Consider the following 226,092-nt stretch of genomic DNA (forward strand, 5'->3'; position numbering starts at 1 on the left):
AGACCGGGAACCGGCCCGCGCGGAGCGTCTACCGGACGGTCGGCTTCGAAGTCGTCGAGCGGCGCGGCGACCTCCGGATGCGCCTCGACCTCGACGATCCGATCGCGACCGAGGTCCGCTGGCCGCCGCTCGCCCGCGAGGGCCCCGCGGAGCCGGCGGTCGACCTCTCGCCGGGCGACGGCGGGGCCTCGCGCTCGCCCGCGGACGACTGAGCGCCGTCGATCGGTCGCCCGCATTCGACTCCTCGCCACCGCAACCGTTAGGCCCCGCCGACCCCAGGGTCCCGTAACCGTGGACGACGCCATCGAGTGGCTGCGGGACCGCCCCTTCTACGAGGGACAGATCGCCGACCACCGGCGGCTCCCGGCGCGCGAGCCCGAGTTCGCCGACGTCGACCTCGAATCGCGGCTCGCCGACGCGCTTGCGGAGCGCGGGATCGATCGGCTTTACCGCCATCAGGCCGACGCGATCGAGGCGGTCCGCGACGGCGACGACGCCGTGCTCGCGACCGAGACGGCGAGCGGCAAGTCCCTCGCGTACACCGTCCCGGCGTTCGAGGCCGCGATGGACCACGGCGGGCGCACCCTCTATATCGGCCCGCAGAACGCGCTGATCGCGGACCAGGAGGAGTCGCTGTCGGAGCTCGCCGCCGACCTCGGGTTCGGCAGCCGCGTCTCGGTCGACTCCTACACCGGGCGGCTCTCGCGGGCGGAGAAGCGCGACGTGCGCGACCGCCGGCCGACCGTGCTCCTCTCGAACCCGGACATGCTCCACTACGCGCTGTTACCGTACGCCGAGCGCCTGTGGGACTGGTTCTTCTCCTCCTTAGAGTACGTCGTGATCGACGAGGTCCACAGCTACCGCGGCGTGTTCGGCTCGCAGGTCGCCCTGACGCTTCGACGGCTCGCGCGGACCTGCGAGCGGTTCGACTCGTCGCCGCAGTTCGTCTGCTGTTCGGCGACGATCAACAACCCCGTCGACCACGTCGCGACCGTCACCGGCCGCGACCCGGACGGGATCGCGCTCGTCGACGAGGACACGTCGGGCCGCGGGCCGCGCGACTGGGTGCTGTGGAACCCGCCGGAGTACGACGACGACTGGCAGGAGCGCGGCAGCGGCCGACGGAAGTCGAGCCACACGGAGTCGAAGCGGCTGTTCGTCGACCTCGTGACGGCGGGCCAGCAGACGCTGGCGTTCACGCGGGCGCGACAGACCGCCGAGCAGTACGCGACCGACAGCGCGAGCGACCTCCGGGAGCGGGGCGAGCACGACCTCGCGGGCAAGGTCGGCGCGTACCAGGCCGCGCTCACCGACGACCGGCGCCGCGAGATCGAGGCCGACCTCCACGCCGGCGACCTCCGCGGCGTCTGGTCGACGAGCGCCCTCGAGCTGGGCGTCGACGTGGGCGGGCTCGACGCGGTGGTGCTGGACGGCTACCCAGGCACGCGGATGTCTGCCCACCAGCGCGCCGGCCGCGCCGGCCGCGGCGACGACCCGGCCTTGGTCGTGATGGTCGGCGGCGAGGACCAGCTCGACCAGTACCTGATGCGCAACCCGGGCGACTTCTTCGACGCGCCGCCCGAGGACGCGATCTGCGACCCGGAGAACGGTCAGCTCATGCCCGGCCACGTCGCCTGCGCGGCCGACGAGAACTGGCTCTCGCCCGAGGACGACCGCTTCTTCGGTGACTCCTTCCCGGGCGTGGTGGCCGACCTCACCGATGAGGGCGTGCTGAACCGGCGCGAGGCCGCGGCCGGCACGCGCTGGGTCCACGCTGGCCGGTCGAGCCCGCAGCAGTCGGTGAACCTCCGGACCGCCGAGGAGCGCGAGATCTCGCTGATCGAGCGGTCGAGCGGCGAGACGGTCGCGACGCTCGGCTTCGCGGACGCGCTCCGCGACGCCCACCCCGGCGCCATCTACCACCAGCAGGGCCGCACCTACGAGGTGGTCGAGCTTGACCTCGACCGCGACGTCGCCGAGCTCCAGCAGTCGTGGGCGGACTACTACACGCAGGTGCGCTCCGACAAGGACATCGTCGTGAACGAGGACCTCGACGAGCGCGCGCTCTCGGTGCGCCCGGACGTGCCGGTCCGCTTCGCGGACGTCACGGTCACGGAGCAGATCACGGGGTTCGTCCGCAAGGACGCCGCGACCGGGGAGTCGCTCGGCGAGTCGACGCTCGACCTCCCGGAGACGACGCTGCGCACGAAGTCGCTGTACTTCCCCGTCCCGGAGGACATCGAACGCGAGATGCGGCGGCTCGGCGACGCGCTCGACGGAGAGGGCGCGTCGGACGGCGCGGCGAGCGCGGAGACCGACGGCGGCGAAGCCCCCGACGGCGAACCGATCCCGGGCGGCGAGTACGCGTTCAACGGCGGCATCCACGCGGCCGAACACGGGATCATCTCGCTGTTCCCCTTCCACCTGCTGTGCGACCGCGCCGACGTCGGCGGCATCTCGACGCCGCACCACCCGCACACCGAGGGGCCGGCGGTGTTCGTCTACGACGGCTACCCCGGCGGCGTCGGGCTCACCCGTCGCGGACACGGGCGGATCGAGGAGCTGATGACCCGGACGGCGCGGCTCATCGACAGCTGCGACTGCGAGGGCGGCTGCCCGGCCTGCGTCCAGTCGCCCCACTGCGGCAACGGGAACGACCCGCTGGCGAAGGCGCCCGCAGTCAGCCTGCTGGAGTCGCTGACGGGCGGGGGCGACGGGAAGCCCTGACGGCGTTTACCCAAAACCACTTGCTGCCGGGCGCCGTCGGGTCCGTCGATGGAGTTCGATCTCGACGACGCCGCGGATCCAGCCGCGCGAGCGATGGAGTGGCTCGTCCTCGGCGCGGCGTACTTCCTGCTCCTCCTCTTCCTCATCGGCGTCTTCGACCTGTTCGTCTCGCTGTACCGCCTCCTCGCCGCGGGCGACTTCACCGACCCGGTCGAGGTCGTCGGGCTGCTCGACAGCGTCCTCCTGCTCCTGATCATCGTCGAGGTCCACCGGACGCTCGTGGCGTACGCGCGCGGCCAACCGGTCCTCCGGATCGTCGTGAGCGCGGCGATCATCGCCGTCTCTCGGCGGGTGATCAGCTTCCGGCTCGAGGACTACGGCGGCGGAAACGAGGCGCTGCTCGCGGCCGCCGCGCTCGGCGTCCTCGTTATCACGCTCACGGTCGGCTACTTCCTCCTCGACCGCGTGAGCGTCCCGGGGCGACTGGAGCTGTGACCGCGGGGGCGCGGCGACTCTCGACCGGCGAGGTCGGCGCCTCCCTCGTCGGTCCCGGTGGTTTCACGGTGAACGCGCCCGTGTCGATCCCATGGAGCTGTTCTGGCACCGACGGGACCTCAGAGCCGCCGACAACGTCGGCCTCGCGGCCGCGACCGGGGCCGACGACGACGCGGACCGGGGCCCCGCCGCGCCCGTCTTCGTCTTCGATCCGGACATCCTCGAACACGCGAGCGACGTGCGCGTCCGCCGCCTGCTCGACGGGCTGGCCGCGCTCCGCGACGACTACCGCGAGCGCGGGAGCGACCTGCTCGTCGCGCGCGGCGACCCCGAGACGGTCCTCCCCCGGCTCGCGGACGCGCTCGACGCCGAGCGCGTCGTCTGGAACCGCGACTACTCGGGACTCGCCCGCGAGCGCGACGCGGGAGTACGGCGCGCGCTCGACGGGGTCGACGTGGCGCGCGAGGCGCACCACGACGCGGTCCTCCACGACCCCGACGCGATCCGGACGAACGCCGGTGACCCCTACTCGGTGTACAGCTACTACTGGAAGAAGTGGACCGACCGCGCGACGGACGACCCGGCGCCGACGCCGACCGGCGAGGGGCTCGTCGACGCCGACCGGCTCGCGGACGCGGTCGACGCGGTCGACTGGGACGACGCGGCGGACGCGGTCGCGGACGGCGGGGACGCCGACGCCGGAAGCGTCACCGCCGACGCTGGTCTGAACGGCCTCGCCGTCGGCGACCTTCCCGCTCCCGCCGACCTCGGCTTCGCGGAGCCCGACGCCGAGGTCGGCCCCGCGGGGACCGCGGCCGCCCGCGAGCGCCTCGACGAGTTCCTCGACGAGGCGGTGTTCGCCTACGAGGCCGAGCGCGACTACCCGGCGAAGGGGGCGACCTCCCGGCTCTCGGCGTTCCTGAAGTACGGCGAGATCGGCGTCCGGGAGGCGTACGCCGCGACCGAGGAGGCGATGGCGGAGGCCGAGTCGGACGCGCGGCCCGACGACGCCCCCGAGCAGGTCGAGGAGTACCAACAGCAGCTGGCGTGGCGGGAGTTCTACGCGCAGGTGCTCTTCCACAATCCCGAGGTCGTGACGTCGAACTTCAAGGAGTACGAGGCGGGGATCGAGTGGCGCGACGACCCCGAGGAGATCGCGGCGTGGAAGCGCGGCGAGACGGGGTACCCCATCGTCGACGCGGGGATGCGCCAGCTGCGTCAGGAGGCGTTCATGCACAACCGCGTGCGGATGATCGTCGCCTCCTTCCTCACGAAGGACCTCCTCGCCGACTGGCGCCACGGCTACGACCACTTCCGAGAGAAGTTGGCGGACCACGACACCGCCAACGACAACGGCGGGTGGCAGTGGGCGGCCTCGACCGGGACCGACGCGCAGCCGTACTTCCGCATCTTCAACCCGATGACACAGGGCGAGCGGTACGACCCCGACGCGGAGTATATAAAAGAACACGTGCCGGAGCTGCGCGGACTCGACGCCGACCTCATCCACGAGTGGCACGAGCTGTCGCCCACACAGCGCGCGAACGCCGCGCCGGAGTACCCTGCGCCGATCGTCGACCACTCGGAGCGGCGGGAGGCGGCGCTGGCGATGTACAAGCGAGCGCGCGGCGAAGATCCGGAGGAATAAGCGGGTGACGATGGATTCAGAGTCGCTGTGACGGCGACCACCGCCAAAGCCCCAGCCGTTCGCTTATAAACAGTTGGTCCCGGATCGACGGAGAACACCATCAAAGCCCCAGCCGTTCGCTTATAAATAGTTGATCCCGAATCAACGGAGAACACCATCAAAGCCCCAGCCGTGAGGCGGCCGCACGCTCGCTGTCGCCCGAAAATCTCCGATTTTCGGGATGACGAGACGCCTCCGGCGTCTCGAACCACGCGCTTCAGTCGCTCGCTTCGCTCGCTCCCTCCAGTGCTTACGTCGCCTGCGGCCGCCTCACGGCTGCCCCTTTGAGTCCCACCCCGAACCGCACCGCAGCCTCAAGCCTCCCCAGCCTCGTTGACCGCCCTCCGCGTTGCTCCGGGCGGTCGACTCCCTCGCACGCGCTCCTCGCGGCCTATCGGCCGCTCGCAGGCGCGCGCCACCGCACGGCGGTTCTTATTTAAAAAGGCGTTATTTAAAACAGCGCCTCGCTCTCGTCAAGGACGCGCGCCGGGCCGCCGACCTCCCAGACGTCGGCGTCGATGCCGATCTCGGCGATCCGGCTCTCCACCTCGTCGACGTGGTCGGCGAGCGTGTTCACGTACACCGAGGCGCCTGTGTCCGTCGAGAAGTAGACGGGGACGCCCTCCTCCCGGAGCTCGCGGACCGCGTTGAACACCGCGATCGTCTCGGGCTGCCAGTACACCCACCCCGCGGGGCCGGTCATCGTCGTCGCCGTCAGGGAGAGGGAGTCGTGCTCGGCCGTCTCGAAGATCCGGTCGAACTCGCCCGCGCGGAGCGCGTCGGTCATCTCGACCAGCTGGTCCTGGACGTGCGCGGTCCGCGCCTGCATCATGTGGCTCGCGGCGGCCTCGCGGTGCGCCTCCTCGGTCTCTTTATAAGCGGGGACGTGGGCGGCGACGATCCGGAGGTCCTCCTCGGGGTCGAAGCCGTCCTCGCTCACGCCGGTGTCGAGGCGGTAGGAGCGGCAGTCCTCGTCGTTGAGGCCGGCGTCGAGCCGCGAGTACGCGCCCGTGACGGCGCGGGCCGCGGAGGAGGAGCCGCGGCGGGCGACGGTGGAGACCTCCGGGAGCGACATGTCGAGCCCCGCGGCCTCGACGAGGGCGAGCGCCGCGGCCGCGAACCCGGACGAGGAGGAGCCGAAGCCGATGTTCGACGGGAAGGAGTTCTCGCTCTCTAACCGCACCGCGGCGTCGACGCCCGCCAGCTCGCGGACGTGGTCGACGACCATGTCGATGCGCTCGGCGGCACGCCCGTCGACCGCCTCGCCGCCGATGACGTAGGTGTCCTCGCTCGCGTCGGGCTGCCACTCGACGGTGGTCGTCGTCGCGGTCGGGGCGGTACAGAGGCTGATGCTGTCGTGGTACGGGAGCCGCAGTTCCTCGTCGCGCATCCCGTGGTACTTGACGAGCCCCTGGATCGGGTGGGCTCGCGCGGTGGCCTTGCCGGTCATACCTCGGGAAGCGTCCGGCGGGGGATTAGTCGTTGCGATAGGTGGGAGGAAAACGAGGCCAGCTGGCCGGCGCTCAGTACGTCTCCACGTCGAGGCCGTCGATACGCTCGAAGTGGTCGCGGTTTCGAGTCACGACCGGTTCGTCGTTCAAAAGTGCCGTCGCCCCGATGATACAGTCCTCTCTGTCTATCTCTCGCCCTTGGGCGCGAAGCGAGCCGGAAATCTTCCCGGCCTTTCTCATCACGGTCTCATCGGCGACGACCGCGTGGCGCGTGTCGAGTACGTCGAGAATCGCCTGTCGGCGGTCTTCAGGAGCGTTCAACTGTGGGACCGCCTCGTACAGTTCGAGTACCGTCATCGAGGAGATCTTCTCGGGCCGATTCTCGCGCTCGATGAGATCGAGGTATCGGATCGCGTCCTGATCGTCGTGTAGGACATCGATAATGAACGTCGTGTCCTCGATCATTCGACGTCCTGTACATCTGCGTCGATCTGTTCGCGCCGGTCGCGAGAGCGAGACCGCCCCTCCTCGACGAGGGATTCGAGTTCCTCGCCCTCCTCTTCGGAGAGAATTCCTGCGACTTCCGTCCACGATCGCTCACCAGCGATCCGTTTGACCACGTCGGAAAACGACTCACCCTCCCGCTTGTGCGATTTGAGCCGCTCGTAGGCCTCCTCGTCGAGCGAGATCGTTTTCGTCGACATCACAGTACACAGTTACGTGTGTATATTTATAAATCTCAGCGACGATTTCCGCTCGTTTCGTTCTCTTCCGTCCCCGCGACAACGACGCGATCGAGGGGAACCCTTTTTGACCGGTCGGCGGGTACTCGGCGCCATGACCGAGTACACCGTCGAGTTCGTCGGCACCGGCGAGACGATCGAGGTGGCCGACACGGAGACGATCCTCAGCTCCTGCTTCGACGAGGGGATCGCCCAGGAGTACTCCTGCCGCGTCGGGATGTGTCTCGCCTGCTCCGCGGAGATCGTCGAGGGCGAGGTGACTCAGCCGGCGGCCCGCGGTCTCACCGACGAGGAAGCCGAGGAGTACGCGCTCACCTGTATGGCGCGCCCGCAGTCCGACCTGAAGCTCGACCGCGGGAAGTACCCGCCGAGCATCGAGGACGACGCGGCGACCGCCGCGGGCGAGGGCGACGGCGCGGCCGCGGACGACGACTGAGTCGGCTCGCGTTCCCCGCTCGCGCGCCTCGTTCTCCCCGCTCCGCTATTCGTCGCTCAGTTCGCTATTCGTCGACCCGCTCGAAGCGGTGTCGGACCACGTCGGCGTCGTCGTCCCAGTCGAAGTTTCCGCCGTGCGCGCGGACCATTCGCTCCTTGTACGCCTCTAAGGAGGGCGACCCCTCGCGCTTCGCGTCCTCGTCGGTCATGTCGCCGAGCGTGCGCTCGGTGACCTCGGTCAGTTCGAAGGCGACGCCGTCGACCTCGAACGTGTCACCCTCCTCGCCGTAGCGGTTCCCGCGGTGGAGCTGCGTCACCTCGCCGTCGAGGGCGGCTTGCTTCACGCGGTCGTTCGGGAGCAGGTCGGCCGGGTCGTTGTCGGACATAGTCGGACCTTTGGCCCGGATCGGTTTATAAGCGCGGACGGGTGTCGGCGGCCACCGAGCGTGCGAACTATCACCGCGTTCTGCGAATCTCGAAACTGTCGGTCATAGGGATCCACACGGACGTGAACACCCGCGCTGCGCCCCGAGCCGAGGGATTCAAGATACTGCCGAATCCCATCTCAGACGATGCGACAGGACCACCTCATCACCGCGACCCAGCTCTCGCGGGATGACATCGAGGCCGTGCTCGACCGGGCCCGAGCGGTCGCCGACGACCCCGCCGCCTACGCGGACCGGCACGCCGGGCGCGTGCTCGCGCTGTGCTTCTTCGAGCCCAGCACGCGCACCCGGATGAGCTTCGACAGCGCGGCCAAGCGCCTCGGGATGAACACCATCGACATGGGCGACGTCGACTCCTCGTCCGTCTCGAAGGGGGAGTCGCTGTCCGACACCGTCCGCGTCATCGAGGGGTACGCCGACGCCCTCGTCCTGCGCCACCCCAGCGAGGGCGCCGCGACGCTCGCCGGCGAGCGCGTCGACGTCCCGGTCGTCAACGCGGGCGACGGCGCCGGGCAACACCCCTCCCAGACGCTGCTCGACCTCCACACGATCCGCGAGGACCATGGGCTCGACGACCTCACCATCGGGATCATGGGAGACCTGAAGTACGGGCGGACGGTCCACTCGCTGGCGGCCGCGCTGACGGAGTTCGACGCCAACCAGCACTTCATCAGCCCCGAGTCGCTGCGGCTCCCCCGCTCCGTGCGCTTCGACCTCCACGAGACGGGCGCGCAGATCCGCGAACACGAGGAGCTCGACCCGGTCCTCGACGAGCTCGACGTGCTGTACGTCACCCGGATCCAGAAGGAGCGGTTCCCCGACGAGAACGAGTACCACCGCGTCGCCGGCGAGTACCGGATCGACGCCGAGACGCTCGACGCCGCCGCCGACGACCTCACCGTGATGCACCCGCTCCCGCGCGTCGACGAAATCGCGCCCGACGTCGACGAGACCGAGCACGCGCGCTACTTCGAGCAGGCGCACAACGGGATCCCGGTGCGGATGGCGCTGCTCGACACCCTCTTGGAGAACGCGAATCCGGACGGCGACGAGGGGACGGAGGTGGACCGATGAGCGACCACGAGCTGCGCGTCTCGAAGATCCGCGACGGCACCGTCATCGACCACGTCGAGGCCGGGCAGGCGCTGAACGTCCTCGCAATCCTCGGCATCGACGGCTCCGAGGGGTTCGGCGTCTCAGTCGGGATGAACGTCCCCTCCGACCGGCTCGGCCGCAAGGACATCGTGAAGGTCGAAGACCGGGAGCTGTCGCAGTCGGAGGTCGACGTGCTCTCGCTCATCGCGCCCGAGGCGACGATCAACATCGTCCGCGACTTCGAGGTCGTCGAGAAGAACCGCGTCACCCGCCCCGACGGCGTAACGGGCGTGCTCTCCTGTCCGAACCGCAACTGTATCACCAACGCCGACGAGCCAATCGAGACCCGATTCGACGTCGTGGCCGACGGCGTCCGCTGCGACTACTGCTCGACGATCCTCCGGGCGGACATCGCCGACCACATCGACGTTTGAAGCGTCGGCTCGCGTTCGGTGTGGGATACCCTCGCGAGTCTCCCTCCGGTAGATTTTAGCGCCCGCCGCCCGACGCGTCTAGTATGAGCAAGAAAGCCAAGCTCGTCCTCGTGCTGTCGCTCGTCGCGCTCGCGTACTTCCTCTTCGCCGGCGACAAGCAGCCCGTCGAAGTCGAGTAACGCCGCGCAGCCGCGTTCGCGCCCTCCGCGAAGGGAATCGCGCGTCGAACCGAATCGCACGAGACCCGCATCGCGCGTCGACCGCGCCTGCGGCCGATCGCTGCGATACCGTCCGTTTTTACCGACCAGTCCCGTATCCGGCCCCATGTACGGGGTCGTCACGCGCAACGCCGACGAGGTCGCGATGGAGCCGTTCGACCTCGGCTTCTACGAGGTGAAAGACGTCACGGGGCGGTCCGCCGAGCCGCTGCCGAACGCCGTGAACATGGTGTCGTGTTTCGGCGACAACGCGGCCGCGAGCGAGGACGACGACCTCGTTCCCGTCGACGAGCGCGGCGAGCCGGCGACTCGCGACCGCGAGTACTTCGACTGGGCGTACATCTGCCCGACGCACCCGGAGTACCGCGAGGGCTTACTGGAGATTATCGCGGACTGCGCGGCCGAGAACGACGACGTCCGCCTCGACGACGTCGGGTTCCCCCGTGAGGGGTTCTGTCACTGCGACCGCTGCGAGCGCCTGTTCGCCGAGAGCGACCGCGACGACTTCGCCGACTGGCGCGCGGACATCATCACCGAGTTCGTGGCCGAGGCGGCCGAGCTTGTCCCCGGACGGCTCCTGCTCACGTTATACCCCGACCCGTATCCGGACCACCTCTACGAGCGCGCCGGGCTCGACATCGACCGGCTCGCCGAGCACGTCGACGAGTTCGTCGTCCCGCTGTACGACACGGAGTACAGCACGACCTACTGGCTGGAGACCATCGCTCGCGGGTTCCGCTCGCGGCTCGGCGGCGACTACGACCTCCACGGTGCGCCGCCGGAGACGCCGTTCTCGCTGGAGCTGTACGCGGTCGACGTCGACGTCGACGACCTGATCCACGCGACCGAGGTGGCCGAGACGTACGCGAAGGACGTGTTCTTCGGCTACGACGCGAACAACGCGGCCGCCGCGCTCCGCCGGAAGGACGCCGACTCGCGCGACGGCGAGGTCCACCGGCCGGACTGACGGGACGCGTCGGCCGTTCGCTCGCGGTCTCGTGAACGAGGGTTTATCAGTGGCCGCGGTCGAGACACACGTGACCGGCCGCCGGCGTGCGACACAACCGGTCGTCTCGCGTTCGCGTGAGGCGGCCGCCTTTCAACGTCCGCGCCGTAGCGGCGGTCGCTCTACACTGCTGAGCCGCCGGCTCGTCGGTTTCTTCAAGCAGTCGGAATCAGTCCAGCGACAGCGATACGATATTTAAAACGGAGTAAGTGGCGGAGACAGTTGCTTATAAATGGGCGGTGGCGCGTGCCTCCGAACGCCCGCAGGGCGTGAGGAGCACGCGCGAGGGAGTCAGTCGCCGGAGCGAAGCGGAGGCGACTGACGAGGCTGGGGAGGCGTGAGGCGCGATGCCGTGCGGTGCGGGGCGGGACTCAAAGGGGCAGCCGTGAGGCCGCAGTAGGCGACGTAAGCACCGCAGCGAGCGGAGCGAGCGAGGAGCGCAACGAGCGTACTGCGGCCTCACGGCTGGGGCTTTGGAGGTGGTCGCCGCCGATCCGTAGTGAGCTATTTATAAGTAAGCGGCTGGGGCTTTGGAGGTGGTCGCCGCCGATCTCCGGTCAATCATTTATAAACTGATGTCAGGGGCGTCGGAGGGTTTCACCGGAATTCCGTGGTCAGATACCCCGCACACCGCTAACTCCAATCAGTGAACCGTCCGGTCGTCGCTCGCGTCGATCTCCTCGATCGGGTCGGCGTTGCCGAATTCGGGTTCGGGCCCGTCGCCCGGCTCCGCCCAGTCGACCGCGTTCCGGAGGACCTGCCGCACGTCCTCGTCGTAGTAGATCGGGTACGTCTCGTGGCCCGGGCGGAAGTAGAACACCTTCCCGTTCCCGCGGCGGTAACAGCAGCCGGAGCGGAACGTCTCGCCGCCCTCGAACCAGGAGGTGAAGACGAGGGTGTCGGGCGCGGGGATGTCGAACCGCTCGCCGTACATCTCGGTCTCGTCCAGCTCGATCCGCTCGCCGATCCCGTCCGCGATCGGGTGGCTCGGCTCGATCGTCCACAGGCGCTCGCGCTCGGCGGCCTCGCGCCACTTCAGCGAGCAGCTGGTTCCCATCAATCGCTTAAAAATCTTCGAGTAGTGCGCGGAGTGGAGGACGATGAGGCCGGTGCCGTCGAGGACGCGCTCGTGGACCCGGTCGACGACTTCGTCGCGGACCTCGTCGTGGGCGGCGTGGCCCCACCAGACGAGCACGTCGGTGTCGTCGAGGACTTCCTCAGTGAGCCCGTGCTCCGGCCCCTCGTCGAGCGTCGCGGTGCGGACCTCGTGGCCGCCCTCCTCCAGCGCGTCGGCGACGACGGCGTGGATCCCGTCGGGGTAGACGTCGGCGACGACGTCGCTCTCGCGCTCGTGTCGGTACTCGTTCCAGACCGTGACACGTGCCATACGTCGCGTGGACGCCGGACCGACTTGAGCGATCGGTCACGGCTCCGCCCGCGACGCGCGGACCCGAAGGCACTTGCCTCGCGCGGGAGACGGCCGCCCATGGCAGGTCCCCGACAGCTGTACCGCCGGCTCGACGACTGGGCGCGCGGGCTCTCTCGGCTCAGATACGCCCTCCTCACCGGCGTGATAGTGACGGCGTCGGTCCTCGCGGTCGGCGTCCTCCTCGACACGACCACGACGGTTCAGGCGGTCACGATGGGCGTTACGATGACCGTACTCTACTACGCGTTCGACGTGAACGCGAGCGACGACTGAGCGGCGGCAGTCGATTCAGGCGGTCGCTTCGACGTCCGCGAGCTGATCGGCCAGGTACTCCGCGATGGAGACGGCTTCCTCCTCGACGAACCGCGCGAGCTCCTCGCCGTCCGCAGTCTCGACGACGACAGTCGGGATCAGTTCGATCCCGTACGCCTCGACTAATTCGCCCTCCTTCCCCTCCGGCCCCTTCGTCACCGGGTACGCCTCGATCCGGTCGTCCGGGACGCCGGCGGCCGCGAGCGCGGCGCCGAACTCGGGGAGCTGGCGCTGGCAGTCGCCGCACCAGTCGCCGCCCCACACTTTAAATACGTAGTCGTCGGCTCCGAGCGCCGCGAGGACCGAGTCGTCGAACGCGTCCGCGTCGACGTCGGCGGCGGGCGCGAGGGTTTCGAGCGTCATGGGGCTGCGTAGGTCGTCGAGGCACCTAAACGGCGCGTCGGTGGCAAGACGAGGTTCCGGTCGGTCGCGATAGGAACGCCCCCGAAGGCCCAGACGCTCGGCCGTACGGTGCTGGCGCTTATAAATAGCCGATCGAGACAAACACCACCGAAGCCCCAGCCGCGAGGCGAACACACGCTCGGGGCGGTCCTCGCTCGTTCGCTCCGCTCACTCGCTGCGGTCCTGCCTTCGCCTGCGTTCGCCTCGCGGCTGCCCCTTCGAGTCCCGCCCCGCACCGCACAGCACCACAGCCTCACACCTCCCCAGCCTCGTCAGCCGGCCTCCGCTTCGCTCCGGCCGGCTGACTCCCTCGCACGCGCTCCTCGTGGCCGCCGAGGGCGGCCACTCGGAGGCGCGCGCCACCGCGTCTGCCTCGGATTTCACCCATTATTTATAAGCGAACTCGATCGCGAGGCGATATTTTATAAACGGATTCCGCCACAGCGGTCGACATCGATTGCCGGAGTCCGCGGGGCCTTTGAGTCGCGACCGCCTCCGTTCGGGTAATGGACGACGACATCCTGTCGACGCTCGGCTCGCCGCTGGTGCGGGTCGACGCGCCCACGGGGACGACGGTGGCGGCGAAGGTTGAGTCGCGCAACCCGGGCGGCTCGGCGAAGGACCGCCCCGCGCTGTACATGGTCGAGGCCGCGGAGGAGGCGGGCGAGATCGAGCCGGGTGACCGCATCGTCGAGCCGACCTCCGGCAACACCGGGATCGGCCTCGCGATGGTCGGCGCGACGCGCGGCTACGACGTCACGCTGGTCATCCCGGAGGGGAAGTCGATCGAGCGCCGCCGCCTGATGAAGGCGTACGGCGCGACCGTCGAGCTCGTCGACGGCGACATCTCGGACGCGAAGGAGCGAGCGGACGAACTCGAAGAAGACCCGAACACCGTCCAGCTTCGCCAGTTCGAGAACCCCGCGAACCCGCGCGCCCACTACGAGACGACGGGGCCCGAGATCCTCGATCAGGTCGGTGACCGCACCGTCGACGCCCTCGTGGCCGGCGTCGGCACCGGCGGCACGCTCTCCGGGATCGGCCGCAGCCTGCGCGAGGCGTTCCCGGACGTCCGGATCGACGCGGTCGAGCCCGCCGACAACGCCGTCCTCTCGGGCGGCGAGCCCAGCGTCGACGACTTCCAGGGGATGGGACCGGGGTTCGTCGCGCCGAACCTCGACGTCGACCTGATCGACGAGATCCACACCGTCGAGCTCGACGCCGCCGAGGCCGAGTGCCGCCGCCTCGCCCGCGAGGAGGGGATCTTAGTCGGTCAGTCGTCCGGCGCCTCGAACCTCGCCGCGAAGGACGTCGCGGCGGAACTCCGCGAGAGCGGCGAGTTCGCCGGCGAGGAACCGCTCGTTGTCACCGTCTTCTGGGACAGCGGCGAGCGCTACCTGACCGCGGGCACCTTCGACGAGTGACCGCGGAGTCGACCGGACCAAGCGGCGCGGTCGACGCGCTCGTCACGGCGCCCGAGAGCGGCGCCCCGCCCGTCCGCCGCGACGCGGTCGAGATCCGCCCCGACGGCGTCGAAGGCGACCGCTACCGCAGCGGCGACGGCCACTTCCAGCTCGACGCCTGCGCGGTCACCCTCGTCGCGGCGGAGGCGGTCGCCGCCGTCCGCGAGGAGACCGGCATCGACGTGCGCGACGGCCGTCACCGCCGGAACGTCGTTGTCGATGGGTTCGGCGCCGAGATGGACGCGCTCCTCGACGCGACCGTCGCGGTCGGCGACGCCCTCCTGCGACCGACCCGGCGTCGGCCCCCCTGCGCGCACGTCGAGGAACTCGCCGGCGAGGACGGGCTCGCGTCGGCGCTCCGCAACCGCGGCGGCCTCTGCTGTGACGTGGTTGAGCCGGGCCGCGTCGCCGTCGGCGACCCGGTGACGGTGCGCGAGGCCGACCCGCGGACCGCCGGCGCGGCGATCGCGGAGCGGTTGTCGGAGCGGGAGCAAACCGCAGAGGCGGAGCGAACCGCGGACCGAAAGTGAACACCCCGACCGATCGCCGCGAGAGGACGGTTTATACGGGTCGCACGAGAGGACCGAGACGAGACGTGAACCGCGGAGTCGACGCCACGAGCGCTCGGAGCCCCTCAGCAGTGAATCGACCGGACCAGGCGGCGCGGGGGCGGCGGTCGGCGTGAACTGGCGCTACCGCCACACGGTGTTGACGCTGTGTATGCTCGCCTTCTTCGTGACGTACTTCGCCCGGCTGGCGATCAGCCCGGTGGTCCCCCTGATCATCGACGACTTCGAGGTCTCGAACACGGCGGTCGGCGTCGCGCTCTCCGGGATGTGGTTCGCCTACGGGCTCTCGCAGTTCCCGAGCGGAATCTTAGCGGACCGGTTCGGCGAGCGCCGCGTCATCCTTGTCGCGGTCGGCGGGACCACTGCGATGAGCCTCCTGCTCGCCGTCGTGCCCGTGTTCCCCGCGTTCGTGCTGGCGGCGGTGCTTCTCGGGCTCGCGGCGGGGCTCCACTACGCGGTGGCGACCACGCTGCTCTCGCGGACGTTCGACGACCTCGGCACCGCCGTCGGGATCCACTCGCTCGGCGGTCCGCTGGCGGGTCTCGTCGCGCCGGTCGCCGCGACCTGGGTCGGCGTCCGCTACGGCTGGCGCCCGGGCGTCGCGCTGGCCGCGCTCGTCGGCGTCCCCATCTTCGTCTTGTTCGCGCGGCGAGTCCGGCCGACCGAGCCGCGGCGCCCGGACCAGTCGATGGCGGAGCGGCTCCGGCTCGCGCCGCTGCTCGAACTGATCGGGCGGCGCGAAGTCCTCGTCCCGCTCGCGGTCGCGACGCTCGGGACGTACGTCGCGCAGGGCGTCATCTCCTTCCTGCCGACGTTCCTCGTCGAGCTCCGCGGGTACTCGCCCGCGTTCGCCGGCGGCGTCTTCTCCGCGTTCTTCGTCGTCCGCGCCGGCGCGCAGGTCGGGCTCGGCCGGCTCTCCGACCGGCTGGGCCGCGACGCGAGCATCGCCGTCGCCCTTCTCGGCGGCGCGCTCGGCCTCGGAGGGTTGGTCGCGCTCCCCGACCTCGTCGAACTCCCGGCCGCGGTCGGGCTGCCGGCGCTCCCGACGCTCGCCGGCCTCGGGGTCGCCGTGTTCCTCGCCGGCCTCGGCTCCTCGTTCTTTTCGGCGATCGACCCGCGCTTCATGGACGCGCTCGGCGACGCGGAGCGCGGCGCAGGCTTCGGGCTGATCCGGACCGTCTACACGGTCATCGGCTCCGCGGGCTCGGTCGGCGTCGGCCTCGTCGCGGACCTGTTCGGCTGGGCCGCGTCCTTCGCCGTCATCGCCGGCATGTCCGGGCTCGCGTTCCTCGTCATCTCGGTGAACGCGCTCGTCGGCGAGGGGCGGTGAGTCCCTCCGGTCAGCCGACGTACCGTCGCCGCGTCGTCCGCTCGCCGCCGGGGCCGTACACGGTGACGACCTCCCCCTCGTCGTCGAGAGCCGGCGCACCGCGGCCGAGGTAGTGGTCGGTCGCGGTGTCCGTGCCCGATCCGACGTGAACGGTGAGGGTCTCGTCCGGGCCGAGCGTCGCGCCGGGGAGCTCGTCGCGCTGGCCGTCGAGATCGATGACGTAGCCGGTCAGGTCGATCGGGTCGTCCGCGGCGTTGCGCAGCGTCACCGACTCGTCAAGTGGGCCGCCCGACCCGTCGCCGACGCCGCTCCCCGGCCCGGCGTCGACGGCGTGGATCACGAGGCCGTCGGGGTTCGCCTCCGCCGCGAACTCGGTGATATCGGCGAGCGTGTACCTCTCGGTCGGGGTTGGCTGCGGGAGGCTCGGCTCCCAGTCGTCGGGCGCGGCGTTCGGGTACGCCGTCTCGTCGGCCTCGATCAGGCCGATCAGCGTCTCAGCGACGATCCGGCTGCCGACCGCGCCGAGGCGCTCGCCGTCCTGCTGGTGCTCGGCCTCCGCGAGCACGTAGTACCACAGCGGCGAGTCGGGGTCGGCGCCGCGGTCGTGCGCTCGCAGCGTCTTCATGATCGGCGAGTCCTCGCCGAACGCCTCGTTGCGGATCGGGTCGTACCCCATCCGCGCGGCGACGTCCTGGCCGGAGGGGATCCCGAGCGCCTTCGCGCGACGGAGGTTCCGGACGGCGAGCGAGGAGTCGCCGGAGATGGGCAGGTCGAACAGCGTCGGCGCGAGGAGCGGCTCCGTCTTCCGCGCCGGCTGGTAGTCGCCGTCGCCGGTGTCCAGCAGGCGTGACCAGTCGACGACGAGGTCGCTCGGGACGGGACGGCCGCCGCGGAGGTTCCGGCCGTCCCCGGCCCCGGTCGGAAACAGCGGCACCTCGCCGACCTCGTCGTTGACGTCGAACGCGTGCCGGATCATGCTGTGGCCGAAGCGGTAGGCGGCGCCACCGAACTCGACGGGAATCGCCGGCGTTCGCCCCGGCGGGACGAAGTGCTGTCGGCCGCGCTCCTCGATGTCGTCGAGGACGTATCGGTCGCAGATCCGCGGCAGGAAGTCGTGTCGCACGACCCACTGGTAGTGCCACCTGACGAGCCGCTGGGCCGCTTCGAGGACGGACTCGCCCCCTTCGACAAGGTCGGAGCCCGGGCCGCGCAGGTGGTCGACGACGCGGTTGTGGAAGTTGACGAACGCGAGCTGAAGCTGCGAGACGACGACGTTCTCGTCGTTGCGCGGGTCACCGATCAGCGCCACCCCCTGCTCGTTCCGCTGGAGGTCGGTCCCCGGGAGCCCCGAGAGGCCGCCGCCGTCCTCGGCGTCGGGCGCGGCCGCCTCGCCGGTGAGCAGCTTGCGCTCGTTCGTCTCGTGGTCGTAGAGGAACGGCGCCGCCTCGGCGTTCGTCCGGTACAGGGAGTCGAGGTCGAGCGCCGGCGTCCGGAAGTTCCGCAACGCGGCCGGGTCGTTCCGTCGGTCGATGTCCGAGGTCGGGTCGAACGTGACGTCGTGGTCGACGAACTGGCCGAAGATGCCGTAGCCGGCGGGCGTCTCGGCGTCGCCGACCGGGTCGTCCGGGGACTCCATCATCGGCGCGTCCGCCTCGCCGTCGGCGCCGCCGAGCGTCCGGAGCAGGTCCTCGTCGCGCTCGTACGGATCGAGCCCCGGGAACTGCGTGTGGAACCGGTGGCTCCTGACCGGCCCGGCGGCGGTACACGCCGCGTCGTTCATCCCCCGGTGTTCGGTCCCGCCGTGGATCGCGACGTTGTGCGCGTTCACCGTCAGGCGAAGCGCCGCCTCGTCTCCGTCCGGCCGGTCTCGCCGTCGGACCGACTCCTCGTCGCCCCCGCCGGCGGGGTTCCGAACCGTGAACGAGACGTCGTCCACGTCGACGCCGCCGTCCGCATCGAGGACGAACCCCCCGTCGTCGCCGGTCGTCCAGTAGCCGATCCGGTCCCCGTCGCCGCCCCGCCGCTCGCCGACCACGACCCGACCCGCCAGCGGCCGGTCGTCGCCGTCCACGACGCGACAGCGTATCTTGCCAGTAGTACCCATGGTATGATAAACCAATCATCAGCGAGAAAAAATTTTCTAAATGAACTTTCAACGAGTTTCGCGGATCATGTTGCTGGTTCGATCGCGGCGTGCCGGGGGTTCGATCGCGGCGTGGCGGGACTGGGTCTCGCGTGCGAACGCGTTCCGTGCGACCCGAACCTTCGAGTCGGACCGTGACGAACGGCCACCGTGTACGACTACCACGCCCACACGAACTACTCGGACGGGGCGTTCCTGCGCTGGATGGTCGACGCGGCCGCGGACGCCGGGCTCGACGGGATCGGGTTCGCCGACCACTGTAACGTGTCGCCGGAGCCGAGCGCGCGGCGCTACAAGCGCGCGCTGGGGTTCAACCTCGACATGACGTACGAGCGGCGCCGCGAGGCCATCGAGGCGGTCCGCGAGGACGCAGCGATCGACGTGTTCGACGCCGTCGAGATGGACTACGACCCCGCTCACGAAGCTGCGATCGCCGAGTTCCTCGATGATGCCGGCTTCGACTACGCGGTTGGGAGCGTCCACGACCTCGACGGCGCGAACGTCCACACGCGCTCGCACTTCGCCGACAAGTCGGAGGCGGAGCGGCGTGAACTGGTCGACCGCTACTTCGAGAAGCTGGTCGCCCTCGTCGAGTCGGAGCAGTTCGCGATCGCCGCGCACCCGGACCTGATCGAGCGCAACCCGCACCTCCGCGGCTTCGCGACCGAGGACCACTACGCCGCGGTCGCCAACGCGTTTCGAAGTTCGCGGACGGTCCCGGAGATCAACGCCGGACGCCTGCTCGACGACTACGGGGAGTTCCACCCGGCGCCCGCGTTCCTCGACCGCCTCGTCGACGCCGGCGTCGAGGTGACCGTCGGAACCGACAGCCACGAACCGGACGAGATCGCGCCCAGAACCCGGGAGATCGAAGCGGAGCTCGACCGGCGGGGGCTAGGAGCGGTTCGGCTCGATCAAGTGGCGAAGAAAGCCTGACGCGGACGATTGGTACTCATGCCCTCAGAAATTATCGATCATTCGGCTCGAACACTCGCAGTCCAAATTGGCTTCTGGATGTTCGTCGTTGCTGTGGCTGCGAGCGCTTTCGGATACGGAAACTCCGTCACGTTAGCCGGTCTTGCCTTCGGAGGTGCGATCTTGGCTAGCGCGGTCGTCTTGGAACTCACCGAAACCTATCGAGCGACAGACTAACCGCGCGAATTGATGGGTGTCTCTCCTGGCTGATCGATCACTCGTGAGGCCGTTTATAAGTGGAATCTCGGTGTTTCCGTCAGCTGTTTATAAACGGTTGAGGCTGCGGGGATGACGACCGCCAAAGCCCCAGTCGCGAGGCGGGCGCACGCTCGCTGCGCTCCTCGGTCGTTCGCTTCGCTCACTCCCTCCGGTGCTTACGTCGCCTGCGCCCGCCTCGCGACTGCCCCTTTGAGTCCCGCCCCGCACCGCGCCGCCCAGCACCTCAGGCCTCCCCAGCCTCGCGGTTCGCGCTCTGCGAGCGCTCACCGCGTCCCTCGCGGACTGGCTCGCGGCCGCCGGTGGCGGCCGCTCACAGGCGCGCCACCGCCTGTATTTTATAAGCTCTCGTCGAAGTCACTCACGGTTATTTTAATAAATCAGAGATTTCCGCGCTTGACTTCGCCTTACGCCTCGTCGAACAACGTCTCGCCCTCGACCATGTGCTCCTCGACGGCGTCCATGTCGAGGGTGAGGCCGAGGCCCGGCTCCTCCGGCACCTCGATGTAGCCGTCCTCGATGACGTCCTCCTCGACGAGGTCCTCCCACCAGCCGAGCTCGTAGGAGTGGTACTCGATCGCGAGCGAGTTCGGGATCGAGGTGCCGACGTGGGCCGCCGCCATCGTCGCGATCGGCGAGGCGACGTTGTGCATCGCGACCGGGACGTAGTACTGGTTCGCCACGTCCGCGATCTTGCGGGTCTCGCGCATGCCGCCGACCTTCGGCAGGTCGGGCGCGACGATGTCGACCGCCTGGTTCTCGATGAGGCGGCGCAGCTCGGTGACGCGGTAGCGGTTCTCACCGACCGTGATCGGCGTGGTCGTGTTCTTCGTGACCTCTTCCTGGACTTCGAGGTTCTCCGGCGGGACGGGGTCTTCGAGCCACCACACGTCGTACTCCTCGATGGCGTCCGCGAGGCGCTTCGCGGAGCCGCCCGAGAACGTCCAGTGGCAGTCGAAGGAGACGTCGGCCTTGTCCTTCACGCGCTCGGTGACCTTCTCGACGATCTCCGCCTTGTGGCGGATCTCGCCGGGGCGGAGATGGCGGTTCGCGCGGTCCTTCTCGAACCCGCTCGGCACGTCGAGGTCGAACTTCAGGGCGTCGTAGCCCAGCTCATCGACGACGCGCTCGGCCTCATCGGCGCAGGCCTCTGGGTCCGCCTCGTCCTCGGTGTGGCAGTCGCAGTAGACGCGCATCTTGTCCCGGTACTTCCCGCCGAGCAGCTGGTAGGCGGGCACGTCGAGGATCTTCCCGGCGAGGTCGTGGAGCGCGACCTCGATGCCGGAGATGGCCGTGACGGTGACGCCCTCGACGGAGCCCTCGCCGGACATCTTCTGGATCAGGTGCTCGTAGAGGCGGTCGATGTCGAGCGGGTTCTCGCCGACGACGAACGGCTTCATCCGCTCGATGAGTTCGGGCACGCCGGCGCCCCAGTACGCCTCGCCGGTGCCGACGACGCCCGCGTCGGTGTACACGCGGACGAGCGTCCACGGGAAGTTCCCGTCGACCATCGTCGTCTGCACGTCCGTGATCTCGACGTCGCGGCCGCCGCCGCGCGTCCCCGTGGTCCCCATCGTCTCGGCGGAGAGCTCTCGCATCGTGTACTCCGCATTCGGGTCGTGGAGTGACTCGTAGTTTCGGCTCATGCGCGGTGATTCCTTCGGGAGAGGGTAAATGTTTACCTTCGCACGCCGGGCGCCCGAACAGGTGGCTTTTCATCCCCGTGCGCGAAAGGAACGGGCATGGTCGAAATCACTGATTCTCTCGCGTGTCTGTACACGGGGCGGGTGGAGTCCCGCGGCGACGACTACGTCGTCACCGTTCCCGCCTCGGAGATCGAACACGGAAGCGTCGACGTCGGAGAGACGTATCGGATCGCCGTCTTAGACCGTGCCGAATCGGGTGACGAGGAGTCGGCGTCGAGCGCCGGAGACGACGCCGCGTCCGTTCCGGACGCGAGCGGTAGCTCGGGCGAGACCGCGTCCGACGACGGCCAGCGACCCACCTCCCGGGGTGCCGCCGGCGCCGTCCAGCCCGACCCGCCCGTCTCGGAGGGGGAGGTCCGCGACGTGACGATCGAGACGCTCGGCGACAAGGGCGACGGGATCGCGAAGATCGAGCGCGGCTACGTCGTCATCGTCCCGGACGCCGAACCCGGCGAGGAGCCGACCGTCGAGATCACGAGCGTCCGCGAGAACGTCTCGTTCGCGAACGTCGTCGAGGAGTAGCGACCGACCGGGGTCGCAGCGTTCCTCAGTCGCCGCGACTTTTCTGTTCCGGAGGGGCCCCCCGCGAGAACAGCGCCCGCAGGTTCGACGGCGAGAAGAACGAGGACGGCTCGTCCATGTGGACGCCGATCTCGCCCGACAGCGCCCGCAGTCCGACCCGCTGGACCGGTTCCGGGAGCGAGTAGCACCGCCGGATCGCCTTCCCGAGCCGGATCTCCGTGGCGAGCTCGTCGCGCCACCCGGACTCGTAGTCGGCGAGCGTCGCCGGGTCGCGCGGGTCGATCGCCGCCGCGGCAACGTCGGCCGCGCGCATCCCGTAGAGGATGCCGCCGCCGGTGAACGGCTTGGTCTGCGCGGCGGCGTCGCCGATCAGGAAGCCGCGGTCGCTCGTCGTCCGCGCCGGCGGGCCGACCGGAATCGCGCCCGAGCAGCGCCGGTCCGTCGTCGCGCCGTACGCGTCCGTGAGCCGGTCGAACATCCCCGACACGTCCTCGCTCGGCGGCGCCGCTAACCCGTACTCGACGCCCGCGTCGCCGCGGGGGATCCGCCACGCGAAGAACGTCGGCGCGGTGAGGTGGACGTCGACGTAGTCGCCCGCGTCCGGCTCCGGGTCGAACCCGAGGACCCCGTGGAGCAGCTCGTCCGGCTCCGGGAGGTCGAGCGCGCGGCGCACCCGCGAGGTCGGCCCGTCGCAGCCGGCGACCATCCGTGCCTCGACCCGCTCCACGTCGCCCGCGGGCGTCTTGACGTCGACGACGACCCGGTCGGATCGCTCCTCGACGCCGACGACGGTGTGGTCCTCTCGGACGTCGGCGCCGGCATCGCGCGCGCAGTCCGCGAGTGTCCGGTCGAGCCCGACGCGGTCGATCACGTTCGACACCGGCTCTCGCTTGTAGAACGGGTACGCCCGCGAGCCCGGACCCCCGACGTGGAAGCGAGCGCCGTACACGAGGTTCTGGAGGAGTTCGTCGCGGGCGCCGTCGGGGACGTACTCCCACACGTCGTCGGAGACGTGCCCGGAGCAGGCGAGCGGCTCGCCGACCGACCCCTTCTCGAAGGCGACGACGTCGTGCCCGGCCTCGGCCGCGCGCCGCGCGAACCGGGAGCCCGGCGGCCCCGCGCCCACGACGACGAAATCGTACATGGAGGGTGGGAGGTGACGGGGATATATAATTACGGCGTGGCTAACCCGTCGCCCCCGGTGGACCTCGGGATGTTCCGATCCGAGGCGCCGCCGTCGCTACGTCGACGACTCCCGCGTCTCCAGCCACTCCAGCGCCGCGTCGAGGTCGGTCCGCGGCGGCGAGCAGGTGAACCCCTCGCAGACGTACGCGGTCGGCTCGCCGTCGGTCGCGCCGCGGTCCGCCCAGATCGGCGGGGCCTCGGTCATCCCGAGGTCGTCGAGCCACTCGTCGAGCCCGGCTTCCGTGGCCGGGCGCGGGGCGACCAGCGCGCCCGGCAGGTACCGCTCGCCGAGCGTGTCCCGCCACTCGTCCGGTACCTCGTCGGCCGCGATCGTCACCTCGATGCCGCCGGTCTCGACGACGTCCGCGGCCCGCACGAGCGAGGCGTGTTCCAGCGGGCTCCCGCGGACCCGGTCGGCGTGCGTGCGAACGACGCGCCGGGCGATCTCGCGCAACTCCCCGTCTGTCCGGAAGCCGTCGAGGAGCGCGAGCGTCTCGGCCGCGACCCCGAGGCTCGACGGGGTCGACCGGTCGGTGAACTCCTGCGGTCGCGCGATGAGGGGGCCGGTGTCGGCGCCCCCGGCGCTCTCGCCGCCTTCCGCGGCCCCCTCGCTGTCGAGGTCGCGGGTGAAGTAGATCGTCCCGTCGTCGACGTCGTGGAACTCGTCGACGAGGTCCTCGGCCAGGTCGAGAGCGAACCCGAGCGGCTCCGGATCTCCTGTCGCGGCGTAGACATCGAGTGCGCCGCGCGCGAGGAACGCGTAGTCGTCGAGGTACCCCGGCCCGCGCACGTCGCCGTCGAGCCAGCGACGAGCAAGTGCGCCGGTCTCCGCGTCGGCGTCGTAGAGCCGCTCGCGGCAGAAGTCGAGCGCCTCGCGGGCGATGTCGGCGTACTCTTCGCCGAGGGCGTCTCCCGCCCGCGCGAACGCGGAGATGGCTCGCCCGTTCCACGAGGCCAGCACCTTCTCGTCGCGGGCGGGCCGGGGCCGCGTCTCCCGGGCGTCGAACAGCGCAGTTCGGGCCTCGGTCAGGATCTCTCGGACTTCCTCGGGCGACAGGTCGCGGTCCGCGGCCAGTTCCTCGACCGACGCGGCTATCGTCGGCACGGTCGTGCCGCGCTCGAAGTTGCCGCCGGACCGGATCCCGTACCGCTCCTTCGCGAGCGACGCCGCCGGCTCGTCGAGGACGGCGTCGACCTCCTCGGGGGTCCAGACGTAGAAGGCGCCCTCGACGTCCTCGTCGTCGTCGGCGTCGCCCTTATCGTCGCCTCGCCGGCTCTCGGGCGGCCGGCTCCGCGCGTCGAGGGTGCTGAAGAACGCGCCGTCGTCGTGGCGCAGTTCGCGGTCGAGGAACGCGAGCGACTCGCTTGCGACCCGGGCGTAGGCGGGGTCGCCCGCGAGCCGGTAGCCGTCAAGGTAGGCCATCGGTAGCTCGGCGTTGTCGTACAGCATCTTCTCGAAGTGGGGGACCGTCCACTCGCGGTCGACCGCATAGCGGTGGAACCCGCCGCCGATCTGGTCGTACATCCCGCCGTTAGCCATTCCGTCCAGCGTCCCCGTCGCGGCCGACAGGAGCGCGTCGCGGCCGCGACCGGCGTACGCACGCATGAGGAGGTCGATCCGGCCGGGCATCGGGAACTTCGCGCCGCCGCTCCCGAAGCCGCCGTACTCCTCGTCGTAGCCGCGGAGCGCGGCCGCGGCGGCCGTGTCGAGCAGGTCCTCGCTGGACGGTGAGTCGGTCCCCTCTCCATCTAAGTCCTCCGCGTCCGGCGTCGGCACCGACTCCAGTTCGTCGCGCGCGCTCTCGGCCCACTGGTCGGCGCGCCGCTTCATCTCCTCGCGCTGCTCGGGGTCGCTCCAGGAGTCGGCGATTCGCTCGCAGAGCCCGCGGAATCCGGGGTGGTTCTGCTGCGGCTCGGGCGGGAAGTAGGTCCCGACGTAGAACGGCTTCCCCTCGGGCGTACACCACGCCGAGAGCGGCCACCCGCCGCCGCCGGTGACCAGCTGGCAGACGGTCATGAACGTGCTGTCGACGTCCGGGCGCTCCTCGCGGTCGACCTTGATCGGGACGAACGACTCGTTCACGACGCTCGCGACCGACTCGTCCTCGAAGCTCTCCTCAGCCATGACGTGACACCAGTGACACGAGGAGTAGCCGATGGAGACGAACACCGGCACGTCGTGTTCGCGCGCTCGCTCGAACGCCTCGTCGCCCCACGGCTGCCAGTTGACGGGGTTGTCCGCGTGCTGTTGGAGGTAGGGACTCGCCTCCCCGTCGAGGCGGTTCCGCTCGGTCGGCTGTGACATACGCCCGATTCGGCCCGGCGGGGCAAAAGGCGTCCGGGCCGGGACGAGCGCCGGCGCTCGATCCCGAATATAGCCACGATTATGTACATCTCGGACCGAACAGAGGGTAAGGTTTACACTACCGTGCGGGAATCCGTCGGACATGACGGAGACCGTACTCTTAGTGGGGGGCGGCGGGCGCGAACACGCGATCGCCCGCGCCGTGGCGGACGACTGCGCGCTGTACGCCTGCGCGAGCGTCCGGAACCCGGGGATCCGACGACTCGCCGAGGGGTTCGAGGAGATCGACGAGACCGACGCCGAGGCCGTGGCCGACTACGCGACCGACGTGGGCGCCGACCTCGCGGTCATCGGCCCCGAATCGGCGCTGGAGGCCGGGGTCGCGGACGCGCTCGACGACGCCGGCGTCTACGCGTTCGGCCCGCGGGCCGAGGAGGCGCGCTTGGAGACGGACAAGGCGTACCAGCGCGAGTTCATGGAGGAGCACGCGATTCCGGGCTGTCCCGACTACGCGGTGTTCGACGACATGGCGGCGGCCTGCGAGTACATCGACGAGTACGACGGCGACCTCGCGGTCAAGCCCGCCGGCCTCACCGGCGGCAAGGGCGTGAAGGTGATCGGCGATCAGGTGACCGCGGAAGAGGCGAAGGCGTACCTCCGCGACTCCGACTACGACCGCGTCGTCCTCGAAGAGCGGCTCGTCGGCGAGGAGTTCACGATCCAGGCGTTCGTCGCGAACGGCGACGTGCGGACGACGCCCGCGGTCCAGGACCACAAGCGCGCCTACGAGGGCGACGAGGGGCCGAACACCGGCGGGATGGGGTCGTACTCCGACACGGGCCGCTCGCTGCCGTTCATGCGCGAGGGCGACTACGAGGCCGCCGTCGACGTGCTGGAGGCGGTCGTCGACGCGCTCCCCGACTACAAGGGCGTCCTCTACGGCCAGTTCATGCTCACCGACGAGGGGCCGAAGGTCGTCGAGTTCAACGCGCGATTCGGCGACCCGGAGGCGATGAACACGCTGCCCGTTCTCGACACGCCGTTCGTCGACGTGCTCGCCGCGGCCCGCGACGGCGAGCCGCTCCCCGAGCTCTCCTTCTCGGGCGAGGCGACCGTCTGTAAGTACACGGTGCCGGACGGCTACCCGACCGACCCGGACGCGGGCGCCGAGATCGCGGTCGACGAGGAGAGCGCGGGCGACGCGCTCCTCTACTACGCGAGCGTCGACGAGCGCGACGGCCGCCTGTACACGACCACGTCGCGCGCGTTCGCCGTCGTCGGCCGCGGCGACTCCATCGCGGCGGCCGAGGAACAGGCCGAGGACGCGCTGGCGGCCGCGGGCGACCGCGTCCGCATCCGCCACGACATCGGGAAGGCGGACCTCGTTCAGCGCCGGATCGATCACATGGACGAACTCCGGAGCTGAGGCCGCGGGTCCCCCGGGCCGCGGCCGCCCCGAGCCGTCGCCGTTGCGTCCCGAACCGTCGCGGCCGGGAGCGACCCTTTTATTCTCGCCGTCCGAACGGCGTGACGTGAGAGACGACGACGCGGCCGGAACGCGTGACGAAGCCGATTCGGACCCGACGCGCGACGACGCGGACCCCGCCCGCAGCGACCGCCTCGATCGATTCCCGACGCCGGGCGTGCGCAACTCGCTGTGGTCGTGGCCCGACGCGAAGTCGCCGCTCGCGGTCGTCCGCAACTACGTCGTGATCGTCCTCGCGCGGATCTGTCCGAGCCTCCGGCTGAAGAACTGGCTGCTGCGTCGGATCGGCGTCACGGTCGGAGCCGGCGTCGCGTGGGGACTGGAGTCGACGCCGGACGTGTTCTGGCCGGAGCGGATCACCGTCGAGGACGACGCGATAATCGGGTACGACGCAACGTTGCTCTGCCACGAGTTCCTCCGCGAGGAGTACCGCCTCGGCGACGTGGTCGTCGAGGAGGGAGCGATGATCGGCGCGGGGGCGGTCGTCCTCCCCGGCGTCACGATCGGCGAGGGGGCACGCGTCGCCGCGAACTCGCTCGTCGCGGAGGACGTGCCGCCGGGCGCGACCGTCGCCGGCGTGCCGGCCGAGGTCGTCTCACAGGCCGAGTCGGCCCCGAGCGACGATTAAGCGGCGTCCTCGTCGCTCGCGTCGGGGTCCGCGCTCGCGGCCGAATCGTCGTCCGCGTCGGCGGCGGCGTCCGAATCGCCCTCGGCGCCCTCGGCGGCCGCCGATTCCTCGGCGTCCGTGATGTGCGCCTCGGTGCTCACGCGCTCTAAGTCGACGCCGACCTCTTCGGCGACCGCGTCGAGGACGGCCCGCTGTTCGGCCATCTCGTTTTCGAGCGTCTTCACGCGCTCGGAGGTGTCTATCACCGTCTCCTGCGTCTCGTCGACCTCGTCGCGCAGCTCGCTGATCTTCTTGTAGGTGCGCTCCGCGCGGTCGGCGAGCGTCTGGATCTTCTTGGCGGTGTCCCCGAATCCCATACCGACGCGTCGGCCCGGCGATACGTGTGCTTTTCCGTTCGGTTCGGCGTCGACGGCCGCCTCGGTGCGGGCGCGTCTCCGGCCGCTTCGGTGCCGTCGGGCCGCCGACCGACGGTGGACTTTTGGCCGACTCGCCCGTGATACGGGTATGAGCGCCGACCGGATCCTGTTGACCAACGACGACGGCGTCGACGCCGCGGGGCTCCGCGCGCTGTACGAGGCGCTCGCCGACGAGTACGCGGTGACCGTCGTCGCGCCGGCCGACGACCAGTCCTCGGTCGGCCGCCGCCTCTCCGAGGACGTCGCGGTCGACGACCACGAGCTGGGGTACGTAGTAGACGGCACTCCCGTGGACTGCGTCGTCGCGGGGCTCGACGAACTCGTCACGGACGCCGACGCGGTCATCGCCGGCTGCAACGAGGGGGCGAACCTCGGCGCCTACACGCTCGGCCGGTCGGGGACCGTCTCCGCGGCGGTCGAGGCGGCGTTCTTCGGCGTGCCCGCGGTGGCGACCTCGATGTACGTGCCCGGCGGCGACGACTGGTGGAAACGGGAGTTCGAGCCCAAAGACTTCGCGCACGCGGTCCGCGCGACGCGGTTCCTCCTCGACGAGGCGGCCGACGCCGGCGTGTTCGACCGCGCGGACTACCTCAACGTCAACGCGCCCATCGCGGACGCGGACCGCGCGCCGCTCCGGGTCACGACGCCCTCGACGTGGTACGGGATGCGCGCGGAACAGAACGGCGACGGTCGCGTGGGCTTTTCGGACCCGATCTGGGGCCGCATGAACGAGGGCAACGTGCCCGATCCCGTGGGGACCGACCGCCGCGCCGTCGTCGACGGCGAGGTGTCGGTCTCGCCGCTGTCTGTGCCGCACGCCGCCGAACCGAACGCGGGGCTCGACGAGCTGGTAGACGCCTACGAGGCGGCGATTCGGTCGTGAACGGGACCCGCGCCGATCGGTCTCGGGAGAGCCGTCGCGCTACTCCCCGCCGCCGGTGCTGACGGTCACCTTCGCCTCGCTCAGCACGCGGTCGCCCATCTCGTAGCCGGGCTCGTACACCTCGTGGATCGTCCCCTCCGGGCGGTCGCTGTCGACGCGGAGCATCACCTGGTGGCGCGCGGGGTCGACCTCCTCGCCCGGCTCGGGGTCGATCGCTTCGACGCCCTCCTCGGCGAGCACGTCGTCGAACTTCTCTAACGTCGACTCGACGCCGGGCCGAAGGTCGCTCCCCTCGTCCTGGTCGAGCGCGCGTAAGAGGTCGTTTCGGACAGGGGTGAGCCGCTCGACGAGCGCCTCGGAGGCGCGCTCGCGGATGTCCTCCTGCTTCCGCTTCGCGCGCTCCTTGTAGTTGCTGAAGTCCGCCTTCACGCGGGCGAGCTTGCTCGTCAGCTCCTCGACCTCCTCGTCGCGCTCGCGGAGCGCCTCGCGGGTCTCGGCGAGGTCCGCCTCCAGCGCCGCGACCTCCCGCGCGAGCGCCTCGTCGTGTTCGGCGACGGCCGCGGCGATCGCCTCGCCGTCGCGGCGGGCGTCGGAGGCGTCTCTGCTCGGCTCCCCGTCGGCCGATTCGTTGCCGGCCGACTCGCCCGCCGCTCCCTCGGCGGCCGCCTCCGCCGTGCCGTTCGCTCTCGCCGCGTCGCCCTCGGCGTCGTCGGGGGACTCGACATCGACGGCGTCGTCGTCGCTCATACCCGATCGAAGTCGGTCGTCGGGGATAAGCGTTCAGAACCGCGCCGCGGCGACCCCGACTGCGACGCGGCGATCGGCCGGCGTCCCGCCGGCGGCGCCGTGGTCTCGACTGACTCCCCTTCGTCCGGTTGCCGCGAGACGGGCGGATTTAAGCTCGCGGCGCCCACGACATGTCCCGCATGCCACCTCGACCCTCGACGTTCTCGATCGCCGCGCGCGACCCGGAGACGGGCGCGGTCGGCGTCGCCGTCCAGTCGAAGTTCGTCGCCGTCGGCGCCGTGGTCCCGTTCGTGAGCGCCGACGCGGGCGCGGTGGCCACGCAGAGCTTCGCGAACGTCGCCTACGGCCCCGACGGCCTCGATCTGCTCCGCGAGGGCCATGCGCCCGCCGAGGCGATCGATCGGCTCACGGCCGCCGACGAGGAGGCGCCCTCGCGTCAAGTCGGCGTCGTTGACGTCGACACCGACGAGGAGCCCGCGGCGTTCACCGGCGACGAGTGCCACGACCACGCCGGCGACAGGCAGGGGGATCACTACACGGTCCAGGGCAACATCTTGGAGAACGCCGACACCCTCGACACGATGGCGGAGGCCTTCGAGGAGACGGACGGCGGCCTCCCGGAGCGGCTGATCGCGGCGCTCCACGCGGGCAACGAGGCGGGCGGCGACAAGCGCGGCGAGCAGTCCGCGGCGCTGTACGTCGCCAAGCCCGAGGGGGGCTACGACGGCAAGAACGACCGCTGGGTCGACGTGCGCGTCGACGACCACGAGCGGCCGATCGACGAGCTGGAGCGCGTGTTCAAGATCTACGACGTGACCCTCCTCGAACGCGAGGCGCCCGACGAGACCCGAGAGCTGACCGGCGAGAGCGCGGTCGGCGTCCAGTCCGCGCTCGTCGACCTCGGCTTCTACGACGGCGAGCCGACCGCCGAGTTCGGCGACGATGCCCGCGACGCCCTCGAGTCGTTCCGCGGCATGAACAACTTCGAGAACCACTCGCTCGCGGTGCTGGAAGACGCCATCGCGCGAGGGTGGGACGAGACCGCCTCCGACGACGACCCCGAGTCGCGGCTGGTCGACGCGATCTGGCACGGGCTCTCTCGACTCGACCGGGCGTAACGCCCGCGCTCTCGTCGCGGTCCCGGTCCGAGCCGCGCCCGCGCTCTCGCCGCGGTCCCGGTCCGAACCGCGCCGATCCGGACCGCCCCGGGCCGGTCGACTTTTGCCCCTCCGCGACCGAGCGGGCCCATGACAATCGCACCCGACGAGGTCGCAGACCTCATCGAGGAGAACCTCCCCGACGCGGTCGCCCGCGTGACCGCGCCCCGGATCCACGACGACGAGGACGAGGACGCTCACTTCGCGGCCGTCGTCGTCTCGCCCGCCTTCGAGGGCGAGTCGCTCGTCGACCAGCACCAGTTAGTGTACGACGCGGTCGGCGACCACATGACGCGCTCGGTCCACGCCTTAGAGATCAAGACGTACACTCCCGAGGCGTACGCGGAACACGGTGACGGGAGCCTCGACGCAGACCTCCGCGAGGCGGGACTGCTCCCGGTCGACGAGGCCTGACCGCTCGACCGGTCGCACCCTCCGCGGACCCCCACCAACACTCCACCCTCCACACCGATGCGATCCGAACTCGTCCGCGCCGCGCGCGGGGTCCTCGCCGCGGTCTCGCTGCTGGCGTTCGTCGCGCTCTTTCTCGCCATCGAAGCGCGTGTCACGTCCCCGGCCGTCCTCGGCGGGCTCGCCGCGCTCGGGACCGCGACGCTGTTGGCTTCGGCGGGCCGCTCCGGAGCCCGTCAGTTGCTCGGGCGTGACGAGCCGCCCCTCGCGAACGACGAAGAGACGACCACCGAAAGCGACGCGTGGCTCGGCGAGGCGGCCGACGAGACTCCGTGGACCGACCGCTCCGACCGCGCCCGCGGTGACTCCGAACCCGACTGGCCGCTCGCGCGGCTCGAACCCGCGCTCGACGACGCGTGGAACCGGTGGTCGGACGCCGCGCTGACGGTCGGGCTAGCCGCGCTGGGGTTCGGCGCGCTCGTCGTCCTCGCCACCTACCCGGGCGACGATCCCCCGCTCGGACTGCTGATGCTGGTCGCGTTCGGGCTCAACGGGGCGCTCGTAACGCTCCCGTTCGTTTTTAAATAAGGCGCCGCAGAATCGGAATTCCGATCAGCCGTCCTCGTCCCTCTCGGCCGCGATCGTCTCGTCGGAGTCGTCCCCGCCGTCGTCGCCGGCGCCGTCGTTGTCTGCGGCGCCGTCGTCGCCGGCGCCGTCGTCATTTGCGGCGTCGTCGTCGCCGGCACCGTCGTTGTCTGCGGCGCCGTCGTCGCCGGCGCCGTCGCCATTTGCGGCGCCGTCGTCGCCCGCGACGCGGTCGGCGACCAGTTCGGCGAGCGGGTCGACCGTGACGGTCAGGCGGGCGACGAGGAACACGACGGGGACGAGCGCGACGAACAGGAAGGCGGCGTCGTACGCCCACGCGGCGCCGTTCAACACGGGTACCGCGAGGCCGGCGAGCCCGCGGTACGCGACGAGGACGGCGCCGAAGACGACGAGCCAGTGGACCACGCCGCCCGCGTTCTCGACGATCCGGTCCGGGCGAGCGTCCCCGTCAGCGTCGCCCCCGCCGAGCGCCAGCCGCGTCAACAGCGCGAACTTCGGGGCGGCGTACAGGAGGATGCCCGCCACCGCGAGCGCGACGACGGCCGTCGCGACCGCGGCGAACGTCACCGGGGCGAAGGGGACGAGCCGGTCGATCCCCGGTAGCAGCGTGACGACCGCGAGGACGCCCACCACCGCCAGCGCGCCGATCAGGAGTTTGCTCGTCGACCGGACCGTGTCGCGGTCGAGCGCAGTTCCGATCGCGGAGTCGTTCGAGCTCATGTGCGCCCGGCCGTTGCCGACGGAGCGATATATAAGGGCGAAGCGTTTGCGCCGATTTTCGGCCGTTTTGTCTCGATTTATCGCGTCGTCCCGTCACTGTCGCATGCTACCAATTGATGCGGTACCAGATCGCATATTCCCGCGCGCTGGCGCCTTCCAGTACCTTTTACAGCGTCTCGCGGGAAGGTCGGCGCATGGGTGACGACTACCGCACGGAGGAGGACAGCCTCGGCGAGATGCAGGTGCCGGCGGACGCCTACTGGGGCGCACAGACCCAGCGCGCCGTCGAGAACTTCCCCGTCTCGGGGATCCCGATGAGCCGGCGGTTCATCCGCGCGCTCGGCGTCGTGAAGAAGGCCGCCGCGCAGGCGAACCGCGATCTGGACCTCGTCGACGAGGACACCGCCGACGCCATCGTCGCCGCCGCCGACGAGGTGATCGCGGGCGAGCACGACGACCAGTTCCCGGTCGACGTGTTCCAGACCGGCTCCGGCACCTCCTCGAACATGAACGCCAACGAGGTGATCGCCAACCGCGCCGCCGAGATCGCGGGCGCGGAGATCGGCGACCGCGTCGTCCACCCGAACGACCACGTCAACTACGGCCAGTCGTCGAACGATGTGATCCCGACGGCGATGCACGTCGCCGCGCTGGAGGCGGTCGAGAAGGATCTCGTGCCGGCCTTAGAGACACTCCACGCCGAGCTCGAGGCCAAGGAGACCGAGTTCGACGGCGTCGTCAAGACCGGCCGGACGCACCTCCAAGACGCCACCCCGATCCGACTCGGCCAGGAGTTCAGCGGGTACCGCACGCAGGTCGCGAAGGGGATCGAGCGCGCCGAGGGCGTCCAGTCGAACCTCCGCGAGCTCGCCCTCGGCGGCACCGCGGTCGGGACCGGGCTCAACACCCATCCCGAGTTCCCGGAGCTCGCCGCGGAGTACATCTCCGACGAGACCGGCACCGAGTTCCGCGAGGCGGAGAACCACTTCGAGGCGCAGGCCGCCCACGACGCGATGGCGGAGGGCCACGGCGCGCTCAAGACGATCGCCGGCAGCCTCAACAAGATAGCCAACGACCTGCGGCTGCTCGCCTCCGGTCCCCGGAACGGCCTCGGCGAGGTCGAACAGCCGGAGAACCAGCCCGGCTCCTCGATCATGCCCGGAAAGATCAACCCGGTCGTCGCCGAGTCGGTCAACCAGGTCCACAAGCAGGTCGTCGGCAACGACGCCGCCGTCTCGGCGGGCGCCGCCCGCGGCGAGATCGACCTGAACCTTTATAAGCCAGTCATCGCGCACAACTTCCTTGAGTCCGCCCAGCTGCTCTCGAACGTCGCCGCGACGTTCGGCGAGCGCTTCGTCGGGAAGTTAGAGGCCAACGAGGAGCACTGCGAGACGCGCGTCGAGCAGTCGATGGCGCTCGCGACCGCGCTGAACCCCGCGATCGGCTACGACAAGGCGAGCAAGGTCGCGAAGACGGCCCTGAAGGAGGACAAGAGTGTCCGCGAGGCCGCCGTCGAGGCCGGCTACCTCACCGAGGAGGAGGCCGACGAGGTGCTCGACCCCGAGGCGATGACCCACCGCGTCATCCTGGGCGACGAGGACTGAGACGACGCGGGCGAGGCGCCCGGGACTGACGCCCTCGGGACCGACGCGCGCTCGACCGTCGACCGAAGCCAGCAGAACGTTTTTTGCGAGAGCGTGTGAGTGCCGGACATGGCTGAGAGTGACTTACAGGCCGAGCAGGAGCCGCTGAAAAAGGAGTACGAGGAGAACCCCGAGGCGGCGCAGATCACGCTGTCCGCGACCGGCGAGGAGCAGGGCGACGCCCGGTCGTGTAGCGTCGACATCGGCCGGGCGATCTACGAGGCCGAGCTCCACGAGGGTGCCGGCGGCCCCGGCGGGGGCGCCTGCTCGGGCGACCTCCTCCTCGGCGCGCTGGCCGCCTGCTCCCAGCTGACCGCGCAGGCCGTCGCCGAGAGCTTCGGCGTCGACGCCGACATCGAGGTCGAGGCCAGCGGCGACCTCGATCTCCGCGGGACGATGGGCGTCGACGACGAGGCGTCGGTCGGGTTCGAGGACCTCCGGCTCGACGTCAGCGTCGACGGCGACGTCGACGAGGACACCCGCGCGGCGCTTCAAAAGTACACCGAGAAGTACTGCGTCGTCTACCAGACGCTGGCGGACCCACCGGACGTCGAGACGAGCTGGACGTTCGACTGACGGCGGCGACGCGTTCGGCGTCGCGGGCGGGTCAGCGCGCTTGGCGTCGGGCGGACAGGCCGCAGCGCTCGGTGTCGGACGGACAGGCCGCAGCGCTCCGCGTCGCGGACGGACCGCAGCGATCGTCGCCACGATGATCCCGCGGCCGCGGCGTTCGCGCCGAATCGGAACCATTTAAGCCGACGTCGGTACCGATCCCACACGGATGAAACTTCACGAATATCAAGCGAAGTCTCTCTTCGCGGACGCCGGGATCCCGGTTCCGGACTCCCGGCTCGCGACGAGCGTCGACGAGGCCCTCGACGCCGTCGACGAGATCGGCTACCCGGCCGCGATCAAGGCGCAGGTCCACGTGGGCGGCCGCGGCAAGGCCGGCGGGATCAAGATCGCGACCGACCGCGAGGAGGCCGAGGGGTACGCCGAGGAGATCCTCGGGATGGACCTGAAGGGGTACACCGTCGACCAGGTCCTCGTCGAGGCGGGCGTCGACTTCGTCGACGAGCTGTACGTCGGCGTCACGATGGACCGCGGCGAGGGGAAGCCGGTCCTGATGGTGTCGACCGAGGGCGGCGTGAACATCGAGGAGGTCGCCGAGGAGAACCCCGACGCGATCGCGCGCGAGCACGTCGACCCCGCGTTCGGGCTCCACCCGTACCAGGCCCGCAAGGTCGTCTACGAGGCCGGTGTCGACGCCGACGTCGCGCTCGACGTGGCCTCGATCCTCTCGACGCTGTACGACCTCTACGAGGAGAACGACGCCTCCGAGATCGAGGTCAACCCCGTCATGATCACGGGCGACCGCGACGTGGTCGCCGCGGACGCCGTGATGAACATCGACGAGGACGCGCTGTTCCGCCAGCCCGACCTCGCCGAGATGGCCCAGGAGTCCTACGAGGACGACCTCGAACGCAAGGCCGGCGAGTACGGCTTCGACTACGTCCGCCTCTCCGGGAACGTCGGCATCATCGGCAACGGCGCCGGCCTCGTGATGACGACGCTGGACTTGGTCGACTACTACGGCGGCGCGCCCGCCAACTTCCTCGACATCGGCGGCGGCGCGAAGGCCGAGCGCGTCACGCAGGCGCTCGACATGGTGTTCTCCGACGACAACGTCGACGCCGTCGTGTTCAACATCTTCGGCGGGATCACCCGCGGCGACGAGGTCGCCAAGGGGATCAACGAGGCCTTAGAGGGGTTCGACGAGATTCCCAAGAAGGTCGTCGTCCGGCTCGCTGGCACGAACGCCGAGGAGGGGATGGAGATTCTGAACACCGACCTCGTGGAGGTCGAGAAGACGCTGGAGGACGCGGTCCAGCGCGCGGTGAAGAACGCGGATGAGGTGACCCAATGAGCATTTTCGTCGACGACGACACCAGAGTGGTGGTCCAGGGGATCACCGGCGGGGAGGGGAAGTTCCACGCCGGCCAGATGATCGAGTACGGCACCAACGTCGTCGCCGGCGCGGTGCCCGGCAAGGGCGGCCAAGAGGTCCACGGCGTCCCCGTCTACGACACCGTCGACGAGGCCGTCGAGGCGGAGGACGCGGACGCCTCCGTCATCTTCGTGCCGCCGGCGTTCGCCGCCGACGCGATCTTCGAGTCGCTCGACACGGACCTCGACCTCGCGGTCGCGATCACCGAGGGGATCCCGACGCAGGACATGGCGAAGGTGAACAAGCGGCTGAGCGAGACCGACACCCGCCTCATCGGTCCGAACTGTCCCGGGATCATCACCCCCGGCGAGGCGAAGCTCGGCATCCTCCCCGGTAACATCTTCTCCGAGGGGAACGTCGGGCTCGTCTCCCGCTCCGGCACGCTCACCTACCAGGTCGTCGACAACCTCACCGAGCGCGGGCTCGGCCAGTCGACCGCCATCGGCATCGGTGGCGACCCGATCATCGGTACCTCCTTCGTCGACGCCTTAGAGGCCTTCGAGGCCGACACCGACACCGACGCCGTCGTGATGTGCGGCGAGATCGGCGGGGAGGACGAAGAGCAGGCCGCGAAGTTCATCGGCGAGCACATGGACACGCCGGTCGCCGGCTTCATCGCCGGCCGCACGGCGCCGCCGGGAAAGCGCATGGGCCACGCGGGCGCCATCGTCTCCGGCTCCGGCACGGGCACGGCGCAGTCGAAGATCGACGCGCTCAACGACGCGGGCGTCCCCGTCGGCGACACCCCCGAGGAGGTCGCCGACCACGTCGAAGACTTCTTGTAGGCGCTCGCACATCGCCGTTCTCCGGCGGCGAGCCCGATTTTCAGTCCCGGTATCCGAAGCGAAAACTAAAATTACTGGTAGGGAAACACACACACAGCATGAGTCCCGCCCCCGACGACCCGCCGCCCGACCCCGGTGCGGATGCGAACGACTCGTCGGGACCGCCCGGCGACGGCGGCGCGAGCCGCGTCCTGTTCGTCGACGACGAGCCCGGGGCGGCCGACCTCGCCGCGACTCACGTCGAGCGGCTCGTGGACGGGATCGAGACGGTGACGCGGCTGTCGCCGGACGAGGCGCTGGACGTAGTCCGCGAGGGGCGCGTCGACTGCGTCGTCAGCGACTTCGACATGCCGGGGGCGGACGGGCTCGAACTGCTGGAGTCGATCCGCGACATCGACCCGGGGCTCCCCTTCGTGCTGTTCACGGGGAAGGGGAGCGAGGAAATCGCGAGCGACGCGATCTCCGCGGGCGTCACCGACTACCTCCAGAAGGGGGCGGGCCGGGACCGCTACGAGATGCTCGCCAACAGCGTCGCGAACGCGCTCGGCCGCCGCCGGGCCGAGCGCGACCTCCGCGAGGTGAACGCGAAGGTCACGGCGATCCACGAGTTTGCGACGGCGCTGGCGTCCGTGACCGAGGTTTCGACGGTGTTCGAGCGCACGGTCGACGCGGCCGAGGAGATCCTTGAGTTCGACCGCTGCGTCACCGCCCGCCGGCACGGCGACCGGGTCGTCCCCGCCGTACTCTCCGAGAGCGTCACCGATGACGAGGTCCGGACGTTCGAGGTCGGCGAGGGCGTCGTCGGGACCACGGTCGCGGAGGAGGAGACGATGGTGGTCGACAACCTCAGCGTCGACCCCGCGGACCCGGACGAGTTAGAGGACCCCTCCTCCCCGGGTCGGCCGACCGCCGGGGCCGACCGGCGGGAGGGGTCCGAGGTGGCGGACCCGGTCGCCGACGACATCCGGTCGGCGATCAGCGTTCCGATCGGCTCGCACGGCGTGTTGCAGGCCGTCTCCAACGGCTACGCCGCGTTCGACGAGCGCGACGTGGAGTTCGCTGAACTGATCGCCTCGCACGCCGCGAACGCGATCGAGCGGATCGAGACGGAGGCCGAGCTCCGGCGGGAGCGCGACCGGCTGACGGCGCTGTTCCACGACCTCCCGCTCCCGGCGGTGCGTACCGTCGCGCTCGGGGAGAGCGAGCGCCGCCTCGACGCCGCGAACGACGCGTTCGAGCGGACGTTCGGCTACGGCGCAGACAGCGGGTACGAGGAGGTCCGCGAGGCGATTATCCCGGACGACGCCAACCGACTCGACCCGGAGTCGGTACTCGAACGCGACGAGCCCTCCCGGCTCGAAGTGCGTCGTCGGACCACGGACGGGTTGCGAGACTTCATCCTCCACGTGATCCCGGTCATGGAGCCTGACGAGACCGTCATCTACAGCGTCTACGCGGACATCGGCGAACAGAAGCGCGTCGAGCGCACGCTCCGGCGGCTCCACGCGACGACCCGCGAGATGTTCGGCGGCGAGGACCGCGAGGGGGTCGCGGCGGTGGCCGCCCGGGCGGCGATCGACATCCTCGAGTTCCCAAGCAGCGGCGTCAGGCTGTACGATCCCGAGGCGAACGTCCTCCGCCCGACGGCGATAAGCGCGGAGGCGACCGAGGCGCTCGGCGAACGACCGGCGTTCGGCCCCGGCGACGGGCGCATCTGGGACGCGTTCGACGACGGCGAGCCGATCGTGGTCGACGACCTCGACGCTGTCGACAGCCCGGTCGGGTACGGCGACCACCGGAGCCTCCTCGTTGTTCCCCTCGGCGAGCACGGCGTGATGCCGCTCGGGTCGCGCGAGCCGGGCTTCTTCGACGACACGGACCTCCAGCTGGCCCGCGTCCTCGCCGCCAACGTCACGGTCGCGCTTGACCACGCCGAGCGGACCGAGCAGCTCCGCGACCGCGACGCCGCGCTCCAGCGGGAGATCGACCGGCTGGAGAAGTTCGCGGGGTTCGTCTCCCACGACCTCCGAAACCCGCTCAACGTCGCCGCCGGGCGGACCGACCTGGCCCGGTCGCTGACGGACGACGCCGCCGTCATCGAAGAGCTCGACCGGGTCGAGGACGCGCACGACCGGATGACGCAGCTGATCGACGACCTCCTCGCGCTGGCGCGGCAGGGGCGGACCGTCGACGAGATCGAGTCCGTCCCGCTGGACGAGGCCGCCGAGCGCGCGTGGCGCACCGTCGACACCGACGACGCGACGCTCGACGTCTCCGAGGCGACGGCCGCGATCGAGGCGGACCCAGAGCGGCTCCGCACGTTGTTCGAGAACCTGTTCACAAATAGTGTGGAACACGGTTCCACGAACGGTCGGTCGGACCCTGACGGCAGCGTCGAGCACAGCTCGGACACCGACGCCGAACGCGACACCGACGCCGCAGACCTCACCGTCTCCGTCGGGTCGCTCCCGGACGGGTTCTACGTCGCCGACGACGGGGTCGGCTTCGACATCGACCCGGAGGAGGCGACGGAGTACGGCCGTTCGAGCGCGCCGAACGGGACGGGGTTCGGCCTCGCGATCGTGCGCGAGATCGCGGCCGCGCACGGCTGGGAGCTGTCGATCGACGGCGACGACGGCGCTCGGTTCGAGTTCCGAGACCAAACAACTATATAAAAACCCGGTTGGCGTGCGCACCGGGCGCACAGGCGGGCCACGGTTATGCGCGATTCGCCCCTGTACGTTACGTATGGACGAAGGCACCCGCGAGCTGCTCGAACCGCTCCCGCCGAGCGCCAAGCTGGTCTACTACGTGCTTGACGCCGAGGGCCGGTTCGACCAGACCGGCCTCGCCGAGGAGACCCGCCTCTCGACGCGCACCGTCCGGTTCGCGGTCGAGAAGCTCACTGAGGTCGGACTCGTCGAGGAGGGGCTCTGCCCCCGCGACGCTCGCCGGTCCGTCTATCAGGCGGTCCCGCCTGCGGAGCGCGACGCGGTCGACGAGCCGGAGGCGGCCGCCGAGTCCGCCTCCGAGGCCGACGCGCCGGCCGCCGCGGTCGCCGAGGACTGAGCCCCGCAGCCCGCCGAACTGACGCCCCGCCGACGAACCGACGCCCCGATCCGTCGCGCTTTTGCCCCCGGGACCGATAGCGTACTCACTCCGATGGCGACGTACCACATCGAAACCTACGGCTGCAGCTCGAACCGGGGAGAGAGCCGGGAGATCGAGCGCGCCCTCCGCGACGGGGGGCACCGCCCGGCCGACGGCCCCGAAGACGCGGACGTCGCCATCCTCAACACCTGTACCGTCGTCGAGAAGACCGAGCGGAACATGCTCCGCCGCGCCGAGGAGCTGTCGGATATGACGGCGGAGCTCGTCGTCACCGGCTGTATGGCACTCGCGCAGGGCGAGATGTTCGCCGAGGCCGACGTCGACGCCGAGATCCTCCACTGGGACGAGGTCCCCTCCTACGTCCTCAACGGCGAGTGTCCCACAGTCACGTCGGACGCCGAGCCGGTCCTCGACGGCGTCGTCGGGATCCTCCCCATCGCGCGCGGCTGTATGAGCAACTGCTCGTACTGTATCACCAAGTTCGCCACCGGCCGCGTCGACTCCCCGTCCGTCGAGGAGAACGTCGAGAAGGCCCGGGCCTTGGTCCACGCCGGCGCGAAGGAGATCCGCGTCACCGGCCAGGACACGGGCGTCTACGGCTGGGATAACGGCGAGCGCAAGCTGCCCGAGCTGCTCGACCGCATCTGCGACATCGACGGCGAGTTCCGGGTCCGCTTAGGGATGGCGAACCCCGGCGGGATCCACGGCATTCACGAGGAGCTGGCCGAGGTGTTCGCGGCGAACGAGGAGCTGTACGACTTCATCCACGCCCCGGTCCAGTCCGGCTCCGACGACGTGCTCGCCGACATGCGACGCCAGCACCGCGTCGAGAAGTTCCGCGAGGTCGTCGCGACGTTCGACGACCGGCTCGACCACTGGACGCTCTCGACCGACTTCATCGTCGGCTTCCCCACCGAGGACGACGCCGACCACGAGCTGTCGATGGACCTGCTCGCCGAGGTGCGCCCGGAGAAGATCAACGTCACCCGCTTCTCGAAGCGCCCCGGCACCGACGCCGCCGACATGAAGGGGCTCGGCGGGACCGTCAAGAAGGAGCGCTCGAAGGCGATGTCCGAGCTGAAGATGGAGGTCGTCGGCGAGGCGTACGAGTCGATGGTCGGCGAGACCCACGACGTGCTCGTCGTCGAGGAGGGGACCGGCGACTCCGTGAAGTGCCGCGACGGCGCCTACCGACAGATCATCGTCCAGAACGCGACCGACCGCGGCGTCGAGGTCGGCGACTTCCTCACGGTCGAGGTGACCGGGCACAACACGGTGTACGCGTTCGGCGAGCCGGCCGACGAGACGCCGTCCGACGCCGCCGGCGTCGACGACGCCGGTCGCGTTCCGGGCGACGACTGACCGGTCGGGTCAGGCGACGGCCGACCGGTCACGTTGAACTTCGACCGGTCAGGTCACTCCTCGTAGATCATCTCGACCTCGTCGGCGAATCGGTCCAAGATGTTCCGCCGCTTCTTCTTCATCGTCGGCGTGAGCAGGTCGTTGTCCTCGGTGAACTCCTCCTCGACGAGTCGGAACTGCTTGATCTTCTCGTACGACTCGAACTCCTCGTTCACGCGGTCGACCTCCTCCTGAATCCGCTCGCGAACGCGGTCGTCGCGGCAGACCTCGGCGCGCTCTTCGGGCAGGTCGATCCCCTCGGCGTCGGCCCACGCCGCGACCTTCTCGAAGTTCGGGACGATGATCGCGGAGACGAACTTCCGCCCGTCGCCGAGGACGACGCACTGCTCGACGAACTCGTTGGCGGCGAAGCGGTCCTCGATCGGCCCGGGCGCGACGTTCTTCCCGGTCGAGAGCACGAGCAGCTGCTTGGCGCGCTCGCGGAAGGCGATGTACCCGTCCGGCCGGAGCTGGACGATGTCGCCGGTGCGGAACCACGGCTGCGCGGCGGCCGCCGCCGCGTCGGCTTCTCGGGCAGTCTCGCCGTCGCCGCCGTCGTCGAGGCCGTCCCCACCGACGCCGACACGCTCGTCGGGCGGGGTCCCGGCGGTGACGACGTCGTCGGGGAGGTCGTCCGCGTCGACGAACGCCTCCGCGGTCGCGTCCGGGCGGTTCCAGTAGCCGTCTGTCACCTGCGGGCCGCGGACGAGCAGCTCGCCCACGTCGCCGTCCAGGTCCGCGACCTCCTGCCCGACGACGGAGCCGTCGATCGCGATCTCGGTGTTCACGACCGGCGGGCCGATCGTCCCGACCTTCGGCGCCTCCGGCGGGTTGACGCTGATGACGGGGGAGGTCTCCGTGAGGCCGTATCCCTCTAAGATCGGGAGGTCCATCGCGTGGTACAGCGCGCACAGCTCGGCCGACAGCGACCCGCCGCCCGAGATGAAGAAGTCGACCTCGCCGCCGATCGCGTCCCGGACCGACGAGAAGACGAGCCGGTCGGCGACCGCGCGCTTGGCGTCGAGCAGGGCGCCGGGGTCGTCAGCCTCGTGGTGGGCGCGGCCGACGTCGACCGCCCACTCGAAGATGCGCTCCTTCACCGGCGACTCGCTCGCCTGCTCGCGGATCGCGTCGTACAGCTTCTCGTAGACGCGCGGGACGCTGGTCGTCGTCGTCGTCGGGCGCACGAGCCCGAAGTCCTCCCGGAGCGTATCGGGGCTCTCCGCGTACGCGACGGTCGCGCCCGCGGCGAACATCATGTAGTGACCCGCCATCCGCTCGAAGACGTGCGCGAGCGGGAGGAAGGAGAGGGTGGTCGTCTCCGCGGAGATGCCCGGCACGTCCGGGTCGCGGTCGGGGCGGTCCGCGAACCGGCGGTAACACTGCGAGACGTTGTCCCGGAAGTTGGCGTGTGTGAGCCGGACGCCCTTCGGCTTCCCGGTGGTGCCGGAGGTGTAGATGAGGCTGGCGAGGTCGCCGACGTCGGCCGCGTCGATCCACCCCTCGTAGGTCGCCTCGTCGAACGCGGCGGCGCCGCGCTCGTGGACCTCGCCGAGGGTGTACACGTCGTCGAGGGCGCCGTCGTCGAGCGCGTCGGCGTCGACACCGACGTCCGCGGCCGACATCTCGTCGGCGTCCACGTCGTCGACGGTGACGATCGCGTCGAGATCGTGTTCGAGGTCGCCGCGCACCGCGAGCACGTCCTCGAGCATCTCGCGGCCCTCGGCGACGACGACGGTCGCCTCGGGGTCCTCCAGCAGGTAGCGCAACTGCCTCGGCGACGACGAGGCGTAGACAGTCGTCACGACGGCGCCCGCGGCCAGCGCCGCGAAGTCGGTCTGGGCCCACTCCATGCGCGTCTGCGAGTACATCGCCACTCGCGTGTCGTCGTCGACGCCGAGTTCGCGGAAGCCCGCGGCGAGGTTCCGGACGATCCCGCGCATCTCGGTATACGTCAGGTCGGCGTACTCGCCCGCGGGCGCCTCCGGAACGACCCCGGCGGCGACGAGCGACCGGTCGTGGATTCCCCCCTTGTACCGCTGCGCGATCCGGTCCGCGTGTCGCTCCGCGGTGCGTTCGAACATCTCGGGGAGCGCCTCCCGGGCGACCGCGTCGTCCGTGAACGCTCGTTCCGCCGCTTGCCAACTCATACACGCTCAGTCCCGCCCTACCTTCATAAACAATCCGGTAGTTTTGAGTTTCTCTCCGCTCGGCGCGGCCGTTGGGCAGTCAGTAGGCGCCCAGCGGACGGTCAGTAGGCGCCCAGCGGACGAACCGCGACTACCAGGCGGTCAGCGGCCGCCGGCGATCCGCGTGCCGACACGGTCTCTGTCCGCGCGGATCCCGTCGGCGACCTCCGCGATCTGCGCGAGGACCGGGTAGCGCGGCCCGTCGGTGCAGCCGTAGAGGTAGTCGTAGAACGGGCGCTCGTGGTCGCCGTCGAGCGCCGTTTCGGGGGTCAGCGGCGGGTCGTCGAGCGAGCGCTGCCGATCGGCGGCGAGGTCGTCGCACTCCTCTTCGAGTTCCGCTAACCGGTTCCAGACGTCGATCGCCGCGTCGGCCTCCCGGCCGGAACGGATCCCCTCCAAGTGACCGATCAGCCGGCGGCGGCGGCGGTCGATCGACGACAGCGTCGTCTCTCGGTCGCCCAGCTCGCCGATCTCTTCGTCTATCGCGTCGGCGAGTTGATCGCGCGCCTCGGCTGCGCGGCAACTCCGGTCGACGAGCGCCGACCGGGCGCCGCTCGACAGCCCGCCGTCGGACGCCAGCGCGGTCGCGGTGTCCGGGCCGAGCTCCGCGGCCAGGCTCTCCGCGGCCGACTCGTCGTACTCGGCCCGGTAGTGGGGCAGCGACAACACGGTGTCGTGGTACGCGGCCATCACCCGCCTCAGCGTCGCGTTGTCGCTCGCTGGCCCGTTTCCGGGGGATCGGCCGCCGCCGGGGCCGTCGAGTCCGCGGAGCGCGCCGGCGGGCACGCCCGAGGGCGTCGCGTCCGTCGCGACGGAGACGGTGTCGATCCCCGCGACCCGATCGGCGAACGACTCGAACGCGTCCCGCTCGTCGAGGACGCGGCGGCGCTCGCGGCGGCAGGCCGCCTCGGCGTCGCGGACGTACGCGAACGCCAACAGCGCGAGTACGCCGGCGAGCGCGACCGCCGTGATCACTCCCGGCTCGGTCGCGACCGCCCACAGCTCGCACCAGCCGCTCGCGCAGTTCGCACCCGTCACCCCCTGATCTGGAATCTGAAAAACCGCCGTCGAACCCGGATGAACGCTCATTGTACCCGTTAACACGGTACACGCACAAAGCGTTTTGGGCTACACGGAGCCGTTCGGCCGGCTACGCGGCGTTCGGGCGGGTGCGACGGCGCTCGAGAAGTACGACGATAATCGGTGCGGCACGCGCGACTTGCCCGTGCGCCGCTCAGTTCCAGACGCCGTCGTCGGTGATCACGGTGTCGATCATCCCGATCGGCGTGGCGTCGTAGCTGGGGTTCTCGATCTCGACGTCCTCGACCGGCTCGCGCATCACCTCGACGGCGTCGCGGAACTCGTTCTCGAAGCGGAACTCCTCGATTGTCTTCGCGCCCGAGCCGACCGCCGTGACGGGGACACCGAGTTCGCGGGCGGTGACCACCAGCGGGAAGGTGCCGATCCGGTTGTAGTAGGTCCCGCCGGTGATGCAGGTGATCCCGAGCAGGACGCGGTCGCAGTCGCGGAGCGCGTACCCCATCGCGCTGTCGACGACCATCCGCGTCTCGACGCGGGACATCCCAGCGAGGACGCGCGCGGTCTTGCGGCCCAGCGTCCGCGGGCGCGCCTCGGTGACGTAGACGGTGAGGTGCGCGCCGTCGCGCGCGGCGTTCTCGATCGCCTCCAACACCGTCGTCGAGTAGTCGTGGACGAGCAGCGTGTCGCCGTCCTCGATGCGCTCGGCGGCGTTGGCGGCCGCCTCACCCTTCGCCGTCTCGATGTCCTCGGTGACGCGGGCGATCACGTCCTCCAACAGCTGCTTCGCGCCCTCGACGCTCGTCGCCTCGCCGACGATGGAGCGTTCCACGTCGCGCATCGCGTTGTGGAGCGCGGCGTGGGAGGGGTTCGACCGGCGCAACACGCCCGCGTTGTGTTCGAGGTCGCGCTCGAACTCGTCGACGGTCACGTACTCGCGGTCAAGCAGGTCCGCGAGCGACCGCGTCGCCTTTACGGCCACCGCCGACGTGCTGTGGGTCCGCATCGCCCGGATCTCGGCGACGGTCTCGTCGATCATGCCCGAACGGTCGACCGCGCCGGTAAAAGGGGTTCCGGGGGCGAGCCGGCGGTGGGACGCTCCGAGGCGCTCGGAGCGATTCGCCGCGCCGGCGGGCTACTCGAATCCGAGTCGGCCGACCGCGCGCGGCAGGCACCCCTCCTCCGGCTCGACGTACGAGTAGTGGTCCGCGACCAGGTCGGTGACGTCGACGTCCGCGTAGTTCTCGGGGGCGATCGCGGAGTCCGGGAGCCCGCCGTGCCCGACCGCGCGCGTCCGGTCCGACGCGCGGTACACCCAGCCGAGGACGCGGTCGTTCCGGCTGTGGAAGTTGTAGACCGGCGCGTCGAGCGCCGCGATCGCGGGCCCGTATCGGCCGTCGACGGCCGCGCTGTCGTGCGGGACCGCCCCGCCGAACAGCGAGACCGAGGCGAGGGCGTCGGGCCGCTCTCGGGCCGCGAGTTCGCGGAGCGTCGCCCCCGTCACCCGGGCGCCCAGCGAGTGGGCGAACAGGTGGACCGGGCGCCCATCTTCGTCCGCCCACGCCGTCAGCCAGTCGGCGAGCGGGACGGCGTTGGCGTCGGCGGTCTCCTTCGCTGGCCCCCAGTCGACGTTCGACGCCCACGAGTAGCCGATCACGGGGCGGTCGCTGGCCTCTCCGCCGGTTTCAATCGCCGCGTCGAGGCCGAGCCGAGCGGTGTACGCGAGGTCGCGGGCCGACTCGGCGTCCGCGCCCAGACCGTGGACGAACAGGACCACGGAGTCGGCCCCGTCGAACGCCCACGACCCCGACCGCTCCGTCGAATCGTCGGTGTCGAGGCGGTCGCGCGTCGACACCATCGGCTGCGTTTCGGGTGCCTCGTACCCGCCGGCATCACCGTCGAGTTCGTTCGCGACGTAGAGGCCGCCGCCGCCGAGGAGGCCGACCCCGGCCGCGACGCCGTAGAGGAGCCGTCGTCGGGTGACGAGTCCGGAGGTGTCGTCCGATGCGTCCGAGCCGTCAGCGGGGGTATCGGATGAGATGTCGGATTGTCGGCCCGAGCGATCAAATACCTGACGCGACGGCGACGGCTGTTTATAAATGGCTCTCGTATGTCCGGTATGAGCTACCCGGTCACGTACTACTGTCCGCACTGCGGGACGCTCGTCGCGCTCGAACGCGAGGGGTACCTCGCGGACAAGTCGGTGACGCCGTATCCGCTGGAAGGGTGGACCTACGTCGCGCCGACCGAGCCGTTCGACGCGGAAGAGGGCGGTGGGGGTGCGGACAGCGGCGAGGACGGCGACGAGGTCGACGCAGACGGCGTCCGGTTCGTCTGCGGCGAGAGCGACGGCGTCGACTGGGACCCGCACGACGGGGTTCGGGGGACCGACGTCGGCGGCGACGAACCGTACCGGGAACCCGACAGCGAGGGCGTCGGCTGCGGCGAGCCGTTCTACCTCTCGTTCGTCCGCTACGAGGAGGGCCGCGAGATCGATCCGCGAGCGGAGTCGGAACCCGTTGAGATCAACCCTGACCCGCGGCCGAGCGGTCCCCGCGGTCCGCCCGGCCCCGGCGAGGCAGGCGGGCCGGACGACTCCGACGGCGGCTTCTGGTGAGCGGTCGGGTCGACCCCCGTTCGGACGGCAGCATCCGTTACGCCGGAAAATACTTCAGTTGAAGGCCGGAATCGCCGCGTATGCCCGGCAGCCGATCGAACTCCCCGCTCGGGAGGGCCGTCGGCGTGGCCGTCGCCCTCCTCGCGGTCGCCCTCCTCGCGTTGGACCGGTGGACCGATCTGTCCGTCCCATACGGCTACGACTCCGGCAGCACCGCGCTGTTTCTCGTCGGCGCGGCGGCTGCCGTCCTCGCCGTTGCGCTCGGCGGCTACCGGTACTTCATCAGCGAGTGACGGTCGTCGGGACTGTCGGCGCGGTTCGGCAGTCCGGCGTCGGCTTCGGTGACTTCGCATTTATAAACAGTTGCCGCTGAGCTGAGAGCGACGCTCTTCGCATCGCGAGGTTATTTATAAATGAGCGGCCGCGGACCACCGGTATCCCGCCGAAGTTTCAGTCGCCTGTTTATAAACCGACGCTCGCAGATCGACAGAGATCACCGCCAAGGCCCTACTCGCCCGTTTATAAATAATCGCAGTGAATCGGCGGCGAACACCGGCAAAGCCCCAGCCGCTCGCTTATAAATTTCCGTCAACGGATCGGCGACGAACTCCTCCAAAGCCCCAGCCGCTCGCTTATAAATTTCCGTCAACGGATCGGCGACGAACTCCTCCAAAGCCCCAGCCGCGAGGACTCGCGCGGCTCGCTGCGCGCTTCGGTCGCTCACTCCGTTCGCTCCCTCCAGTGCTTGCGTCGCCGTGCTTCGTCCTCGCGACTGCCCCTTTGAGCCCCGCCCCGCACAGCGACCGCACCTCACACCTCCCCAGCCTCGTCAGTCGCCTCCGCTTCGCTCCGGCGACTGACTCCCTCGCGCGGTGCCGTTCGCGGCCGCCGTGGGCGGCCGCTCACGGGCACGCGCCAACAGCACCGCTGGCTTATAAATGACCGATCGCTAGGTGCGTTCGTTTTTAAATTAGCACGTCGTCACGGCCCGCGAGTCGAACAGCCAAACCCCTTAAACGGGGAGCGAGTACCGTTTCGTATGGAAAGCATCAATCGGACCGCGATCGAGCTGGTCGACGAGGCGCTCGACTTCGCCGGCGAGCTGGACGTCGTCGGCTACGAGCTGGACAACGGCGCCACCGTCGTCGACTTCGGAATCGACGCGGCCGGCGGCGTCGAGGCGGGACTGCTGCTCGCGGAGATCCAGACCGCCGGGCTCGCGAACCTCCAGACCCGGATGGGCGAGCTCGCGGGCGCGCCGCGCCAGTACGTCGAGCTGTCGACGGACCACCCCGCCGTGGCGCTGCTCTGCTCGCAGAAGGCCGGCTGGGAGCTCACGACCGAGGGCGGCTTCGAGGGGCTCGGCTCCGGGCCGGCCCGCGCCCTCGTCGGCCGCGAGACCGAGTTCGAGCGCGTCGGCTACTACGACTCCTCGGAGTTCGCCACGCTCGCGATCGAGTCGACGACGCTCCCCGACGAGGAGGTCGCCGAGCAGGTCGCCGACATGGCAGAGGTCGACGCCGACGGCGTGTTCCTCCCGACGTTCGCCACCGGCTCGACCGCCGGCTCCGTCACCACCGCCGCGCGCGCCGCCGAGCTCGCCGTCTTCCGCCTGCTGGAGGTCGGCTACGAGCCCACGGACGTGCTCCACGCCTCCGGCTCGGCGCCGCTCGCGCCCCCGACCCGGGACGAGACCGAGGCGATGGGTCGCACCAACGACGCCTTGGCGTACGGCGGGCAGGTCCACCTCCAGGTGGCGCGCGACGACGACCGCTTCGACCAGATCGTCTCGACCGCCAGCGAGGAGTACGGAACCCCCTTTGTCGACGTGTTCGAGGACGCCGACTGGGACTTCTACGACGTGCCGGAGAGCGTGTTCGCCCCCGCGCAGGTCACCGTCGACGTCGTCGACGGCCCCGTCTACACCGTCGGCGAGACCGACGAGGAGCTGCTCGCGGAGTCGTTCGGCTACCGCTGACCGCCGCGTAACCCTTCTCACGCTCCCGTGCGACTCAAACCCGTCCCCGAACCCCCGGCCGATCTCGACGCGCTCAGCGAGTACCAGCGCGCCGTCCCGCTCGTCCCCGGCGACACGGACGACTGCTGCGCCCGACTCCGGCGGCGCCGCGACCTCCCCGACCGGCAGACCGCGAACGACTGGCTCGCGTTCCTGCGCGCGCTCGGCCTCGCCGAAGAGACCTCGCGCGGGTTCGTCCGCGCCGACGCCGAACCGACCCCCGAGCGCGTCCGGGAAGGGCTCCGCGACGGCGTCCTCCTCGTCCCGGAGGCGCTCGCGGCGCTGCGGGAGGCCTCGCCCGACGATCCGCTGACTGCCGCCGACCTCTTCGCGGCCACCCGCGACCGGGTCCCGCGTCACGACCGCGCCCGGAACCCCGACTGGGAGGCCGCGTGGCGCGACCGCGCGGCGCGGCTGCTCGGCTGGCTCGCGCTCGTCGACCTCGCGGCTCCGGTCGACGGCGATCCGAGACCGCCCGAGGAGGGGCCGGGATACGTCGCCGGCGACGCGCTCTGACCCGGCCGTCACCCTCGCCGCGACCGTCTCACCGCCCCCGCAACAAGCCTTTTACTCGGTGCCGGTGAGGGAGTCGCATGGGACGCTTCGACGAGCGCACGGTCCGCTACGAGCCGACGAGCGTCAAGGACCTGCTCGTCGAGATGAAAGACACCGCGGAGCTGCTTATCGACCTGTCGTACTCGGCGGTCCTCCACGGGAGCCCGACGGTCGCGCACGAGGTCGTCGAACTGGAACACCGGATGGACGTGCTCCAGCTTCGCGCCCGGATGAGCCTGATGCTCGCGGCGCGGAATCCGAACGAGGCGGAGACGCTCGCCCCCGTCCTCGGCGTCGTCGGCGCCGCGGAGAAGATCGCGGACGCGGCCGGCGACATCGCCCAGATCGTCACCGAGGAGATCGGGCTCCCCGACGCGATGCGCGGCGCGCTGTCGGCGGGCGTCGAGACGCTCGTTCGCGGGACCGTGGCCGCCGACTCCGCGTACGCCGGACGGACGCTGAAGGCGATCGACCTCGAATCGGTGACCGGCGTCCGCGTGATCGCCGTCCGGCGCGACGAGGACTGGATCCTCAACCCCGGGCCGACAACTCGGCTGGAGGCCGGCGACGTGACGCTGCTGCGCGGCCCCGAGGGGGGCATCGCCGACGTCTACCCCGAGCTGAGCGGCGAGCCGTTCGAGCCCGACCCGCCCGCGGAGCCCGCGATCGACGACCTCGAACGCGCGGTCGACTCGATCGTGTTGATGAAGAACCTCTCGGAGCTCGCCGTCGACCTCGCGTACGGCTCCGTCCTCTTCGACAACGAGGAACTGGCCGAGGAGGTGAGCAACTTAGAGATCGAGGTCGACGCCCTACAGTCGCGGTTCGAGGCGTGGACGCTCCGGGCCGCGGCCGAGGCGGACGACCCGGTGTCGCTGCGCGGGCTCATCCACCTCGGCGTCGCGACCGAGGAGATCTCCGACGCCGCGCTCGCGATCACCGAGGGCGTCCGCCGCGACCTCGACGTTCACCCGGTCGTGGAGATGGCGGTCCAGGAGTCCGACGAGATCATCACCCGGACCGAGGTCGCCGCGGGGAGCGACCTCGACGGGACCGCGGTTGTCGACGGCGTGCCCGCGACCGACATCTCGACGAGCGTCCTCGCGATCCGGCGCGCGGACGACGAGTGGCTGGTCGGGCCCGACATCGACACCACGCTGCGCGGCGGCGACGTGATCATCTCGAAGGGAACCCGGACCTCGGCCGAGGAGTTCGATGCCCTCGCGGCGTGAGGGCGGGGAGGGGGAAGCGGCGCCGGCCGCGGACCCGGACCCCGCCGCGCTCGCTCGGGCCTACTACGACGCGCTCGACGCCGGCGAGTACGACCGGCTGGCGTCGCTGCTCGCTCCCGACTTCGTCCAGCGGCGCCCCGATCGAACCTTCGAGGGACGCGACCGCTTCGTGGCGTTCATGCGCGACGAGCGGCCGAACACGGACACGACCCACGCGGTCGAGCGCGTGTACCCCGCCGGCCCCGGCGTGGCCGTCCGCGGTCGACTGCTGGACAACGACGGGGAGGAGCTGTTCGCGTTCGTCGACGTGTTCTCCGTCGACGACGGGCGGTTGACCGCGCTGGAGACGTACGCGGCAGAGTCGTCTGCCGACTGAAGCGCCGCCGCGCCTACCACGCGGCGCGCAGCACGCCTAAGATTCCTTCCGCGGTCGCGTCGAGGTCGGCCGGCGCGCGCTCCATCGGAGGGTCCTCGGCGACGAACTCGGCGATCGCCGGCAGGTCGTCCTCGTCGGTCTCGGGGAGGTCTCGGAGGCGGCTCGGAACGTCGAGCGCGTCGCGGACCTCGGCGACCGCCTCGACGACGTCCTCCGCGATCGCGTCGTCGTCGCGGCCGTCGGTCCGGACGCCGAGGCCGGCCGCGAGCGCCCGGCGGCTCGCGTCGACCTCGTCGAAGAGGTACGCCAGCGCGTGGGGCGCCACGACCGCGTGGATCGCGCCCTGCTGGACGTCGTAGCGGCGCGCGAACCCGTGGCCGAACGCGTGGATCACGCTGATCTTCCGGTCGAGCTGGACGAGCAGCGCCCCGACGACCGCTCGGTCGGTCGCCTCCTCGCCGCCGGGCCGGTCGCCGGCCACGCGCGGGAGGGCGTCCGAGAGGAGGCGGAGCCCGTGGACCGCGGCCGCGTCGCTCACGGGCGAGGCGTCGCGGGCGTACGGCGTCTCGATCCCCTTGTCGAAGCCGTTCATCGCGGACCCGGCCAGCACCGACTGCGGGGTCGTCTCGAACAGCGCCGGGTCGGCGACGTCTGCGATCGGCCACGCGTCGCTCCCGCTGACGTTCACCGGCTGGCCGGTCGGCGACTCGTCGGCCGCGAAGACCTCCAAGGACCCGCCGGTCGAGACGTCCGCGCCCGCGAACGTCGTCGGCACGACGACGGACGGGAATGTGGGATCGCTCGCCGGCGCGAGGTCGCCGAGTGCGTCCGGCCCGGCCTCCGCGTCGGCGCGGATCTCGCCGAGGTCGCGGCCGTCGGCGGCGAGCAGCGTCGCCTGTCTGGCGATATCGAGGCTGGCGCCGCCGCCGACCGCGACGAGGACGTCCGCGCCGACCTCGGCCCGCGCGTCGAGCAGGTCGTAGGCGGTCTCTACTCGCTTGTCGGGAGTCGTCCCGTCGAAGACGCCGGCGAGCCGGTCGCCGAGCCCCTCTCGGACCGGGTCCATCAGCGCGTCGTTCGCGCCGGTGTTCGAGCCGCAGACGACGAGCGCGTCGTCGAGGCCCCGCTCGCCGAGCCAGTCGCCGAGGTCGTCGATTCGGCCCCGTCCGTACCGGATCTCGCAGCCCCGGTGAACGTGTTCGAAGGAGTCCGCGATCGGTAGCATCGGCGATCGGTACGCGAGGGCGCGGCTTGTAGCTGTGGGAAAAATCCGCATACGCGAGGCCGGACTGCGCGCTGCCTGGCCGAGGCCGTCCGCCCGCCTCGACTCACACGCCCGCGCGCGTGCGCCGGCTTTATAACCCGACGGCGATTAGCGACGGTAAGTTCCTATGTCAGAGCAGAGCGAATACGGAGCCGGCCAGATTCAGGTCCTCGAGGGCCTACAGGCCGTCCGTAAGCGACCGGCGATGTACATCGGGTCCACGGACGGTCGAGGGCTCCACCATCTCGTCTACGAGGTCGTCGACAACTCCATTGACGAGGCGCTCGCGGGATACTGCGAGGAGATCGAGGTGCGGATCCACGACGACGGCTCCGTCTCCGTCAGCGACGACGGGCGGGGAATTCCGGTCGACACCCACGAGGAGTACGACCGGCCCGCACTGGAGGTCATCCTGACGGTCCTCCACGCCGGCGGGAAGTTCGACTCCAAGTCGTACCAGGTCTCCGGCGGGCTCCACGGCGTCGGCGTCAGCGTCGTGAACGCGCTCTCCGAGCGCTTGGAGGTCGAGGTAAAACGCGACGGCGGCGTCTTCCGCCATCGATTCGCCCGCGGTGAGCCCGCGGAGGACGGCTTCGAGCGCGTCCGCGACATGGAATCGGGCGAGTCGACGGGCACGGAGATCCGATTCTGGCCCGACGAGGAGATCTTCGAGACCACGGAGTTCCAGACGTCGACGCTCGCCAACCGGCTGCGCGAGCTCGCGTTCCTCAACTCCGGCGTCGAGATCCGCCTCGTCGACGACCGCGACGACACCGAGGAGACGTTCAAGTACGACGGCGGCATCCGCGAGTTCGTCGCGTACCTCAACGAGACGCGCTCGCCGATCCACGAGGAGGTCATCTACTTCGAGGACGAGACCGACGGCGTCCACGTCGAGGTCGCGATGCAGGCGACCGAGGAGCTCCAGGGCTCCGTCCACGCGTTCGCCAACAACATCAACACCCGCGAGGGCGGCACCCACCTCACCGGTTTCAAGACCGCCCTCACGCGCACCGTCAACGACTACGCCAACGAGCACGGGCTCGTCGACGACCTCGACGCGAACCTCAAGGGCGAGGACGTCCGCGAGGGGCTCACGGCGGTCGTCTCGGTGAAACACCCCGACCCGCAGTTCGAGGGCCAGACGAAGACGAAGCTCGGCAACAGCGAGGTCCGCGGCGTCGTCGAGTCCGCGACCCACGAGAAGCTCGGCACCTTCTTCGAGGAGAACCCCGACACCGCAGAGAAGGTCGTCCACAAGGCCGCCGAGGCCGCCAGGGCGCGGAAGGCCGCCAAGAAGGCGGAGGAGCTCACCCGCCGGAAGTCGGCGCTGGAGTCGACGGCACTCCCCGGTAAGCTGGCGGACTGTCAAACGCGCGACCCCACCGAGGCGGAGCTGTTCGTCGTCGAGGGCGACTCCGCGGGCGGCTCGGCCAAGCAGGGCCGGAACCGCGAGAACCAGGCGATACTCCCGCTGAAGGGGAAGATCCTCAACGTCGAGAAACACCGCCTCGACCGCATCCTCGAGAACGACGAGATCCGCGCGCTGATCACCGCGATCGGCGCGGGGATCGGAGAAGAATTCGACATCGAAGATGTCAGATATAATAAAATAATTCTCATGACCGATGCAGATGTCGACGGAGCCCATATCAGAACCCTCCTCTTGACCCTCCTCTACCGCCACATGAAGCCGCTGCTCGAAGCGGGCTACGTGTACGCGGCCCAGCCGCCCCTCTACCGCGTCCGGTACCGCGGGAACACGTACGACGCGATGACCGAGGAGGAGCGCGACCGCATCGTCGAGGAGGAGTGCGACGGCAACCCCACACAGGTCCAGCGGTTCAAGGGGCTCGGCGAGATGAACCCGGACCAGCTGTGGGACACCACGATGGACCCGGAGAACCGCCGGCTCAAGCGGATCACCATCGACGACGCGGCCGCGGCGGACCGGATGTTCAACGTGCTGATGGGTGACGCGGTCGAGCCGAGGAAGCAGTTCATCAAGGAGCACGCGACCGAGGCGGAGTGGGTGGACATATGAGCTCGGAGACCCCTGACGCCGACCCCGGCGACGTACGCGCGGCGCAGGTGACGAACGCGCGCATCGAAGACGAGATGGAGCAGTCGTACATCGACTACGCGATGTCCGTCATCGCGGGGCGGGCGCTCCCCGACGTGCGCGACGGGCTCAAGCCCGTCCACCGCCGCATCCTCTTCGCGATGAACGAGGCGGGCGTGACGAGCAACTCCGCGCACCGCAAGTCCTCCTCCGTCGTCGGCGAGACGATGGGCGACTACCACCCGCACGGCGACAGCGCCATCTACGACACGCTCGCGCGGATGGCCCAGGACTTCTCGATGCGCTACCCGCTCGTCGACGGGCAGGGGAACTTCGGTTCGGTCGACGGCGACCCGCCGGCCGCGATGCGGTACACGGAGGCGCGGATGTCGCCCATCGCCGAGGAGCTCATGGCGGACATCGAGCGCGACACCGTCGACTTCCAGGCGAACTACGACGACCGCCTCGAGGAGCCCGAGGTGCTGCCCGCGGCGTTCCCGAACCTGCTCGTCAACGGCTCGTCGGGCATCGCCGTCGGGATGTCGACGAACATCCCCCGCACAACCTCGGCGAGGTGATCGACGCCACCGTCGAGCTAATCCAGACCCCCGACGCGAGCGTCGAGGACCTGATGGAACACGTCAAGGGGCCGGACTTCCCGACCGGCGCGAACATCGTCGGGCGGAACGCGGTCCACAAGGCGTACAAGACGGGTCGCGGGCGGATCCGCGTCCGCGCGGAGTTCGAGGTCCTCGAGGAGGAGGGACGGATCGTCATCAGCGAGCTCCCCTTCCAGCAGAACAAGTCGCGGCTCGTCGAGCGCATCGCGGAGGACGTCAACGAGGGCGCCATCGAGGGGATCCGCGACCTCCGCGACGAGTCCGACCGCGACGGGATCCGGATCGTTGTCGAGCTCAAGCGCGACGCGATGGCCGAGGTCGTCAAGAACCAGCTGTTGGAGAGCCACCTCGAACGCACCTTCGGCGTCATCAACCTCGCCTTGGTCGACGGCTCGCCGCAGGTGCTGGACCTCAAGCAGACCTTAGAGCACTACGTCGAACACCGCCGCGAGGTCGTGCGCCGGCGCTCTGAGCACGAGCTCGCGGAGCGCGAGGACCGCGCGCACATCCTCGAAGGCCGCCTGAAGGCGCTCGACAACGTCGACAGCGTCGTCGAGACGATCCAAGACTCCGACGACCGCGACGCCGCGAAGGCCGCGCTGGAGTCGGCGTTCGACTTCACCGAGGCGCAGGCGGCCCACATCGTCCGGATGCAGCTCGGCTCGCTCACCTCGATGGAGACTGCCGAGATCGAGGAGGAGTACGAGGAAGTGAAAGCGCGGATCGAGCGGCTGGAGACGATCCTCTCGGACCCCGACGAGCTCGACCAGGTGATCGTCGACGAGCTCCGGGAGATCAAAGCCGAGTACGACGACGAGCGCCGCACGAGCTTCATCGAGGACGCGGGCGACGTGACCCACGAGGACCTCATCCCCGAAGAGGAGTGCGTCGTCGTGATGAGCGAGGACGACTACATCAAGCGGATGCCGCTCGACGAGTTCCGCGCGCAGAACCGCGGCGGCAAGGGGATCATCGGCACCGGACTCAAGGAGGGCGACCGCGTCTCCTCCGTGTTCGCGGCCAGCTCCCACGACTACCTGCTGGTGTTCACGAACCGCGGGCAGATCTACGAGCTGAAGACCTACGAGATCCCGGAGATGTCCCGCACGGCCCGCGGGAAGTCCGCGGTCAACCTCCTCGACCTCGACGACGGCGAGGAGATCGAGTCGGTGGTCAACACCGAGGACCTCGACGACGACGAGTTCCTCACGATGGTCACCCGCGACGGCTACATCAAGCGGACCGCCGTCGACGAGTTCGGCAACATCCGGTCGACGGGGATCCGCGCGATCCGACTGGAGGACGGCGACGAACTCGTCGACGTCGAGGTGACCGACGGCGAGCGCGACATCGTCATCGGCAGCCGGAACGGGATGGCGATCCGCTTCGACGAGTCGGACGCCCGCGCGATGGGCCGCACGGCCCGCGGCGTGATCGGCATCGACCTCCGCGAGGGCGACGCCGTCGCCGGCGTCGCCGCGATCGACGAGGAGTACCACAACTGGGTGCTCACCGTCACCGAGAACGGATACGGGAAGCGCTCCGACCTCGACGAGTACCGCCCGCAGTCGCGCAACGGGAAGGGGCTCGTCGACATCAAGACCGGCGACCGCAACGGCGAGGTCGTCGCTATCGAGGCCGTCACCTACGGCGACCACCTCGTCGCGATGAGCGGGGCCGGGCAGATCATGCGGACCCGCGTCGAGGAGATCTCGACGGTGAGCCGCAACACGAAGGGCGTCATCGTGATGAATCTCGACCCCGACGACGAGGTCGCCTCCGTCGACATCGTCCCCGAGTCGGTCCACGCCGCGGCGGACGAGGAAGAGACGGACGACGACGAGTAGCCGCCTCCCGCGAGCCGACCCGTTTTCGCGTTCCCCGCCGACCGCGAGCCGCGTGTCCGGGCTTGAAGTCCCGCCGCGACGAGCGATCGCCATGGAACGCCGCAGACTCCTCGCCGCGGGGACTGGCGCGCTCGCGGTCGCGGCCGCCGGCTGTCTCGGCTCCGACCCCGACCCGAGTCGACTCGACCTGACAGTCCGCAACGACGGCGACGGCCCGGTCGACGTGGAGGTGACCGTCGCGGGCGACGACGGGACCACCTACGCCGAGGAGTCCGACCGCGTCGACGCCGGCGTCGCTCGGGCGTTCGAGGTCGCCGTAGGGGCGACGGGCCGACACGAGGTAACGGTGACCGGCGCCGACTGGGAGGGGCGGCTCGCGTGGGACGCCGGGACCTGTGCGCTGTACGACGGGGAGGTGTCGGTCGACTCCGAGACCGTCGCGGTCGCGGGCGAGTGCGCCGACCTACGATAGATCCTTCAGGAAAGTTACTTACTGTCGCCGCGAAAATCACCGCACGAGATGGACGAGTACGAGGGGATAGACGAGGTCGTACACGAGCCGAGCGAGGCGTTCGCCGAGTCGACGAACGTCGCCTCGTTCATGCGCGAGTACGGGATCGACGACTACGAGGCGCTCATCGAGCGGACCACCTCCGAGGTCGAGGGCGAGCCCGCGTCCGGCGTCGACTGGTTCTGGGACGAGATCGTCGACTACCTCGACATCGACTTCTACACCGACTACGACGCGGTTCGCGACGACTCCGATGGTCCGCAGTTCTCCGACTGGTACCCCGGCGGCGAGATCAACGTCGCGCACAACGTCGTCGACCGCCACGCCGCGGTCGACTCGCCGAACCGGAACCGCGTCGCGCTGATCTGGGAGGGCGAGCCCGGCGACGTCCGCGAGATCACCTTCCACGAGCTCCGCCGGCAGAGCGACAGGGTCGCGAACTACCTGACGGAGGCCGGGATCGAGACCGGCGACACCGTCGGCCTCTACATGCCGATGGTGCCCGAGGTCGTCTCCATCCTCTACGGCTGCCTGAAGGTCGGCGCGATCGCCGTGCCGATATTCTCCGGCTTCGGCCGCGAGGCGACCGCGACGCGGATCGAAGACGCGGAGCCCTCGGTACTTTTCACCGGCGACGGGTTCTACCGGCGGGGCAGTGAGGTCCGACTGAAGGGGACCGCGGACGAGGCGATCGCGGACGCGGGGCAGGTCGAGGAGGTCGTCGTGTACGACCGGCTCGGGGCGACGCCCGCGGGTGACGCCGCCGACTCCGGAGCCACCGCTGACCCCGTCCCGTGGAACGACGACCGCGACCGGACGTGGGAGGAGGCGGTCGGCTCGCAGCCGTCCGCGTACGAGACGAAGCACCTCCCGAGCGACCAGGAGTCCATGCTGCTGTACTCCTCGGGGACCACCGGCGAGCCCAAGGGGATCGTCCACACCCACGCCGGCGTCCTCACGCAGTGCGCCAAGGAGATCCACTTCGGCTTCGACCAGAAGCCCGCCGACCGGTTCTTCTGGGTCTCTGACATCGGCTGGATGATGGGGCCGTGGACGCTGATCGGCAACCACGCGTTCGGCGGGACCGTGGTGATGTACGAGGGCGCGCCCGACCATCCCGAGCCGGACCGCTTCTGGGAGCTGATCGACCGACACGGGATCACGCAGTTCGGCATCTCGCCGACCGCGATCCGGGCGCTCCGCAAGCACGGGGATCAGTGGGTGGAGGGCCACGACCTCTCCTCGCTCCGAATCTTGGGTTCCACCGGCGAGCCGTGGGACCCCGAGTCGTGGCGGTGGTTCTACGACGCGGTCGGCAGCGGGGAGTGCCCCATCGTCAACATCTCCGGGGGCACGGAGATCTGCGGCTGCTTCCTGATGCCGATGCCGAACCAGCCGCTCAAGCCCTGTACGCTCGGCGGGCCGGGCCTCGGGATGGACATCGACATCGTCGACGAGACCGGCGAGTCCGTCAGGGAGTCGGGCCAGCGCGGCTACCTCGTCGCGCGCGACTCGTGTCCGTCGATGACGAAGTCGCTGTGGTCGGGCGACGAGCGCTACCTCGACGAGTACTGGTCGACGTGGCCCGACCTGTGGGACCACGGCGACTTCGCGCAGAAGGATTCGGACGGCTTCTGGTTCCTCCACGGCCGCGCCGACGACGCGCTCAACGTCGCGGGCCGGAAGGTCGGCCCGGCCGAGATCGAGGGCGTCCTCATCGACCACGACGCCGTCAATCAGGCGGCCGCGGTCGGCGTCCCCGACGAAACCACCGGCACTGCGGTCGTCGCGTACGTCGTCCTCGAACCGGGCGTCGACCCGAGCGACGACCTCCGCGACGAGCTACGGGCGCTGGTGGGCGACGAGCACGGCAAGCCGTTCCGGCCGCGAGAGCTGCTGTTCGTCGACGCGTTCCCCAAGACGCAGTCGGGGAAGATCATCCGGCGCGCGATCGAGTCGGTGTATAACGATGAGGACCCCGGCGACCTCTCCTCGATGGAGAACCCGGAGGCGCTGGAGGCGCTGCGCGACCCCGCCTGAACCACTTCGGGGTCGCGTCCGCTACCTTCACCCTTCAGGCGGTCGCGTCCGCCACCGCCTCGTCGAGCGCTTCGTAGTCCGGCTCCTGTCCGGCGTTGTCCGCGAGCCAGCGGTACGTCACGGTCCCGTCCGCGTCGATCACGAAGACGGCGCGCTGCGCGACCGTCTCGACGCCGTAGCCCTCGAACGCCTCGATCACGTCGTACGCCTCGATCGCGCGGTGGTCCGGGTCGGCGACCAAGGCGAACGGGAGGTCGTACTGCGCGCGGTACGCGCCGAGCGCGTGCGGGAGGTCGGTGCTCACGCCGAACAGGGTGCAGTCGTCGCGGTCGAACCCGTCGCGGAGCGCCTCCATCTCGTCGGTACAGGTGTTCGAGAAGGCGGCGGGGAAGAAGGCGAGGACGACCGGCTCGTCGCCGAGGTGGTCCGAGAGGCGGAAGGGTTCGATGTCGCCGTCCACGAGCGATCCGGTGAAGTCGGGGGCGTCATCGCCGACGTCTGTCATATCAGACATCTCGTCGGCCGCGGGTATCACGGTTTCGACGGCGGAACTCCGCAGGACGCTCATTCCTCGAACCGTATCGCGGGGGAGGGGAGCCGGCCCAGTCGGCGGTCCGGGGAGAGAACCAAGTGCCCCGAAGACGAAGGGCCAATGATGTCCCGCCCTCCACGCCGCCTCTCCCGTCGACGGACAGTACTGCTCACGGCGACCGCGTCACTAACTGCGCTGTCGGGCTGTTCCACGAACGACCAAGCGGACGGCGCTCGCGCGGAGACGGTGCTTCAACTCGACGAAGCCTCGCCGGTCGGCGTCTCCAACGAGTTCAGCACGCCGGTCGACGCCGTCGGCCACGCGGGACGGGCGGCCGTCCGGACCGCGATCGACGGCGGGGAAGGGACCGTCGACGGGTACTACGGCCCCGGCGTCTCGGCGCCGTACGTCGTCACCGACGACGCCGAGTACTACTGCGTCGAGACCGAAACGGTCGATTCCGTCGCGGCACCGGGCTACGCGTACACGGTCGAGGTCGATTCCGTCGACTCGTTCCTTCTCGGTCCCCCGTCGAGCGTCCCGTTCGCCGACCTCCCGGAGCACGACCGGGACGTCGTTCGGGACGCCCTCGGCGACGCGTCGCTGATCCACGCGCCGCACTACCCGCCGTTCGGAGTCACGTTCGCGTACGCGTCCGCCGAGCGGCGGGAGCGCTCGCGGTTCGTCCCCGAAAACGACGGCCAACGGGTCGAGTGGGACGGCGAACTGCTCCGGTTCGCGTTCGAGGGGGAACGGTCGGTCAATGTCGCGACGGTCGCCGTCCGCGCCGACCGCGTCGCCTCGTCGCAGCGCGAGTTCCGTCGGGCCGTCGGCGAGGAGCGCGGCCGGTCGATCGACGATCCGACCGCGGACCAGCGAGCGGTCCTCGACGAGGCCGTCGATTCTGAGTACGCCGAGTCCCCGCCACACTCGGAGGCGTTCGCGACGGTCCTCGACGCGCTCTCGGCTGACGGGGAGGTCGTCCCGCTCGTCCGCTACGACGGCAGCTGGTACTTCACGCATTTTTCCCGGGCGGACTGACTCGGGCGGCCCGCGCGTCGAATCGGACGAGGCAAAAAGACTATAATCGACACAGGGCTACTGCGAGACAGAGATGGTAAGTGCGACACCACTAATCGGCGGCATTCCGGCGGGGCCGGAGCTCCTCATCATCCTGCTCGTGTTGGTCCTGCTGTTCGGGGCGAACAAGATCCCGAAGCTCGCTCGGTCGACCGGGCAGGCGATGGGAGAGTTCAAGAAGGGCCGCGAACAGGTCGAAGAGGAGCTGAAAGACATGCAAGACGGCGAAAAGGCGGACTCGACGCTCGACGACGAGGACGACGACCTCGACGAGCTCGAGACCGAGACCGACAAGGAAACCAGCACGTAAGCCGGCCCCCTCCGCCGACCGATCCCCGCAGTTCCGTTTTCTCCATCCGTTCTGGGCGCGTGGCCTAGCGGACAGGGCGAGAGGTTCCTAACCTCTCGATCGCGGGTTCGAATCCCGTCGCGCCCGTTCCTTCGCTTCGCTCAGTCACGGGCGCGACTGGCTCCACGCTCGCTCGCTCCGCTCGCTCGCGTGGATCCCGCCGCGCCCTTTTAACACATTTAAGTGACGTTTGATGGAGCTATTCGGTTATTTAAATGACACTAGCCGGGCTCGGCGTTTCCGAGCGCGGCTCAGTCCGTCTCCTCCCCCAGCCATCGGAACGAGTGCGCCGCGAGCGCGACTGCTCCGACCGCGATGGCGAGCGTCGCGGCCGCCAGTCCGGGGCCCGGCTCGTACAGTAGCGGCGGGTGGAAACCGAACCCGTAGTCGATGACGACGTTTACGACGCCGAGCGCGAGCGCCGTCGCGAGCGCCCCGCGGGTCGTGCGTCCGAAGGCGGGGAACAGCAACGCGAGCCCCACGAACAGCAGGTGCGTGCCGATCACGCCCCAGTAGTAGATCCAGGCGTCGGGCGCGGCGACGTACTCGCCGAACGCGAGGTTAAGCGAGACCAGCGGCCAGACGCCGAACTGGACCAGCCAGACGAACGCGAGCGTGTGGAGGTACGCCAACGGCCGCGACGTGGGAGCGTCCGCGGTGACGTTGCCGCCGCGTCGCACGGTCGCGACGAGGGTCGCGAGGACTGCGCCGCCGAGCGCGACCGCGACCGCCGAGTCCGCGTACAGCGGCCAGAGCGCGATCGGCACCTCGCCCGCGGTCGGCGCGTAGTACCCGATCCCCACCGCGAGCATGAACGCGGTGAACGCGCAGACGACGGCGAGGCTCCGCGGCGTCCCGAGCAGTTCCTCGGCGATCGCCGCCCGGACCCGCCGCCTGACCGACGGCCGGCGCAGTCGTCGAAGCCGTCGGAGTCGCTCGGCGCGTGACACGATCGCCGATCGGTGCGCGGGGGCCTAAAATCCGCCCGTCGACGACGATTATCAATCGCGGTGTTTTGCGAGACACCTTTTTCAACGGACGCGCCGTTCCCTCGACCATGGCCAACGAGGACGCCGAGCGGTCCGCCCCCCGATCCGACCCCGAGGGCGATCGCTCGGCGTCCGGCGCGTCCGAGTCCGAGCCGAAGGACGCGGACACGACCGAACCGGACGCGGTAGACACGGACATGGCGGAAGAGGAATCGGCGGACTCGACGGGCGCTGAGCCGGAAGAACGACACGAGACGGCCGATTCGGACGGCGGGGCGTCCGTCGCCCGGGGGTCCGACGAGCGGGACGAAACGAACGACGGCGCGCCGGTCGTCACCGACCGGTACACCTGGCGATCGCTGCTGGCGGAACGAGGACGCGAGGACGCCGCCGAGCGCGTGTACGCCGACGTACCGGACGCGCCGGTCGTCCCGGCGGACGCCGTCGCGCTTCATCTTCCCAACGGCGTCGACCGGGTCGTCCGCGCCCCGGGCGTCGACGAGCCCTTCGAGGCGGACGGCGAGACCGACGTCCCCGGCCACGGAACCCCCGAGCGGGGGACGCTCGTGGTCGGCACCGACGCCGTCGTCCTCGACGGGGGCGCCGTCGTGCCGACCGGTGAGCTGGTGGCGGCGCCGGCGACGCCCGAACCCGCCGACAAGGACGAGCGCGAGAAAGACACCGCTGACGAGGAGAACTCCGAAAAAAACGCGGACGCCGAGACCGTCGAAGACGCTGCGCCGGACGAGGCGCGATCCGACGCCGACGAGACGGACTCGGACGAAGTGGGAGATGCGGACGAGACGGACTCGGACGAGGCCGAACGCGTTGATACCGGCCCCGAGACGGTCTTCGACACCCCGGTCGGCCGCGGCGGCGTCTCTGGGGTCGTTGTCGCGTCCGGCGGCGACGTCGAGTCGGTCCCGTCGCGCGCGCCGACTCCGGACGAGTGGAACCGGGTCGAGTTCGACCCGGCGACGCTCCTCGGGTTCGACCCGAGCGAGACCGACTACCGGTTCCGCGCCGCGGCCGCGGTCGGAGACGTCCTCTGGGACCTGTGCGCGGCCCGGTACGACCCCTACTCCGTCCCGGTGTTGAAGGGGTACTACACGTGGGACGACTACCGCGAGGAGTTCTTCCTCGACGAGGAGGGGAACCCGCCGACCGAGGAGAACGAGGAGGGAGAGGCGGTGCCGCTGGAGTTCACCCACGAGGACAAGACCGAGGCGCTCGGATTCGATCCGGACCGGACCGAGGACCTGCTCGGCGCGGGGGGTGCCGCGGCGGCCGACCTCGCCGACCTCGTCGACGAGCGGACCGTGGACGTCAACCCCGAGGTCGACGAGGACGCGTTCTTCTCGACCGACGAGGGCCACACCACGCTGACGAACCGGTACGACTTGGAGAAGGCGGTACCGATGCCGAAGAAGACGCACTTCCAAGAAGAGGAGCGCTACTGGGTGAACAAGCCGTACGCGTTCGTCATCGTCTTTCGGTCTCGGAAGGAGAACGAGGCGAAGTACTACGCCGTCCAGCCGTACCGGACGGAGATCGAGGCGGACCTCACGGAGTTCCTCACCGGGAAGCTCCGCACGTCGATCAAGTACGCCGACGAGTCCATCGCGGGCGGCGACGAGGCGTTCCGCGAGGAAGTGATAGTCGAGGAGACGCGCACGCTGCTCGACCGCTACGGGCTCTACGAGGACGAGGGCGACGAGCGCGGCATCGCGGACACGCTGGTCGACCGGTTCGGTATCGACCCGACGGAGGGGATCGCCGGCCGGATCGCGGAGTCGCTGGGCTACGAGCCCCCGACCGAGGAACCGGCCGACCCGCCGTCGATTAGCGCCCGCCCGGAGCCCGCGGTGCTCGCGGAGGACTCTCGGACCCTGTCGGCCCACCAGGTCGAGAAGCTGCTGTACTACCTCAAGCGGGACTTCGTCGGCTACGAGCGGATCGACCCGATCAAGTACGACATCAACGTGGAGGACATCTCCTGTGACGGGTACAACTCTCCGGTCTTCGTCTACCACTCAGAGTACGAGCAGATCATCACCAACGTCTACCACGGCACCGACGAGCTCGACGACTTCGTCGTGAAGCTCGCCCAGCGCTCCGGGAAGGGGATCTCGAAGCGCCGGCCGCAGGTGGACGCCACCCTCCCCGACGGCTCGCGCGCCCAGCTCACGCTCGGCCGCGAGGTGTCCGACCACGGGACCAACTACACGATTCGCCAGTTCAACGACGTCCCCTTCACCCCCATCGACCTGATCAACTGGAAGACGTTCTCGCTCGACGAGATGGCATTCCTCTGGCTCTCGATCGAGAACCACAAGAGCCTGATCTTCGCCGGCGGCACCGCGTCCGGGAAGACGACGAGCCTGAACGCCGTCTCGCTTTTCATCCCCTCGAACGCGAAGATCGTCTCCATCGAGGACACGCGCGAGGTCGAACTCCCCCAGCGCAACTGGATCGCCTCCGTCACGCGCCCCTCCTTCTCCGACGACGACAAGGGCGATATCGACGAGTTCGACTTACTGGAGGCCGCGCTCCGCCAGCGCCCCGACTACATCGTGATGGGCGAGATCCGCGGCGAGGAGGGCCGCACCGCCTTCCAGGTGATGTCCACCGGACACACCACCTACACGACGTTCCACGCCGACTCCGTCGGCGAGGTACTCAAGCGGTTCACCACCGACCCGATCAACGTCTCGAAGACGATGTTCACGGCGCTCGATCTGGTCTCGATCCAGACGTCGACGCGGGTTCAGGGGAAGAAGGTGCGCCGGAACAAGTCGATCACGGAGATCAACCACTACGACGCCGAGAACGACGAGATCAACGTTCAGGACGTGTTCCAGTGGCAGGCGGAGACGGACGAGTTCCTCCAGATGGGCGACTCGAACACCCTCGAGGACATCATGTTCGACCGCGGCTGGAGCCGGGCGACCCTCGACGAGGAGCTTCGTAAGCGTAGAGTCGTGTTAGCCTACCTCATCGACCGCGGGCTGAACAGCTACGCGCAGGTGGCGGCGACGTTCCAGGCGTTCATCAACGACCCGGAGACGGTCCTCGCCCTGATGGCCAACGAGGAGCTGGAGCGCTCGCTGGAGGACCTCCGCGAGATGGAGTCGGTGCTGATCAACGTCGACCGCGAGAAGGAGGCGCTGGTCCCCCGGCCGACGCCGGACGCGGACGGCGAGGCGGAGGCCGCGGAGATACTCGACGCCGCCGAGGACCTGTTCGAGACGTACCGCGGCGAGGTGCCTGACTCGGTCGCCAACGCCCTCTTAGAGATGGACTACGCGGGCGACGTCGAGGCCGCCCCGAGCGACCGCGAGGCGCTCGCCGAGACGGCTCGGGAGGCCAAAGCGGCCTACGACGAGCCGGCCGGTCCGGAACCGGCGACGAGTGGGACGGACTCGGACGAACCCGACAAACCGCGCCGGGACGCGGAGGGATCGGACTCCTCGGGAACCCCATCTCCGGACCCCGCGCACGGCGACTTCGAGGGGATCTCCGAGGCGGCCGGCGACGGCTCCGGCGATCCGAACCGGATCGACTTCGGGGAGCCGTTCGACGAGGGGGTCGACGTGCTCTCGTCGCCCGCGGGCCCGCCCGAGAGGGATGCGGACGCCGAACCGGAGCGAGAGCCCGAAGCGGATGCGAGTCCCGACGTGAGCGAGGGGTTCAGCACCGCGGACCACGTCGCGGGCGACCCCGCCGGCGAAGTCGACGACGGAGAGACGGACGGGGACGGCGGAGAGTCTGAGGGGGAAGTGGACGAGCGCGACGACACCGTGGACGAAGAAGCGAGCGACGACGGCTCGGCCGACGACATCGACGACTGGGGGTTCGACGCCGTCGAACCCGCGGAGGACGGGTGATCCCATGCCCGTAGCGAGGGCAGCGCCGTGAGCCTCGACGTGGACGCGGGCGACGGCGGCGTCGACGCGAACGTCCTCGCGGAGTTATGTTACCCCGTCTTCGAGCTGCTGTTCGACCCCGAGGGCGACTTCGTCGGGGACGTCGAGCGCAAGCTGGCGGAGGCCCGGATGCCCGATCAGGTCGAGATGTACGTCTCGCTGGCGCTGGCGGTCGGACTGCTGGTCGGCGGGTCGCTCTGGGCGCTCGGCACGCTGGTCGGCTACGGGGTGTTCTCGCTCGGGCTGATCGCCCCCGAGGCGCTCTCGCTCGGACTCCCCGCGCCGACGCCCGCGATTAAGGAACTGCTCCGGTCACTCGTCGTGCCGACGGCGGTGCTTCTCAGCGGGCTGATCTTCGGCTCGATCGGGTTCGCGATCGGGTTCGGCGGCCTCGTCGCGGTCCCGTACTCGCGGGCCTCCGCGCGGAAGCGGGAGATCAACCTCCTGCTCGCGGACTCGGTGTCGTTCATGTACGCCCTCTCCGTCGGCGGGCTCAACCAACTGGAGATCCTGCGCGCAATGGCGACCGCCGAGGACACCTACGGCGAGGTGTCCCGCGAGTTCCAGAGCATCGTCAACGAGACGGAGTACTTCGGGACCGACTACCGGAACGCGATCCGCCAGCAGTCGCTGGAGACCCCCTCCGACGAGCTCTCGCAGTTCCTCGCGGACATGCTCTCGATCGTCAACTCCGGCGGCGACATGGAGAGCTTCCTGAAGGACAAAAAGGAGAAACACCTCCGCACGTCGAAACAGGAGCGCGAGATGACGCTGGAGACCTTAGAGCTGTTCGGCGAGATGTACATGACGCTCTCGCTGTTCCCCCTCCTCCTCATCATCATCCTCGTCATCATGGGAATGATGGGCGAGGCCGACGACCGGCTGCTGTACGCGACCGTCTACGTCCTCATCCCTCTGGTCGGCGTCGGCTTCCTCGTGTTAGTCTCGACGGTGAAACAGGACGAGCCCGGCGACGGCTACCTCCAGCCGGACGGCGGCAGCGAACGGCTCCGACAGACGAGCCAAGAGGGGCTCTTCCACTTCGGACTCGTGGAGGCGTTCGTCGGGACGTTCGGCGTCTTCGACCGCATCCGCGACCGCGAGGGGACCCACAAGACGATGGAGATCCTCGCCGCCCCGCACCTCTTCCTCCGCGAGAACCCGCTGTACACCCTCGCGTTGACCGTGCCCGCGGCGCTCGCGCTCGTCGTCGTCGCGGCCGCGGCCGGCTCGGCGCCGACGACGTTCGACGGGTGGGTCGCCCGCCCGGTGTGGTCGGCGTTCGTCTGGCTCTACGTGCCGCTGTACGTCGTGTTGATCCCGCTCGGGTTCTTCTACGAGTGGCACCAGCGCTCGCGCCGGGCGGTGACCGGAAAGCTCTCCGAGACGCTCAGGAAGCTCTCCTCCGCGAACGACACCGGACAGACGCTGTTGGAGTCCGTCCAGACCGTCTCGGAGACGTCGACCGGGAAGCTCGCCGAGGAGTTCGAGGTGATCCACGCGAAGGTGAACTACGGGATGAGCCTGCGTGACGCCCTCGTGGAGTTCAACAACTCGTACGCGGTGCCCCGGCTCGCGCGGACCGTGAAGCTGATCACCGAGGCGCAGGAGGCCTCCTCGCAGATCACGGACGTGCTGACGACGGCCGCGCAGGCCTCCGAGAACCAGGACGACATCGAACGCGAACGGAAGTCACGGACCCGGATGCAGGTGGCGATCATTGTGATGACGTACGTCACGCTGCTCGGCGTGATGGCCATCCTCCAGACGCAGTTCATCGACGTGATGGGCGACCTGGTCTCGCAGAGCGACGGGGGCGGCGGGGCCGGGTTCGGCGGCGGCGGGGGCGGCGTCGACCCCGACGTGCTCTCGATGCTGTTCTTCCACGCGGTGACGATCCAGGCGATCCTCTCGGGATTCATCAGCGGCTACATCCGCGACGCGGAGCTGATCTCCGGCGTGAAGTTCGCCGTGATCCTGATGACGCTGGCGCTGGGGGTGTGGATCTATGTCGGGTGACCGCGCGCAGACGGTCCTCGACTTCGTCGTCGGGATGTCGGTGTTCCTCGTCGCGGTCGGATTCACCTTCGCGTTCGTCCCCTCTCTCTTGGAGCCGTACGCCGTCGGCGAGGGAGCGACCGTCATCGTCGCCGAGCGCGGGGCGGCGCGGCTCGCGGAGTCGTCGCTCGCGGAGCCCTCGCTCGCTGGGGCGGGCTCGACCGCGACGCTGTCGCACGCGTGTACCATCGCGTTCTTCGACGGGACGGACCCCGAGACGGCGAGCGAGGAGTCGGACTGCGCGTGGACGGCGAACGCCGACGACCTCCACGCGGAACTCGGCGTCGACGACCAGCGCGGGCTCAACCTCACGGTCACGCAGCACGGAGCGATAGAGAGGCTGGACCCCGACGACGGGACCGCCGTCCCGATGCGCGCCGGCCCCGCGCCGCCCGGCGGAACGAGCGTCTCGTCGGCGAGCCGTATCGTCACCATTGACGACCCCGAAGACGGGGACCCGCCGGAGACCTACCGGCTCACGCTGCGGGTGTGGTGAGATGTTCGTCGAACACCTCCCGGACGACCGGGGACAAGCGCACACCTTAGAGGCGTTCACGGCGGCGCTGCTCTTAGTCACCGGGCTCATCTTCGCGACGCAGGCGACGGCCGTCACGCCGCTGTCGGCGAGCACGTCGAACCAGCACGTCGAGAACCAGGCCGAGATCGCCGCGGGGGACCTGTTGGCGACGACCGAAGCGAGCGGAAACCTCTCTGCGGCGCTTCTACACTACGACAACGGAAGCTTCGTCGGCGCGACCGACGCGGGCGGCTACGCGGGGGTCCCGCCGGCGTCGCACCCGCTCCACGAACCGCTGACGGAGGCGTTCGGCGATCGGCAGATCGCGTTCGACATCGACGTCTACTACCCGGACAACAGCAGCGACGGGACGGGCGACGTCGCGATGGTCGACATGGGGTCGCCGAGCGACAACGCGGCGACCGCGAGCACGCGCGTGACGCTGTACGGCGACGACCGGTTCGGCGCCGACGACCAACACGTCCTCGCCGAGGACGGTCCCGGCAGGGGGTATTTCGCCGACCCGGTCGACGGGGACGGGGAGGTCCTGTACACGGTCGTGGAGGTGCGAATCACCGCATGGCAGATGTGAGTTTCCCCAGTCCCCTCGGCAGCGGGGACGCCGACCGCGACGAGGACCGAGCGCAGATCATCCTGATCACGGGGCTGACGCTCGCGGTCCTCTTCGTCGCGGTCGTGCTCCTCCTCAACACCGTCATCTACACGGAGAACCTCGCGACACGCGGCGCCGACGCGGGCGGGGCGGAAGCGATCGAGTTCCGCGACGGCGTCACCGAGGACCTCGCTGGGATCTTACACCGCGAACACCGGAACGCGAGCGACGGCGACGTCTTCGCCGAATTCAATGCGAGCGCGGAGACCTACGCCCGGACGGTCGCCGACCTCCGGGCGCGAGACGGGGTGATCGCGGACGTTCAGGTGAGAGGATCCACCGTCGAGGACGGTTACTTCATCGCGCAAAACGAGAGCGAAAGCGGCTTCCGGAACATGACGAGCTCCAACGGATCGGCCGACTGGACCGTCGCGGGCAATGCGACCCTGACGCGGAACTTCCGGTTGACGGTCGATCCCGCCTCGCTGTCGGAGTCGACGAGCGGCGCGTTCACCGTCGTGGCCGACGGGACAACCGGGGGCACCAACGAGACGTGGTCGGCGACGCTGACGGGCGAGACCGACGGCAACCTCACCGTGACGGTGGAGAACGCGACCGGGACGACTAACGAGACGTTCGCACCGCGTCCGGACGGGAACCACACGGTCGATTTCACCGCCGGCACGGTCAACGGCGAGCCATTCGACGCACTGTTCTGGGCCGAAGCGGTCCAGACCGAGAGCGAACCACACCCGCCGTACAATATCCGCTACGAGAACGGCGACGCGGCGGAGGGGACGTACCACCTCATCGTCGACAATCGCGACGGTGGTGCGGACGCCGACCGCTCTTCCCGGCCGTACGTCACCGAGGCGGTGTACAGCGTTAAGGTCGAGATCCGCCACCGGACACCGGAGCTGACCTACGGCGACGTGATACGGCTCGCGCCGGGTGAGCGCGATGCGTGACCGCTCGGGCGGGTCGGACCGCGCCGTGTCGGTCACCGTCGGCTACGTGATGACGCTCGCGATCTCGACGCTGCTGCTCTCAGGGCTGTTCGTCGCGGGTGGCTCGTTCGTCGAGACACAGCGCGAGCGCGCGGCGCAGGGAGAGCTCACCGTCGTCGGCGAGCGGATCGCGGCCGACATCGGCACCGTCGACAGGCTCGTCGCGACCGCGGAGTCTCGGGAGAACCTCACGGTCGACCGACCGCTAACCCTCCCGAACAGGGTGTCCGGGACCGGCTATCGGATACGGATCGCCGCGAACGGCACCCAAGGGACGATCGCGCTCGAAAGCGAGCAGACCGACGCGACCGTGGAAGTCCCCTTCCGCACGAGCGAGGACGTCGCGGTCCGAAACACGACCGTTGACGGTGGGAGCCTCCGGATCTCGTGGGAGTCGGACGCCGGGCCCGAGGGCGACGGCGAACTGGTGGTGAGCGAGCGATGAGGGGCGCTGACCCCGACGGCGGTTCCCTATCGGGGGAAACCGACGGTGGATTCCTGTCCGCCGACCGCGGCGTCAGCGAGACCGTCGGCTTCGTGCTGGTGTTCGCGCTGATCACCTCCACCATCGCCGTGACGTTCACAGTCGGGCTCGGCGGGCTGGAGGATGCCCAGTTGGCCGAGCGGGACAACAACGTCGAGCGCGCGTTCGACGTCCTCCACGACAACTTCAACGACCTCAGCCGGGACGGTGTGCCGAGCCGGTCGACCGAGCTCCGGCTCGGCGGCGGCGAGCTGGCGTTTGACGACGAGTCCGAGTTCCGGCTCAACGGGACGGGATTCGAGTCACAGGTTATCGAGGGGGGATCCCTCACGTACCGGGGCGCCGGCGACACCCGGATCGTCTACGAGAACGGCGCGGTGTTCCGGATGGACGGCGACAACGGCGTAATGATCAGGGAACCCGATCTCCTGATCGGCGACACGATCGTCTACTCGCTGTACGGACTCAACGGTCCCGCGGAGTCGGTGAGCGGCGAGCGGACGGTCCTCGTCGTCGGCGAGCGCACGGACCGGGAAGTCGCGGCCGACGACCAGACGGCCGCTGAAAACGTCACGCTCGACATCAACTCCACGCAGGCGATCGTCTGGGAGCGGTACTACAGCGACCTCGCGGCGGAACACGAACAGGTCAACGTGACGACGAACGGCTCCGCGGACCTCTCCGTGACGTTCGTGGCCGAGGAGTACGACCGGTTGCTCGTTCACCGGACCGCCGCCCGCGTCGAGTTCTCCGATTGAGGATCGACGCGTCCGAAGCGGGGCGATCGCCGCACTCAGTCGGACTCGACGACCACGCCGTGCGTGGAGACGTGGAGGTAGCTCACCACGGGGACCGTCTCGCCATCGAACGGCTGGCGCGTGCGCAGCGCCTCGTCGTAGTGGATCTCGATGTCGCCGTCGTCGAACGAGAACTTTCGGAACGTGAACGATCCCCTGATCGTCATCTGGTCTTCCAGTTCGACCTCGCTTTGGGGCGCGTAGAAGACGCCGGTGAATCGGACCCGGTCGCCGTCCGTCTCCGGGCCCTCAATCTCGACCTCGTCGCCGCTCGAGTACAGCCAGAGGTTGTTCGCCACGTCGCCGTCGGCGGCGATCTCGACCGGTCCGGTCAGATCGATCTCGCCGGTGTTGTAGACGTCGAGGCGCGTGTCCTTGGCCGTCGTCACCGAGGCCGCGTCCCGGACGGTGATCGAGTCGTCGACGTACAGCTCCGCGCGCCCGCCTCCGGAGGCCCGTACCGCAGCGTCGCCGCTGAGGTCGAGCCCCTCGTCGAGCAGCACGGTAACGTTCCCGCTCCCGGTATCGAGGTCGAGCGTCGCCGTCTCGTCGCCCTCCACCGTCACAGAGCCGGCGATGTGGAGCGTCGCGCCGTCGGTGACCCGAAGCGTCGCGCGCTCGGAGACGGTGACGTCGCCGTCGACGTACGTGTTCTCGTCTATCGTTGCCGTCTGATCGTCCGACAGATTGATCCCGGTCGACTGGTTCGGCGCCTCGCCCGCGAGGTCCTGCTCGCGCACCCCGTCGATGCGCTGTCTGATCCCGCCCGCGACCGGCGCCAGCTCGTCGAAGTCGCTCTCCGTGCGGGTCTCGCCGCTGACGTTCAGCTTGTCGGATTGGCCCGGGGGATGTTGTACGACTCCGCCGTGAGGTTCCCGAGAATCTGGACTCTCTCGGTGTTCCCGCCGCCGCCTTTGGTGAGCGCGAAATCGCCGCGGGTCTGGACGCTCGCGTTGTAGCCCGGGGTCTGCGAGTCGTAGGTTCCGTTCGTCGAGTTGTAGCTGTCGGCGTACAGCCAGTCGACGTCCCCCATCTGGAGCTCCGAGCGCCCGGTCGCCGAGACGCTCGCGCTGAGCGTCGGGTGCGTGGTCGCGGTCCGGAGCCGGATCCGCACGCGGTCGTCGTCGAGTTCGGTCACCGACGCGCTCGTTCGGGACTCGAAGAACCGGCCCCAGGCGTCGGCATACGCGCTCTGGACCGTGATCTCGACCGTGACGTTGCTGTCGGCGAGCGGGTTCCGGTAGTCGTCGTTCGGGAACACCGACTCGGCGTCGGTCGCGCTCTCGCCGATCCGAACGGTGTCGCCCAACGGGCCCGACCCGTTCTCGATCGTGACCAGCGGGAGCGTGAGCGTCTCGGGACCGTCGGTCCCGCGGTAGTGGAACTCCGGGGGCGACACCATCTGCGAGCGGCCGCCGCTCGACCGCCAGACGCCGCCGCCCTGGTAGGCGACGGTCTCGCCGCCGCGCTCGTAGACGATGGCGCCGAGCGCGGTCTGGTCCGTGAACGTACCGTTGTCGCCCCCGCTCACCTCGATCCGCAGCCAGCCGGCGTCCTCGTCGACGCGGAAGTCGGCGCCTCGGCCGACATCCATGCTGACCCGCTGGGAGGGCGACCCGCCGTGCGCGACGAGGCTCGCCTTGGAGTCGACCTGCGTCATCGCCCCCTCGACGCGCTGGATGTCCGCGGTCCGCTGGGAGTCGTCGAGCGCGGTCGCGCCGAGCGCGACGGTGGTGCCGACGACCGCGACCGTCAGCCCCAACAGGAGCACCGTGCCGAGCACCTCGCTCTGCGCGCGCTCGGCGGTCGCTCCTCGCTCTGCTCCGTTCATAGGGACCCGTTAGACGGGCCCGCTGATAAACGTGGACACCCGCGTATCAGTCGCGATAGCCCTAATCGAGGGAGACTTCTCTCCCACCCGAGCGGTCCGACGTCGACTCTCGCGGACCGGGGACACTCTCGCGGACCGGGGATATATTTCGCCGGCGCCCCTCCGGGCACCCGTGACCGAGCGACTCTACCTCGCGGACGACACGGTGACGGCGTTCGAGGCGACCGTCGAACGCGTCCTCTCGAATCCGGACCGGCTCGTCCTCGATCGGACCCACTTCTACCCGACCGGCGGCGGCCAACCGCACGACACGGGAACGATCCGGGTCGCCGACGACGGCGGAACCGCTCGCTGGCGCGTCGTCGACGTCGAGATGGCCGACACGGTTCACCACGAGATCGAACCGGCCGGCGAGGCGGGCGGCCCCGAGGGCGGGGCGGCCGACGACGCGAGCGACGCGGCCGAGTCGCCCCCGCTCCCGGAGCCGGGCACCGAGGTCGCCTGCGAAATCGACGCCGACCGCCGCGCCGCGCACTCGCGGTATCACACCGCACAGCACCTGCTGTCGGCGCTGCTGCTCGACGAGTTCGACGCGCGGACGACGGGCAACCAGCTGTATGCCGACCGCGCGCGCCTCGACGCCGAGTACGACCGGTTCACCGACGCCGACCTCGACCGGATCGAGGCGCGGCTCAACGAGCTCGTCGCCGACGGGCGTGAGGTGGCGAGCTACACGATGGACCGCGAGACCGCGGAGGCGACGCTGGACACCGACCGGACGCGGATCGACCTCCTCCCGGACTCGATCGAGGAGCTCCGGATCGTCGAAATCGCGGGCGCGGACGACGCGGACGAGCCGTACGACCGTACCGCCTGCGCCGGGACCCACGTCGCGGACACCGCCGACATCGGCGAGGTCGTCGTCACCGGCCGGGAGACGAAGGGTCCCGACGAGGAGCGCGTCCGGTTCGCGCTCGCCGAGCACGTCGACGCGGACTGACGGCCGCGTCGGCGCCCCGAGCGCGCGTCCGGCCCTCGCCCGCGATCCCGCCGTTTAAATACGATCCGCGGTAGGTTCGGGCATGAAGTTCTGCGACGAGTGCGGATCCATGATGAAATCCGGCGAGGGCGAAGACCACTGGGTGTGCGACGCCTGCGGCTACGAGATCGGGCGCGACGATGGCGACGACGAGTGGACGACCCAGTCGCAGGTCGAGTCCGAGATCGTCGACGTGAGCGACGCGGAGGACAAGGGGCTCCCGACGACGACGGCCCAGTGTCCCGAGTGCGACAACGACCAGGCGTACTGGTACATGCAGCAGATCCGCGCGGCCGACGAGTCCGAGACTCGGTTCTTCGTCTGTACCGAGTGCGAACACAAGTGGCGCGAAGACGACCACTGACAACGTTTTCGCTCGCTTCCTTCCCTCCTGCCGTCAGTCTGTCCTCTCTCACGTCATCTCTCTGACTCTCCTCCCGCCGCCCGTCCGTTTTATTCCCGTTCGGAGAAAGGCGGGACCATGGAACCGCCCGTCGTTCCCCACGACCGCCTCGACGGCTGGACGCTCGTCGAGGCGGCGACGGAACGACCGTTCGAGGCCGGCCCGGTCTCGGTCACGGCGGGCACGGCGCGCTACGAGCGCGAGACGCCGCCGCCGCGACCGTTCTTCTTCGTGAGCCGACTCCGGATCTCTCCGGACGCCGGACCGAACCCCGCCCTGACCCGACTCGTCGAGTCGCGGGCCCGAGGGGGGTTCCGCGACCGTCTCGCGGACCGGGACATCACCGACCTCGCGCGTCGCGACGAGCGACGCCTCGACGTCGACGACCCGGACGCGTCGCGCGCGACGCTCACCGTGTTTCACGGCCGCTGTGCGGTCGACGACGAACGGGTTCCCGTCGAAGCCCTGCTCGCGGTGTGGGAGGCCGGCGAGTACCTGCTCGCGGGCGGCGCCTATCCGATCGGTAACGGCTTCGAGGCGACGAGACAAGACGTGTTGTCGCTGGTGCGCGGCGTTCGGCCGCCGGACGCCGAGGGCGGTGCCGTCGAGCACTCGGAATAGCCGGTCAGCAGTCGATCGCGCCGGCGCTCGACTCGATCGGCGACCCGTCGTCTTCGTAGTCGGCGTCGCCGACCGAGCCGGCGAACATCGGAAGCTGGAGTTCGTAGGTGTACAGCACGTCGAACGCCGCGAACGGGTCGATCCCGTCGGCGATCGCCTGCCGGGCGGTCAGCCTGACGCCCGCGGCGAGGACCACGATCGGTTCGCCGTCGAGTCGCCCGGCGGTCTCGACGCCGAACTCGTTGCCCGCGCCGGGGTCGGTCAACACGGAGAGGTGGACCACCGTCTCCATCGTCGCCCCACCCTCGCCGTCGCCGATCGAGATCGGGTACCCGCTGCCGGTGAAACACCGCGTGATCGGGGCGACCTCAGTCCGGTCCGCGTCGACGCCGGGCCCGGCAGTCGCTGGACCGACGGCGGGACCTTCAGCCGCCGACTGCGTCGCCGTCTCCCCCGGCGTCGCGGCCTGGCCTGCGACCGCGCCGGCGCCGAGGCTCGCCGCAAGGAGCAGCAGCGCGAGCGCGAGGGCGCGAACGCGTGTCCGTTGCGGGCGCGTCATCGGCCGTCCGTTCGTCGTCCCGGTTTAAATCATCGCGGTCGACGGTATCAGTCGAGAGAATCGCCGCCGAGCAGCCCCTCGACGAGCAGCTCCGCGGACGCGACGTTCGTCGCCAGCGGCACGTCCTTCACGTCGCAGACGCGCAGCAGCGCCGAGATGTCGGGCTCGTGTGCTTGCGCGGTCAGCGGGTCCCGGAGGAAGACGACGCCGTCGATCCGGTCGCTCGCGATCATCGCCCCGATCTGGAGGTCGCCGCCGAACGGCCCCGACGCCTGTCGATTCACGGAGAGCCCGGTGGCGTCCGCGATCCGTTTCCCCGTCGTCCCGGTGGTCACCAGTTCGCACTCGTCGAGGGCGGCCGTGTGCGACTCGACGAACGCGACCATCTCGTCTTTCAGTTCGTCGTGAGCGATGAGCGCGATGCGCATACGGGGCGGTCGCTCCGGCGTCGCTTAAGTACTCGCTTCCCCGTCGCTTTCGTCGACCTCGTCGCCGCCGGGCCCTCGCGGGGGCCCGCCGCGCGACCGGTGGTCGACGAACGGGTCGAGTGCGTCGGGCCGTCGAACGGGGCGGTCTTAAGTCCGTCCGGTGACGAGGGCGATCCATGCCACGCGACCGAGCCACCTCGACGCTCGGCGTCCGGAGCTCCCGCGACGCCGCGGGGGTGTCGTAGATGGGCGGGGGGCCGATGGAGGATCGGGAGAGCGGCAGCCGAGGGACCGGCGGCCGAGCGATCGGCGTCGACGTCGGGGGGACGTTCACCGACGTGGCGCTCTCGGTCGACGGCGACCTCGTCACCGCGAAGGTGCCGAGCACCGACGACCAGAGCGAGGGCGTCGCGGCCGGTATCGAGAAGGCCTGCGAGGCGGCCGGGGTCGACCCCCAGACGGTGACCGAGTTCTCCCACGCGATGACCGTCTCCGTCAACGCGCTGCTGGAGGGCGACGGCGCGCGGACCGCGCTCGTGACGACCGAGGGGTTCCGCGACGTGTTGGAGATCGGCCGGCAGACCCGGCCGTCGCTGTACGACCTCGACGCCGAGAAACCGGAGCCGCTCGTCCCCAGACGCCGTCGGTTCGAGGTCCCGGAGCGGGCGACCGTCGACGGGATCGAGCAGCCGATCGGCGACGAGGCGATCGAGCCCCTCGTCGCCGACCTCCGTGACGCGGACGTCGAGTCCGTCGCGGTCTGCCTGCTCCACGCCTACGCGCACCCCGGGAACGAGGAGCGCCTCGCGGACGCGCTGCGCGACGCGCTCGACGTGCCGGTTTCGGCCTCCCACGAGGTGCTCCCGGAGTTCCGCGAGTACGAGCGCACCTCGACGACCGTCGTCGACGCGTACGTCCGCCCGGCGATCGACGGCTACGTCGGTCGCCTCACCGAGCGGGCACGAGACCTCGGCCTGCCGCAGCCGCGGATCATGCAGTCCAACGGCGGCGTCACCGACGCCGACACGGTCAGGCGGAACGCCGTGACGACCGTCCTCTCGGGGCCCGCGGCGGGCGTCGTGGGCGCGAGCGCGACGGCCGGGACCGACGCCGACCGCGAGGGGCTGATCACCTTCGACATGGGCGGCACCTCCAGCGACGTGAGCCTCGTCCGCGACGGCGAGGCCGAGCGGACGACGGAGGCGACCGTCGCCGATCGACCGATCGGGACGCCGATGGTCGACGTCGAGACGGTGGGCGCGGGCGGCGGGTCGATCGCGTGGGTCGACTCCGGCGGCGCGCTCCGGATCGGACCCCGCTCGGCCGGCGCCGACCCCGGCCCCGCCTGCTACGGGAAGGGCGGCACGGAGCCGACGGTCACGGACGCGAACCTCGTGCTGGGCTACGTCGGCGCGGACACGGACCTCGGCGGCGACCTTTCGCTCGACGCGGCGGCCGCCCGCGACGCGCTCGCCGACCTCGCCGACGAGGCCGGGATGGAGGGCCCGGTCGCGGCCGCGCTCGGCGTCCACCGCGTCGCGAACGCCGACATGACCCGCGCGATCCGCTCCGTCACGGTCGAGCGCGGCCACGACCCGCGGGCGTTCGGCCTCGTCGCCTTCGGCGGCGCGGGGCCGATGCACGCGGTCCAGATCGCCGACGGCCTCGACGTCGAGCGCGTTATCATTCCGCACGCGTCGGGGGTGCTGTCGGCGTACGGCCTGCTCGCGGCCGACGAGACCCGAGACGCCGTGCGGACCCGTCAGGGCCCCCTCACCGAGGTCGACCCGGAATCGGTCGACGCGCTGTACGGGGAGTTGGCCGACGACCTGCTTGACGAGGTCAGCGACCCGGACGCCGCGCGCGTCAAGTACGCTGCGGACCTGCGGTACGCCGGGCAGAGCTTCGAGCTCACCGTCGACGTCGAGCGCCCGTTCGACCCCGCGGACGCCGAGGAGCGGTTCGCGGCGGCCCACGAGTCGGCGTACGGCTACCGAGCGGACGAGCCCGTCGAATTGGTGAACTGCCGCGCGACGGCGACGGTCCCGCGGAGCGCGCCGGCGATCGAGTCCGTCGGCGCCCCCGACGCTGAGCCGCGGACCACCCGTGAGGCGGTGTTCCCCGATGGGACCCGCGAGACCCCCGTCTACGACCGGGAGCGGTTCCCGGCCGACGAGCGCGTCGCGGGTCCGGTTGTGGTCGAGGGGCCCGAGAGCACGGTCGTCGTCCCGCCGGCGTGGGGCGTCCGACTGCGTGACGACGGCGCCCTGGTCGCGGAGGTGAGCGACGCGTGAGCGACCCTGAGAGCGACACGGGCATCGACCCGGTCACGCTGGAGATCCTCCGCAACCAGCTGGAGAGCGTCGCGAGCGAGATGGGCCACGTGCTGATCCGCGGCGCGTACTCGCCGAACATCAAGGAGCGACAGGACTGCTCGACGGCGCTTTTCGACGCCGACGGCCGGATGGTCGCGCAGGCGGAGCACATCCCGGTCCACCTCGGCGCGATGCCGGACGCGGTTGACGTGGTCCTCGAAAAGGACCCGAAGCCGGGCGACGTGTTCGTCGTCAACGACCCGTTCGCCGGGGGACGCACCTCCCGGACGTGACGCTGGTCTCGCCGATCGCGCCCGAGGGAGAGATCGTCGGCTACGCCGTGTCGCGCGCGCACCACGCCGATGTCGGCGGGAGCGCACCGGGGAGCATGCCGCCGGGGGCGCGGGAGATATACGAGGAGGGACTCCGCATGCCGGCGGTCCGGCTCGTCGACGGCGGCGAGCCGAACGACGCCGTCCGCGACCTGATCCTCGCGAACGTCCGCACGCCCGACGAGCGCGAGGCGGACCTCCGGGCGCAGCGCGCCGCGAACGCGCGCGCCGAGGAGCGGGTCGGCGAGCTGCTCGACGAACACGGCGACACGCTCCTCGACGCCTTCGACGCCGTCATCGACTACTCCCGCGAGCGCGTCGAGGGCGAGATCCGGGAGCTCCCGGACGGCACCTATCGAGCGCGAGATGTCCTGGAGGGGGACGGCATCACGGACGCGGACATCCCCGTCGAGGTGGCGGTCACCGTCGACGGCGCCGCGATCGACGTCGACTTCGCCGGCACCGCAGACCAGGTGGACGGCAACCTGAACGCGCCGTTCTCCGTCGCGAAGAGCGCGGTGTACTTCGTCGTCCGCGCGGTCACCGACCCGGAGATCCCGCCGAACCACGGCTGCTACGAGCCGGTGTCGATATCCGCGCCCGAGGGGTCGCTGCTCGACCCTCAACCGCCGGCCGCGGTCGTCGGCGGCAACGTCGAGACGAGCCAGCGCGTCACGGACGTGACGCTGGAAGCGCTCGCGGCGGCGGTACCGGACGCCGTCCCCGCCGGCGGACAGGGGACCATGAACAACCTGATCGTCGGCGACCGCGGCGGCGAGTTCACCTACTACGAGACGATCGCCGGCGGCTTCGGCGCCCGGCCGACCAAAGACGGGATGGACGGCGTTCAGGTCGGGATGACCAACACGCTCAACACGCCTGTCGAGGCGCTGGAGACGGCGTACCCGCTCCGCGTCGAGCGCTACGCGCTCCGCCCGTCGAGCGGCGGCGACGGCCGCTACCGCGGCGGTCTCGGAATCGAACGGACGCTCACCGTCGAGACGGACGCGACCGTCTCGCTGCTGACCGAGCGCCGGCGGACCGCGCCGCGGGGACTCGACGGCGGTGAGGACGGCGCCCTCGGCGAGAACCTGATCGACGGCGAGCCGGTCCCGGCGAAGGCGTCCGTCGACGTCGCGGCCGGGACGACGGTCTCGATCCGCACCCCGGGCGGCGGCGGGCACGGCGACCCGGCGGAGCGCGACCCGGACGCACGGGAGCGAGACAGGCGCGACGGGAAGGTGACCGAGCGGGAACGCGGGACGGACAGTGGTCAGGAAGGCGGGACGGATAGCGATCGACCGGGGGAGTTCGGTAATGGCTGAAGAGAAGTTCCCCGGGGTCAGGCCTTCAGTCGGTGGTGTCTTCGAACGTGACGACGAGTCGGTCGGCGGCGAGCGCGTACACCGTCATCTCCGTTCCCTTCTCGGAATACCACGTCTCGGTCGGCGTGATCAGTTCGGCGTCACAGAGACGATCGAGGTGGTACGAGACGTTCTGGACCGACTGATCGACCGACTTGGCGATCTCCGAGGCCGTCTTCGGTTTCGCTTTCAGCGTGCTCAGTATCTGCTGTGCCGACTCGGAGGAGAGGACCTGTAACACGTCGGTCGTCTCGTTTTGGTCGACGACGACGTTCGTCTGTTCGCGGGGAGCGTGGGTGACTGGCGGCTGGTGGGGAAAGGCGCTGGGCATGGGTTCGGTGAGTCGCGATCGAGTTGTTCTGTTTGTTCGGCTCACTCCGAACGAACGAATCAAACAATTTAATACTTACGCAATCTATGACCGAAACATGACTCAACACGGGTTCCATCACGTCGCGCGGACAACAGACAGCTATGAGTGAGGACGACCGTAGCGTCGCCCGCGAGCGCGTCATCGAGTCGATGGAACAGTCGGCGGAAGTCTACGGTCTCAGTCGAAGCGCGGGTCGGATCTACGGCGTGTTATACTTCTCCGAAGGGCCCCTCTCGATACCGGAACTCGTCGAGGAAACGGGCTACGCGAAATCGACGATCAGCAACGTCACGCGGACGCTGACGCGGATCGGACTGATCTACCGCCGCTCCTCGAAAGGCGGCGGACGGCGCGTTCATTACACGGCCGAACGGGAGATCTGGTTCAGCCTCCAAGACGTCTTTCAACAGTACGTCCACCGAGAGATACAGACGACGTTGCGTGCGATCCAGCGCGCGGAGGCGCAGCTCCCCGACGACGCCGGCACCGAGGCGGAACGGATCGAGGAGCTTCGAGAAACCTACGAGGATCTCCGGGAGATCGTCACGCTCGCGTCGGACTTCACCGCCGCGGAACTCAGGGACGCGCTCGAATCCTACGACCGGTAGTCACCAGTACACCGCGTACGTACAGGCGTCGTCGCCGTCACGCCGACACGTCTCTCCGGTCTCTTCGATGAAGACGAACGCGTCCACGGACGCGTACTGCTTGGCGACGCCGCGGACGAGGCCCCGATCGAACGGACAGGGGTAGGGGTTGTGACACGTGAGTTCGCAGCTCCGATCCCCCGTCCGTTCGAACTCGTAGTACCCGATCTCGCCGCCGCGGTGGTTCTGTTGATAGGCGTCGTCGATCGACTGAAGTCCCGCGGCGACGGTCTCGAAGTCGTTCGGCCACGCGGCGACCTCGGGGACTTGTTCCCCGAGCCGGTCGAGGACGTGCGGCTGTAGCTCCTCGGCGATAGTCTCGAAGGCGTTCAACCAAGTCTGCTGCGGGTACCACTCCTCGGGGTCCGGGTCGGTGATGCCTTCCGCGGCGAGCGCCCGTAGCGCCCGCTCTCGATACGCGTCGGAGAAGCGTCCCATCGCTTCTTCGACGATCGTCAGCACGGTCTGCCCGTTCACCTCGACGCCTCGGTCGAACGCCTCATAGGCGGCCATTACCGAACCGACCGTTCGGATCGTAAAAGTAACTTCGATGTCATAGTCGTCGATCCGCCGATTCCCCCGGGTCGGCGGACGACGGCACGACGGAGCGCCACACGAGGTGTCGCGCGCCTACTTGAACCGGAACGTCTCCAGGTTCTTCGGCGCGAACGTCCGCATGTTGTAGTCGTGGTACAGCGCGGACGAGAGGTCCTGAACGGAACTCTCGTCGCCGTGGACGCACAGCACCTTCTCCGGGCGTGGGTTCATCGTCTTCACGAAGTTCTCTAACCCCTGTCGGTCGGCGTGGCCGGAGAAGCCGTCGACGACCTCGGTTCCCATCTCCAGGGTGAGCGTGTCGCCGCGGCCCCCGCCGCCCCAACCGTCGACCGGAATCTCGTCCCAGCCGTTCTGGATCCGGCGGCCAAGCGTCCCCTGCGCCTGGTAGCCGACGAAGACGAGGTTCGAGTCCGGGTCGGGGCCGATGTGGCGGAGCCACGACATGATCGGCCCGCCCTCGATCATCCCGGAGGTGGAGATGATGATACACTCATCGCCGTCGGCGACCTCCTGCCGCTCGTCCTCGCCGGCGTCGATGTGGTTGAACTGGTCGGCGAGGAACGGGTTCTCGTCCTCGTGGAAGATCCGGTCGCGGAGGTCGTCGCGGAGGTACTCGGGGTAGGTGGTGTGGATCGCGGTCGCCTCCCAGATCATCCCGTCGAGGTGGACGGGCATCTCGGGGATCTCCCCCTCGCGCATCGCCTCCTCCAAGACGAGCATGATCTCTTGGGAGCGCCCGACCGCGAAGGCCGGGATAACGACCTTCCCGCCCTGCTCGTACGTCTCGTTGATGACCTCCTTGAGCGCCTCCTCGGAGTCCTCTTGGTCGGTCTGGTAGTCGTTGCGACCGCCGTAGGTGGACTCCAAGACGAGCGTCTCGACGCGGGGGAAGTCGTTGACCGCGCCGTTGAACAGGCGCGTGTCCTCGTAGTGGATGTCACCCGAGAACGCGACGTTGTAGAGCCCGTCGCCGATGTGGAAGTGTGTGACCGCGCTGCCGAGGATGTGGCCCGCGTTGTGGAACGTGAGCTTCACGTCGGGCGCCACGTCGGTGACGTCGCCGTACTCCAGCGGGATGGTGTGTTTGATCGCCTCGCGGACCTGCGCGGACTCGTAGGGGGGCGTCCGCCCGTCCTTCGCGGCGACGTCGAGGTAGTCCAGCGTGAGCAGGCCCATCAGGTCGCGGGTCGGCTCCGTCGTGTAGATGGGGCCGTCGTAGCCGTACTTGTACAGCAGCGGGACCAGCGCCGAGTGGTCGAGGTGGGCGTGGGTGAGGATGACTGCGTCGAGCGTCGCCGCGCCCGCACCGAGCGCCTCGGGCACTTGGAGGTACGGCACCTCTCCCTCGGCGCCGGGCTTGTCACCGCAGTCGATGAGGATCCGGGTCTCGGGCGTCGAGAGGATGAACGCCGCGCGGCCGACCTCGCGGCAGCAGCCGAGCGTCGTGATCCGGACCCACTCGTCGTCGGACATCTCCTCGCGGTGGATCTGCCGGCCGACGCGTTCGAGGATGTCGCGGCGCTCCTCGCGCTCGTTCTTCAGGAAGCCGCGGACGTTCGAGACGGTGGAGGACTCGATCGGCGGCGTCCGAACGACCTCGGGCGTCCAGCCGACCTCCTGAGTGATCTCGCGGAGCGTCGAGCCGCGGCGGCCGATCACCATCCCGGGCTTTTCGGCCTCGATGACGACCTCGCCGGTGTCCTCGTGGAAGTCGAGGTCCGTGACGCCGGCCTCCTCCGGGATCACGTCGCGGACCTCCTCTTCGGCCCGCGCCGGCGGCGAGAGGGCGCTCGGGTCCGGTCGGACCGTGATCCGCTTGCGGAGCTTCGACGCGAGCCGTCGGATCAGGTCGCCGTCGCCCGCGAAGCGCTTGGGGTCGCGCGTGTACACGACCAGCTCCGGCCCCTCGTATTTCACGTCGGTGACCGTGATGTCGTTCGGAATCTCCTGTTCGATCTCGGATTTCAACGTATCGAGTTGCTTGTCGACTTGACTCATATCTCACTGCGGGTCGTCGAGGCCGTCGTCGTCGTCGAATCGCGTCGCGCGTCGCGCGGCGACTCGCCGCCGATCGATCGACCGTGACGGGGTAGGCATAGTGGAAGTACTGTCCGTACTGGTTCCGTGCGCGGGAACAGCCAGCGAAAACCCGCTTGGATCGGACTACTGCCCCGCCGTTATAAAAGCCTTCGCAAAGGGCAAGCCGCAGGCGACCAAACCCCTCTCATGCGCGTCACGCCGCAGACGGTCCGCGACGAACACGCTTGGGTCCGCGACCGCGCCGATGTCGTCATCCCGATACTCAACGACACCCGCGACCGCCTCGGCCGGCTCTTTGAGACGGAGGTCGACCCGGTGGCGCCGGAGGCGTACCGCCGCGAGGTCGACGCCGTCTTCGCCGACGGAGAGGTCGCGGTCAACGTCGCGGCCTGCGTCGCGCTCCTCCGCGACCTCGACGTCGAGGGCGACTACCCCGGGTTCGTCGTCGACGAGGTCCTTGGCCGCGAACTGGCGGCGACGATCGCGGGCGGCCGCCCTCTCTCGCTGCTCGCGCAGGCGACGTTCCACGTCGCCGACCTCTACGTGGACCGAGACGCGACCGCGGCCGAGGCGGACGGGAACGAGCGCGGCGCCGGAACGGCCGGCGCCGACGATCTCGACGCAGCGCTCGCGGCGGGGTTCCAGACGCGGCTCCCCGGCTGGGACTGGCGGGAGGGAGAGAGTCCGTTCGCGGTCGACCCCGACCCGTGATCGGCCGACCCACCGCGGCGGCTTACGACGTGAAGTTCCTGACGAGCCCGTACGCCTTGTCGAGCAGCGCGTCGGGGAGGAACCGCGCGAGGACGCCGACGCGCGCGACCGTTCCCGGCTGGACCCGCGCGGGGGGCCGCGTCGCGCTCGCGGCGTCGTAGATGGCGTTCGCGACGAGCTCCGGCTCGACCGCGCCGGGGCCGTCGCCGCCGATCAGCTTCGCGTCCTCGAACATCGCGTAAAAGTCGTCGTACGCGTCGGTCCGATCGATCCCCTCGCGCTCCTCGGGTCCGCCTCCCGCTCCGCGCGCTTCGAGAAGTTCGTCTTCACGGGGCCGGGCTCGACGACGACCACGTCGATCCCGAGGTCTGCGACCTCGTTGCGGAGCGCGTCCGACATCGCCTCTAAGGCGAACTTCGACCCGCTGTACACGCCGCCGCCGGGCATCGACACCCGGCCCGCGACCGACGAGACGTTGACGATGGTCCCGTCGCGCTCGCGGCGCATCGCGGGGAGGACCGCGCGGATCAGCCGGTGCGGGCCGTACACGTTCACGTCGAACTGGTCGCGGACGCGGTCCGTGGTGACGTCCTCGACCGGTCCGAACTGGCCGTAGCCGGCGTTGTTGATCAGCGCGTCGATCGCGCCCTCCTCGTCTAAGACGCGGTCCACGACGCGGTCGACGTCGTCCTGATCGGTGACGTCGAGCGTGGCGAGCTCACAGCCCGCCTCGCCGAGCGCCTCGACGTCCGCGGGGTTCCGCGCGGTGGCGTACACGGTCCATCCCTCGTCGAGGAACGCGTGCGCCGCGGCGCGGCCGATGCCCGAGGAACAGCCGGTGATGAGTGCCGTCTTCTGCACGCCTCTCCGGTCAGTCTCCGAGGGCATAACTCTCCCGACCGGCGGCGAAACGTCGCCGTCGACCGAGAGCGAACGGACGCGTTACTCCTCGCCGTCCGTGGCGTCGTCGTCCGCCGCCTCCTCGTCTTCGTCGGCCGGGAGGAGGTCTCGCTCGTCGAGGATCGCCTCGATCTCGTCAGCGGGGCGCTCGCTGTACTGCGGGTCGTCGACGGTGATCGTCGCGACGCCGACGCCGTCGGGGGACAGCTCGCCGTCGTTCGACTGGGCGAGGGTGTCGAGCGCGAGCCCGACCGCCTCGTCCGTGGAGATACCTTCCTCGTACTCCTCTTCGAGGTAGTCGCGGAGGTCGCTGCGGTCCGACCCGATCGAGAGCGCCTGCCACTCGTAGGGGGTGCCGGAGGGGTCCGTCTCGAACAGGCGCGGCTCGCCGTTCTCGACGCCGCCGACGATGAGCGCGACGCCGAAGGGGCGCGCGCCGCCGACCTGCGTGTACTGCTGGATGTGGTCGGTGATGTTCTTCGTCAGCGTCTCGATACCGACGGGCTCGCCGTAGCGGAGCTGGTTGATCTGCGCCTGTCGGCGCGCGAAGTCGATGAGCTGGCGGGCGTCGGCGACGTGGCCCGCGCTCGCGACGCCGACGTGGTCGTCGGCCTTGTGGAGCTTCTCGATGCTCTCCGGCTCCATCAGGGGGGACCGGGCGCGCTTGTCGGCCGCGAGGACGACCCCGTCCTCGGCGCGGATCCCGACGCTCGCCGTCCCTCGTTTCACCGCCTCCCGGGCGTACTCGACCTGGTAGAGTCGGCCGTCCGGAGAGAAGATTGTGATGCCGCGGTCGTACGCCTGCTGTTGGGATTGGCCCTGCATGATATCACTCGGTGTCGAACGTCGTCGCGCCGACGCGACCCGACTCGGCCCGCACGTCGCACGCGTCACCGCGCACGGTCGCGGACCGCTCGGCGCCCTCGAACGCGACGTCTCGCTGTGTCGAACTGGGGGTCGCGCGACCCATATATCTTTCCTCACAGGCGCGCACCGTCCCCGAAATCCCTCTGACGCGGATTCCGACCGGCTCGCCGTCGACCTCGCTCACGCAGGCGATCGCGGCGCGCGCGTCGTCGACGTGCCCGTGCCTGACGCGGACGACGGCCTCGCCGGTCCCGTCCGCGTGCGCGAACGAGAGCAGCGTGAGGTCGGCGTCGGCGCTGCCCGCGTCGCCGAGGAGGTTGCCGGCGCTGTACCACAGCGCGCGCTGGAACGCCCGCCGACCGATCCCCGCGTCGGACCACGTCTCGATTCCGACCGCGACGTACCGCCAGCGCGGTCGGAGGTGCTTGGGGAGGTGTTTCACGACAGGGCCCTCACGCCGGCAGCTCGCGGATCCGCTCGGCGACGATCACCGCCACCTGGTCGTGGACGCGCTCGACGGCGGTCACCGCGAACCCCTCCGCGGTGAACGCCTCGACCAGCGTGCCGACGGTCGCCGGGTCGTCGACCTCCGGGCTGTAGAACGGCGCTTCGGGGTCCGGGTCCTCGAAGAACGCCACGTCGCCGAGGACGATCCGGCGCGCGCCCGTCTCGGCCATCACACTGATCGCCTCGCGCTTCTCGTCGTCGGCAAGGTGGTGGAGCGCGAAGTTCGAGGTGACGACGTCGACCCGCTGGTCCGGGTCGAGGCCGGGGTCGCGGAACTCGCCGTACGCGAACTCGACGTTGTCGAGCCCCCGCTCTTCCGCCTTCCGGCGGCCCTCCTCCATCATCCCCTCGCTGATGTCGCGCGCGAGGACGCGTTCGGCGTCCGCAGCGACCTCCAGCGCGATGGCGCCCGTGCCCGCGCCCAGGTCGAGGACGACGTCGTCCGCCTCGGGCGCGGCGTGATCGATCACGAGGCTCGCGCAGGCGTGATACTCGTCGCTCTTCGAGTCGTCGTACGCCGCCGCCTTCTCGGAGAACCGCTCGGCGTGCTCCTCAACCGTCTTCTTCATACTTGCCACGTCGGACCCCCGGCTCTATGAAGGCCTCGGAGCGGCGCTCCCGGTTGCGCTCGACGAGGTCGCCCCACGCTCGCAGTCCCTCCCGGATGGCCTCGGCGTCGAACCCGACCGCCTCTCCGACCGCGACCAGTTCACGGGGCGCGCGGAGTTCGAGGTGCGAGCGCGCGTTCGCGCTCACGACGTACGGCGCGTCGTAGTGGGAGACGATCTCGCGGAGCTTCCGGAGGTCCGCGAGCGCCCGGACGCGCTTCCCGCCCGTGGCGCGCAGCGCCGGGCCGAAGTCGAACTCGACGTGAACGCCGTTGTCGCGCGCCGCCTTCGCGAGGACGTGGTTGAAGTCGCCGCCATCGGCCGTCGGACGGACGAGCACGTCGACGCGCGCCTGCTCGACCGCGAACCGATTCAGCGCGTCGTCCCCGCCGACGACGCAGACGACGGTCCGGTCGGAGCGGTAGTTCCCGACGGCGCCGGAGGCGCTCGTCGGGTCGTCGGCGTCGACCTCGACCGCGTCGACGACGTCGATCCCGTACTCCTCGCGGAGCGCGTCCAGGTCGCGGACGGGGCTTTTGTCCGCGTCGGCTGGGACCGAACCGCCTTGCCCGCGTCCTCCGGCCGGGTCCAGCGCGTCGCGCGACCGCACCACGATCCCGTCGTAGCCGTGGCGAGCGGCTGTCGCGGCGTGGCGCGCGACGGTCGCCTCCCCGTCGGGGTAGGCGTGAACGGCCTCGTACATGGGCTCCCGTTTTGCGGCCGAGCGTATCGGCGTTGCGCTTCCCGATCCGCGACCGAGGCGGAGCGTCTCCGCACCGACCCGGTCGCTTTTGTCCGCCCGTCGGAACGTTGGCGTATGCCCGCCGACTTGGATGAGAAGACGGACCGCTACGAGCGGATGCTCGCGGACGCGCTCTCCGTCGCGGAGCCGCGCCCGCCGGCCGACACGCCGCTGGGGGAAGCCGCCGCCGACGTGGCCGAGATGGCCGAGTCGTACCTCGACGACGGCCGCCACTTCCGCGCGGACGGCGACCCGGTGAACGCCCTCGCCTCGTACTCGTACGGTTACGGCTGGCTCGACGCGGGTGTCCGGCTCGGGCTGTTCGCCGTGCCCGACGACACCGAACTGTTCACGACGTGAGGCCGGGGCGCCGCCGGCCGGCCGCCCCGACCGCGCCCGAGGGACGCGCTTATGCGGCGACGACGCCCAGCGTGGGCATGGACGAACTCGCGGACCTGACCGAGCGGCTCGTCTCGATCCCCTCTCACGAGGACGAGACGGCCGCGGGCGACGCGATCGAGGAGTGGCTGCGCGCGGAGACGGACGCGACCGTCGAGCGCGACGAGGCCGGCAACGTCCTCGCGTTCGCGGGCGCGACCGACGACCCGGACGCCGACTCGCTCGCCCTCGTCGGCCACCACGACGTGGTACCGCCCGCGCCCGAGCAGACGACGGGCGAGGGGACGGACGGAGAGTACGTCGTCGAGCGGCGCGACGGCCGGATTTACGGCCGCGGGACCGCCGACATGAAGGGGTCGGTCGCGGCCGCGATGTGCGCCTTCCGCGACGCGACGCCGCCCGCGGGCCGCGAGCTGATATTCGCCTCGTTCGTGGGCGAGGAGGTCGGCGGCGAGGGGGCGCGCCACGCGATCGACGCGGGGTTCGCGCCGGACCGGGCGGTCGTCGCGGAGGGCTCGACGAACTACTCGAAGCCGGGCGTCACGGACGTCGTCGTCGCGCACCGCGGGCGCCGCGGGTCGCGGCTCGTCGCCCGCGGGGAGGCCGCGCACGCCTCGGAGCCGGAGGCTGGCGTGAACGCGATCTACCGCGCCTGCGACGCCATCGACGCGGTCCGCGACCTCGACGTGCCCGATGCGACGGTCCTCGGCAACGACGTGTCGGGGTCGCTCGCGGTCACGATCGTCGACGGCGGCGAGACGTGGAACGTGATCCCGGAGCGCTGCGAGGCGACGGTCGACGAGCGGACGGTCCCCGGCGGCCGCGCCGACCTCGCGGGCGTCGCCGACGCGACGCCGGGCGTCGAGCTCGTCGTCGACCAGGACCTCCCGCCGATGGCCTGCGGCGACGCCGGGTTCGCCGACGCCGCGCTCGACGTCGCCCGCGCGATCCACGACGACCTCGGCCTCGACGCGCCCGAACACGTCACCAAGCCGCACGCGACCGACGCGGGGTGGCTCGCGCAGGCCGGCACGGAGTGCCTGGTCTGCGGCGCCTCCGAGCCCGGCGAGGCGCACACGGACACCGAGAGCGCGAGCCTCGACGTCCTCGACCGCTGTTACCGGATTTATACCGGGATCGCCGAGCGGGAACTGTAGCGGTCGCGACGGTGGTCTCGGTCGGGTTTCGGCGGGACGGAGGCGGCCCGTATGGAAGGGGTTTTATGCGACCCGCGGAAAGTGTGCGCCACTATGGGAGACAAGTCGAAGGCTCAAAAGAAGCGTCTGGCGAAGGCGGAGCGCCAGAACACCCGCGTCCCCGCGTGGGTCATGATGAAGACGGACATGAACGTGACGCGAAACCCCAAGCGGCGCAACTGGCGCCGGAACGACCTGGACGAGTAAATGTCGACGAACGACTTCGAGGAGCGCGTCGTCACCGTCCCGCTCCGCGACGCCAAGGAGAAGCCCGTCCAGCAGCGCGCCGACTACGCCATGAAGATCACGCGACAGCACCTCGCCAAGCACTTCTCCGTCGACGAGGGCGACGTGATCATCGACGGCTCCGTCAACGAGGCCGTCTGGGAGAACGGGCGTCAGAACCCGCCCAGCACGGTGCGGGTCCGCGCGGCTCGGTTCGTCGAGGACGGCGAGCCGGTCGTCGAGGCCGAGCACGCAGAGTAACGTGTTACGGGCGACCTTCACCGGCTCGTCGTACGTGGGCGTGTTCGCCCGCGCCGTCGGCGATATCCTGTTAGTCCGGCCGGACGTCGACGAGGAACTCGCCGAGGACCTCGGCGCGGAACTCGGCGCGGAGCCGCTGCCGACGACGGTCGGGCGGTCCAACACGGTCGGCGCGCTCGCGACGGGCAACGAGCACGGCGTGCTCGTCTCCTCGCGCGCGACCGAGCGCGAGAAGGATCGAATCGCCGACGCAGCCGGCGCCCCGGTCCGCGAGCTCCCGGGCGAGATCAACGCCGCCGGCAACGTCGTCCTCGCAAACGACTACGGCGCGTACGTCCACCCGGACCTCTCGCGCGAGGCGATTCAGACGATCAAAGAGGCCCTCGACGTCCCCGTGACCCGGGGCGACCTCGGTGACGTCAGAACGGTGGGCACGGCGGCGGTCGCCAACAACACAGGAGTGCTCTGTCACCCGCAGTCGACAGAGTCGGAGCTTCAGGCGGTCGAGGAGGCGCTCGACGTCCGCGCCGACCTCGGCACCGTCAACTACGGCGCGCCGCTCGTCGGCTCCGGCCTCGTCGCCACCGACGAGGGGTACGTCGTCGGCGAGGACACGACCGGCCCGGAGCTCGGCCGGATCGAGGAGACGCTCGGCTTCATCGACTGAGCCGCTCCCCCGTCCTTCTCCCCTCGGTTCGTATCGCACTCACACATTTACAAGCCGCAGCGGAGTTGGGGACGGTATGCCCGCTATCGAGTGTCGAAACCTCTCCAAGTACTACGGCGACGTCCGGGGGATCGAGGACGTCTCCTTCGCCGTCGAGGACGGCGAGGTGTTCGGCTTCCTCGGCCCGAATGGGGCGGGGAAGACCACAGCGATCCGCACCCTCTTAGGCTTCCTCTCGCCGACGAGCGGCGGCGCGACGCTGCTCGGCCGCGACGCGACGGACCAAGTCGAGTCCCGCCGCGCTCGCGAGCGGATCGGGTACCTCCCCGGCGACCCCGGACTCGACCGCGACCGCACCGCGAAGGCCTTCCTCGACCACCAGGCGGCGCTCCGCGGCGAGTCGAGCCGCGACGAGCTCGTCGACCGGTTCGGCCTCGACGAGTCGCGGCGGATCGCCGACCTCTCGCGGGGGAACCGGCAGAAGGTGGCGCTGGTGGCCGCGTTCATGCACGACCCGGACCTGCTGCTGCTCGACGAGCCGACCTCCGGGCTCGACCCGCTGTTACAGGAGGAGTTCGCCGCGCTTGTGCGGGAGCGCGTCGACGACGGGGCGAGCGTCCTCCTCTCGTCGCACGTCCTCGGCGAGGTAGCCGCGCTCTGCGACCGCGTGGGCGTTCTCCGAGAGGGGCACCTCGTCGCGGTCGAGTCCGTCTCGGACCTCCGGTCGCGCGGCGGGAAGCAGGTCCGCGTCCGCGTCGCGGAGGAGGTCGACCGCGCCGACTTCGAGGTCCGCGGAATCTTGAACCTCCGCGTCGGCGAGACCGTCTCGTTTACGTGGACGGGGGAGTACGACGCGCTGATCGACCTGCTCTCCGGCTACACCGTGCTCGACCTCGATGTCGTCGACGCGCCGCTCGAAGAGGCGTTCATGACGTTCTACGACGGCGACGTGCCGGGCCCGACGGGGAGCGGGAGCGGCGGGACTTCAGGTCCCGACGCGGCGGGAAGTGGGGCGGCTGACTCCGGAGGTGAGGGCCGATGAGCGAGCGCCGGACGCCGTGGCTCGCCATCGCCCGGTACGCCGCCGCCGGTCGCGCTCGCGGCTCGCTCGTTGTGACGGGGCTGCTCTCCGCGTTCCTGTTGCTCTTCTTAGCCTTCTTCCCCTCGTTGTCGACCGCTGGGATCGACCTCGACGCGTACGTCGAGGCGTTCCCGCCCGCGTTCCAAGAGGCGTTCGGGATCATCGCCATCTCCTCTATCGAGGGATTCCTCGCGGTGGAGTTCTACCAGTTCGCGTGGCTGCTCTTGGTCGGCCTCTATCTCGCGTACCTCGCCGGGGGGACGATCGCCGGCGACGTGGCCTCCGGTCGGATGGACCTCACGCTGTCGGCGCCGGTCGCGCGCCGCGACGTGGTGATCGGGCGGTTCCTCGGGCTGGTCCCGCTCGTCGTCCTGTTGAACGTCGTGCTCCCTGTCGTCGCCTACGTCGGCGTCCTCGCGGTGGGAGAGACGATCGCGGTCGAGCGGCTCGTCGCGGTCCACGCCTTAGCGGTGCCGTACCACCTGACCTGCGTCGCGGTCGGGATCGCCGTGTCGACGCTCGTCTCGCGCCCGGGGATCGCCCAGCGGGTCGCGCTCGGCGCGCTGTTCGCGCTGTTCATGTTCGAGTCCGTCGTCGCGAGCACCGACTACGCCGAGGCGGGCGATCTCAGCCCGACGGCGCACTACGACCCCTCCGCGGTCCTCGTGCTTGGCGAGTACGACCTGACGGGCGCGGCGGTCCTGCTCGCGGCGACGACCGTCCTCGTCGCCCTCGCCGTCGTTCGGTTCCGCCGCGCGGACCTCTCGGGGTGAAACGCCGCGCTCCGAGACCGCTCCGCCGTCGTTCGAGGCCGATTCGTTTCGCCTCCGGCCGCCTCGCCGCCTGTCCTTTTTTAGGAAGATACTTCCCTGTCCCTGCCGGATCGGGAGACATGAGTACCTACACGGTGAGTGGACGGTTCCAGAGCCGAGACGGCGACCAGCCGTTCACGAAGGACGTTGAGGCGGAAAACGAGGATCTCGCCCGCGAGCGGATCTACACCACGGTCGGGAGCCAGCACAACCGCAAGCGCACCCAGATCGACATCGAGGAGGTGTCCGAGGAATGATGGGCGGCGGGCAACAGCAGCTCCAGCAGCTCTCGCAGGAACTGCAGGAACTCGACGAGGAGATCGAGGCCCTCGAAGCCGAGATCGCGGACTACCGCGAGGAGAAGGCCGACATCGACGACGCGGTCGAGGCCATCGAGACGCTCGACACGGGCGCGACCGTTCAGGTCCCGCTCGGCGGCGGCGCCTACCTCCGCGCGGAGGTCCAGGACATCGACGAGGTCATCGTCTCGCTCGGCGGCAACTACTCCGCGGAGCAGGAGCAGGACGACGCCATCGACGTCCTCCGGCGCAAGCAGGAGGCGCTCGACGACCGCATCGCGGAGACGGAGGAAGAGGTCGAGGAGCTGGAGTCCGAGAGCGACGAGCTCGAACAGCAGGCCCAGCAGATGCAACAGCAGATGCAGCAACAGCAGATGCAGCAGATGCAGCAGGCCGAGGAAGACGACGGGGAGTAAGACGAGGACTCGACCGTGTTCGACGGACTGAAAGACAAGCTCTCCGGCTTCCGCGAGGACGTCGAGGAGTCGACCGAGGTCGAGGAGGAGGCGGCGCCCGACGACGAGGCGGCCGCCGAGAGCGACGCGGGCGACTCCGCTGCCGAAGCCGTCGGTGACGACGCCGCCGCGGCCGAGACCGCCTCCGACGAGCCGACCGCGGACGGCGACTCGTCGTCTGACGACGACGAGCCGAGCACCTTCCAGCGCGCGAAGGCGTTCGCGACCGGCCGGATCATCATCGAGGAAGAGGACCTCGAGGAGCCGCTGTGGAACCTCGAGATGGCCCTCCTCGAGAGCGACGTGGAGATGAGCGTCGCCGAGCAGATCCTCGACAGCGTCCGCGAGAGCATGCTCGGCGAGTCCCGCAAGCAGGTCGAGACGACCGGCGAGCTCGTCGAGTCGGCGCTTCACGACGCGCTACTCGACGTTATCGCCGTCGGCCAGTTCGACTTCGAACAGCGGATCGCCGAGGCCGACAAGCCGGTCACCATCGTCTTCACGGGCGTCAACGGCGTCGGGAAGACGACGAGCATCGCGAAGCTCTCCGAGTGGCTCGCCGACCGCGGCTACTCCACCGTCCTCGCGAACGGCGACACCTACCGCGCGGGCGCCAACGAGCAGATCCGCGAGCACGCCGACCGGCTCGGGCGCGACCTGATCAGCCACGACCAGGGCGGCGACCCGGCGGCCGTCATCTACGACGGCGTCGAGTACGCGGAGGCGAACGACATCGACGTCGTCCTCGGCGACACGGCGGGCCGGCTTCACACGAGCGACGATCTGATGGCCCAGTTAGAGAAGATCGACCGCGTCGTCGACCCGGACATGACGCTGTTCGTCGACGAGGCGGTCGCGGGCCAGGACGCGGTCAACCGCGCGAAGGAGTTCGACGACGCCGCCGCGATCGACGGCGCGATCCTGACGAAGGCGGACGCCGACTCCTCCGGCGGCGCCGCTATCTCCGTCGCGTACGTCACCGGGAAGCCCATCCTCTTCCTCGGCACCGGACAGGGGTACGACGACATCACGCTGTTCGACCCCGAGGACCTCGTCGAGAGCCTGCTCGACGAGGAGTGAGCACGAGCGCACCGCTCTTCCTCTCTCGCCGTTTCGCCTTTCCCGCGAGCGGCGCGACCCCCGGCTCGCCGCGCGTCCGGCGGTTCAGCCGCCGTCCGAGCGTCCCTCCGTCGTCGCGCGCGCAGTGCGGCCGCGAACTCGCCCTCGACCGCGTACGGCCCGTCGGTGACGCGGTGCGGTAGTTCCCGCTCGGGTCTCGCTGATCGCCTTCGCACGCCCCGCTCCGATCGCGTTCCGATCCGAACCGCGATAAAGAGCTTTCTCACGCTTTTTTATTAATGGTAGTGCCGATGAGTATAGTGGTTAATTATTTATGTTACTCAGGGGCCGGTTAGTTTGAGGCGAAAGTAATGACTGACAGCGATAACCACGGGGACGGCTCGACGCACAGCCTAGAGACAACCGCGTCCGATCGCGGCTCGCAGCGCCGCGATATTTTAAAGGTGGGGGCCGGAGCGGTAGGGATCGCCGGACTCGCGGGGTGTCTCACCGACGACGGTTCGAACGGTTCGGACGGGTCAGATGGGTCGGACGGCTCGGACGGTTCCGACGGCTCGGACGGCTCGGACGGCTCCGACGGCGGCAGCGACACGACGAACGTCGCTATCGTCTCCAGCCCGGCGGGGTTCGGCGATCAGGCGTTCAACGACCTCGCGCTCGACGGGCTCCAGAACGCGGCCGAGGAGTACGACATCGAGATCCAGCAGGTCGAAGAGACCAACCAGTCGAACTACCAGACGGTCCAGTCGCAGCTCGCCGAGAGCGGCGACCCCGACTACGACCTCATCGTTCTGGTCAGCTACAACCACACGCAGGCGCTCCAGACGAACGCCGAGGAGTACCCGGACCAGAACTGGATGCTGATCAACGCGTCGGTCGACCAGCCCAACGTGGCGGGCTACACCTGGGCGAACCACGAGATGTCCTTCCAGGCGGGCGTGTTGGCGGGGACGATGACCACGCGCGAGCTCTCCCACGAGGGCAACTCGCTCGACCCCGACGAGAGCGTCGTCGGGTTCGTCGGCGGCGTCGACGGCTCGCTCATCAACGCGTTCGAGCGGGCCTACCGCGCCGGCGTGGAGTGGATCGACGAGGAGATCGAGGTCAACGTCGGCTACATCGGGAACTACACCGACACACAGACCGCGAACAACATCGCCACCTCGCAGTACGACGCGGGCGCCGACATCGTGTATCACGCCGCCGCGGCGGCCGGTCAGGGCGTGTTTCAGGCCGCACAGGAGGCCGACCGGTTCGCAATCGGTGTCGACGCCGACCAGTCCGTGACCCTCCCCGACTACCAAGACGTCATCATGGCGTCGGCGGTGAAGTACATCAACGAGGGGACCTACGAGGTCGCCGAAGCGGTCGTCGAGGACGACTGGTCCAGTGTTCAGGGGTCGAACGTCCTCGGCCTCGAGTCCGGGGGCGTCGAGGTCGTGTTCGGGCAGGCCATCGGCGACAGCCTCCCGGACGTCGCGGCCGAGAACCTCGAGGAGAGCAGGCAGGCGATCATCGACGGGGAGGTCACGGTCCCCTGTAGCGCCGGCGGTTGCTGACAGCGGGCGGTGCCCGCGAGTATTTTTCCACTATGCCAGAATCCACAGACAACGCGCCCGCCGTCGAACTCACGGACATCACGAAACGGTTCGGCGACGTCGTCGCGAACGACGGCGTCGACTTCTCCCTGCGGAGGGGGTCCGTTCACGCCGTGGTCGGCGAAAACGGCGCCGGGAAGACGACCCTGATGAAGGTGTTGTACGGGCTCTACGACCCCGACGAGGGGACGGTGACCGTCGACGGTGAACCGCGGACGTTCGAGTCGCCGCGCGACGCGATCGACGCAGGGGTCGGGATGATCCACCAGCACTTCCAACTGGTGGACACCATGACGGTCCTCCAGAACATCGTCTTAGGCCATGAGCCGTCGAAAAACGGACTTGTCGACGATCGCGAGGCTCGCGAGCGCGTCCGGGAGATCTGCGACGCCTACGGGTTCTCCGTCGACGAACACCTCGACGCGGACGTCGAGGACCTCGGCCTCGGCGTCCAGCAACACGTCGAGATCGTAAAGAGCCTCTACCGGGGCGCCGAGACGCTCATCTTCGACGAGCCGACGGCGGTGTTGACTCCACAGGAGGTCGAGGGCCTGTTCGACGTCATGGACGCGCTCACCGACGACGGGCGGTCGCTCGTCTTCATCACGCACAAGCTCGACGAGGCGATGACGGCGGCCGACGAGATAACGGTCCTCAGGGACGGCAGCGCGGTCGGCACGGTCGACGCCGACGAAACGTCGCGGAACGAGCTCGCCCGGATGATGGTGGGTCGGGAAGTGCTCTTCGACGCCGAGCCCCGGGAGCGGTCCCCCGGTGACGTCGCGCTCTCCGTCGACGGCGTCTGCGCGGACGACGAGCGGGGCATCCGCCAGGTCGACGACGTGAGCTTCGCCGTCAGGGAGGGAGAGATTCTCGGCGTCGCCGGCGTCGAGGGAAACGGACAGCGGGAGCTGATCGAAACGATAACCGGTATGCGGGGCGCCGAACGCGGAGTCGTGGCGCTGTTCGGCGACGACATCACGGAGCTGAGTCGGCGGGAGCGCATCGAGTCCGGGATCGCGTACGTTCCCGGAGACCGGACGCGGGAGGGGCTCGTCCAGGAGTACAGCCTCGTCAAGAACGCGCTGCTCGGCAACCAGACCGTCGAACCGTTCGCGGACGGCGCCTTCCTCGACTGGCGGGCGATCACCGACCACGCGGACGCCATCGTCGAGGAGTACGACGTCCGGCCGGCCGACGCGGACGCCACGGCTGAGTCGCTGTCCGGCGGCAACCAACAGAAGTTCGTCGTGGGTCGCGAGCTCGAACGGAACCCGTCGCTGCTCGTCGCGGCGCATCCGACTCGCGGCGTCGACATCGGGTCGATCGAGTTCATTCACGAGCGGCTCCGCGAGATGCGCGACGAGGGCGTCGCCGTGGTTCTGGTCTCCTCGAAGCTCGACGAAGTCAAACGGCTCTCCGACCGGACGGCAGTCATGTACGAGGGGGAGTTCGTCGACGTGGTCGACCCCGGCGACGTGACCGAGGAGGAGCTCGGACTGATGATGGCCGGACAGTCGCTCGACGACCCTGACACGGTCGCGCTCGACGCGGGGGGTGACGCGTGAGCGACGCCGGCGCTTCGCACGTCCGAGCCGCGCTCGACCGGATCGTCGACCGGATGCTCCGGGCGTCCGTGCTGGAGCGGATCGTCATCGCGATCGTCTCGACGACCCTTGCGCTCGTCATCGGCGCGGGCATCGTGGCCCTGTCGGGCTACGACGCCGTCGAGTTCGTCTACTCGCTCGTGTACGGGGCGGTCGGCGAGCTCTCGAACGTCGCCTTCACACTCCGGCAGTCGACGATGCTCATCTTGGCGGGCGTCGCCGTCGCCGTCGCGTTCCGCGCCGGCGTGTTGAACATCGGCGTTCAGGGGCAGTTCGTGGTCGGCGGATTCGCCGCCACCCTCGCGATCCTGTTTCTGACGCCGCTGCTCCCCGCGAACACCGTCGTCGGCGTCGTCCTGATGGTCGTCGCCGGCGGAGCAGCCGTCGCCGCCGGCGGGGCGTACGGCGCGCTGCCCGGACTGATGAAGGCGTACGCCGGCGCGAACGAGGTCATCACGACGATCATGTTGAACTTCATCGCCTCCGGCGTCGTCTACTTCCTGTTGGACGCGTATCTGCGTCCGCCGGGGGCGGCGGCGCCGAACACGGAGTCGTTCCCCGACTACGTCGACCTCCCGGGGTTCGCCTTCGGGAGCCCGTCGTTTTCGGTCATCGGGTTCGGGATCGCACTGGTGACCGTCGCCGTCGTGTACGTGTACATGACACAGACGGGGTCTGGCTACGACCTCGTCACCAGCGGCTATCAGGAGCCCGCCGCGAAGTACTCCGGCGTCGATCCGAACCGAATGATCGTCCGGACGATGACGCTCTCCGGGATGATCGCCGGGCTCGCCGGGGCGCTGTTCGCCGTGATGATCCTCGGGTACTACAGCGACCCGAACACGTTCCCGACGTTCGGCTTCGACGCCATCGCCGTGAGCCTCTTGGCCGCGAACAATCCGCTCGGGGTGATCCCCGCCGGGCTCCTCTTCGGCGGGCTCGACGCGGGCGGACAGTACATCGGTTTCACGCTCGACGTCCCCAGCGAGCTGGTCGACGGCGTGATCGGGCTGATCGTCCTGTTCGTCGCGGCGCCGGAGCTGTTCCGCGCCGCCGGTCGGTACACGGGCCTCGGAGGTGACGCCAGATGAGCGCCGTCCGGGACGCGATCGGCGGCCGCTCGGCGTTCGTCGGCAGCCTCGCGCTGCTCGCGGCCGCTCTGCTCGTGTTCCTCGTCGCCGACGTCCCTGGCTCCGACCTCGTGACGGTCGGCGCGATGGAACGGGCGCTTCAGGCCGCGACGCCGATCGCGCTGGCCGCCATCGGCGGGCTCTACGCCGAGAAGAGCGGCGTGTTCAACATCGGGCTGGAAGGGTTCATGATCTTCGGCGCGCTGTTCGGAGCCGTCACGGCTTGGACCGCGTCCGGCGGCGACGGCGTCGGGCAAGCGGACCTCTGGTTCGGCGTGTTGGTCGCGACTCTCGTCTGCGGCCTGCTGGCGGCGCTGTTCGCGGTCCTCCTGATCCGCTACGAGGCCGATCAGATTGTCGCTGGGCTCGCGGTGTGGTTCATCGGACTGGGCTTCGGTCCGTTCATCTCTACGGTCGTCTGGGGCGGCGTTTCGAGCCCGTCGCTCCCGAACATCGACAACGTGGTCGTCCCCGTTCTCTCCGAGGTGCCGATCGCGGGGCGGCTGTTCTTCGACGCGTCGCCGCTGGTCATGTTCACGGTCCTCCTCGCGGTCGGCGCGTGGGTCGTGCTGTTCCGGACCCGATACGGCTATTGGGTACAGGCGGCCGGGGAGAACCCGGAAGCGCTCGACACGGCCGGGGTCGACGTGAACCGCGTCCGCTACGCGACGCTCGTCTTCTCGGGCCTCATGGCCGGGCTCGGCGGTGCGGTGCTGTCGATCGGCATCGGGAGCGGGTTCACCGGAACCGGCGTGACGATGGTCGACGGTCGCGGCTGGATCGCGATCGTCGCGTACCTCTTCGGCAACTACAATCCGCTCGGTACGTACGGAGCGTCCCTGCTGTTCGGTGCGATGGACATGCTCCAGATCCAGCTTCAGACCGTCGGCATCTCGCTTCCCGGGAGCATCACGGGGCTGTTCCCGTACGTCGCCGTCCTCGTCGTCCTCGTCGTGGTCGGGTACACGCGGGTCCCGGCGGCCGTCGGCGAGCCGTACGCGAAGGAGGACTGACCGACGGGGTAGCGCTCTCGGCCCGTTCGGGCACTTCTTTACCCGCCCTGTCGAAAGCCGGCGTCATGAGCGGAACCGATCCCGATCTCCGGGACCAACTGAAGTCGTTCGGGTTCTCCGACAAGGAGATCGACACGTACACCACTATCCTGACCCTCGGCGAGGCGAAAGCGAGCGCGATCGCCGAGGGGGCCGACGTCTCCAAGCGGTACGTCTACAACGTGTTGGGGGAGTTCGAAGACCGCGGGCTCGTCGAGATACACGACCACGAGACGCCGACGACCGTCCGGGCGCTGGACCCGTCGACCGTCGTCGACCGACTCTCCGACACGCTCTCGACGCTCGAAGGGAACCTCGACGCGCTCTACGAGCCCGACCCGGAGGTCGACCGGCGCTACGAGGTTATCAAATCGACGGCGACTGTCCGAAAGCGTATCTCGCGGCTGCTCCGGGAAGCGGAAAACGAGGTGAGCCTCTCGGTCCACGCGTCCATCGTGTCGGACCTCGCCGCCGACCTCAGGTCCGCGGTCGACCGCGGCGTACTCACTCTCGTACTGGTCAACGACGACGGGACCGACGCGGTCGAGAGAGACCGCTTCGAGGGGCTGGGCAGCGCGGTGCGCGTCTGGGACCACACGGGGCCGATGATCCTCAGCGTCGACCGAACCCACGGCCTGTTCTCCCCGCCCGAGGTGGTCGTCGGGCCCCCTACCGACCAGCAGGCCATCGGCTTCACCGAGGACCGGCTCTCGCCGGCGCTGGTCGGGTCCTTTCTCGGGAACTACTGGCCCCTCGCGACCGAGGTCTACGTCGACGGGCCGAGCGAGCCTCCGGAGACGTACGATAGATTCAGACACGCGGTGTTGGACGCGACGCTCCACCGCCGCCGCGACCGCGAACTGATCGCGGAGGTGTCCGTTCGTCCCGCTCGGTCCTCCGAGCCGTTCGAGACCCGGCGCGGACGGGTGACCACGGTGCGGCAAGGGCTCGTCGAACCGACGACGAATAACATCCCCATCGAGAACGCGTTGGTGCTCGACGACGGAAGCGAGGAGTTCACCGTCGGCGGGCCGGGCGCGATCATGGAGACGTACGAGGCCAGGCGAGTCACCCTCGAGACCCCCGAGACGGCCGATCAGTCCGTCTCCGAACTGCTCGACTCCTCCTCGAAGGTGTAGTCGAAGCCGGACCTGCCCCGCGAACCGGCCGCTCGACCGCCAATAGCCGTGATCTCCCGCTCACGCGTACGATTCCGGCGGAGGTGCCTCACACCAAATTATATATCGCGGTATGTGGTTTATGAGTTTCACACTGAACGCGTGTCGACCGACCGAGGCCGACGGAATACGAGACGATCTGCCGTCAGACCTCTCAAACCAGGAGCCGGTACACGTTCGTCTCGTAGACCTCTCGCACCTGGTCTCCCCAGTTGTGCGTGTACGTGTCGATCACGTCGTCGGCGACGTCGCCGCGCAGGTACTTCACCACGCCGCGGTCGCCGGTCCTGTCGCGGAGGTGCGTCGTGAAGAAGTGCCGGAAGTAGTGGGGCGTGACGTTCTCGTCCGCACCACCGCCGGTCCGGTACCACCCCTCTTCGCGGGCGTACCGTTCGACGACGTGTCTGACCGCCTCCGGTCGGATCCGCTCGCCCCACCCTTCCGCAGTCCCGACGAACAACGGCTCCGCGGGCGACGGCGAATCCGGCCGAACGGCGAGCCACGCCTTCAGCGTCCGGCGCAGCTCGTCGTCGACCGGGATCACCGTCCCGCGCTTGCGCTTGTTCGCGGCCGTCCGCACCTCGCCGTTCAGCTCCTCGCCGACGGTCGCCTCGGCGGTCACGAATATCGAGTCCGGCCGCTCGGACAGCGCCGGCCGGCCCCCGAGCGAGTACGCCGCTTCGAGGTCCGGATCGGTGACCGACAGGTCCCGTAGATCGAGGTTACAGAGCTCGCCGACCCGCATTCCGGTCTTCAGGAGGGTGACCACGAGCGCGCGGTGAAGCGGATGGCGGATCCCGGCGACGAACGACCGCATCGCCGGGATCGAGACGTCGCGACGCGCCGGGTCCTTGTCCACGGTCTCGTCCATCTCCTCCATCACCAGCGTCATCGGATTGCCGTCGAAGGCGCCGACCTCTGTCATGTACCCGTAAAACCGATGGAGATAGGCCGCGTACGTCGCGACGGTGCTGTCGGCGACGTCGCCCCGAAGCGAGTGGACGAACGACATACAGTCGCGGTGGCTCGCCGACTCCGGGTCCGTGTCGTCGAGGAACTCCTCGAACCGCCGCAGGACGCGCTCGTACGCCTGTCTGGTTCGATCGGTCTTCCCGTGGTAGGTGAGGTCCTCGAGGAAGTACCCGATCGGATCGTCGGGATCGGGGGCCGCGCGGGTGCTACTCATCGGTCAACACGTACCCCCCGTCGCGGCCGCTGTACCGAACTCGGTTTCGTTCTTGGAGGTCGTCGAGCGTCGCCTCCAGCTCGTCCTCGACGTCGCCGACCACCGCCTCGACGAGTTCGTCCCACGAGCAGGGGCCTGATTCGAGAGCCGCCCGGACGCCCCTTTCGAGGTCATGACCCCCGGGGTCAGCGCCCTCGGAATCGGGTTCCTCGCGCTCGCCGGAGTCGACCGGCGCGAACCCCTTGCGTCCGGCCTGTACCATCGTCCTGACGAACTCGCTCAGCGACATGTCGAGTTCGTCGGCGTGGTCGCGCCACAGCTCCTTCTGTTCTGTCGGCACGTACGTCTTCACCGACTGTCGATCGCCTCCCATCGTTCTCGGACGACGGTTCTCACGGCCGCGACTTCAATCTATCCCAGATTTGCGGATAAGGATTCTTATCTCGGCGAGTAGTACCCTATATTCGCTGCTACGTAAGTAATATCCTAAATTCTAGTACCCCACATCGCGATCTCGGAGTCCAGATATTCGGATATCTCTTCGAGTAGCATGCCGCACCCAAACGCCCCCGAAGTTCGCCGCTCTCGAATCCCTCTCGGCCGGCTCGGTAATGGTCCCGAGTATTCGGGCACGGCCCGCGTTGCGTCGTCGGCAGTAGTTCGGGAGGGTCGCGTGGATCGCAGATGGTTAATTTGCGAAACTCGCGACGAATCGATCCCACGCGTCGGGACCGAATCCATCTTCGTCCGCACGCATATATTTTATACCGCTATACGATACGTGGACTCAGACCCGGATCTCCGAGTCGGCCGCCTCGTGTTCGAGCGCCCGCAGGACGCTGGAGACCGAATCGTCCGTTTCGGCCGCGTTACGCATCAGAACCGTCTCGCTGGGGAAGAGGTGTTCACCGACGCTGAGCCCGTGTTCGCGCGCCGTCGACCCGGTGACAGTGAGGTACACGCCGAGTCCGACCCGGGCGATCGCGGCCTCTTCCTCCTCGTCCGCCTCGGGATAGACGAACTCGACGCCGTTGAGCGCGTCGGTGCCCAACACCGCGGTGACGAGGCGCTCGTACCGCGGCGAGATACACAGTGGCCCCTCGTAGTCGTCGAGATACGCCCGGTCGAACGTCGTGTTCGGCGCCCGCCGGTCCTCGCGTCCCATCAGGGTGTGGTACACCGTGTCGCCGAGCCCGGTCACGACGCGCACGTCGGTGTCGACCGGGTCGATGCGGTCGTTGATGTCCGAAATGTTGCCGAGCCCGGCGTCGCGAATCCCGACCACCTCCTCTAAGACGAGGTCCGCGGAGTCGAATCCGAGCGCGAACTCGTGGGTTCGAAGCGCGCGGAACGGCTCCTCGCGACCGACGAGCTTGACCGTCACGTCGCCCAGATCGACCGTTGCGGCGTCGAAGACGATCCGGCGGGGCTTCCCGTTCCGATCGTCGCGCATCAGCGTGAACTCCGGCTCTGCCGTCGTCGTCGGGTCCGAGTACTCCGCGAGCCGATCGTAGGGGCCGGCGTCGGCGTCGACCGACCCCTTCGTGACGGCCTTCTCGTATCGGAGCGTGTTGCTCACGCTGTCCGCGAGCCGGTCGAGACGGTCGTCGGCCGAGACGGCCGCAATCCGCTCTAAGACGGCTTCGAGCGGGCGTCCCTTGCGGGGGACGGCGACCGGAACCGGATCTGTCATTGACCGATCTGCGACCGCGCGCGTAAAACGGGTTGCGTTTTTGAACCGGGGTGACGGAGGCCGACGGCGTCGTTCCGCGCCGACGGCGCCACGTCGAGAACAGGTGAGTTAGGGCCCGAAGGCCTCGTTGAGACGCGAGCGGAACTCGTCCAGCTCTTCGAGGTGCTCGTTGATCTCGTCTAACTCGGCCGCCACGTCGTCGAGGTCCTCCCCGAGACGGTCCTCGATGTCGGTGAGCCGCGCGTCGACCTCCGCGAGATCGTCCCACAGGTCGTCGAACTCCTCGTCGAAGCGGTCGAGGCCGGACTCCACGTCGTCGACGCGCTTCGCAGCGTCAGCGGCGCGCTCCTCGGCGTCTTCGGCCAGATCCTCGGCGATCTCGGCCCGCTCGGCAGCCCTGTCGACCTCCTCGTACAGCGTCTCGACGTCGTCGCCCAGGTCGTCGACCGTCTCCGCGACGGTTTCGGCCTCCGTTTCGACCCGGTCGACGTCGGCGGCGAGGTCGTCCACGTCGGTCTCGACCGTCGAGACGGCGTCCCGGACCGACTCGACGCTCTCGTCAACGGTCGCGACCTCGTCTTCGACAGCCCGCACGTCCGCTTCCACGCCGCGCACGTCGCCTTCGACCGCCTCAACGTCGTCTTCGACCGCGTCCACCCGCTCGTCGACCGCATCCACCGCGTCGGAGGTAGAGTCGACCGCGGAGTCGACGCGGTCGATGTCCGACGCAATCGTCTCTCGCTCCTCGTCGGCCGCGTCGAGCCGGTCGTCGAGGGCGTCGACCTCGGACTCGACGGCGTCGACGCGCTCGTCGATCCCGTCGAGGATCTCGCGCGCCGTCCCCTCGCCGTCGATGAACTCCGCGAGCGCGTCGGCGTACGCCTCGATGTCGGCCACGCTCGACTGGAGGCGGGCGATCCGCACGTCGACGCTGCGCGGGACGCCGCCCTCGAACGCCCCCTCGATGGTCTCGATGTCCTCCTCGTCGGCCGCGCCGGAGCGGATCTCGGCCGCGAGGGCCGCCGCGAGGCCGCCCTCGCCGGGCAGCGTCGCGGGCTCGTCACGCTCGTCCGCTTCCGTCTCGTCGATTTCAGGCGTTTCGTCGGGCTCCTCGTCGTCTGCCGGTTCGGATTCAGCCTCCGTCGCGGCACCGATCGGGTCACCCTCGTGAGCGGTCACGGCGGCCGTGCCCTCGTCGACCGCGCGAGGTTCGGGGGCGTCGGCTTCCTCGTCGAGTTCCGGTTCGTCGTCCTCGTCGAACTCCGGCTCCTCGGCGTCGGCGTCCGGTTCCGCATCGTCCTCTGTCGCTTCGTCCTCGCCCTCAACGGACTCCGCGTCGGCCTCCTCGGTTTCGGACGCCTCGTCGGGCTCTCTCGCGGGATCCTCCGGCAACAGCTCGTCGTCCTCCGCCATTCCGGGGAGGGTCGCGCGGTCGCCGGAGAGCACCTCTCGCACCGCGTCCGTGTCGCCGGCGCCGAGGACGTCCTCTATCTCCTCGCCGACCGGAACATGTTCGATCACGGGCGTCCCGAGGAATCCGTCGAGGTCGGGGTCGTCGTCGCGGATCCCGAACACCGTCTCCACGGTCTCGTCGGGGTCGATCACGCGTTCGAACTCCACGCGGTGGTCCTTGTACGCCGTCCAGTTCTCGCTCTCGTACTCCGGGTGGAACCCCACCCGATCCATCGGGAACGACTCCGGGATCCGGTCGACGATACGCACCCGTACGGGGTCCTCGCGGTGCGAAGAGAGGGTGTACATCACCGCGGGCACGGGGAACGCGTCGTCCGTGAAGGATTTCTCGACGCGGATTCCGTCCTCGTCGACGGTCGTGGCCGCCTCCGCCGTCCGTTCGCTCATACCCGCACGTCCCGGAGCAGGGGCTTAAATTCCACGGGCCGGGTTTCGTGGTTGATAACCGAAACGCCGGGAAAGCGGCCGTTCGGCTCCCGTTTACAGGTCGATCCGATCACCGATCTCGACTATCTCTAACCGCTCCGGCGACTCGTAGCTCCGGACGTGGTCGTGGAGCGCGGTCGGGTCGGCGGTCAGCCCCTTCCACATGTCCCAGTGGGTCGGCACCAACCGGTCGAGGTCGAGGTCGTTCGCGGCCGTCGCGATCTCGTTCTCGTCGCTGTACCACTTCGTCTGGACCGGCTCGCCCGTCTCCTTGTCCGGAATCGTCCCCTCGGAGCCGAACGCGAGGATACCGAGGTCGATGTCGAACCGCTCCGCGAGTCCCGTAAAGGACGGCGAAGGCTTGCTGTCGCCGGCGTGGAACACCGTGCCCGCGTCGTGTTCGATGACGTAGCCGACCGGGTGGGTAGCGTCGGCGTCGTGCGTCTCGACGACGTGGACGGTGAACTCCCCGATCCGCAGCTCGTCGCCCTCCCGAACCTCGGTGAAGGCGGCCTCGCTCACCGCGTACTCCTCGGTCCACGCCTCCTCCTCGCGCGCGACCGCGAGCGAGTCGTCGGGCGCGACGAGGTCGGCGTCGGTGTTCGCTAAGATCGGTGCCTGCGAGGGGCCGTGGACGTGATCCGTGTGCTCGTGGGTGGCCAAGACCGCGTCAGCCGCCTCGACGTCTTCGGGATCGAAGGGTATCGGTATCATGCGGATCGTCCGCGGCGGGTCGCCCGTGCCGACGTACGGGTCGATCCAGATAACGGTCCCCTCGCTTCCCTTGATCGCGAAGCCGTTACAGCCCAGATACCACAGCGCCACCGTGTCGGGGTCGGCGTCCGCGATCGCGCGCGGCAGCCAGTCGCCCCAGTCGGAGTCGACCATGGGCGTCGATGCGGATGCGGCGGGGGTAATTATTCCGGAGTGCGTCCGAATTGGTGGCCCAATGCCGATATCCGTTGCTCCTGAAACGACAAAAATCTGTTCGACCCCGAACAAATAAATCATATGTCGCTATACTAAATACAGGCCGAATCGAAACGATAGGCGGTCACCGAGTATCCTCGCGAAACCCGGCCACTGCGTCCGGTCGGGGGCGACGCGGTCAGCCGCGAAAGAGGTTGACGACCTCGTCGACGACGTCGGACTCCACCGCGAGGATGTACCGTTCGGAGGCCTCCAGCATCGTTTCGGGGCCGGCGAGACCGTCCCGGTCCGCGGTGGAGATGAGGAGGCTCCCGGCGGGGAGGGCGACCTCGTCGAGTCGTCTCCCCGCCACCGGGGCCGACTCGGCGACCGTCACCTCGATGATGTCGAGGTCGGCGGTGGGGTACACGAGCGTCCGAATCCCCTCGCCCGTGAGCATGTCGGCCGCGTGGTCGCCGCCGAGCGACTGCGGGAGGAGGGTGGCGTCGACGACCTCGTCGTGGTCCGGCTCCGTGGCCGTCTCCGATCGGGCGAGCGTCCGGATCGACGGCTCGAGGTAGTGGGCCGTCAGGCAGATCTCCGTGTTCGTCTCCGTCTCGTCGGTGAGCGCCGCGATCGCGTCGGCGTCGCCGAGGTCCGCCTGCCTGAGGATCGACTGGTCCGTGGCGTCGCCGTGGATCACCGGTCCGAGGTACGCGTCGGCCAGCTCCTCGACGCGGTCCCCGTCGACCTCGATCAGCAGCACTTCGTGTCCCTGCTCCGTGAGGTTCTCCGCGGTCCGCAGCCCGACCCGGCCCCCGCCGGCGATGACGAACCGCTTCGTTCGGGTCATGTGCCGGATCTCGGCCCGCAGCGCCTTCAATCCGGCCGACGTTCCTACACGTCCGGAACGCCGGACACGGGCACCGCGGATAAACCGTTATCAGCCCACGACACGATTCCCAGGTCGGGGAAACTCTCACCGGATATGAAGTGGTCGAGACCGTCCGGATCCGAGCGTACGATGGACGAACTCGGACGCGGGGCTTCCGAGCGATGAGTGGGGAACAGACCCGGTCCCCCGAGGCCGAACTGGGGCTGCTCGACGCGACGATGATCGGAATGGGAGCGATGATCGGCGCCGGCATCTTCGTGTTGACCGGATTGGCCGCCGAGATCGCGGGCCCGGCGGCGATCGTCGTCTTCGCGTTGAACGGCGTCGTCACCGCCTTCACCGGACTTTCGTACGCCGAGCTCGCCAGCTCGATCCCGAAGAGCGGCGGCGGGTACGCCTTCGTCCGCGAGATCTTCGACGACCTCTCGTCGTTCATCATGGGGTGGATGCTCTGGTTCGCCTACATGATCGCGGGGGCGCTGTACGCGCTCGGGTTCGCCCCGAACTTCCTCGAACTGCTTCACGTGTACGGGGTCGTCCGACCGCCGGAGGAGGTCGGCGCCCTCGCCCTGCCGGTCGTCGACGCGGCGGTCCCGACGGGGTTCCTGCTGGCGTTCGCCGCGGTGTTCGGGCTCGTCGCGCTCAACGCCGTCTCGACCGCCGCCAGCGGGAGCGCCGAGACGGTGTTCACGATCATCAAGGTGGCGATCCTGCTGGTGTTCGTCGCCTTCGGGCTAGCGTCGCCGATGTTCTCGGGCGCCGAGTTCCAGCCGCTGTTCCCCGAAGGGAGCGGCGCGGCCGCCGTGCTGCCGGCGATGGGGCTCACCTTCATCGCCTTCGAGGGGTACGACCTCATCACCACCGTCACGGAGGAGGTGGAGAACCCCCGCGAGAACATCCCGAAGGCGATCTTCGCGAGCCTCGCGGTCACCGTGGTCGTCTACCTGGCGGTCGTCGCCGTCGCCGTCGGGACGCTCGGCGCGAGCGGACTCGCCGAGGCGGGGGAGGCGGGGATCGCCGAGGCGGCGACCTCGTTCATGCCGACCGGACTGCCGATCATTCAGAACGGCGGCGCGCTCGTCGTCTTCGGCGCGGTGTTCTCGACGCTGACGGCGCTGAACGCGGTCGTGATCGCCTCCTCTCGGGTCGCGTTCTCGATGGGGCGCGAGGGGCAGCTGCTCCCCTCGTTCGGCCAGATCCACCACCGGTACGGGACGCCGTTCGTCGCGATCCTCGCCAGCGCGGTGGTGATGCTCGGCTCGGTCGCGCTGCCGACCCAGAGCGCCGGCAACATGTCGAGCCTGTTTTTCCTGCTGTCGTTCGTCATCGTCAACGTCGCGGCGATCAGGCTCCGCCGGGAGCGCCCGAACATGCACCGCCCCTACGAGATGCCGTTCTACCCCGCCCCGCCGCTGATCGGAATCGCGCTCAACCTGGTCCTGACGGGCGTGCTCGTGGAGTACCTGCTGCGGACGGACCCGCTGGCGTTGGGGCTCAGCGCCGGATGGATCCTGCTCGGCGGGGCCGCGTACCTCACCCTCAACAGGCTGCGCGCGGAGCCGGACTCCGGGCCGGCGGCCGCCGAGGCCGAGATGACCACGGAGACGGAGGACTGAACCCATGCCAAGCTCACTCGACATCGTGATTGCGGGCGGCGGACGCGTCGGCTTCCAGACGGCGGAGATCCTCGCGGACCGCGGCCACGAGGTGACGATCGTCGAACGCGACGAGGCGGTCGTCTCCGAGATCGCCGACGAGTGGATCGCGACGGTGATCCGCGGCGACGCGACGAACCCCGACATCATCGAACAGGCGGGCATCGAGGACGCCGACGCCATCGCCGCGCTTACCGGCGAGACGGGGCTGAACCTCGCGGTCTGTCTGGCGGCCTCGGAGCTGTCCCCGGGGATCCGGACGGTCGCCCGAATCGACCGCACCGCCGGCGAGGCGTACACGCGCTTCGTCGACGCGGTGCTGTTCCCCGAGCGGGCCGGGGCCCGGGTGGCGGCGAACGAGGTCCTCGGCAGCGACGTCCAGACGCTGGCCGACGTGACGGGAAACCTCGACATCATGCTCATCCGCGTCGCGGAGGGGGCGCCGGCGGCCGGGAAGTCGCTCACGGAGGTCCGCTTCCCCGCGGGCGCGGTGGTCGTCTCCGACGCCGACGGCCACCGGATCGCCCGCTCCGACACGTCGCTGACCCCGGGCGAGCGCTACGTCGTCGCCGTCGAGCCCGACGTCGCCGACGAGGTCATGAACCTGTTACAAGGGTAGAAGGGCCGCTCTCGGGGGCTCGACCGCGGTCACCGCCCGCCGGGCGTCCACTCGGCGCCGTCGAGCTCGCGGTGTGTGAAGGGGAGCGCGTCCTCGCCGCTGTAGCTCGCGACGAGGTGGCCGTCGCCTTCGAGGTAGTACTTGTACGTCGTCAGCCCCTCCAGACCGACCGGGCCGCGGGCGTGGATCTTCCCGGTGGAGATGCCGACCTCGGCGCCGAGCCCGTAGCGGTAGCCGTCCGCGAACCGCGTCGAGGCGTTGTGGAAGACGCTCGCGGCGTCGACGCCGGTCATGAACGCCTCGGCGGTCTCCGAGTCTTCGGTGATGACCGACTCCGTGTGTTTCGAGCCGTGCTCGTTGACGTGGTCGATCGCGTCGTACGCGTCGTCAACCACCTTGATCGACAGTTCGAGGTCGCCGTACTCCGTGTCCCAGTCCTCCTCGGTCGCGGGGTCGACGTCGACGACCTCGCGGGTTCGCTCGTCGCCGCGCAGTTCGACGCCGGCGTCCTCGTAGCGCGCGACGAGGTCCGGGAGGAAGGTCTCTGCGACGGATTCGTGGACGAGCAGCGTCTCGACCGCGTTACACACCGCCGGGTACTGGACCTTCGCGTCGAAGGCGACGTCCGCGGCCATCTCCAGGTCGGCGTCGGCGTCGACGTAGACGTGACAGATCCCCTCAGTGTGGCCTAAAACGGGGATCTGGGTGTTCTCTTGAATGTAGGAGACGAACTCCGAGGAGCCGCGCGGCATCACGAGGTCGACGCGGTCGTCGAGCTCGAGCAGGCGGTCGACCTCTTCGTGCGCCTCGATGAGGGCGGCCCAGCCGTCGGGCAGGTCGGCGGTCGCCTCGACGATCGCCTCGTACAGCACGCGGTTCGACTCGCTGGCCTCACTGCCGCCCTTGAGGACGACCGCATTCCCGGATTTCAACGCGAGCGCCGCGATCTGGACCAAGGCGTCGGGCCGCGACTCGAACACCGTCGCGACGACGCCGATCGGCACCGCGACCCGGTACAGCTCCAGGTTCTCGTCGAGCTCGCGCGCCGCGAGCGTCTCGCCGAGCGGGTCGTCCTGTGCGGCGACCGACTCGACCATCGACGCGATCTCCTCGACCTTCGTCTCGTCCAGCTTCAGCCGGTCGACCAGCGCCTGCGTGTACTCGCCGTCCGCGAGCATCGCCTCCGCCTCCTCGACGTCGACCGCGTTCGCTTCGAGGATCTCGGCCTCCCGCTCGCGGATCGCGTCGGCGATCGACCGGAGCGCCTCGTTCCGGGTCGCCTCGTCCGCGTTCGCGAGGCGCAACGCGGCGCTCTCGGCCCGGCGGGCCAGCTCGTCGGTGTCGGCCTCGACATCCGTGGTGTGGCTCTCACTCATGGTCGTCACCCGTCTTCGGCACGAATAGCGTGCCCGTCGGCTTACCCGCTGCGATCCGCGCTAACACGTCGCGCTCGGCCGACCCCGCGATGATCGCGGGGATGCCGTTACGGCTCACGTCGTGGGCGCCCTCGACTTTCGTGCGGATCCCGCCGAAGTCGGTCTCGGTGCCGTCGCCGACGATCTCGCGGAGCCGCTCGTAGCCGTCGTCGACCGCCTCGATCAGCTCCGCGCCGTCCTCGCGCTTCGGATTCCCGGTGTAGACACCGTCGACGTCGGTGAGCGTCACGAGGAGGTCGGCGTCGAGCCCCATCGCGATCGACGCGGACAACATGTCGTTGTCGCCGATCCGCAGCTCGTCGGTCGCCACCGCGTCGTTCTCGTTGACGACCGGGACGACCCCCCACGACAGCAGCGTCTCGACGGTGTTGGTGAAGTTGTCGAAGCGCTCGGGCGCGTCGAGGTCGGTACCGGTCACGAGGATCTGGGCGACGTCCTGGTCGAACCGCTCGAAGCTCTGCGTGTAATGTCGCATCAACAGGCCCTGGCCGACCGTCGAGAGCGCCTGACTCTCCGCGATCGAGTCGACGCCGTCTCGCGACTCCGGCCCCTCGTCGAGCCGGCCCGTGCCGGCGCCGACCGCCCCGGAAGAGACCAGCACGACCTCCGTGCCGCGTTCGCGGAGGTCCATCACGTCCGCGACGAGCTTGTCGAGCTTCACCCGGTCGAGCCGGGAGTCCTCGTCGGTCAGGGAGTTCGTCCCCGCTTTGACAATCACGCGGTCGGCCGCGGCCGCCTCCCGTCGGGCGGCTTCGACCCGATCGCCGTCGGTCGCGCCGACGCGCTCGACGCCCGCGTCCTCAGGCATCGTCGAATTCCTCGGCGAGCTCGCGGGACCGGCGCTCCGCGGCCGCGACGGCGTCCTCGACCGCCGCGTCGGCCTCGCTGTCCCACAGCACGTCCATCCCCTCTATCGTCGTGCCGTTCGGCGAGCAGACCGCGTCGATGAGCTCGTCGACGCTCCGGTCGTCGCGCAACACCGTCTCCGCGGCGCCCTTGAACGTCTGCGCGGCCAGCGTCTCCGCCTGCTCGGGGTCGAGCCCGCCGTCGATCCCGCCCTGTTTCATCGCGTCGATCAGGTAGAAGGCGAAGGCGGGACCGCTGCCGTTGACCGCGGTCGAGACGTGCATCAGCGACTCGTCGACCTCGACGAACTCGCCGACCGCGTCGAGCATCGCGCGGACCTCGTCGGTGAGGCCCTCGTTCGTCGCGGCCGCGGCCATGTCGCCCGTTTCCGCCGCGAGGTTGGGCATGATCCGGACGACCGGCGCGTCCGTGCGCTCGGCGACGAACTCGCGGGGGAGCCCCGCGGCCAGCGTCACGATCTGCTGGTCCGCGCGGAGGTCGAGGTCGTTGAGGACGGCGGGGGCCACGTCCGGCTTCACCGCAAGGACGACGATGTCGGCGTCGCGCGCTGCCGCCACGTCGTCGGTCGTCTCGTCGGCAGCGTCTTCGATCGCGGCGAGCGCCTCGGGGTCGAGGTCGATCGCCGTCAGGTGGTACCCCTCCGCGCGGGCGAGTCCCCGGAGCAGGGCCCCTCCCATGTTACCGCAGCCGATAACGCTCACTCGAGTCATTTGCCTCTACGGAGTCGACGGGCGGACATACCAACTGCGGTTTTCGCAAGTTTCCGTGAGAAGCCGACGATCCGGCGTTCGGGGCGGTCTACACCAGATCCGCGTACAACGAGCGGTACCGACCGGCGATCGCGTCGAGCGAGAACTCCCGACTGCGTTCGGCGGCGATCGCGCCGAGTTCCGCCCGCCGCGCGGGGTCGCGGAGCTCGTCGATCGCGTCGACGAACCCCTCGACGTTGTCGCCGCGTGCGTCGTCGGCCCCGCCCGGCGTTCTCTCCCCGTCGCCCTCGCTACCCACCTTCAGGCACTCCTCGCCGTCTTCCAGCCACGAGAACGTCTCGATGTCGCGCACGACGAGGGGTTTCCCGGCCGCCATCGCCTCCAAGAGCGCGATCCCCTCGTTCTCCTCGTGGGTCGGGAAACAGAAGACGTCGCCCGCGGCGTACGCGCCGCGGATGTCGTCGACGAACCCCGTGAACGTGCAGTTCGACGGCGCCTCGTCGATGAGTCGCTTCGTCTCGCGACCCTTCAGGGAACGGTCGATGTGGCCGAACCACGCGAAGTCGACGTCGGGGGTGCGGTGGGCCGTCTCGACGAACGTCTCCAACCCCTTCCGCTTGATGACGTGGCCGACCATGAACACTGTCGGCGGGTCCAGATCGTAACGCTCGCGGTACTCGCCTTCCAGCGATTCGAATCCGTCGAGCTTCCCGCGGTCGACGCCGTTCGAGATCACCGTGGTCGGCGCGTCGGTGTACCCCTCGATCACGTCGCGGTTGTACTCGGAGGGGCAGACGAGCCGGTCGGCGAGCCCGTAGGCGCGCCGGAGGTACGGCCTGAGCGGCCGCGCGAGCGCGTTCGTGAACCGGAAGCTGTCGCCGAAGTCCTCGGCGGTGACGTGGGTGTGCGCGACGACGGGTATTCCGGCCTTCCGGGCGCGGCGCGCGTACCAGACCGAGCGCGGCCCCATCAGGTTGAGGTGAAGCACGTCGGCGTCCAGCGTCGGCTCGGTGGTGTACTCGATGCCGGCCCGGTCGAACATCTTTCGCTGGTGGTCGACCGAGGCCGCCATCCCGCCGGTGACGTGCTCCTCGAACTCGAAGTAGTGGCTGACCTTCATCGGCGGAGGGGCGCGCTCGCCGGCGCCGCGGCCGCGGGTCGAACGCCTACTCGACTTCCAGCCACGGGACCTCCATCAGCGCGGGGATGTACGTCTCGATGTGGTGTTCCCAGACGCCCTCCTCGCCGAACGCCTCGCCGTGGTCGGCGGTGACGACCACGTCGCCGTCGAGCTCCTCGACCAGCTCCGAGACGCTCTCTAAGGCGATCCGGAGGTTCTCCTCGTACATCGACAGCGCGGTCACGCGCGTCCCGTCCTTCACGAGGTCCTTCGGATCGAGTTCGAGCCACAGGCCGGCCTTCTGGGCGAACTCGCTGTCGTCGAGCCGGCTCTCGATCTTCGGCCGGACCGAGTCGCTGAGCGAGGAGAGCAGGCCGCCGTCGTCGTCGCTTCCCCCCTCGGCCTCCTCCTCTTCCTCCTGTTGTTTGATCCCCTTCTGGATCTGCTTGAGCTTCTGCCCTTTTCCGCGGGAGAGGTATGGCGCGTGCGGCTGCATGTAGTGGAGGACGGTGCGGTCGGCGCGCTCGACCGCGTCCTGATTGCGGTGGAACGCGTCCGCGAGCCCCTCCGGCGGGACGGTGCCGAGGTCGTCGTCCCAGTCGGTCTTCCACACGTCGTGGATGTCGCTGATGTGCTCGGAGGCGGTCCACTCGTAGTCGCAGCTGGCGCCCCACTTCAGCTCGTTCAGCGGGATCCCCAGGTCGTTGATGAACGGGTTCCCGGAGAAGTACGCGATGTCGTGGTCGCCGGTGAACGTACGGTAGGCCCACTCCGGCGTCGACGAGCCGATGCTCTTCCGCTTCTCGAGCGTCCCGTCGAGGTACTCGTCGTACACGTCCGCGAACACGTCGTACCGGCACGCGTCGAGCACCAGGCAGTAGTCCCAGTCCGACTCGAGGAACCGCTGATCTTCCATTAGGTGGGCCGTCGGCCCGCCGGTACGTATGTATTCTCATTCTCGGTCCGGAAGCGAGCCCCGACGGCGGAACCGCGACGCGGGAAGGCCTGTCGCCCCGACGAGCGCGAAGCAGACGTTTCAAGTTCGCTACGGCGCCACCTGTTCTATGGAAGGCCCACAACGGCGCGCGCTGATCCTCGGGTCGGCCGGCGCCGTCCTCCTCTTCGCGGTGCTGTTCGTCGCCGTCGGGGTCGACCGCGTCGTCGACGCGCTCGCCGCCGCGGACCCGGCCCTCGTCGCCGTGACCGCCGTCCTCGGGCTCTGTTGGCTCGCGGCGTGGAGCCTCATGCTCCGCACCGTGCTGGGCGCGCTCGACGTGGAGCTGTCGGTCCGGACCGCCTTTTTGGTCTACAGCGGCGCCGCCTTCGCGAACAACGTCACCCCGTTCGGGCAGGCGGGCGGCGAGCCGGTCGCCGCGGCGCTCATCTCGAAGGTCGGCGAGGCCAGATACGAGACTGGCCTCGTCGGCATCGCGAGCGTCGACGTGCTCAACGTCGTCCCCTCGGTGTCGCTCGTCTTCCTCGGCGTGGGGTCGTACGCGGCCACCACCGCGGTCGGCGACCGCGTCGGCTTCGCCGTCGCGAGCGCGGTCGCGCTGATCGCCGCCATCGTCTCGGCGATCGCGTTCGTCTGGCGCTACCGCGTTGCGGTCGTCGACCGCGTCCCGGGCGCGGTCGGGCCGTTCCTCGGCCGGTTCGACCGGTTCGACGCGGAGACGATCGAGGCCGGCCTCGCGGACCGCTTGGGGAACTTCTTCGCCGACATCGAGCGCGTCGGCACCGACCGCCCGCGGCTCCTCGGGATCGTCGCGCTCTCGCTCCTCGGCTGGCTCTTCCAGGCCGCCGCGCTCACGGCCGCCTTCGCCGCTGTCGGCCACCCGATCTCGCCGCTGATCCCGGTCTTCGTCGTCCCGCTGTCGTACGTCGCGGGCGCGACGCCGCTCCCCGGCGGCCTCGGCGGCATCGAGGCCGCGCTCGTCGGCCTGCTCGTCCCCACGACCGGGGTCGCCGCGTCCGCGATCACCGCCGCAGTCTTAGTCTTCCGCGGCGCGGTCTACTGGCTCCCGATGGTGATCGGCGGCGCGTCGGCCTCCGCGCTGGGCGTGAAGGCGTTCGAGTAGGGCGGCTCCGTCGGAACCCCTCTCATGTAGACACGTTCTCGTTTAAATTGGCTGGCCGTTCGACGATGGTTCTCGATCGAGTGCGGGAGTGAGTATCGCAGATCGGCGGCCGCGATGTAGTATATAAACAGCCGTGAGCGACGGCGACGAATGCTTATAAAAGGGGTGCGGTGGCGCGCCTGCGAGCGGCCGGAGCGAAGGCGGAGGCCGCGAGCCAGCCCGCGAGGGACGCCGCGAGCGGAGCGAGCGGCGAGGCTGGGGAGGCGTGAGGTGCGGTCGCTGTGTGGGGCGGGACTCAAAGGGGCAGCCGTGAGGGCGTCGTAGGCGACGTAAGCACCGCAGGGAGCGAACGGAGTGAGCGACCGAGGAGCGTGGTTCGAGAGAGCAAAGCTCTCTCGTCATCACGAAAGGCGCTTCGCGCCTTTCGAACGACAGCGAGCGTACGACGCCCTCACGGCTGGGGCTTTGGAGACACTCGCCGCGGTGGCGTCAGTCACTTATAAACAGCCGACAGCAACACCGCACTCTGGTTTATAAATGACCTCACTCACGACGTACTACACCCACTCCCGCTATCGCTCACCGCCGCCTCCGTACTGAGCGATTCAAAGCGAAAAATCGGCGACTGCTGAGGATTTAAATAATGTCCGGAGAGCGGGAGCGTCCGAGCGGGGCGAGGAGTCAGCCGTCGAGTCACCGCACCGAGCGCCGACGCAGTCCCGCCCCCAGCGCGAACGCCGCGCTCCCGAGCGTGAGCGCGACCAGGAGGGCGACGACCGGCCCGATCCGAATTCCGGTCAGCAGTTCGGCGCGCGGACTCAGCGCGACGATCGACGGACGCGGGACCGCGTAGCCGCCGGCGTCGAGCGTATCGCCGCGAACGACCGCCGCGAGCGGCGGGACCACGTAGATCCAGATCGTCGCGAGGAACGTCGCTCCCCACCCCGCGACGAGGCCGCCGCGGTGCCGACCGGCGTACCCGGCGCCCGCGAGGCCGACCGCGACGAGGCCGGCCCAGATCGGGTACCGCCCGGCGGTCCGCATCGGCTCCCACGGGAGGGCGACGAGGAGCGACGCGGCGACGAACGCGGCCGCGGCCGCGCCGAGCGCACGTTTCGGGGACCGGCCGGTTCCGAGGAGGAGGGCTCGCGAGACCATGGGGACGCGTCGACGGGAGCGCACAAAAACGACGGGGACCGCTCGCTCGGGGGCGACCCCGCCCGCGATGGCCTCCTCTTAGAAGAACAGCCACAACACGAGCAGCACGTACAGCGTCACCAGCGAGATGAGCGTCAGCCGGATGAGGATGTTGACGCTGAACACCAGCCCGTTGTAGTCGTTCTTCAGGAGCTTCACCGGCTCCGTCCGCCGGCTCTCGAACCCGACCGTCGCGGGCGCCACGTCGTCGACGGCGCGGTCGACCGCGCGCTCGATGGCGTCGGTGTCGGATTCCCGCATGTTCGCCAGTTCGTGGATCGACGCGTGGGTGTCCGTCGAGAAGGGGATCACCGCGTCGAACTCCTCGCGGTACGCGTCCGCGGTCGCCCGCACGTCCGGGGTGAGCCCGTTCGTGTCGACGCCGATCCAGAGCACCTCCTGGTCGCCGACGGACTCGACCATCGCCAGCGCGTCTTGGCCGGTCCGCGTCACAGAGAAGCCGGCGGCGTAGTCGTCCGCGAGCTCGGTGTCGGCGAGCCGATCGCGGAATTCGTCGAACGCGCGCTTCAGGCGGTCCGCCTCGGCGGAGCCGTACTGGATCTCGACGTCCGGCCCCTGCTGGATGTCGTGTCTGTGCTGGTCGATCAGCAGCACCTCGTCGTGGTCGACGTCGCGCATGAACACGCCGGTGTCGTAGTCGTCGATCCCCTCGCCGTGGAGGACGATCACCTCCTGATCGCCGATCCGACGGCCGTGGAACCGGACGTCCGCGTACCCCTCGCGTTCGCCGTAGGACTCCGTGACGAGCCGCGACGCGCGCTCGGTCCCGTCCGGCTCCGCGACCGCGTCGAGGATCCGTTCCGCGTCCGCCGGGTTCGAGAGGTCCTCCTTGTGCGTACACGGGACGTGGAAAAAGAAGCCGGCGTCGCCGTTCGAGGCCGCGCCGGTCCCGCCGTCGGTCGCAGCGGCCTCGGCATCGCCGTCGGCGGCGGCGGCCGCGGCCCCGGATGGATCGCGCCCCGAGCCGTCCCCTCGACCCCCGTTCAGCGCGTCGATCAGGTTCCCGCTCAGCTGACCGCCGCCGAACCCGCCGAGCGGGCCGGGATGAACCCACGGGGCCGCGACCGTGAGGCGGCTGCCGTTGTCGACGGCGAACGTCTCGACGGACGGGCGGGCCTCGACGCCGAGGTCGAGGGACTCCCGGTCGTTCCGGAGGAGCCCGGAGGTGAGCTCGAACGCCGAGACATCGGTGTTGCTCTTGATCAGGTAGTCGACGACGAGGAGGACTAAGACGAGGAAGCCGGCCGCGATGAGCAGCGACGCGAACGCGAACACGTGGCGGTACGTCGAGAAGCCGAGGTCGCTGCCGCCCAGCGCGTAGAACGCCGCGATGAGCAGTCCCGGTTCGACCAGCGAGACGAGCAGGATCCGGTCTGAGCGGTCGATGCCCGTCGAGACGACGAGCACTAGGATGTTGACCAGGTACAGCGTGATGAAGCTCAGCCAGATGATGCTCCAGGCGTTCCCGACGTTGTTCGCGCCGGAGAGCACCAGCGCGTACACGAACAGGACGAACTGCGAGGTGAGCGCGAGGAAGTAGCTCCACGGCCGCGGGTAGCCGTCGAGGACGCGGGGGAACAGCTCCGCGGCGACGACGAACGGGATCAGGAAGATGAGGACCGCGACGGGCACGATCCGAGACGGGTCCGGCGAGAAGGGCGTGAACAGCCAGAACCCCGCGACGGTCGCGATTCCGTACACGGCGCTGAGGAGGACGAGCGCGGCAGCCTGTACCCGGAGCCGCGGAACCGAGAAGATGAACCGCTGGAACGCGTCGACGTTGTCCGCGCCCATCTACGCGGCCACCCCGTATATCGATTCGAGCTCGTCTATCGTCTGTTCCACCGAGAACTGCTGGACTGCCGCGCGGGTGTCCCTGTCGCCGTCGAGGCAGTCGCGGACCGCGCGCTCCATGTCGTCGAGGTCGCCGAGCGCGAAGCGGGCCCCGTTCTCGGGACCGATCGTCTCGTCGAACGGCGCGACGTCCGCGGCCGCCACCGGGGTGCCGCAGGCGTTCGCCTCCAGCGTCGAGAGGCCGAGCGTGTCGCAGGTCGAGGCCGTGACGAAGACGTCGATCGCGGCGTAGAAGTCGGGGAGGTCGTCGCGGGGGAGGAAGTCGTGGAACCGGACGTTCGCGGGCGCGTCCGCCTCAAGCTCCGCGCGGACGGGCCCCTCGCCGACGAGTTCGAACCGGACCTCGGGCAGCCGCTCGGCGAGCCGGAGCGTCTCGTCGACGTTCTTCTTGTGGGTCATCCGGCCGCTGTACCCGACTACTGGCGCGTCGGCCGCGGTCGGGCCGCCGTCGGTCGCGAGCGCGGCCACCCGGGCGCCCTCGCGCGGCCGGAACCGGTCCATCTCGATCCCGACCGGGAGTCGGTACGGCTCCACGTCGCGGCGGATCCGCGAGGTCGAGGCCGTGACGCAGTCGAACGCGTTCAAAAATCGGTTCTCGTAGGCCACGTACGCCCGCCCGGCGAGCGCGGCGAGCCGCTCCGACTTGAGCCCCTGAACGAAGTAGTCCTCGACGGGGGTGTGGTGGGTGTACACCGAGGTCGCACCGTACCGCTTCGCGTACCGAAGTCCCATCAGGCCGGTCGACGCCGGGCCGTGACAGTGGACCACGTCGAGATCGGGGAGCGTCGACAGGCGGCGGTAGGTCGGGATCCGGTACTGTCGGTAGAAGGGGTTCGGCAGCGAGGGGACCGGTATCTCGCGTTCGTCGGGCTCGTGGCTGCTCTCCGGATACACGACGTACACGTCGTGGCCCCGGGACTCGAGGCGGTCGCGCCACGCCTGAATGGTGTAGGTGACGCCGTCGATGCCGGGGAAGTAGCTGTCGGTGAAGAAGCCGATGTTCATGGTCGCGTCTGGCGGTTTGAGGGCTGCCCGCGGCCGGAGCCGCCGCGGAGGGATCCGTCGGCGGGGACTGCGCCGGTCGGGGCGGGGCTCGGGTCGACGTCCGCGCCGACGGCTACTGCGAGTACCACGGTCATTCGCGGACTTCACTACCTGACCGCTTCAACATTTTCATTTCTCGAGACCGCGCTCCGGGGCCGCCAGCGGGCGGCGCGCCCCGACCCCGCCCGCTTAATCCGTCGGCGCCCGAACCGCCGGTCATGATCACGACCGACCGGATGGCGGCCGTCGACGCCAACGCGGCCGCGCTCGGGGTGCCCCGCAAACAGCTGATGGAGTCGTCCGGCAACGCGGTCGCCCGCGAGGTGCGAGCCGCTGCGGATCCCGGCGCGACCGTCGCCTTGGTCTGCGGCCGCGGGAACAACGGCGGCGACGCGCTCGTCGCGGCGCGGTTCCTCGACGGGTACGACGTCGCGGTTCACCTGCTCGGCCGCCGTGAGACGATCCGGACCGACATCGCGCGAGAGAACTGGACGGCGCTCGAAAGCGCCGAAATCCAGAGCGAGACCGTCACGGACTCGCGCGAGTTCGGTTTAGGCGGGCCCGACGGCGACGATCCGGACGTCGTCGTCGACGCCATGCTCGGCTCCGGAATCGCGGGCGGACTCCGCGAACCGGAGCGGACGGCGGCCGAGGCGATCAACGCGAGCGACGCGACGGTGATCGCGGTCGACGTCCCCTCGGGGATCGACGCCGACACGGGGGACCCGACTGGCGGCGCGGAGGCTATCGCGGTCAACGCCGACCGCGTGGTGACGTTCCACGACGAGAAGCCGGGACTGGCCGCGCTCGACGCCGAGGTGACGGTCGCCGACATCGGGATCCCGGCCGCCGCGGAGCGGTTCACCGGCCCCGGCGACCTGCTCGGACTCGACCGCGACCCGGACTCGCACAAGGGAGACAACGGCGAGGTGCTGGTGGTCGGCGGGGGGCCCTACACCGGGGCGCCGACGCTGTCCGCGCTCGCCGCGCTCCGCGCCGGGGCCGACCTCGTCCGCGTGGCGTGCCCGGAGTCCGTCGCGAGCGCGGTCCAGGGATTCTCGCCGAACCTCATCGTCCGCGGGCTGCCCGGCGACCGCGTCGGGCCCGCCCACGCCGAGCGGGTCGCGTCGCTCGCGGCCGACAACGACATCGTCGTCCTCGGGCCCGGTCTGGGCGACGGCGACGGGACGCGCGAGTTCGTCCGCGAGTTCCTGACGGCCTACGAGGGGCGCGCGGTCGTCGACGCGGACGCGCTCCGGGTCGTCCCCGACGTCGACACGGACGCCGACCTGATCTGTACGCCGCATCAGGGCGAGCTCGTCGGGATGGGTGGCGAGACGGCGGGCGACCCAGCCGAGCGCGCCGAGCTGGTCCGCGAGTTCGCTGCCGAGGTGGGCCACACGCTGCTCGTGAAGGGCGCGGTTGATGTGATCGCCGACGGCGACGACGTGCGGCTGAACCGCACCGGCAACCCCGGGATGACCGTCGGCGGGACGGGGGACGTGTTGGCGGGGACGGTCGGCGCGCTGGCGGCCGTGACAGAGCCGTTTCACGCGGCCGCGGTCGGCGCCTACGTCGTCGGGCGAGCGGGAGATGCCGCCGCGGAAGCGAACGGCGCCGGCTTAGTGGCGACGGACTTACCCGACCGGCTGCCGGAGGCGATGCGTAATGAGTGAGGAGGAAGGCAGCGCCGACAGGGGGCCGACGGAGCGGGCGCGGAGCCCGCCGGCGCGGACGCGCTGACCCACACCGACGACGCGGGCGACGTCCAGATGGTCGACGTCGGCGCGAAGCCTGACAGCAGTCGCCGCGCGGTCGCCCGCGGGGAGATCCGGTTGACCCCGGAGACGATCGACGCGGTCGAAGCCGACGCGGTCGAGAAGGGGGACGTGCTCGCGACCGCCCGGATCGGCGCGGTTCAGGCGGTCAAACACACTTGGGAGACGATCCCGATGTGCCACCAGATCCCGATCACGAACGTCGACACCGAGTTCGCGGTCGGCGACGACCGGATCGAGCTGACGGTCGCGGTCGAGACCACCGGGAAGACGGGCTGTGAGATGGAGGCGCTGGAGGGCGTCACGACCGGCCTCAACACCGTCTGGGACATGGTGAAGGCCGCCGAGAAGGACGCGGACGGCGGATATCCCGACACGCGAATTTCGGACGTCGAGGTCGTCGAGAAGCGGAAGGAGACGGTCGGAGAGTAGGTCCGCGGTCGCCCTAACCGACGCGGTCCCTCCCGATCAGAACAGGCCGGTCACCTCGCCGTCGGCGTCGACGTCGATGTCCTCGGCGGCCGGCTCGGCGGGGAGTCCCGGCATCGTCATCACGTCGGCGGTCTTCGCGACGACGAAGCCGGCGCCCGCCGAGGGGGTCACTTCGCGGATCGTCAGCGTCCATCCCTCCGGCACCCCGGTCCGCGCGGCGTCGCCGGACAGCGAGTACGGGGTCTTCGAGAGGCAGACGGGCAGGTCGCCGTACCCCCACCCCTCGACGCGCTCGACGTCGTCGGCCGCGCCGTCGACGTACTCGACGTCCGCGGCCCCGTACACCTCTCGGGCGACGGTCTCGATCTTTTCTCGAATCGGCGCGTCGACGTCGTACAGCGGCGAGAACGAGCCCGTCCCGGCGCGCTCGCGGACGAGTTCGGCTAAGTCAGTCGCGCCCGCGCCGCCGTCGCGGTAAGCGGTCGAGCGCACGACGGGGATCCCGCGGTCCGCGATCGCCTCCTCCAGCGCCGCCAGTTCCGCCTCCGTGTCGTCGCCGAACACGTTGATCGCGGCGACCGTCGGGACGCCGAACGACTCGGCGATCGAGACGTGTTTCGCGACGTTGTCGACGCCGGCCCGAACCGCGTCTGGGTCCGGCTCCGCGAGGGCGTCGAAGTCGGTCGGCCACATCTCCAGCCCGTGCCGCTTCGCGCCGCGGACGGTGGCGACCACGACCGCGACGTCGGGGACCATCCCCTCTCGCGCGACTATGTTGCCGAACTTCTCCGCGCCGAGGTCGGCGCCGAAGCCCGCCTCGGTGACGAGGTAGTCGGCGAGCGCGCTCCCGACCCGGTCCGCGACGAGCGTGTTCGTCCCGTGCGCGATGTTCGCGAACGGGCCGCCGTGAACGAACGCGGGGACGCCCTCGACCGTCTGGACGAGGTTCGGGCGGAACGCGTCGCGCAGCAGCGCGGCCGCGGCGCCGGTCACGCCCAAGTCGTCCGGCGTCACCGGCTCGCCGTCAGCGTCGACGGCGAGGACGATGCGACCGATCCGCGCTTTCAAATCCTCTAAGTCGGACGCGAGCCCGAGGACGGCCATCAGCTCCGAGGCGGCGGTGATCACGAACTCGTCCTCGCGGGGGACGCCGCTCGCGGTGCCGCCGAGGCCGACGACCGTCTCGCGGAGCGCGCGGTCGTTAACGTCGAGCGCGCGCGGCCAGTGGACCCGCCGCGCGTCGACGTCCGCGTCGTTCCCCTGATGGAGGTGGTTGTCGAGCGCGGCCGCGAGGAGGTTGTGCGCCGCCGTCAGCGCGTGGATGTCGCCGGTGAAGTGGAGGTTGATCGCCTCCATCGGCAACACCTGCGAGTAGCCCCCGCCGGCCGCGCCGCCCTTGATCCCGAAGACGGGGCCGAGCGACGGCTCGCGCACGGCGACCGCGGTCCGCTCGCCCAGCGCGGCGAGCCCCTGACCGAGCCCCACGGTCGTGACCGTCTTCCCCTCCCCCTTCGGGGTGGGCGACATGCCGGTCACGAGGACGGTCGTCCCGTCGGAGCCGGCCGTTTCCCCTCGCTCGGCCGGTCCGCCGGCCGCGCTCGCCCCGTTCGTGGCGTCCGCCGCGCCGCCGACGGCCTCGCGCACCGCCGCGTGCGTGAGCTTCGCGACGCCCTCGCCGCGGCGCTCGACTTCGGCGGGGGAGAGGCCCAGATCGGCCGCGACGTCCTCGATCGGGCGGGGATCGGTCGCTTGCGCGACGGTGAGGTCGGACTCCGGTGTCCCGGTCGCGTCGCTCGCGGAATCTGTTGGCGCCATACCGGCGCTTCTCAGGCCGGTCGTATGAGCGTTGCTCGGTCCTTGGTGACGAGCCTCACCGATCGAGGAACGGCGGGATCACGACCTCGGCGCGCTTCTCGTCGCCGCGCACGACGACGCTCACCTCGGTGCCGGCGTCGGCGTACGACTCGTGGAGGTACCCGAGCCCGATCGGCTCGTCGAGCGTCGGGCTCATCGTCCCGGAGGTGAGCTTCCCGACGCGGGTGAGGTCGCCGTCGGTGACCGCGTAGCCGCCGCGGGGCACGCCGCGCTCGCGGAGGCGGACGCCGACGAACTTCTCGTCGACGCCCTGCTCCTTCTGGGCCTCCAAGGCGTCGCGGCCGACGAACTCCGTGTCGAGCTTCACGACGAAGCCGATCCGCGCCTCGTACGGCGTTCTGGGTTCGTTCTCGGGGTCGAAGTCCTGTCCGGACAGGAGAAAGCCCATCTCGGTGCGGAGTGTGTCGCGCGCGCCGAGCCCGCACGGCTGCGCCTCGCGCGGCGCGTCGACGAACGCCGTCCAGACGGCCTCGGCGGCGCCAGCGGGGCACATCACCTCGAAGCCGTCCTCACCGGTGTAACCGGTGCGCGCGACCCAGCTCTCCGTCTGCGCCACCGCCGCCGCCGTCGCCTCGAACTTCGAGAGGTCGACGACGCGGTCCCGGGGGTGGCCTCGTCGATTGCGTCGGCCGCGTTGGGACCTTGGACCGCGAGCATCGCCCAGTCGTCGGTGGCGTTCGCGACGGTCGCGTCCAGCTCCCACTCGTCGCGGTGCGCGGTCCAGCGGTCCTCCATCTGTTCGTCGTGGCCCGCGTTCGGCACGAAGAGGTAGGCGGGGTCGCCGCTCGGCGCGTCCAAGTCGCCGTCGTGGGCGTCCTCGAGGGCCGCGAGCGACGCGGCCGCCTCGCCGGCCGCAGTGCCGTCGGGGAGCCGGTAGACGACCGTGTCGTCGAGCATCACGCCCTCCTCGTTCGTGATCGCGGCGTACTGGGAGTCGCCGGGGTCGAGCGCGCGCACGTCGTTGGTCGTGAGCCGGTTCATCAGTTCGGTCGCATCGGGGCCGGCCACCTCTATCTCGCCCATGTGCGAGACGTCGAAGACGCCGACGGACTCGCGGACCGCGGCGTGTTCGGTCCGGATCGAGTCGAACTCGACCGGCATCTGCCAGCCGCCGAAGTCGGTGAACTTGGCGCCGCGCGCGTCGTGGGCGTCGTGGAGCGGAGGGAGGCGATCGGTCATATTCGCACCTCGCCCGGACGCGCCTAAGCCTTTGTGGCATCGGGGAACGGGAGCCCCGACGTCGGATCCGGCGGTCGTCAACGACTCCGCCGGAGCGACTCGGCCGACAGCCTCAAGCGGTCGCCGGTCCCCGTATCGGGCGTGAGCAGCCGTCGCCCCGATCGCACCGGCCTCGTCGCGCCCGCGGTCGCGGTCCTCCTGATCGCGGTCCTGCTCGGGTCGCTCGTCGGGACGTGGCCGCCGTTCGTCGCTGTCGAGAGCGGCAGCATGGCGCCGGGCGTCGAGCGCGGCGATCTCGTCGTCGTCACGGCGACCGACCGGGCGCCGTGGGGCGACCTCTCGACCGCCGCCGACCCGGACGCGCCGACGCGCCTCGGCGGGACGGGGGACGTGGTCGTCTACACGGTTCCGGGCGCCGGGGGGAGACCGGTGTTCCACCGACTGGCGTTCCCCGTCGACGCCGGCGAGGACTGGACGGAGCGGGCCGACCCGGCGCTGCTTTCCGGCGACTGCGCGGAGCTTTCGACCTGTCCCGCGCCGTACGACGGGTACGTCACGTACGGCGACGCGAACGAGCTGTACGACCAGAGCGCGGGCATCGCGCCGGTCGTCCCCGACGAGTGGATCGCCGGCAAGGCGCTGTTCGCGGTGCCGAACCTCGGCTGGGTCCGGGTGGGGATCGACGCGGCGGCCGCGCGGTACGGCGGGGTCGCGACCGGCGTCGTCCTCGTGGGCGGCGCGGGACTCGCGGGGGGCGTCGGCGCGCTGCTTTTGGGGCGATTTCAGCGGAAGAGACGGCGATGAACCGGTGCGGTAGCAACGACGGGATATTTAAATAGTCGCTCACCGCAGCAGAGTTCACTTATAAACGTGGTGCGGTCGGCGCGCGCCTCCGAGCGGCCGCCATCGGCGGCCGCGAGGAGCGCGTGCGAGGGAGTCGCGACCGAAGGGAGCGACGAGGCTGGGGAGGTGTGAGGTGCGGTGCTGTGCGTTCCCGCGAGCGAAGCGAGCGGGAGCACGGAAGTCGCAGCCCGCGCAGCGAAGCGAGCAGGAACGTCTTCCGGAGGGGCGGGACTCAAAGGGGCAGCCGGGAGGCGGGCGCAGGCGACGCAAGCACCGCAGCGAAGGAACGTAGTGACTGAGCGAGGAGCGCAGCGAGCGTGCGCCCGCCTCCCGGCTGGGGCTTTGGAGGTGTTCTCCTACAGAAGACAGTGATTCGTTTATAAATAAACGACTGAGACTTCGGAGCCGGTCGTCGTCGATCCGCGACGTATCGAATCGAACTCGACTCCCAGTGCTACTGCGTCGAAGAGGTTTCGGCAGTCGTCTCGTCCTCGTCGCTCACGGACTCGCTCTTCGTATCGCCGTCGAGCGTCACGGAGCCGTTCGCGGCGTTCCGGAGCGCGTCCGAGCGGCCGAACTCGCCGGGCGCGATGGCGAGCGTCCGGATCCCGTAGCCGTTCGCGGTCTCGACGACCGGCTTGAAATCCGTGTCGCGGGAGGCGATCGCGAGGGTGTCCATCCGGCCTTCGGCCGCGAACCGCGCGGCGTCGACCGCGAGCTTCACGTCCACGTCGCCGCTCGTGATCACGACCTCGAAGCCGCGGGCCTCCGCGGCCTGGATCAGCCCCGGCGTCGCGTGTTCGTCGAGGTAGAGCCGCGTGGTCACCAGCGGGCCCTCCGCCTCGCCGGCCCGCCGCACGTCGTCGAGGTCGACGTCGAACTCCTCGCGCAACACGTTCGGGCCGTCGACGAACAGCGCCACGCCGCCGGCGTCTACGTCCGTGACGCCGCCCGGCCCAATTTCCTCCTCCGGCCCGGCTTCGCCGTCCACGTTCGGCTCGGCGTCTGCGCTCGGCTCGGCGTTCGCGTTCGGCTCTGCGTCGGCGGTCGGCTCGCTCTCCGGCCCGTCGCCTCGGTCCATGGCGGGCCTTCGCCGTCGCCGGAGATAGGTATGGTGATTCCGCTTAACGGCGGGTCGCGGCGCCGCCCGATCGTTTCGGGACTCCAATACCTTATATCGATATTACGACTTCGGTCACGACCGTAGTGAATATACGGAGATTTGAAGTATGGTGTCCAGCAATAACGGGATAAGATGTCACAATCGAACGCGTACACCGTCATTTCCGCACAGAACGATCACGATTGTACCACGGTACGTGCCCATCCGCGCAACGAGACGTACCACGTCGTCGAGTACGCCGACGAGGACGCCCGCGAGCGCGTCGCGGACCTGCCGGTGGGCTCGGTCGTGAAGATGGAGCTGTCGCGCGCGGGCCGCCGGAGCAACGTCTGGCGCGCCGAGTCGGTCCGGACCGCACAGACCGACGGTGGGGTGAGTGAGGCGTAGATCAAGTAATTCTCGATATAGAATTCGGAATCTACCGACGGTCTCCGCGATAACTGATCGACTACGCTACGGAGAACACCTCCAAAGCCCCAGCTGCTCAGTTATAAATGTCTGATCGCAGATCGACGGTGAATACCTCCAAAGCCCCAGTCGCGAGGACGGCGCACGCTCGCTGCGCTCCTCAGTCGCTCGTTTCACTCGCTCCTTCCGGTGCTTACGTCGCCTGCGCCGTCCTCGCGACTGCCCCTTTGAGTCCCGCCCCGCACAGCGACCGCACCTCACGCCTCCCCAGCCTCGCCGCTCGCTCCCTTCGGTCGCTCGCGGCATCCCTCGCACGCGCTCCTCGCGCCCTGTCGGGCGCTCGGAGGCGCGCGCCACGGCACATTTTAAATCCGAAAAACGGCCGCTCGTCTCGTTTATAAGTCTCGCGTGAGCCGCGGGTTCGTCACCGCGCCGTCGGCGGCGGAGGCGAAGTCGCGGCCGTACTTCGCGAGGATGCCGCCCTCGTACGGCGGTTCGGGCGCGTCCCACGCCTCGCGGCGCTCGTCGAGCTCCTCGTCGGAGAGGTCTACCGTCAGGTCGCGCTCGGGGATGTCGACCGTGACGTGGTCGCCGTCCTCGATGAGGCCGATCGGCCCGCCGACGGCGGCCTCGGGCGCGACGTGGCCGATCATCGGGCCGCGGGTGGCGCCCGAGAAGCGGCCGTCGGTGAGCAGCGCCACGTCGTCCTCGTGGCCCGCGCCGACGACCGCGGCGGTGACGCCGAGCATCTCGCGCATCCCGGGCCCGCCGCGGGGCCCCTCGTTGCGGATGACGATCACGTCGCCGGACTCGATGCCGCCCGACTGGACGTACTCCATCGCGTCCTCCTCGTTCTCGAACACGCGGGCGGGGCCCTCGTGGTAGAACTCGTCGTCGCCGGTCACCTTCAGCACCGAGCCGTCCGGCGCGAGGTTCCCGTCGAGGATCTTGATGGCGCCCTCCTCCTCCTTCGGCTCGTCGACGGAGTAGAGGAAGTCCGCCTCAATCTCGTCGTCGGCCGGCAGGTCGCCCTGTTCTTCCAGCTCCGCGATCTCCTCGGCGAGCGTCCGGCCGGTCACGGTCATCGCGTCGCCGTGGAGCAGGTCGGCCTCCAGCAGGCGCCGGAGCACGACCGGCACGCCGCCGACCTCGTGGAGGTCGTTCATCACGCGGCTCCCGCCGGGCTGGAGGTCCGCGATCTTCGGCGTCCGCCGCGAGATCTCGTCGAAGTCCTCGATCGAGAGGTCGACGTCGGCCTCGCCCGCGAGCGCGAGCAGGTGGAGCACCGCGTTCGTCGAGCCGCCCATCGCGGTCTGGACCGCGATCGCGTTCTCGAACGACTCCCGCGAGAGGATGTCGGAGGGGCGGCGGTCGTTCTCGATGCAGTCCATCGCGAGCTCGCCCGCGCGCTCCGCGACCGCGTAGCGCGCCTCGTCCTCGGCGGGCGGCGAGGCGGATCCGAGCGGCGCTAACCCGAGCGCCTCCGAGAGCGACGCCATCGTGTTCGCCGTGAACATCCCGCCGCACGACCCCGCGCCGGGGCAGGCGTTGCGCTCCAAGTCGTCGAGCTCGTTGGCCTCCATGTCGCCCTGCGCGTACGTCCCGACGCCCTCGAACACCTGGACGATAGTCACGTCGCGCCCGTCGTGTTGCCCGGGCATGATCGAGCCGCCGTAGAGGAAGACGCTCGGGAGGTCCGTCCGGATCGCGGCCATCATCATCCCGGGGAGGTTCTTGTCGCAGCCCGCGACGGTCACCAGCGCGTCCATCCGCTCGCCGAAGGAGACGAGCTCGACGGAGTCGGCGATGACCTCCCGCGAGATGAGGCTCGCCTTCATCCCCTCCGTCCCCATCGAGATGGCGTCGGAGATGGTGATCGTCCCGAACTCGATGGGCATCCCGCCGGCGGCGTCGATCCCGTCGAGCGCGGCGTCCGCCACGTCGTCGAGGTGGACGTTACACGGCGTGATGTCGGCCGCCGGGTTCGGCACGCCGATGATGGGCGAGGAGAGGTCCTCGTCGTCGAACCCCATCGCGCGGAACATCGCGCGGTGCGGCGCCTTGTCCGGCCCCTCGGTCACCTCGCGGCTCCGCAGCTCCTCGCCTTTCCCGCCGGCGAATCGGTCCGTGTCCTCCCGGCGACGACGGCGCTCGTCATCGTCGGATCTTGGCTGCTGTTCGCTCATACTCGACCCTGTCGCTCGGGGCTCTTAAACGACCGCGTCGGGGCGAGGGTTGCTCGGTAGTGCGAACTGGTTCGGGGCGGACAGGATCACCACTCGCCTGTGAAATCTATGTCGACACCACAGGCGTCGGCGAAATTGCGGAGATGGCGTTTTTTGTCGCGTTTATTTAAAGATGTGTAGACGTAGTAGTCGTCACCGACCTGCCGGTACGTTCGCATCTCGTCGCCGTTCGGGTGGTTTGGCTCGTCGTTCAGCATCGCGATTTTCTGTCCGGGAACGTACGGAAGTGGCGCGTACGCATCGATCAGGCCGTGATTTTCGATGAGGAGATCCACGGTCTCCTCCATAACGTCTGACTGGCTCTCACCGCTGACGAACGTTGACCCAGTTCCGGTGATGAGTTCCACGACGTACGATCCAGATGCGTCCGACGGTCCGGTGGTCTCCACGGGGTCTGACGACTGGATATCAGCTTCACCGTCCACTCGACTGTCACTCTGATCTCGTTCCAATTCCGCGATCAGATCGTCGACGAGCGTCTTCGACAGCGACTCAGCCGGTTGGGAGACAACTTCGCCGACTCGATCGACGACCGTCTCACGGATCGAATCCGCGATGTCGTCCTTCTCTTCGGACAGCGTCGAAATCGCTTGCCGTCGCCGCTCCACTCGCTGATAAATCTCCGTCGAGGCGCCCGACTGAATCGAATCCTTCGAGAGCGCGGCGAGCATCCAATCGTTCGCGGTGAGGTCGGCGAGATCGGATTCTCCGAGACGTTCAACGTCAGGGGTAGCGCCGTCTTTTTTAAGTCGAAACACGGCGAACGTCTTTCCGTTCGTGAGCAGTCCCCAGTCAACCCACTCCTGTCGCATGTAGCTCCGTAGTTGGTTGGCGTGCGCGTCGGTAATCGTCGTGTCACAGCCTTTCGCTTCGACGAACAGCGACGGAGATCCGTCGGCGAACAGCGCGTAGTCGACCTTCTTCTTTGAAGACCCCATCTGGACCGAGTATTCCATCTCGATTTCCGTGGAGTAGAAGTCCCATCCGAGAACATCCCTTATAAATGGATCAATCAGTCGAGACCGCGTGTTCTGCTCGTCCATTTGCGGAGACGACTCGACGAGCGACAGAGAGCGTTCGACGTAGTCCGACACCGTCTCCTCGTCCATCTTTCCGAAATCTCTGGTGCGCACCCTCTTAAAAGTGAAACGTTGCTAACCGTTCAGGCGACAGCGGAGGAATACTGTCACGGAATCTCGTCCATGTCTTCCGTTTGTATCTCTTCCAAGCGTTCCTCGCCGTACTCACCGTCTGCGTTTTTGTGGTGTCGGTGGAGTCGGTACGCGGCTTGGAGTCGTTCTTTGTCATCGGTGATTGTCCAATACAACTCCTTGTGACGGACGAAGTCACGCTCTTATAATCGAGAAAGGATCGCACTGACCGCGTCCGTATCCAGATCGAGTCGATCGGCGATCGTCGCCCCCTTCCACGCACGATCGTCGTTTTCGTCGAGGAACAGTACGACCTGTTCGGTAGTATTCTGTACTTCGTCCATAGAGAGGTTCAAACCCGCGCCTTCAGTTCCACCCGGTAGCCGAACGGGTCTCGGACGTACACCGCGCCGGCTTCGCCGGTCGCGCCGAGCGGCGAGTCGAGCGTCTTCTCGACTTCCACGCCGGCCTCGGCCAGCTCGGCCTCGATCTCGTCGACCGACTCCTCGACGACGACCGCGACGTGGTCGTAGTTCGTCTTCGTCGGCCGCTCGAACTCGTCGGTCGGCCAGAGGTGGATCACGGCGGTCGCCGAGAGCCGCACGTCGAAGAACGGCTTCTCGTCGGCCGCGTACAGCGCGTCCTCGATGCCGAAGCCGAGCCGCTCGCCGTAGAACTCGCGGGCGTCGTCGGCGCCGTCCGCGGGGATCCGGAGGTTGACGTGGTCGATGTGGCGTGCCTTCACGCCCGCCCGTTCGGCGGCCGGGCGCAAAAGTCGTGCGGGGAGAAGCGACGCTCGCTCCCGCCGTTCGCCGGCGCCGATCTGCGGACGACCGACGCGTTCGACGACGGCGGAGCGGCGTCTCACGGCCTGCGAACGGCCGCGGCGTATTTAAATACAGAAATGTAACTACCACACATGATAGCCTTCGACAGCGTCGCCGTCACCCCGCTGATGGGCGGCATGGCCGGGTCGGGAATGGCAGGCGGGATGATGGGGGGTGGGACGGGCGGCGCGATGTTCGTCTTTCCCCTCGTCGCGCTGTTCGCCGTCGCGGCGCTGCTCGTCGCGGGCGTCCTCGGCGCCAAGCTCCTCGCGAGCGAGTCCGACGACGGCTCGGACCCGAGCGAACCCGACGAGGCGCCGGTCGAGCGCCTCAAGCGACGGTACGCCGAGGGCGAGCTCACGGAGGCGGAGTTCGAGCGGGCGCTGGAGCGCGAACTGGAGCGCGAGGGCACCGGCGGAACCGATGCGGGGTCACGGGCGGAGACGGAGTCGACCGGAGAAGCCGCGCGGGCCGGGTGAGCGAGGGGCGGGTCAGGCGAACGCTTCGAGGATTCCCGCGCCGTCGGTGCTGCGGCCGAGGTCCGGGAGCGTGGCGCGCTCGGGGTGGGGCATCAGCACCGCGACCGTCTCGCGCTCACCGAGGACGCCCGCGACGTTGTCGGTGGAGCCGTTCGGGTTGGCCGCGTCGGTGACGTTGCCGTCGGCGTCGCAGTAGCGGAAGAGCACGCGGTCGTCCGCGACGAGGTCGGCGTGGGCGTCCTCGCTTATCTCGAAGCGCCCCTCGCCGTGGGCGATGGGGACCTCGATCACGTCGCCCTCGTCGTAGGCGGCGGTCCACGGCGTGTCCGCGCGCTCGACGCGCAGGTGGACCGGCTCGCACTGGAAGCGCGCGGAGGCGTTCGTGGTGAACGCGCCCGGCGTCAGCCCGGACTCCGATCCAATCTGCGCGCCGTTACAGATCCCGACCACGGGAACGCCGTCGTCGGCCGCCGCGCGGACGTCTTCCATAATCGGCGCGCGAGCCGCCATCGCGCCGGCGCGGAGGTAGTCGCCGTAGGAGAACCCGCCAGGGAGGACGATCCCGTCGGGGTCGGCCGGGAGGCCGTCCTCGTGCCAGACGCGCTCAGCGTCGACGTCGAGGTGGTCCAGCGCGCGGACGGCGTCGCGGTCGCAGTTCGAGCCGCCGAACTGAACGACGGCGACCGTCACGCCGCCCACCTCGTGCGGGCGGCCGCAACGGCCGAATCGACGACCGTCATCGCTCCGCGACCGCGACGTCGTAGTCGTGGATTGTGGGGTTCGCGAGCAGCCGCTCGGCCATCTCGTCGGCGCGATCGGCGGCCTCGTCGGCGTCGGCGGCGTCGAGGTCGACCTCGAACCGGTCCGCCGAGCGGAGGTCGGACAGCTCGAACCCGAGCCGTTCGAGCGCCTGCTGGGTCGTCTCGGCCTCCGGGTCGAGGACGCCCCGCTTCAGCCGGACCGTCACCGTCGCCGTGTACGCGGTCATACCCGTTGGTGCGGAGTCGTGTGTAAAAACCGTTTTGGAACGACGTTTATACACACATACGTGGATATATTTTGGTCGTTCGTGCGGGAGGCAGGGACCGCACGGAACGAAAGGGGCAAACCCCTCCGCCTGTTGAGGGGGTGTATGCAGCCGTTCGAACCCGCGGAGGTGATCGTCGCATGACCCGCGAACTGACCGAGATCACGGTCGTCGGAGGAGACAAGACCGGACTCATCGCGCGGGTCACCTCCCTGCTGTTCGAGCGGGGAATCAACATCGAGGACCTCGATCAGGCGGTCCGCGAAGGCGTCTTCCGGATGACGACCCGCGTCGACGCGTCGGAGATGGAGACGTCCCGGGGCGAGCTCCGCCGCGCGCTCGCTGAACTTGGTCGCGAGCTCGACGTCGACATCCAGGTCCGCTTCCCGAGCGACCGCGACGCCCGCCGCGTCGCGCTGCTCGTCACGAAGGAGACGCACGCGCCCGAGGCCCTGCTGGAGGCCGAGGCCAACGGCGAGCTGGCCGACGAGGGCGCGGAGGCGGAGATCCCCGTCGTCATCGGCAACCGCGGCGACCTCCGCTCGCTCGCGGAGCGGTACGACAAGCCGTTCTACGACGTGGGCGACGGCAACGGCAACACCGACGAGGGCCGCCTCCTCGACCTGCTCGCGGAGTACGACGTTGACCTCATCGCGTTGGCCCGCTACATGCGCATCCTCTCGCCGGAGGTCGTCTTCCGGTACGAGGGCCGGATCATCAACGTCCACCCCTCGCTGCTGCCGGCGTTCCCCGGCGCGGAGGCGTACCGGCAGGCGAAGGACGCGGGCGTCCGCATCGCGGGCGTCACCGCCCACTACGTCACGACCGACCTCGACCAGGGCCCGGTCATCGCTCAGCGCGCCTTCGACGTGCCGCCGGGCGCCGACGTCGACGAGATCAAGCGCCGCGGGCAACCCCTCGAAGCCGAGGTGCTGCTCAACGCCGTGCGACTTCACCTCGCGGATGCCATCGCGGTCCACCGCGGCACCGTCCACGTGCGCGAGGACGCCGACGTCGACGCCCAGTTCGGGCTCAGCGACGCCGCTATCGACGCGAACCCCGACGAGCCCGTCGACGGCGAGCCGCTCGGCCGATCCGCCGTGTCGCCCTCGGACGACTGAGCGGCCGCGACCGAGTCGGACGACCACGCTAACTCGGCTCCCTTCACCGACTCGGTCGCTCCACCGGCCCGCCGCTCTGCCGGCTACTTTTAAGCGAACGCGTGCGCAACTGTGGACAATGACCGGGCGTCGCCCGCGGACGGAGTTCCTCGCGGACACCGCCGTGGTCGTCCGCAGCGACGAGCGGTTGGTCCTGCTGTTCCTCCTGTTGCTGTCGATCGCGGCGCTGGTAGTCTTTCTCCACTACACGACGCTGATCTTGGACGGGCTCCCCGATCCGCTCCCGACCGAGCCGATTCGGCCGTGATACGCCGTCTCAGTCCGGTCAGCGGTCCGCGGCCGGTTCGGCGTCGCGGTCTCCGACGTCGCGGTCAGCGGTCCGCGGCCGGTTCGGCATCGTGGTCTCCGGCGTCGCGGTCAGCGGCCTCGTCGCTCCCGGCGCTCCGCGGCGCCTCGCCGATCTCCTCCATCACGCGGGCGTGGAACTCCCGAAGGACGGCCGACTCGTCGTCGGCGATGACGGTGTCGGAGTCGACGAGCGTCGCCAGCCCGAACGCGAGCGGGCTCGGCGAGTCGACGACGCGGTGTTTCACGGAGAGGTCGCCGCTCGCGATCCGTCCGACCGCCTCGCGGATCCCGTCGACGTCCAGCCGGTCTTCCAGCAGCTCTCGATACGTCTCCTCTAACACCGCGAACTCCTCCAGGTCGGCCGCGAACGACAGCAGCATCTCGGCGGACACCTGCTGTTCGGCGGCCGACTTCTCGTACCCCTTGTACCGCTTCAGGATGAGGAGCGCCCGCCCGGCGTTGATCCGGAAGTAGCGCTGGAGGAGATCCGTCCCCTGGACGGCGTCTCGGAGGTCCTCGCGGACGGTCTCCGAGTCGAGGTCGGCGAGGATCTGTGCCACGTCGACCTTGCGGTTCAAGGGGAGCGCGAGCGAGAACCCGCGGTCCGCGACCGCGACCGCGACGTTGGCGTCTGTCCGGTTCGCGACCGCAGCCGCGACAAGCCGGGAGAGGCCGTCGTTGAACCGGCGGCCGTAGACGGAGTGGACGTAGAAGCGGCGCTTGTACTCGTTGCGGTCGAGTTCCTCCTCGACGACGATGCGGTCGGGCGTCGATACGCTCTCCGGGCCCGCGTACCGGACCTGCTCGTCGTACATCCGCGCGAGCGCGCGGACCGCGTTCCCGTCGAGGGGGAACTCGCGGAGCCACGCGCGGACCGCTGCCGGGCCGGCGCTCGGGTCGTCGCCGGCCAGCCGGTCGAGGAGTTCAGCTTGGAACGCCAACACCTCGCGGGCGAGGTCCGCGGACAGCGGGAGGCGCTCGGCGAACCACGAGGGGACGGTCGGGCGCTCGCTCGTGCGGTCGACGTACACCTTCGAGCCGCGTCGGTAGCGGAACGCGAACCGCTCGCCGCCTAAGGCGAACACGTCGCCCGACTCCAGCGTGTCGAGGTACGACTCGTCGAGCGTGCCGACCCACTCGTCGTCGCGCGTGAACACGTCGCAGGTGAACGAGTCGGGGATCGTCCCCACGTTCGTCATGTAGATGACCCGCGCGAGCCGCCCGCGCTTCCCGACGAGCGTCTCGCCGACCGGGTAGTCGGGGTAGTGGTGCTCGCCGTCCGGCGGGTCGTTGGCGTCGCGCCACACCTTCGGGTAGACGTTCTTCTCTTCGAGGCCGTCGTAGTCGCCGGTGAGGTACCGGAACAGCCGCTCGTAGGCCGCGTCGTCGAAGCCGCGGTACGGGTGCGCCCGACGCAGCACCTCCCGGACCTCGCGGTCGGGCCGGACCCGGTTTATCGCCATCCCGTAGACGTGCTGGGCGGCGACGTCGTAGGCGCCCTCGGGCGGGAACACGCGGTCGACGAACCCGTCCTCGGCGCGCGCGAGCAGCGTCGCGCACTCGATCAGCTCGTCGCGGTCGAGCGCAAACACCCGCCCTTCGACGGTCTCGCCCGGGCTGTGGCCCGCGCGCCCGACGCGCTGGAGCAAGGCGGCGACCGACTTCGGCGAACCGACCTGAACCACGAGGTCGAGGTGCGGCATGTCGATGCCGAGCTCCAGGCTCGTCGAGGTGGTGACCACGTCGAGCTCGCCCGACTTCAGCCCCTCCTCGACGCGCGTGCGCTGGGCCTCGCCGAGGCTCCCGTGGTGACAGCCGGAGTCCGACTCGTCGTAGTCGAACCGCTGGCGGAGCTCCTGAAGCGTGCGCTCCGCGCCCGACCGGGAGTTCGTGAACACCAGCGTGTTCTCGTGGGACTCGATCAGCTCGCGGAGCGACTCGTAGAACCGATCGGTCACCGCCGACCGCGGCGTGTGGATCAGGTCGGCGGCGGGCGTCCGGAGTTCGAGGTCGAACTCGCGGGCGAACCGGGCGTCGACCACCTCGCAGGGGCGCGTCTCGAACCCGTCGACGTCGCCGACCTCGCCGTCGACGCGCTCGCGCCCGACGAGGAACGAGGCGATCCCGTCGAGCGGTTCGACGGTGGCCGAGCAGCCGATGCGGGTGATCTCGGTCTCTCCGTCCCGCTCACCGTTCCGCGCCAGCTCGGTCAGCCGCTCCAGCGACACGGAGAGGTGCGTGCCGCGCTTGTTCGCGGCCAGCGAGTGGATCTCGTCGACGATCACGTACTCGACGGTGCGGAGCTTCTCCTTGAACTTCGGCGAGTTGAGCAGGATCGCCAGCGTCTCCGGCGTGGTGTTGAGCACGTGCGGCGTCTCCGAGAGCATCGCCTGCCGGTCCGCCTTCGAGGTGTCGCCGTGGCGGATCGCCTGCCTGACGCCGGGGTCGTAGGGGTCTTCGTCGTTGTCGGACTCGCCGGCCGCGTCGGCGTCGCTCGTCGAGTCGCCGTCGCCTCCCTCCGCCGCGGCGACCGCGTCGCCGATCCCGGCCAAGGGCGCCTCCAGGTTGCGCTCGATGTCGTTCGCGAGCGACTTCAGCGGCGACACGTAGAGGCAGTAGACGGAGTTCTCCAAGTTGCCGGCGCGGTCGCGGGCGAAGAGGTCGTCGAGGACCGCGAGGAAGGAGGCGAGCGTCTTGCCGCTGCCCGTCGGCGCGGCCACGAGACAGTTCTCGCCGTCGTTGACGTGGGGGATCGCCTCGCGCTGCGGGGGCGTGAAGAAGCCGCCGTTCTCGCCGACGTACTCGCCGAAGCGCTCGACCCACCAGCGCCGGACCGGCGGCGAGAGCCGCGCGAGGACGTCAGCGTCCGCGATCGGCACGGTCTCCGGGTCGAACTCGGGGTCCGGGATCGCGCCGCATTCGACCGCGTCTCGGAGGAGGGCCCGCGCGGCCGCCTCGTCGCTCCGGTCCGTGGTCTCGCTCACGACGTTCACGAGGGCTCGGGGAGGGAAATCCGTTGCGTCGGTTCCGCGGACCTTCGCGCAACCGACCCCTTGTCCGTCGGTCCCGCGGAACTTCCCGCGACCGACCCCTTGTCCGTCGGTCCCGCGGAACTTCCCGCGACCGACCCCTTGTCCGTCGGTCCCGCGGAACTTCCCGCGACCGACCCGTTTATCCGGCGGCCCTCCGTGGCGAGACACGCATGAGCGGCACCTCGCCGGAGCCCGACAGACGGATCGACCGGAACCTGTTCGTCACCGTCTCCGGCCCGCCGGGCTGCGGGGCCACGACGCTCGTCGAGGGCGTCGCCGAGGCGCTCGACTGCGGCTACGTCTCCGGGGGTGAGCTGTTCCGCGAGATCGCCGCCGAGCGCGACATGAGCCTCTCGCAGCTGATCGCGGAGACCGGCGAGTCCGAGGAGATCGACCGCGCGCTCGACCGCCGGCTCCGCCGGATCGCCGAGAAGTGGGGCGCCGCGAACAAGGCGTTCGTGCTGGAGTCGCGGCTCGCGGGCTGGATCGCCGGTAACCGCGCCGACATCCGGATCTGGCTCGACGCCCCCGACGAGGTCCGCGCGGACCGCACGGCCGCCCGCGAGGAGATGACCTCGGAGATGCAGGTCCGCGAGGTCATCGAGGAACAGCGGTACAAGTCCTACTACGGCATCGATCTGTCCGACCGCTCTATCTACGACCTCGTCATCAACACGGGCCGGTGGGACCAGGAGGCGACGCTGGACCTGGCGCTCACCGGGATCGAGGGGTACGACGTCACCGCCGACGAGGGGGCGTTCGACACGCCCGACTTCGATATCTGAGCGCCACGTTCGGTTCGGGACCGACCCGATTTATAACCCTTCCACGCGCCGGAACGCGCTCCGGACGTCGCCCGGCGTCGCGTACGGCCCGCCGCTCACACGGTGGTCCGGCAGGAAGATGGGGATCGGGTTATCGTCGAGCGCGCCGGTCACGGTCTCTAAGTCGTCCGGGTCGTCGGGATCGAACCCGCCGAGCCGCGCGAGCCGGCTCACGGAGACCTCCTCGCCGTACGGCACGCTCCGGAGCGACTCCAACACCTCCCGCTGGTCGGTCGGCACGGTGAGGCCGAGCGCCACCTCGGCGAACTCGTCGCGCTCGCCGCCGAGGTACGCGTCGATCCGGTCCAACAGGTCGTGGTCGCCGTCGGCATCCCCCGGCGGTTCGGCGGGGAACGACACCGAGATGACGCGACCGCCGGCGAAACCTATCTGGACTGTCCGGTCGATGACGTCGAACTCGCGGGCGAAAACGCCGGACGTGCCCGATACACTCATACCCTTCATTGGGAGGGTCGCTTACTTAAAATGCCTCCCGCGAGACCGGTTCGCGCCGCCGGCCGGGAGCCGAGCGGATCGGTCCGGTCCCCCGCAAGCCTTATGAACAGATACGTACATTAGTGTATAGTAATGGACGATCCAGACGAGCTGGCGCCGGCGGTCAGGTCGATCCTGTCCGCCGCACGGGACCGCGCTGACGCGGCCGCGGGGGCCGGAGAGGCCGTCTCGGTCTCGCCCCGCGACCTCTCGGCGGCGTTCGAGCGGGCCGAGGCCGACGGGCGCGTCCCGGTGATCGCCGAGGTGAAGCCGACGAGCCCGACGACAGAGGGGAGCCGTGAGGACGACCCCGTCGCGCTCGCGGAGGGGATGGTCGCCGGCGGGGCGGCCGCGCTGAGCGTGCTCACCGAGCCGGAGCACTTCGGCGGGAGCGTCGACACGCTCGAACGCGTGCGCGACGCCGTCGACGTGCCGGTCCTCCGGAAGGACTTCGTCGTCGAGGAGGCGCAGTTGGACGCCGTCGAGAGCGACGTCGTCCTCCTGATCGCGCGGTTCGTCGGCGACGATCTCCCGGACCTGCTCGCGGCCGCCCGCGACCGCGGCTTTCAGGTCCTCGTCGAGGTCCACGACCGGGAAGAGTTAGAGCGCGCGCTCGACGCGGGCGCGACGACGATCGGCGTGAACAACCGCGACCTCGCGGAACTCGTCGTCGACCTCGGAACCTTCGAGTCCGTGGCGCCCCACGTCCCGGACGACGTCACGCTGATCGCGGAAAGCGGGATCGGCTCGCCCGCGGACGTCCGCCGGATGCGCGCGGCGGGCGCCGACGCCCTGCTCGTCGGCAGCGCGATCATGGACGGCGACGTGGCGGCGAACACGCGCGAACTGGTGCGGGCGGAGGCGGACGAGGACGAAGACGCGGACCCGAGACTCGACGACACGACTGACACCACGGAGACACCCACATGAGCGAGACCGAATCATCGACGAGCGAGGTTGGAGAGCTTTCGCGACGGCCGGGCCGCGAGCGCGGCCGCGACGACGGGAAGTTCGGCCGCTACGGCGGCCAGTACGTCCCCGAGGCGCTGATGCCCGCGATCGAGGAGCTGACCGACGCCTACGAGCGCTACGTCCTCGACAACGAGGACGGGTTCATGGACGAGTTCCGCGAGCGCCTCGCGGACTTCGGCGGGCGACCGACCCCGCTCCAACGCGCCGATCGGCTCTCGGAGCGCTACAACACGGAGGTGTACCTCAAGCGCGAGGACCTCCTCCACGGCGGCGCGCACAAGCTGAACAACGCCCTCGGGCAGGTCCTCCTCGCGAAGTACATGGGCAAAGAGCGCATCATCGCGGAGACCGGGGCCGGCCAGCACGGCACCGCGACCGCGATGGCGGCGGCGCACCTCGACATGCCCTGTACGATCTACATGGGCGAGCGCGACATCAACCGCCAGCGCCCCAACGTGTTCCGGATGAAGCTCAACGGCTCGGAGGTGAAGCCGGTGACGACGGGCCGCGGCACGCTCAAGGAGGCCATCTCCGAGACGATGCGCGACTGGGCTGAGACGGTCGAGGACACCCACTACGTGATCGGCTCGATCGTCGGCCCGCACCCGTTCCCGGTGATGGTCCGCGACTTCCAGGCGGTCATAAGCGAGGAGGCCCGCGAGCAGGCGATCGAGAAGACCGGCGGGCTCCCGACCGACGTGGTCGCCTGCGCCGGCGGCGGGTCGAACACGATGGGCGCGTTCGCCGACTTCGTCGACGACGAGTCGGTCGCGCTGCGCGCGGTCGAGGCCGGCGGGTCCACGCTCGAAGTCGACGAGGAGGCGGGCGTCGCCCCGAACTCTGCGTCGCTGTACGCCGGCGAGGAGGGGGTGCTCCACGGCGCCCGGACGAAGCTCCTCCAGGACTCCGACGGGCAGATCATGGAGAGCCACTCCGTCTCCTCCGGGCTCGACTACGCAGGCGTCGGCCCGGAACTCGCGTACCTCGTCGACGAGGGGCGCGTGGAGCCGGTCGCGGTCGACGACGACGACGCCTTAGAGGGGTTCCACCGGCTCTCGAACACCGAGGGGATCATCCCCGCGCTGGAGACCGCGCACGCGTTCGGTTACCTCGAAGAGCACCACGAGGAGCTGGGCGAGCGCGTGGTCGTGAACGTCTCCGGGCGCGGCGACAAGGACCTCGACGCCGCCATCGAGGAGACGGACCAGCGGGACCTGCCGAACGCGCCGGACATGTCGATGTTCACGGGGGGATCTGAATGGCGGACCGGAGCGCGGAGCCGGCGACGGGCAACTCCGAGGCCATCGCGGCCGCGTTCGCGGACGGCCCCGCCTACGTCCCGTACCTTGTCGTCGGCGACCCCGACTACGAGTCGTCGATGGCGTACGTCGAGGCGCTCGACCGCGGCGGCGCCGACGTGATCGAGCTCGGCCTCCCCTTCTCCGAGCCCATCGCCGAGGGGTCGACGATTCAGGAGGCCCTCGTCCGCTCGCTCGACGCGGGGATGACGCCCGAGCGGTTCTTCGCGTTCGCCGAGGAGGTGGACGTCGACGCCGCCTTAGTGTGTATGACGTATTACAACCTGATCTATCAGTACGGTAGCGAGACCGGCCCCCGACCGTTCGTCGAGCGGGCGGCGGCCGCGGGGATTCAGGGGCTCGTCGTCCCGGACCTTCCGGCGGAGGAGGCCGACCCGCTGCGCGAGGCCTGCGACGAGTTCGGGCTCGACCTCGTCTTCATCGTCGCGCCGACCACGCGCGGCGACCGACTGGACCGCATGATGGAGAACGTCTCCGGATACGTCTACGTCCAGGCGCGGCTCGGGACCACCGGCGCGCGCGACGACGTCTCCGACCAGACGACGGAGAGCCTCGACCGGCTCCGCGAGTACGACGTGCCGAAGGCGGTCGGGTTCGGCATCTCGTCGGGCGAGCACGCCGAGCGGATCGTCGCGGGCGGCGCCGACGGGATCATCGTCGGGTCGGCGCTCGTCGACGTCGTCGCCGACGGGGTCGAGAACGACCTGTCGACCGAGGAGGTGGCCGACCGCCTCGAAGCGCTCTCCCGCGAACTGAAGGACGGAGCGGAGCGCGGCTACCGCTCGCGGACCGAACCGGTCGAGTCGGCCTGAGCCGCTCGCCCCGAAACGAACCAATACGTCCCCGAACGAAACCGACTTACCTCCGATTGCCACACTCTCACACAACGACCCACCTCACAATGACAGCAGGACTCTCGGCACGACTCGACCGCATCTCCACGAACGACCGATACCTCATCGTCCCGATGGACCACGGGATCACGATGGGCGCCGTCGAGGGGCTCGTCGACATCGAGTCGACGATCGACGGCGTCACGAGCGGCGGCGCGGACGCGGTGCTCACCCAGCGCGGGATCGCGCCCCGCGTCCACGAGAACAAGAACGACGCCGGCTACATCGTCCACCTCAACGGGTCGACGACGATCGGCCCCGACGAGAGCGACAAGCGCGTCACCGGCACGGCCGAGGACGCCGTCCGCGCGGGCGCCGACGCCGTCTCCTTCCACATCAACGTCGGCTCGGACCACGAGCCGGACCAGATCGAGGAGCTGGCGGAGCTGACGGCCGACGCCGAGCGCCTCGGGCTCCCGGTCCTCGCGATGGCGTACGCGCGCGGTCCGAGCGTCGACGAGAGCGATCCGGAGGCCCTCGGACACGCCGTCCGGCTCGCCGAGGAGCTCGGCGCCGACGTGGTGAAGACGGGCTACTCCGGCGACGGCGACTCCTTCGAGCGCGTCACGGAGTCGACCCGGCTCCCGGTCGTCATCGCTGGCGGCTCGAAGGGGACCGACCGCGAGACGGTCGAGATGGTTCGCGGCGCCATGGACGGCGACGCGGCGGGCGTGTCGATGGGGCGGTCGATCTTCCAGCACGACGACCCCGAGGGAATCGCGCGCGCCGTCTCCGCGGTCGTCCACGACGACGCCGGCGTCGAGGAGGCGCTCCGGGCGGGCGGATTCGTCGAGGCGTAACGGGTCAATCGCGCTCGGGATCCGCGTCAGCAGGCGACGCGCACTCGCTCCTCCGCGTCCGGTTCCCCGACCGGGCCGGTCGCGTCGACGGGCTGCTCGACGTGGAAGACGGTCACGGACTCCAAGTCGCGGTCCGACCGTTCGCAGGCGTACGACGCCACCGGTCGATACTGCGACTCGGCGGCGTTCTTCATTCTGAAGCCGAACTGATGCCAGAGAGTGGACGGATACGTCTCCGCCGCGTCCGGCGGCCGGTCGTACGAGACCGCGCCGCCGTCGCGCAGGTCGATCGTGTCGCCGGATTCGAGCGTGCCCGCGACGACGTACCAGCCCGAGGCGTCCGGGGGGTTCGGCGCGAAGAACGACCAGCTCACCTCCGACAGCTGTCCGGTCGACTCCTGTGCGGGGAGGTCGACGAGCCCGACCCCCGCGGCCTGCCACCACACGAGCGCGAGGAAGAAGCCGACGAGCAGCGCGGCGGCTCCCGCCCTGATCCCGCGGCGGGTCCGCGACGGGGTCGGGGACGGGGTCCGTGCGTCGGTCCCGCCATCGCTCCGGTGCGGCCGATCGGTCTCCGCGAGCCCCGTAGCCTCGGAGGCCCTCGACGCGACGGCCTCGACGCGGTCCCACGCGCCGGGCGGGAGGAACAGGAGCAGGATCGAACTCATGACGAACGGGAACACCGCGAGCCGCATCGTCGCGGCCATGCCGAGGTGCGCGGAGATGAACGCAAGGGCGAGCGCGGTCCTGTGCCGCTCGGTCGCGACGACCAGCAGAGGGGAGACGGAGAGGAGCGCGATCCAGAGCCAGTTGGTCGCGGTGAGGGCCGCGGTGTACTCCGAGACGAGCGGCCCCAGCCCGACGGTGAACTCGCCCAACTGGAAGATCCGCGGGACGGCGGTCCCCGACATCCACGAGTCGCTCCGGTACTTCGAGACCGCGTTCGCCGCGTATATCGACACGAGCGTCAGGAGGGTGACGGCCGTGCCGAGCGAACAGATCCGCGGGTCACCGGCGTCTCCTCCCCCGGCGCTCGCGCCTCCGTCGGCGTCGGTTCGCCGTTCCTCGTCTTCGCCGCCGCTCCGGCGGCCGGCACCGAGCGACCAGCGGGCGTCGAGCGGGAGGAAGAGGCTCAAGAACAGGAACGCGACCAGCACCGTGTTCCCGCCGTTGAGCACGTACGGGTTCCGCGCGTACAGCGACGCGAACAGGAGGGCCGAGAGGCCCGCGGCCGCCCGCGTGCGATAGCCGACTAACAGGCAGACGGCGGCGACGGCGGCGACCGCGAGCAGCCCCGTCTGTACTCGCGCCGATCCGGACATCGCGTAGAGGGACGCGCGCTCCAACAGCGGGTAGACCTCGGCGAGCGTCGATCGCGGGAGGACGCCGTCGTCCGTGTAGAACGTCCGCACCGCCGGAAGCCGGTAGATCAGCAGGTCCGCGAGGAGCACCAACGCCACCGCGATCCGGAACGCGCCGAGCGCCCGCGGGTCGATCCCGAGGTGGGGCCGGGCGCGTTCGCGGAGGGACTCGCGCGCCGCGGCGTACCGGGACCCCGCGTCCGAGAGGCGCTGGCTTGGTTGCGTCATGCGGGAGTGTATGTCAGACGATACTATCTCACCGATAAGTGCTTTGTCGTCTGCCGGGCCGACGCCCGCAACGCACGACCCTTTCGCAGTTTTCAAGCCGGCGCGCCGTGAGGTTTCGACAATGACACGCACGGTCTGGGTCAAAGCCGACGGGGACGTCGGTGACTGGGAGGCGCGCAAGCGACGGGTCACGACGGCCATCGAGGCCGGCGCGGACTGGGTGCTCGTCGACGAGGACGACGTCGGCCGGGTCCGCGAACTGGGCGACGTGAACGTGGCGGCGTTCCGCTCGGACGCCGACGTGATCGACGACGCCGAGAGCGACGTGGAGGCCGACGCGTACTTCGTCGGCAAGGGCGGCGAGGGGGACGGGACGGTCTCGATGCCGGACGACTTCTCCGGGTCGGCGGACCTGACCACGCTGCGCCGCCGCGACGACCGCGCACAGGGCGCGTACGTCCGCGTCCTCGGCACCGAGTACGAGGAATTCGCTGAGGCAGCCGCCGACGAGGCCGATTTCACCGTGGTCATCGGCGAGGACTGGTCGATCATCCCCTTAGAGAACCTCATCGCGCGGGTCGGCGATGAGACCCACCTCGTCGCGGGCGCGACGACGGCCGCGGAGGCCCGGACCGCGTTCGAGACGCTGGAGATCGGCGCCGACGGCGTCCTCCTCGACACGGACTCGCCCGACGAGATCCGCGGCGCCGTCGAGGCCCGCGACGCGGCCGACCGCGAGACGCTGGACCTCCGGCACGCCGAGGTGACCGAGGTCGAACAGACCGGGATGGCCGACCGCGTCTGTATCGACACCGGGTCGCTGATGGACGACAGCGAGGGAATGCTCGTCGGCTCGATGTCGCGCGGGCTCTTCTTCGTCCACGCCGAGACCGCGGAGTCGCCGTACGTCGCCTCGCGACCGTTCCGCGTGAACGCCGGCGCGGTCCACGCGTACGTCCGCAACGCCGAGGGCGGCACCAACTACCTCGCGGAGCTGTCGAGCGGCGACGAGGTCCAGGTCGTCGACACCGACGGCCACACCCGCGAGGCGGTCGTGGGCCGGGTGAAGATCGAGAAGCGCCCGATGTTCCGGATCCAGGCGGAGATAGAGACGGAGGACGGGACCGACCGGATCGAGACGCTCATCCAGAACGCCGAGACCGTGAAGATCGCCACGAGCGAGGGGCGGAAGGCCGTCACCGACGTCGAGCCCGGCGACGAGGCGCTCGTCTACTACGAGGACGTCGCGCGCCACTTCGGCGAGGCCGTCGAGGAGAGCATCATCGAGAAGTAATCGGGGTCTCGCGACCGGAGGGCGCTGTTAAACTTCTCTTTATAAACACCGACATGCCTGAAACAGCCGATAGCTGAAGCGTGCTTCTCGATCGGTTACGGGAGTGAGTATCGCAGATCGCCGGCCGCGATGTCGTATTTAAATGACGGTGAGCGGCGGCGACGAGGGGTTATAAAAGGGATGCGGTGGCGCGCCTGCGAGCGGCCGGAGCGAAGCGGAGGCCGCGAGCCAGCCCGCGAGGGACGCCGCGAGCGGAGCGAGCGGCGAGGCTGGGGAGGCGTGAGGTGCGGTCGCTGTGTGGGGCGGGACTCAAAGGGGCAGCCGTGAGGGCGTCGTAGGCGACGTAAGCACCGCAGGGAGCGAACGGAGTGAGCGACCGAGGAGCGTGGTTCGAGAGAGCAAAGCTCTCTCGTCATCACGAAAGGCGCTTCGCGCCTTTCGAACGACAGCGAGCGTACGACGCCCTCACGGCTGGGGCTTTGGAGACACTCGCCGCGGTGGCGTCAGTCACTTATAAACAGCCGACAGCAACACCGCACTCTGGTTTATAAACGACCTCACTCACGACATACTACACCTACTCCCGCTATCGCTCATCTCTTCCTCTGTACTGAGCGATCGAGAGCGGTCAACTACCAACTACGGGTACTCAACAGTGTACTGGGGTGGTGAGCACGTGGTCACCGCTGAGAACCGGCTGCGATCGTGTCGACCAGAACGCATTTGACGGAGACTCGGGATCCGGCGTCCATGGCTGTCGCTGACGAAGGTAGCCGTCACGTCGCTGAGTCGGGATTCGTCGAACGAGTTCGCCACCTCGCGGACGCCGCGAACCCGGCGTTCGCGGCCGGGAGCTTCCTCGTGCCGCTGGCGTTCCTCGCCGCGAGCCTCGCGCTCGCGAGCACCGAGCTGCTCTTTTACACGCACGTCGCCGCCGGCGCGGTGTGGTTCGGCTTCGCGCTGATCTTCCCCGCGATTATCGGGCCGACGCTGGGCGGCCTCGACGAGGAGGCGTCGGCCGCGGTGAACAGGACGCTGATTCCGAAGGCCGTCTTCTTCCTCGTCGGCTTCTCGCTGACGACGGTGCTCTCCGGGACCGTCCTCCTCACGCCCGACCTCGGGCTCGGCTACGGCTTCGGCGGGATGTGGTCGGGGCTCGCGCTCGGCCTCGGCTGGGGGCTGTTCGCGTTCGGGTTAGCGGTCCCGCACCGGCTCCAGCTCAGCGCGTACTACGAGACGCTGTCGCCGGACCCGGACGCCTCGCGGCTCGAATCGATCGAGAAGAAGAACCTCGTCGTCGGGCTGTTCGAGGCTGCGGTGATGCTCGCGCTGATTGTCCTGATGACCGGGTTCCGGCTGGGCGTGTGACGGGCCCTGTGGTCCTCCGGAGGCACCGCCGGAACCTGTGACATTCATTACCTCGCGTTTCCAGTACGACACCATGGGACGACGCCGCGCCGCCGTCATCGAGACGCTCCACGACGTCGCGACCACGATCCAGACCGAAGAGACGGTCACGGACGTCTGCGAACGGACCGTCGCGGCGGCGGCCGACCTCCTCGATTTCAACCTGTGTACCATCGTGATTCGGGAGGACGACTGGCTCGTCCCGTACGCGACCTCCGCGGACGCGCCGTCGGACGGCAGCCAACGGATGCGCGTCGACGAGGGACTGGCCGGCAAGACCTACCAGACCGGGGAGTCGTACACCGTCGCCGAGGTCACGCCGGACGACGAGACGGTGCCGGCCGACGCCTCGTACCGGTCCGGGATCAGCGTGCCGATCGGCGAGCACGGGGTGTTCCAGGCGGTCGAGACGACGACGGGGGACTTCGACGACGACGACATCGAGCTGGCGGAGCTCCTCGTCAGTCACACCGCGACCGCGCTGGACCGGCTCGACCGTGAGCGGGAGCTTCAGCGGCAGAACGAGCGGCTCGACCAGTTCGCGTCCGTGGTGAGCCACGACCTTCAGAACCCGCTCAACGTCGCCACGGGCCGGCTGGAAATCGTTGCCGAGGAGTGTTCGAGTCCGCACCTCGACGCGGTCGCGGACGCCCACGGGCGGATGGAGCGACTCATCGACGACCTGCTGCTGTTCGCGAAGATGGGGTCTGAGACGCTCTCGCTCACGACGATCGATCTCGGAGGGCTCGCCGACGACTGCTGGGACCCGCTGGCGACGTCGGCGGCCACGCTCACAGTCGAGTGCGACCGCGACGTTCGCGCCGACCCCGACCGCCTCCGACAGCTCCTCGAGAACCTGTTGAAAAACGCGCTCGATCACGGCGGCGACGACGTCTCCGTGACGATAGGCGAGCTGGCCGACGGCTTCTACGTGGCCGACGACGGCCCAGGCATCCCGCCCGACGACCGCGGGGACGTGTTCGCCGCGGGCTACACCTCCGACGCCGACGGGACCGGGTTCGGCCTGTCGATCGTTTCGCAGATCGCCGACGCCCACGAGTGGGACGTCGAGATAACGGAGAGCGCGTCCGGCGGAGCCCGGTTCGAGATCCGGGGTGTCGACATCGTCGAATCGTGAGACGGCGAGTCGACGTCTTCGAGCCGTGAGGCGGCGAGCCAACCTCGTCGAGCCGTGAATCCGCGAAGCGCGGTCGTTCGCTCGCGTCCCGTTAGATCCCGTACAGCTCGCCGTACTTCTCGTCGACGTAGTCGAGGAACGCGTCCGCCGAGAAGTCCTCACCGGTCGCGCGCTTCACGAGCTCGTTCGTCTCGTAGCGGGAGCCGTGTCGGTGGATGTTCTCGCCGAGCCACTCTTGGAGGTCGCCGAACTCGCCGTCGGCGATTTTCCCGTCGAGGTCGTCGATGTCGTCCTCCGCGGCCTCGAACAGCTGGGCGGCCATCACGGAGCCGAGCGAGTAGGTGGGGAAGTAGCCGAAGTTGCCGTGGCTCCAGTGGATGTCCTGGAGGCAGCCCTCGCTGTCGGTGTCGGGGCGGATGCCGAGGTACTCCTCGTACTTGTCGTTCCAGACCTCCGGCACGTCCTCGACGTCGAGGTCGCCGCGGATCAGGTCGCGCTCGATCTCGAACCGGATGACGATGTGGAGGTGGTAGGTGAGCTCGTCGGCCTCGACGCGGATGAGGTTATCCTCGTACACCTGGTTGAACGCCTCGTAGGCGTCCTGAACCGTCGCCTCCTCGGTCTGCGGGAAGTGCTCCTGGAAGATCGGGAGGAACTCCTGCCAGAACGCCTTGCTGCGCCCGACGTGGTTCTCCCAGAGGCGCGACTGCGACTCGTGGACCGAGAGGTCGCGGGACTCGCCGAGCGGCGTGCCGAACTGCTCCTGCGGCAGCCCGAGGTTGTACTGCGCGTGGCCGTACTCGTGGATCGTCGAGCCGACGGCGCCGAGCGGGTCCTCCTCGTCGAACCGGGTCGTCACGCGACAGTCGAACTGGTTGCCCGAGGTGAACGGGTGCGAGGAGACGTCGAGCCGACCGCGGTCGAAGTCGTAGCCGACGAGCTCCAAGGCGTCTCGGGAGAGCGCCTCCTGCTCGTCCTCGGGGAAGGTCCCCTCGAAGGTGTCGACCGCGAGGTCGACGTCGGACTCGCGGATCTCGTCGATCATCGGGACGAGCGCCTCGCGGAGCTCCGTGAGGATCGACTCGGCGCGCTCCATCGAGAGGCACGGCTCGAACTCCTCGAAGAGGACCTCGTAGGGGTCGCGGTCGGGGTCGATGTGCTCGGCGTACTCCCGCTTCAGCTCGACGTGCTTCTCCAGGTACGGGGCGAACGTCTCGAAGTCGTCCTCGGCCTTCGCCTCCTCCCACGCCTGGAGCGCCTCGGAGCCGGTCTCGGAGATCTCCTCGACGAGCTCGACGGGGACGGCGTCGGCGCGCTCGTACTCGCGGCGGACCTCGCGGACGACCGCAGCCTGCTCGTCGGTGAGGTCGGCGTCGTCGAGCTCGTCGAGCAGCTCGCCGGTCTCGTCGTCGGTGACCATGTCGTGGTGGACGGAGGAGAGCGCCGAGAGCTGCTTCGATCGAGCGGGGGTACCGCCCTCGGGCATCATCACCTGCTGGTCCCAGCCGAGGACGCCGGAGGCGCTGCCGACCGCGTTCCACCGCTGGACGCGGTCGAGGAGGGCGTCGTAGGCGTCCGGTGCGTCGGCTGCGTCGTCTGGCGCGGCTTCCGTTGCCATACGCCACGGATCGGCCGCTGTCGTTAAATAGGGACCGAACGCGGAACCGGGTGGATCGGCCTCGGGACCGTCGGAAACGGTCGGTCTCCGAGGGCGTTCGCCGAGCGCGGGATATATGCCCGCCGCCGCGGAACGGCATACAACCGATGTCCGACGACGACTTCATCGACCTGCGGTCCGACACCGTCACGGCGCCCTCGGACGAGATGCGCGACGCGGCCGCGACCGCCGAGGTCGGCGACGACGTGTACCGCGACGACCCGACCGTCAACGAGTTAGAGCGGCGCGCCGCCGACGCCGTGGGGACCGAGGCCGCGCTGTACGTCCCCTCCGGGACGATGGCGAACCAGATCGCGGTCCACGCGCACACGGAGCCGGGGCAGGAGCTCCTCTTGGAGCGCGAGTCGCACATCTACCGCTGGGAGCTGGCGGGCGCGGCCAAGCTCTCCGGCGTCCAGACGCGGACGATCGACGCCGGCGACCGCTGCGTCCCGACGCCCGACGCGGTCCGCGAGGGGCTCGTCGACGAGGACCTCCACCGCCCCGGGACCGGGCTCCTCTCTCTGGAGAACACCCACAACTACCGCGGCGGGGTCGCGGTCCCCGTCGACCGGATCGCGGCCGCCGCCGAGGCCGCCCGCGACGCCGACGTGCCGGTCCACCTCGACGGCGCGCGCGTCTTCAACGCCGCAGTCGCGCTCGGCGTCGACGCGAGCGAGATCGTCGCCCCCGCCGACAGCGTCACCTTCTGTCTCTCGAAGGGGCTCGGCGCGCCTGTCGGCTCGATCCTCGCCGGCGACGAGGACTTCGTCGAGGACGCGCGCCGCGTCCGCAAGCTGTTCGGCGGCGGGATGCGGCAGGCCGGCATCATCGCTGCGCCCGGCATCCGCGCGTTAGCGAACGTCGACCGCCTCGCCGAGGACCACGCCAACGCGGAGCGGCTCGCGGCCGGGCTGGACGCCATCGACGGCGTCGACGCGCCCGCGCCCGACACGAACATCGTCGTGGCGCACACCGAGGACGCCGGGGTCCCGGCCGAGTCGCTCTACGCGGCGTGTAAGGAGGCCGGCGTCGGCTGCGTCGAGTTCGCGGACTACACGACGCGGTTCACGACTCACCTCGACGTCGACGAGAGCGACGTCGACGAAGCGGTCAAGCGGATCGCGGCCGTCGTCGACGACCTCCGGGACTGAGCGACGCCGTTGGCGTGCGTCCGCCTAAGCGCCGCCGCTGTCGCACGCCCGACGGAAACGTTCAATTCGCCGGGTGACCAACGTTCTCGCATGGACGCACAGACAACCGAGTGGACGCGCGGATCGGTCGAACTGTGGTGAACGCCGCCCACCCCTGAAGTCGTCGGCGTGGACATCAGCGGCCGCCACGAGGAGGACGGCGAGTACCTGATGGTCGCGGCCGCGGTCCACGCGCGGATCGACTCCGCGCGGATCCGGTCGGTGGAGGGGATGGGGTTCGCTGCCGCGCGCGAGGGGCCGACGCTGGAGGCGACCGTCGCGCTCGCTGCGGAGGCGGTCGGCGACCTCCCGACGCCGCCAGACGGTCCGATCGTCGCGGAGGGCGGCGAGTTCTACGAGGAGCCGGCGGAACGCGTCGGCCTCAGCTTTCAGCCCGACTTTAAATACGTCGAGAGCATAGGCGAGCGCGAGACAGTGCAGGCAGCACACCACGCCGCGTACGCCGCCCGGGACCACCTCCGATGAGCGGGGGCACCGGGGAAGCGGACGCCGACGCCGAGTCGCCGACCGGGGGACGCCGCGCAGTCGTCGCCAAGCGCGTCGACTCCGGAGAAGCCGACCTCACCGAGATCGGGCAGCTCGCGGCCGCCGCGGGCTACGACGTGGCCGGCGAGCTCACGCAGACCCGCACCGAGGACGCCGCGTTCATGTTCGGCGAGGGGAAGGTCGCTGAGCTGCGCGACCTCGTTCGCCGGACGGACGCCGAAGCGGTGATCATCGACAACGACGTCGGCCCGTACCAGACGTTCAACATCGGCGGGAAGCTCCCGGAGGGCGTCGAGGTCGTCGACCGGTTCACGCTCATCCTCGAGATCTTCGGACAGCGCGCCGACACCCGGAAGGCGCAGCTCCAGGTCGACCTCGCGGAGCTGCGCTACGAGCTGCCGCGCGCCGAAGCGAAGGCGAGCCTCGCGAAGCGCGACGAGCGCCCCGGGTTCATGGGGCTCGGCGAGTACGACGAGAGCGTCGAGCGCGACATCAAGCGGCAGATCTCCGAGATCCGCGACGAGCTCGAATCGATCGCCGAGAAGGAGGAGGCGCGCCGCGAGCAGCGCCGGGACTCCGGCTTCGACCTCGTCGCGCTCGCGGGCTACACAAACGCGGGGAAGTCGACGCTGATGCGCCAGCTCGCCGACGAGCTGGCCGTCGACGAGAACGACGAGCGCCACCGCGACCTCGACACCACCGCCGAGTCGCAGGACATGCTGTTCACGACGCTCGGCACCACGACGCGCCGGGCCGAGATGGAGAAGCGCGACGTCCTCCTCACCGACACGGTCGGGTTCATCGCGGACCTCCCCCACTGGCTGGTGGAGTCGTTCGAGTCGACGCTCGACTCCGTCTACCGCGCCGACCTCGTGCTGCTCGTCGTCGACGCCAGCGAGCCGGTCGAGGAGATGCGCGAGAAGCTCGTCACGAGCCACGACACGCTCTACGAGCGCAACGAGGCGCCCGTCGTCACCGTGTTCAACAAGATCGACCGGCTGGAGCCCGGCGAGCTCGCGGACAAGCGCGCCGCGCTCTCCGGCGTCGCGCCCGACCCGATCGCCGTCTCGGCGAAGACGGGCGCGGGCGTCGCGGAGCTCCGCGACCGCGTCGAGGGCGAGCTCCCCGACTGGGAGCGCGAGCGGCTCGTCCTCCCGGTCTCGGACGACGCGATGAGCCTCGTCTCGTGGGTCCACGACCACGGGCACGTCGCCGAGGAGACGTACGCGGGCGACCAGGTGACGGTCGACTTCGAGGCGAAGCCCTCCATCGTTTCCCGCGCCCGGGCGAAGGCCGCCGAGCTCTCGGCGCCGCCCGCCGAGGAGTCGGCCTGAGCGGGGGGACCGCCGCGACCGCCGCGACCGCCGCATTCGGTGGGGACTCTCACTCGGCGGAGACCCGGACAAAGTATACGGGCCTCCGCGGGCCATACTGTGTCATGGACGATCCCGGGACCGACGGTCGGCTCGTCGACGGGGACGAGGACGCCGTCCCGCCGCCGGCCGACTTCCGGACGCGAGCCGCCGCGAGCGACCCCGCGGTGTACGAGCGGTTCGACCGCGAGGGGCCGGAAGCGTGGCGCGCGGCCGCCGACCTCCTGACGTGGGACCGCGAGTACGAGACGGTCCTCGACGACTCCGACCCCCCCTTCTACGAGTGGTTCCCGGACGGGCGGCTCAACGCCGCGGCGAACTGCGTCGACCGCCACCTCGACGAGCGGCGGAACCAGCTCGCGATCCGGTGGTTCGGGAAGCGCGGCGAGCGCCGGTCGTACACCTACCTCGACCTCCACCGCGAGGTGAACGCGGTCGCGGCCGGGCTCCGCGACCTCGGCGTCGAGGAGGACGACGTGGTGACGCTGTACCTGCCGATGATCCCGGAGCTACCGATCGCGATGCTGGCGTGCGCGCGCATCGGCGCGCCGCACAACGTCGTCTTCGCGGGGCTGTCGGCGGAGGCGCTCGCGACGCGGATCGACGCCGCCGACTCCGAGTACCTGATCACCTGCGACGGCTACTACCGCCGCGAGGACGCGTTCAACCAGAAGTCGAAGGCGGACAACGCGCGGATACGCGCCGAGGGAGAGCTGTCGGCCGCGGTCGTCGTCGACCGCCTCGGCGACGAGCTGGCCGTCTCGCTGGGCGACGACGAGCACGAGTACGACGCGCTCGTCGACGCGCACGACGGCGAAACGGTCGAGCCGGTCGCCCGCGACGCGACCGACCTCCTCTTCGTGATGTACACCTCGGGGACGACCGGGCGGCCGAAGGGGGTCGAGCACGCGACGGGCGGCTACCTCGCGCACGTCGCATGGACGACGCGGAAGGTCTTGGACGTGCGCCCCGACGACACCTACTGGTGCGCGGCCGACATCGGCTGGATCACGGGCCACTCCTACGGCGTGTACGGGCCGCTCGCGACCGGGACGACGACGGTGCTGTACGAGGGGTCGCCCGACTATCCGGACCGCGACCGCGTCTGGGACCTGATCGAGCGCAACGCGGTGAGCGTCTTCTACACCTCGCCGACCGCGATCCGGTCGTTCATGAAGTGGGGCGCGGAGTACCCCGAGTCGCACGACCTCTCGTCGATCCGCCTGCTGGGGACCGTCGGCGAGTCGATCACGCCGAAGGCGTGGCGCTGGTACCGCGAGCACGTCGGCGGCGGCGACGTCCCCGTCGTCGACACGTGGTGGCAGACGGAGACGGGGGCTATCTCGCTCGCCACCCTCCCGGGGATAACACCGATGAAGCCGGGGAAAGTCGGCCCGCCGCTGCCGGGCATCGACGCCCGCGTCGTCGACGAGGACGGCGAGCCGGTCGACCCGGGCGAGTCGGGGTACCTCACGCTCGCCTCCCCGTGGCCCGGCATGCTGCGCGGGCTCCGCGAGGGCGACGAGCGCTACCTGCGGGAGTACTGGGTGGAGGGCGAGGACGGCTGGCGCTACCGCACCGGCGACGGCGCAACCGTCGACGAGGACGGCTACGTCACGATCCTCGGGCGCGTCGACGACGTGATCAACGTCCGCGCACAGCGGTTCAACACCGGCGAGTTAGAGGCGGCCATCGTCGACGCCGACGGCGTGACCGAGGCCGCGGTCGTCGGCGACGGCGACGGGCACATCGTGGCGTACGTGACGACGAAGAGTGGGGTCGAGCCCGACGAGGCCCTCCGCGACGCCGTCGCGGACCGGCTGGCGAGCGCCGTCGGCGACGTTGCCCGCCCCGACCGCGTCGTGTTCACCCCCGAACTCCCGAAGACGCGCTCGGGGAAGATCATGCGGCGGTTGCTGGAGGACATCGCCCGCGGCGAGGAGTTCGGCGACGTGAGCGCGCTCCGCAACCCGGAGGTGGTGGGCGAGATCGAGTCGACCGTGCGAGAAATGAGTAGGTGAATATGGGCTGTTTAAACGCATACTGACACGGGTAACGTACGTATTCGCGGCGACCGAATCGACCGGCGTGGGAGCTGTCGTTTTCTCGCGGGAGGCGATACACGGCCGTCGACGGGCGGTCGTCAAGACCAACTGCTACCGGGCGCTGATGGTGACGGTCGCGGTCGCGTTTCTCCTCGTCAGCGACGTCGGGCAGGCGGCGAGCATCGGTCTCGTGACCAACGTCTTAAAGACGCTCACGTATACGGCTACGAGCGCCTGTGGGACCACGTCTCCTGGGGCGTCGGCGCGTCCGGGTGACGGCGACCGTCGTTTCGGAGTGCCGAACAGAACCGAAACCGCTCGGTCGAGATGTGACCGCGGTAAGGGGTGCTTTCGCCAAAGAGCGGGAAGCTCCATCGCGGAGGTGGCGTTTTCCGGAACAGTTTTGTTTCGGCTACTTGTTGAGTTCCGAAACGAATGGTCGACGGCCTCGACGCGGACACATACGACGCGCTCGTCACCGCCGCGGAGACGTATCGCGCGGCGCTCGTCGTCAGGCTGGCGGGCGAGGCCGGGCTCCGCACCGAGGAGATAACCCGCGTCGCGCCGCGACACCTACGCGAAGCGGAGTCGGTTGCGGGCGCGCGCCTCCTCGCGGTCCCCGCGGGCGACGACGGGAGCGCGGAGGGTGAATCGCCACCGTCCGACGACGAACCCGTCGACCGAGAGACCGTCGTTCCGGCGTCGCTGGCGGCCGACCTCGACCGGTACGCGACGAGCGAGGGACTCGACGAGGACGACCCGTACGTCGACGTCTCGCCCCGCCGCGTCCAGATGATCGTGAGCGAGACCGCGGCGCGGGCGGCCGGCCTCACCGACGCCGCGCTCGACGAGCGGGTTACCCCCAGTTCCCTGCGGAAGACGTTCGCGCGGCGGCAGCTCGTCGACCGCGGCGTCGACCCGCGAGCGGTCCGCGACGCCGGCGGCTGGGAGTCGCTCGGCACGCTCGACCCGTACCTCGACCCGCTCGACGGAGAGGCCCTTGCGGCCGCTATCGCCGGCGACGAGGGGACCGCTGACCCGTCAGCGGAACGGGTGACGCGGACCGTCCTACCGGGATTCGAGGCGCTCGCGGAGCCCGGGTCCGCGGCCCCGGCAGCGGCCGTCGCCGCCGGACTGATCGAGGCCGACCGCTGGGCCGAGGCGTGGGTCGTTCGTCGGGCGGTCGGCGGCGGGCGGGCGGACGTGACCGACGCGGCCGGCGTCGACCGCGAGACGCTCGCGGACCGCGGCGTCGCGGCCGGCGGTCCGTGGCTGGACGTGATAACGGACGGCGCACCGGCGACGACCGACGGCCGGCAGGAGACGGACGGCCGGCCTGCGGTCGCGGTGCCGGTGGCCTCCGAGGGCGTGGTCCACGGCGCGCTCTGTGCCGTCGCGGCCGACGGCGATCCGGTCGGCGAGCCCGAACGCCGAGCGCTCACCGCCCTCGGCGGCTGTCTCGGCCGCGCGATCACCGCTGAGCGGTGGCGAGAGCTGCTCCACTCCGACGCGGTCACAGAGGTTGAGTTCCACACGACCGACGAACGAGCGTTTCTCGCCCGCGCGAGCGAGCGACTGGGCTGCCGGATCGAACTGGCGTCGACCGTCGACGTCGACGACGACGTTTCCCGGGCGTACCTCTCCGTCGACGGGGCCCGCCCGCAGGACGTCGCGGCGGTCGTCGAGTCGGCGCCGGGCGTCTCCGACTTCCGGGTGATAGAGACAGGCGAGGACGGCTGTTCGGCGTCGGTCCGCCTCGCGGACGGGTCGCTCGTCAGGGCGCTCATCGACCACGGCGCGACCGTGCGCGACGCGTCGGCCGCCGACGGCCGGGTCCGCGTCGTCGCGGACTTCCCCGAGGGGACGAACGTCCGCCCCGTCGCGGACGGGCTCCGCGACCGGTTCGCGGACGTCAGGCTCGCGAGCAAGGAGTCGGTCGCACGGTCGCCGCGAACGGAGTCGTCGCTGCGTGACGGGGTCGCCGACCGGTTCACCGACCGCCAGTGGGCCGCGCTGTCGGCGGCGTACCACGGCGGCTACTTCGACTGGCCGCGCGGGAGCACGGCCGAGGAGGTGGCCGACGCGATGGACGTCTCGTCGCCGACGTTCCACAACCACCTCCGGAAGGCGCAGCGAGCCCTCCTCGACGGCGTCTTCGAGGACAACGCGGACCGTCCGATTCGGGAGGGCGACGAGCGGGCGACCCCGCCCGGCGGGTGACCGGCCGAATCGCGAGGCGACGGCGGGGTCGTCGCTCCGACGGGGCCCTCGTCGCCCGCTGAGACATCCGCGCCGGGTCGGAGAGGATCTATCACGATTTTTCGTATTTAGCGTCAGCGTTTATATGGCGATATTGGTTGGGTACGCCCGTACCATGACAGAGGGAGACGGCCAACTGGAAGCGAGATTAGCGGAACAGGAGGTATTCGAGCCGTCGGAGTCGTTCGTCGAGCAGGCGAACGTCTCCGACCCAGAGATATACGAGGAGTTCGAGGAGAACTGGCCCGAGTGCTGGGAGACGGCCGCCGACCTGCTGGAGTGGGAAACCGACTACGACCAGGTGCTCGACGACGGCAACCCGCCCTTCTACGAGTGGTTCACGGGCGGCGAGCTGAACGCGTCGGCGAACTGCCTCGACCGACACCTCGACGAGCGCGGCGACGAGGCCGCCATCGAGTGGGTCGGCGAGCCGGTCGATGAGGACGACCGCACGTACACGTACGAGGAGCTCCACCGCGAGGTGAACGAGTTCGCGGCCGCCCTCCGGGAGCAGGGGGTCGAGGAAGACGACGTCGTCACGATGTACATGCCGATGATCCCGGAGCTGCCGATCGCGATGCTGGCCTGCGCGCGCATCGGCGCGCCCCACAGCGTCGTGTTCGCCGGGTTCTCGGCCGACGCGCTCGCGACGCGGATGAACTCCGCGGACTCCGAGTACCTCGTCACCTGCGACGGCTACTACCGCCGCGGCGACCCGCTCGACCACCTCGACAAGGCGAACGAGGGGCTCGCGGGCGTCGACCACGAGACGACCACGGTCGTTGTCGACCGGCTCGGGCCGAACGGCGACGACTTCGGCCACGATCTCGGCGACGACCAGATCGACTACGGCGACCTCGTGGCGGAACACGAGGGCGCCGAGGTCGAGCCGGTCACGCGCGACGCCGAGGACATGCTGTTCCTGATGTACACCTCGGGGACGACGGGGGAGCCGAAGGGCGTGAAACACACGACCGGCGGCTACCTCTCGTGGGTGTCGTGGACCTCGCAGTCGGTGCTCGACATCAAGCCGGATGACACCTACTTCTGTTCGGCCGACATCGGCTGGATCACGGGGCACTCGTACATCGTCTACGGGCCGCTCTCGCTCGGCACGACGACGATGATGTACGAGGGACGCCGGATCACCCGGAGCGCGACCGACTCTGGGAGATCGTCGAGGAGCACGAGGCGACCCAGCTGTACACCGCGCCGACGGCGATCCGGGCGTTCATGAAGTGGGGGTCGAAGTTCCCGGACCGCCACGACCTCTCCTCGCTGCGGCTGCTCGGCACGGTCGGCGAGCCGATCAACCCGCGCGCGTGGAAGTGGTACTACAAGCACATCGGCGACGAGGAGTGTCCCGTCGTCGACACGTGGTGGCAGACCGAGACCGGCGGGATGATGGTGACGACGCTGCCCGGCGTCAAGGACATGAAGCCCGGCGCCGCGGGGCCGCCGCTGCCGGGGCTGGACGTCCAGATCCTCGACACGCTCGGCGACGAGGTAGAGCCCGGGAAGGCCGGCTACCTCACGGTACAGAAGCCGTGGCCCGGCATGCTCCGGACGCTGTACAACAACGACGAGCGCTACATCGAGGAGTACTGGGCGGAGTACTCCGACACCGACAGCGACGACCCCGACGACTGGGTGTACTTCCCGGAGGACGGCGCGAAGATCGACGAGGACGGCTACATCACCGTCCTCGGCCGCGTCGACGACGTGCTCAACGTCTCCGGCCACCGGCTGGGGACGATGGAGATCGAGTCGGCGATCGTCGGCGTCGAGGGCGTCGCCGAGGCCGCGGTGGTCGGCGGGAACCACGACATCAAAGGCGAGGCGGTGTACGCCTACGTCACCACCGAGGACGGCTACGAGGGCAACGAGGAGCTCCGCGAGGCGATCGTCGCGGCCGTCGAGGACGCCATCGGCCCGATCGCCCGGCCCGAGCAGGTCGTGTTCACGCCTGACCTGCCGAAGACCCGGTCCGGGAAGATCATGCGCCGCCTGCTGGAGAACATCGCCGACGGCGAGGAGCTCGGGAACACGAGCACGCTGCGGAACCCCGAGATCGTCGAGGAGATCCAACAGAAGGCCGACGCCGAGTAGCGCTCGGCGAGCCGTTTTCAACTGTTCCACTCACGACCACACCGGACCACACGACGGTAATCATCACGAAAAAATCACACAAACGAGATCACAACACACGTCAAAACATGACAGATAATACCTCACGCGAACGAGACGACGCGGTCACCGACGGTGGCCGCGCAACCGACGACGCGGTCACCGATGGTGGACGCGCAACTGACGACGCGGTCACCGATGGTGGACGCGCAACTGACGACGCGGTCACCGACGGTGGCCGCGCAACGAACGACGCGGCCACCGACGGCGGCGTCGCGTCCTCGGGAGCCGCACAGACGCACAACAACACTGACTACCTCGGAGCGGAGGTGAACATCCTGAACCCGAGCACGCCGTACATGCGCGATCACCTGCGCATCGTCTGGTCGGGGTTCGCCGTCTGGGTCCTCGCGGTGTGGGGGCCGGTGACCCTGACGAACTTCGCGCCGGGCGTGATGACGCAGACGATGCCGATCTTACAGTTCCCGCTCCACTACTTCCTCGTCGCGTTCGGCGCGCCGACCAGCGCGCTGATCTTAGCGTTCTGGTACTCGCGCAAGCGGGACGCGCTCGACGAGAAGTACGGTATCGAGCACGGCACCGCTGACGTCGCGACCGACGGAGGGTCCGACGAATGACGGCGAGTTCGATCCTCCTCCAGAGCGACCTCTTGCCGGAAGCGCTCAACATCTCGTTCAAGCTGGGACCGGCGCTCCTCGTGATCGGGATGTTGGGGCTGTTCCTCACGATCGGCTTCGTCTTCCGCGTGGCCGACACCGACGACATGTGGGTGGCGGGCCGTTCCATCGGGAACGTCGAGAACGGGATGGCGATCGGGGCCAACTGGATGTCCGCGGCGTCCTATCTCGGGATGGCGGCATCCATCGCGCTAGCCGGGTTCTACGGGCTCGTGTTCGTCGTCGGCTGGACGACGGGCTACTTCATCCTGCTCATCTTCCTCGCCGCGCAGCTGCGCCGGTTCGGGAAGTACACGGCGCCGGACTTCGTCGGCGACCGATTCAACTCCGACACCGCGCGCGCCATCGCGGCGGTGACGACGTTCCTCATCGGCTTCGTCTACGCCATCGGGCAGGCGAAGGGGATGGCTCTGGTCGGCCTGTACATCTTCGGTAACTACGGGGGGCTCATCCCCGGCCTCGACGGGTACCAGGTGATGGTCGTCGCCATGATGGTCGTCACCGTCGGCTACCTGACGCTGTCCGGAATGTTAGGCGCCACGAAGAACCAGGCGGTTCAGTACGTCATCCTCATCCTCGCGTTCGTCGTGGGGCTGTTCGTCGTCGGCTACACGAACGGTTACTCCACGGTGCTGCCGCAGCTCGAGTACGGCGCGCTGATCAGCCAGCTCGGCAGCGAGTTCTCCGAGCCGTTCTCCGGGTCGAGCTACTACCTCTGGGTCGCGACGACGTTCTCGCTCATCGTCGGCACCTGCGGGCTCCCGCACGTGCTGGTCCGGTTCTACACGGTCGAGAGCGAGCGGACGGCCCGCTGGTCGACGGTCTGGGGGCTGTTCTTCATCTGTATCCTCTACTGGAGCGCTCCGGCGTTCGCGGCGTTCGGGACCGACCTCTACTCGCAGAACGTCGGCGCGACGTACGGCGACCCCGGCATGACGGGCGCGGCCAGCGAGGTCATCGTCGTGCTGGCGGCGCAGCTGTCCGGGCTCCCGTCGTGGTTCGTCGGCATCGTCGCGGCGGGCGGTATCGCCGCGGCCATCGCGACGGTCGCCGGGCTGTTCATCGCCGGCTCCTCGGCGATCAGCCACGACATCTACACGAACATTATCAACGAGGACGCGACGCAGCGCCAGCAGATCCTCGTCGGCCGCCTCTCGATCGTCGCGCTGGGCGCGCTGACCACGCTGGCGGCGCTCAATCCCGCCTCGTCGATCGCGGCGCTCGTGGGGTACGCGTTCTCGCTCGCCGGCTCCGTCCTGTTCCCGATGTTCTTCCTCGGCATGTGGTGGGAGAACGCCAACCGGCAGGGTGCGCTCGCCGGCATGACCACCGGACTCACCCTCTGGTCGATCCCGATGATCAACCAGATCGTCCCGACGTACATCGGCTCCGTCGAAGCGCCGCTGTCGGCCGGGCTCGCGACGTGGATGCCCGCCATCGGCTCGGCGCTCATCACGCTCCCGATCGTGTTCGTCGTCACCATCGCCGTCTCCATGGCCACCGACGAGCCCTCGCTCGAAACGAAGCGGATCGTTCGGCAGTGTCACAGCCCCGAACCGATGGGGCAACAGGAGACCGCCGAAGACGTCGTCGCCGACGGCGGCGAGGACGTGGCGACCGATGGCGGCCGCGCAATGGACGACGCGGGCGCCGATGGCGGCCGCGCAGTTGACGACGCGGCCGCCGAGGGCGACCGCACTGACGACGCGACAACGGAGGAGGAGCGATAATGTACGACCGAATCCTCGTTCCCACGGACGGAAGCGACGTCGCGGAGGCCGCCGTCGACCACGCGCTCGACCTCGCGGAGAAGTACGACGCCGAGGTCCACGCGCTGTACGTGGTCGACATCGACTCCGTGAACTTCAGCCTCGGCACCGAGCAGGTCGACCGGCTCAAGCAGGGCCGGTTCGACGAGATGGGTGAGCTGAAAGAGCAGGCCGACGAGGCGACCGGCGTGGTCGCCGACCGCGGAGCCGAACGCGGCGTCGATATCGTCGAGCACGTCTCGGGTGGTCGACCGCACAAGGTGATCGGCGACTACGCCGAGAACCACGACATCGACCTCATCGTGATGGGAAGTCACGGCCGCGCCGGCGTGCGCCGCGCGCTGCTGGGCAGCGTCACGGAGCGCACCCTACGCTCGACGCACGTCCCCATCCTCGTCGTCGACTACCTCGACGAGGACTGAGGTCGCCGCACCGGGAGCGAACCGCCCGGTCCGCGAACCGTTTCCTCGCGCGGTCGACCCCGCGCGATTCCGCAACACCGACGTACCCCCTCTTCCACACTCAGTTCATGCCCGACTCGGACGCCCCGGAGACGCCGGACGACCAGCCGACCGACCCGAGCGTCGCCGACCGCGCCCGGCACGTGCTCAGCGAGAACGGCACCGGGATGCTCCAGGACCTGCTGTTCGCGCTCGTGTGGGTGGGGCTCGCGTCGGCGCTATACAACGTCGCCTTCTCGACGGCCCCGCAGTGGGTGCTGTACATGTTCATGCTTGCGGGGATCCCAGCGTATTTCGGCTTCTTCATCTCGCTGGAGATGGCCAAAGAGCGCAGCGCGCGCTGACGGGCGTTTTCGAATCAGGTATCGCCCCGCCGCTCACCCGGCGAGGTCGCGAATATCGGAGACGTCGAGCAGGCGGTCGTCCGGGTCCAGCGCGGCGCGGTACGTCGCCCGCGCGACGGTGTCGACGGAGAGCGGCCGCGCCTCGCCGAGCCGCGACGCGAGCGGCGGCGCGCTCGCGACGAACCGGAACACGCGGTCGACGACGCCGGGGAGGTGCGGCTGTCCCGCGCCGTAGACGGGACCGGGACGGAGGGTAACGACGTCGAGGTCGAGGTCGGCGATTGACGCCTCGGCGCGGCGCTTGGCCGTCAGGTAGGCGTTTCGGATACCGGGCGGCTTCGCCGCCGCCGAGAGGAAGGCGAACGCGTCGACGCCGGCGCGTTCCGCCTCGAGCGCCGTGAGGAGGGCGGCGTCTCCGTTGACGCGCTCGAAGGTGACCCCGTCCGTCGGCGCCTCGGTGAGCGTCCCGACCGAGTGGACCACGGCGTCGACGCCGTCGAGGCGGTCGCGCCACGCGTTCGGACGGAAGAGGTCGGCGCTCGTCCACGAGACGGCGTCCGCCCACGCCTCGTCGACGTCGGGACGGCCGCTCCGCGAGACGCTGCGGACCTCGTGGCCGTCGCGGACCGCGAATCGGCAGACGTCGCGTCCGATGAAGCCGCTGCCGCCGACGACGAGGAGGGTCGACATGTGCCGCCGTACGCGCCGCGTCGTCTTGGGGCTTCGGGACCGCTGGCGGAGAAAGAAAACCGGGCCGCGCTCAGCGCCGCAGGAACCCGAGGAGCCTGTAGTCGCCGTCGGGGTCGTACCGGCGGAACAGGAGGCTGTTCGTCAGCACCGACACCGAGGAGAACGCCATCGCCCCGGCCGCGAGGACGGGCTGAAGCAGCCCGAGCGACGCCAGAGGGATCATCGCCGTGTTGTAGCCGAGCGCCCACACGAGGTTCTGTTTGATCTTCTGGAGCGTCGCGTCGGAGACGCGGATCGCCTTCACGACGTCGAGCGGGTCGTCGCGCATCAGCGTCACGTCGGCGGCCTCGATGGCCACGTCGGTCCCGGAGCCGATGGCGGTGCCGACGTACGCGACCGCAAGCGCCGGCGCGTCGTTGACGCCGTCGCCGACCATCATCGCCCGGCGACCGTCGGCCTGGATCTCCTCGACCGCGTCGGACTTGTCCTCGGGGAGGACGCCGGCGCGGACGTTGTCGGGGTCGATTCCGACCCGCTCGGCGACCGCGCGGGCCGTGCGCTCGTTGTCCCCCGTGATCATCATCACGTCGATAGCGCGGTCCCGGAGCTGACTCACCGCCTCTTTCGCGCTCGGTTTCACCGTGTCGGCGTCGGCGACGACGCCCATGAGCTCGCCCTCGTCCGCGCCGTCTCGAATCCGGGCGACGAGCATCGCCGTCTTCCCCTCGCTCTCGAGGCGTTCCATCGTCTCAGCGGCGGGCGAGGGGTCGATCCCGTTGTCGCGCAGCAGCTTCCGGTTCCCGACCAGTACCCGGTCGCCCCCCACGGTCGCTCTCACCCCGTGGCCGGGGACGTTCTCGAACGATTCGGGGTCGGCGAGGTCGAGGCCGCGCGCCTCGGCGCCGTCGACGATCGCCTGAGCGAGCGGGTGTTCGCTGCCGCGCTCCGCGCTCGCGGCGAGCCGGAGTACCTCGTCCTCGTCGGCGCGCGCGTCGGTCGCGGCGTCGTCGCCGGCGGCCGTGGCGTCGTCGCCGGTCACCGCCGCGTCCTCGCCCTCGGCGACCGCTCCGCCGTCGGGGACGCGCTCGTTGCCAACCGCGACCACGTCCGTGAGCTCCATCTCGCCTTCCGTGAGCGTTCCCGTCTTGTCGAACACCACGGTGTCGACGTCCTTCGCGCGTTCGAGCACGTCGCCGCCCTTGAACAGGACGCCGTGTTGCGCGCCGATGGTGGTCCCGACCATCGTCGCGGCCGGCGTCGCGAGGCCGAGCGCACAGGGACACGCGATCAGGACCGAGGAGGCGAAGACGACGATCGCGAACTCGAACACCGAGACGGTTCCGCCGACCGCTGCGGGGCCGCCCGCGACCTGGCCCCACAGCGGGAGCCGGTCGACGAACGCGGCGAGCGTCTCGGGGAAGACGAACCAGACGACGCCCCAGAACAGCGCGTTCGCGATCACCGCGGGCACGAAGTACGCGGAGATGCGGTCCGCGAGGTTCTGGATGTCGGGCTGGCGGGACTGCGCCTCCTTCACCGTCTGGACGATCTGCTGGAGCGCGGTGTCGGCGCCGACCTTCGTCGCCTCGACGACGAGCAGGCCGTTCTCGTTGATGGTGGACCCGACGACCTCGTCGCCTTCCTCCTTCTCGACCGGGACAGACTCGCCCGTCACCATCGACTCGTCCACGGCGGACTGCCCCTCGACGACGACGCCGTCGGTCGGGACCTGTTCACCGGGACGGACCTTCATCCGGTCGCCGACCTCGACCTCGTCGATCGGGACCTCGCGCTCCGTTCCGTCCTCGTCGACGAGGGTGGCGGTGTCGGCCTCCATCTCCAACAGCTTCCGGAGCGCCTCCCCGGCCTGCCCCTTCGAGCGGGCCTCGAGGTAGTTACCGAGCGTGATGAAGACGAGGATGAGCGCGGCCGTGTCGAAGTAGACGCCCCCGGCGACCAGGTTGAGGAGGACGGCGACGGAGTAGACGTACGCCGTCGTCGACCCCAGCGCGATCAGCACGTCCATGTTGGCGCGACCGTTCGTGACGAGCGCCTTGTAGGAGTTCACGTAGAACGGCCGACCGAGGACGACCTGGACGGGCGTCGCGAGCGCGGCCGCGACCCAGTGGATCCCGACGCCGAAGACCTGGTCCGGCACGACCGCGCCCCCGAGGAGGAGGTTGTCGACGAGGAAGAAGAGCAGCGGCGCCGAGAGCGCGGCGCCGAACAGCGTCAGCCGGCGCTGCTTTCGTATCTCGGCGTTCCGAGCCGCGTCGCGCGCGCTCTCGCCGGAGCCCTCCCCCTCTCCGTCGGCGCCCTCGCCGTCCGCGCCCTCGTCCTCTCGGACGGGAGAGTAGCCCGCGTCCTCGACGGCGTCGTACAGCGCCGACAGCGAGGTCTCGGCGGGGTTGTACCGCACCTGCGCCTCGTCGGTCGCGTAGTTCACGTCGGCGTCGACGACGCCGGGCACGGACGCTAACGCGTCGCGGTTGGCGTCCGCGCAGTTCGCGCACGTCATGTCGGTGATCGCGACGGTCGCCGTCTCCGAGACCGCGCCGTAGCCGGCGTCCTCGATCGCGTCGTAGATCGCCGCGAGCGAGGTCGCCTCCGGGTCGTACTCGACGGTCGCCTCGTCCGTGGCGTAGTTCGCGTCGGCCCGCGAGACGCCGTCTATCGACTCTACGGCGTCGCCGACACTCGCCGAGCAGTTGGCGCAGCTCATCCCCGTGATGTCGAGGTGGGTGGTTCTGGTGTCCATCTTGGGTGTTACTACGGGATACTCCCTTAGTGCGTTTTCCCCTTCGAAACCAAAGCCCTCGGCCGTCAGTATCTTCGGATCAAAAGCGATCGCGGGTCAGAGCCCTCCGGCAGAAAATGACGGGCGCGAAATCGGTCGGACCGCCCCGTCTCCGTCCGCGGTCCAACCCTCGGCCCAACTCACCGGAACGCGCCGAAGAAAGACTATAGGAAGCGGCGCCTCGTACCCACGACATGGCCCGTTTGGAGCGACTCAGGGTGTATCCGGTGAAGGGGTTAGACGGGGTCGACGTCGACGGCGCCCGGGTCCTCGACAGCGGGACGCTGGAGCGCGACCGCGAGTTCGCGCTGTTCGACGCCGACGGCGACGTCGTCAACGGGAAGCGGACCGACCGGGTTCACGACCTCTCGACCGGCTTCGACGCCGATTCGGGCACGCTCCGGGTCGAGACGCCCGACGGGAGCGTCCGGCGGTTCGACCTCGACGAGGATCCCGCCCGCGCAGCCGAGTGGTTCGGCGACTTCTTCGACGCGGACCTACGGCTCCGGCGCGACGAGTCCCTCGGGTTCGTTGACCGCCGGGAGATGGGCCCCTCCGTCGTCAGCACGGCGACGTTGGAGGCGGTCGCCTCGTGGTTCGACGGGATGACCGTCGAGGGGGCGCGCCGCCGCCTCCGCGCGAACGTCGAGGTGTCTGGCGTCCCGGCGTTCTGGGAGGACCGGTTCGTCGGCGACGGGGCGCCGGCGTTCGAGGTGGGCGGCGTCCGCATCGAGGGCGTGACGCCCTGCGGTCGGTGCGTCGTCCCCGAGCGCGACCCCGACACCGGCGAGCCGACGCCGGAGTTCCGCGAGCGGTTCGTTCGGCGGCGGGAAGAGACGTTCCCCGAGTGGGCCGACGAGGACGCGTTCGACCACTACTACACCGTGATGACCATCGCGCGGATACCCGAGCGCGACCGCGGCGAGACGCTCCGCGTCGGCGACGAGGTCACGGTCCGCGAGTGAGGCAGGGAGCGGCGTCGCGGGCTGTCGCACGTCGAGAAAAACCCGTCTGAGTGCCGAATACGCCCGAGAGAGCGCAGGCGGCGGCGATTCAGCGCGGCACACAACACTTATCACCTCGTCGGGAGACAGTTAGGATGCGATGGCGACAGGCAAGGTCGACTTCTTCAACGACACCGGCGGCTACGGATTCATCGAGACTGACGACGCTGACGAGGACGTGTTCTTCCACATGGAAGACGTCGGCGGCCCGGACCTCGAGGAGGGACAGGAGGTAGAGTTCGAGATCGAGGAGGCGGACAAGGGTCCGCGCGCGACGAACCTCACTCGGCTGTAGCTCGGTCGCGGCATCCGCTACCGGCGAACTCGGACAGCTCTCGAAACGCGTTCCGCGTATATTATCACCGCGAGCGGCGGCGCCGCCGTTTTGTCGGCGAGTCGGTAACGGGCCCACATGAACGCCGACGACCTAGATTCGTTCGTCGCCGAGAACCTCGACCGCTACGCCGAGACGCAGGGGGTGCTCCCCGAGCGGCTCGACGAGTTCGGCGAGACGTACCGGTCGCAGGGGCACCTGACCCGGGAGCAGTTGTACGAGATCGCCTACGAGTCGTCCACGCGGAGCGCCTACCACGTCGAGAAGAACCCCGAAGACCGGTGTCGGGAGGTGACGCGCAACGCCCGCGCCGTCGACGGCGACTTCTCCGCGATCCACCTGATTTGCGGGCTCTCGGGGTTCAAGGCGCCGACCGCGTCGTGCGTGCTGGCCGCGCTCGACGGCGACCGCCACGCTGTCGTCGACACGCGCGTCTGGGCGTCCTTAGAGCGGCTCGGCTACCTCGACGGCCGCAAGGAGAGTTTCGACGCCGCGGACTACGTAACGATGATCGAACCGATCCGCGAGATCGCCGACGAGACCGGCTCCCGCGCGGTCGACGTGGGATACGCGCTGTTCGCGCACGACGCGCACGTCCGAGAGGGGACGCTCCACTGACGCCGCGGTCCCGTACGGAGACAGCTTATACCGGGTACTCGACGCCGGTCGCCTCGGTCGAGTACTCCCAGAGCTTCCGAGCGTCTCCGCGGTCGTATGAGGCGTCGTTCGACCGGCCGACGGTCGGGTGCCCGCGCATGTTCATGAGGCCGCCGGGCTCGACGTAGGCGCCGCCGTCGACGTCGGTCGTCGCCGCGAACAGCATCGGCTCGACGCCGATTTCGGGGTCCTGTCCAAGTACCGCGTTCGCGGCCCTCATCGCGACCTTCATGAGGGGGTTGCCGCTCTCGGCCGCGGTCCGCATCTGGAGGTTCGTGTCGGTGTAGCCCGGGTGACAGGCGACGCTGCGGATCCCGGTCTCGTCGGTCTCGCCGCTCGCCGCGTCGAGCCGCCGCTGAAGCTCGTAGGCGAACAGCAGGTTCGCGAGCTTGCTGCGCCCGTACGCCTTCCACTTGCCGTACGACCGCTCCCAGTTGAGGTCGGAGAAGTCCATCTCGCCCTGCTCGTGGGCGCCCGACGACTGCGTGACGACGCGCGCGTCGCCGCCGATCCCCTCCGCCGCGTCGAGGAGGTCGAACAGCCGGCCCGTGAGCGCGAAGTGGCCGAGGTGGTTGACGCCGAACTGCGTCTCGAAGCCGTCCTCGGTCTCGCTCCGCGGGATCGCCATCACCCCGGCGTTGTTACAGAGGACGTCGACCGCGTCGTAGTCGGCGGCGAGGCCGTCGGCGAACGACGCCACCGAGTCGAGCGAGGCGAGGTCGCACCCGCGGACGTCGAGCTCGCCGTCGACCTCGCCGCCCGCGTCCGCCCGGATCTCGTCGGCCGCGTCCTCGGCGCGGTCGACGCTCCGACACGCCATCACGACGGTCGCGCCCCGGGCCGCGAACGCGCGGGTCCCCTCGAAGCCGAGCCCGCTGTTCGCGCCCGTGACGACGACCGTCTTCCCGTCCAATCGCGGCATCTCGTCGGTCGTCCAGTCTGCCATGAGGTACGGAAGGAGCGTCAGGGGGAGAAACCTGTCGGCGGCCGAACCGGTGATCCGAAAAATCGGTCTCGGAGCGAGGCCGAAGCCGTCGGATCAGACCTGCTCGAACCCACCGAGTACCACGGTGACCGCGTCCTTCGACGGCACGTCGCGGACGGCGTACTCGGTCGGATGCTGCCGGTCGTGCGGGTACGCCTGCGGCTGCGGGACCTCGTACGTCTCGTTGCCGTCGAACTCCCGGAGGAACTCCCGGGTGATCATCGGCTCGACGAACGCCAGCCGCGACGTCTCGGCGTCGCCGACGAACCCCTGAATGAGGGTGTTGTCGAACGCTTCCGGGCTCCCCGGCTCACCCGGCGAGTCCGGGAGCTCGGGCGCGTCCGCGGGAGCCGCGTGTTCGCCCATGTCCGTGATGTAGCGCTGGTCGGCGACCGGGGCCGGCGACCGCGCGTACCCCTCGGGAAGCTGGTCGTAATCGAAGTTCGTCTCGGTCACCGCCCCGTTTTCATCCGGAGCCGGACCGCCGGTGTACCCGCCGTTCCCGGTGTCGTACGGCGGAAGTCGCGGCCCCTCGACGGCGTCGACCGACTCCGGATCGAGCATGTGGAAGTGGACGTCGAAGTGCGGCTTCAGCCACGCGCCCGCCCCGCCGAAGTGGCCGCCCGGGTTCCAGTTGAGCCCCAGAAAGGTGAACGGCGTCCGCTCCGCGTCCGGGAACGGCACGAAGAACTGGAGCGACTGCTTGAAGTGAACCTCCGTCGCCTGCCCGCTGCCCCCGTACTTGTCGTCCTCGTCGCGGTTGTCGGCCTCCTCGAGAGCCCCCGCGTTCGGCAACCCCTCCAGCGCCGCCCGGTCGAACTCGACCCCGTGGTACTTCGGCTCGCCCGAGGGCGTCTTCGTCGTGAACGTCCTGACCGAGCCGTTCCCGAGGTCGACGCTCCGTCCGTAGGTCGTGATCCCCTTCGGCGGGAACCCGCCACCGGGAGACCCACCACCGGGAGCCCCTCCCTGACCGTTCCCTCGCCCTCGTCCCGGCTCGCCCGCGACGCTCCCCGACCCCCAGATTAGGGCGGCGCCGGTCGCGACCGCGCCCCGGAGCACCGACCGTCGGCTCGCCGCCCGCGGTCGAGTCGTGCTTCGCGCTCGGTTCGCCTCTCCCGTCGCGTCGTCGTCTGTCATCTGTGTGCTCCCTCTCGACACGGTTGATGCCAAGTGACACGTCACCGTGCCACACCAATCAATAAATTTAAATTATTTCAATGTAACGACGCGCGAAGCGGAAAGACCTCCGCCGACGCGAGCCGTCCGCACGCGGCCCGACACCCCTCCCCGAGAGCGACTCGCACACGGACAAGACGGCGTCTGACGCCGAGATCCACTTTCACTGCGCCGCCGGTGCGTTTTTAGGTGCCTCGGGGGAAGGGAGGGATACCGAATGACGTCCTTCCAGTCGACGATCGGCGACGAGGAGGGGATCGCGGAGGAGCTGGCGGAGGGCCAGCGCGAGATCTCCATCGCCGAGTTCTTCGAGAAGAACAAACACATGCTCGGGTTCGACTCGGGCGCCCGCGGGCTCGTCACCGCCGTCAAGGAGGCGGTCGACAACGCCCTCGACGCGACCGAGGAGGCCGGCTACCTCCCCGACATCTACATCGAGATCGAGGAGGTGGGCGACTACTACCGGGTCGTCATCGAGGACAACGGACCCGGTATCACGAAGGAACAGCTTCCGAAAGTGTTCGGGAAGCTCCTGTATGGAAGTCGTTTCCATGCCAGGGAGCAGTCTCGCGGTCAACAGGGAATCGGGATTTCAGCGGCTGTACTGTACTCTCAGCTCACTTCCGGCCAACCGGCGAAGATCACCTCGCGCCCGAAGGGGCAGTCGCGGGCGCAGTACTTCGAGCTCATCATCGACACGGACACGAACGAGCCAGAGATCCAGGCCGACGAGGAGACGACGTGGGACCGGCCCCACGGCACCCGGATCGAGCTGGAGATGGAGGCGAACATGCGCGCCCGCCAGCAGCTCCACGACTACGTGAAACACACCGCGGTCGTCAACCCCCACGCGCGGCTGGAACTGCGCGAGCCGGGGCTCGAAGAGCCGCTGAAGTTCGAGCGCGCGACCGACGAGCTGCCGGCGGAGACGAAGGAGATCCGCCCGCACCCGCACGGCGTCGAGCTCGGCGCGCTGATCAAGATGCTGGAGGCGACCGAGTCGTACTCCGTCTCCGGGTTCCTCCAGGAGGAGTTCACGCGGGTCGGCAAGAAGACCGCCGACAGCGTGATCGACAACTTCCGCGACGTCTACTACGGCCGCGAGCTCGCCTGGTCGCCGCCGCGCGAACACGACGACCGCGACGTGGCGAGCGCGGTCGCGGACGCGGTCGCGAACAAGGGCGCTGAGGCAACGTCGGCCTTCGCGGACGGCGTCGCCGAGGCGGTAGGGAACCACGACCGGCTGGCCCGGTCCGATCTCGCCGAGATCGTCGACAACGTCGCGGAGACCGTCGAGAGCGACACCGGGAAGACGTTCGGCGGGACCGTCCGCGAGAACGCGGTCGATGCCGCGTGGCGGGCGGTGACGGGGCTCGGCGGCGAGGAAGAATCGGACGCGGAGTCGGGCGACGATGACGCCGAAGAGTCGCCGCTCGTCCCAGACGCCTACGCGCTCGTCGACGAGGCGACGTCGACGCGGAAGGACGACGAGGCGGTTCAGGCGATGGCCGAGGCGCTCGCGCGGCGGTTCGAGAACCTCGACGGCGACGCGTTCCGGATCACCCGCGACGACCTCGAACGGCTCGTCGCGGACGCGGCGTCGTTCGTCGCCGAGCAGCGCGACGCGACCTTCGGCGAGACCGCCCGCGAGAACGTCGTGGAGGCGTTCTGGTCGCGGGCCCAGACGGTGCCGGACGACCCGCCGAAGGTGAAGGCGATCGCGGGGAACCGCGACGCCGCCGCCGATCTGCTCGACGCGATGCGGACGACGGACATCCTCGCGCCGCCGACCGACTGCCTCGCGCCGATCACGGCGGAGCTGGTCGAGGCCGGGCTCCAGAAGGAGTACGACGCCGACTTCTACGCGGCCGCGACGCGCGACGCCGACGTCCACGGCGGCGACCCGTTCATCGTCGAGGCCGGCATCGCCTACGGCGGCGATATTCCGGCGGAGGGGTCGGTCGAGCTGCTGCGGTTCGCGAACCGTGTCCCGCTCGTCTACCAGCGCGGCGCCTGCGCGACGACGGACGTGATCAAGGGGATCGGGTGGCGCAACTACGGGCTCGACCAGCCCGGCGGCTCGGGGATGCCGAACGGGCCGGCGGTGATATCGATCCACGTCGCCTCCACGAACGTCCCGTTCACGAGCGAGTCGAAGGACGCGCTCGCGAACGTCCCGGAGATCGAAGACGAGATCGAGCTCGCGGTGCGGGAGGCCGCCCGCGAGCTGAAGTCGTTCCTCAACAAGCGACGCTCGATGCAGCAGCGCCGGGAGAAACAGGACGTCCTCGGTCGGATCCTCCCGGAGATGGCGGACAAGGTCTCGGAGGTCACGGGCCGGTCGCGCCCCGACATCAGCGGCGCGCTGGCGCGGATCATGAACAACGTCAGCGTCGAGCGCGAGGTGAACGACGGGTCGGTGACGCTTGTCGTCGAGAACCACTCGGACGTGAACGAGCAGCTGGATATCACGGACATCGTCTCGACGGAGCCGACCGACCTCTCCGACGGGACGGTGGTCGACATGGACGGCGATTGGTTCGTCCAGTGGAAGCCCGAGGTGCCCTCGGGCGACGAGCGGGAACTGACGTACGCGGTCGACGGCGACCCCGAGTTCGAGGTCAGCGTCGGCGGCGTGGAGACCGAGAAACTCACGGTGAACGATTAAATGACGACCGAAAGCGACGCACGAGACGAGCTGATCGACCTGGCGGCGGACTTCTACGACCAGTTCGCGGCCGGGAAGATCCCGGAGATGACGCTGCCCACGCGGACGAAGAGCAACATCGAGTACGACGAGGAGAGCGGGGTGTGGACCTACGGCGACCGCACCTCGACGCGCAGCGCCAACTCGGTGCGGGGCGCGCGCAAGCTGCTGAAGGCCGCCTACACGATCGAGTTCCTCGCGGACCAGCTCGACGACGACCGCTCCTCCACGCTGCGTGAGCTGTACTACCTCTCGGAGTCGTGGGACAACGACGAGGCGCAGTTCAAGAGCCAAGACGAGTCGAACGACCTCGTCGAGGACCTCGAGATCGTCACGGGCGTCACCCGCGAGGACTTCCACATGCGCCCGGAGGAGTCGGGCGCGAAGGTGATGGGGCCGCTGGAGATCCGCGAGCAGACCAACCGCGGCGACCGCGAGATCCACTGCCAGCTCGACGTGGGGCAGGGCGGCTACCAGATCCCCAACAACCCTGACACCATCGAGTTCCTCGACAACGACGCCGAGTTCGTCCTCTGCGTCGAGACCGGCGGGATGCGCGACCGGCTCGTCGAGAACGGCTTCGACGAAGCGCACGACGCCCTCGTCGTCCACCTCGGCGGCCAGCCCGCTCGCGCCACGCGGCGGCTGACGAAGCGCTTCCGCGACGAGCTCGACCTCCCCGTGGTGGTGTTCACCGACGGCGACCCGTGGTCCTACCGCATCTACGGCTCCGTGGCGTACGGCTCGATCAAGTCCGCGCACCTCTCAAAGTACCTCGCGACGCCGGAGGCGCGGTTCATCGGCATCCAGCCGGAGGACATCGTCGAGTACGACCTTCCCTCCGACCCGCTCTCGGACTCGGACGTTAACGCCCTGGAATCGGAGTTAGAGGACCCGCGCTTCCAGACCGACTACTGGGAAGAGCAGATCGAGCTCCAGCTCGACATCGGCAAGAAGTCCGAGCAGCAGTCGCTCGCGAGCCGCGGGCTCGACTTCGTCACCGACACCTACCTCCCCGAGCGGCTGAACGAGATGGGCGTGCTCTAAGGGGCGGGCGAGACGCGGCTACTTGTCAGCGTAGACGATCTCGTCGACCTCGCGACGCTCGCCGTCGGCGTCGCCGTTCGGGTATTTATAAACGACGCCGTCCGCCTCGTCGGTCGTCGCGTTGTGCGAGCCGTCACAGAGCGGCTTCGAGTCCGACAGGCCGCACTGACAGACGTAGATGAGGCCGTCGTCACCCTTGTCGTCGTCGTCGAGCACAACCGGCCCTCGCTCCTCGTGCGTGACTTCGCGCGCCATGGGCTCGATTCGGCTCCCACCCGAATACGGTTTGTGACCGCCGCAACCCCCTTGCCCGTGGGGACGTATCAACGGTATGAGCGAGACCGACGAGCGCGACCCGAGCGAGCTGACCGACGAGGAGTGGCGCGAGCGGCTCTCCGAGGAGGAGTACCGCGTGCTCCGCGAGAGCGGCACGGAGGCGAAGTTCTCGGGCGAGTACGTCGACCACCACCCCGACGACGGGGAGTACCGCTGTCGGGCCTGCGGCACCGTCCTCTTTGAGGCCGAGACGAAGTACGAGTCCGGCTGCGGCTGGCCCGCCTTCTACGCCGCCGAGGAGGAGTCCGTGACCACGACGGTGGACACCAGTCACGGGATGCGCCGTACCGAGGTCCGCTGCGCGAACTGCGACTCCCATCTGGGGCACGTGTTCGACGACGGCCCCGAGCCGACGGGCAAGCGCTTCTGTATCAACTCGGTCGCGATGGAGTACGACGAATAAGGGAGTTCGGGGTTCCGTTGGAGATCTGTTTATATAGTCCAACCGCCTGAAACGGTACTTTGGCGTAGATTCATGGTCGGCTATTTATAAGCAAAATCGACTACTACTATCGACTATTTATTATCGAAGGGTGACGCGGAGAACCTTTCTACGAACCCAGCCGCTCGCTTATAAATAGCCGTCAGTCGATCGGCGGTGACCGCTGCCAAAGTCCTAGTCGCTCGCTAATAAATGGCTGACAGCGGATCGGTAGCGAGTACCGCCAAAGCCCCAGTCGCTCGGCCATACGTCGATGCTTACGCTTGGACCACTCCCAAAGCCCCTGCCGCTCGCCTATAAATGACTAATCACAGATCGGGGTCGAAAATCTCCAAAGCCCCAGTCGCGAGGCGGGCGCACGCTCGCTGCGCTCCTCACTCGGTCACTCACTTCGTTCGCTCCCTCGTTGCGGTGCTTACGTCGCCTGCGCCCGCCTCGTGACTGCCCCTTTGAGTCCCACCCCGCACGGCACCTCACACCTCCCCAGCCTCGTCGGCCGGCCTTCGCTTCGCTCCGGCCGGCCGACTCCCTCGCGCGTGCTGCTCGGCCGCGTGGCGGCCTCGCAGGCACGCGCCACCGCATGGTTCTTTATAAGTAATCGATGTCGCGTCTGCTGAGTGTCACCCTTCACAGAGCGGCAGTTGGACGACGAACACGGCTCCCTTCGGCTCGTTGTCCTCGACCCACACGTCGCCGCCGTAGATCTCGACGAGCGACCGGACGAGGTAAAGCCCGATCCCCGCGCCCGGGCTGTCGAGGCCCTTCTCACCCTTGCCGAATATATCGTCCCGCTGCTCTTCCGGTATCCCGGGGCCGTTGTCGGCGATCCGCACCTCCGCGACCCCCTCGGCCTCCTCGACGGTCGCCGACACCGTCACCGTCGGCGGGGTCTCGTCGTTGTGCTGGACCGCGTTTCGCAGGAGGTTCCGGAACACCGAGCTCAGCATCTCGTCGCCGACGACCTCCGCCTCGGGGTACGACCCCTCGACGGTGAAGACCGCCTCCGAGTAGCCGGAGCGGACCTCCTCCACCTGCTGTGAGAGGACCCTGTCGAGCGAGACGCGGCTCGGCTCGGCGTCCTCCCGGAGCATCACCTCCGCGAGGTCTCGGACCGTCGTGGTGAGCGACACCGCGCTCTGGGTGTTGCGCTTGATCACGTCCAGGTACTTCTCCCCCTCCTCGTCGACGTGGTCGTCGAGCAGCTCTGCGTACGCGCCGACGAGCTGGAGGTCGTTGCGGATGTCGTGGCGCATCACCTGGTTCAACAGCCGGAGGTCGTCGCGCTGGCGCTTGAGCCGCTCCTCCGGGTCCACCTCGGCCTCGCTCATGGCCCGTCTAACGTCTGCCTGCGACATTTACGTGCCGGTTCCGAGTCCGGGGATTCACGACCGCACGGGGCGCCGCCTCACATCCCCTCGTCGAGCAGCTCGCGGGCCACGATGTTCTTCTGGATCTCCGTGGTCCCCTCGTAGATCTGGGTGATCTTCGCGTCGCGGTAGAGCCGCTCGACGTCGTGGTCGTTGACGAAGCCGGCGCCGCCGTGGACCTGAACCGCCTCGTCGGCGACCTCGACCGCGGTCCGCGAGGCGAACTCCTTGGCCATCGACGCGAGCGCGGTCAGGTCGCCCGACTCGTTGTCGACCGCCCACGCCGAGCGGTAGGTGAGCCAGCGGGCGGCCTCCGTGTTCGTGTGCATCTCCGCGAGCTTGTGTTTGATCGCCTGGAAGTCGCTGATCGGGCGGTCGAACTGCTCGCGCTCCTCGGCGTACTCCAGCGCGCGCTCGGCGGCGCCGCGGGCGATGCCGACGCCCTGGGCCGCGACCGCGGTCCGGGTCTCGTCGAAGAACTGCATGAGCTGGAGAAAGCCCATCCCGCGCTGCCCGATGAGGTTCTCCTCGGGCACCCGCACGTCGTCGAAGCGTAGCTCGGCGGTGTCGCTCGCGCGGATGCCGAGTTTCCCGGTGATCTTGTCGCGGGTGAGCCCGTCGCGGTCGGCCTCGACGAGGATCTGCGAGTAGCCGGAGTAGCGGTCGTCGATCTCCGGGTCCGTCTCGCAGACGACGACGAAGTAGTCGGCGACGGTGCCGTTCGTGATCCACATCTTCGAGCCGTTGATCACCCACTCGTCGCCGTCCTTCTCGGCGCGCGTCGCGACCGAGGTCACGTCCGACCCCGCCTGCGGCTCCGAGATGGCCGAGCCCATCACCGCGTCGCCGGCGGTCACCTCGGGGAGGACGCGCTCCTTCTGTTCCTCGGTGCCGAACTCCATCAGCGCCTCCGCCCCGAAGCCGGCGCTGGAGATACAGAGCCCGATCCCGGGGTCGGCCGCGAACAGCTCCTCGGTGAGGATCGCGTTCTCCAGCGAGGAGTAGCCGATCCCCCCGTACTCGACCGGGACGTGCGGCGCGAGCAGCCCCATGTCGGCGGCCTTGTCCATCACCTCGTGGGGTACTCCTCGTCGACGTCGTACTCCGTCGCGACCGGCCGGATCTCCTCGTCCGCGAACTTCCGGACCTCCTCGCGCAGCTGCTTCTGTTCGTCCGTTAGCTGGAACTCCATACGCGGACGATCAGGAACGAGCGTGATAATCGTTGGCGAACGCTCGACAATTCGCGAGGAGTTGTTCGTTTACGAGTCGTCTGCCGGGTACTCCCGTTCCTCGCGCACCTCGTAGTGGCGCGCGCGGTCGTCGTACCGCTTCAGGACCTCGCGGGCGGCGTCCGGGACGTGCGCCTCCCGGTACTCTTCGCCCGCGAACTCCCTCACCGACTCGATCGAGTCAAACCGCAGTATCGTGACGAACTCGACCTCCTCGTCGTCGCCGTCGGCGTCGGACTCCCGGCGGAGCAGTCGGGCGCCGCGATACCCCTCGTTGTCCGCGTTGGCGAACGAGGGGAGGATCTCCTCGCGGAGGAGTCGCTCGTACTCGTCCGCGTCTGCCGGCATCGTCCACCCGTGCCAGATCCTGTCGATCATCGGTCTTCGACGGACTCGGTCATCGACCCTCGACGAACGACGCGATCCGGTCGGTCGCCTCCTTCAGCTCGCGCATCGAGGTCGCGTACGAGACGCGGAGGTGCCCCTCGCCGCCCTCGCCGAAGACGGACCCCGGGACGACTGCGACCCCCTCCGCCTCCAGCAGCTCCTCGGCGAACGCCTCGTCGTCGCCGCCGCACTCCGGGAACGCGTAGAACGCGCCGCCCGGCTCGAACGTGTCGAGGCCCATCTCGTTGAACCGGGAGACGACCAACCGCCGCCGGCGGTTATACTCGTCGACCATCTCCGTCACCTCGTCGTCGCAGCGGTCTAAGGCCTCGATGGCGGCGTACTGCGGCGTCGTCGGCGCCGACAGCATCGTGTACTGGTGGATCCGGTTCATCGCGTCGATGGCGTCGGCCGGGCCCAGCGCGTAGCCCAGCCGGAGCCCCGTCATCGCGTACGCCTTCGAGAAGCCGTTGACGACGACGGTGCGCTCGCGCATCCCCGGCTGCGTCGCGATCGAGGCGTGGTCGGCGCCGTAGGTGAGCGCGGCGTAGATCTCGTCGGCGACCACCCGGAGGTCCTCGTCCCGGCAGAACGCCGCGACCTCGGCCAGCTCTTCGTCGGTCATCGTCGCGCCTGTCGGGTTGTTCGGGTAACAGAGCACGAGGAGGTCGGCCTCGGCGGCGCCGGCCGCCTCCAGCGACTCCCGCGTGAGCGCGAAGTCGTCCTCGGCGCGCGTGGGGACCGTCAGCTGCTCGCCGCCCGCCAGCTCGATCCCCGGCCCGTAGGAGATGTACGTCGGCTCGTGGACCGCGACGGTGTCGCCGGGGTCGACCAAGGCCCGGAAGGCGAGGTCGACCGCCTCGCTCGCGCCGGTGGTGACCAGTATCTCCGACTCCGGGTCGTACGACTGGTCGTAGCGCTCGTGGTGGTCGGCGATCCGTTCGCGGAGCGCGGCCATCCCGCGGTTCGACGTGTAGGAAGTCTTTCCGCGTTCGAGCGAGTCGATCGCGGCGGTCCGCGCGGCCCACGGCGCCGAGAAGTCCGGTTCACCGACCCCGAGCGAGATGACGTCGTCGCGCGCCTCCGCGAGCTCGAAGAACTTCCGGATCCCGGACTCGGGGAGGGTGCGCGCGCGGTCCGACAGTCTCATGGCGACACGGAGAGGCGGTCGTCGTCGTCGCCGTCCTCGAACCGGATCCCGCCGTCCTTGTACGTCTCCATGATGTAGTGGGTCACCGTCTGGGTGACCTCCGGCATGGGCGCGACCTGCTCGGAGATGAACTCGGAGACGTCCTGCATGTTCTCGCCGAGCACCTCGACGGCGAAGTCGTAGTCGCCGGAGACGAGGTGTAAGGCGTCGACCGCGGGGAACTTCGCGATCCGGTCCGCGACCTGCTCGTAGCCGGTCTCGCGGTCGAGCTCGACGTTGATCTCGACGACCGCGCGGATCTTCCCCTCGTCGACGCGGTCCCAGTCGACGACGGCCTGGTAGCCGTGAACCACGCTTTTCGCCTCCAGCGCGTCGATCGCGTCCGCTACCGCCGCCGCGTCGAGGCCCGTCTGGGCCGCGATGTCATCGATGTCCTCGCGGGCGTTCCGCGCCAACACGTCGAGTACCTCGCGCTCGGCGTCCATGCCCCTAAATCACGCGGGGGCGGTTTATGAGTAGCGACGGACGCAACACGGGCGAGCCGGGTCGACCGCGAGGGGACCGCCCGGAGCCCACGCCGCTCTTCCGGCATCCCCACGGCTTTCCGCGTGGCGCGAGATCAGTCTCCCATGGCTTCGAACACCACCAGCGGGAGCGAGACGTTCGACATCGGCGGCGACCTGACCGTCAACCGCCTCGGCTTCGGCGCGATGCGGATCACCGGCGAGGAGATCATCGGTCGCCCCGAGGACGAGGCGGACGCGGAGGACGTGCTCCGGCGCGCCGTCGACCTCGGCGTCGACTTCGTCGACACCGCGGACTCCTACGGCCCGGGCGTCTCGGAGCGGCTGATCGGCGAGGCGCTCGGCGACCCCGACGACGTGGTCGTCGCCTCGAAGGCGGGGCTGCTCCGCAACCGCGAGGGAGACTGGCTCCCCCACGGCGACCCCGACTTCCTGAAGAACCAGGTGCTGTGTAGCCTCGACCGACTCGGGACCGACACGATCGACCTCTACCAGTACCACCGCCCAGACCCGGACACCGACTTCGAGGACTCCGTCCACGCGTTCGCGGAGATGAAAGACGCCGGGCAGGTCGCCCACGTCGGCCTCTCGAACGTCACCGTCGAGCAGCTGGAGACGGCGACCGACATCGTCGACATCGCGACGGTCCAGAACCGCTACAACGTCGGCCACCGCGACGACGAGGACGTGCTGGCCGCCTGCGAGGAGAAAGGTGTGGGGTTCATCCCGTGGGGCCCGATGTACGCGGTCGACGACGAGGACGCCGGCGGGGTGCTCGACGAGGTCGCCGAGCGACGAGACGCGACGCCCCAGCAGGTCTCGCTCGCGTGGCTGCTCGACCACTCGGACGTGACGCTCCCGATCCCGGGGACGTCGAGCGTCGACCACCTCGAGTCCAACCTCGCGGCCGCGGACCTGTCGCTCACCGACGAGGACCGCGCCGCGCTGAACGCCGTCGACCCGCAGTAGGCCGCGAGGCCACGTCTGCCGGCTTCACCCGGCGGTCTCGACGTCGGCCATCTCGGCCATCTCGGCGACCTTCAGCGCAGTCGCGACGTTGAACGCCAGCCCGAGCGGCGCGGCGACGACCGCGGCCGCGATCGCGCCGCCGGGGCCGGCGTGCGCGAGGAGGCTCACCGGAACCGAACAGAGCGCCGTGACGACCGCGACGGCGAGGAAGAACCCAAGCGGTCGGTGTTCGTCCACGAGCGCTCGTGCCCGCCGCGCCGCGGACTCGATCCCGCGGTCCTCCAAGGCGAGGACGTAGACGGTCGGGAAGTACAGGTACGAGACGACGAGCGCCGCGAGGATCGCGACCACGAACAGCGGCGGGAAGAGGAGCAGCGGCAGGAACAGCGCCGCGAGTGCGAGGACCACGAGCGCTTCGAGGAGGATCATCCGAGCGCCGAACCGGCGAACGGCCGCGACGAAGTCGAAGCGCCCGGTCGTGATCTCCGCCGCGATGCTCCCGAAGTAGCCCGCGCTCAGCGCGCCGGAGACGACGACGTACGCGCCGATCAGGGGTGCGAGCAGCGGCAGCGGGTCGACGGCCCCAAACGGGAGCGACACCGTCACGCCGTCGCCGCTCGGCGCGTCGACGAAGCTCCAGAGATCGTACCGGTACACCGGGAACGAAGCCCGGAGCGAGAGCCCGTTCGTCCGTCCCGTCGCGAGCAGTTCCCGGGCGCGGAACAGCGCCGTCGCCAGCGGGACGAGCGCGAGCGGAAGCAGCCGCCCGATGTGCGCGAACGTGCGTTGGAGGATCGGTTCCGGGGGCGGCGTGTCGGCTGACGGACCGGTGGAGGGCTCGGCCATGGTGGGGGATCGCGTTCGATCGTAAAAAGCGTCGTCCGTCCGCGCCAACCGACCGCACGCCGCGACGGGATCGAGGCCCGGTGGCGAGCCTACTCCTCGAACGGGTTCGTCAGTTCGACCGTCTCCTCGCGGTCGGGGCCGACGCCGACGGCGTACACCGGGGTATCGATCTCGTCGGCGAGGAACTCCAGGTACTCGCGGGCGGCCTCGGGTAAGGCGTCGTAGCCGGCCTCGGCGACCGCGGCCGAGTCGAACGGCTCCCACGTGTCGAGCGTCTCGTAGACGGGCTCGCAGCGCTCCCACCGGTCGGTGGTGGTGGGGACGGTATCGAGCGTCTCTCCGTCTAACTCGTAGCCCGTACACACCTTCAGCTCGTCGAGCCCGGCGAGCACGTCGACGTGGTTGACCGCGACGCCGGTGAAGCCGGAGACGCGCGCCGAGTGCCGGAGCATCGGGAGGTCGAGCCAGCCGATCCGGCGCGGGCGACCGGTGACGGTCCCGAACTCGCCGCCCTTCTCGCGGATCTCGTCGGCGAGCGCCTCCTCGTCGGCGTCGCCGTCGAGTTCGGTCGGGAGCGGCCCCTCGCCGACGCGCGAGAGGTACGCCTTCACGATGCCGACGACCTCGCCGTCGCCGACCTTCGTGACGCCGAGCCCCGATCCGACGGCCGCGCCGCCGGCGGTCGGATTCGACGAGGTGACGAACGGGTAGTTCCCGTGGTCGACGTCGATGTGGGTCCCCTGCGCGCCCTCGAAGACGATCGCGTCGCCGGCCTCGTGGCGGCGGTGGAGGTAGTCGGAGCAGTTGACGGTCATCCCCTCGTCGGCGAGGCGCTCGCCGATCGCGGCGAACTCCTCGTGAAGCGCGTCGACGTCGAACGCCTCGGCGCGGTCGTCGACATCGTCGATGTCGAGCCCGTACACGTCCTCGACGAGCGCGCGCTTCTGCGGGACCGCGTATTCGAGCTTCTCGCGGAGCGCGTCGGGGTCGAGCAGGTCCGCGACCCGGATCCCGCGGCGGCCGGCCTTGTCCTCGTAGGTCGGGCCGATCCCGCGCCCCGTGGTGCCGACCTCGTCGCCGGCGTCGTCGTCGGCCTTGACTTCCTCTTCGATCCCGTCGAGCACGCGGTGGTACGGCATGATGACGTGCGCCCGGCGGGCGACGCGCACGTCGGGGTCGAGCCCGCGCTCGCGCAGGTCGTCTATCTCGGTGAACAGCGTGCGCGGGTTGACGACGCAGCCGTTGCCCAAGATCCCGACGGTCCCCCGGACCGCGCCGCTGGGAACCAAGGAGAGCTTGTACTCCGCGCCGCCTTCGACGACGGTGTGGCCGGCGTTGTCGCCGCCCTGATAACGGACTACGACGTCCGCGTCCCCTCCCCACCGGTCGACGAGGGCGCCCTTGCCCTCGTCGCCGAGCTGGGAGCCGACGATGGTGAGTGTCATACGACCTGCCGATTCCCGTCGGGGGGTAAAACCGATTACGGTCTGCGACCGCGAGACAGGCACAGATGTGGATCAAAAAATACGCCGGGCACAGTGAATACGCTCGTTCGTGTATTCTCTCGGCGTCCCCCCGGGAGGCCGCACCGTCGCGCGCTCTTCCGTGCGTACGCTCACCGTCTGCCGTGCCGCGATCGAACACGTTAACTACTCCCACGTCAAAGCCTGCGATCTGACGAGGCCTCCCCCGGCCGCCGACAGCAACTTTTAAACGGGGCATGACGAGTTAACATGTGCCATGATAGATCGATTAGAGAAGGAGGTAGACATGCTGGAACGTCACCTCCAAGTCCTGCGGATGGTCATCGAGAACGAGCCGATCGGCATCGTGAAGATGTCGAACGAGACGGGCTACCCGCACCATAAGGTCCGCTACTCGCTTCGCGTCCTCGAAGAGGAGAACCTCATCGAGCCGTCCAGCCAGGGCGCGATCACCACCGAGCGCACCCACGAGTTCGTCGACGAACTCGACGAGAAGCTCGACGAGACCGTCGAGAAGCTCGGCTCCATGCGGATCGACGACGCCGCGGAGCTCGAGAACTGACCGCGCTTTCGATTTCGCCCGCCGACGCATCTGCCGCGTTTCTGCTCTCCCGGTAGCCGCCTCCGATAGGGTCCCGTGACGGCTACAGGTCGGGGACCGTCATGTGGAACCCGCCGTCTCTGGCCTCGACGAGGCACAGGTGGTAGCCCTGCTTGCGCGAGAGCTTCACGAAGCTCGCCCGCTTCGATCGGCTGAACAGGCCGCCGCCGACCGCGTCGCTCGCGGTCTCTAAGGCGCCCGGCTCGAAGAAGCTCTCCGTCACCGCGAACGCCCCGGCGAACGTCTCGTTCGATCCGGCGATGTCGCGCCCGTTCTCGACGAGCGACTCCAAGGTCCCCTCCGGCGTCGGGTCCCTGCTGTCGTTCAGGTCGGCGACGAACAGCGGGTGGCCCATCCGGTCGCGCAACACGAGGTCGAACGACCGCTGCTCGCGGACCTCCTCGCCGCCCTCGCGGAGCTCGATCGACACCGTCCCGCCGATCTCGGCGCGATCGATCTCCGGGAGCGCGTCGTAGAGGTCACGCAGCGTCCCCTCGTTGCCGGTGCCGCGGACCTCGAACGGGAGATCCTCGACGAGCCAGCGGGTGAAGCCGTACTCGATGGTGTCCTCTAAGAACTCCGCGAACGGCCGGCCGTCCACCGCGAGGCCCTCCGTCTCGAAGCTCGTGTGGTGTTCGACCCGGAGGTTCTCGCGGAGCGCCTCGCGGTCGACGCTCCCCTCGTGGGCGTCCGCCAGCGTCGCGCCCTCCTTCGAGTCGTACCTGATGAACAGGTTCGTCCCGTTGCGTGCCTCCGCGGGCGTGAGCGTCCGCTCCGCGTCCGGAAGCCGCTCCTTGGCGTTCGAGAGCTCGCTGCGGAGCCGGTCGCGCTCCTCTTTGAGCTCGTCGACCTCGGACTCGAGCCGGTCGACCTCGTCGGCCAGCTCGTCGCGCTCCGACTCGACCTCCTCGCGTTCGGCCGCCAGGCGGTCGCGTTCGTCCGCGAGCGACTGCCGCTCGGTCTCCGTCTCCTCCAAGGCCGCCTCGAGCTTCCGCAGCCGTTCGGGGTCGGCGTCGCCCTGCCCGCCGCGCCCGTCGCGCCCCTCGCGTTTCGACACCGCCGACGGCCCCGACGCCGTCTCGGTGGAGCGCGGCGACGGCGACCCGCCGTTCGCGTTCGACCCACTTCGCTCCGCGCGGCCGCGGTCCTCGCCCGAGCGGGAGCGCTGCGAAGCGGCTGCGCGGCGCTCGTCGGGACGCTGCGGTTCCCCGCCCGCCTCGGAGGGGTCGAGCGCCGGGATCGACTTCTGTTCCCGCCACTCGGCCTCCTCCGAGAAGACGTTCTCGGAGTCCGGCGCGTCGGCGGCGTCCGGGTCGGGCGAGTCCCTGGCGTCGGATTCCGAAGCGGTCGCTCCCTCGGGATCTGACGGTGATCGGCGCGCGCGGTCGGCACCGGGCGAGCCGTCTGCGTCTCGCTCGGCCGTCTCGGCGTCGCCGATCCGGACCTCGTCGGGCGCCGACCCGCCGGACCCGCCGGCCTCGCCGCTCGAAACAGCCTTGTCGCGGTCGTCCGCGGCCGCCTCCGCGTCGACGCCCGCCGACTCGTCGCTTCGGCTCGCGGCGGTCGAGTCGCCGTCTCGGGCGGCGCTCGCGGCGGGACCGACCGCGCTCGCGGGGCCGTCGTCTCCTGCCGTCTCCGGCTCGGCGTCGCTCTCGGTGTCCGACGGCTCGTCGGTCGGCTCTTCGTCCGCGTCGCTCGCGCCGTCGGAACCGGCGGTCTCGGTCGGGTCGGTCGCGGCGCTCGCGTCGTCCGCATCTTTCGCGTCGTCGCCGTCCGGGAGCGGGCGGACGTCGAGGTCGACCTCGTACACCGTGTAGATGCCGACCTCGTCGGCGGCGAGGTCGAACGCGTCGTCGCCCGTTTCTAGCCGCCTCGCATTGCCGACGTACGCGGCCGCCATCGACTCGCCGCCCGTGTAGGCGACGTAGTAGTCGCCGGAGAGGACGTTCTCCGACAGCTCGATGTAGCCGGTGAACCCCCCCTGTGAGAGCTTCTGGTCCGCCTCTCGCAGGGGCGTGTCCTTGGTGTAGTACTTCGCCCGCGGCTCGCCGCCCAGCTCCTGCATCGCGAAGAGCACGGGGAGCGCCTCGTCCGGGGCCCGGTAGACGGTCCCGGCGGCGTCGGCGAAGGCGTCGAGCGTCGCGTCGACGACGCCGATAACGCGCCCGTCGACGAGGAAGATCCACCCGGTCCCGTCGGTCGCCGCGCCGGAGAACCCGTCGTCGACGATCCGGCGGAGCCCCGCGAACCCGTCGGAGAACGAGCGGTCGTCCCACTCGGTGATCGCTTCCCGTCGCTGTGCGTCCATCCTTGCGTTTACGTCGCCAACACCGACCCAAATACCTTCCGGAGCGTGAGACGGCCGTCTGACGCCGCGACGCCCCTCGTTCAGCCCCCTCCGACGGCGTCGATCGCCTCTCGACCGAGGTCGACGACATCCTCCGGGAGGTCGCTCGCCGCCAGTTCCTCCGAGGTGTACCAGCGCCAGCGCGCCGGGTCGACCTCGTCGTCGCCGTTCGGGGCGATCTCCCGGGAGTCGACGCGGGCGTAGTAGAGGTGGTCGACGTGCTGGTGGCCCACTGACCCGTCCTCGTGGACGTTGATGTCGTGGAGCATGAGGTGCGCCGGCTCCGGGAGCCCGCGGGTGTTCGGGCCCGTGATCTGTGACTCCGTCGCGACGAGATCCGGGGTCAACCCCGTCTCCTCGCGAACCTCGCGGCGCGCGGCCTCGTGCGGGAGCTCGTCGCGGTCGACGTGGCCGCCTGGGGGGAGCTTGATTCCGAGGCGCTCGTGGTCGTGAAGCGCGGTCGCCCCGTCGTTGACGATGTACGTCGTCGCCGTGAAGTGGCGAGTCGTCTCCATACCTCCGGGTGGCGACGCGCCGCCTTCGCGGTTTCGGCTCGGGCGGACGCCGCGACGCGGTGACGCGGAGCGGTCGCTGTCAGGGTACTACCGTATCGGCGACGACGTCGACTACTGCGCGGGCGAATGCGGCGACTGAAAACGGAGGGAACTCGAACGGTACGACGACCGGGCGCGGAGCGACCCGTCAGTTCAGCGCGACCGAGTCCTCGGCCTCGAGGAGTTCGTGGTACCGGTTCCGGATGGTGACCTCGCTGATGTTCGCGACCTCGCTGACCTCGCTCTGGGTCACCTTCTCGTTGACGAGCAGCGAGGCGGCGTAGACGGCGGCGGCGGCGAGCCCGACCGGCGACTTGCCGGAGTGGATCCCCTGCTCTTTCGCCGTGTCGAGCAGGCTGCGGGCGCGGCGCTCGGCCTCGTCGGAGAGGCCGAGGTCGGAGGCGAACCGGGGCACGTAGCTCTCGGGGTCGGCGGGCTGGATCTCCAGCTTGAGCTCGCGGACGACGTAGCGGTACGTCCTCGCGATCTCGTCCTTCTCGACCCGGGAGACGCCCGCGATCTCGTCGAGGCTGCGCGGCGTGCCCGCCTGCCGCGCGGCGGCGTACAGCGAGGCCGTGGAGACGCCCTCGATGGAGCGGCCGGGGAGGAGGTCCTCGTCGAGTGCGCGGCGGTAGATGACCGAGGCCGTCTCGCGGACGTTGTCCGGGAGGCCGAGCGCGGAGGCCATCCGGTCGATCTCGCCGAGCGCCTGCTTGAGGTTGCGCTCCTTGGAGTCGCGGGTGCGGAACCGCTCGTTCCACGTCCGCAGCCGCTGCATCTTCTCCCGCTGGCGGCTGGACAGCGACTTGCCGTAGGCGTCTTTGTCCTGCCAGCCGATGTTCGTCGAGAGCCCCTTGTCGTGCATCATGTTCGTCGTCGGGGCCCCGACCCGGGACTTGTTGTCCTTCTCCTTGGAGTCGAACGCGCGCCACTCCGGCCCGCGGTCGATCTCGTCCTCCTCGACGACGAGCCCGCAGTCGACGCAGACGGTCTCGCCGTGCTCCGTGTCCGTCGCGAGCTGGCCGCCGCACTCGGGGCACCGCAGCTCCTCGTCTTCGGTCTCCGACTCGCTCTCGTTCTCGTCGTCGACGGTCTCTGTCGTGTACGTTCGAAGGTTCTCGCTCATTGGTGTTGTGCGTGGAGGGAACAGCGGAACCGAGAGACGGATCTCGGTGTTTTCCTCACCTTCGGGTAAGTGAGCCAAATACTTAAATGTTTGCGTGGTTGGCGCCCGAGAGACACGGCCGAAAACACCGTGTACAACCCTGTACAATTCGGTATTTGAGACGCGGTGATCGGGACCGAAGCGAGAGCGAAACTGACGGCCGCCCGGCGGGATATGGTATATAGGCGTTTCGCGAGCGGCGGACGGCGCTCAGGGCGACCAGCCCGTCGGTCAGTTCCCGGTCGCGGCGGCCGCGACCGCGCCCGCGAGGTAGCCGCCGATCACGCCCAGTCCGGTCACCAGCGCGAGGGCCGCGGCGAGGTCGGGACCGGCCGTGACGCCGGCCGCCTCCGATGTCGGGATCCCGTCCGCGTCGGAGATCGGCACCCTCCCATCGGCCGCGTGGCGCGTGAGCGGCACCCGGGAGACCCACCACAGCGCGAGCATCGCCGGGAGGTACCCCAGCGTCGCGCCCACCCCGGTCGCGGCGCCGGCGAGCAGGTCGTCGATACCGAGGTACCGGACGGCGGTCGCGACGCCGAGACCGAAGGTAAGAGGCACTAGACGGAGCGGCCACAGCGCGGCGTCCGACTGTATCAGCGGATGCCCGAAGATTACGAGGTTCGACAGCCCCGGACCCGTCCGTATCCGGATCCAGTGCGCGTCGAAGAGGAACCAGATCGCTCCCTCGACCCCGAGGATCGGTCCGCCGACCATCCACCGGGCGATCTCCGAGTCTCCCGGCGACACGCCGGCGACCGCGAGCCCGATCCACGTCGTCGCCAGCCCGGCGAGGGCCGCACCGCTCCCGCAGGCGACGGCGACGCGGAGCCACCCGGGCGGGAGCGACACGAGCGAGCCCAGCGTGGTTCGCTCTCCCGTCGACATCTCGGACCGGCCGTTCCCGAGCGAGCGGCATATGCTTTCTCACGGATCGACGGAGGTCTCAGACCGGTTCCGCGAGGACAACCGCTTTGACCGTCGCCCGAGCAGGGTGAGGTATGAACCGAACGCGGCTCGACGACCGCCTCGCCGACCTCGATACGGACGGCTACCTGCTCGACGCCTCGCAGGAGGACGCAAACCAGCTGTACCTCTCCGGGTTCACCGGGCCCGACCCGTTCCTCACGCTGTACGCCGACGGCGAGGTCCACCTCCTCGTCAGCGGGTTAGAGTACGGCCGCGCGACGAGCGAGGCCGCGGCCGACACGGTGGAGCGCCACGCCGACTACGACTACGAGTACGGCGGCCGCGAGGAGCGCAACGACATGTACGCCGCGTTCCTCCGCGACAAGGGCGTCGACTCCGTCTCGATGCCGCCGCGCGGCCCGGTCGGCACCGCCGACGCCCTCCGCGAGCGCGGGATCGATGTCGCCGTCGACGCCGACGACCGGCTCCAAGCGGTCCGCGCGGTGAAGACCGACGAGGAGATCGACGCGATCCGCGAGGCGCAAGAGGCCAACGAGGCCGCGATGCGGGCCGCCGAGGAGCTGATCGCCGGCGCCGACGTGGCGGGAGAGAGCGACGAGGCGGAGACGGGAGTCTTGCTCCGTGACGGCGAGCCGCTCACCAGCGAGCGCGTGACCGAGGAGATCGAGGTGACGCTGCTGCGTCACGGCTGCGCGCTCGACGAGACGATCGTCGCCGGCGGCGCGCAGGCCGCGGACCCCCACGACCGCGGCTCGGGCCCGCTCCGCGCGAACGAGGCGATCATCGTCGACATCTTCCCGCGCTCGAAGGCGACGAAGTACAACGCCGACATGACGCGGACGTTCTGCGTCGGCGAGCCGAGCAAGACGCTTCGCGAGTGGTACGACCTCACCGAGCGCGCGCTGAACGCCGCGCTCGACGCCGTCGAGCCGGGCGCGACCGGCGAGGAGGTCCACGCCGCCGCCTGCGAGGTGTACGAGGAGGCGGGCGAGCCAACCTTCCGGACCGACCCCGACACCGAGACCGGGTTCATCCACTCGACCGGTCACGGGATCGGCCTCGACGTCCACGAGTCGCCGCGGCTCGCGAGCGGGGGCGAAGAGTTAGAGCCCGGACACGTGATCACGGTCGAGCCCGGGCTCTACGACCCGGATATCGGCGGCGTCCGCATCGAGGACCTCGTCGTCGTCACCGAGGACGGCTACGAGAACCTCACCGACTACCCGATCCGGTTCGCGGCGGAGTGAGTCCCTATTGGATCTGACCGGGCAACCCCCGGCCTGTCTGACCGCGATCGGAAGCCGCTTTGACCCGTACCGGGAACGGCGACCGTGAACTGGCGGTACGAACACACGGCGCTCGCGCTCTGTACGCTCGCGTTCACCGGCACGATGGTGGCGCGGCTCGTCGTCAGCCCGCTCGTCCCGGAGATCACGACGCGGTTCGACGTGACCAATGGCACCGTCGGGCTCGCGCTCAGCGGAATGTGGCTCACCTACGCGCTGACGCAGTTCCCCTCCGGGATCCTCGGCGACCGGTACGGCGAGCGCCGCGTCATCCTCGCCGCGGTCGGCGCGACCGCCGTCGCGTCGGTGCTGCTCGCCGCGTCGCCGTCGATGCTCGCGTTCGGGCTGTTCGCGGCCGCGCTCGGCGTTGGTGCCGGCCTCCACTACTCGGTCGCGACGACGTTCCTCACGCGGCAGTTCGACGACACCGGCCGCGCAATCGGCGTTCACGTCGCCGGCGGCCCGCTCGCGGGGCTCGCCGCGCCGCCCGCCGCCGCGCTCGTCGGGTCGCGGTACGGCTGGCGCGCCGGCGTCCTCCTCGGCGCCGCCGTCGCGGTCCCCGTCTTCGTCCTGTTCGCGTGGCGGGTCCGGCCGACCGATCCCCTCCGTCCCGACCAGCCGATGGGCGAGCGGTTCGCGCTCGGACCGCTCGCCGAACTGCTCTCGCGGCGGGAAATCCTCTACACGACCGCGCTGGCGACGATGGGCGCGTTCACGTGGCAGGCGACCGCCTCCTTTCTCCCGACGTTCTTAGAGGTCGGGACCGGCCTGTCGAGCGCGCTCTCCGCGCTGCTGTTCTCGGTGTACTTCCTCGTCCACGGCGGCACGCAGCCGGTGACCGGGTCGGTGTCCGACCGGATCGGCCGCGACGCCACCGCGATGGTGACGATGGGCGCCGGCGTCGTCGGCTACGGGACTCTCGTCGCGGCCGCGGCCCTCGACTTGGGCCTCCCCGCCGTGATACCGGGCGTCGGCCTCGTCGGCCTCGCGATGTCGTGGGGCGCGCCGGTCCAGTCGCGGTTCATGGACCTGCTGTCCGACGCCGAGCGCGGCGCCGGCTTCGGGCTCGTTCGGACCGCGTACATGGTGACGGGCGCCTCCGGCAGCGTCGTCGTCGGCGCCGTCTCCGACGCCGCGGGGTGGCCCGTCGCGTTCGGGCTGCTCGCCTGCGTGATGGCGCTCGGGCTGGCGACGCTGTCGGCGAACCGGCTGCTGGGGCTGGGGTACTGAGCCGAGGTTGACTCGAGAATGAGCGGAGCGCGCGGCGGCTCAGAGCCGGTCGTCTTCGATGCTGCCCGGGTCCTCCGCGGTGTCGAACATGTTGTTCTCCGCGCCGTCGAGCATCTCGTCGCGGGGCTCGTCGTCGACGACGCTCACGTTGTACGCCTCGATTCCGGACGCGATGAGGTCCTCCGCGGCCTGCTCCTCGGAGACGAACTCCTCGTCTGCCAGCTGCTGAAACTCCGCGTACACGTCGTCCGAGAGGTTCAGCTCGAAAGTGGGCATACCCTCCGTTCCGGCCGAACGCTTTTAAATTGTTTCCTCGATGGGGGACGTGTCCGGAGCGGCTGGTACCAGTGACCGACGAGAACGAAACGGTGATCGAGACGTACGACGGCGGCCGTCGGATCGTCCGCGAGGCGCGGAACCGCCCCGACGCGTACCACTTCGAGGGCCCCGACGGACGGATCGCGTCGTTCGAGATTCCGGCGGCGGCGAGGCTGTACGCCGACCTGTACGCGATCACCGGCGGCTTCGACGAGAAAGAAACCGGCAGGCGGGGCGTCCCGCCGACGATCGCTCGCGCCGACGAGGAGGTCCGGATCACCTACCTCGCGGTCCGGTTCTCGGTGACGTACGCCGCGCACGCGTTCGGAATCGATGAGTCGGCCGCTCGCGACGCCGTCGACAGCGTCCACGCGCGGGCGACGGAGCTGCGCTCGCGGGACGGCGAGAACGGCTGAGGACCGCACGCCGGCGACGGCCCGAACATCTGCGGGGTCAGGAGTACCCCGGCGGGCGGTCACCGTACGCACATGCCCGGTTTCCCGTCTCCATTCGGATCCGACGGCGACGACCTGTTCGACGGCTACGACGAGTTCGTCGCGGACGACCTCCCGCGCCCGGGAGCGTTCCTCGACGGCCACGACGTCCTCACGGGGGCGGACCACCTCGCGTTCCACCGCCTCACCCGCGACTGCTTCGAGGAGCGGGGGGTGTACGACATGACGTTCGACTACAACCTCGCGCGGCTGAACCTCGACACGCGCCACGGGGACGCCGGGTTCCGCTACGCCGTCGAGCGCGGCGACGCCGCTGACGCGGTCGACGGGAGCGAAGTCGACGGCGACGCGGCCGACGGAATCGACCGCGTCCTCCGCGCGGAGTTCACGCCGACGACGGCGTTCTGCCCGCAGACGCACACCCTGACCGTCGGCGCGTTCCGGGCGTGGAACGGGCTCGCCGACCGACACGAGTACGACCTCGTCCGGGTTCGCGCGCCCCCGACGCACAACCAGATCGAGGCGGTGAACGACCGGCTGGCGGAGCTGGAGGAGGCGTACTTGGGGATGGGCGACGCGGAGGCGGCGGTCGACGAGGGCGTGGGAATCGGGTCGAACCGGGTGGATAAAACGGGCGGAGCGAGCGCGCCGAGCGGCTCGACCGACACACCATTTAAATAGTGACCGCGCGGGGAGTCACAGGTCGCGCCAGGCGCCGAGGAACCGCTGGACCGCCGTCAGGTGGCCGACGACGGCGAACAGCGCGAGCAGGAGGCCGACGACGTTCAGCCCGGCGACGACCGGCGCAGAGTAGACCGCGGCGGCGACGCCGACGATCCCGGCGAGCGCAAGCCGGTCGGCCCGGCCGAGCAGGCCGCCGTACTCGCGGCCGATCCCGACCGCCTGGATCTGCGTGCCGAGGTAGGAGGTGAGGAGGACGCCGGTGACGGCGGCGAAGCCGAGCGCGTACGCCTCGATCCCCGCGGTGAACCCCGCGATGATCGCCACGTCGGCGTAGCGGTCGAGGACGTGGTCGAGGAAGTCGCCGCCGTCGGAGGCGACGTCTTGATGGCGCGCGAGTGCCCCGTCGACCACGTCGAGCCACCCGTTGAGGAGGACGAGCAGCGCGCCGGCCGCGTAGAGGGGCGACGACCCGGCGGCGAAGGCCCCCGCGGCCGCGACGGCGACGAGGAAGGCGATTACGCTCACCTGATCGGGCGAGAGGCCCAGCCTGTCGGCCGCCGACACCCACGGGCCGAGGAGGCGGTCCGCCACGGACCGGTACTGGTCGAGGGTCATCTACCGTCTCGACGCTCGCGGTCGGCTCATATATAATCGATGAAGTCCACGGTGCCGGCGCTCGGCTCCCGCTCGCCCTCGATCGCGGCGCGGACCGCGTCGGCGACCGCCTCGGGGTCGCGGTCGGTCGCGTCGACCTCGTAGACGTTCTCGGCGCCGTGTTCGGCGACCGCCTCCGAGAGGATCACGTCGAGCGCCTCGCTCTCGGCATTCTCGGCGGCCGTCTCGGGCGACTCGCCGCGCTCACGGAGCCGCGACTCGATCGTCTCGGGGTGACACCGCAACACGACCACGCGGTCGACGTCGAACCGGTGCGCGAGGTGGGAGTCGAGGACGCCGCTCCAGTCGCCGAGATCCTCGCGGACCGCGTCGAGATCGGCGACCAGCGTGTCGCGGTCGGCGTCGCGCTCGGTCCAGAGGTCGTCGTCGGACTTGATCCGGTTGTTGAGGTGGATCACGTCGTAGGCGTCTTCGAGCAGCGCCGTCGCGGTCGTCTTGCCCGTTCCGGGGTCCCCGTGACGGCGACGCGGTCGGCGCGGCCGCGGTCGGAGTCGGCCGAGGTCTCGGTGCCGTCGGTCACGCGCGAGCCTCGAGTTCCAGGTCCGCGAGCGTCTCGTTGAGCAGTTCGACCGCCTCGCGGGTCTCCTCGCGGGTGCCCGTCGAGATCCGGACGTGCTCCGGGAGGCCGAACGAGGTACAGTCGCGGATTATCACCCCGCGCTCCTGGGCCGCCTCGGCCACGCGCTCGCCGTCGCCGACCGCGGCGAGGACGAAGTTCCCCGCGGAGTCGATGGTGGGCGCGTCGAGCTCGCTCGCGATGTACTCGCGGGCCCAGCGGGCGGACTCGACCGACCGTTCGACGTGCTCGTCGTCGTCGAGCGCGGCGAGCGCGGCGCGGCAGGCGAGTTCGTTCGCCGCGAACGGGGTGTTGACGCGGGCGTACGCCTCACCCCACGCCTCCGGGACGACGCTGTACCCGATCCGGAGCCCCGCGAGCCCGTACGCCTTCGAGAAGGTGCGGAGGACCGCCACGTCGTCGCGCTCGTCGACGAGGGGGATCGCGCTGTCGACCTCGGCGAACTCGCCGTACGCCTCGTCGACGACGAGGAGCGTCTCCTCGGCGGTCGCGTCCGCGATCGCCTCTATCTCGTCGAGTGGCATCGTCGACCCGGAGGGGTTGTGCGGCGAGGTGACGTAGACGATCCGCTCGCCGCCGTAGGCGCGCAGGACGGTCTCCGCGTCCTGCGCGAAGCCGTCGTCGGGGGTGAGCTCGTACTCCGTCACCTCGCCGTGGTGGTACCGCGAGGACATCGCGTAGTAGGCGAAGCCGGGGCTCGGCACCAGCACCTCGTCGCCGGGCTCTAACGCGGCCCGCGAGAGGTAGTCGATCGAGCCGTCGGCGCCCGGCGACACCCACACCTGCTCGTCGTCGACCCCCCACTTCGCGGCGATCTCCGCGGTGAGGTCCGTGTGCGATGACTTCGGGTACTGGTTCACGCGGTCGGCGTGCTCGCGGATCGCCTCGACGGCCGCCGGGCTCGGGCCGTGCGGGTTCTCGTTCGAGGAGAGCTTGATGAGGTCGTCGGGGTCGAGCCCGCGCTCGCGGGCGACCTCCTCGACGCCCCGACCCGGGACGTACTCGGAGTGGTCCGAGAGATCGCGTGGTTGCATGCCCGGAAGTCGGAGACCGGCGGGCTTAAGCGTGGTCTTGGCGGTCGAGGGCTCGCGACGGCACCGCCCCGCGGCTCACGACGACGGGGCGTCCGCGAACCGCCGCTCGGCCTCGGCGACCACGTCCGGCCGCCCCGCGAGCTCGACGGCGACGGTCTCGCCGCAGTAGTCGACGTCCGCGACGACGCCGCGGTCGTACGCCCACGAGAGCGCGGCCTGCGCGTCGCCGCCGTTGGGCGCCTCGACGGTCGCGGTCGCCGTCGGCAACGAGTCCGCCACCGCGTCTGCGAGGTCGGCGAGCCCGGTCCCCTCGCGGACGCTGATCGGAATCGGCGACCGGAGGGCGTCGACGACGGGCGTGTCGCGCGGGTCGAGGTCGGCGACGGCGTCCTCGTACGCCTCGACGGCGGCCGCGAGCCCGTCCGCCCCGACCTCGTCCGCCTTCGACAGCACCGGTATCACCGGGCCCTCTGTCGCCTCGATCGCCGTCAGCGACGCGCGGAGCTTCCGTCGGAGGTCGGCCGGCTCGTCGCTCGCGTCGACGACGAGCAGCGCGCAGTCGGCCGCCCGGACCGCGTCGATGGTCGTCCGGAACGAGCGCACCGCCTCGTGGGGGAGCCCGTCGAGGAAGCCGACGGTGTCGGTGACGAGGGCTCGCCGCCCGCCGACCGTCGCCCGGCGCGTCGTCGTCGAGAGCGTCTCGAACGGCCGGTCCGCGACCGCGAGCGGCCCGTCGCCCTCGGCCGGGTCGCCCTCACCCTCGTCGGCGTCGGCGCGGCCGGCGTCGGTGCGACCGACATCGCGAGCCCCGGCCTCGTCCCCGAAATCGGGGTTGTCGACCTCGTCGGCGAGCCGGCGAGCCAGCGTCGACTTCCCGGCGTTGGTGTACCCCGCGAGCGCGACGAGGTCGAACCCGGCGTCGCGGCGCTCCGCCCGTCGGGCCGCGCGGTCGTCGGCGATCTCGCCGAGCGCGCGCTCGGCGGATTCGATCCGCTTCTCGACGTCGAGCACGCGGCTGTCGCCCTCCGGCTGGAGGCGCACGTCCTCGCTCGCGTCGCGGGCGACCGCCTCCCGGAGCCGGGGGAGTTCGTACCGTAACCGCGCCAGCTCGAGCTGGCGGTCGGCCGCGCGCGAGTCGGCGGCGTCGGCGAACAGCTCTAACACGAGGCGCGGGCGGTCGATCACCGCGGTCCCGGGCGGCAGCAGGTCGCCCAGCGAGAACGTCTGTCCCGGCGACAGTCCCCCGTCGTAGATCACCGCCTCGGCGCCCGCGTCGGCCGCGAGCCGCATCAGCTCCTCGGCCTTCCCGCGACCGAGGTCGTAGGTCGGGTCCTCGCGGCGCCGCTGGGTAACCTCGCCGACCACCGCGTAGCCGGCCGCGGCGGCCAGCTCGCGGATCTCGGTCGTGTCCGGCTGCTCGCCGTCGGACCGGGCCGCGACGACGGCGGGGGTCGCGTCGGCGGCCGTGAGGTCGGTCTCGACGGACGTTCGGTCGGGATCGGCGCCCTGAGAGTCGCTTTTACTCGTTTCGGCGGTTTCGCTCGGTTCTGCGGTTTCGCTCGGTTCGGTCGTCTCGTTCGTCGTGGCGTCGTCTCGTGACATTCGGTCGGGCGCTCGCGTCGGCCCGGAGAGGGGAGCGTCTCGCGCTCCGGTCGCGGCTCTGGGGCGCGTGCGACCGGCCCGTCTCGTGCGGAGCGGGGCGGTCGCGTCGCGCCGCGGCGGTACCGTCAGCGGCCGGCGACGAACGAACTGGTCTCCATACCTCCGACTCTGTGGGCTCGCATATAAGCGTTCACCGGAAACGAGGTGTAGTACCGAACCGCAAAAACGGGGCGGCGCCCGAACGGCGCGCCGCTCAGGGGATCCGAACGTCGTGTTCCAGCGTCCCGACGCCCTCGACCTCCACCTCGACGGTGTCGCCGTCGGAGAGCGCCCCGACCCCCTCGGGGGTGCCGGTCGCGATGACGTCGCCGGGTTCGAGCGTGAGGTACGTCGTGATCTCCTCGATCAGCGTCGGCACGTCGAAGATCATGTGTTCGCGGTCGCTCGACTGCTTCGTCTCGCCGTTAACGCGGAGCTCGACGCTCGCGTCGTCCGGCACCTCGTCGGGCGTCGCGAGGACCGGGCCGAGCGGCGCGGCGCCGTCGAACGCCTTCCCGCGCACCCAGTTCTGCTCGCGGTTCTGGTCGTCGCGGTTCGACACGTCGTTCATACAGGTGAAGCCCGCGACGACATCCATCGCGTCCGCGGCGTCGACCGCCTTGCACTGCTCGCCGATCACGACCGCGAACTCCGCCTCCCAGTCGATCCGGTCCTTGCCGGCGGGGACGGTCACGGTGTCGCCGTGGCTCGCCACCGCGTTCGGCGGCTTGAGGAAGAGGAGAGGGCGGTCCGGTACGTCGTTGCCGAGCTCCTCGGCGTGGTCGGCGTAGTTGCGTCCGATACAGACGATCTTCGAGGGGTCCGTCGGCGCCAGCACGTCGATCGCGGGGTCCGAGAGCGCGTACTCGTCGCCGCCGAAGGCGACGGTGTCAGTCGCTGGGTCGTACTCGCCCTCGCGGATCGATCCGGCCGGGTTGCGGAACCGTGCGCGGTACATACGCGAGCGAACGGGCGGCCGCCCGAAAAGCGTTCCCGGAGAGGCAAGCGACGGCCGCGGGTGTCGGGGCCGCCGACTCACTCGGTCGCTTCCGTGGCCCGCTCGTCGCTGAAGGCGTCGTCCGCGGTGTCCCCGCCGTCGGCCTCGTCCGCGGCGTCCCCGCCGTCGGCATCGTCCGCGGCGTCCCCACCGTCGGCGTCCGCGTCTGCGAAGCCCTCGTCGTCGTGCCCGGCGTCATCGCCGTCCGCGTCGTCGGCCGCGTCCGCGTCGTCGACCGCGTCCACGTCGTCGACCGGGCCCGCGTCGTCCGCCATGTCGTCGAGCGACGGCGAGCCGACGCGGTCACCGAACAGCTCCGACCGGGCGCAGTCGGCGCAGTAGTGGTTGTGCCGCATCGAGTGGGTCCGGACCGGGACGCCGGCGACGACCGTCTCGTCGCGGCGCCGCCTGACGAGGCCGCGCTCGAACGCCTCGCCGCAGACGACGCAGGGCTCCTCGACGGACTCGGGCGGGCGGACGATCCGGTGGTCGACCGTCTTCTTCCGGCCGAACGCCGTGACCCCGTGGCGGCGGTCGAGGCGCCGGCGGACCGGCGGGGCCACGCCGAGGCCGAGCCCGATGAACGCGAGGCCGATCAGGGCGGCAGGCGGGGAACCGCTCGTCGCCGCGAAGTAGGCGATCAGGCCGCCGATCGCCAGCAGTAGCGCGATGAGGATGTACCCGGCAGCGGTCTCCGTCAGACTCTCGCCCGCGGCGCTCGACGGCGCGCGCGCCGCCGTCTCGTCGCCGCGGACGAGCCGCCGTCGCTCCGCCAGCTTGGAGTAGTGCCACCAGCCGTACAGCAGGTTTCCGATCCCGCTGGTGAAGATGAAAAGCAGGATGTGGACGCCGACGGATCCGATACCGCGGTCGACGAGGACGACGCGGTCCCCGTCGTCCCGCTCGACGTTCCACCCGGCGTCGAGGTGGTCCTGGACGCGGCGGCGGAAGGCGCGGGAACTCTCTCGCGGGGTCGACGCCGAGCGCGACGGGGACGAGTCGGGGTCCGCCGACTCCTCGGTCGCGCGGCCCGCCGGCTCGGACGCGTCGGGCCCGCCGCCCGACCGCGACGCGCCGCAGTTCGAACAGAACCGGTCGTCGTCGTCAAACGCCTCGCCGCACGCGGAGCAGTACGCGGGGTCGGCGGGGTTGCCGAGGTCGGCGCCGCAGTCGGGGCAGAAGCTCGCCCCCGCCGGCACCGCCTCGCCGCAGGCGGGGCAGGCGGCCGGCGGGCCGCCGGGGTCGCTGGTCTCGGAGGGCATCTACTCTGCGTTCGCGTTCGTGCCTGTTAATTGCTTTCGCCGGCGGACGACGCGATCCGCGGCGTCGAGTTTTATTACGGCCCGCCGAGATGTATCGGACGTACCATGGAACTCACCTGGCACGGCCACTCCACGTGGCACGTCGTGGTCGAGGACACGGAGCTGCTCATCGACCCGTTCTTCGACAACCCGAAGACCGACGTCGACCCCGAGGAACTCGACCCCGACTACCTCCTCCTGACCCACGGCCACTCCGACCACATCGCCGACGCGGACCGGTTCGAGGGGGCCACCGTGGTCGCGACGCCGGAACTGACCAACTACGTACAAGAGAACTTCGGCCACGAGCACACACTCCCGGCGGGCGGGATGAACATCGGCGGCACCGTCGAGTGCGGCGACGCGTGGGTGACGATGGTCCGCGCGGACCACTCGAACGGCATCGACAACGGGTACGGCACCTCCGGCGGCATGCCGACCGGGTTCGTCATCGGCGACAAGAAGCCGACTCAGGAGTCCGACGCAGACTGTACCACGTTCTACCACGCCGGCGACACGGGCCTGATGTCCGAGATGGTCGACGTGATCGCCCCGTACCTCGAACCGGACGCCGCCGCTCTGCCCGCCGGCGACCACTTCACGATGGGCCCCGCGGGCGCTGGCATCGCCGCCGACTGGGTGGGCGCCGACGTCGTCTTCCCGATGCACTACGACTCGTTCGGCCCGATCGAGATCGAGACCCGCGAGTTCGTCAACGAGGTGAAGGCCGCGGGCGCCGCCGCCGAGCCGGTCGTCCTCGAGGGCGACGAGACGTACACGCTGGACTGACTCTCAGAGAGGGCGGCCCCATCGGTGATTCCACCTTTTTTCCGAGCCGACCGCGTAGCGACGCGACCGTCGTTCGGTGAACGCGACCCTCGCCCCGGCAGCGACGTCCCGTGTCGGCAGCCTTTAGCGGTGGGAGGCCGAAGCCACACTCGACTATGGCAGACATCGAGACGTCCACGGTTTCCGAGGAAGGGTACGCGAGCACCAGTCAGGTCGGCGAGTTCGACCTCCAGATCGACGCGACCGACGAGACGGGCCCGAACCCGAACGCGACGCTCGTCGCGACGTACGCCTCCTGTTACCTCCCGGCGCTCCGCGTCGGCGGGAGCCAGCGCGGCGAGGAGGAGCTCGGCACAATCCAGATCGACGCGAGCGCCGAGCTCGACGACGACGACGACCTCGAATCGATCGCCTTCGACGTCCACGTCGAGGCCGACCTCGACGACGAGACCGCCGCCGACATCGCCGAGCGCGCCGAGGGCATCTGTCACGTCCACAGCGCGCTCCGCGAGGGGCTCCACGCCGACGTCAGCGTCTACCCCGGCGCGTTCTAAGGCCCGACCGCCGCGGCGACCGTTCCTTTTCGCAGTCGGTTCGGACGCGCGACCCGCGCTCAGTCCCGGGGCTCGACCGCCTCGCCGGGCGACTCCGACGCCTGCGGCGACGGGTCCGGGCGGTCGACGCCGGTGAACTCGAACCGAGCGCCGCCGCGCTCTCCCTCCGTGACCACGACGTCCCAGCCGTGCGCCTCGGCGATGCGCTGGACGATTGAGAGCCCGAAGCCGGTCCCCGTCTCGGAGGTGGTGTAACCGCTCTCGAACACCTTCTCGCGCTCGTCCGGGCCGATCCCGGGCCCGTCGTCCTCGACGTAGAAGCCGTCCGGGAGGTCGCCGACGACGACGCGCTCGCCGCCGTGTTCGGCGGCGTTGCGGAACAGGTTCCCGAGGAGCTGCCGGACCCGCCCCGGGTCGGCGCAGATCTCGCCGTCAGCGCCGACGTCGACCTCGATCGGAGCGGCCTCCGCCTCGCCGTCAGCGGCGTCGCCGGGGTCGCCGGCGTCGCCGCCGAACGGGTCCTCCCCGTTCGCCGATCCGAACGCGTCGTCGCTGTATCCGCCGGCCAGCTCGCCGAGGTGGACGCGCTCGAACGACCCGACCGCCTCGCCCTGCTTCGCGAGCGCGAGCACGTCCTCGATGAGCCGCTCCATCTCGTCGAGCGCGCGCTCGCAGCGGTCGAAGTAGGAGTCGTTCCCCGTCTCGCGCGCGAGCCGGAGGTACCCCGAGAGGACGTTGAGCGGGTTCCGGAGATCGTGCGAGACGATGCTCGCGAACTCGTCGAGCCGCTCGTTCTCTCGCTCGATGCGTCGCTCGTACGCCTTGCGCTCCGAGATGTCGCGGCTGCTCGCCAGGAACCGGTCCTCGCCCTGGACGTCGATGCGCCGCACGTGGACCTCGACCGGGAACGTCGAGCCGTCCGCGCGGGCGAAGGTCGTCTCCAGCCGGACCGTCTCGTCCATCTCCAGCCCGTTCCAGAGCCGAACGCCCTCCTCCGGGTCGACCTCGGTGTCCACTTCCCAGACGTCCATGCCGACGAGCTCCTCGCGGTCGTAGCCGAGCGCGTCGGTCATCGCCCGGTTCGCGTCGACGATCTCGCCCGCCTCGTCGTGGATGTCGACCATGTCCGGCGAGCGCTCGAACAGCGCCTCCAACCGCGCCGTGGTGCGTTCGAGCCGCTGCTGTCGCCGTCGCTCGTCGGTCACGTCGCGGGAGATGCCGAGAATCCCGTCGAACTCCCCGTCGATAACGAGGCGAGTCAGGCCGTAGTCGACGATCGCCTCGGACTTCCCGGGCAGGTCGACCTCGACCGTCCCGGCCAGCGAGTCGCGGTCGCCGTCGACGAGGGCGTCGTACCGGTCGCCGTCGCCCGCCGCCCGAATGCTTTCGACGAGGCGGCTCTCCCGGCCGACGAGCGCCTCGGGATCGGCCGCTAACACGTCGGCGGTGTGGTCGTTCGCGAGCGCGATGCGGCCGTCGGCGTCGTAGATACACACCGACTCCGGCAGCTCGTCGACGATGCGGCGGTACCGCTCCAGCTCGCGCTCTCGCTCCTTCTCCTCGGTGACGTCGATGTGGATGCCGACGGCCCGGAGCGGCTCGCCGTCGTCCGTCCGCTCGACGACCCGGCCGCGGTCGCGGATCCACTTCCAGTCGCCGGACTTCGTCCGCATCCGGAAGTCGGCCTGATAGAGGTCGGTCTCCCCCGCGAAGTGCGCCTCGATGGCGTCCCAGGCGTCGTCGACGTCGTCCGGGTGGACGCGGTCCTCCCACGCCGACAGGTCGAAGTCGATCTCGTCGGCCTCGTGGCCGAGCATCGCCGCCCACCGCTCGTCGAACCGGACCTCGTCCGTCCGGACGTTCCAGTCCCAGACGCCGACGTCGGCGCCCTCGACGGCCAGCTGGAGGCGCTCGGAGAGCTCGCGGAGCTCCCGCTCCCGTTCCCGCTTCTCCGTCACGTCCCGGAAGTACAGCGCGAGCCCGTCGGGCGTCGGGTAGGCGTTCACGACGAGGTCGGCGCCGAGCCGGTCGACGTGCGCCTCGAACCGCACCGGCTCGCCGGTCTCGGCGGCCTCGCGGAGGGCTTCCTCGCCGTCGGTGTCCGTGGTCTCCGGGAACAGGTCCCAGATCCGCTCCCCGAGCAGTTCGTCGGCGTCGAGGTCGATCATCCGGACCGCGCGGTCGTTGAGGTACGTGATCCGCCACTCGTCGTCGACCTCGCAGAACGCGTCGGAGACGCGCTCCAAGTGCTCGGCGACCCGGCGCTCGCCCCGGGTCCGCGAGACGAGGCCCTCGACGGCGCCCGCGAGCCGAGAGTACTGATCGGACGCCTCTCCCTTGCGGAGGTACTCGTCGACGCCCGCGGAGACCGCCTCGCTGGCGACCGCCTCTGACCCCTCGCCGGTGAACAGCACGAACGGGACGTCGCCGTGTCGATCGCGGACGGCTTCGAGCAGTTCGATCCCGTCGGTCTCCGGCATCTCGTAGTCCGAGACGACGCAGTCGTACGACGACGCCGAGAGCGCGTCGAGCGCCGCCGACGGGCTCTCGACCGGCGTCGCCTCGATCCGGTCGTCGCGCGACTCCAACAGCGAGGCGGCCACGTCCGCGAACCCCGGCTCGTCGTCGACGACGAGCACGCTGACGAGCGAGCGCTCTCGCCCGCCCGTCGACCCGTCGCCGTCGTCGGCACCCTCCGCTTCCCTCATCTGAATTGGTGTTTTCTATTCGACATGATAACCGTTTCGTTCGGTTTCACCGGACGACCGTCGAAACGGCGATGCCGGAACCGACGGGGAGGACCGCGGTCTCCACGGCGTCGTCCGAGCGGACCGTTCCCACGTACTCGCCGATGCCGCGCGTCTCCCCGTCGACCGCGTCGTCCGGGAGCGGTTCGCCCGCCTCGAAGTGCGCGACGAGGGCCTCGAAGTCGATCGGGCCGCGGGTGACGTTGTCGGCGACGATCACGCCGCCGGTCCTGACCTTCGGGAGCACCGTCCGGTAGGCGTCGGCGTACCGCCCCTTCTGGTGGTCGATCAGGACCACGTCGAAGGGGCCGTCGTAGCGGTCTATCGTCTCCATCGCGTCGCCGACCTCGAAGGTGACGCGGTCGGCGTAGCCCCCCTCGTCGGCGAACGCGACGCCCCGTTCGGCCTCGTCGGCGTCGAACTCGGTGCAGACCACGCTCCCGGCGCCGCCGCGGAGGAACCACGTGGCGGAGTAGCCGAACCCGGAGCCGAACTCGAAGACGCGGTCGGCGTCCGTCAGCCGCGCGAGCAGTCGGAGGACCGCCCCCGCCTCGGGGCCGATGATCGGGAACCCCCACTCGTCGGCGAGGTCGGCCATCTCCGCCTGGACCGGCGTGTGTTCCGGCGCCGTCGCGGCCAGGAACCGGCGCGCTGGGTCCGTGAGCACGTCCATGCGAGCGCATCGGACGCGTGTCACTTAAATCGGACCGGCGGGCGCGACTCCCGACGGGCGAGGGCCGCCGGACTGGCACCCGGCCGGCCCCTGAAAACTGTTAAGTCGCGGTCGGTCGACCGATTCGATAATGTACGATCCCGAGGAACTCGCCGAGATCCGGGCGGCCAAGGAGTCGTGGGAGGACGGTACCTACGGCGAGACGGTCGACCGGTTCGGCGAGCGCGAGGAGACGTTCACCACCGACACCGGCGGCCAGGAGGTCGACCCCCTCTACACCCCGGCCGACGTCGAGACGGACTACCGCGAGGACCTCGGTTACCCCGGCGAGGAGCCGTACACCCGCGGCGTCTACTCGACGATGCACCGCGGGCGGCTGTGGACGATGCGCCAGTACGCCGGGATGGGCACCGCCGCGGAGACGAACGAACGCTTCCAGTACCTCATCGACGAGGGGTCGTCCGGGCTGTCGATGGCGTTCGACCTCCCGACGCAGATGGGGTACGACTCCGACGCCGCGATGGCCGAGGGAGAGGTCGGGCGCTCCGGCGTCGCCATCGACACGCTCGACGACTTCGAGACCGTCTTCGACGGCATCCCGCTCGACGAGGTGTCCACGTCGATGACGATCAACGCGCCCGCCGCGGTCCTCCTCGCGATGTACGTCGCGATGGGCGACGAGCAGGGCGTCCCGCGCGACCAGCTCCGCGGGACGATTCAAAACGACATCATGAAGGAGTACATCGCGCGGAACCTCTACATCTACCCGCCGAAGGAGTCGATGCGGCTGATCACGGACATCTTCGAGTTCTGCGCGGCCGAGACCCCTTCGTTCAACACCATCTCCATCTCCGGGTACCACATCCGCGAGGCGGGCTCGACCGCGGCCCAGGAGATCGCGTTCACCCTCGGCGACGGCATCGAGTACGTCGAGGCCGCGCTCGACGCCGGGCTCGACGTCGACGAGTTCGCCCCGCAGCTCTCCTTCTTCTTCAACGCCCACAACAACATCTTCGAGGAGGCCGCGAAGTTCCGCGCCGCCCGCCGGATGTGGGCGCAGATCATGGAGGAGCGGTTCGACGCCCAGAACCCCAAATCGAAGCAGCTGAAGTTCCACACCCAGACCGGCGGCTCGACGCTCACCGCCCAGCAGATCGAGAACAACGTCGTCCGCGTCTCCTATCAGGCGCTCGCGGCGGTGCTCGGCGGCACCCAGAGCCTCCACACGAACGGGAAAGACGAGGCGCTCGCGCTGCCGACCGAGAAATCCGTCCGCACCGCGCTCCGCACCCAGCAGATCCTCGCCCACGAGTCGGGCGCGGCCGACACGATCGACCCGCTCGCGGGCTCGTACTACGTCGAGAACCTCACCGACGGGATCGAGGAGGAGGCGTTCGAGATCTTAGAGGAGGTCGACCGACGCGGCGGGATGCTGGAGGCCGTCGAGAGCGGGTGGGTCCAGCGGCAGATCCAGGACGTCGCCTTCGAGCGACAACAGGAGATCGAGGAGGGCGAGCGGATCATCGTCGGCGTCAACGAGTTCGAGGTGGACGAAGAGCCGGAGATGGACCTCGAAGAGGTCGACCCGGACCAAGAGCAGAATCAGCGAGACCGGCTGAACGGGGTGAAGGCCGAGCGCGACGACGATGCGGTCGACGACGCGCTCGCCGGCCTTCGCGAGGCCGCACAGGGGTCCGACAACGTGATGCCGCACATCATCGACGCGGTAAAGGCGTACGCGACGGTCCAAGAGATATCGGACGTGCTCCGCGACGAGTTCGGGGAGTACAAGCCGGGACGGTAGGTCGGGTCGCGACGCGCTCCCGTTCGCGGACGGCTCAGTTCGCGCCGCGGACGACGTGCCCGTACTTCAGGAGCGCGACGAACACCGCGCCGCCGAAGGCGTTGCCGAGCGTCGCCAGCACGAGGAATCCGACGTAGTCCGCCGGGGTGATCGCGGACGACACGATCAGCCCGAACAGCACCTCGACGTTGCCCGCGATCGAGTGCGGGAGGTGGAGCAGGCCGATGGTGCCGGTGACGATCAACACGAGCAGGATCCGCGCGGTCGTGTCCTGCGCCGCCGTGATGAGCCACGCCAGCAGCCCCATCAGCCAGCCGGCGAAGACGCCGCCGACGAACAGCCACGTGAGGTCGTGGTCGACGAGCTTCAGGGCGATGGTCTCGAACGCCGCCGGGTCAACGACCCCGAGCTCCGGCATCAGGAGCGTCACGAGCAACGTGAACAGCAGCCCGCCGACGATGTTCCCGACGTACACCAGCCCCCAGAGCCGGCCGAGCTGGCGGACCGACGCCTGGCGGTCGAGGACGGGGATCACTGCCAGCGTCGTGTGTTCGGTGAACAGCTCGGAGCGGCCGAGGATGACGAACATGAACCCGATGGAGTAGACGCTCGCTAACAGCAGCTCGGTCGGGAGGTCGCCGAAACCGCCGGGCGAGAGGGTCAACACGACGGCCATCATCAGCGGGCCGAACCCGATGTCGAGCCCCGCCGACAGCCCGGAGAGGAGCAGCCCGGAGCGCTCCCGGTTCATCTCGTGGAGCCCGCTCTCCAGCAGCGAGCCGAGGATGTTCCGCGACGTCATCTGCTCCGTCGAGTCGGTCTCTGAGTCGCTCACGGGGTGGATCGTCCCCGCTTCGACCGGACCGCACCCAAACCTTTGGATCCCGGCGGGGAGCGACGGGAAGGCACTTCGTCCGACTCGGTTGAAACCCTCACCAGGAGACATATTCTGCTCCGGTTGTGGTCAATACAGACGTAACGACGAGCGATTTCGGGAGTACGTGTAGTACGTCGTGAGTGAGGTCATTTATAAACCAGAGTGCGGTGTTGCTGTCGGCTATTTATAAGTGACTGACGCCACCGCGGCGAGTGTCTCCAAAGCCCCAGCCGGGAGGGCGTCGTACGCTCGCTGTCGTTCGAAAGGCGCGAAGCGCCTTTCGTGATGACGAGAGAGCTTTGCTCTCTCGAACCACGCTCCTCGGTCGCTCACTCCGTTCGCTCCCTGCGGTGCTTACGTCGCCTACGACGCCCTCACGGCTGCCCCTTTGAGTCCCGCCCCACACAGCGACCGCACCTCACGCCTCCCCAACCTCGCCGCTCACGCCCTGCGGGCGTTCGCGGCGTCCCTCGCGCGTGCGACTCGCGCCCTCCGGGCGCTCGTCGGCACGCGCCACCGCACTCCTTTTATAAGCGCTCGTCGCAGTGGCTCACGGCAATTTAAATACTGAATCGCTGCTACCGATCTGCGATACTCACTCCCGCACTCGATCAAGAAGCACTCTTCAGCAACTGGCTGTTTCAGACGAGAGCGGAGCTGAATAGTAGTGTTTCAACGGGGCTCTTCGCCCCGGCGCTCTGACCCCGGCCCGCTCGGTCCTTATAAGTCGTCGGCGCCCATTCCGGCCCGTATGCGCTTCGACCACGTCGGCGTCGCGACACGCGACGCCACCGCCCTCGCCGACCTGTTCGGCGGTCTGCTCGACGCACCGGTCGCCCACGAGGAAGCGTTCGACGGGATGCGCGTCGTCTTCCTCGAACTCGACGGCGGCGGCTACTTCGAGCTGCTCGAACCGGACGCGGGCGGGACGATCGCGGACTATCTCGACCGCGAGGGGCCCGGCGTCCACCACGTCGCGCTCGCGGTCGACGACCTCCCGACCGCGCTCGACGACGCGCGCGACCTCGACATCGACCTCGTCGACGAAGAGCCCCGTCCCGGCGCGTGGGGCCACGAAGTGGCGTTCTGTCACCCGGGATCGACGGGCGGCGTGCTCGTGGAGTTCGTCGAACACTGAGAGGCGGCGGCCCCTCTCGCTCCTACCGGCTCACTCCTCGTCGGACTCGGCCTCGACCGCCGGGTCGTGCGTCTCGTACCAGTCGAGGATCTTCTCCAACCGGTGGATCGCGCGGTCCGGGTCGCCGATGTTGTGGTGTTCGTCGGGGTAGACGACCAGCTCCGCGTCGATCCCCTGCTTGCGCGCCGCGACGTACAGCTGCTCCGACTGCGACGGGGGACACCGCCAGTCCTCGCCGCCGGCCATCACGAGCAGCGGCGTCTCAATGTTCCCGGCGTCGAGGATCGCCGTCGACGCGTCGAACGCCTCCGGGTTCTCCCACGGGAGCCCGAACTCCGCCTCCATCCAGATGTGCGTGTCGTCCGTACCGAACGCGGAACGGATGTCGTAGATCCCGTGTTCCGGGGCCGCGGCGGTGAACAGGTCGGGCTCCTGCGTGACGAGGAACCCCTGCGCGATGCCGCCGTACGAGAAGCCGTGGCCGAACACGCGGTCGGGGTCGACCCAGCCGCGGTCCGCGAGCGCCTCGACGCCGGCCGCGATGTCGTCGACTTCGGCGGTCCCCCACTTCCCGGTCAGCTCCGCGGTGAACTCCCGGCCGCGGGAGGTGCCGCCGCGGTAGTTCGGGCGGAAGACGAGGTAGCCCCGGCTCGTCAACGCGGCGTGCCCGAAGCTGAACACGGGCTCGTCGTACGACATCGGGCCGCCGTGGATCGCCACCACCAGCGGGTGGTCGCCGTCCTCGGGGTCGACGTCGGGGTCGTGGTAGAGGACGCCGTCGAGCGTCCAACCGTCGGACTCCCACTCGACCCGGCGGGCCTCCGGCATCGCGAACTCGTCGACGAGCGACTCGTTGACGCGGGTGAGGCGCCGGAAGGAGTCGGGTTCAGACTCCTTGTCGAGATCGTCGACGTCGACCGCGTACAGGTCGGATCCGTCTTCCGGGTCCGAGAGGACCGTCACCGCCGTCGACCCGTCGTCGGCGACGTCGAACCCGGCCATGGCGCGGTCGCGGCCCTGCGCCTCGAAGAGGCGCTCGACGGTCCCGTCCGTCTCGACGCGGACCAGCCGCGTGCGGCTCTCGTCGGCGATCCGAGTGTAGATCGCGCCGTCGATCCACACCGGCTCGCCGCCCCGGGCGACCGTCCGGTCAAGGTCGGCGGTGAGCGAGACGGGGTCGTCGCGGGCGTCCGCGTCCGCCTCGGCGTCGACGAGGTACACCTCCGCCGGGGCGGGCGGGTCGTCGGGGTCGCTGCCGACCGTCGCGATCCCGTCGCCGTCGGGGCGCCATGCCGGCGCGCCGTGGGTGAGGTCGCCGCCCGTGAGCCGCTCGGCGTCGCCGCCGTCGGGCGAGACGGCGTAGAGGTCGCGGACGGAGGTGTCGTCCGGGCGGTCGAGCCGACAGGAGGTGAACGCGATCCGGTCCTCCGGGCCCCACGTCGGGTCCATCCCGGCGAGGTCCTCGAAGGCGCCGCCGCCGTACGCGTCGTCGAGGCGTCGGGGGTCGCTCTCGGGATCGTCGGGGTCGACGACGAAGAGGTACCGCGTCACCTCGTCGGTCCACCCCGCGCCGTTCACCTTGTGCTGGAGGCGAGTCGTCTCGATGGGGCCGCCCTCCTCGCGGACCTGGTCGAGGTACTCCGACTCCTCGTCGGTCGGGTCGCGCGACTCGATCACGAGGCGGTCCCCGTCGGGCGACCAGTCGAAGCCGGCGACGCCCTCGTCGCGTTCGGTAACCTGACGGGCGTCGCCGCCCAGCGCGAGGTCAAAGATCCACACCTGCGGCTTGGGCTCCTCGTCGCCGTTTCCGAGGGGTTCGTCCTCGTCTTCCTCGGCCTCGTCTCCTCCCTCGTCGTCTTCGGTCTCCGCTTCCTCGTCGTCCTCCTCGTCTCGGTCGCGCCAGCCGACCCGCCGCTCGGCGTCGCGGTCGCGGGCGGCCACGAACGCGAGGCGGTCGCCGTCGGGCCCCCACGTCGGTGCGGAGGCGCCCGAGTCGCTCGTCAGCCGGTGCGGCTCGCGGGAGCCGTCGGTGGGAGCGACGAACAGCGAGGAGACCGCCTCGTCGGCGGCCTGGTCGTACTCGGTCGCGGTGAAGGCGACGCGGTCGCCGGTCGGGGAGACGGCGACCTCGCCGACCTGCGTCAGGTCGTAGTAGGCGTCCAGCGGCAGTTCCGACATGAACCCATCCAGCGGCGGGCGCAGGAAATACGTTCGGGCCGCGGAACCTCGCCGGGCGGGAGCAACGCGGTCGCCCGCGACGCGGAGCGGTGGACGGCGACCGACTTAACCGCGCCGCGCCCGCACCGCAGCCCGTGTTCCGCGATCTCTCGCAGCCGATCGAGACGGGGATGCCGACCTACCCCGGCGATCCCGAGGTGACGCTGGCGTCCGACGCGACCCACGAGGCCGACGGCTACGCGACGAGCGAGCTCCGGACCGGGACGCATGCGGGAACGCACGTCGACGCGCCGACGCACACCGTCCCCGACGGCGAGGCGATAGACGAGCGGGCAGTCGGGCGGTTCGCGTTCGACGCGCGGCTCGTCGACCCCCGCCCGCTCGAACCGCGGGAAGCGATCGCGCCCGACGCGCTGCCCGAGCCGAGCGACCTCGACCCGAACGTCGATCTCCTCGTCCTCCGGACCGGGTGGGAATCGCACTGGGGGACCGAGCGGTACCGCGACCACCCGTATCTGACCGCGGCGGCCGCCGAGCGCTGTCGCGCGGCGGGGGTCGGCGTCGGTCTCGATACGTTCGGGCCCGATCTGACCCCGACCGCGGGAGGCGCCGCCGGATCGTCCGCGACCGCATGCGACGCCGACTCGGCCGCAACGACGGACGACGAACCCGGCGGGACTCCCTCCCACGACGTCCTCTTGGGCGACTCGCTCCCGATCGTCGAGAACCTCCGCGGCCTCGACGGCCTCCCGCACCGGTTCCGGATCTACGCCTTCCCGCTCCGGCTTCGCGGCGCCGACGGGTCGCCGGTGCGCGCGGTCGCGGAGTGGGAGAATTAGCCGGCCGCGGACCGCCGCGCGCGCCGGATCGCGGGCGCCCCAGACCAAACCCGTTTTAAGCGTCGGCGACGAACCGCGCCATAAGGTCGATATCCATGGAAATGCCACGCCGCTTCAACACGTACTGCCCACACTGTGACTCCCACCACGAGCACGAGGTGGAGAAGGTCCGATCGGGTCGCGCGACCGGAATGAAGCGCGACGCGCGGCAGCGACGCCGCGCACTCGCGACGATCGGCAACGCCGGCGGGTACTCGAAGGTGCCCGGTGGCGACAAGCCGACGAAGAAGACCCACCTGAAGTACCGCTGCGGCGACTGCGGGAAAGCCCACATGCGCGAGGGATGGCGCGCCGGCCGTCTCACGTTCCAGGAGTAAGCATGGCGGGAGACTTCCACCGCGTCGCCTGCGGCGACTGCGAGAACGAACAGGTCGTCTTCGGCAAGGCCTCCTCCACGGTGTCGTGCGCGGTCTGCGGCACGACCCTCGCGACCCCAACCGGCGGAGAGGCGGAGCTTCACGGCGAAATCGTCGAAACCGTTGAGGCGCGGTAACCGCCTCACCCACCCCGTATGAAGTACAGCGGCTGGCCCGAACCCGGCGAGTTGGTGGTCGGCGACGTCGACGAGATCGCCGACTTCGGCGTGTTCGTCGACCTCGACGAGTACGAGGAGAAGCGCGGCCTCTGTCACATCAGCGAGGTCGCCTCCGGCTGGATCAAGAACGTCCGCGACCACGTCCGCGAGGGACAGACGGTCGTCGCGAAGGTGTTGGAGGTCGACGAGTCGTCGAACCAGATCGACCTGTCGATCAAAGACGTCAACGAACACCAGCGCAAGGAGACGATCCAAGACTGGAAGAACGCCCAGAAGGCCGACAACTGGATGCTCATCGCGCTCGGCGAGGACGTCGACGACGACCGCTACACGTCGGTCGCCAACGCCCTCCTCGCAGAGTACGAGAGCCTCTACGACGCCTTCGAGTCGGCCGCGATCAGCGGCGACGAGGCGCTCGACGACGTCGACGTCGACGGCGACACCGCCGACGCGATCGTCACGGCCGCCCGCGACAACGTCTCCGTCCCGTACGTCGACGTGACGGGGTACGTCGACCTCGAGTCTGCGGCCCCCGACGGCGTCGACGACGTGCGCGACGCGCTCGCGGCCGCCGAGGGGAACGGCGAGATCCCGGACGGCGTCGAGCTCGACGTCGGCTACGTGGGCTCGCCCGAGTACCGGATCAAGGTCCGCGCGCCGGACTACAAGACGGCGGAGTCGCAGCTCGAGACCGCCGCCGAGCGCGCCCGCGAGTCCATCGAGGCCGCCGGCGGCGCCGGCGAGTTCCACCGCGAGCGACGCGAAGACGACGAGTAACCGCGGCCCGTTCGACCCGCAACCTTTTACCGTGAAATCAGATATCCGCGTCTGCGCGAACTGGGAGACCGCTCACGACCGACCGGTGTACGCGCTCGGCGACCGCTGTCCGGCGTGCGACGGCCCCACCGAGAACAGCGCGCCGGCCCCGTTCGGCCCGGAGGACCCCTACGGCGAGTACCGCCGGCGGGCGCGGCGGCGGTCGGAGTAGCCCCGCCCCGACCGGGACGCGGCGGAGGTCCGTCGGCTGCGACCGATCGCGAGCCGGTGGAACGCAAGCCACCGGAATAGCCACGCTCTTGTGACCGCCGCCCGGACGGACGGGGTATGGAGGACATCGAGATCGACGAGGTCGCGACGCCGGAGTTAGAGAACCCGGTGTTGATCGAGGGGCTGCCGGGCGTCGGCCACGTGGGGAAACTGGCGGCCGAACACCTCTTGGAAGAATTCGACGGGGAGTTAGTCCGTCGGGTGTACGCCACGGAGTTCCCGCCGCAGGTGAGCGTCGACGACGAGGGGGTCGCGGAGCTGACCTGCGCCGAGTTCCACGCCGTCGAGACCGACGGCGCCGACCTGCTCGTGTTGACCGGCGACCACCAGGCCGGGTCGAACGCGGGCCACTACAAGCTCACCTCGACGTTCCTCGACGTGGCCGAGGAGTTCGGCGCCGAGCGCGCGTTCGCGCTCGGGGGCGTCCCGACCGGCGAGCTCGTCGAGGAGTACACCGTCCTCGGCGCGGTCTCCGACGCGTCCCTCGTCGACGACCTCGAAGACGCCGGCGTGGAGTTCCGCGCGGACGAGCCGGCCGGCGGCATCGTCGGCGTCTCCGGACTCGTGCTCGGCCTCGGCGGTCGGCGCGGCTTCGAGGCCGCCTGCCTGATGGGCGAGACGAGCGGCTACCTCGTCGACCCGAAGAGCGCGCGGGCGGTGCTGGAGACGCTGGAGGCCGTCCTCGAGTTCACCCTCGACTACGAGAGCCTGGAGGACCGCGCCGAGGAGATGGAGGAGGTCGTCGGCAAGATCCAAGAGATGCAGGAGGGCCCCGCCGTCCCGGACGACGACCTGCGCTACATCGGTTGAATCGGGCGCATTCGCCGGACTCGCCTCGTACTCTCCGCGGCAGTTCGCTTCGGTCCGGCGACCGGGACCCCCGCTTCCGGCAGAGCTAAACCGCATCCCCAATCATCGTCCGTGTATGACAGAGGTACGCGTCGCCGGAGTCGGGCTCACTCCCTTCGGCCGGCACCCGGAGCGCACCGGTCGCGACCTGTTCGGCGAGGCCGCGCTGCGGGCGTTCGAGGACGCGGCGGTCGACAGGGCCGACGTCGAGGAGCTGAACTACGGGAACTTCATGGGGGCGCTCGCCGAACACCAGGGCCACCAGGCGCCGCTGATGGCCGAGGCCGCGGGGGTCCGCTGCCCGGCGACGCGCTACGAGTCGGCGTGCGCGTCGGCCGGCGTCGCGGTCCGCGAGGCGGTCCGGACGGTGGCCGCGGGCGACGCCGACGTTGTCCTCGCGGGCGGGATGGAGCGAATGACGAACCTCCCGACCGACGAAGTGACCGAGGGGCTCGCCATCGCGGCCGACGACCTCTACGAGGTGCGGGCCGGGGTGACCTTCCCGGGCGCGTACGCGCTCATGGCCAACGCCTACTTCGACGCGTACGGGGGGAGCCGCGAGGACCTCGCCCATATCGCGTCGAAGAACCACGAGAACGCCCTCCCGAACGAGTACGCCCAGTACCGCAGGGAGGTGTCCGTCGCGGAGGCGATGGACGCCCCGCCGGTCGCGGAGCCGCTCCACCTCTACGACGCCTGTCCGATCACCGACGGCGCGAGCGCGCTCGTCCTCGTCTCCGAGGAGTACGCCGCCGAGCACGACCTCGACGCCTCGGTCGCGGTGACGGGGACCGGGCAGGGGACCGACCGGATGGCGCTCGGGGACCGCGAGCACCTCGCGCGGACGCCCGCCGCCGACGACGCGGCCGACGCGGCCTACGCGGACGCGGGCGTCGAGGCGGCCGACGTCGACGTCGCCGAGGTCCACGACTGCTTCACCATCGCGGAGGTGCTGGCGCTGGAGTCGCTCGGGCTGTTCGAACCGGGTGAGGGGATCTCGGCGGCCCGCGAGGGGCTCACGACCGCCGACGGCGACCTCCCGGTGAACCTCTCCGGCGGGCTGAAGGCGAAGGGCCACCCGGTCGGCGCCACCGGCGGCTCGCAGATCGCCGAGCTGACCCGCCTGCTCCGGGGCGACCATCCCAACAGCGAGCACGTCCCGGAGGCGGAGGTCGGCGTCGCGCACAACGCGGGCGGCACGGTCGCCAGCGCGGTCGTCCACGTGCTGGAGGTGGCCGGATGAGCGACGACGGCGCGGACGCGGCGGACGAGACGGACGAGACGGACGCGGCGCCGCCGACGGACCGCCACTACGCCGAGTGGCTCGACGCGCTCGCCGACGGGGACGGGTTCGCCTTGGTCTGTCCGGAGGGACACGGCTCCCTTCCCCCGCGGCGGGTGTGTCCCGAGTGCGGGGCCGCCGACCTCTCGCGGGAGCCCCTCGACGAGACGGGGACGGTGGCGACGTACAGCGTCGTCCACGTCCCGTCGCCGCGCTTCGCCGACGACGCGCCGTACGCGACCGCGGTGGCGGACTTCGGTCCGACGCGGCTGACGGGGATCGTCCGCGACGGCGGCGCGGACGACGAAGCGCCCGAGGTCGAAATCGGCGACACGATCGCGGTCGACGTGGGCGAGCGGGCCACCGACGGCGAGCGCCTCGTCGTCTTTCGGCCGGCTGGCGGGCGCTGAGCGCGGCGGTCGCCCGACGGCGCCGGTGAGTCGAAACGGGTCCCGGTCTCCGAGAGCGTTTCCGTGACGAGCGTGTCAGCGCCAAAACCGTTATATCCGGGTCGTCGGTACTCCGGACGTATGCCCGACCGCATCCCGGTCCTCCTCGTCGACGACGACCCGGACCTCCGCGCGGTCACCGCCACGTTCCTAGAGCGCGAGGCGGACCGAATCGCGGTCGAGACGGCGCCCGACGCGGCCGACGGCCTCGACGTCTTAGCGGAGCGCGACGTCGAGTGCGTCGTCTCCGACTACGAGATGCCCGGGAAGGACGGGCTCGCGTTCCTCGCCGAGGTGCGCGAGCGCCACCCGGACATTCCCTTCATCCTCTTCACCGGACGGGGGAGCGAGGAGGTCGCGAGCGAGGCGATCTCCGCCGGCGTCACCGACTACCTCCAGAAGCGCGGCGGCACGGAGCGGTACGAGCGGCTGGCGAACCGGATCGTCGAGGCCGTCGAGAAGCGGCGAGCCGAGCGGGACGCCGAGCAGGCGGTCGAGCAGTTCCGCGCGGTCGCGGAGGGCGCGTCCGACGCGATCGTAACGATCGACACCGACGGCGTGATCCGGTTCGCGAACCCGGCCGTCGAGTCCGTGCTCGGGTACGAACCGTCGGAGTTGGAAGGGGAACCGCTGACGACGCTGATGCCCGAGCGACACCGCGACGACCACCGCGAGGCGGTCGACCGGTACCTCGACACGGGCGAGCGGAGCGTCGACTGGTCGGACGTTCGGTTCAACGCGCTCCACCGCGACGGCGGCGAAGTCCCCGTCTCCCTGTCGTACGGCGAGTACGAGGTCGAGGGAGAACGGCGCTTCGTGGGCGTGATCCGCGACGACGGCGAGCGGGAGCGACACCGGGCGTTCATCGAACACGCCAGCGACGTGGTCGCGGTGCTGTCGAGCGACTGGCGGTTCCGGTACCTGAGCCCCTCCTGCGAGCGCGTGACCGGTCACGCGCCGTCCGATCTGCTCGGCGAGCGGTCGCTGGACTACGTCCACCCGGAGGACCGCGAGGCGGTCAGAACGGCGTTCGGCGAACTCTCCGCCGGCGAGAGCCTCCCGACCGCCGAGTACCGGTTCGAGACCGCCGAGGGCGAGTATCGCTGGCTCGAGTCCGTCGGGAGCGACCGGATCGAGACCGACGGCATCGAGGGGTACGTCGTCACCACGCGCGACGTCTCCGCGCGGAAGGAGCGCGAGCGGACCCTCGCCCGGCTCCGAGAGTGGACGCGGGAGCTCAACTACACCCGGACCACCGAGGAGGCGGCCGAACTGGCGGTGGAGGCGGTCGACGACCTGATCGACGCCGGGCTGAGCGGGATCCACCTGCTGAACGACGACGGATCCCGCCTCGAACCGGTCGCGCTCGGCGACTCGGTACCGACGCTGTTCGAGAGCCAGCCCTCCTACGACCGGGACGCACCGCCGGGGACGCGGGCGGCGCTGGCGTGGGAGGCCTTCGAGGGAGACGAGTCGATTGTCATCGACGAGCTCTCGTCGGCCGACCGGCTCGACGAGTCCTCGCCCGCGGAGAGCCTCGTGTTGCGCCCGGTCGGCGGCCACGGGTTGTTCGTCGTCTCGTCGCCGGAGCCGAACGAGTTCACCGACACCGACGTCCTCGTGGCCGAGATCCTCTCCGGCCACCTCGAGGCGGCGCTCGACCGCGTCGAGCGAGAGAGCCGCGTCGAGCGGCTCCACGGGGCCACGCGAACGCTCGTCGGGGCGGAGTCCCGGGAGGAGATCGCCGAGCGGGCCGTGGAGGCCGCCACCGACGTGCTGGGCTTCTCGATCGTCACCGTCCGTGTTCACGACGAGGCGGCGGGCGGACTGGTGCCGTCCGCCGTCTCGCCCGAGGCCGAGCGGCTGCTCCCGGAGCGCGAGACGTTCACGCCCGACGGCGGGAGCCTCAACTGGGCGGTCTTCGAGGCGGGCGAACAACGGATGTACGACGACATCCGAACGACCGACGCGCTCGACGCCGACACGGCGCTGCGCAGCCTGCTTATCGTCCCGATCGGCGAGTACGGGACGATCGCGATCGGCGAGACGGAGCCGGGGGTGTTCGACGGGGTCGACGAGTACCTCGCCGGCATCCTCGCGACCGCGGCCGAGACGGCGTTCCAGGCCGAGGCGCGCACCCGACGGCTCGCCGAGCGGACCGCCGAGCTGGAGCGGCAGAACGACCGGTTAGAGGAGTTCGCCGGCGTGGTGTCACACGACCTCCGGAACCCGCTTGAGGTCGCTCGCGGCCGGACCGAACTGGCCCGCGAGGAGTGCGACAGCGACCACCTGGCTGCGGTCGAGCGCGCGCACGACCGGATGACCGCGCTGATCGACGACCTGCTCACGCTCGCCCGCGAGGGCGACCCCGTGACCGACGCCGAGCCGGTCGATCTGGCGCGGGTCGTCGGCTCCTGCTGGCGGACCGTCGACACGAGGGACGCGACGCTGCGGAGCGAGGCCGAGGGGACGATCCTCGCGGACGAGGGGCGGCTGAGACAGCTGTTGGAGAACCTGATCCGGAACGCGATCGAACACGGCGGCGAGGACGTGACGGTCACCGTCGGAACGCTGCCGGACGGCTTCTCCGTGGCCGACGACGGGCCGGGGATCGACCCGGACCGGCGCGAGGCGGTGTTCGACGCCGGCCACTCGACCTCGCAGTCGGGGACCGGGTTCGGGTTACGGATCGTCGAACAGGTGGCCGACGCGCACGGGTGGTCGGTGCGCGCCGTCGAGAGCGAGGCGGGCGGGGCGCGCTTCGAAGTCACCGGGGTCGAATCCGCGGACTGACCGCTTCGAGACGCGACGGGAGAAAAAGTCGGGTTCGAACGGTCGGCTTTTCGCGCGGTCTCGTTAGTCCCGCGTGACCAGCTCGACCTCGTGGCCGTCTTGGTCCTTCGTGAACGCGTAGTTGTGGTCGCACGATTCGGGGTCGCGGTAGTCGGGCGCCTCGCGGGTCATGAGGTCGTCCCAGGCGTCGTCGAGGTCGTCGACGCGCACCGCGACGTGGCCCCAGGCGTCGCCCATCGTGTACTCGCGGCCGTCGTAGTTGTAGGTGAGTTCGATCTTCATCGCCTCCTCCGGGGCGTCCTCGGGCGCCACGAAGTAGTTCGAGAAGGAGTCCGCCTCCCAGCGGCCGGGTACCTCGGTGTACTCGAACTTGCGGGTCCAGTAGCCGAGCGCCTCGTCGGCGTCCTCGACGCGGATCATCGTGTGGTCGATGCTCCACTTCGCGCCGTGGTCGCGCTTGACGATCTCGATCTCGTGGCCGTCGGGGTCCTTCACGAACGCGTAGCGGTTTCCACAGGACTCGGGGTCGCGGTAGTCCTCGACGCCCTCCGCCATCAGCTGGTCGTACGAGTCTTGGAGCGCGTCCTCGGGGACGCGGACCGCGATGTGGCCCCAGGCGTCGCCGATCTCGTAGGTGCGGCCGTCGTGGTTGTACGTGAGCTCCAAGAGGGCGCCGTCCTCGTGGACGTCCTCGGGCCCGAGGAAGACGTTGGTGAACGTGTCCGCCTCCCAGCGGCCCTTCTCCTCGTAGTTCAGGTGCGTCTGGTACCAGTCGAGGCTCTCCTCTAAGTCCTCGACGCGGATCATCACGTGGTCGAGCGTTCCGTCCATACGCGAGCGATCGGCCGCTCGGGTCAAAAGCGTACTGAAGCCCGAACCCGCCTCGCGGCGCCGGAGCGGAGGGGACAGATACCGCGAGGAGTCTCGTTTTATTAACACCGTACGGAGTGGATAGATACGTCTCGATCCCCCATACCGGACGTTCGCCGTCTTCGGGCGGCGAACGTTCAAATGGCAAACGAACCCACGAGGCCGTCCGCGCCGGACGGCACGACAGCGCAGTATCGCTCGCACGCAACACCCTCCGACTCGGGGACGCTCCGGCTGGTCGCCGCGTTCGTGGCGGGGGCGCCGTTCGCGGGGCTCGTCGCCGCCGTCGAGGTGGCGGTCGTGACGGCCGCGCTCGGCGTGCCGCTCTCGGCCGCGCCGGTCGCGGTGGGCCTCGTCGCGTTCGCGGTGTACGCCGCGGACCACGTCGCCGACGCCGAGGGCGACATCGGCTCGACGCCGGTGCGGGCGCGGATCGCGCTCCGCTACGCCGATCAGCTGATGGTCGCCGCCGCGGTGAGCTACGGGCTGGCCGTCGCGCTCGCGGCCGGCGCGGGTCCCGCGGCGCTCGCGCTCGTCCTCGTCCCCGGTGCGGTGTGGATCGGCTACGCCACCGACTGGCTGCCGGCCGCGGGGGACCTCGTCGCGCCGCTCGGCGAGGTCTCCGTGCCGCGCCTGAAGGACGTGTTCCTCCTCAACTCCGCGGCGGTCGCGCTCGCCTGGGCGGTCGCCGTCGTGGCCGCGCCGCTCGCGTTCGCCGGCGTTCCCGTGGACTCGGCCGGAGCGCCCGCGGTCGCCCTGCTTTTCGCCTACGTCTTCGCCCGCTCGTTCGTCGACGTCGAGGTCCCGAACGTCAGGGACGTCGCGGCCGACGCCGCGCGGGGCGTGGCGACGCTCCCCGTCGTCTACGGAGTCAGCGGAACGCGGCGGGCCCTGCTGGCCGTCGACGCCGTCGCCGCCGGACTGCTGGCGGCCACCGCCGCGACCGGCGCCGCGTCGACCCCCGCCCTCGCCGCGCTCGGCGTCGGCCTCGCCGTTTCGGTGACCGTCACCGCGCTGGCCGACCGGCTCGGCGGCGCGGCGCTCGGGGTCGCGCCCGACTGTAGCTACCTCGTCGCCGGCGCCGTCCTCCTCGCGATCGGCTGGTGAGGTCGCGTCCGCGGGTCCGAGGGCCCCAACGGCCGGTTTTTTCGATAAGACAACTCGACCCGATGAGTTATAAATCCAATGTGCGTAAAAAACGGTATGGCCGCGCTGAGTCCCCTCTCCGTCGCCCTCCTCGTCGCGGTCACGGTCGGGTTGGCGGCGGCGATCCTCGCGTGGCGGGAGCGGCCGGAGCCGGGCGCGACGTGGCTCGCGGTGCTGCTCACCGGACAGGTGTGGTGGGCGACGTTCCTCGTCTTCGAGCTGGAGGCGACGACGCTGCCGGCGAAGGCGCTCTGGTACGACGTCCAGTGGGTCGGCGTCGTCGCGATCCCGGTCGGCTGGCTCTTCTTCGCGCTGGCGTACACCGGCTACGACCGCTACGTGACGCCCTTCTCCGTGGCGCTCGTGTCGGTCATTCCGGTCGCCACCGTCGCGGTCGCCGCCGCCGGCGACCCGGGCGACCTCCTCGCGGTCGACCGGGTCGTGCGCGAGACAGCCGTCGGGACGTTCCTCGACGTCGTCCCCGGCCCGCTGTACTACGTCATCGCGGGATACACCTACCTCCTCGGCGCGGTCGGATCGGTTCCGCTGATCCAGCTGATCCGCGACGACGCCCGCCCGTTCCGGGGACAGAGCGCGGCGCTGCTCGTCGGGACCGCTGCGCCGTGGGCCGGGAACCTCGCGCACCTCTCCGGCGCGGTGCCGATCCCCGGGCTCGACCCCACCCCGCTGGCGTTCGCGGTCTCCGGCGTGGCGTACCTGCTCGCGCTCTCGCGGTTCCGCCTGCTGACGCTCGCGCCGGCCCCCCGCCGCCGCGCCCGGCAGCTCGTCTTTGAGCAGCTTCACGACCCCGTCTTCGTCGTCGGCACGGAGGGCCTCCTCGTCGACCTGAACGAGTGCGCGGCCGAGACGTTCGGGATCGACCGACGCGACGCGATCGGCGAGCCCGCGGCGACCGTCGTGCCGAAGTACGACGCGATCCGCGAGCTCGACGGCACCGACGCCGACAAACCGCGGCCGATACCGATCGTCGGCCGCGACGGCCAACGGCCGTACGAGGCGACGGTTCGGGACGTCGTCGACGACCACGACCGCACCACGGCCCGGGTGATCACCTTCCACGACGTCGGGGCGTACCTCGGCCAACAGCAGCGGCTCAACGTCTTGAACCGCGTGTTCCGTCACGACGTTCGGACGGAGACCAACCTCATCCAGGGGTACGCCGAACAGCTCCGCTCGGACCCGACCGACGAGCGCGCCCTTTCGATCATCGAGGAGAGCGCCGGGCGGATGCTCGAACTCAGCGAGCGCACCCGGACCGCCGGCGAGCTGTTCGACCCGACGGAGGAGTCCGAGACGGCGCCGCTCACGGACGCCGTCGACGAGGCCGTCGCGGAGGCGAGAGCCGTCGCCCCCGACGCGCGGATCGAGGTCGGGCAGGTGGCGCCGGTCCCGGTTCCGGTCGTGTTGGAGGTCGTCTTGGGGAACCTCTGTACGAACGCGGTCAGACACAACGACGCGGACGCGCCGTGGATGCGGATCGACGCCGCGGTCGCGGACGGCTGGGTCGAGGTCACCGTCGCGGACGACGGGCCCGGGATCGACCCCGCCGAGTACGACGTGTTGGACCGCGGCACGGAGACGCCGCTGCGACACGGCAGCGGGATCGGCCTGTGGATCGTCAAGTGGGGCGTCGACCACCTCGGCGGGCGGATCTCGTTCGACGAGCGCGAGCCGACCGGGACGGTCGTGACGGTCTGCGTCCCGGTCGACCGCTCGGAGACGCCGGGCGCCGACTCGGACGGGGAGCCCCCGGATCCGCCCCTCGACGACTCGGCGACAACCGGCGAGTCGGCCTCGCTGGGGCCGCCGCCGAACGCGGGTCGATAGGCACTTGACGCCGGGCGGCGACCCCGACGTATGGACGCCACGGCCACGACCTATCTCCCGTACGCGCTGCTCGCGATGGGCGCGTACGCGCTCGTCTCCCCGCTGATGCGCGTCGCCACGACCGGTCCGAACGCGATCCCGAGCGACGTCGCCGTCGTCGTCTCGAACACGCTGCTCGTCGCCATGGCGGTCGGCGTGATCGCCTACACCGGGCAGGGCTTTACGACACACCTCGCGTCGCCGAAGCTGGCGCACGTGCTCGCGGCGGGCGTGTTCCTCGGGATCGGCATCCTCGCCCTCTACCGGTCGCTCTCTCTCGGCCCGGTGAGCGTCGTGACGCCCATCTTCGCGATGTTCCTCGTCTTCTCGTCGGTGATCGGCTTCCTGTTCCTCGGCGAGTCGTTCACGGCTCGGAAGGGGCTCGGGATCGTCTTCGCCGCCGCGGCCGTCTACCTCGTCTCCGGCGCCTGACCGGAGGAGGTCGATCCGAGGCCGCCAAACCCCGCCGATCCGGAACCGTCTGCCGCGTGACGAAACCCCTTTAGCCGCCAGCGGGAAAGGAGCGCACCCGCCGTGTCTCGCCTCCCGAGCTCCCTGCGCACGCTGATCTCATACGTCGCCGACCTCCCGAACCCGTTCCGCCTGCTAATCTTATACATCGGCTTCGCCCTCGCGAGGGTCGGGCTGATCGACCGCCACCGCGTGGTCCGGACCACCGACCTCGCGTGGCCGCGGATCGTGACCGGGATCGCCCGGATGTCGAAGAACGCGGTCGACGTCGCGATGGTCGGCGTCGCGGTCGGTACCAGCGCTGTCGCCGGGGTCGGCTTCGCGGGGCCGTACTGGGGGCTCGCGTTCGCGCTCGGCGGCGGCGTCGCCGGCGGCACCATCGCCCTCGTCTCCCAGCGGTACAGCGCCGAGGCGTTTGTCGAGCTCGGCGACGCCGTCCGGTCGAGCGTGCTCCTCGTGATCGCGATCAGCGTCCCCGTCAGCGGCGCGTTCTGGCTGTACGCGCCGGCGTTCATCGACGTCTTAAGCAGCAACGAGGCGGCGATCGCCTACGGCGCCGACTACCTCCGCGTGGTCGGCCTCGGCGTCCCGTTCGCCGCGCTCAACCTCGTCGGCAGCCGCGTGCTGGTGGGCTGCGACGACGCCTACACCGCGATGCAGGTGCGGGCAGGCGGCGCGCTCGCGAACATCGTCCTCAGCGCGCTGTTCATCTTCGGCTTCGGCTGGGGCGTCGAGGGCGCCGCGGTCGGCACCGTCCTCTCGAACGTCCTCGCGGTCGCAGGGTTCACCGTCGGCCTCGTCCGCGGGAGCGCCCCGCTGGTCGGGGAGTTCCCGGTCGAAATCGACCCGGCCGGCTCGTATCTCAACCCCGGTATGCTCCGCGACCTCGTCGAGATCGGCGTGCCGGTCGGCGCGCGCAACCTCGTGTGGACGGCCGCCGAGTTCCCCATGCTCGCCATCCTCGACGTGTTCGGCGAGAACACCGTCGCCGCGTTCGTCATCGCCCGCCGCATCTGGGGGATCATGAACACGCCCGGCTGGGGATTCGGCCTCGCCTCCTCCAGCCTCGTCGGGCAGGAGCTCGGCGTCGAGCGTCCCGACGAGGCCGAGGCGTACGCCCGTGACATCATCCGCTTCTCGGTGGCGACGTACGCCGTCTCCGCGGTGCTGATCGCGACCTTCGCGACCGACATCGTCTCGCTGTTCGCCCAGTCGCCCACGAGCCCCGAGATCCCGATCGCCGTCGACCTCGTGTACGCGGCCTGCGCGGCCGTGATATTCCAAGGGGTCTCCGGCGGCGCGGCCGGTCCGCTCGACGCCGCTGGCGATACGAAGATCCCCTTCGCGAGCCAGTTCCTCGGCATGTTCTGCGTGTCGATACCCCTCGCGTACGTCGGCGCACACAGCTCGACGCCGGCGATCGACCTCCCTCTCGTCGGGGTCACGATCCCGGAGGTCGCGCTGCCCGCGATCGGCCTGTGGGGCTTGTACCTGGCGTTCATGGCCGAGACGACGATCCCCGCCGCGATCAACTACCTGCGGTTCCGCTCGGGCAAGTGGAAGAAGATCAGCGAGGCGTACCGCCCCGAGGCGACCGCGGACGACTGAGGCGGCCGGCGAGCCGATCGCCGCTCCTCGAGTCACGTGCGGGCGCCGTGTGAGCGAAATAGTATTTTATATACTACACACTACTCGAAAAGTAAGAATCTGGAAAAGTCCAATCGGCGCTCGCTGCGGGATCAGTATTGGATGGTAGGCACAATAGTTATGCGGCAGCGACACTGATAATTCGGTATGATGAACTGCGAGAAAGCGCGGTTGTTCGGGTCGGCACTGGTACTGTTACAGGGCGTCGTGACGGCGCTGTTCCCACGGGCGAGCGTTCGCCTCACCAAGAAGATGATCGGGAAGAACTTCGATAACGCCGACGAGCTCGAGGCGACCCCGGCGTACATCCGGCAGCTGCGCGCGATCGGCGTGGGCATGATCGCGGCGGGCGGCACGGGCCTGCTGCTTCAGGACGCGGACGAGTTGGAGGCCGACCTCTCCGAGATCGCCGACGCGGCGGGGACCGAAGGCGACGAGTGACCGATTCGGATGGGAGGGCCGCGGGGAAGCGCCCGACGCGCGGCTCCGAGTCGGCCATCGCCGGTCCCGATTCGGCGCCATCCCGCGTGCGAGGACGGAAGCCGGGGCGGGCCGCTCCGCGGAGCGTTCGACGGCGCTAGGCGCCGGCTTTCGGACCACGTGGTCGGCAACCGAGAACGCCCCGCACGCTTTTGGTCGGTCTCTGAGAGGGTACGCTCGTGAACGACGAGCTATTCGAGCGGATCCTGATACCGATCGCGGGCCCCGACGACGCCGAGGCCACGGCTCGGGCGGTTCGACCGCATCTCGACCCGGGCACGACGCTCATCGTGACGCACGTGACGCGGGGCGAGAGCGGCGAGACGACGATCAAGACGGGTCGAGACGAGTTCGCGGGAGCGACCTATGATACTTTTTTCGACATCCTCTACCGAGACGACCTCGAGTTCGAGTGGCTGACGCTCGAGGCGCAGGAGGTCGCGGCGGGTCTCATCGACGCGGTCGGCATGACCGAGGCGACGCTCGTCGCCTTCACTCCCAGAGACATCGACAGCTGGAAACGGACGATCACCGGTGACCCCGGCGGCCGCCTCATCCGAGAGGCGGACGTTCCGGTGATGGTCTTCCCGGACCGGCGCGCGTGACACGCGACCGGCGCACAGGCACCTCGAACAGTCGGGCGGGGTGAGGGAGAGCTCCACTGCCGCGGTGACCGCCTGCCGCCGTCTCGGACCGCGGTCAGACGACAGGTAACACGCCGCATTCGGCGTCTCGACGCCTGCCCGGCCCGAGCCCGAAACCGCTACGATTCGTTCGCGGACGACTCGACGAGGTCCGCGAAGTTGGCGAGCGTTCGGGTGGCGGTGGAGTCCTCGAAGGCGTCGTCGGCCGCCTCCCAGTCGTCGTACTCGTCCGCGATCCGAGGAGTGAATTCGGGGTGGTACTGGACCGACCAGACCGGCCGGTCG

The 226,092-nt window shown here is 69.7% G+C and carries 206 protein-coding genes, 1 tRNA gene and 10 pseudogenes (2 of these 217 cut by a window edge); 129 read left to right on the plus strand and 88 right to left on the minus strand.

The features are described 5' to 3' along the window. The 4 genes from J7656_RS08085 to J7656_RS08100 form a co-directional block, all read left to right on the plus strand. Positions 1–212, plus strand: partial view of a GNAT family N-acetyltransferase gene (locus J7656_RS08085; protein ID WP_211553013.1) — the final stretch only. The gene continues 454 nt to the left of window position 1, outside the view; the window shows 212 of its 666 coding nt (coding positions 455–666); its start codon lies beyond the left edge, outside the window; it ends in the stop codon at positions 210–212. Positions 213–291: 79 nt separating this feature from the next. Then, positions 292–2,727, plus strand: a complete 2,436-nt coding sequence (locus tag J7656_RS08090; protein ID WP_211553014.1) for a DEAD/DEAH box helicase — start codon at positions 292–294, stop codon at positions 2,725–2,727. 48 nt (positions 2,728–2,775) lie between these two features. After that, on the plus strand, positions 2,776–3,222 hold the full coding sequence (locus tag J7656_RS08095; protein WP_211553015.1) for a phosphate-starvation-inducible PsiE family protein: 447 nt from the start codon (positions 2,776–2,778) through the stop codon (positions 3,220–3,222). A gap of 91 nt (positions 3,223–3,313) precedes the next feature. Next, positions 3,314–4,870, plus strand: a complete 1,557-nt coding sequence (locus J7656_RS08100) for a cryptochrome/photolyase family protein (RefSeq protein WP_211553016.1) — start codon at positions 3,314–3,316, stop codon at positions 4,868–4,870. 490 nt (positions 4,871–5,360) lie between these two features. On the opposite strand, the gene mvaD is transcribed toward J7656_RS08100, so the two are convergent. The 3 genes from mvaD to J7656_RS08115 form a co-directional block, all read right to left on the minus strand. Further along, positions 5,361–6,359 carry a phosphomevalonate decarboxylase MvaD gene (gene mvaD, locus J7656_RS08105; protein WP_017343377.1) on the minus strand — a complete coding sequence of 333 codons (999 nt, stop codon included), beginning with the start codon at positions 6,357–6,359 and terminating at the stop codon, positions 5,361–5,363. Between the two features lie 73 nt (positions 6,360–6,432). Further along, a complete protein-coding gene (locus J7656_RS08110; RefSeq protein ID WP_017343376.1) occupies positions 6,433–6,825 on the minus strand; it encodes a PIN domain-containing protein in 393 nt (130 codons plus the stop codon). Beyond that, positions 6,822–7,064 (minus strand): antitoxin VapB family protein, encoded by a 243-nt coding sequence (locus J7656_RS08115; protein ID WP_017343375.1) that lies wholly within the window; start codon positions 7,062–7,064, stop codon positions 6,822–6,824. Before J7656_RS08115 ends, J7656_RS08110 begins: the two co-directional genes overlap by 4 nt. A gap of 133 nt (positions 7,065–7,197) precedes the next feature. Here J7656_RS08115 and J7656_RS08120 point away from each other — a divergent pair, with 133 nt between their 5' ends. Next, the gene (locus J7656_RS08120) at positions 7,198–7,539 is read left to right on the plus strand and encodes a 2Fe-2S iron-sulfur cluster-binding protein (RefSeq protein WP_017343374.1); all 342 of its coding nucleotides are present in this window, start codon (positions 7,198–7,200) and stop codon (positions 7,537–7,539) included. 64 nt (positions 7,540–7,603) lie between these two features. Here J7656_RS08120 and J7656_RS08125 read toward each other — a convergent pair whose 3' ends face one another. Further along, positions 7,604–7,924 (minus strand): ASCH domain-containing protein, encoded by a 321-nt coding sequence (locus tag J7656_RS08125; protein ID WP_211553018.1) that lies wholly within the window; start codon positions 7,922–7,924, stop codon positions 7,604–7,606. 186 nt (positions 7,925–8,110) lie between these two features. Here J7656_RS08125 and pyrB point away from each other — a divergent pair, with 186 nt between their 5' ends. The 3 genes from pyrB to J7656_RS08140 all read left to right on the plus strand — a co-directional run bounded on the left by pyrB (position 8,111) and on the right by J7656_RS08140 (position 10,698). Continuing rightward, positions 8,111–9,058 carry an aspartate carbamoyltransferase gene (gene pyrB / locus J7656_RS08130; RefSeq protein ID WP_004595635.1) on the plus strand — a complete coding sequence of 316 codons (948 nt, stop codon included), beginning with the start codon at positions 8,111–8,113 and terminating at the stop codon, positions 9,056–9,058. Beyond that, positions 9,055–9,513 carry an aspartate carbamoyltransferase regulatory subunit gene (gene pyrI, locus J7656_RS08135; protein ID WP_017343372.1) on the plus strand — a complete coding sequence of 153 codons (459 nt, stop codon included), beginning with the start codon at positions 9,055–9,057 and terminating at the stop codon, positions 9,511–9,513. The genes pyrB and pyrI overlap by 4 nt, the downstream gene beginning before the upstream one ends. 324 nt (positions 9,514–9,837) lie before the next feature. Next, complete coding sequence (locus J7656_RS08140) at positions 9,838–10,698, plus strand: hypothetical protein (RefSeq protein WP_211553019.1); 861 nt, start codon at positions 9,838–9,840, stop codon at positions 10,696–10,698. 682 nt (positions 10,699–11,380) lie between these two features. On the opposite strand, the gene J7656_RS08145 is transcribed toward J7656_RS08140, so the two are convergent. Further along, entirely contained in the window at positions 11,381–12,124 is a 744-nt protein-coding gene (locus J7656_RS08145) for a ThuA domain-containing protein (RefSeq protein WP_017343369.1), read from the minus strand. A gap of 99 nt (positions 12,125–12,223) precedes the next feature. On the opposite strand from J7656_RS08145, the gene J7656_RS08150 reads away from it, so the two are divergent. Further along, the gene (locus tag J7656_RS08150) at positions 12,224–12,439 is read left to right on the plus strand and encodes a hypothetical protein (protein ID WP_017343368.1); all 216 of its coding nucleotides are present in this window, start codon (positions 12,224–12,226) and stop codon (positions 12,437–12,439) included. Between the two features lie 15 nt (positions 12,440–12,454). Here the strand turns inward: J7656_RS08150 and J7656_RS08155 are convergent, their stop codons facing one another. After that, positions 12,455–12,841, minus strand: a complete 387-nt coding sequence (locus J7656_RS08155; protein WP_017343367.1) for a TlpA family protein disulfide reductase — start codon at positions 12,839–12,841, stop codon at positions 12,455–12,457. A 545-nt stretch (positions 12,842–13,386) separates the two neighbouring features. Here J7656_RS08155 and J7656_RS08160 point away from each other — a divergent pair. From J7656_RS08160 to J7656_RS08170, 3 genes are all read left to right on the plus strand, one after another. Then, complete coding sequence (locus J7656_RS08160; RefSeq protein WP_017343366.1) at positions 13,387–14,304, plus strand: PLP-dependent cysteine synthase family protein; 918 nt, start codon at positions 13,387–13,389, stop codon at positions 14,302–14,304. Next, positions 14,301–14,873 carry an MOSC domain-containing protein gene (locus J7656_RS08165; RefSeq protein ID WP_017343365.1) on the plus strand — a complete coding sequence of 191 codons (573 nt, stop codon included), beginning with the start codon at positions 14,301–14,303 and terminating at the stop codon, positions 14,871–14,873. The genes J7656_RS08160 and J7656_RS08165 overlap by 4 nt, the downstream gene beginning before the upstream one ends. A gap of 151 nt (positions 14,874–15,024) precedes the next feature. Then, on the plus strand, positions 15,025–16,242 hold the full coding sequence (locus J7656_RS08170; protein ID WP_026046228.1) for an MFS transporter: 1,218 nt from the start codon (positions 15,025–15,027) through the stop codon (positions 16,240–16,242). Positions 16,243–16,252: 10 nt separating this feature from the next. On the opposite strand, the gene J7656_RS08175 is transcribed toward J7656_RS08170, so the two are convergent. Further along, complete coding sequence (locus tag J7656_RS08175; protein WP_017343363.1) at positions 16,253–18,313, minus strand: peroxidase family protein; 2,061 nt, start codon at positions 18,311–18,313, stop codon at positions 16,253–16,255. Positions 18,314–18,535: 222 nt separating this feature from the next. On the opposite strand from J7656_RS08175, the gene J7656_RS08180 reads away from it, so the two are divergent. Continuing rightward, entirely contained in the window at positions 18,536–19,321 is a 786-nt protein-coding gene (locus tag J7656_RS08180; protein ID WP_211553020.1) for a PHP domain-containing protein, read from the plus strand. A 662-nt stretch (positions 19,322–19,983) separates the two neighbouring features. Here the strand turns inward: J7656_RS08180 and J7656_RS08185 are convergent. Next, positions 19,984–21,222: a mandelate racemase/muconate lactonizing enzyme family protein gene (locus J7656_RS08185; RefSeq protein ID WP_017343361.1), complete on the minus strand. Its 1,239-nt coding sequence runs from the start codon at positions 21,220–21,222 to the stop codon at positions 19,984–19,986. A gap of 96 nt (positions 21,223–21,318) precedes the next feature. Here J7656_RS08185 and J7656_RS08190 point away from each other — a divergent pair, with 96 nt between their 5' ends. Further along, complete coding sequence (locus tag J7656_RS08190; protein WP_017343360.1) at positions 21,319–21,804, plus strand: TRAM domain-containing protein; 486 nt, start codon at positions 21,319–21,321, stop codon at positions 21,802–21,804. Positions 21,805–21,829: 25 nt separating this feature from the next. Here the strand turns inward: J7656_RS08190 and J7656_RS08195 are convergent, their stop codons facing one another. Next, the gene (locus J7656_RS08195; protein WP_017343359.1) at positions 21,830–22,948 is read right to left on the minus strand and encodes a geranylgeranyl reductase family protein; all 1,119 of its coding nucleotides are present in this window, start codon (positions 22,946–22,948) and stop codon (positions 21,830–21,832) included. Positions 22,949–23,044: 96 nt separating this feature from the next. Then, positions 23,045–25,294: a thioredoxin domain-containing protein gene (locus tag J7656_RS08200; RefSeq protein ID WP_017343358.1), complete on the minus strand. Its 2,250-nt coding sequence runs from the start codon at positions 25,292–25,294 to the stop codon at positions 23,045–23,047. A gap of 142 nt (positions 25,295–25,436) precedes the next feature. On the opposite strand from J7656_RS08200, the gene purD reads away from it, so the two are divergent. Both purD and J7656_RS08210 read left to right on the plus strand, forming a co-directional pair. After that, the gene (gene purD, locus J7656_RS08205; protein WP_211553021.1) at positions 25,437–26,720 is read left to right on the plus strand and encodes a phosphoribosylamine--glycine ligase; all 1,284 of its coding nucleotides are present in this window, start codon (positions 25,437–25,439) and stop codon (positions 26,718–26,720) included. Between the two features lie 106 nt (positions 26,721–26,826). After that, positions 26,827–27,408 carry an acyltransferase gene (locus tag J7656_RS08210; RefSeq protein ID WP_017343356.1) on the plus strand — a complete coding sequence of 194 codons (582 nt, stop codon included), beginning with the start codon at positions 26,827–26,829 and terminating at the stop codon, positions 27,406–27,408. On the opposite strand, the gene J7656_RS08215 is transcribed toward J7656_RS08210, so the two are convergent. Further along, a complete protein-coding gene (locus J7656_RS08215) occupies positions 27,405–27,764 on the minus strand; it encodes a DUF5798 family protein (RefSeq protein WP_017343355.1) in 360 nt (119 codons plus the stop codon). The two genes, J7656_RS08210 and J7656_RS08215, sit on opposite strands and share 4 nt — an antisense overlap. 148 nt (positions 27,765–27,912) lie before the next feature. Between J7656_RS08215 and surE the strand changes: the two genes are divergently transcribed. Further along, positions 27,913–28,707 carry a 5'/3'-nucleotidase SurE gene (gene surE, locus J7656_RS08220; protein ID WP_017343354.1) on the plus strand — a complete coding sequence of 265 codons (795 nt, stop codon included), beginning with the start codon at positions 27,913–27,915 and terminating at the stop codon, positions 28,705–28,707. Between the two features lie 39 nt (positions 28,708–28,746). Here surE and J7656_RS08225 read toward each other — a convergent pair whose 3' ends face one another. Next, positions 28,747–29,454 carry a nucleotide exchange factor GrpE gene (locus J7656_RS08225; RefSeq protein ID WP_017343353.1) on the minus strand — a complete coding sequence of 236 codons (708 nt, stop codon included), beginning with the start codon at positions 29,452–29,454 and terminating at the stop codon, positions 28,747–28,749. A 179-nt stretch (positions 29,455–29,633) separates the two neighbouring features. On the opposite strand from J7656_RS08225, the gene J7656_RS08230 reads away from it, so the two are divergent. From J7656_RS08230 to J7656_RS08240, 3 genes are all read left to right on the plus strand, one after another. After that, complete coding sequence (locus J7656_RS08230; RefSeq protein ID WP_017343352.1) at positions 29,634–30,572, plus strand: DUF1028 domain-containing protein; 939 nt, start codon at positions 29,634–29,636, stop codon at positions 30,570–30,572. 129 nt (positions 30,573–30,701) lie between these two features. Further along, positions 30,702–31,025, plus strand: coding sequence for a BolA family protein (locus J7656_RS08235; RefSeq protein WP_017343351.1), 324 nt, complete (start codon positions 30,702–30,704; stop codon positions 31,023–31,025). A gap of 57 nt (positions 31,026–31,082) precedes the next feature. Then, on the plus strand, positions 31,083–31,610 hold the full coding sequence (locus J7656_RS08240) for a hypothetical protein (RefSeq protein ID WP_017343350.1): 528 nt from the start codon (positions 31,083–31,085) through the stop codon (positions 31,608–31,610). Positions 31,611–31,634: 24 nt separating this feature from the next. On the opposite strand, the gene J7656_RS08245 is transcribed toward J7656_RS08240, so the two are convergent. Next, the gene (locus J7656_RS08245) at positions 31,635–32,348 is read right to left on the minus strand and encodes a hypothetical protein (RefSeq protein WP_017343349.1); all 714 of its coding nucleotides are present in this window, start codon (positions 32,346–32,348) and stop codon (positions 31,635–31,637) included. 194 nt (positions 32,349–32,542) lie between these two features. Between J7656_RS08245 and J7656_RS08250 the strand changes: the two genes are divergently transcribed. The 7 genes from J7656_RS08250 (at position 32,543) to J7656_RS08280 (ending at position 41,257) form a co-directional block, all read left to right on the plus strand. Beyond that, positions 32,543–33,952 (plus strand): class II fumarate hydratase, encoded by a 1,410-nt coding sequence (locus tag J7656_RS08250; RefSeq protein ID WP_017343348.1) that lies wholly within the window; start codon positions 32,543–32,545, stop codon positions 33,950–33,952. Positions 33,953–34,060: 108 nt separating this feature from the next. Continuing rightward, positions 34,061–34,567, plus strand: a complete 507-nt coding sequence (locus J7656_RS08255; protein WP_211553022.1) for an OsmC family protein — start codon at positions 34,061–34,063, stop codon at positions 34,565–34,567. A gap of 205 nt (positions 34,568–34,772) precedes the next feature. Continuing rightward, positions 34,773–35,918: an ADP-forming succinate--CoA ligase subunit beta gene (sucC, locus tag J7656_RS08260; protein ID WP_017343346.1), complete on the plus strand. Its 1,146-nt coding sequence runs from the start codon at positions 34,773–34,775 to the stop codon at positions 35,916–35,918. After that, a complete protein-coding gene (gene sucD, locus J7656_RS08265) occupies positions 35,915–36,784 on the plus strand; it encodes a succinate--CoA ligase subunit alpha (protein WP_007344742.1) in 870 nt (289 codons plus the stop codon). Before sucC ends, sucD begins: the two co-directional genes overlap by 4 nt. 98 nt (positions 36,785–36,882) lie before the next feature. Continuing rightward, complete coding sequence (locus J7656_RS08270; protein ID WP_211553023.1) at positions 36,883–39,459, plus strand: hybrid sensor histidine kinase/response regulator; 2,577 nt, start codon at positions 36,883–36,885, stop codon at positions 39,457–39,459. 73 nt (positions 39,460–39,532) lie between these two features. Further along, positions 39,533–39,853 carry a helix-turn-helix domain-containing protein gene (locus J7656_RS08275; protein ID WP_017343344.1) on the plus strand — a complete coding sequence of 107 codons (321 nt, stop codon included), beginning with the start codon at positions 39,533–39,535 and terminating at the stop codon, positions 39,851–39,853. Positions 39,854–39,946: 93 nt separating this feature from the next. After that, positions 39,947–41,257, plus strand: coding sequence for a tRNA (N(6)-L-threonylcarbamoyladenosine(37)-C(2))-methylthiotransferase (locus tag J7656_RS08280; protein WP_017343343.1), 1,311 nt, complete (start codon positions 39,947–39,949; stop codon positions 41,255–41,257). Positions 41,258–41,310: 53 nt separating this feature from the next. On the opposite strand, the gene J7656_RS08285 is transcribed toward J7656_RS08280, so the two are convergent. The 4 genes from J7656_RS08285 to J7656_RS08300 form a co-directional block, all read right to left on the minus strand. Next, a complete protein-coding gene (locus tag J7656_RS08285) occupies positions 41,311–43,446 on the minus strand; it encodes an AMP-dependent synthetase/ligase (RefSeq protein WP_211553025.1) in 2,136 nt (711 codons plus the stop codon). A gap of 141 nt (positions 43,447–43,587) precedes the next feature. Continuing rightward, a complete protein-coding gene (locus tag J7656_RS08290; RefSeq protein WP_026046227.1) occupies positions 43,588–44,574 on the minus strand; it encodes a DUF7260 family protein in 987 nt (328 codons plus the stop codon). Between the two features lie 145 nt (positions 44,575–44,719). Next, the gene (locus J7656_RS08295; RefSeq protein ID WP_017343340.1) at positions 44,720–45,562 is read right to left on the minus strand and encodes an eIF2B alpha/beta/delta subunit family protein; all 843 of its coding nucleotides are present in this window, start codon (positions 45,560–45,562) and stop codon (positions 44,720–44,722) included. 96 nt (positions 45,563–45,658) lie between these two features. Then, positions 45,659–46,381, minus strand: a complete 723-nt coding sequence (locus J7656_RS08300; protein WP_017343339.1) for a DUF726 domain-containing protein — start codon at positions 46,379–46,381, stop codon at positions 45,659–45,661. A gap of 261 nt (positions 46,382–46,642) precedes the next feature. Between J7656_RS08300 and J7656_RS08305 the strand changes: the two genes are divergently transcribed. From J7656_RS08305 to J7656_RS08330, 6 genes are all read left to right on the plus strand, one after another. Next, positions 46,643–47,140, plus strand: a complete 498-nt coding sequence (locus tag J7656_RS08305) for a DUF7969 family protein (RefSeq protein ID WP_017343338.1) — start codon at positions 46,643–46,645, stop codon at positions 47,138–47,140. 80 nt (positions 47,141–47,220) lie between these two features. Beyond that, the gene (locus J7656_RS08310) at positions 47,221–47,433 is read left to right on the plus strand and encodes a hypothetical protein (RefSeq protein WP_017343337.1); all 213 of its coding nucleotides are present in this window, start codon (positions 47,221–47,223) and stop codon (positions 47,431–47,433) included. A 746-nt stretch (positions 47,434–48,179) separates the two neighbouring features. Further along, the gene (gene mch, locus J7656_RS08315; protein ID WP_017343336.1) at positions 48,180–49,118 is read left to right on the plus strand and encodes a methenyltetrahydromethanopterin cyclohydrolase; all 939 of its coding nucleotides are present in this window, start codon (positions 48,180–48,182) and stop codon (positions 49,116–49,118) included. A gap of 27 nt (positions 49,119–49,145) precedes the next feature. After that, the gene (locus J7656_RS08320) at positions 49,146–49,673 is read left to right on the plus strand and encodes a double winged helix-containing putative transcriptional regulator (RefSeq protein WP_017343335.1); all 528 of its coding nucleotides are present in this window, start codon (positions 49,146–49,148) and stop codon (positions 49,671–49,673) included. A gap of 77 nt (positions 49,674–49,750) precedes the next feature. Then, the gene (locus tag J7656_RS08325; protein ID WP_017343334.1) at positions 49,751–50,944 is read left to right on the plus strand and encodes a potassium channel family protein; all 1,194 of its coding nucleotides are present in this window, start codon (positions 49,751–49,753) and stop codon (positions 50,942–50,944) included. Further along, entirely contained in the window at positions 50,928–51,320 is a 393-nt protein-coding gene (locus tag J7656_RS08330; RefSeq protein ID WP_017343333.1) for a nuclear transport factor 2 family protein, read from the plus strand. Before J7656_RS08325 ends, J7656_RS08330 begins: the two co-directional genes overlap by 17 nt. 13 nt (positions 51,321–51,333) lie before the next feature. Here J7656_RS08330 and J7656_RS08335 read toward each other — a convergent pair whose 3' ends face one another. Beyond that, the gene (locus J7656_RS08335; protein WP_017343332.1) at positions 51,334–52,545 is read right to left on the minus strand and encodes an iron-containing alcohol dehydrogenase family protein; all 1,212 of its coding nucleotides are present in this window, start codon (positions 52,543–52,545) and stop codon (positions 51,334–51,336) included. Between the two features lie 166 nt (positions 52,546–52,711). Between J7656_RS08335 and gyrB the strand changes: the two genes are divergently transcribed. From gyrB to J7656_RS08355, 4 genes and pseudogenes are all read left to right on the plus strand, one after another. After that, positions 52,712–54,628: a DNA topoisomerase (ATP-hydrolyzing) subunit B gene (gene gyrB / locus J7656_RS08340; RefSeq protein WP_017343331.1), complete on the plus strand. Its 1,917-nt coding sequence runs from the start codon at positions 52,712–52,714 to the stop codon at positions 54,626–54,628. After that, positions 54,625–57,113, plus strand: a pseudogene (gyrA, locus tag J7656_RS08345) (DNA gyrase subunit A). Before gyrB ends, gyrA begins: the two are co-directional and overlap by 4 nt. Before the next feature lie 91 nt (positions 57,114–57,204). After that, positions 57,205–57,585 carry a hypothetical protein gene (locus J7656_RS08350; RefSeq protein WP_017343329.1) on the plus strand — a complete coding sequence of 127 codons (381 nt, stop codon included), beginning with the start codon at positions 57,205–57,207 and terminating at the stop codon, positions 57,583–57,585. A gap of 48 nt (positions 57,586–57,633) precedes the next feature. Further along, positions 57,634–59,664 (plus strand): AMP-binding protein, encoded by a 2,031-nt coding sequence (locus J7656_RS08355; RefSeq protein ID WP_211553027.1) that lies wholly within the window; start codon positions 57,634–57,636, stop codon positions 59,662–59,664. 34 nt (positions 59,665–59,698) lie between these two features. On the opposite strand, the gene J7656_RS08360 is transcribed toward J7656_RS08355, so the two are convergent. Further along, entirely contained in the window at positions 59,699–60,169 is a 471-nt protein-coding gene (locus tag J7656_RS08360) for a redoxin domain-containing protein (RefSeq protein WP_026046226.1), read from the minus strand. A gap of 150 nt (positions 60,170–60,319) precedes the next feature. Here J7656_RS08360 and J7656_RS08365 point away from each other — a divergent pair, with 150 nt between their 5' ends. The 3 genes from J7656_RS08365 (at position 60,320) to J7656_RS08375 (ending at position 61,712) form a co-directional block, all read left to right on the plus strand. Then, on the plus strand, positions 60,320–61,237 hold the full coding sequence (locus J7656_RS08365; RefSeq protein WP_211553028.1) for a hypothetical protein: 918 nt from the start codon (positions 60,320–60,322) through the stop codon (positions 61,235–61,237). A 73-nt stretch (positions 61,238–61,310) separates the two neighbouring features. Continuing rightward, complete coding sequence (locus tag J7656_RS08370) at positions 61,311–61,586, plus strand: Sec-independent protein translocase subunit TatA/TatB (protein ID WP_004595696.1); 276 nt, start codon at positions 61,311–61,313, stop codon at positions 61,584–61,586. A 53-nt stretch (positions 61,587–61,639) separates the two neighbouring features. Further along, positions 61,640–61,712: transfer RNA gene (locus J7656_RS08375), tRNA-Arg, on the plus strand. A gap of 164 nt (positions 61,713–61,876) precedes the next feature. On the opposite strand, the gene J7656_RS08380 is transcribed toward J7656_RS08375, so the two are convergent. Next, the gene (locus tag J7656_RS08380; protein ID WP_211553029.1) at positions 61,877–62,575 is read right to left on the minus strand and encodes a DUF1405 domain-containing protein; all 699 of its coding nucleotides are present in this window, start codon (positions 62,573–62,575) and stop codon (positions 61,877–61,879) included. A gap of 107 nt (positions 62,576–62,682) precedes the next feature. Here J7656_RS08380 and J7656_RS08385 point away from each other — a divergent pair, with 107 nt between their 5' ends. The 7 genes from J7656_RS08385 to J7656_RS08415 are packed head-to-tail and all read left to right on the plus strand — an operon-like array spanning position 62,683 to position 71,977. Continuing rightward, positions 62,683–66,501: an ATPase, T2SS/T4P/T4SS family gene (locus J7656_RS08385; protein WP_211553030.1), complete on the plus strand. Its 3,819-nt coding sequence runs from the start codon at positions 62,683–62,685 to the stop codon at positions 66,499–66,501. Positions 66,502–66,528: 27 nt separating this feature from the next. Further along, the gene (locus J7656_RS08390) at positions 66,529–68,559 is read left to right on the plus strand and encodes a type II secretion system F family protein (protein WP_017343323.1); all 2,031 of its coding nucleotides are present in this window, start codon (positions 66,529–66,531) and stop codon (positions 68,557–68,559) included. Further along, positions 68,549–69,094: a DUF7287 family protein gene (locus J7656_RS08395; RefSeq protein ID WP_211553031.1), complete on the plus strand. Its 546-nt coding sequence runs from the start codon at positions 68,549–68,551 to the stop codon at positions 69,092–69,094. The genes J7656_RS08390 and J7656_RS08395 overlap by 11 nt, the downstream gene beginning before the upstream one ends. 1 nt (position 69,095) lies before the next feature. Continuing rightward, on the plus strand, positions 69,096–69,707 hold the full coding sequence (locus J7656_RS08400; protein ID WP_211553032.1) for a DUF7288 family protein: 612 nt from the start codon (positions 69,096–69,098) through the stop codon (positions 69,705–69,707). Further along, a complete protein-coding gene (locus tag J7656_RS08405) occupies positions 69,704–70,696 on the plus strand; it encodes a DUF7261 family protein (RefSeq protein ID WP_211554557.1) in 993 nt (330 codons plus the stop codon). Before J7656_RS08400 ends, J7656_RS08405 begins: the two co-directional genes overlap by 4 nt. Beyond that, positions 70,689–71,180, plus strand: a complete 492-nt coding sequence (locus J7656_RS08410; RefSeq protein WP_211553033.1) for a DUF7266 family protein — start codon at positions 70,689–70,691, stop codon at positions 71,178–71,180. Before J7656_RS08405 ends, J7656_RS08410 begins: the two co-directional genes overlap by 8 nt. Beyond that, positions 71,177–71,977: a DUF7289 family protein gene (locus J7656_RS08415; protein ID WP_017343318.1), complete on the plus strand. Its 801-nt coding sequence runs from the start codon at positions 71,177–71,179 to the stop codon at positions 71,975–71,977. Before J7656_RS08410 ends, J7656_RS08415 begins: the two co-directional genes overlap by 4 nt. 35 nt (positions 71,978–72,012) lie before the next feature. Here J7656_RS08415 and J7656_RS14960 read toward each other — a convergent pair whose 3' ends face one another. Together J7656_RS14960 and J7656_RS14965 are read right to left on the minus strand one after the other, a co-directional pair. Beyond that, complete coding sequence (locus tag J7656_RS14960; RefSeq protein ID WP_249191443.1) at positions 72,013–72,756, minus strand: DUF7305 domain-containing protein; 744 nt, start codon at positions 72,754–72,756, stop codon at positions 72,013–72,015. An 83-nt stretch (positions 72,757–72,839) separates the two neighbouring features. After that, a complete protein-coding gene (locus J7656_RS14965; protein WP_249191444.1) occupies positions 72,840–73,847 on the minus strand; it encodes a DUF7289 family protein in 1,008 nt (335 codons plus the stop codon). A 172-nt stretch (positions 73,848–74,019) separates the two neighbouring features. On the opposite strand from J7656_RS14965, the gene J7656_RS08425 reads away from it, so the two are divergent. The 3 genes from J7656_RS08425 to J7656_RS08435 all read left to right on the plus strand — a co-directional run bounded on the left by J7656_RS08425 (position 74,020) and on the right by J7656_RS08435 (position 75,910). Beyond that, positions 74,020–74,847, plus strand: a complete 828-nt coding sequence (locus J7656_RS08425; RefSeq protein WP_017343316.1) for an alanyl-tRNA editing protein — start codon at positions 74,020–74,022, stop codon at positions 74,845–74,847. Positions 74,848–74,929: 82 nt separating this feature from the next. Next, positions 74,930–75,250, plus strand: a complete 321-nt coding sequence (locus tag J7656_RS08430; protein ID WP_017343315.1) for a transcription factor S — start codon at positions 74,930–74,932, stop codon at positions 75,248–75,250. Between the two features lie 117 nt (positions 75,251–75,367). After that, positions 75,368–75,910: a DUF6517 family protein gene (locus J7656_RS08435; RefSeq protein ID WP_017343314.1), complete on the plus strand. Its 543-nt coding sequence runs from the start codon at positions 75,368–75,370 to the stop codon at positions 75,908–75,910. A gap of 4 nt (positions 75,911–75,914) precedes the next feature. Here the strand turns inward: J7656_RS08435 and J7656_RS08440 are convergent, their stop codons facing one another. Further along, positions 75,915–76,469: a DUF7332 family protein gene (locus tag J7656_RS08440; protein WP_017343313.1), complete on the minus strand. Its 555-nt coding sequence runs from the start codon at positions 76,467–76,469 to the stop codon at positions 75,915–75,917. A 47-nt stretch (positions 76,470–76,516) separates the two neighbouring features. After that, positions 76,517–76,897: a methylglyoxal synthase gene (locus tag J7656_RS08445; RefSeq protein WP_017343312.1), complete on the minus strand. Its 381-nt coding sequence runs from the start codon at positions 76,895–76,897 to the stop codon at positions 76,517–76,519. 245 nt (positions 76,898–77,142) lie between these two features. Here J7656_RS08445 and J7656_RS08450 point away from each other — a divergent pair, with 245 nt between their 5' ends. After that, positions 77,143–79,191 (plus strand): hydantoinase/oxoprolinase family protein, encoded by a 2,049-nt coding sequence (locus J7656_RS08450; protein ID WP_321169243.1) that lies wholly within the window; start codon positions 77,143–77,145, stop codon positions 79,189–79,191. A gap of 80 nt (positions 79,192–79,271) precedes the next feature. Continuing rightward, positions 79,272–80,869: pseudogene (locus tag J7656_RS08455) on the plus strand (hydantoinase B/oxoprolinase family protein). A 25-nt stretch (positions 80,870–80,894) separates the two neighbouring features. On the opposite strand, the gene J7656_RS08460 reads toward J7656_RS08455, so the two are convergent. After that, the gene (locus J7656_RS08460) at positions 80,895–81,239 is read right to left on the minus strand and encodes an ArsR/SmtB family transcription factor (RefSeq protein ID WP_017343309.1); all 345 of its coding nucleotides are present in this window, start codon (positions 81,237–81,239) and stop codon (positions 80,895–80,897) included. Between the two features lie 143 nt (positions 81,240–81,382). Between J7656_RS08460 and J7656_RS08465 the strand changes: the two genes are divergently transcribed. Next, positions 81,383–81,889, plus strand: coding sequence for a GbsR/MarR family transcriptional regulator (locus J7656_RS08465; RefSeq protein ID WP_017343308.1), 507 nt, complete (start codon positions 81,383–81,385; stop codon positions 81,887–81,889). Here J7656_RS08465 and J7656_RS08470 read toward each other — a convergent pair whose 3' ends face one another. Both J7656_RS08470 and J7656_RS08475 read right to left on the minus strand, forming a co-directional pair. After that, positions 81,890–82,441 carry a hypothetical protein gene (locus J7656_RS08470; protein ID WP_017343307.1) on the minus strand — a complete coding sequence of 184 codons (552 nt, stop codon included), beginning with the start codon at positions 82,439–82,441 and terminating at the stop codon, positions 81,890–81,892. Positions 82,442–82,558: 117 nt separating this feature from the next. Then, positions 82,559–84,484, minus strand: coding sequence for a beta-CASP ribonuclease aCPSF1 (locus J7656_RS08475; RefSeq protein WP_017343306.1), 1,926 nt, complete (start codon positions 84,482–84,484; stop codon positions 82,559–82,561). Between the two features lie 228 nt (positions 84,485–84,712). Here J7656_RS08475 and J7656_RS08480 point away from each other — a divergent pair, with 228 nt between their 5' ends. Continuing rightward, positions 84,713–85,237 (plus strand): DUF7984 family protein, encoded by a 525-nt coding sequence (locus tag J7656_RS08480; protein WP_211553035.1) that lies wholly within the window; start codon positions 84,713–84,715, stop codon positions 85,235–85,237. Between the two features lie 22 nt (positions 85,238–85,259). On the opposite strand, the pseudogene J7656_RS08485 reads toward J7656_RS08480, so the two are convergent. The 5 genes and pseudogenes from J7656_RS08485 to J7656_RS08505 form a co-directional block, all read right to left on the minus strand. Next, positions 85,260–86,125 (minus strand): annotated as a pseudogene (locus tag J7656_RS08485) (SDR family oxidoreductase). A 54-nt stretch (positions 86,126–86,179) separates the two neighbouring features. Further along, the gene (gene psmA, locus J7656_RS08490; protein ID WP_017343302.1) at positions 86,180–86,962 is read right to left on the minus strand and encodes an archaeal proteasome endopeptidase complex subunit alpha; all 783 of its coding nucleotides are present in this window, start codon (positions 86,960–86,962) and stop codon (positions 86,180–86,182) included. Between the two features lie 4 nt (positions 86,963–86,966). Next, on the minus strand, positions 86,967–87,446 hold the full coding sequence (locus tag J7656_RS08495) for an Rpp14/Pop5 family protein (protein ID WP_017343301.1): 480 nt from the start codon (positions 87,444–87,446) through the stop codon (positions 86,967–86,969). A gap of 10 nt (positions 87,447–87,456) precedes the next feature. Next, positions 87,457–88,080: a class I SAM-dependent methyltransferase gene (locus J7656_RS08500; protein WP_017343300.1), complete on the minus strand. Its 624-nt coding sequence runs from the start codon at positions 88,078–88,080 to the stop codon at positions 87,457–87,459. Beyond that, positions 88,064–88,822: an RNase P subunit p30 family protein gene (locus J7656_RS08505; protein WP_017343299.1), complete on the minus strand. Its 759-nt coding sequence runs from the start codon at positions 88,820–88,822 to the stop codon at positions 88,064–88,066. Before J7656_RS08505 ends, J7656_RS08500 begins: the two co-directional genes overlap by 17 nt. Before the next feature lie 114 nt (positions 88,823–88,936). Here J7656_RS08505 and J7656_RS08510 point away from each other — a divergent pair, with 114 nt between their 5' ends. The 15 genes from J7656_RS08510 (at position 88,937) to J7656_RS08580 (ending at position 101,862) form a co-directional block, all read left to right on the plus strand. Beyond that, positions 88,937–89,221 (plus strand): DUF357 domain-containing protein, encoded by a 285-nt coding sequence (locus J7656_RS08510; protein ID WP_017343298.1) that lies wholly within the window; start codon positions 88,937–88,939, stop codon positions 89,219–89,221. A 77-nt stretch (positions 89,222–89,298) separates the two neighbouring features. Then, positions 89,299–90,417 carry a M20 family metallopeptidase gene (locus J7656_RS08515; RefSeq protein WP_017343297.1) on the plus strand — a complete coding sequence of 373 codons (1,119 nt, stop codon included), beginning with the start codon at positions 89,299–89,301 and terminating at the stop codon, positions 90,415–90,417. A 93-nt stretch (positions 90,418–90,510) separates the two neighbouring features. After that, positions 90,511–90,663: a 50S ribosomal protein L39e gene (locus tag J7656_RS08520; protein WP_004050128.1), complete on the plus strand. Its 153-nt coding sequence runs from the start codon at positions 90,511–90,513 to the stop codon at positions 90,661–90,663. Beyond that, positions 90,664–90,942 carry a 50S ribosomal protein L31e gene (locus tag J7656_RS08525; protein ID WP_004595726.1) on the plus strand — a complete coding sequence of 93 codons (279 nt, stop codon included), beginning with the start codon at positions 90,664–90,666 and terminating at the stop codon, positions 90,940–90,942. A gap of 1 nt (position 90,943) precedes the next feature. Further along, the gene (locus J7656_RS08530; protein WP_017343296.1) at positions 90,944–91,609 is read left to right on the plus strand and encodes a translation initiation factor IF-6; all 666 of its coding nucleotides are present in this window, start codon (positions 90,944–90,946) and stop codon (positions 91,607–91,609) included. A gap of 76 nt (positions 91,610–91,685) precedes the next feature. Further along, positions 91,686–92,651 (plus strand): ABC transporter ATP-binding protein, encoded by a 966-nt coding sequence (locus J7656_RS08535; RefSeq protein WP_017343295.1) that lies wholly within the window; start codon positions 91,686–91,688, stop codon positions 92,649–92,651. Beyond that, positions 92,648–93,463, plus strand: a complete 816-nt coding sequence (locus J7656_RS08540) for an ABC transporter permease subunit (RefSeq protein WP_017343294.1) — start codon at positions 92,648–92,650, stop codon at positions 93,461–93,463. Before J7656_RS08535 ends, J7656_RS08540 begins: the two co-directional genes overlap by 4 nt. Before the next feature lie 119 nt (positions 93,464–93,582). Beyond that, a complete protein-coding gene (rpl18a, locus tag J7656_RS08545) occupies positions 93,583–93,759 on the plus strand; it encodes a 50S ribosomal protein L18Ae (RefSeq protein WP_017343293.1) in 177 nt (58 codons plus the stop codon). Further along, positions 93,759–94,217: a prefoldin subunit alpha gene (gene pfdA / locus J7656_RS08550; RefSeq protein ID WP_017343292.1), complete on the plus strand. Its 459-nt coding sequence runs from the start codon at positions 93,759–93,761 to the stop codon at positions 94,215–94,217. Before rpl18a ends, pfdA begins: the two co-directional genes overlap by 1 nt. Before the next feature lie 15 nt (positions 94,218–94,232). After that, complete coding sequence (gene ftsY, locus J7656_RS08555) at positions 94,233–95,336, plus strand: signal recognition particle-docking protein FtsY (protein WP_017343291.1); 1,104 nt, start codon at positions 94,233–94,235, stop codon at positions 95,334–95,336. Between the two features lie 350 nt (positions 95,337–95,686). Continuing rightward, positions 95,687–96,895, plus strand: coding sequence for a BMP family lipoprotein (locus J7656_RS08560; RefSeq protein ID WP_026046222.1), 1,209 nt, complete (start codon positions 95,687–95,689; stop codon positions 96,893–96,895). Between the two features lie 32 nt (positions 96,896–96,927). Continuing rightward, positions 96,928–98,502, plus strand: coding sequence for an ABC transporter ATP-binding protein (locus J7656_RS08565; RefSeq protein ID WP_017343289.1), 1,575 nt, complete (start codon positions 96,928–96,930; stop codon positions 98,500–98,502). Next, a complete protein-coding gene (locus tag J7656_RS08570; protein WP_017343288.1) occupies positions 98,499–99,632 on the plus strand; it encodes an ABC transporter permease in 1,134 nt (377 codons plus the stop codon). The genes J7656_RS08565 and J7656_RS08570 overlap by 4 nt, the downstream gene beginning before the upstream one ends. Then, complete coding sequence (locus tag J7656_RS08575) at positions 99,629–100,684, plus strand: ABC transporter permease (protein WP_211553036.1); 1,056 nt, start codon at positions 99,629–99,631, stop codon at positions 100,682–100,684. Before J7656_RS08570 ends, J7656_RS08575 begins: the two co-directional genes overlap by 4 nt. 65 nt (positions 100,685–100,749) lie before the next feature. Beyond that, a complete protein-coding gene (locus J7656_RS08580; protein ID WP_211553037.1) occupies positions 100,750–101,862 on the plus strand; it encodes a TrmB family transcriptional regulator in 1,113 nt (370 codons plus the stop codon). Positions 101,863–102,055: 193 nt separating this feature from the next. Here the strand turns inward: J7656_RS08580 and J7656_RS08585 are convergent, their stop codons facing one another. The 6 genes from J7656_RS08585 to J7656_RS08610 form a co-directional block, all read right to left on the minus strand. After that, the gene (locus J7656_RS08585) at positions 102,056–103,087 is read right to left on the minus strand and encodes a tyrosine-type recombinase/integrase (protein ID WP_017343285.1); all 1,032 of its coding nucleotides are present in this window, start codon (positions 103,085–103,087) and stop codon (positions 102,056–102,058) included. After that, a complete protein-coding gene (locus J7656_RS08590; protein WP_017343284.1) occupies positions 103,080–103,460 on the minus strand; it encodes a DUF5805 domain-containing protein in 381 nt (126 codons plus the stop codon). The genes J7656_RS08585 and J7656_RS08590 overlap by 8 nt, the downstream gene beginning before the upstream one ends. Positions 103,461–103,874: 414 nt before the next feature. Then, on the minus strand, positions 103,875–104,780 hold the full coding sequence (locus tag J7656_RS08595; protein ID WP_211553038.1) for a phosphoribosyltransferase HisG-related protein: 906 nt from the start codon (positions 104,778–104,780) through the stop codon (positions 103,875–103,877). Between the two features lie 108 nt (positions 104,781–104,888). Next, positions 104,889–106,640, minus strand: a complete 1,752-nt coding sequence (locus J7656_RS08600) for an alanine-zipper protein (protein ID WP_211553039.1) — start codon at positions 106,638–106,640, stop codon at positions 104,889–104,891. 93 nt (positions 106,641–106,733) lie between these two features. Further along, the gene (locus tag J7656_RS08605; RefSeq protein WP_017343281.1) at positions 106,734–107,567 is read right to left on the minus strand and encodes an MBL fold metallo-hydrolase; all 834 of its coding nucleotides are present in this window, start codon (positions 107,565–107,567) and stop codon (positions 106,734–106,736) included. A gap of 220 nt (positions 107,568–107,787) precedes the next feature. Then, on the minus strand, positions 107,788–108,441 hold the full coding sequence (locus tag J7656_RS08610) for a potassium channel family protein (RefSeq protein WP_017343280.1): 654 nt from the start codon (positions 108,439–108,441) through the stop codon (positions 107,788–107,790). Positions 108,442–108,644: 203 nt separating this feature from the next. Here J7656_RS08610 and J7656_RS08615 point away from each other — a divergent pair, with 203 nt between their 5' ends. Continuing rightward, complete coding sequence (locus J7656_RS08615) at positions 108,645–110,099, plus strand: APC family permease (protein ID WP_211553040.1); 1,455 nt, start codon at positions 108,645–108,647, stop codon at positions 110,097–110,099. Positions 110,100–110,103: 4 nt separating this feature from the next. Then, on the plus strand, positions 110,104–110,757 hold the full coding sequence (locus J7656_RS08620) for a potassium channel family protein (protein WP_017343278.1): 654 nt from the start codon (positions 110,104–110,106) through the stop codon (positions 110,755–110,757). 29 nt (positions 110,758–110,786) lie between these two features. Here J7656_RS08620 and J7656_RS08625 read toward each other — a convergent pair whose 3' ends face one another. From J7656_RS08625 to J7656_RS08645, 5 genes are all read right to left on the minus strand, one after another. Next, positions 110,787–112,133, minus strand: a complete 1,347-nt coding sequence (locus J7656_RS08625) for a glutamate-5-semialdehyde dehydrogenase (protein WP_211553042.1) — start codon at positions 112,131–112,133, stop codon at positions 110,787–110,789. Then, on the minus strand, positions 112,126–113,001 hold the full coding sequence (gene proB / locus J7656_RS08630) for a glutamate 5-kinase (RefSeq protein WP_017343276.1): 876 nt from the start codon (positions 112,999–113,001) through the stop codon (positions 112,126–112,128). The genes J7656_RS08625 and proB overlap by 8 nt, the downstream gene beginning before the upstream one ends. Then, positions 112,994–113,770, minus strand: a complete 777-nt coding sequence (proC, locus tag J7656_RS08635) for a pyrroline-5-carboxylate reductase (protein ID WP_211553044.1) — start codon at positions 113,768–113,770, stop codon at positions 112,994–112,996. The genes proB and proC overlap by 8 nt, the downstream gene beginning before the upstream one ends. 88 nt (positions 113,771–113,858) lie before the next feature. Then, positions 113,859–114,890: a glycosyltransferase family 4 protein gene (locus tag J7656_RS08640; RefSeq protein ID WP_211553046.1), complete on the minus strand. Its 1,032-nt coding sequence runs from the start codon at positions 114,888–114,890 to the stop codon at positions 113,859–113,861. 46 nt (positions 114,891–114,936) lie between these two features. Next, entirely contained in the window at positions 114,937–115,806 is an 870-nt protein-coding gene (locus J7656_RS08645) for a hypothetical protein (RefSeq protein WP_017343273.1), read from the minus strand. Between the two features lie 148 nt (positions 115,807–115,954). Between J7656_RS08645 and J7656_RS08650 the strand changes: the two genes are divergently transcribed. Next, entirely contained in the window at positions 115,955–116,968 is a 1,014-nt protein-coding gene (locus tag J7656_RS08650; protein WP_017343272.1) for a lysylphosphatidylglycerol synthase transmembrane domain-containing protein, read from the plus strand. A gap of 693 nt (positions 116,969–117,661) precedes the next feature. On the opposite strand, the gene J7656_RS08655 is transcribed toward J7656_RS08650, so the two are convergent. From J7656_RS08655 to J7656_RS08665, 3 genes are all read right to left on the minus strand, one after another. Next, positions 117,662–118,126 (minus strand): hypothetical protein, encoded by a 465-nt coding sequence (locus J7656_RS08655; protein WP_211553048.1) that lies wholly within the window; start codon positions 118,124–118,126, stop codon positions 117,662–117,664. A gap of 78 nt (positions 118,127–118,204) precedes the next feature. Continuing rightward, positions 118,205–119,980, minus strand: a complete 1,776-nt coding sequence (locus J7656_RS08660; RefSeq protein ID WP_017343270.1) for a DUF2070 family protein — start codon at positions 119,978–119,980, stop codon at positions 118,205–118,207. After that, on the minus strand, positions 119,981–121,045 hold the full coding sequence (locus J7656_RS08665; RefSeq protein ID WP_017343269.1) for a glycosyltransferase: 1,065 nt from the start codon (positions 121,043–121,045) through the stop codon (positions 119,981–119,983). Between the two features lie 257 nt (positions 121,046–121,302). Here J7656_RS08665 and J7656_RS08670 point away from each other — a divergent pair, with 257 nt between their 5' ends. Together J7656_RS08670 and moaC are read left to right on the plus strand one after the other, a co-directional pair. After that, positions 121,303–122,760: an NAD(P)H-hydrate dehydratase gene (locus tag J7656_RS08670; protein ID WP_211553049.1), complete on the plus strand. Its 1,458-nt coding sequence runs from the start codon at positions 121,303–121,305 to the stop codon at positions 122,758–122,760. A 96-nt stretch (positions 122,761–122,856) separates the two neighbouring features. Beyond that, the gene (moaC, locus tag J7656_RS08675) at positions 122,857–123,294 is read left to right on the plus strand and encodes a cyclic pyranopterin monophosphate synthase MoaC (RefSeq protein WP_425490597.1); all 438 of its coding nucleotides are present in this window, start codon (positions 122,857–122,859) and stop codon (positions 123,292–123,294) included. A 36-nt stretch (positions 123,295–123,330) separates the two neighbouring features. Here the strand turns inward: moaC and J7656_RS08680 are convergent, their stop codons facing one another. Next, the gene (locus tag J7656_RS08680; protein ID WP_211553050.1) at positions 123,331–125,109 is read right to left on the minus strand and encodes a formate--tetrahydrofolate ligase; all 1,779 of its coding nucleotides are present in this window, start codon (positions 125,107–125,109) and stop codon (positions 123,331–123,333) included. A gap of 55 nt (positions 125,110–125,164) precedes the next feature. Then, positions 125,165–126,348, minus strand: a pseudogene (gene gcvT / locus J7656_RS08685) (glycine cleavage system aminomethyltransferase GcvT). A gap of 141 nt (positions 126,349–126,489) precedes the next feature. On the opposite strand from gcvT, the gene J7656_RS08690 reads away from it, so the two are divergent. Then, positions 126,490–127,152 carry a S26 family signal peptidase gene (locus tag J7656_RS08690; RefSeq protein ID WP_026046219.1) on the plus strand — a complete coding sequence of 221 codons (663 nt, stop codon included), beginning with the start codon at positions 126,490–126,492 and terminating at the stop codon, positions 127,150–127,152. Between the two features lie 493 nt (positions 127,153–127,645). Here the strand turns inward: J7656_RS08690 and J7656_RS08695 are convergent, their stop codons facing one another. Next, positions 127,646–128,272 (minus strand): NYN domain-containing protein, encoded by a 627-nt coding sequence (locus tag J7656_RS08695; RefSeq protein ID WP_211553051.1) that lies wholly within the window; start codon positions 128,270–128,272, stop codon positions 127,646–127,648. 174 nt (positions 128,273–128,446) lie between these two features. Between J7656_RS08695 and J7656_RS08700 the strand changes: the two genes are divergently transcribed. After that, complete coding sequence (locus tag J7656_RS08700) at positions 128,447–128,701, plus strand: DUF7999 family protein (protein ID WP_211553052.1); 255 nt, start codon at positions 128,447–128,449, stop codon at positions 128,699–128,701. Between the two features lie 416 nt (positions 128,702–129,117). On the opposite strand, the gene ilvD is transcribed toward J7656_RS08700, so the two are convergent. The 4 genes and pseudogenes from ilvD to J7656_RS08715 all read right to left on the minus strand — a co-directional run bounded on the left by ilvD (position 129,118) and on the right by J7656_RS08715 (position 132,864). Further along, entirely contained in the window at positions 129,118–130,908 is a 1,791-nt protein-coding gene (ilvD, locus tag J7656_RS08705; protein ID WP_211553053.1) for a dihydroxy-acid dehydratase, read from the minus strand. Positions 130,909–130,994: 86 nt separating this feature from the next. Further along, positions 130,995–132,077 (minus strand): type I restriction enzyme HsdR N-terminal domain-containing protein, encoded by a 1,083-nt coding sequence (locus J7656_RS08710; protein ID WP_211553055.1) that lies wholly within the window; start codon positions 132,075–132,077, stop codon positions 130,995–130,997. Between the two features lie 77 nt (positions 132,078–132,154). Continuing rightward, positions 132,155–132,463 (minus strand): annotated as a pseudogene (locus tag J7656_RS14970) (MarR family transcriptional regulator). 8 nt (positions 132,464–132,471) lie between these two features. After that, on the minus strand, positions 132,472–132,864 hold the full coding sequence (locus J7656_RS08715) for a VOC family protein (protein WP_026046218.1): 393 nt from the start codon (positions 132,862–132,864) through the stop codon (positions 132,472–132,474). 174 nt (positions 132,865–133,038) lie between these two features. On the opposite strand from J7656_RS08715, the gene J7656_RS08720 reads away from it, so the two are divergent. Continuing rightward, a complete protein-coding gene (locus J7656_RS08720; protein ID WP_017343259.1) occupies positions 133,039–133,425 on the plus strand; it encodes an SHOCT domain-containing protein in 387 nt (128 codons plus the stop codon). Between the two features lie 12 nt (positions 133,426–133,437). Here the strand turns inward: J7656_RS08720 and purQ are convergent, their stop codons facing one another. Both purQ and purS read right to left on the minus strand, forming a co-directional pair. Continuing rightward, entirely contained in the window at positions 133,438–134,115 is a 678-nt protein-coding gene (purQ, locus tag J7656_RS08725; RefSeq protein ID WP_026046217.1) for a phosphoribosylformylglycinamidine synthase I, read from the minus strand. A 46-nt stretch (positions 134,116–134,161) separates the two neighbouring features. Continuing rightward, the gene (gene purS / locus J7656_RS08730; RefSeq protein WP_004595793.1) at positions 134,162–134,413 is read right to left on the minus strand and encodes a phosphoribosylformylglycinamidine synthase subunit PurS; all 252 of its coding nucleotides are present in this window, start codon (positions 134,411–134,413) and stop codon (positions 134,162–134,164) included. Positions 134,414–134,592: 179 nt separating this feature from the next. Between purS and J7656_RS08735 the strand changes: the two genes are divergently transcribed. Together J7656_RS08735 and J7656_RS08740 are read left to right on the plus strand one after the other, a co-directional pair. After that, positions 134,593–135,573 (plus strand): formyltetrahydrofolate deformylase, encoded by a 981-nt coding sequence (locus tag J7656_RS08735; RefSeq protein WP_017343257.1) that lies wholly within the window; start codon positions 134,593–134,595, stop codon positions 135,571–135,573. Positions 135,574–135,691: 118 nt separating this feature from the next. Continuing rightward, on the plus strand, positions 135,692–135,880 hold the full coding sequence (locus J7656_RS08740; protein WP_211553057.1) for a hypothetical protein: 189 nt from the start codon (positions 135,692–135,694) through the stop codon (positions 135,878–135,880). 64 nt (positions 135,881–135,944) lie between these two features. Here J7656_RS08740 and J7656_RS08745 read toward each other — a convergent pair whose 3' ends face one another. Further along, positions 135,945–138,914 carry an ATP-dependent helicase gene (locus J7656_RS08745; RefSeq protein ID WP_026046216.1) on the minus strand — a complete coding sequence of 990 codons (2,970 nt, stop codon included), beginning with the start codon at positions 138,912–138,914 and terminating at the stop codon, positions 135,945–135,947. A 209-nt stretch (positions 138,915–139,123) separates the two neighbouring features. Between J7656_RS08745 and cmk the strand changes: the two genes are divergently transcribed. Next, entirely contained in the window at positions 139,124–139,738 is a 615-nt protein-coding gene (gene cmk, locus J7656_RS08750) for a (d)CMP kinase (protein WP_017343254.1), read from the plus strand. Between the two features lie 30 nt (positions 139,739–139,768). Here the strand turns inward: cmk and J7656_RS08755 are convergent, their stop codons facing one another. Beyond that, positions 139,769–140,233 carry an MGMT family protein gene (locus tag J7656_RS08755; protein WP_017343253.1) on the minus strand — a complete coding sequence of 155 codons (465 nt, stop codon included), beginning with the start codon at positions 140,231–140,233 and terminating at the stop codon, positions 139,769–139,771. Between the two features lie 132 nt (positions 140,234–140,365). On the opposite strand from J7656_RS08755, the gene trpC reads away from it, so the two are divergent. The 4 genes and pseudogenes from trpC (at position 140,366) to J7656_RS08775 (ending at position 144,256) form a co-directional block, all read left to right on the plus strand. After that, on the plus strand, positions 140,366–141,202 hold the full coding sequence (trpC, locus tag J7656_RS08760) for an indole-3-glycerol phosphate synthase (protein WP_017343252.1): 837 nt from the start codon (positions 140,366–140,368) through the stop codon (positions 141,200–141,202). Further along, positions 141,199–142,497 (plus strand): annotated as a pseudogene (gene trpB, locus J7656_RS08765) (tryptophan synthase subunit beta); the annotation flags it as partial. The gene trpC and the pseudogene trpB, both read left to right, overlap by 4 nt. A gap of 5 nt (positions 142,498–142,502) precedes the next feature. Further along, the gene (gene trpA, locus J7656_RS08770) at positions 142,503–143,375 is read left to right on the plus strand and encodes a tryptophan synthase subunit alpha (protein WP_211553059.1); all 873 of its coding nucleotides are present in this window, start codon (positions 142,503–142,505) and stop codon (positions 143,373–143,375) included. Positions 143,376–143,464: 89 nt separating this feature from the next. Continuing rightward, entirely contained in the window at positions 143,465–144,256 is a 792-nt protein-coding gene (locus J7656_RS08775) for a 2-amino-3,7-dideoxy-D-threo-hept-6-ulosonate synthase (protein ID WP_211553061.1), read from the plus strand. Positions 144,257–144,282: 26 nt separating this feature from the next. On the opposite strand, the gene J7656_RS08780 is transcribed toward J7656_RS08775, so the two are convergent. Further along, positions 144,283–145,845, minus strand: coding sequence for an HTTM domain-containing protein (locus tag J7656_RS08780; protein WP_211553062.1), 1,563 nt, complete (start codon positions 145,843–145,845; stop codon positions 144,283–144,285). 121 nt (positions 145,846–145,966) lie between these two features. On the opposite strand from J7656_RS08780, the gene J7656_RS08785 reads away from it, so the two are divergent. The 3 genes from J7656_RS08785 to J7656_RS08795 all read left to right on the plus strand — a co-directional run bounded on the left by J7656_RS08785 (position 145,967) and on the right by J7656_RS08795 (position 149,684). After that, positions 145,967–147,139: a 3-dehydroquinate synthase II gene (locus tag J7656_RS08785; protein ID WP_211553063.1), complete on the plus strand. Its 1,173-nt coding sequence runs from the start codon at positions 145,967–145,969 to the stop codon at positions 147,137–147,139. Between the two features lie 750 nt (positions 147,140–147,889). Further along, a complete protein-coding gene (locus J7656_RS08790) occupies positions 147,890–148,507 on the plus strand; it encodes a hypothetical protein (RefSeq protein ID WP_017343247.1) in 618 nt (205 codons plus the stop codon). A gap of 73 nt (positions 148,508–148,580) precedes the next feature. Then, positions 148,581–149,684 carry a sensor histidine kinase gene (locus J7656_RS08795; RefSeq protein WP_211553064.1) on the plus strand — a complete coding sequence of 368 codons (1,104 nt, stop codon included), beginning with the start codon at positions 148,581–148,583 and terminating at the stop codon, positions 149,682–149,684. A gap of 91 nt (positions 149,685–149,775) precedes the next feature. On the opposite strand, the gene J7656_RS08800 is transcribed toward J7656_RS08795, so the two are convergent. Next, entirely contained in the window at positions 149,776–151,302 is a 1,527-nt protein-coding gene (locus tag J7656_RS08800; RefSeq protein WP_211553065.1) for a carboxypeptidase M32, read from the minus strand. 146 nt (positions 151,303–151,448) lie between these two features. Between J7656_RS08800 and J7656_RS08805 the strand changes: the two genes are divergently transcribed. From J7656_RS08805 to J7656_RS08855, 11 genes and pseudogenes are all read left to right on the plus strand, one after another. After that, a complete protein-coding gene (locus tag J7656_RS08805) occupies positions 151,449–152,495 on the plus strand; it encodes a threonine aldolase family protein (protein WP_211553066.1) in 1,047 nt (348 codons plus the stop codon). Positions 152,496–152,663: 168 nt separating this feature from the next. Then, entirely contained in the window at positions 152,664–153,020 is a 357-nt protein-coding gene (locus J7656_RS08810) for a DUF2209 family protein (RefSeq protein ID WP_017343243.1), read from the plus strand. After that, on the plus strand, positions 153,017–154,375 hold the full coding sequence (hflX, locus tag J7656_RS08815) for a GTPase HflX (RefSeq protein ID WP_017343242.1): 1,359 nt from the start codon (positions 153,017–153,019) through the stop codon (positions 154,373–154,375). Before J7656_RS08810 ends, hflX begins: the two co-directional genes overlap by 4 nt. A 104-nt stretch (positions 154,376–154,479) precedes the next feature. Next, a complete protein-coding gene (gene acs, locus J7656_RS08820) occupies positions 154,480–156,435 on the plus strand; it encodes an acetate--CoA ligase (RefSeq protein ID WP_017343241.1) in 1,956 nt (651 codons plus the stop codon). A 67-nt stretch (positions 156,436–156,502) separates the two neighbouring features. After that, a pseudogene (locus J7656_RS15170) lies at positions 156,503–156,735 on the plus strand (DUF2061 domain-containing protein). A 159-nt stretch (positions 156,736–156,894) separates the two neighbouring features. Beyond that, the gene (locus J7656_RS08830) at positions 156,895–158,679 is read left to right on the plus strand and encodes a bacterio-opsin activator domain-containing protein (protein WP_017343240.1); all 1,785 of its coding nucleotides are present in this window, start codon (positions 156,895–156,897) and stop codon (positions 158,677–158,679) included. A 154-nt stretch (positions 158,680–158,833) separates the two neighbouring features. Then, a pseudogene (gene acs / locus J7656_RS08835) lies at positions 158,834–160,827 on the plus strand (acetate--CoA ligase). A gap of 107 nt (positions 160,828–160,934) precedes the next feature. Continuing rightward, positions 160,935–161,483 carry a DUF4212 domain-containing protein gene (locus J7656_RS08840; protein WP_211553067.1) on the plus strand — a complete coding sequence of 183 codons (549 nt, stop codon included), beginning with the start codon at positions 160,935–160,937 and terminating at the stop codon, positions 161,481–161,483. After that, the gene (locus J7656_RS08845) at positions 161,480–163,273 is read left to right on the plus strand and encodes a VC_2705 family sodium/solute symporter (protein ID WP_211553068.1); all 1,794 of its coding nucleotides are present in this window, start codon (positions 161,480–161,482) and stop codon (positions 163,271–163,273) included. The genes J7656_RS08840 and J7656_RS08845 overlap by 4 nt, the downstream gene beginning before the upstream one ends. Beyond that, the gene (locus J7656_RS08850; protein WP_017343236.1) at positions 163,273–163,734 is read left to right on the plus strand and encodes a universal stress protein; all 462 of its coding nucleotides are present in this window, start codon (positions 163,273–163,275) and stop codon (positions 163,732–163,734) included. The genes J7656_RS08845 and J7656_RS08850 overlap by 1 nt, the downstream gene beginning before the upstream one ends. A gap of 107 nt (positions 163,735–163,841) precedes the next feature. Next, positions 163,842–164,117, plus strand: coding sequence for a DUF8119 family protein (locus J7656_RS08855; RefSeq protein ID WP_017343235.1), 276 nt, complete (start codon positions 163,842–163,844; stop codon positions 164,115–164,117). Between the two features lie 33 nt (positions 164,118–164,150). On the opposite strand, the gene J7656_RS08860 is transcribed toward J7656_RS08855, so the two are convergent. Both J7656_RS08860 and J7656_RS08865 read right to left on the minus strand, forming a co-directional pair. Further along, positions 164,151–164,807, minus strand: coding sequence for an NAD-dependent epimerase/dehydratase family protein (locus J7656_RS08860; RefSeq protein ID WP_211553069.1), 657 nt, complete (start codon positions 164,805–164,807; stop codon positions 164,151–164,153). 70 nt (positions 164,808–164,877) lie between these two features. Then, positions 164,878–167,565 (minus strand): heavy metal translocating P-type ATPase, encoded by a 2,688-nt coding sequence (locus J7656_RS08865; protein ID WP_017343233.1) that lies wholly within the window; start codon positions 167,563–167,565, stop codon positions 164,878–164,880. 233 nt (positions 167,566–167,798) lie between these two features. Here J7656_RS08865 and J7656_RS08870 point away from each other — a divergent pair, with 233 nt between their 5' ends. The 3 genes from J7656_RS08870 to J7656_RS08880 all read left to right on the plus strand — a co-directional run bounded on the left by J7656_RS08870 (position 167,799) and on the right by J7656_RS08880 (position 169,560). Next, positions 167,799–168,569 carry an MOSC domain-containing protein gene (locus J7656_RS08870; protein WP_044965535.1) on the plus strand — a complete coding sequence of 257 codons (771 nt, stop codon included), beginning with the start codon at positions 167,799–167,801 and terminating at the stop codon, positions 168,567–168,569. Between the two features lie 139 nt (positions 168,570–168,708). Beyond that, entirely contained in the window at positions 168,709–168,903 is a 195-nt protein-coding gene (locus J7656_RS08875) for a cold-shock protein (RefSeq protein WP_004045866.1), read from the plus strand. Positions 168,904–169,020: 117 nt separating this feature from the next. Further along, complete coding sequence (locus J7656_RS08880) at positions 169,021–169,560, plus strand: hypothetical protein (protein WP_017343231.1); 540 nt, start codon at positions 169,021–169,023, stop codon at positions 169,558–169,560. Between the two features lie 25 nt (positions 169,561–169,585). Here J7656_RS08880 and J7656_RS08885 read toward each other — a convergent pair whose 3' ends face one another. Then, positions 169,586–170,545, minus strand: coding sequence for an oxidoreductase (locus J7656_RS08885; protein WP_017343230.1), 960 nt, complete (start codon positions 170,543–170,545; stop codon positions 169,586–169,588). A 93-nt stretch (positions 170,546–170,638) separates the two neighbouring features. Further along, on the minus strand, positions 170,639–171,724 hold the full coding sequence (locus J7656_RS08890) for a hypothetical protein (RefSeq protein ID WP_211553070.1): 1,086 nt from the start codon (positions 171,722–171,724) through the stop codon (positions 170,639–170,641). 256 nt (positions 171,725–171,980) lie between these two features. Here J7656_RS08890 and J7656_RS08895 point away from each other — a divergent pair, with 256 nt between their 5' ends. After that, a complete protein-coding gene (locus J7656_RS08895; protein ID WP_211553072.1) occupies positions 171,981–174,431 on the plus strand; it encodes a DNA topoisomerase VI subunit B in 2,451 nt (816 codons plus the stop codon). After that, positions 174,432–175,517: a DNA topoisomerase IV subunit A gene (locus J7656_RS08900; protein ID WP_017343227.1), complete on the plus strand. Its 1,086-nt coding sequence runs from the start codon at positions 174,432–174,434 to the stop codon at positions 175,515–175,517. Between the two features lie 18 nt (positions 175,518–175,535). On the opposite strand, the gene J7656_RS08905 is transcribed toward J7656_RS08900, so the two are convergent. Beyond that, complete coding sequence (locus J7656_RS08905; protein ID WP_211553074.1) at positions 175,536–175,772, minus strand: CDGSH iron-sulfur domain-containing protein; 237 nt, start codon at positions 175,770–175,772, stop codon at positions 175,536–175,538. Between the two features lie 76 nt (positions 175,773–175,848). On the opposite strand from J7656_RS08905, the gene msrB reads away from it, so the two are divergent. Beyond that, a complete protein-coding gene (gene msrB, locus J7656_RS08910; RefSeq protein ID WP_004595829.1) occupies positions 175,849–176,256 on the plus strand; it encodes a peptide-methionine (R)-S-oxide reductase MsrB in 408 nt (135 codons plus the stop codon). Between the two features lie 659 nt (positions 176,257–176,915). Here msrB and J7656_RS08915 read toward each other — a convergent pair. From J7656_RS08915 to J7656_RS08935, 5 genes and pseudogenes are all read right to left on the minus strand, one after another. Continuing rightward, complete coding sequence (locus tag J7656_RS08915; RefSeq protein ID WP_017343225.1) at positions 176,916–177,623, minus strand: sensor histidine kinase; 708 nt, start codon at positions 177,621–177,623, stop codon at positions 176,916–176,918. Between the two features lie 77 nt (positions 177,624–177,700). Further along, positions 177,701–178,854 (minus strand): annotated as a pseudogene (locus tag J7656_RS08920) (acyl-CoA dehydrogenase family protein). Between the two features lie 69 nt (positions 178,855–178,923). Beyond that, a complete protein-coding gene (locus J7656_RS08925; RefSeq protein WP_017343223.1) occupies positions 178,924–179,271 on the minus strand; it encodes a putative antibiotic biosynthesis monooxygenase in 348 nt (115 codons plus the stop codon). 19 nt (positions 179,272–179,290) lie between these two features. Further along, on the minus strand, positions 179,291–180,430 hold the full coding sequence (locus J7656_RS08930; RefSeq protein WP_017343222.1) for a pyridoxal phosphate-dependent aminotransferase: 1,140 nt from the start codon (positions 180,428–180,430) through the stop codon (positions 179,291–179,293). Then, positions 180,427–180,915 carry an Lrp/AsnC family transcriptional regulator gene (locus J7656_RS08935; protein WP_004595834.1) on the minus strand — a complete coding sequence of 163 codons (489 nt, stop codon included), beginning with the start codon at positions 180,913–180,915 and terminating at the stop codon, positions 180,427–180,429. Before J7656_RS08935 ends, J7656_RS08930 begins: the two co-directional genes overlap by 4 nt. 144 nt (positions 180,916–181,059) lie before the next feature. Between J7656_RS08935 and J7656_RS08940 the strand changes: the two genes are divergently transcribed. After that, on the plus strand, positions 181,060–181,923 hold the full coding sequence (locus J7656_RS08940) for an aldo/keto reductase (RefSeq protein ID WP_211553076.1): 864 nt from the start codon (positions 181,060–181,062) through the stop codon (positions 181,921–181,923). A gap of 24 nt (positions 181,924–181,947) precedes the next feature. Here the strand turns inward: J7656_RS08940 and J7656_RS08945 are convergent, their stop codons facing one another. Continuing rightward, positions 181,948–182,769: a hypothetical protein gene (locus tag J7656_RS08945; RefSeq protein WP_211553078.1), complete on the minus strand. Its 822-nt coding sequence runs from the start codon at positions 182,767–182,769 to the stop codon at positions 181,948–181,950. 89 nt (positions 182,770–182,858) lie between these two features. Further along, entirely contained in the window at positions 182,859–184,214 is a 1,356-nt protein-coding gene (locus tag J7656_RS08950; RefSeq protein WP_211553080.1) for an adenylosuccinate synthase, read from the minus strand. A gap of 295 nt (positions 184,215–184,509) precedes the next feature. Here J7656_RS08950 and J7656_RS08955 point away from each other — a divergent pair, with 295 nt between their 5' ends. Beyond that, a complete protein-coding gene (locus tag J7656_RS08955; protein WP_004595838.1) occupies positions 184,510–184,815 on the plus strand; it encodes a hypothetical protein in 306 nt (101 codons plus the stop codon). A gap of 82 nt (positions 184,816–184,897) precedes the next feature. On the opposite strand, the gene J7656_RS08960 is transcribed toward J7656_RS08955, so the two are convergent. The 4 genes from J7656_RS08960 to J7656_RS08975 form a co-directional block, all read right to left on the minus strand. Next, positions 184,898–187,162 carry a DUF7527 domain-containing protein gene (locus J7656_RS08960; RefSeq protein ID WP_017343218.1) on the minus strand — a complete coding sequence of 755 codons (2,265 nt, stop codon included), beginning with the start codon at positions 187,160–187,162 and terminating at the stop codon, positions 184,898–184,900. Between the two features lie 80 nt (positions 187,163–187,242). Then, a complete protein-coding gene (locus J7656_RS08965; RefSeq protein WP_017343217.1) occupies positions 187,243–187,716 on the minus strand; it encodes an NUDIX hydrolase in 474 nt (157 codons plus the stop codon). A gap of 187 nt (positions 187,717–187,903) precedes the next feature. Continuing rightward, positions 187,904–188,881 (minus strand): transcription initiation factor IIB, encoded by a 978-nt coding sequence (locus tag J7656_RS08970; RefSeq protein ID WP_017343216.1) that lies wholly within the window; start codon positions 188,879–188,881, stop codon positions 187,904–187,906. Between the two features lie 270 nt (positions 188,882–189,151). Next, entirely contained in the window at positions 189,152–189,808 is a 657-nt protein-coding gene (locus J7656_RS08975) for a hypothetical protein (protein ID WP_017343215.1), read from the minus strand. A gap of 113 nt (positions 189,809–189,921) precedes the next feature. On the opposite strand from J7656_RS08975, the gene J7656_RS08980 reads away from it, so the two are divergent. Both J7656_RS08980 and J7656_RS08985 read left to right on the plus strand, forming a co-directional pair. Further along, positions 189,922–191,097, plus strand: a complete 1,176-nt coding sequence (locus J7656_RS08980) for a M24 family metallopeptidase (protein ID WP_211553081.1) — start codon at positions 189,922–189,924, stop codon at positions 191,095–191,097. Positions 191,098–191,181: 84 nt separating this feature from the next. After that, positions 191,182–192,366 (plus strand): MFS transporter, encoded by a 1,185-nt coding sequence (locus J7656_RS08985; RefSeq protein ID WP_017343213.1) that lies wholly within the window; start codon positions 191,182–191,184, stop codon positions 192,364–192,366. Between the two features lie 39 nt (positions 192,367–192,405). On the opposite strand, the gene J7656_RS08990 is transcribed toward J7656_RS08985, so the two are convergent. After that, entirely contained in the window at positions 192,406–192,642 is a 237-nt protein-coding gene (locus J7656_RS08990) for a DUF7120 family protein (RefSeq protein WP_004595847.1), read from the minus strand. 71 nt (positions 192,643–192,713) lie between these two features. On the opposite strand from J7656_RS08990, the gene J7656_RS08995 reads away from it, so the two are divergent. Then, a complete protein-coding gene (locus J7656_RS08995; RefSeq protein WP_017343212.1) occupies positions 192,714–193,100 on the plus strand; it encodes a hypothetical protein in 387 nt (128 codons plus the stop codon). Between the two features lie 72 nt (positions 193,101–193,172). Next, positions 193,173–193,820, plus strand: a complete 648-nt coding sequence (locus J7656_RS09000; RefSeq protein ID WP_211553083.1) for a DUF7998 family protein — start codon at positions 193,173–193,175, stop codon at positions 193,818–193,820. Positions 193,821–193,835: 15 nt separating this feature from the next. Here J7656_RS09000 and J7656_RS09005 read toward each other — a convergent pair whose 3' ends face one another. From J7656_RS09005 to J7656_RS09030, 6 genes and pseudogenes are all read right to left on the minus strand, one after another. After that, on the minus strand, positions 193,836–194,438 hold the full coding sequence (locus tag J7656_RS09005) for a CDP-alcohol phosphatidyltransferase family protein (protein WP_211553084.1): 603 nt from the start codon (positions 194,436–194,438) through the stop codon (positions 193,836–193,838). A 26-nt stretch (positions 194,439–194,464) separates the two neighbouring features. After that, positions 194,465–195,018: pseudogene (locus tag J7656_RS09010) on the minus strand (adenylate kinase family protein). Next, on the minus strand, positions 195,015–196,109 hold the full coding sequence (gene hisC, locus J7656_RS09015) for a histidinol-phosphate transaminase (protein WP_017343208.1): 1,095 nt from the start codon (positions 196,107–196,109) through the stop codon (positions 195,015–195,017). Before hisC ends, J7656_RS09010 begins: the two are co-directional and overlap by 4 nt. 75 nt (positions 196,110–196,184) lie before the next feature. Beyond that, entirely contained in the window at positions 196,185–197,711 is a 1,527-nt protein-coding gene (locus J7656_RS09020) for an HflX-like GTP-binding protein (RefSeq protein WP_211553086.1), read from the minus strand. A gap of 253 nt (positions 197,712–197,964) precedes the next feature. Then, a complete protein-coding gene (locus tag J7656_RS09025; RefSeq protein ID WP_017343206.1) occupies positions 197,965–198,708 on the minus strand; it encodes a fumarylacetoacetate hydrolase family protein in 744 nt (247 codons plus the stop codon). 77 nt (positions 198,709–198,785) lie between these two features. Then, the gene (locus tag J7656_RS09030; RefSeq protein ID WP_017343205.1) at positions 198,786–200,009 is read right to left on the minus strand and encodes a DUF8108 domain-containing protein; all 1,224 of its coding nucleotides are present in this window, start codon (positions 200,007–200,009) and stop codon (positions 198,786–198,788) included. 105 nt (positions 200,010–200,114) lie between these two features. On the opposite strand from J7656_RS09030, the gene J7656_RS09035 reads away from it, so the two are divergent. After that, the gene (locus J7656_RS09035; protein WP_017343204.1) at positions 200,115–200,837 is read left to right on the plus strand and encodes a metal-dependent hydrolase; all 723 of its coding nucleotides are present in this window, start codon (positions 200,115–200,117) and stop codon (positions 200,835–200,837) included. Between the two features lie 155 nt (positions 200,838–200,992). After that, positions 200,993–201,391: an OsmC family protein gene (locus J7656_RS09040; protein ID WP_211553088.1), complete on the plus strand. Its 399-nt coding sequence runs from the start codon at positions 200,993–200,995 to the stop codon at positions 201,389–201,391. 59 nt (positions 201,392–201,450) lie between these two features. Here the strand turns inward: J7656_RS09040 and J7656_RS09045 are convergent, their stop codons facing one another. After that, positions 201,451–204,099, minus strand: coding sequence for a hybrid sensor histidine kinase/response regulator (locus J7656_RS09045; protein WP_211553090.1), 2,649 nt, complete (start codon positions 204,097–204,099; stop codon positions 201,451–201,453). A gap of 46 nt (positions 204,100–204,145) precedes the next feature. Then, a complete protein-coding gene (locus J7656_RS09050) occupies positions 204,146–204,811 on the minus strand; it encodes an O-methyltransferase (RefSeq protein WP_017343201.1) in 666 nt (221 codons plus the stop codon). Positions 204,812–204,941: 130 nt separating this feature from the next. Between J7656_RS09050 and J7656_RS09055 the strand changes: the two genes are divergently transcribed. Then, a complete protein-coding gene (locus tag J7656_RS09055; RefSeq protein ID WP_211553092.1) occupies positions 204,942–206,615 on the plus strand; it encodes an acyl-CoA mutase large subunit family protein in 1,674 nt (557 codons plus the stop codon). A gap of 34 nt (positions 206,616–206,649) precedes the next feature. On the opposite strand, the gene J7656_RS09060 is transcribed toward J7656_RS09055, so the two are convergent. Beyond that, complete coding sequence (locus J7656_RS09060; protein WP_017343199.1) at positions 206,650–207,450, minus strand: formate/nitrite transporter family protein; 801 nt, start codon at positions 207,448–207,450, stop codon at positions 206,650–206,652. Between the two features lie 793 nt (positions 207,451–208,243). Here J7656_RS09060 and mce point away from each other — a divergent pair. Next, entirely contained in the window at positions 208,244–208,630 is a 387-nt protein-coding gene (gene mce / locus J7656_RS09065; RefSeq protein ID WP_017343198.1) for a methylmalonyl-CoA epimerase, read from the plus strand. Between the two features lie 30 nt (positions 208,631–208,660). Here mce and J7656_RS09070 read toward each other — a convergent pair whose 3' ends face one another. After that, positions 208,661–210,808, minus strand: a complete 2,148-nt coding sequence (locus J7656_RS09070) for a S9 family peptidase (protein WP_211553094.1) — start codon at positions 210,806–210,808, stop codon at positions 208,661–208,663. A gap of 134 nt (positions 210,809–210,942) precedes the next feature. On the opposite strand from J7656_RS09070, the gene J7656_RS09075 reads away from it, so the two are divergent. The 9 genes from J7656_RS09075 (at position 210,943) to J7656_RS09115 (ending at position 218,662) form a co-directional block, all read left to right on the plus strand. After that, a complete protein-coding gene (locus tag J7656_RS09075; protein WP_017343196.1) occupies positions 210,943–211,647 on the plus strand; it encodes a cyclase family protein in 705 nt (234 codons plus the stop codon). A gap of 95 nt (positions 211,648–211,742) precedes the next feature. Beyond that, positions 211,743–212,024: a 50S ribosomal protein L44e gene (locus J7656_RS09080; protein WP_004595867.1), complete on the plus strand. Its 282-nt coding sequence runs from the start codon at positions 211,743–211,745 to the stop codon at positions 212,022–212,024. A 2-nt stretch (positions 212,025–212,026) separates the two neighbouring features. Continuing rightward, positions 212,027–212,200: a 30S ribosomal protein S27e gene (locus J7656_RS09085; protein WP_004595868.1), complete on the plus strand. Its 174-nt coding sequence runs from the start codon at positions 212,027–212,029 to the stop codon at positions 212,198–212,200. An 18-nt stretch (positions 212,201–212,218) separates the two neighbouring features. Then, on the plus strand, positions 212,219–213,019 hold the full coding sequence (locus J7656_RS09090; RefSeq protein ID WP_017343194.1) for a translation initiation factor IF-2 subunit alpha: 801 nt from the start codon (positions 212,219–212,221) through the stop codon (positions 213,017–213,019). Between the two features lie 31 nt (positions 213,020–213,050). Further along, the gene (locus tag J7656_RS09095) at positions 213,051–213,230 is read left to right on the plus strand and encodes an RNA-protein complex protein Nop10 (protein WP_004595878.1); all 180 of its coding nucleotides are present in this window, start codon (positions 213,051–213,053) and stop codon (positions 213,228–213,230) included. A gap of 116 nt (positions 213,231–213,346) precedes the next feature. Next, complete coding sequence (locus tag J7656_RS09100) at positions 213,347–214,099, plus strand: proteasome assembly chaperone family protein (RefSeq protein ID WP_017343193.1); 753 nt, start codon at positions 213,347–213,349, stop codon at positions 214,097–214,099. Between the two features lie 115 nt (positions 214,100–214,214). After that, positions 214,215–215,381: a thiolase domain-containing protein gene (locus J7656_RS09105; protein ID WP_017343192.1), complete on the plus strand. Its 1,167-nt coding sequence runs from the start codon at positions 214,215–214,217 to the stop codon at positions 215,379–215,381. After that, positions 215,378–215,830, plus strand: a complete 453-nt coding sequence (locus J7656_RS09110) for a Zn-ribbon domain-containing OB-fold protein (RefSeq protein WP_211553096.1) — start codon at positions 215,378–215,380, stop codon at positions 215,828–215,830. Before J7656_RS09105 ends, J7656_RS09110 begins: the two co-directional genes overlap by 4 nt. A gap of 120 nt (positions 215,831–215,950) precedes the next feature. Next, positions 215,951–218,662 (plus strand): hybrid sensor histidine kinase/response regulator, encoded by a 2,712-nt coding sequence (locus J7656_RS09115; RefSeq protein ID WP_211553098.1) that lies wholly within the window; start codon positions 215,951–215,953, stop codon positions 218,660–218,662. A 63-nt stretch (positions 218,663–218,725) separates the two neighbouring features. On the opposite strand, the gene J7656_RS09120 is transcribed toward J7656_RS09115, so the two are convergent. Then, a complete protein-coding gene (locus tag J7656_RS09120) occupies positions 218,726–219,493 on the minus strand; it encodes a VOC family protein (RefSeq protein WP_211553100.1) in 768 nt (255 codons plus the stop codon). Positions 219,494–219,673: 180 nt separating this feature from the next. Here J7656_RS09120 and J7656_RS09125 point away from each other — a divergent pair, with 180 nt between their 5' ends. The 6 genes from J7656_RS09125 to J7656_RS09150 all read left to right on the plus strand — a co-directional run bounded on the left by J7656_RS09125 (position 219,674) and on the right by J7656_RS09150 (position 225,768). Continuing rightward, positions 219,674–220,639: a UbiA family prenyltransferase gene (locus J7656_RS09125; RefSeq protein ID WP_096393127.1), complete on the plus strand. Its 966-nt coding sequence runs from the start codon at positions 219,674–219,676 to the stop codon at positions 220,637–220,639. A 96-nt stretch (positions 220,640–220,735) separates the two neighbouring features. Beyond that, on the plus strand, positions 220,736–222,526 hold the full coding sequence (locus tag J7656_RS09130) for a histidine kinase N-terminal 7TM domain-containing protein (protein WP_211553102.1): 1,791 nt from the start codon (positions 220,736–220,738) through the stop codon (positions 222,524–222,526). Between the two features lie 30 nt (positions 222,527–222,556). Continuing rightward, a complete protein-coding gene (locus tag J7656_RS09135) occupies positions 222,557–222,997 on the plus strand; it encodes an EamA family transporter (protein WP_096393129.1) in 441 nt (146 codons plus the stop codon). A 102-nt stretch (positions 222,998–223,099) separates the two neighbouring features. Beyond that, positions 223,100–224,644, plus strand: coding sequence for an MATE family efflux transporter (locus tag J7656_RS09140; RefSeq protein ID WP_017343185.1), 1,545 nt, complete (start codon positions 223,100–223,102; stop codon positions 224,642–224,644). Between the two features lie 186 nt (positions 224,645–224,830). After that, positions 224,831–225,124: a DUF6199 family natural product biosynthesis protein gene (locus J7656_RS09145; protein WP_017343184.1), complete on the plus strand. Its 294-nt coding sequence runs from the start codon at positions 224,831–224,833 to the stop codon at positions 225,122–225,124. Between the two features lie 218 nt (positions 225,125–225,342). Then, positions 225,343–225,768: a universal stress protein gene (locus J7656_RS09150; protein ID WP_017343183.1), complete on the plus strand. Its 426-nt coding sequence runs from the start codon at positions 225,343–225,345 to the stop codon at positions 225,766–225,768. A 158-nt stretch (positions 225,769–225,926) separates the two neighbouring features. Here J7656_RS09150 and J7656_RS09155 read toward each other — a convergent pair whose 3' ends face one another. Continuing rightward, positions 225,927–226,092, minus strand: the 3' portion of a protein-coding gene (locus J7656_RS09155) for a type 1 glutamine amidotransferase (protein ID WP_211554564.1). 476 nt of this gene lie beyond the right edge of the window; 166 of the gene's 642 nt are visible here — the last part of the coding sequence; its start codon lies off the right edge, out of view; the stop codon is at positions 225,927–225,929.

This window comes from Halorubrum ruber (assembly GCF_018228765.1).
Lineage (GTDB): Archaea > Halobacteriota > Halobacteria > Halobacteriales > Haloferacaceae > Halorubrum > Halorubrum ruber.

What these genes read in the sequence shown, in the direction of transcription:
- J7656_RS08095 (WP_211553015.1), top strand. Translation starts at nt 2,776, where the DNA reads ATGGAGTTCGATCTCGACGACGCCGCGGATCCAGCCGCGCGAGCGATG.
- J7656_RS08100 (WP_211553016.1), top strand. Translation starts at nt 3,314, where the DNA reads ATGGAGCTGTTCTGGCACCGACGGGACCTCAGAGCCGCCGACAACGTC.
- mvaD (WP_017343377.1), bottom strand. Translation starts at nt 6,359, where the DNA reads ATGACCGGCAAGGCCACCGCGCGAGCCCACCCGATCCAGGGGCTCGTC.
- J7656_RS08110 (WP_017343376.1), bottom strand. Translation starts at nt 6,825, where the DNA reads ATGATCGAGGACACGACGTTCATTATCGATGTCCTACACGACGATCAG.
- J7656_RS08115 (WP_017343375.1), bottom strand. Translation starts at nt 7,064, where the DNA reads ATGTCGACGAAAACGATCTCGCTCGACGAGGAGGCCTACGAGCGGCTC.
- J7656_RS08120 (WP_017343374.1), top strand. Translation starts at nt 7,198, where the DNA reads ATGACCGAGTACACCGTCGAGTTCGTCGGCACCGGCGAGACGATCGAG.
- J7656_RS08125 (WP_211553018.1), bottom strand. Translation starts at nt 7,924, where the DNA reads ATGTCCGACAACGACCCGGCCGACCTGCTCCCGAACGACCGCGTGAAG.
- pyrB (WP_004595635.1), top strand. Translation starts at nt 8,111, where the DNA reads ATGCGACAGGACCACCTCATCACCGCGACCCAGCTCTCGCGGGATGAC.
- pyrI (WP_017343372.1), top strand. Translation starts at nt 9,055, where the DNA reads ATGAGCGACCACGAGCTGCGCGTCTCGAAGATCCGCGACGGCACCGTC.
- J7656_RS08140 (WP_211553019.1), top strand. Translation starts at nt 9,838, where the DNA reads ATGTACGGGGTCGTCACGCGCAACGCCGACGAGGTCGCGATGGAGCCG.
- J7656_RS08145 (WP_017343369.1), bottom strand. Translation starts at nt 12,124, where the DNA reads ATGGCACGTGTCACGGTCTGGAACGAGTACCGACACGAGCGCGAGAGC.
- J7656_RS08150 (WP_017343368.1), top strand. Translation starts at nt 12,224, where the DNA reads ATGGCAGGTCCCCGACAGCTGTACCGCCGGCTCGACGACTGGGCGCGC.
- J7656_RS08155 (WP_017343367.1), bottom strand. Translation starts at nt 12,841, where the DNA reads ATGACGCTCGAAACCCTCGCGCCCGCCGCCGACGTCGACGCGGACGCG.
- J7656_RS08160 (WP_017343366.1), top strand. Translation starts at nt 13,387, where the DNA reads ATGGACGACGACATCCTGTCGACGCTCGGCTCGCCGCTGGTGCGGGTC.
- J7656_RS08185 (WP_017343361.1), bottom strand. Translation starts at nt 21,222, where the DNA reads ATGAGCCGAAACTACGAGTCACTCCACGACCCGAATGCGGAGTACACG.
- J7656_RS08190 (WP_017343360.1), top strand. Translation starts at nt 21,319, where the DNA reads ATGGTCGAAATCACTGATTCTCTCGCGTGTCTGTACACGGGGCGGGTG.
- J7656_RS08195 (WP_017343359.1), bottom strand. Translation starts at nt 22,948, where the DNA reads ATGTACGATTTCGTCGTCGTGGGCGCGGGGCCGCCGGGCTCCCGGTTC.
- J7656_RS08200 (WP_017343358.1), bottom strand. Translation starts at nt 25,294, where the DNA reads ATGTCACAGCCGACCGAGCGGAACCGCCTCGACGGGGAGGCGAGTCCC.
- purD (WP_211553021.1), top strand. Translation starts at nt 25,437, where the DNA reads ATGACGGAGACCGTACTCTTAGTGGGGGGCGGCGGGCGCGAACACGCG.
- J7656_RS08215 (WP_017343355.1), bottom strand. Translation starts at nt 27,764, where the DNA reads ATGGGATTCGGGGACACCGCCAAGAAGATCCAGACGCTCGCCGACCGC.
- surE (WP_017343354.1), top strand. Translation starts at nt 27,913, where the DNA reads ATGAGCGCCGACCGGATCCTGTTGACCAACGACGACGGCGTCGACGCC.
- J7656_RS08225 (WP_017343353.1), bottom strand. Translation starts at nt 29,454, where the DNA reads ATGAGCGACGACGACGCCGTCGATGTCGAGTCCCCCGACGACGCCGAG.
- J7656_RS08230 (WP_017343352.1), top strand. Translation starts at nt 29,634, where the DNA reads ATGCCACCTCGACCCTCGACGTTCTCGATCGCCGCGCGCGACCCGGAG.
- J7656_RS08235 (WP_017343351.1), top strand. Translation starts at nt 30,702, where the DNA reads ATGACAATCGCACCCGACGAGGTCGCAGACCTCATCGAGGAGAACCTC.
- J7656_RS08240 (WP_017343350.1), top strand. Translation starts at nt 31,083, where the DNA reads ATGCGATCCGAACTCGTCCGCGCCGCGCGCGGGGTCCTCGCCGCGGTC.
- J7656_RS08245 (WP_017343349.1), bottom strand. Translation starts at nt 32,348, where the DNA reads ATGAGCTCGAACGACTCCGCGATCGGAACTGCGCTCGACCGCGACACG.
- J7656_RS08250 (WP_017343348.1), top strand. Translation starts at nt 32,543, where the DNA reads ATGGGTGACGACTACCGCACGGAGGAGGACAGCCTCGGCGAGATGCAG.
- J7656_RS08255 (WP_211553022.1), top strand. Translation starts at nt 34,061, where the DNA reads ATGGCTGAGAGTGACTTACAGGCCGAGCAGGAGCCGCTGAAAAAGGAG.
- sucC (WP_017343346.1), top strand. Translation starts at nt 34,773, where the DNA reads ATGAAACTTCACGAATATCAAGCGAAGTCTCTCTTCGCGGACGCCGGG.
- sucD (WP_007344742.1), top strand. Translation starts at nt 35,915, where the DNA reads ATGAGCATTTTCGTCGACGACGACACCAGAGTGGTGGTCCAGGGGATC.
- J7656_RS08270 (WP_211553023.1), top strand. Translation starts at nt 36,883, where the DNA reads ATGAGTCCCGCCCCCGACGACCCGCCGCCCGACCCCGGTGCGGATGCG.
- J7656_RS08275 (WP_017343344.1), top strand. Translation starts at nt 39,533, where the DNA reads ATGGACGAAGGCACCCGCGAGCTGCTCGAACCGCTCCCGCCGAGCGCC.
- J7656_RS08280 (WP_017343343.1), top strand. Translation starts at nt 39,947, where the DNA reads ATGGCGACGTACCACATCGAAACCTACGGCTGCAGCTCGAACCGGGGA.
- J7656_RS08285 (WP_211553025.1), bottom strand. Translation starts at nt 43,446, where the DNA reads ATGAGTTGGCAAGCGGCGGAACGAGCGTTCACGGACGACGCGGTCGCC.
- J7656_RS08290 (WP_026046227.1), bottom strand. Translation starts at nt 44,574, where the DNA reads ATGAGCGTTCATCCGGGTTCGACGGCGGTTTTTCAGATTCCAGATCAG.
- J7656_RS08295 (WP_017343340.1), bottom strand. Translation starts at nt 45,562, where the DNA reads ATGATCGACGAGACCGTCGCCGAGATCCGGGCGATGCGGACCCACAGC.
- J7656_RS08300 (WP_017343339.1), bottom strand. Translation starts at nt 46,381, where the DNA reads ATGGTGTCGACGCGCGACCGCCTCGACACCGACGATTCGACGGAGCGG.
- J7656_RS08305 (WP_017343338.1), top strand. Translation starts at nt 46,643, where the DNA reads ATGAGCTACCCGGTCACGTACTACTGTCCGCACTGCGGGACGCTCGTC.
- J7656_RS08310 (WP_017343337.1), top strand. Translation starts at nt 47,221, where the DNA reads ATGCCCGGCAGCCGATCGAACTCCCCGCTCGGGAGGGCCGTCGGCGTG.
- mch (WP_017343336.1), top strand. Translation starts at nt 48,180, where the DNA reads ATGGAAAGCATCAATCGGACCGCGATCGAGCTGGTCGACGAGGCGCTC.
- J7656_RS08325 (WP_017343334.1), top strand. Translation starts at nt 49,751, where the DNA reads ATGGGACGCTTCGACGAGCGCACGGTCCGCTACGAGCCGACGAGCGTC.
- J7656_RS08330 (WP_017343333.1), top strand. Translation starts at nt 50,928, where the DNA reads ATGCCCTCGCGGCGTGAGGGCGGGGAGGGGGAAGCGGCGCCGGCCGCG.
- J7656_RS08335 (WP_017343332.1), bottom strand. Translation starts at nt 52,545, where the DNA reads ATGCTACCGATCGCGGACTCCTTCGAACACGTTCACCGGGGCTGCGAG.
- gyrB (WP_017343331.1), top strand. Translation starts at nt 52,712, where the DNA reads ATGTCAGAGCAGAGCGAATACGGAGCCGGCCAGATTCAGGTCCTCGAG.
- J7656_RS08350 (WP_017343329.1), top strand. Translation starts at nt 57,205, where the DNA reads ATGGAACGCCGCAGACTCCTCGCCGCGGGGACTGGCGCGCTCGCGGTC.
- J7656_RS08355 (WP_211553027.1), top strand. Translation starts at nt 57,634, where the DNA reads ATGGACGAGTACGAGGGGATAGACGAGGTCGTACACGAGCCGAGCGAG.
- J7656_RS08360 (WP_026046226.1), bottom strand. Translation starts at nt 60,169, where the DNA reads ATGACAGACGTCGGCGATGACGCCCCCGACTTCACCGGATCGCTCGTG.
- J7656_RS08365 (WP_211553028.1), top strand. Translation starts at nt 60,320, where the DNA reads ATGTCCCGCCCTCCACGCCGCCTCTCCCGTCGACGGACAGTACTGCTC.
- J7656_RS08370 (WP_004595696.1), top strand. Translation starts at nt 61,311, where the DNA reads ATGGTAAGTGCGACACCACTAATCGGCGGCATTCCGGCGGGGCCGGAG.
- J7656_RS08385 (WP_211553030.1), top strand. Translation starts at nt 62,683, where the DNA reads ATGGCCAACGAGGACGCCGAGCGGTCCGCCCCCCGATCCGACCCCGAG.
- J7656_RS08395 (WP_211553031.1), top strand. Translation starts at nt 68,549, where the DNA reads ATGTCGGGTGACCGCGCGCAGACGGTCCTCGACTTCGTCGTCGGGATG.
- J7656_RS08400 (WP_211553032.1), top strand. Translation starts at nt 69,096, where the DNA reads ATGTTCGTCGAACACCTCCCGGACGACCGGGGACAAGCGCACACCTTA.
- J7656_RS08410 (WP_211553033.1), top strand. Translation starts at nt 70,689, where the DNA reads ATGCGTGACCGCTCGGGCGGGTCGGACCGCGCCGTGTCGGTCACCGTC.
- J7656_RS08415 (WP_017343318.1), top strand. Translation starts at nt 71,177, where the DNA reads ATGAGGGGCGCTGACCCCGACGGCGGTTCCCTATCGGGGGAAACCGAC.
- J7656_RS14965 (WP_249191444.1), bottom strand. Translation starts at nt 73,847, where the DNA reads ATGAACGGAGCAGAGCGAGGAGCGACCGCCGAGCGCGCGCAGAGCGAG.
- J7656_RS08430 (WP_017343315.1), top strand. Translation starts at nt 74,930, where the DNA reads ATGAAGTTCTGCGACGAGTGCGGATCCATGATGAAATCCGGCGAGGGC.
- J7656_RS08435 (WP_017343314.1), top strand. Translation starts at nt 75,368, where the DNA reads ATGGAACCGCCCGTCGTTCCCCACGACCGCCTCGACGGCTGGACGCTC.
- J7656_RS08440 (WP_017343313.1), bottom strand. Translation starts at nt 76,469, where the DNA reads ATGACGCGCCCGCAACGGACACGCGTTCGCGCCCTCGCGCTCGCGCTG.
- J7656_RS08445 (WP_017343312.1), bottom strand. Translation starts at nt 76,897, where the DNA reads ATGCGCATCGCGCTCATCGCTCACGACGAACTGAAAGACGAGATGGTC.
- J7656_RS08450 (WP_321169243.1), top strand. Translation starts at nt 77,143, where the DNA reads ATGGGCGGGGGGCCGATGGAGGATCGGGAGAGCGGCAGCCGAGGGACC.
- J7656_RS08460 (WP_017343309.1), bottom strand. Translation starts at nt 81,239, where the DNA reads ATGCCCAGCGCCTTTCCCCACCAGCCGCCAGTCACCCACGCTCCCCGC.
- J7656_RS08465 (WP_017343308.1), top strand. Translation starts at nt 81,383, where the DNA reads ATGAGTGAGGACGACCGTAGCGTCGCCCGCGAGCGCGTCATCGAGTCG.
- J7656_RS08470 (WP_017343307.1), bottom strand. Translation starts at nt 82,441, where the DNA reads ATGGCCGCCTATGAGGCGTTCGACCGAGGCGTCGAGGTGAACGGGCAG.
- J7656_RS08475 (WP_017343306.1), bottom strand. Translation starts at nt 84,484, where the DNA reads ATGAGTCAAGTCGACAAGCAACTCGATACGTTGAAATCCGAGATCGAA.
- J7656_RS08480 (WP_211553035.1), top strand. Translation starts at nt 84,713, where the DNA reads ATGCGCGTCACGCCGCAGACGGTCCGCGACGAACACGCTTGGGTCCGC.
- psmA (WP_017343302.1), bottom strand. Translation starts at nt 86,962, where the DNA reads ATGCAGGGCCAATCCCAACAGCAGGCGTACGACCGCGGCATCACAATC.
- J7656_RS08500 (WP_017343300.1), bottom strand. Translation starts at nt 88,080, where the DNA reads ATGAAGAAGACGGTTGAGGAGCACGCCGAGCGGTTCTCCGAGAAGGCG.
- J7656_RS08505 (WP_017343299.1), bottom strand. Translation starts at nt 88,822, where the DNA reads ATGTACGAGGCCGTTCACGCCTACCCCGACGGGGAGGCGACCGTCGCG.
- J7656_RS08510 (WP_017343298.1), top strand. Translation starts at nt 88,937, where the DNA reads ATGCCCGCCGACTTGGATGAGAAGACGGACCGCTACGAGCGGATGCTC.
- J7656_RS08515 (WP_017343297.1), top strand. Translation starts at nt 89,299, where the DNA reads ATGGACGAACTCGCGGACCTGACCGAGCGGCTCGTCTCGATCCCCTCT.
- J7656_RS08520 (WP_004050128.1), top strand. Translation starts at nt 90,511, where the DNA reads ATGGGAGACAAGTCGAAGGCTCAAAAGAAGCGTCTGGCGAAGGCGGAG.
- J7656_RS08525 (WP_004595726.1), top strand. Translation starts at nt 90,664, where the DNA reads ATGTCGACGAACGACTTCGAGGAGCGCGTCGTCACCGTCCCGCTCCGC.
- J7656_RS08535 (WP_017343295.1), top strand. Translation starts at nt 91,686, where the DNA reads ATGCCCGCTATCGAGTGTCGAAACCTCTCCAAGTACTACGGCGACGTC.
- J7656_RS08540 (WP_017343294.1), top strand. Translation starts at nt 92,648, where the DNA reads ATGAGCGAGCGCCGGACGCCGTGGCTCGCCATCGCCCGGTACGCCGCC.
- rpl18a (WP_017343293.1), top strand. Translation starts at nt 93,583, where the DNA reads ATGAGTACCTACACGGTGAGTGGACGGTTCCAGAGCCGAGACGGCGAC.
- pfdA (WP_017343292.1), top strand. Translation starts at nt 93,759, where the DNA reads ATGGGCGGCGGGCAACAGCAGCTCCAGCAGCTCTCGCAGGAACTGCAG.
- J7656_RS08560 (WP_026046222.1), top strand. Translation starts at nt 95,687, where the DNA reads ATGACTGACAGCGATAACCACGGGGACGGCTCGACGCACAGCCTAGAG.
- J7656_RS08565 (WP_017343289.1), top strand. Translation starts at nt 96,928, where the DNA reads ATGCCAGAATCCACAGACAACGCGCCCGCCGTCGAACTCACGGACATC.
- J7656_RS08575 (WP_211553036.1), top strand. Translation starts at nt 99,629, where the DNA reads ATGAGCGCCGTCCGGGACGCGATCGGCGGCCGCTCGGCGTTCGTCGGC.
- J7656_RS08580 (WP_211553037.1), top strand. Translation starts at nt 100,750, where the DNA reads ATGAGCGGAACCGATCCCGATCTCCGGGACCAACTGAAGTCGTTCGGG.
- J7656_RS08585 (WP_017343285.1), bottom strand. Translation starts at nt 103,087, where the DNA reads ATGAGTAGCACCCGCGCGGCCCCCGATCCCGACGATCCGATCGGGTAC.
- J7656_RS08590 (WP_017343284.1), bottom strand. Translation starts at nt 103,460, where the DNA reads ATGGGAGGCGATCGACAGTCGGTGAAGACGTACGTGCCGACAGAACAG.
- J7656_RS08595 (WP_211553038.1), bottom strand. Translation starts at nt 104,780, where the DNA reads ATGACAGATCCGGTTCCGGTCGCCGTCCCCCGCAAGGGACGCCCGCTC.
- J7656_RS08600 (WP_211553039.1), bottom strand. Translation starts at nt 106,640, where the DNA reads ATGAGCGAACGGACGGCGGAGGCGGCCACGACCGTCGACGAGGACGGA.
- J7656_RS08605 (WP_017343281.1), bottom strand. Translation starts at nt 107,567, where the DNA reads ATGGTCGACTCCGACTGGGGCGACTGGCTGCCGCGCGCGATCGCGGAC.
- J7656_RS08610 (WP_017343280.1), bottom strand. Translation starts at nt 108,441, where the DNA reads ATGACCCGAACGAAGCGGTTCGTCATCGCCGGCGGGGGCCGGGTCGGG.
- J7656_RS08615 (WP_211553040.1), top strand. Translation starts at nt 108,645, where the DNA reads ATGAGTGGGGAACAGACCCGGTCCCCCGAGGCCGAACTGGGGCTGCTC.
- J7656_RS08620 (WP_017343278.1), top strand. Translation starts at nt 110,104, where the DNA reads ATGCCAAGCTCACTCGACATCGTGATTGCGGGCGGCGGACGCGTCGGC.
- J7656_RS08625 (WP_211553042.1), bottom strand. Translation starts at nt 112,133, where the DNA reads ATGAGTGAGAGCCACACCACGGATGTCGAGGCCGACACCGACGAGCTG.
- proB (WP_017343276.1), bottom strand. Translation starts at nt 113,001, where the DNA reads ATGCCTGAGGACGCGGGCGTCGAGCGCGTCGGCGCGACCGACGGCGAT.
- proC (WP_211553044.1), bottom strand. Translation starts at nt 113,770, where the DNA reads ATGACTCGAGTGAGCGTTATCGGCTGCGGTAACATGGGAGGGGCCCTG.
- J7656_RS08640 (WP_211553046.1), bottom strand. Translation starts at nt 114,890, where the DNA reads ATGAAGGTCAGCCACTACTTCGAGTTCGAGGAGCACGTCACCGGCGGG.
- J7656_RS08645 (WP_017343273.1), bottom strand. Translation starts at nt 115,806, where the DNA reads ATGGAAGATCAGCGGTTCCTCGAGTCGGACTGGGACTACTGCCTGGTG.
- J7656_RS08650 (WP_017343272.1), top strand. Translation starts at nt 115,955, where the DNA reads ATGGAAGGCCCACAACGGCGCGCGCTGATCCTCGGGTCGGCCGGCGCC.
- J7656_RS08655 (WP_211553048.1), bottom strand. Translation starts at nt 118,126, where the DNA reads ATGGTCTCGCGAGCCCTCCTCCTCGGAACCGGCCGGTCCCCGAAACGT.
- J7656_RS08660 (WP_017343270.1), bottom strand. Translation starts at nt 119,980, where the DNA reads ATGGGCGCGGACAACGTCGACGCGTTCCAGCGGTTCATCTTCTCGGTT.
- J7656_RS08665 (WP_017343269.1), bottom strand. Translation starts at nt 121,045, where the DNA reads ATGAACATCGGCTTCTTCACCGACAGCTACTTCCCCGGCATCGACGGC.
- J7656_RS08670 (WP_211553049.1), top strand. Translation starts at nt 121,303, where the DNA reads ATGATCACGACCGACCGGATGGCGGCCGTCGACGCCAACGCGGCCGCG.
- moaC (WP_425490597.1), top strand. Translation starts at nt 122,857, where the DNA reads ATGGTCGACGTCGGCGCGAAGCCTGACAGCAGTCGCCGCGCGGTCGCC.
- J7656_RS08680 (WP_211553050.1), bottom strand. Translation starts at nt 125,109, where the DNA reads ATGGCGCCAACAGATTCCGCGAGCGACGCGACCGGGACACCGGAGTCC.
- J7656_RS08695 (WP_211553051.1), bottom strand. Translation starts at nt 128,272, where the DNA reads ATGGACCGAGGCGACGGGCCGGAGAGCGAGCCGACCGCCGACGCAGAG.
- J7656_RS08700 (WP_211553052.1), top strand. Translation starts at nt 128,447, where the DNA reads ATGTCACAATCGAACGCGTACACCGTCATTTCCGCACAGAACGATCAC.
- ilvD (WP_211553053.1), bottom strand. Translation starts at nt 130,908, where the DNA reads ATGAGCGAACAGCAGCCAAGATCCGACGATGACGAGCGCCGTCGTCGC.
- J7656_RS08710 (WP_211553055.1), bottom strand. Translation starts at nt 132,077, where the DNA reads ATGGACGAGGAGACGGTGTCGGACTACGTCGAACGCTCTCTGTCGCTC.
- J7656_RS08720 (WP_017343259.1), top strand. Translation starts at nt 133,039, where the DNA reads ATGATAGCCTTCGACAGCGTCGCCGTCACCCCGCTGATGGGCGGCATG.
- purS (WP_004595793.1), bottom strand. Translation starts at nt 134,413, where the DNA reads ATGACCGCGTACACGGCGACGGTGACGGTCCGGCTGAAGCGGGGCGTC.
- J7656_RS08735 (WP_017343257.1), top strand. Translation starts at nt 134,593, where the DNA reads ATGACCCGCGAACTGACCGAGATCACGGTCGTCGGAGGAGACAAGACC.
- J7656_RS08740 (WP_211553057.1), top strand. Translation starts at nt 135,692, where the DNA reads ATGACCGGGCGTCGCCCGCGGACGGAGTTCCTCGCGGACACCGCCGTG.
- cmk (WP_017343254.1), top strand. Translation starts at nt 139,124, where the DNA reads ATGAGCGGCACCTCGCCGGAGCCCGACAGACGGATCGACCGGAACCTG.
- J7656_RS08755 (WP_017343253.1), bottom strand. Translation starts at nt 140,233, where the DNA reads ATGAGTGTATCGGGCACGTCCGGCGTTTTCGCCCGCGAGTTCGACGTC.
- trpC (WP_017343252.1), top strand. Translation starts at nt 140,366, where the DNA reads ATGGACGATCCAGACGAGCTGGCGCCGGCGGTCAGGTCGATCCTGTCC.
- trpA (WP_211553059.1), top strand. Translation starts at nt 142,503, where the DNA reads ATGGCGGACCGGAGCGCGGAGCCGGCGACGGGCAACTCCGAGGCCATC.
- J7656_RS08775 (WP_211553061.1), top strand. Translation starts at nt 143,465, where the DNA reads ATGACAGCAGGACTCTCGGCACGACTCGACCGCATCTCCACGAACGAC.
- J7656_RS08780 (WP_211553062.1), bottom strand. Translation starts at nt 145,845, where the DNA reads ATGACGCAACCAAGCCAGCGCCTCTCGGACGCGGGGTCCCGGTACGCC.
- J7656_RS08785 (WP_211553063.1), top strand. Translation starts at nt 145,967, where the DNA reads ATGACACGCACGGTCTGGGTCAAAGCCGACGGGGACGTCGGTGACTGG.
- J7656_RS08790 (WP_017343247.1), top strand. Translation starts at nt 147,890, where the DNA reads ATGGCTGTCGCTGACGAAGGTAGCCGTCACGTCGCTGAGTCGGGATTC.
- J7656_RS08795 (WP_211553064.1), top strand. Translation starts at nt 148,581, where the DNA reads ATGGGACGACGCCGCGCCGCCGTCATCGAGACGCTCCACGACGTCGCG.
- J7656_RS08800 (WP_211553065.1), bottom strand. Translation starts at nt 151,302, where the DNA reads ATGGCAACGGAAGCCGCGCCAGACGACGCAGCCGACGCACCGGACGCC.
- J7656_RS08805 (WP_211553066.1), top strand. Translation starts at nt 151,449, where the DNA reads ATGTCCGACGACGACTTCATCGACCTGCGGTCCGACACCGTCACGGCG.
- hflX (WP_017343242.1), top strand. Translation starts at nt 153,017, where the DNA reads ATGAGCGGGGGCACCGGGGAAGCGGACGCCGACGCCGAGTCGCCGACC.
- acs (WP_017343241.1), top strand. Translation starts at nt 154,480, where the DNA reads ATGGACGATCCCGGGACCGACGGTCGGCTCGTCGACGGGGACGAGGAC.
- J7656_RS08830 (WP_017343240.1), top strand. Translation starts at nt 156,895, where the DNA reads ATGGTCGACGGCCTCGACGCGGACACATACGACGCGCTCGTCACCGCC.
- J7656_RS08840 (WP_211553067.1), top strand. Translation starts at nt 160,935, where the DNA reads ATGACAGATAATACCTCACGCGAACGAGACGACGCGGTCACCGACGGT.
- J7656_RS08845 (WP_211553068.1), top strand. Translation starts at nt 161,480, where the DNA reads ATGACGGCGAGTTCGATCCTCCTCCAGAGCGACCTCTTGCCGGAAGCG.
- J7656_RS08850 (WP_017343236.1), top strand. Translation starts at nt 163,273, where the DNA reads ATGTACGACCGAATCCTCGTTCCCACGGACGGAAGCGACGTCGCGGAG.
- J7656_RS08855 (WP_017343235.1), top strand. Translation starts at nt 163,842, where the DNA reads ATGCCCGACTCGGACGCCCCGGAGACGCCGGACGACCAGCCGACCGAC.
- J7656_RS08860 (WP_211553069.1), bottom strand. Translation starts at nt 164,807, where the DNA reads ATGTCGACCCTCCTCGTCGTCGGCGGCAGCGGCTTCATCGGACGCGAC.
- J7656_RS08865 (WP_017343233.1), bottom strand. Translation starts at nt 167,565, where the DNA reads ATGGACACCAGAACCACCCACCTCGACATCACGGGGATGAGCTGCGCC.
- J7656_RS08870 (WP_044965535.1), top strand. Translation starts at nt 167,799, where the DNA reads ATGGCCCGTTTGGAGCGACTCAGGGTGTATCCGGTGAAGGGGTTAGAC.
- J7656_RS08875 (WP_004045866.1), top strand. Translation starts at nt 168,709, where the DNA reads ATGGCGACAGGCAAGGTCGACTTCTTCAACGACACCGGCGGCTACGGA.
- J7656_RS08880 (WP_017343231.1), top strand. Translation starts at nt 169,021, where the DNA reads ATGAACGCCGACGACCTAGATTCGTTCGTCGCCGAGAACCTCGACCGC.
- J7656_RS08885 (WP_017343230.1), bottom strand. Translation starts at nt 170,545, where the DNA reads ATGGCAGACTGGACGACCGACGAGATGCCGCGATTGGACGGGAAGACG.
- J7656_RS08890 (WP_211553070.1), bottom strand. Translation starts at nt 171,724, where the DNA reads ATGACAGACGACGACGCGACGGGAGAGGCGAACCGAGCGCGAAGCACG.
- J7656_RS08895 (WP_211553072.1), top strand. Translation starts at nt 171,981, where the DNA reads ATGACGTCCTTCCAGTCGACGATCGGCGACGAGGAGGGGATCGCGGAG.
- J7656_RS08900 (WP_017343227.1), top strand. Translation starts at nt 174,432, where the DNA reads ATGACGACCGAAAGCGACGCACGAGACGAGCTGATCGACCTGGCGGCG.
- J7656_RS08905 (WP_211553074.1), bottom strand. Translation starts at nt 175,772, where the DNA reads ATGGCGCGCGAAGTCACGCACGAGGAGCGAGGGCCGGTTGTGCTCGAC.
- msrB (WP_004595829.1), top strand. Translation starts at nt 175,849, where the DNA reads ATGAGCGAGACCGACGAGCGCGACCCGAGCGAGCTGACCGACGAGGAG.
- J7656_RS08915 (WP_017343225.1), bottom strand. Translation starts at nt 177,623, where the DNA reads ATGAGCGAGGCCGAGGTGGACCCGGAGGAGCGGCTCAAGCGCCAGCGC.
- J7656_RS08925 (WP_017343223.1), bottom strand. Translation starts at nt 179,271, where the DNA reads ATGATCGACAGGATCTGGCACGGGTGGACGATGCCGGCAGACGCGGAC.
- J7656_RS08930 (WP_017343222.1), bottom strand. Translation starts at nt 180,430, where the DNA reads ATGAGACTGTCGGACCGCGCGCGCACCCTCCCCGAGTCCGGGATCCGG.
- J7656_RS08935 (WP_004595834.1), bottom strand. Translation starts at nt 180,915, where the DNA reads ATGGACGCCGAGCGCGAGGTACTCGACGTGTTGGCGCGGAACGCCCGC.
- J7656_RS08940 (WP_211553076.1), top strand. Translation starts at nt 181,060, where the DNA reads ATGGCTTCGAACACCACCAGCGGGAGCGAGACGTTCGACATCGGCGGC.
- J7656_RS08945 (WP_211553078.1), bottom strand. Translation starts at nt 182,769, where the DNA reads ATGGCCGAGCCCTCCACCGGTCCGTCAGCCGACACGCCGCCCCCGGAA.
- J7656_RS08950 (WP_211553080.1), bottom strand. Translation starts at nt 184,214, where the DNA reads ATGACACTCACCATCGTCGGCTCCCAGCTCGGCGACGAGGGCAAGGGC.
- J7656_RS08955 (WP_004595838.1), top strand. Translation starts at nt 184,510, where the DNA reads ATGATAGATCGATTAGAGAAGGAGGTAGACATGCTGGAACGTCACCTC.
- J7656_RS08960 (WP_017343218.1), bottom strand. Translation starts at nt 187,162, where the DNA reads ATGGACGCACAGCGACGGGAAGCGATCACCGAGTGGGACGACCGCTCG.
- J7656_RS08965 (WP_017343217.1), bottom strand. Translation starts at nt 187,716, where the DNA reads ATGGAGACGACTCGCCACTTCACGGCGACGACGTACATCGTCAACGAC.
- J7656_RS08970 (WP_017343216.1), bottom strand. Translation starts at nt 188,881, where the DNA reads ATGAGCGAGAACCTTCGAACGTACACGACAGAGACCGTCGACGACGAG.
- J7656_RS08975 (WP_017343215.1), bottom strand. Translation starts at nt 189,808, where the DNA reads ATGTCGACGGGAGAGCGAACCACGCTGGGCTCGCTCGTGTCGCTCCCG.
- J7656_RS08980 (WP_211553081.1), top strand. Translation starts at nt 189,922, where the DNA reads ATGAACCGAACGCGGCTCGACGACCGCCTCGCCGACCTCGATACGGAC.
- J7656_RS08990 (WP_004595847.1), bottom strand. Translation starts at nt 192,642, where the DNA reads ATGCCCACTTTCGAGCTGAACCTCTCGGACGACGTGTACGCGGAGTTT.
- J7656_RS09000 (WP_211553083.1), top strand. Translation starts at nt 193,173, where the DNA reads ATGCCCGGTTTCCCGTCTCCATTCGGATCCGACGGCGACGACCTGTTC.
- J7656_RS09005 (WP_211553084.1), bottom strand. Translation starts at nt 194,438, where the DNA reads ATGACCCTCGACCAGTACCGGTCCGTGGCGGACCGCCTCCTCGGCCCG.
- hisC (WP_017343208.1), bottom strand. Translation starts at nt 196,109, where the DNA reads ATGCAACCACGCGATCTCTCGGACCACTCCGAGTACGTCCCGGGTCGG.
- J7656_RS09020 (WP_211553086.1), bottom strand. Translation starts at nt 197,711, where the DNA reads ATGTCACGAGACGACGCCACGACGAACGAGACGACCGAACCGAGCGAA.
- J7656_RS09025 (WP_017343206.1), bottom strand. Translation starts at nt 198,708, where the DNA reads ATGTACCGCGCACGGTTCCGCAACCCGGCCGGATCGATCCGCGAGGGC.
- J7656_RS09030 (WP_017343205.1), bottom strand. Translation starts at nt 200,009, where the DNA reads ATGCCCTCCGAGACCAGCGACCCCGGCGGCCCGCCGGCCGCCTGCCCC.
- J7656_RS09035 (WP_017343204.1), top strand. Translation starts at nt 200,115, where the DNA reads ATGGAACTCACCTGGCACGGCCACTCCACGTGGCACGTCGTGGTCGAG.
- J7656_RS09040 (WP_211553088.1), top strand. Translation starts at nt 200,993, where the DNA reads ATGGCAGACATCGAGACGTCCACGGTTTCCGAGGAAGGGTACGCGAGC.
- J7656_RS09045 (WP_211553090.1), bottom strand. Translation starts at nt 204,099, where the DNA reads ATGAGGGAAGCGGAGGGTGCCGACGACGGCGACGGGTCGACGGGCGGG.
- J7656_RS09050 (WP_017343201.1), bottom strand. Translation starts at nt 204,811, where the DNA reads ATGGACGTGCTCACGGACCCAGCGCGCCGGTTCCTGGCCGCGACGGCG.
- J7656_RS09055 (WP_211553092.1), top strand. Translation starts at nt 204,942, where the DNA reads ATGTACGATCCCGAGGAACTCGCCGAGATCCGGGCGGCCAAGGAGTCG.
- mce (WP_017343198.1), top strand. Translation starts at nt 208,244, where the DNA reads ATGCGCTTCGACCACGTCGGCGTCGCGACACGCGACGCCACCGCCCTC.
- J7656_RS09070 (WP_211553094.1), bottom strand. Translation starts at nt 210,808, where the DNA reads ATGTCGGAACTGCCGCTGGACGCCTACTACGACCTGACGCAGGTCGGC.
- J7656_RS09080 (WP_004595867.1), top strand. Translation starts at nt 211,743, where the DNA reads ATGGAAATGCCACGCCGCTTCAACACGTACTGCCCACACTGTGACTCC.
- J7656_RS09085 (WP_004595868.1), top strand. Translation starts at nt 212,027, where the DNA reads ATGGCGGGAGACTTCCACCGCGTCGCCTGCGGCGACTGCGAGAACGAA.
- J7656_RS09090 (WP_017343194.1), top strand. Translation starts at nt 212,219, where the DNA reads ATGAAGTACAGCGGCTGGCCCGAACCCGGCGAGTTGGTGGTCGGCGAC.
- J7656_RS09100 (WP_017343193.1), top strand. Translation starts at nt 213,347, where the DNA reads ATGGAGGACATCGAGATCGACGAGGTCGCGACGCCGGAGTTAGAGAAC.
- J7656_RS09105 (WP_017343192.1), top strand. Translation starts at nt 214,215, where the DNA reads ATGACAGAGGTACGCGTCGCCGGAGTCGGGCTCACTCCCTTCGGCCGG.
- J7656_RS09110 (WP_211553096.1), top strand. Translation starts at nt 215,378, where the DNA reads ATGAGCGACGACGGCGCGGACGCGGCGGACGAGACGGACGAGACGGAC.
- J7656_RS09115 (WP_211553098.1), top strand. Translation starts at nt 215,951, where the DNA reads ATGCCCGACCGCATCCCGGTCCTCCTCGTCGACGACGACCCGGACCTC.
- J7656_RS09120 (WP_211553100.1), bottom strand. Translation starts at nt 219,493, where the DNA reads ATGGACGGAACGCTCGACCACGTGATGATCCGCGTCGAGGACTTAGAG.
- J7656_RS09125 (WP_096393127.1), top strand. Translation starts at nt 219,674, where the DNA reads ATGGCAAACGAACCCACGAGGCCGTCCGCGCCGGACGGCACGACAGCG.
- J7656_RS09130 (WP_211553102.1), top strand. Translation starts at nt 220,736, where the DNA reads ATGGCCGCGCTGAGTCCCCTCTCCGTCGCCCTCCTCGTCGCGGTCACG.
- J7656_RS09135 (WP_096393129.1), top strand. Translation starts at nt 222,557, where the DNA reads ATGGACGCCACGGCCACGACCTATCTCCCGTACGCGCTGCTCGCGATG.
- J7656_RS09145 (WP_017343184.1), top strand. Translation starts at nt 224,831, where the DNA reads ATGATGAACTGCGAGAAAGCGCGGTTGTTCGGGTCGGCACTGGTACTG.